The organism is Pseudoalteromonas sp. OF5H-5 (assembly GCF_021530695.1).
In the GTDB taxonomy this organism is placed as follows: domain Bacteria; phylum Pseudomonadota; class Gammaproteobacteria; order Enterobacterales; family Alteromonadaceae; genus Pseudoalteromonas.
This window is the reverse complement of the sequence record NZ_JAKGBF010000010.1, coordinates 1-213,454: the sequence shown is the minus strand read 5'-3', so window position 1 is coordinate 213,454 and position 213,454 is coordinate 1. Positions and strand designations below refer to the sequence as shown.

Here is a 213,454-nt window from a genome sequence, read left to right as displayed (position 1 = left end):
AGAGCAGCACCTTATTTAGGGTGACTCAAAGTGACTGTTTATCAATACATACAAATAGTAAATGAGAGATAAATAAAAGAAGCAACAAGGCTGTTAAAACAACCTTGTTGGATGAGTATTACTTGACAGCAGCTGAGCGTCCATATATGTCAGCCATTATCTCTCAGCCATTACCATTTCACCTACTCATTTGTTATTTCACTATCCAAGGCATTATGACATGGTCATAACCAATGCTTAAAGACACGTAGACTAATAGCGCAGCCATTACTAAGTTAAAAGCTTTAAAATACTTGGGATCGGAGATCTGTTTACCCATCATTGAACCCACTATCGAATAGCTAGTGGGGGCTCCGAATGCAAGTACAGCAAGGAGCATTGACCATATGACAACGGCAATGCCGGTAATGCCAACGCTTGGAAACTGAATGGTAGAAACCGGCAACGTTGCGATTAGCGCTTTGGGGTTGAGTAGTTGCATGAAAAGTCCGTCTCGAAAGCTCAACGATTTGGCCGCACTTCGCTTATCACAGAGCTCAACGTTAGCATGTGCCACTTTCCAAGCAATATATAGAATATAAAGGCACCCAGCCAAGCTGATAAAAGGCAGTAGCTGTGGATTAATAAACTTGAGCCCGACAATCCCTAAGATAACGAACAAGATGAACATTGCCATTCCAACACCGGCGAAAAAACCGAGATGAACACGCGTCTGTTTGTTTAGACCACTATGTAGACCAAGCAAGTTGATAGGCCCAGGGGTATACATTACCCCGATAGCATAGGCGAAAATTTCTGACATGATTTACTACTCCGATATAAGCAGTCGACGAGCTAAGCTAACGGCCCAACTGCAACTGAAATTGTTTTGGTGTCATGCCAAATACGCGTTTAAAGTTACGATTTAAGTGACTGGCATCAGCAAAGCCGGACTCTACCGCTGCGGTGGTGGCGCTACGGCCTACAAGTAGCTGTTTGCGAGCATAGTTGATACGACAATTCAAAACATACTGGTGTGGAGTTATGCAAAAGTGTTCTCGAAAAGCTCGAATAAAGTGATATTTAGACATATTGGCGACATCAGCGATGTCATCAACCGAAATATCGTTGGCAAGATTAGCCAATATATAGTCTTTAGCTCTTAGTACTAAAATTTCAGCCCTTGTTTTACCAAGTGGTAACTCTAAACAGCCATGCAAACGAACCAATGATTGAGCCAACTGAAACAAGGCGGCTTCGTGCTCAATTTTGGAGTAGGATCGTCCCAAAAGTTGCTGAGATATGGTAAGAACTTGATAGCGCAACAGTGGGTCATTGAACAAGGTGTCGTTAAGTCTTAGTACTGTTTCTTGTTTATAACCAAGAGAGCGAAACAGTGGTTGCAATTCTCTTGGGTGCACATAAAGCATCACATATTCTAAGCTGTGTTCTCCCCCAGAATGACCGTCATGGATATCTTCGGGATTGAAAAGCATTACGCAGCCAGGCTGACTTTTATAAAAAGCACTGCGACAGAAAAAGTCTTGTCTGCCTTTTAGAGTGAGCCCGATCGAGTACTCTTCATGAGCATGTTTGGTGTAGGTGAAATCACTCATGGTTGCGCTCAGCATGGACACATCATCCTGCTGAGCACTATGGGTATATATAAAGTGATTATTTTTACTCACACTCCCTCCTTCTGTTTGAGCACTTTTGCAAAACTACCAAGTCAATATATTCAAGCTATCAATAAAAAACTTGAACGAAATTGCTGATGTATCCACTACAGAGTTTGCTTAATACTCTTCACAAGGAAACTTAGTTAACCCAGGCTTTGGTCATTAAACCTATCAAATAAATCACAATCGATGCAAAGCCAAAGAACAGAGGTGATTCAACTGCTTACCCATTACGGGAAAATATTTGATACCATAGCTGCCAACGAAGGTTAGCATGTCGTTAACCGAATATATATTGAAGGTCGGAAATTTGCCCCTAATGAAACATTTTAAAATATTTGCCGTAATAATCGCAGTGCTTATTTTCAGTGGCTGCGCCGCCCACATTCAAGAGACAAGTAAAACAGCGAATAGAGCTGTAGTGAACACGCCACAAAGTGTATTTTTGGATATTACTCCATCGCACTCAGTTTCTAAAAGTAAGTCACTTTCTAACAGCATTAATGAGCTAAAAGCGCTAATAGCCAAAGACTTTAATGGCAGTATTGTTGAGTCTGGAAGTGCAGCTCAAGCACCTTTATCAGTCGAGATCACCATCGAGCACTTTCGTTATGTGTCTGGATTTGGCCGCTTTATGGTAGGTGTAATGGCGGGTGATGCCGAGCTGAAGCTCAATGTAAAGCTAATAAACACTGACACTAACGAGGTGGTTGGTGAGTCGATACTAGATACTCGATCTGAGTTTATCGAAGGCATTTTTGGTGCAACTACTTCTAGGCAGCTTGAAGCAGTATCTAAGAAAGTGGTGAGTATGATTGGCACGGTGGAGCGCGAAGGTAAAACTGATAATACCGCTAACTCTTAGTCGATATTGAAGTTCCAAATACTCAAAGAAACCTAGTTTTTGACGATGGGGCTCCTGTATACCTTTTTGAGCCCCACTGATGCGCATTACAAACAAAGGGACGTGAAGCTAATATGAAAACGAAGTTTGTTGATATTACACTTGTTCTAAAAGCCTTGGTGTTAACTGTCGCGATCGGCATATTTTTTAACGCGAAAGCGTGGGGTGATAACAGCCCACAGCTGTTGCGTGATAGCGCAGTTAGCGATGTACAAGCGCCCTTGGAAAACCCAGATTTAAAAAGACTACGGACTTATGTTGATGACTGGGTCAAAAAGGCAAGGGTGCAATATAATCTGCCAGGAGTTGCGGTTACTGTCGTCAAAGATGGTGAAATTGTATTACTCAAAGGCTATGGATTTGCTGATGTATACAGCCAAGCTATGGTTAAACCGAGTAAAACACTATTTCGCATCGGTTCTATCACCAAAACTATGACTGCACTTGCAGTGATGCAGCTGGTGGAGCAGGGTAAGTTATCTATAGATACTGATATAAATGAATATCTGAGCGAATTTAAAATACCTGACACCTTTGAAGCGCCTATTACAATACATGCCCTGTTAAGTCATCGGGCGGGTTTTGAAGAAGCGGATGCCGGTAGCTTGTTCGTTGAAAATGCCTCAGAAATGCTCAGTACAGAGCGATATCTCGCAACACATATGCCCAAGAGAATTTGGCCACCAGGTGTTAATGTATCCTATTCTAACTATGGTTTTGCTTTGCTTGGTTATCTCGTCGAGTTGCAGTCGGGTATGGATTTAGCGACTTATATGGAGCAACATATTTTTTCTGTACTGGGTATGCAAAACACGACATTACGAGAGCCAGTAAAAACCAGTGCAGCCTTAACTGCGATGAAACCTGATCTACAACAACAGCTTGCAACGGGGTATTTTAGGGATAGACAAGGCAATAATATCGCTAAACCTTTTGAATTTATTGGGCATGTAGGTGGTGCAGGGGCCATTTCTGCAACTGCACATGACATGGCGCTTTATATGTCAGCTCTGATGGATGACAACAACCTGTTCGTGCAGCCAACCACCCAAAAAACAATGATACATCGACTATACGACGATAGACCGCTGGCGACAGGGGTTGCTCATGGCATGTTTAATGGCAAGCTTAAGGGTTATGAGCAGCGTCATCACTCTGGTGCCACACATACGTTTGCCGCCAACATGATGATCTTTCCTGAAGTTAAATTAGGTGTTTTTGTTTCAACTAACGTTATGGGAAGCGGGGCACACTTTGTTGAGGCTTTACCGACTGCGATATTTAATAAATTTTATCGAAACAAGCCGATAAATCTTGTAAAGCCGTCGCAGCTCAGCACATCTTCCCAAGCAAACATCTACACGCAGGTTTTAAAACAGCAAGTTAGCCAAGCAAACCTTGAAGATTATACGGGAACATTTCTGAGTACTCGTCGTTCGTATACTCAACTGGAAAAACTGGCCGCATTAGATGCGGCGGCTGAGATAGCCATTGATGACCAAAATAGGTTAGTTATGATGGTTGCAGGGAATAAAATAAAACTGGAGCACCTTGAAGCGGACGTCTTTCAAGCCGGAGCTCGAGACGCGCCTATTTTTTACTTTTATCGCGATGGGACAGGGACGGTAAATCGTTTTTCGGCGAGTATGTGGTCTGGCGATTATGAACGATTAAGCTTTTTACAAAGCCCACTTTTCTTCAATTTGGCGTTGGCGATATCTTCGTTGTTATCGCTATCCACTTTGCTGTTCAGTTTTGTTCGAGCTCGTAAAAGCAAAAGGCTTGGCGTAGTTGAAAAGCTGGCATTTTTTAGTTCAAGTATGATACTTGCAGCAGTGCTGGGCTTTGTTTTAATGAATGCCGATATTGTGTTCGATGAATATCAATTTCACGTAAGCTTTCCCACCATAGAGGTAAAGCTGCTACTGTCTTTGGTGATAGCAATCGTTCTCACGACCTTTTTGAAAGTGCTAAGTCTTCCAATCATGTTGCGCATGAGTGATTTGCATTGGTTTTATAAAATACACTATGTGATTTTTACACTGAGTTGCTTGAGTTTTATTTATGCATTTTGGATTTGGAATGCAGTTGGATTTAACTATTTTGGCTAGATTTATAACGTTATCAGTTAGTCGAAATTACGGTTCCGTTCTGGCTAATCTTAAAAACATTGAGTTAGCTTTTTAAGCTAAACTTCAGATTAAAAATGAGTCGATTTATGAAAAAAGCCGCTTTACGCGGCTTTTTTCCTTACTTCTTGTACTTTTCAAACCAAGCGAGCGAGTGCTCGATTTTGCTGATCATCCGAGAAGGACGGCCTGCAATTCCATGTGGCGCACCTGGAATTTTGACCAGTACAGAATCAATTTTACGCAGCTTAAGTGCTTGGTAGAACTGTTCGGTTTCGGCCATTGGCGTGCGCAAGTCTTCTTCACCCGTCATTAGCATGGTTGGGGTGGTTACGTTGCCAACGAGCGAAAGCGGTGAGCGTTGCCAATAGTGTTCCATATGCTCCCATGGCATACCTGGGAATTGCGTTGGAATTTGACCAAGGCCACTGTCAGCGGTAAGTACTTTACTCAGCCAGTTGATCACAGGCTTTACGACAACAGCAGCGTTGAAACGGTTAGTTAAGCCAATTGCGTAGGCTGTTGCGATACCACCTGCAGAACCGCCAGCAATAAACAGATTATCTTTGTCGATAAAGCCTTTCTCAAGCATAGCGTCTACCCCTGAGTTATGATCGGCAAAGTCTTCTTTCGAGCTGTATTTGTACTTGAGCAACATCGCAAAGCGTTCGCCGTAAGAGCTGCTGCCTCTGTGATTGTCGTAAAATACCACATAACCTTCAGCGGCATAACGCTGTAATTCTGCTGAGAAATGGGGGCCGTAGGCTAAGTGTGGACCACCGTGAATTTCTAGTAGTAATGGATATTTTTTGTTTGGGTCAAAATTTGGTGGCGTAATATACCAGCCCTGAATTTTCTCCCCGTCGAACGACGAGCTATACGTGATCTCATGCACTTTACCAAGGGTTTTATGTGCAAGTAGGTCTTCGTTAAGGCGGGTTAATTGCGCTACTTTGCCTTTTCTTGTCGTGATTGCGATGTCAGCAGGGCGCTCACTCGAACCCTGAGTAAAGGCAATTTCTCCATCAAAGTTAGCACTAAATTCACCGCTTAGATAAGGGCGACCAAGGGTTGTGCCTGAGAGCGTATCTGTGATGTCGGTAATTTTGCCTTTTGTGGTGATGCTCGCGAGCTTTCGCTTGCCGTGGTCATCGTACGTCATCGCCAGTCTATCACTGCTAATCCAAGTTGGGTTTTGGATTGAGCGGTCGAAGTCTTTGGCAATCATGTGGGAGGTTTTGTCCTGCCAATCCATGATATTCAGCTTGCTATTACGGTAAGGGTTTAGCGCATTCGATGCACTAAGATAAGCCAGCTGTTTACCATTTTCGGAAAAACTAGGTGCGTACTCACGACCAGGGGCCGACGTAAGCTGGGTGATATTACGGTTAAAATCAACTTCGAATAAGTCGCCTTCTAGGCGCTTGTATTCCCAGTCTGCAATACGGTTTGCTGAAAATACAATGGCCTTAGCATCTGCTCGCCACGCGAGTTTCCCACTATGGTGATAATTACCAGAGGTTAATTGGCGTGGCGTGCCGCCTTCACTCGGTAACACGAAGATCTGGCGATAGCCCGGTTTGATAAGGCCTCGGCCATCTGCTTGGTAGTAGGCTTTGTCGATAACAATGGCAGAGTCGGACCACTTCGCGCCTTTTGGTTTTTCTGGCATCTTGGCAATGACTGCTGGCTTTTCAGCAACCTTTTGGCTAAAAGCCAGCCATTTGCCATCTGGTGACCAAGTTAAGCCACTGATCCCAGATTGCAACTGTGTAAGTAGTGCCGTACGGTTTTGAGCAAGATAATGCACATGAATTTGTGTGCTGCCAGATACATTGCTCACAAAGGCGATTTTGCTACCATCCGGCGACCAGCGAGGTTGACTGTAATTGTTTTCATCAGAGAAGAGTGGTGATTGTGCGCCTGATTTCGTATCGACCAGCCACAGGTTTTGTCGCTTAGCATCTTTCATCACGTCATTTTTGTTACGCACATAGACAACTTGAGTACCATCTGGGGATATTTGTGGGTCGTTTGCATATTCCAGTTCAAAAATGTCTTTAGCCTGTAATCCCACCTCAGTTTGTGCTAGTGCTGGCAATGCAGCGCAAGCCAGTAAAGTGCAAATAAGCGTCCGTTTCAATTCAAAAGGCATATCGCCACCTTCAATATAATTTTTATGTGGGCTTCATAGTTATTCAGGTGTAATTCAATGTCACCTAATACGCGATAGAATGAAATAAAAACTCGGTGTATCAAATGAAGGGGAGTGTAAGAAGGTTGTTTACGAGAGACAAAGAATAGTTCTGCTGGATACAATGCGTACCTGTGAATTATCCGTCGTTCATTAACTTGATTTTGGTATGATCTACGTGGCGCTCTGGTCATGACGCAACAATAACGTAAAACTGTCATATGAGTGACGTACCTAACATAAGGATTTTTCACGATAATATCCAAACCTCAGGTTAAATAGTGTCAATAACCGTATTAAGTATGCATTTGCGCTATTCAGGCTCTACTCGTATGCAGTTTCTACCTGCTTTTTTCGCTTGGTATAGGGCTGAGTCAACTCGCTTTAGCATCTCAGATAGGTCTTGACCATCTTGTAAACTGCCTACGCCAAAACTGGCTGTGATCTTGTGTGGGCAGGATAATTGAATGGCTTCAATCGCTTTACGGATCCGCTCTGCTACTTTCTGTGCATCGTTGAGATAGGTGTTGGGGCACAAGATAAGAAACTCTTCACCTCCCCAACGAGATGCGATGTCCGTTGACCTTAGACTATTTTGAATTTCCTGCGACACGAGCACCAACACTTCATCGCCGATATGGTGGCCAAACCTATCGTTCACTTGCTTAAACAGATCTAAGTCTAGAATAATCGTGCTGAGGGGGAGCCCGTTAGTTAAACACTCGGTCGTTTCCTTGTGTAGTGCCTGATTCATTTTCCGACGATTGTATAAATTGGTTAGTTCATCCTTATTCGATAGCACTTCCAATTGCGCGGCCTTGACTTTATCTTGTGTGACATCCAGCATCAGGCCAATTGAATTAAGTGGTTGGCCAATGCCGTTTAGTAGCGTTTCACAGTGGTGTCTTACATAAAGTGTGGAGCCGTCAGCTCTAGTTACAACATGCTCAAATGTGGTGCTTCCACCGTGAACAAAAACATTGTGAAGTTGTTGTTTTATTGCAAGCTCGGCACTTGGATCTAGTGCATTGATAAAATCGTCCCACTGTGTAACGGATCCGCCATCAATACCGAGCATTGCAGCAAGTTTATCGCTCATTTTAACGCTGTAGGTTAGGTGGTTAAGCCGCCACGTACCGACATTAGCAAGCTTTTGAATATCCAGCAGAGCTTTTCTGTCGTATTCGTTCTCACGTAACCTTTGTTGCAGCTTGTGGTTTTCTATTTCTAACGCCAGAACTTCATCTTCAAGTTTAGTAATTAGATCTGCGTCATCCGATTTAGATGGAAATACTTCGCTCATACATAGTCCATTGGCTAATTCAATTTTTCTACGAACGTGTATTGAGTGCTTCTTCGGCCATTTGTGTGCCGACTAGTCGCGATTTTATTTTTTCATATACGATTTCTCTGGTTGTTGAACTATCATCAGCGAATGGCGAAAAACCGCAATCATCACAAGTGCCTAGCTGTGGAATAGGAATAAATTCACTCGCCAGTAACACGAGATCTCGTACGGATCCGGGGCTCTCAATTTCGCGACTATTCGGGTTAATCACGCCAATAAATACACGTTGGAAGGGCTTGAGGATGCTGCCTATCAGCTTCAGGGTTTTCTTGGGGTTCTCTTCACCTCTAAGTGCAACGTAGAAGCTTCCTGCATTAATGTCGAAAAGCGTAGGCAGCAGGTATTTATAGTCAATGTCGGCGCTATGAGTTGCATCAATATCAGCACCCGGACATGTATGAATACCAATTCGTTGCCTTTCGCTATCACTAAATTGGGCGAGACATTTATTGATTAGCTCAACAAAGGACTTGAGGGTCTGACCTGACGGGTCTAGTTTTAAAGACAGCCTAGCTTCCGTAAAGTCAATTTGTACTTTGTGTGCACCCAGTGCTAAGCAGCGTTTTACTTCGCCAACATGCTCAGTTATCAAATCACTGATAAAACTTTCGTGATCGTAATTTTCAATTCCGTGAGAAGGATAAACTAAGCTCAACATTGAAGGAGAAATAACGGCTTGTTTGACGGGCACAGTTGCATGTTTGAGTGCGAAAGCGAGAAACTCATCCGCCGTATGTTGATAGCGAAATGGCGGTACTTTAAGGTGTGGCGCAAAGACCCGAGAGTGACCATCGTTAAAATCAACGAGCAAGCCCTGATCTGAGTAGCAAGGTGAATCGTGTAAGCAATAGTGAGCAAAACCATCAAACTTTCTTTGCTCGCCATCACTGACGATCTGACAACCAATCGCTTCGAGCTCTTTTATCACTTGTTGTGTTTCACGCTCTGCAATTTCGTTTAAAACTGCGTAACTTATCTTTCCTTGCTTATAGTCCCTGTAAGCGCTTATTAAACAGGGGTTTCGAGGAATTGATCCGATTTGTTCGCTGGGGATCTGGAACCGCGCCATCGTAGTCTACCTTCTCGAGTTGCTTATTCTAAGTAAAACGATAAAAAGCCATAAATAATCAAATAAATGTGCGCTTATAGCAACCCAGTTACTTTGTCTGTTTTACAAACGCACAAGCGCCAATGTGAGTATAGGATCAAATAGATATAATCGCCTTGATTACATGGGATTTTACCTGATGAGATAATCTTTGGTGGGTGCTTTTGAGTGAGACAAGGAGGTGATTTGAGGCTAACTTTAAAAATAATGAGTTAGCTTCTCTTTTATCTAAACTTCAGATTGAAAACAAACTGACTTATGAGAAGGCCATTTTATCCGTACTTTTCAAGTCAAAAAAGCGTGTTAGGTGAAGGGGGAAATAGCGGATTTATTAAGTGTTTGAAAGCAAATGAAAATTGATAATATTTTTAGTTGATGTTCGTAAGCAATGAGAGTATTTCTTGCCCTTTAGAGTTTCAAATGCTCTTTCTGGGTTTATATAGCACCTTTACTTCCCAGCCGTTAATTAACGGTAAGCTACTTAAGATTATCGTATTATCTCCTGAGCTTGGTCGGGTAAGAAGCCACTTACTTCCATTACGTCATTGCCCAAAAACGGACGTCTTTTTTGTTTTGTTTCAATTGCTTTAATGATTTGCCAATCTTTTGAGAGCTCCATGTATATTTCTTTTCCTTCCGTTTTAATAACAAGCTCATAATAGAGTTGAGTGGGTGCAGATTTCCCGCCATCTTCCAAAAATAAGATTAGTCTGGCTTTGGTTCTGGCTCTTTTCTCTTGTGATTCAAAACTGATTGACCTTAAAATTAAATCACTACCATAGGCTAAATAAGTTGGTTTTAAGGTGAAGCTCTCAGAATTCATTTCATTATTTATTGTTATGTGAAGTATTTCATTGCCCGTGTAGGGGATTGACCGGCTTGTATCTCCGATAGCGTATTTAGCACCATCCTCGTATTCAGCATCTATTCTTTTGTCTAGTTCTGCGTTCTGGATTATGGCATGTAATGTGCCTTTTTGTACGTCATCCAGACTAAACGCTTCTAGAGTTGTAGTTTGAACATACAAATTTCTTTCGGTATCTAGATCCCGCGCTTTACTCTGGGCGTTATGTACACAGAGTAAAAGTAATAGGAGGGCAGTAGTTTTCATACAAATGATATCCTTATTGCGTCATTAGCTTGTAGATACTAACACCTGTTTAGCAAGTATAAACCTTATTTCTTGGTTGCATTAGGCTTGATGGTTTAACTTATAAATTAGAGAATAAATTATATGGATGCTCCAATGATAACAAGAGCGAGTAGAAGTTACCTGGTGAGTTTAAGTAATAAACCGTCGTACTGAACACTGATTAAGGTTGTAAAGCCGCACCACCTATCACTCCTTGAAGGCGGCACATAATTTAGGTTTTATTTAGCAGCTAAAACTATTGTTAATTCAGTATTTATCAAGCTGATTTTTTGGCTAATAGCTCTTGGCGCACAAGTTCAGCCCCTGCGCTCAATGCAGCTAGCTTACCTCTTGCCACTTCACGAGAAAGTGGTGCCATACCGCAGTTAGTGCATGGGTAGAGTTTGTCGGCGTCAACAAACTCAAGCGCTTTGCGTAGTGTGTTGGCAACTTCTTCTGGCGTTTCGATGGTGTTGGTTGCAACATCAATCGCACCAACCATCACTTTTTTACCACGGATCAACGCTAACAAGTCGATTGGCACGTGAGAGTTATGGCACTCTAAAGAGATGATATCGATATTGGATTTTTGTAGCTTAGGAAATGCCTCTTCATATTGACGCCATTCTGATCCTAAGGTCTTTTTCCAATCGGTGTTAGCTTTAATGCCGTAACCGTAACAGATATGCACTGCGGTTTCGCATTTGAGTCCTTCAATAGCACGTTCAAGCGCCGCAATGCCCCAGTCGTTGACCTCATCAAAAAAGACATTAAACGCCGGTTCGTCGAATTGAATGATATCGACTCCAGCGGCTTCCAGCTCTTTGGCTTCTTGGTTAAGGATCTTCGCAAATTCCCACGCTAGCTTTTCACGGCTTTTGTAGTGGTCGTCATACAGCGTATCTATCATCGTCATAGGACCTGGCAATGCCCATTTGATAGGTTTGTCTGTTTGGCTGCGTAAAAATTTGGCATCTTCAACAAAAACTGGCTTTTGGCGAGATACTGGGCCAACTACGGTCGGGACACTGGCATCATAGCGGTCGCGAATTTTTACGGTTTGACGCTTCTCAAAGTCCACACCGCTTAGGTGTTCAATAAAAGTGGTTACAAAGTGTTGACGGGTTTGTTCGCCGTCACTCACGATATCAATCCCTGCAAGTTGTTGCTCTTGCAAAGCAATACGTAGCGCATCGTTTTTGCCATCAATAAGCTCGTCGCCCTCTAGTTTCCAAGGTGACCACAGGGTTTCTGGCTGAGCAAGCCAAGCGGGCTTAGGTAGACTGCCAGCAGTAGACGTTGGTAATAGTGTTTTCATAATAAATGCTGTTCCATATTCCCGTTGATTATAAAGCGTAATTTGCAGACCACTGTTCAAGCACGGTTTGGTAAGGCTTGATAAAATGCTCTTCGGCAAATCGACCTTGTGCAATCGCCAACTGGCTGCGCTCTTCGCGGTCATAAACAATCTGCGTTAATGAGTGATCTAGGTTTTTCAAGTTTGGCTGATAGCACTTGCCTGCAACCGCATTGGCGTTGTAAATCTCAGGGCGGTAGATCTTTTGGAATGTTTCCATGGTGCTGATGGTGCTGATCAACTCCAGATTGGTGTAGTCATTCAGTAAGTCACCAAAGAAGTAAAAAGCCAAAGGTGCAACGCTATTTGGTGGCATAAAGTAGCGCACCTGTAAGCCCATCTTTTTAAAATATTGCTCAGTTAATGATGACTCATTTGGCTGATATTCAAAGCCAAGCACCGGGTGCTGATTTTCAGTGCGGTGATAGGTTTTGTTATCCGATACACTTAGGCAAATCACCGGTGGCTTACTAAAGTGACTCTTGTAAGCTTCTGAATCGACAAAGTATTTAAATAGCTTACCGTGTAAGTCGCCAAAGTTAGCTGGGATGCTGAATTTAGGTTGATCTTTATTATGATCAAGCAATAGCACGCTAAAGTCGTAGTCACGTACGTAAGATGAGAAATTGTTACCAACAATTCCCTCAATACGTTCATTGGTTTTGTGGTCAACAATATTGGTTTTTAACACTTCAATTGACGGGAAAGTTTGCCCACTGCCTGCAATATCCATATCAACCGAGACTATCTCAAGCTCAACAGAATAACGGTCGCCTTTTGGGTTATCCCAGCTAGCCAATGCGTTAAAGCGATTATCAATCATCTTTAGGGCATTGCGTAAGTTTTGTTGGCGGCTTTCGCCTCTTGCTAAGTTAGCAAAGTTGGTGGTGATCCGCGTGCTGTTTGACGGATGGTAATTCTCGTCAAGACGAATGCTCTTAATAGTGAAAGTAAACTCGTTATTCATGTTCTTCAGGTATCCAATTCTAATGCTAACGCGCTCGGTAATTACGTTTCACTGCGATAAACAGATATCCACGGGGACGCAGTGAGAGTGCCGAACATTAAGTGATGTAAGATTTATACGTGGATCACAAGATGAAGAAAAACGGTTTTATTTCACATAAAACATGAGTCTGATTCATGAGTTACAAAAATAGATGCCGCTTATTGAGTCGCATATGCAGAAAATATGAGCAATTGTAGAATGAAACTCTTTGGAAATCCAAAAGTCTAGACTGCTAAATGTCTAAGTTGCATTTGTTTCAAGTAAAACGTGAGGAATATTCAAGGCTTATCTAAGTCAAAAGCACCAATGGCAAAGCGTTATGTTGTTATACTCGCCAGCGCTTAGGTGGCACAAAGGCTAAAAGCAACGCCCATATTGCTCACTTAGGCGATTGCGCCTCAATTAAAAGAAGAGATAAGTGGAATGAGTGAGTTGATATTGTTGTTTGTGTATTGTGCACTACTCGGTAGTGTTGTTGGCTTTTTAGCCGGGTTGTTAGGTATTGGCGGTGGGCTGGTTATTGTTCCGGTGCTGAGCAGTATTTTATTGTACTTTAACGTGTTACCGCCGGAGCAAGTGGTGATAGCCGCTGTAGCGACATCGCTGGCATCCATTTTATTTACTTCTACCTCATCGGCAATCGCGCATCATAAAAATGGCAATGTACCGTGGGATTTAGCGCCGTGGATAATGACGGGCGTTGCACTAGGCGCGCTTATCAGTGGTTTTTTGGCAGCGCTATTACCCGAAAACGCGGTGCGCATTGTATTTGCAGTAAGTGTGGTATTGATAGCAATAAAAATGTTTTATAGCAGTAAAAATGAGAGCTCAACCCAAAGGCAGCTGCCAAATAAAGGCATACTTACGGTATTAACGACGATCACCGGTGGTTTATCTGCCATGATAGGCATTGGCGGTGGGGCGCTTTTGGTACCGCTGTTGACGTTTTTCTCTGTTGATATGAAAAAGGCCATAGGATGCGCTTCTGCATGTGGCATTGTTATCGCGCTCTTTGGTTCCGTTGGCTACATTAGCTCGGGCAGTGCGCACTTTGCACTTTCGGATGGTTTCGCCGGATTTGTTTATTTGCCAGCCCTGTTAGGAATTGTGTGCACGTCTTGGTTTACCGCTCCAATGGGGGCTAAAGCCACGCATCACTTGCCAGTTGCCACGATTAAAAAGGTATTTGCTGTGCTACTGTTAGTGATGGCTGTGAATATGGCGGTAAATTAAGTGCTTTTGAGCCAAAACGAGCTATGGCGTGTTTGGCTCAAAAATCTGCTAATCTTACTTTTTGAACGGATCTTCGGTTGGTTCAAAATGCTTGTTTAACTTGCCATTTCTGGTGCTATTGATGTATTCCCCAGATAGATCTTCGCTTATCAGTGTGAAGGCACTGACTGACGATTCAAAGTTAAAGTTTGCCAATTCCACCCAAGCAACATGAGGCGTGCGAGCATTGCAAAAGTAATAGGTTTGGCTCCTATGTGCTGCAACGGTTGTCCACAAGGTATTAGATATATTTGGGCTGGCACTGCTTGTAAAATTATAGCCAAGGGGTACTGATGCACTTGCAGCAACCGAGCGAGCCTGTGCAAGGGCATCATGCTCATCGCTTGGTAAATCTAAGTGATTAAGATAAAACGCAGCGCGTTCGAATCTATCGGTTGAGTATGGACCGCCAGGGATCGTATGGCTCGGCTGACTGTTTTTATCACTCCATTGCCACAGCCAATAATCATTAATCCTTAGCTGATCTTCATAACTTGGTTCATTGGTAACAACGCGATAGTCAGCGCTGTGATGGATCTTAAAAACCCCATTCTCAACTTCGATAATGGCTGAATCGCCACTGATATCCGACACTATCAAATGCAATGCTGCGGTTTTACCTTCGCTGTTAGGTACTTCTGCACCAACGATCTGAATTTCTTGTTTGCTGAATACGTCAACGACTTCCTTGACGAGTACAAATTTGTCTAATACATACTGCAACCATCTCAGTACGCTCAGCTGCTTTTTACTTTTGCATGCTGATTTACCGTACGTCGCGCCTGAGTCGTACAATACATTTGCGACAAGCCCCATAGAGTTCATGCCATCGGAGGCTGCCCAGCCGCTGCAATCATCTCCTACCATAGCGACCACACTACTATAGGAAGATGTCCACGTAAGTGGGTTGCGAGTTTTCTCGCTTGCTATTGCCTCTAGCTCAGAAACTGGCTCAAGCCCCGATTTTTTTAGTCCTTTTTCAAGTACAAACAAGCTGGTAGGTAATATAAACATCCAGTCCATATTTCTGGCAGTAGCCAAATATGCTCTATTCCAGTTATTAAAAGCTCTAGTACACATAACAACCTCACAAGAAAATTAAATATCCTTTTGATGAGTGGTTTCTCATCAATCTACTGATTCATACTAGGCTTTGAAAAAGGCTAAATACATTACAGAAAGTTACAGTGCATTACAGGAGTGGTAAGTCAGTAACTATTAGCGTGAAAAACTAATGATTCGACAAGTATTCGTCTCGGGTTCCCTAAAACAAAAGTGGTGTGAGGTTAGTAGAATGAGTATATTTGCAAGAATTGGGTTAATTGCTATCAGGTATGACGTTTAGAGGAAATGGGATGATAAGAGAGATAACTCGGGAAGATTTTGAGTCGTTTTGGCCAACGTTTTCAGAAGTGATCCAAGCGCAAGAAACGTATGCATTTGACTCAAATATGAGTATAGATCAGGCATTTTTACTTTGGTGTGAAACGCCGCTCAAAGCTTTTGCATATGTTGAAAATGGGCAAGTACTTGGCAGCTATTATTTGCGACAAAATGCGATGGGTCCGAGTAGCCACATATGTAACTGTGGTTACATGGTGTCGAGTTTGGCTCGTGGTAAGGGAATTGCACGGCTGATGTGTGAACATTCCCAGCAACAAGCATTAGCGCTGGGATTCGAAGCCATGCAATTTAATAGTGTGGTATCGACCAATGAACTGGCGATTAAACTATGGCAAAAGCTTGGTTTTACCATTGTGGGCACCATTCCAAAGGCATATAAACACGGGAAATTGGGTTTGGTAGATAGCTATGTTATGTATAAATGGTTGGCTGATTAGAGTGGATAGGCGCTAAACTAACGTGGCGAATGTTATTTTGCGCAGTCGATCAGTATTTGTTTACTGCGCATAGTCTTAAGTAAAAAGCTGATAAGCCGCTTGACGTTGGGTATGGATTTTTTTGTTGGATGGGTCAGGATCCATAAATCTGCATAGTGCTCACTCGCTGGTGCAAATTCAATTAAATTAGGAAAATGCCTTGCAATATAGTGCGCCCCTCTGATCATACCAAGGCCTTTGGATGCAGCCTGATGACGCAGCACCAAATCTTCAATTGATAGAGAAACTGGGGCGGTTGGATAGGGTGTATCAAGTAGCCAAGTCGGTCTTTCTGTTACGCTGGCGGTTATCCAAGAAACGCTTTCACTCGTGCGGTTATCGAGATAGTCTTTATGCATGAAGTAACCAAGTGAAATCGGAAATAGCCGGTGACCAACTAAGTGCTCATCCGGAACGTGAGAAGCTCGGATCACGACATCGGCTTCTGATTTCTCTAGATCGGAAAGTGCATAGGTAGTATTAATCGACAGCGTGAGGTAAGGATTGTTTTGCTGAAATTCATGTAATTCGTCTAACAAGACAAACTGCAAAATCGCTGGGGGGATAGATAAGTTTATTTGTTGCTTTAACTGCTTAACCGAAGTGTTAATTTGGCTTAAATGAGGGGCAAGGCTGGCTTCCATGTTTTCAGCGGCACTGAGCAGCTGCAGTCCCAATTCAGAAAACGAGACTTTGCCTTGCGAAAGCATGCATATATCAAGACTAAAGCGTTGATTTAAGGCATGTAGTCTACGAGATACCGTCGTGTGGTTTACGCCTAGAACTTTGGCCGCACCTCTGAGTGTATTAGCACGTTTTAATGCAAGCAGTAATTGAAAGTCGTCCCAGTTTTCCATGCCTACAACACCAAAGTTTAGATGCAATTAAAGTAAAGTGTTTTTCGCATCATGTACAGCGAACGCAGATATTTTCCATTCACCATCAACTAAATAGACGTAATAGCTTGCGCCTACTTTATTAAAAAGTGCGCCTGATTGGGTGTATCGCTCAGCGATGTTGCTCACTAACGCAATATTTTTATCAAGAAAATGAATACTGACCTTGCTCCACTTTACGTGACTGACACCTTGTTCTTTCAGGCGTGTTAAGAATACTTGCACCTGTTTATTCATTTGCGTTTGTGTGATCACGCTCGGCTTCGAACTTGATGACATTAACATAAGCCTATCTGTGTACAGTTGAGGACTGGTTGGTAAATCACCAGTTTGCAGATAATGGTTGTATTTACTCATGTAGCTGTCGAACAGCTTATTGATTTTAGTTGTGTCCGTCTCTGCCAATAACTGGCTACTAAAAGTAAATAGAATAAACAGGATAGCGGCTTTCATAAGATATTGCTCCAAGTCAGTTTTTTATGAGTCTAGCAGGCAAAAGCTGGTTTTATGTGGATTATTATGTGCTTGCTATGTTGCGCTTACGCACCGTCTGGAAGGCTTGTAAAGTGTATTTTGCGGTGTTCCGGAAGTGCTACAAGTCTTATAAGAATGTCCCACTTTCGATACACCATCAACGTAATGGTTGAAGGAATTTATATTTAACCTATTGTTTTTTATAGCTATATATTTTGGCGTGTAAGTTGATTGACTCAACATGTATAAAAACAACAAGGATTAATTATGAAAAAGTTTGTCTTGTCTGCCATTACTTCAACCGTATTAATGTTGAATAGTATGAATGTGCAAAGCTTTGAAGATGACCGAGTACAATTGTTAGAAGCTTACTTTACACACTGCGAACAAATAAAGTTATGCAATGGCAGTGTCTTAGTTGCAGAAAATGACGCCATACTTTTCCAAAGAACGATGGGAGAGGTTAGTCACGCTAGTGAAGAGCTGCTAGGGACTCAACATCAGTTTGATATTGGTTCTATTTCAAAGCAGTTTACCGCTATCGCGATCATGATGCTTAAAGAGCAAGGCAAACTGAAATTTGAAGATCCCGTTTATTTATATATTCCTAACTTTCCATATAAAGATATTAAAATCAATCAGCTATTAAACCACACTTCTGGTGTGCCAGATATGATGCCTTATATCTCGGACTTGTATCGTCAAGGAAAAGTGGACTCCAGCCTTGATCAAAGTTTTTTATTGAGTGTGCTGCTGAGTGAGCAACCTGCATTAATGTTTAAACCGGGTGAGCAATTTAAATACAGTAATACTGGTTATGTTGTACTTGCAAAGGTCATTGAGTCAGTATCTAGATTGCCGTATAGCCAGTTTCTTCAACAGCAAGTATTTTCACCCCTTGGTATGCATTATACAGTTAGTCGAACCAAGTTGACGGAAAAGAAAATAACAACTCGTGCATATGGGTTTCGTCGTCACTTAAATGATAAGAAGCGCGCCTTTGATCAAATTCCTTTCTTTGATGTTGAGGGGATGGGCGGGATCTATTCAACGACTCAGGACTTGTATAAGTGGCACTTAGCGTTAAGCAATAATAAACTTATTTCGAAGGAAACTTGGCTGCAAGCGCTGCAGCCGACCACAACATTAGACAACAACACCAAACAGTACGGTTATGGATTCATGTTAAAGGCTGATGCCTATGATCATCCCAAGTTTGGCCACAGTGGCCACTGGCGAGGTTTTAAGTCGATTTACAGCCATCAATTGGATGATAATAGAACGATTATTCTATTAACAAATAATGGTCAAGATGACGTTGTCGATGAGAATGAAAAAGCGGTAGAAGCCATTTTAGCGATGAAACCATATCCTCAAGTAAAACAACCTATTTCAGCAGTTCTTTATAAGATGTTTACCCAAGAGGAACCTGCTGAGGCGAGAAGTCAATATAATCGCCTCAAGGCCGATAGGTATAACGATTATGATTTTTCAGAAGCGCAGTTGAATGACTTGGGATATGCGCTTTTGGGAGAAGAGAAAAATGCCGCTGCTATTGCTGCATTTGAGCTAAACGTTGAAGCATTCCCTAGTTCAGCCAATGGGTTAGATAGTCTCGCAGAGGCACTGATTGCCGATAATCAACTAAAACGTGCAAAGGCGATTTTAAAACAGGCAATTGTACTTGACCCTAACCTCGAATCTGCAAAGAAGCAACTAGCGAGTTTAGAAACACCTGTAAGTACGAAAAATTCGCTGTAGTAACAGTTGTCTTGGCCAAATCGCAGCTGCTGGGTGAGCTATCATGCTAGCAGCTAAGCGCGTCATTTTTATAGTTTAGTGAGCTTCAAACTGAACGTGAACTCAGTCTGACTAGAGGTTAGTTGCCAATTAGCTATGGCTTTGATGAATATACTCAGCCTATGCTTTTAAGCCACGGAATAACATCCATTAGTGATGCTCGCGTATATTGGCAGCGCGGCCAATTAGATACTTGGCAAAAGCTACAAGCGGATGGTGTTTTGAAGATGCGAGCCAGCTTGGGCTTATGGGCTTATCCGGAAGCAAGTGATGAAAGCCAAATTAGAGCGCTTAAATCGTTTCATAATACGACGCCAAATAGCTTATTAGAAGTCGACCAAATAAAGTTTTACATGGATGGTATTTTGGTGAATACCACTGCGGCAATGAAAGAGCCTTATAAAGTAGATTGGCTTAAGCTCGATGGTAACCGTGGAGTGAATTATTTTACCCAAGCTCGATTAGAGAAATATATAAAAGTATTGGAGCCTAGTGGCTTTGACTTTAACATTCATGCAGTTGGCGACAGAGGAATACATGAAGCGTTAAATGCTATTGAAGCAGCCTCTAAAGGAGCTGCTCGGCATCGCATTACACATGTAGAAGTTGTTGATCCTGAAGATTACAAGAGGTTTTCTGCGCTGAGTGGATAGCTGATGCACAAGTCGCAGGAGAATTTACTCAACCGCATCATTGGCAAGAAATGCAACCACTGTTAGGTCGCGAGCGGGCAGATCATTTGGTTCCAATTAAAAGCCTAAGTGAAAATGGTGCGATGCTCACGCTGAGCAGCGATTGGAATGTGAGTACGCTTAATCCTTTTATCAGTATCGCGAATGCAATTACTCGACAGCCTGAAGCAACTCATTAGAACAAGCAATCGCAGCCTACACAATAAATGCTGCGTACGCGATGCGACAAGAAGACATTGTGGAAGCCTCGAGGTTGGAAAGCTTGCTGACTTTATTGTGTTAGACCAAAACCTATTCAATATATCATTCGACGAATAAAAGAGACCAAAGTTACGCAAACGTGGATCCATGGAAATCAGGCCTTTTAACGTGGGGCTAATGGCTTGACTGTTCATAACCAGTCGAGAATCAGCAACAATGTAGTGCGGGATTTCGGATTGAAATAGAAGTAGCAACCCTTACTCTATGGTCTAACTCAAACCGTTAAGGATTGTTATGACTTCACTTGCTAACATGCCATTTTCTTTGCTCGAATTAAGCCCGATGAAAGAGCAAGATACCGTTTCACAAACCCTCGCTAACAGCGTGGCTTATGCGCAAAAAGCGGATGAACTTGGCTTTAAACGCTTTTGGATGGCTGAGCATCATAATATGCGTGGCATCGTCTGCGCAGCAACCTCCGTATTGATAGGGCATATTGCCGGACACACTCACAATATTCGGGTAGGGGCGGGTGGCGTGATGTTGCCAAACCATCCACCGTTAGTCGTCGCTGAGCAGTTTGGCACCTTAGAAAGCCTCTATCCAGGCCGTATTGATTTGGGATTAGGGCGCGCGCCTGGCAGCGATCCTATTACCAGCCGAGCACTACGTCGCGATGACAGACGTGCGGAGCAATTTGACGATGAAGTTGCTGAATTACAAGCCTTGCTCGGTCCTTATGACGGTAGATCCTCGGTGCGTGCCATTCCGGGCGAAAACACCAAGGTACCAATCTGGTTGCTTGGTTCGAGTCTTTATAGTGCCCAGCTCGCCGCAAAGCGAGGTTTACCTTATGCATTTGCGGGTCACTTTGCGCCACGATTCGTGCATGATGCTATCGCGCTTTATCGCCGCGATTTCCAACCATCAAAGGTGTTAGATAAACCTTATGTAATGCTTGGCTTACCGGTAGTTGCAGCCGATACCGACGAGCAAGCGCAGTATTTAGCTACTACGTCAAAGCAACGTATCCTAGCGTTGATGCGAGGTCAGGCGTTATGGTTGAAACCCCCCGTTGATTCGATGGAGGGTCTATGGAATGCCCAAGAGCAAATGCAAGTTGAAAGCTTTTTAGGCCTATCTGTGGTTGGAAGCCCCGCGACTGTCCACCATAAACTCAGCATGATTAAACGTGAGTTAGCGGTCGATGAGTTTATTTTTACCAACGATTTATACGAGCTAAGTGATAGAAAACATGCGCTTGAAATCTTGGCGAGCTTAACGTAAAAGTCTGAGTGCGAAGGCAGTACTTAAGAGAAGGTTTGCGGTACACTGCGAGTTAAAAATTTACAAGGAACGAAAGTTGAAAACGATTTGGTTGTGTATCCTTTCTCTACTTATTCTGCCTTTTATGTCGGGGCGAAAGAAATAGCGCTGACCTTTGATGACGCCCCATTACCGGGGAGTAAGTTGATGTCAGGTACGGAAAAAACGACGCTCCGTCATGAAAGTGAAAATGAAAATACTAAGGTACTAGAAGCTAAACTTGCTGAGCTCGGGGTGTTTAAATCACCCTGAATAATAAGTTCAGCGAGTCAATATTTGCAGTAACAACTAGGGCCTGTTGATCTTTGCTGTTTGATTTTTGTTCTTCTGAGTGTGTTTTGGTCGCGACGCTCGACTTGCCGCCTAGTAATCTAGGCAAAAGTTGAGCAACAATGAACAAAGCGCACTCAGGTGAACCCAAAGGGCAGCGCTTGATTAGCATTTCTACTGTGTTATCGCCTGACTCACATAGAATAACTATGCTACGCAGGCTCTGCCTTGTACAAATACCAATCAAACTGCTGCAAAAACAAACTTGAAAGGTAAACAGGCCCTAAGGAAAAATAATGGATCAAGTCGTACGCGTCGGGGTTGGCGTGGTAATAATGCACGATAATAAAATTTTGCTTGGTGAGCGCATCGGCGCTCATGGCGCACATACTTGGGCAACCCCTGGTGGCCATTTAGAGTATGGAGAGGACATTGAGGCATGCGCGATAAGAGAGGTGCATGAAGAAACGGGGCTAGATGTTGTAAACGTTGAAAAGCTTGGTTTTACTAATGATTATTTTGCCAATGAGCAGAAACATTATGTCACTCTGTTTGTCATGGCAAGGTGCGATACTCATGATGCAGAAGTTAAAGAGCCAAATAAATGCAAACAATGGCAGTGGTTTTCGCTTGATGAATTGCCGCAGCCCCTATTTTTGCCTTTGGTGAACTTTTTAGAAGAAAATAACACACTTTATCAAGGCTAAAATAGCAATTGGGGCACAGCATGGAAGAAATAGTCGTTAGATATATTCACTTTCTCGGTATTTTATTTTTGGCATCGACGCTCGCGATTGAAAACGTGTTACTCTCTAAATCAATGAGTAGTCAGAGCATTAAGCGGTTAGCGGTAGTTGATGGCTTGTATGGTGTTAGTGCGCTGGTAACCCTTGGCGCAGGATTAACGCTATGGTTTGCAGTTGGCAAGCCCAGTGAGTTCTACACTAAAAATCCGATTTTCCATGCCAAAGTCGGACTATTTTTGTTAATCGCTTTGCTGTCTATCATTCCGACTGTGTTTTTATTGAAGCACCGTAATACAACAAAAGATAATTTATTTGTGCCCCAGCGTATTATCGTCATTAAAAGGCTAGAAATGCTGTTACTTTTAGTTTTACCGCTACTTGCTGCACTTATGGCAAGAGGCTATGGGTTGCCCTCATCATGAAACAAAATATTGTAAATATTGCGCTCGTCGTCAAAGACTACGATGAAGCCATCGACTTCTACGTCAATAAACTAGGTTTTGAATTAATAGAAGACACCGATCAACCCGAGCAAGATAAACGCTGGGTGGTGGTAGCACCGCCTAATTCACATGGTACGGCGTTACTACTTGCCAGAGCTTCTACGCCAGAGCAGCAGGAGTTTATTGGTGATCAAGCTGGTGGGCGGGTATTTTTATTTTTAAATACCGATGATTTCTGGCGTGATTATGAGCGCATGACATCTATTGGCATTCGGTTTATTCGCGAGCCGCAAGAGCAAGATTATGGCACGGTTGCTGTATTTGAAGATCTCTATGGCAACCGCTGGGACTTATTGCAGTTAAATCCTGATCATCCTATGGCAAAGAGATGATCTCAAAGTTACCAAAATGGGTTGAGATCGGCGCTTTTATATTGGCGCTCGTCGCAGGATTTGTGAATGCAATCGGCCTACTTAGCTTTGAGCACCAATCCGTTTCTCATTTATCCGGCACTGCGACTATGCTCGGAACTAGTTTTTTAGGTGGCAGCCTTAAAGAAACCCTGCACTTATTTGGAGTGTTACTCGCGTTCTTGCTTGGCTCTGCACTTGCAGGGTTTTTGCTGCATGGCACCACGTTAAGGCTTGGCAAACATTACGATACCGCGTTGGTGCTCGAAGCCATGTTGCTTACCGTGTCTCTCGTCTTACTGATGCAAGGCTCATTTTATGGTCATTTTTTTGCCTCCGCGGCTTGTGGACTACAAAACGCATTAGCCACCACGTACAGTGGAGCTGTGGTGAGGACAACCCATGTAACAGGAATATTCACTGACTTAGGGCTGATGATTGGGGCATTGTTTAGAGGCGAGCCTTTGGATATCAGAAAAACAAAACTGTTTGTGTTGATCATTTCAGGGTTTGTGGCAGGTGGCGTGTTGGGCGCTTGGCTTTATAACAAGTTTCACTTTCAGGCGCTGTGGTTACCTATAACCATCTGTTTGCTAATTGCTGGTGTTTACCGCTTTGCGCTTAGGGATAAGGGGTAGCACACCGCTGTGTTGACGTATCTTGGTTTGGATTATTGACTACTTAATCGACATCGTATACATTGGCGCGCGATTTTAATTTGGATCTTTCCACGATGTTTTACATCCTATTTAAGAATTTTGTTAGAAGGCTTTGCTCCGCGCATTAACACGATGAAGTGTTGCTCGGAGCTTACTTTCTAAATCTTCATCAGAGACATTGGCGACTACCTGAATAAAGGTGGGCAGCGGCAGTGTATCTGATGATTGGAAAGACGAAGCCGGCGATGATACTTCATCGCCGGCTTTTTTGTGCCCGAAATTCAGTGGCACACGTTTTCGAAATTTTTTGAAACGGGAGGTCGGTATTACAGCCGATCTCCCGTTTTTTTATGGATGTAATTTAATGAATTTGCTTTTAAATGACCTGATGACGTCAGGTATAGACTCATACAAACACAAGCTTAATGTTGGCTTTATTTCTTTTGCTTTGCTGAACACCTGCAAGGTAAACGTTTGCTGCGCAAAAAAGGGGTAATGAGATGTTATTGACTTTATTACTCGCCTTTATTGCGTTTTTAGTTGGGGCCGATGAGCTGATGCTTGGGCCTATTCTTGAACCTATTGGACTCGAATTAGGTGTAAAGCCTGAGCGAGTAACACTGTTTATTACCACTTACAGCGTTGCCCTAGCGATTGTGGCTCCGCTATTTGGGGCGCTCTCGGATAAAGCAGGGCACCGCGCTATCATCTTACCTGCAATCGTGGTTTTTGGTGGTGCCTCCATCGCGACAGGGCTTGTCACTTCATTTGAGTGGGGCTTAGTTGCTCGTGTGATCACGGGGATTGCCAGTGCTGGCATGCTCCCGATTGCGTTTGCCATCGCGGCAAGCTCTGGTGGAGATGCGCTCAAACGGATCGGTTGGGTGCAAGCAGGCTTAACTCTTGGCATGATCTCAAGTCCTGCGTTTGGCGCGTTTTTAACGCATTTAATGTCGTGGCGAGCGGCTTTTGTTGCACTCGGGATCGCCACTTGGGTTGTGGCGTTATTACTTACTGTAAACCGCCGTGCGATCCCAAGTGACAAAGCTGGAGAAGGCACCAAGATATCAGTCAAGCTATGGCAAATACCTGGTGTTGTTGGCGCGTTACTTACCATGTGTATTGGTTTAGGTGGTGGTATTGGTTTGTTCAATTTGGTTGGGCAGCATTTACGAGATACACAAGCACTGTCAGTGTGGTTTATTGGTGTACTGTATGCCTTATTAGGCTTAGTGAGTGTTGCTGGAAACCTGATGATGCCAAAACTCGCAACCCACTTTGAAAGTGGGCGGCAGGTCATGCGTGCGTCATTGGTCGTTTGCCTCATTGCCAGTAGCGGTCTTTATTGGTATCAAGGTATCTCTCTCATACCGTTATACTTTTTGATGACACTTTGGGCATTGGCTGGCGGCATTGGTTCACCGGCATTACAGGCATATATTTCAGAACTTTCGCCTGCACATCGTGGTGTACTTATCTCACTGGCCATGAGCATGATGCACATTGGTGTGGCGATTTGGTCTGCCGTCGCAGGTTTTGCTTACAGCCTTGGTGCGGCTGCAATGGCGCTGCTTGCTATTATTTTGTTTAGTCTTGCCATTTTGTGTTTACGCCCCGTAAAAGGCGCATCAATTTAGGAGGTAACTAGTACCAATTAGCCTTAATACTTGCTCAATTTTAAGGATCAAATCTGACGCTAACGGCGTTAAAAATTTCTCATTTAGAACAACTGAATAGCAAAATTTTCGCCCTGCCTACATGGATGTAGGTGCCTTGGCGGTAGCGGTGTTATCGACAAGATTCTCTCGCCTCAAAATTGGAAGCTGAATTAAGCGAGTTGGTATGCCAGCCTGCATATTCAATTGAACACGAGTGCTTTTGATTGAGTAGAAATGTTTTAATCTGTGTGGACTTTCATTAGACGAAATAAATTGCTAGTATCATTTTTGATATTAATTCTCATTTTCATTTGCTTTGGGTTTCATGGTATTTGCAAAGTTGGTACATGGTTTGATCGGATGATGTTGCGTCTATATATGTGAGCACTGTAAATCAACAACTTGTTTTCTTTCTTTGCCAAATGGGTGGTTAAGCTAGGTTCCTTGTGGAGGAAATATGGAACAACTTATTCAAGATTATAAAATGCTACTAATCGGAGAGCCTAACATTAGGCCCATTGTTGCGGCTATGCAGCTAGGTGTGAGTGAAGCTGAGTTGCTAAACGCACAGCTGGATGAGCCTGTTACGTCTCGAGTTACCAGATTAGATGAGCATAAAATCGCGGATTTATTAAAAGGATTTAAAAAGCTTGGAAAAGTGATGGCTTTGACTAGAAATGGCTCTGTGGTGAGCGAGATAACTGGTTTGTATGAAAAGCTCTATGTTACAGGGCACAGTAACAAACTTAGTGCCGTGGCCATCAATCCAGGAGGGATTGATCTGCGGCTTTTCTTGCACAAATGGAAAAGTGTATTTCTTGTTGAAACGGATAAGCATACTAGTTTTCAATTTTTCGATGAAAATGGTCGCGCTGTACATAAGGTATATATGACTGCAGACGCCGACTTTAACGAGTTTGTGAACCTTAAAGCACGCTACCAGCTAACACATAGTCACAAGTTGGATGTAACGCCTTTTGAAGTCCTAGATACTAATATTAGGGACTTGAGTACTGCGCAACTAGATGATTTTAGGTCGCAGTGGGGCGAGTTAAATGATGTCCATCATTTTCCAAAGCTTTTAGAGACATACAACCTTGAACGCTTGCAGGCCCTTGAAATCGTTGGCTCACCATGGAGCTTTGAGCTACAAAGCTTTGACCTTGCAGATATATTTCAGCAAGCAAACATGTTTAAGCAAGAGATTATGGTATTCGTTGGCAATCCAGGTGCGGTACAGATCTTCTCTGGAAAGGTTGAAAACCTCAAACAAGTTGGCCCTTGGTTTAACGTATTAGATCCTGAGTTTAGCCTGCATATAAAAGCAGACGACCTAACCCGCGCGTTCGTGGTCAGAAAACCCACGGATAACGGCAATACTGTGGTTACCTCTATTGAGTTTTTTGATGCCAATCGCGAGACTGTATTAACGCTGTTTGGTCGCCGAATTGAAGGCAAAAAACAAACCGATGAGTGGCAGGCGCTATGTGAGCGATTGATCCATAAAGGACGGGTTGCGGCGTAATACTTGAGCTATAGAAAAGCTATCCTCTACAATCAGCTAAATTGAAAAGGGCTCTATAAAAGAGCCCTTTGGTTTTCTAGTGCCAAATAGGCGTGACTTCTGAGACCAAAATTATTCGTTTAGAGACGGTATTTTGCTGCACATTCTCCATTCTTGTCGCCATTGCACTATGGCAAAGTGGGCGGGAAGTACCACGTTGACACTCGTCCATAATCACGCCTGACCCCACTGGTAATTCAGCAAAGAGCCGAAGATCTTGGGTACTGACATTATCTATAGGGGTGTTTACCGCGACACCGTCAGCTATCACAAACTCCCCGCCTGATACATTCTCTCTGGCCAGCGTAAGGATTGAGGTAATCGTTTGATGACTTAACCCGTCGAAATGAAGCGTATTTGGGGTTACTAAGCAATCCGCATGAGGTGTCGGATAATAGCCAATAAACTGATGCTCAACATGGTACGACGGTGCTGGAATTGAATGTTGGATCAAAAATTCAGTCAGCGCTGCTATTACTGGGTGGTTGCAAATCAATGTACCGTCAGTGCAATGTGTTATTGCTTTGAACCATCTTTGTTTACCCCCTGCGTCCGGGTTTAGTTGTTGAGACAAGCCGTAAACATAGTATTGGCCTCCTTGTCTATTTTCGGGGCTGATAAGGTGAGTGTTAGCGTCCTTGACGGTATAGCGCACGATACCTCTTGCATTTTGGCCGGATGGAATATAGGTGTCTAAGCCTAATTCAGGTTCTACCTGCTTCAGTAACGACTCAATATCTTGTCGTGAACCAACGTTTAAATTTGGCAAAGAATATTGGCAGAAACCATTTCTTAACAATGTAGTTTTAGTCATCTTTGATTCTCCTATCTGTCTTTGTTGATTTGTTTTCTTAAAAATTTCAATAAGCTTTTTCATATTCACCCCATCTGATGTGTTTTGGTATTTATAGGTTTTCATTTAACTGTGTGATTGTGAAGGAAAAATAAGGAATAAAAACGGAATGGGAACGGAAATTTATAGTGGTTTTATAAGTGAGTTATTTATTACGTTGCTAAGCTTTGATGTCTAGATAGGAGCAGTGAGCTTTGTGAACAGCCTTCAGTAAATTGCAAATTATAGAAGGTTGCCAATTCAAACCCGCATTGCATCCAGGAATGATATTTCTGCAATTTTGTGCCAAGCGATAGGGGTGGTTATTTCTACCTTGACAGACTTGTCCGGCAATGAATTTGCGTCTGGTTTCGCTGACAAAGTCCGATTGATAAATGTGCAGAACAGTTAGTTAGCTAGTATCGGTATGATTTTAAATAATTTTATTTCAGTGCCAAGTAATGGTCGTTGATATTCACAATGATGCAAGTTACCGAATGGTAGTTACCTTCATAATTTATATTTAAGTAACAAAGTGAAAATAGATTTGAAAATTGTGTTCTAATTGTATAGAAATGTAATCTAAATGTGGTTTTTAGATCTGTAAGTGAGATTTTTGATATGCCTAAGGGTAAGGAGCGCGAAATGGAACAAGTTTATAACTTTGCGGATGAGGTGCAATTAGAGTCCTTAAGGCAGCTGATTGTTGAGAAGATTAATCAAAACGGACTGTCCGAGCAGCAAGTTACAGACAGTGCTTACATGAGTGATAGAAGTCTTCGCAATTATAAGACGGAAGGCTACTTAGCCAGTTTAGCGCCACTCTCGTCATCGACGGTAAGTAAGCTAAAGAATCTATTGACTGCGCTTAATATTGAGCCTGAAGAAGCGCTGGAATACCACCAAAAGCGAATAGAAAATCAACAAAACAACCACCACTCAGACCCTACAAATCAAAATGGCCAGCAAAACAATACTCAGTTTCAAGGGTGCACCTTTAACGGCGGGGCGAATGGCCCAAATGTTATCACTGGTAATAGGGATATTACGCTTAATTTTGGTGCTAAAGATTAAAGGTAATCTTAAATTCTGATAAGGGGTGGCTTAACCCTGAAAATGTAAGCTAGTTAAGAAGCTTGTATCTCTATAACGAAGTGCTCGTTTTTAGAAGCTATTAAGGTTTAATTACTTCTTTTTTATATTTAAAAGTGATTTTATATGAGTGCGGATCCAAAGGAAGCGGAAGCTGGTTCAAGCATTGGCATCGAAACCAATGCATATGAGAATGATGTTCCTCAGCAACTGAGCCAGTTTGATAGTAGTACGTTTGAAGAGGCCGTGATCCAAGGGAACAGAGATGTTCAGGTCAATAACTATTTTTCAAACGCTGATAAGAAACCACTGAAGTATGAAGCACTTCAGTTAAGAACGTTTCCAAAAATTGCGAGTAATGAGGTCATTTTAGATGACATCAAGTTAGCCGAACTTAACAACTTCCTCGTTTGTCACAACTGGCTGATTATTGGAAAAAATAACGAGAATGCCTTTTATCTCTCAGAGGCTATCGCTGCTGCTTTACAGCACACCGACATATCATCTTACTACATACGTCACAATTCATGTCGAATGACTGAGTATTTAGAAGCAAGATTTCCTTACGTAGAAAGTCAACACGCTTATGTTATTAGGCAACCAATAGAAGACCTAGAAAGTTTCGAGCGCTTTATCGAAACCCGTGAAAATCTAAATGCACTGACGTCTAAACTAAAAGCACGTAAGGCAACGCTGCTTATGGTATTGGATAGTAAAGGCGATAGTGACTGTCCTAGAAGGATCCAGGAATACCTGCGTTTCAACTCTGTAAGTTCTATGCTTGGTTATTGGCAGCCTGCAGTTCACTTTACACATGACCCATTACCTGTGGCAGCACTAGATAACGACGACTGGTTGGACTGTTTAGTTATTACACTAACTTGTTGGTTTAACAATATGCCACTGGTGTTGTTTCAAAATGCAATTGCTAAGGCATTTGACCATAAATTAAAACAAGCTAAAGAAATAGGAGAAGGAGTCGAAGCGTTAACTCATGCTTATGCTGGTTGGCAGCAAGATCCTGATGCGTTTTTAAAATTAGCTGGGCTTGAGCTCACATCACCGTCGGGCTTAGGTATTTGTTGTATCAGGTTAAGTTCGATTAAGCAGGCAAGCGTATATCGAGAAAAGTTGCTTACAAACAATCCATTCCAACTAGCTGTACTCTCGCCAATTATTGAGGAAGTCATTTTTGATCAGGATATAACAAATGAACTCATTGACATAGATGCACTTTTTTCAGACCTCGCCTACTTCTACTTAAAGCTTTCTGAAGTCGGGGTAATTACTATTAACAGTGACTACCTATTAAAATTATTTGAACGTTATCGTCAGTGTCCAAATTCAAAAATAATTCATTTTATCTCATTTGTTAGGGCGCTCTCTTATCAAGATAGATTCAAAATAGCCATCGATGAATTTATTTATCAACTACTAGGGCAAGTGGAAAAGAAAGAGAAAGATTTAATATCTATTTCAGACTTAGAAATTCATATTGACAACTGGGTGCCAGTATTTAAATCAACCTATGAAAATAAGCTTAAAGAGATGGTGTGTGATTTCAAAAATCACCTCTATTTTTTGTTTAATACTCTAGCCTATTCAATTGAATTTGAAAGTGAGTCTGAAGTTTTGTCATTAGAGTATATATTTTCTAAAAGCTATGAGCTTGGGTTGGATAAGAGTAAGAAATGTCCTAGCTTTGCGCTGCTTCGCTACTATTTTTCAGGGTATTTATATAGCGACTCCTTTCACTTATTAAAAATACTTAAAAGTATACCTTCCGATAGTGAGAAGTGTATTTTAACTTTAATGATTGTGAGACTTTTTGTTTTTAGTCTTATGCATCGTGTGTTAGAGGGAAATAACCAAGTTGATGATAAGGCTACCTCCTACTTGATTACGTTAATGTTTGAAGAGGGGGCGGAAGAGTTAATTTACCAATTGCTCGCGATGCCAAGTTTGAGCGAAAGTCTAAAGAAGAGAAACATCACAGCATTTTTAACCACATCAATTTATATAAAGCAAACGCTGCTCCAAGCGCAATATATCACCGATGAAAGCGAATATGAGCATTACGACATGATGCTTACGGAGTTAAATGAAAAATTCAAACGATTGAATCAATTGTTTGCCATTGCTTGCACCAGAAAACAGTACGAGCAAATTAAAGCAGATTTAAGAATTCAGCGAGATAAGGCGGTAGAGCAGTACAGAAATTGTAGATCAGATAAAGAGTTGAGGATGCTACTAAAGCTAAAAAAAGGCGTGTTAAGCGAAGCTATTAAACAATTTAAAAAACCTAGAAGAGAATCCTACCATGCATGAAAGCATCTCTAATTTGAGCAACTTAATCAGAAAAGTCGATACTAACTTTCACAATCCGAGAGTTCATGGAGAAGGATTTGTTGTCACTTGGAATAAGAAAACCAACCAAATCGTAACCAAGCAAGGTTTGCTATCTGATTTATTTAATAAGAAACATTATGAATATTTCTTTGTTAAATCTCAGACAAAACCAATCGTCATTAGCAAAATTCCATTTGAATGGCATGAAGGTGCAAGTGAGATTGCACTAGAGTTTTACGCTACCTTTCAGCTTAAAATTACAGATCAAACTGAAGCACATAAGTTAGTCGAAATCTTGAGTATGTCAGGCACGCCGGAAAAAGGATTATTTAATTTAATAGATAAGCACCTGCATCACTGCATGTCGAAAATGTATAAGAAATGCTTGGACTCACAAAATAGCAACTTATTGGATGAGTTTTATCAGCAAGAGCTACAGCGTGGAGAAAGCAGTGAATTAAACACTTCGGTGTGCGAGCAAATGCAGCAAGAATTAAAAGGAATGGATTTTAATATTGGCTTTACGTTGCGTAATGCACCAGAGCGATATGCCGAATTTAAATATAGTACCAAGATAAAAGAAACGGGCTTAGAAGTAACGTCCGAATGTCAAATGACATTGAATAACTATCAAGCCTATCGCAAGTCTGAAATTAGCGATATCGAGGGGGTGGTAGCACACATGAAGGCGGGTATTGAGAGAGCAATCCGTCAGCATATTTTGGGCAAATCTGAAATGGATCTGCTGAGCAACTTCAAAACGGCAACGAGTCAAGACGTCTCTATCTCCGATCAGGTTAAAAATAGTGTTAAGCAACAAGCTACTGCGATTGGTTATGAACTTAATTCATTTCATACATTACCAAACATTGCTCCGCTGAGGTTATTAAATGGGTTGATGCTCACGTTTGATAAAGAAGATGGCGCATTTAAAACGGGGATGTTTGGTAGCCGTGTACGGTTAAATATTCGCATGGAAGTTAAGGCGAAAGAAGGAGAGTTTGAGAAATACCGTCACTTATTTGCAAGTAGTGAAAACGACAATCAGATTGATTTGTTAGCAATAACGCAAGCGCAAATTCTCGACAGAATAAAAGTACTAGTACACGACATTTGCAAAGAAGTGATGTTGAATGACAAGTTTAATCATTACAAAGCATTAAGTCAGTTTGAAGAATTAATCCGGCCTCAACTTGAAGATGAAATTGGCAAACGATTAAGTGAACAACATGGCTTGGTGGTAAGTATTAAGTCACTTATGGCAGTTGAATCTGAAGATGCCATGAGGCTTGAAGAGCTAAGAGGTAAAAAAATACCAATCCAATTTAAGCATTTTTTTGGTGGACAAGACGGGATTGGTGCCGAGTATTCATTCAGTGGTGCATTTGAAGTGCTCGGTCTAGTCGTCAGTGACGCCGGTGGTGAACATAGTTGGGAAACGTTTGAAAAATGGGATTTTGGTTACCGAATTGATTCTCCTGAGCGTCATACCAACACCGCCCTTAAAGGGAATGACGATAGAGTCTGTAAAAAATTGGCGATTGAGAATGAACTAGAAGATATAAAACAGGAAGTTATTAGGCTTTTCAAGGCATCAACATTACTTATCCCTTCCATTACGCTTTGGGTGAATAAACGCGAGTATAACGCAAAGTTACAAGATGAATTGCTCAGTGAGGTATCGGCTCTGTTGAGGCGCAGCCGAGGAATGGATCTACTGATTGAAAGACTAGAAATTAAAGACGAAAGCCTGATCCAAGCGCAGCTTGATAGTCGAGATCGTAAGCTCAAATCAATTGCCGATGTCGATAGTATGCGTTTAGAGCAGCGTTTAGTTGATTTAAAACAAAGCAAAGACGAAAAGCAAAAGCTTGCGGACGAAGTTACAGAAAGAAGATTGAGTTTCCTGCGCGACAGCGATGATTTTGAGGACTTACTAGACGAAAAAGAGCGTATCGAAAATGATTACCGTCATTTAAATACTAAAGAGTCGACCATAGAAGAGCTACTGCCAGCCCCTAACAGCCATGCCTCGAGCGATATCGAAGAATTAGCTGATGTACTTACTAAATCCAATAACCAGTGGGAAACGAACGATGAAAAGTAGAAAAAACCTTGTTGCTGCTTCAATCATGACAGCTTTGCTATCCGGGTGTGCAATGACTGACGACACTCAAACTCGAGCTGAGGGAGCATCGACAGGTGCACTCATTGGTGGTGCGCTTGGTTTGGTGTTAGGTGACAATAAGCAAGCCGCTATGATTGGTGCATTGATTGGTGCTGTTGCCGGTGATCTTTATGCCAAGAGTGTGGTTAAGAAGAAGCAGGATTACGCTAATACTGAGTTATATATGCAAGATGTGATTAAAGGGGCACAAGAGAAACTTATCGCAGCAAAAAATGAAAGAGAAAAAATTCATTTGGAAATAGAAGGTTATACCGCGCAGTTAGAAAGCATTGAGGCAGAGTCTCAAAAACGCAGTGCTGAGTATAGTAGCTTAGAAACGCAAAAAGATAGTCTGTCTAAAGCGGTTTCCAAGTCAGCTAAGTTAGTCGAGATATTGACTGAAGAAATTCAGTACCAAAAGGACGTGCTGGCACAAGAAAGAGAAACCGTTTCTGTGCAATTAGCCTCACATAGTGAAACGGTTATTCAACAACTTCTTGCTGAAAAGAACGAGCTAGAAGTCATGCAAGCCCAGCTAGCTTCATTAGATAGACGGAAATTATATTAATGCTGAAGCGGGTTATATATTGCTTGTTTTTGTCTTTGCTAGCAGGTTGTAAGACGACAGGTGATCCGACAACTGGTGGGTTGTATGGATGGAGCGAAGAAAAAGCAAAGCAACGACAGGCACAGCTAAACCGAAGAGTAGTGGATATCGAAGCTCAAATGAATGCGATTGAGGAAGAAAATCAAGAGCTTGAAAGTGACAAGGTACAACTAACACAGTTGATAGTAATACAAAGTGAGAAGTTAAACGCTTTAATTGCAAGCCATGATGCGTTGCTGGATAAGATAGAAACATACAAAGGTCTTGAACATATTAATCAGACAAAAATTAGCCAGCTGAAAACACGTTACCCATGGCTCGGCCTGAGTCGAGAGGAGGTATTGAGACAATTTCAGGAAGCGGCAAGCGAATCACGACAACAGCAAATGCTAAACCAGCTAGAGAGTGAGCTTGAATCACTAGCACAAGAAATAGATATGATACTTTGAGTAATGTAGATGTCGATTAAACCAATAAAAGCACAATATTATTGCAACAATATAGAACACTGCAGCAATGCTCGGGCGCATAAGTTATTTACTAAATCATATGCCAACAAGTGTAGTGTTTGTGCTCAGCCATTACTGTTTGCGCGTTGGCATTTTTCGTTTGTCACTTCCTTTAGTTGGGTACTTTGTTTATCAACATTGGCAGCGCTATCTTATCCATATTTTTTTCCTAAAGAATATGAAAATATTACTTTTTCTGGTGTGAAGACTGAAGTTCAAGAGTCTAATGCCGTTGTGGAAGTTACTATTCATCGAACAACAGGCATTGATTTAGTACAACAGATAGAGTTGATAACAGAAGATGGTACTGCAAAAGCAGCTGAGGACTATCGAGCCCTTGATATTGCTTTACAGTTCCAGCCTGGTGAAGTGCAAAAATCAATAAATATTCCCATTATTCCTGACTCCGATGTCTATGAAAACAATGAAATGTTTTACATTAAGCTGAAAAATGTGAAAGGGCAGCCATCACATATCGTGATGATTGTCGAAGCTGGAGTAAACAAAGACTTAGTGGAAAAAAGCAGCCTTTTGGTAAGTAACCTTTCAGCTCTTGCAGCGGACCTTTCGAATGATTTGAAACAGCTTGAGATCCTTGGTAACTATCTGTCAACCAAAGAAAATCCAAAGGCGAACTTGGTCAAGAATTACCGTAATACTCAAGATAATATTCAAAGAGCGAGAGAAAAATACATCGTTCTTTTTAATGACGCTTTAGATTTGGACCCTAATGTTTTGAGAAATGCATTGGATTCCCACCTTGAAGCGCTGAAAAAACAACAGTTTCATACTCAATATGAAGCAACAACTGTGATGAAAGCTCAGTTACTTGACTACTTGAGTTCCAGAGTTTCTAACTCGCCTAAGTGGCTCGAGGAGTTAGGTGAGGTAGTAAAGCTTGAAGTGAAAGCAAATAACAATGGTAGTGTTATCTAATCTGAGTTGCTTATTTATTGGGCTAACTTTCAACTAAGCCAATGGGCAGTGCACTCAGCGCTGCTGCATACTCCCCATCAACAGAAGTGAAAATCGAGAGAACTTTTGTTCATTATTCGATGAGTTAGCAATAGCTCATTGAAGCACCCTCAAATACTGCGAGCCTTTGGTTTACGGTGTTTAAGTTCAACCATTACATCGAACTACAATATTTACCTGTAAAACTTTCAAACAAAACGATTGCTGACTAAAGAGCTGGCAGAGGGTTGTCTGTAGCTGACGTTTGTAAAAATACAGAGCTAATTTGAGATCCTTTTATATCAAGTGCTACAAGTAGCACCTTGCTTTACGTCCAATCTATTTCCTATTTCTTTCCTAATCCATTAACTAATTGATATTAAATAGCTTATTGGTTTGTGAATTTTCCAAATATCGGCCTCTGGCATCTGCCATTATCGCCTTAACCTTATGTCTATCGGGCAAACAAGCAAACGCCTGATGTAAGGTGAACTCTGGCTGCAGACAGATTTTACCTCTCCTTTAAAAACAGAATGAGAGGAATTTACTATGTCTTTTAAAATAGAAGCATGTAATTTAAATAATATTGATGTCGCAGTTAAAACGTTGAAAGAAAACTATGTGGAAAACTTTCCAGCTATCAGAGTTACTAAAGATAAAATCTTAGGTAAAGGTATTTCTCTATACCTACTTAGTGATATAAGCCAAGTTCCACACAATCCAATAGCGACTTTTGGACTGAGCAGTGCGTATGAAGATGAAGATGTTTGGAAAGAAGTAAGGGCATCATTAAGCGATGACTTTGACCCTAAAAAGGATGCAGTTGTCGGCCAGCTTAGTATATCGAGTAAAGATGTCGCAATTACCAGAGTCGTTTATGGCCTGTTATTAGATAAAGCACAACAGATGGGTTATGAGCGGTTGTTTTTTATCCTGAGAGGAAATGTTGATTTTTATAAAAAGTTATTTAACGCTATACTGATTAAAAGTGATTGCAACTATGATATTGGGGTTGATAGAAAAATATCTGCTCTAGTTGTTGAAACGAAAGAGATAAAGCAAAGGGGCCTTCGCTTCCTAAATCGAAACTTATCATCTTGCTTTAATAAGAGTGATAGTCTAATTAAAAGGGAAATTATGAATAAATCTCATTGGGATGAATATAGTAGTGCATTTGACTCTATTATTACTCCACCACAGGTTGAACTTTATAATACAATTGCTCCGCTGTTGTCAGGAGTTGTACTGGATGCTGGATGTGGAAATGGAAACTTAGCCGCTTTTGTTAATGGTGAGGTTTCTACTTATCACGGCGTCGATACATCTCTTGATATGGTGCAAAAAGCCAACGCCAATCTGCAGAGACTTAAAGAACCACAGCGATTTCAAGCATTTCATGTTCAACTCGAAGAATTTGTAAATACACATCAATACGACGTGATTACATTAATAAACAGTGTTTATGCGATGGATAATCCTTCTTTAGTTTTTAAACACTGCTATAACTTACTTGCTCCGGGTGGCCTGTTAATTATCGCAAACCCCAATGAAAACATGACAAAATCTCACATGGAAATGATGATTGAGCTGTATGAATCGCAATTTAGTGGCAATCCTGCTGTTGCAGACTTTAAGAGATTGAATTTACAATTTGTCACACAATACCAACATTCGTTTTATACTTTAGATAAAATTGAAGGTTGGCTAGAACAAGCTGGACTGTCTGTAACAAACCGAGACTGCACTCACTTTCATGGTGCAATGAATTTAATCGTAGCTAAAAAGTAGGAAAATAAAAATGCGCTATCAAGATCTAGTCGATTTGTTGAATGCTTCGAATCAAGCAGAATACACTGCAAGTTTTTATCGTGCCATATCACATATCGGATTTGATAGCGCAATTTATGGTTTTTTGCCAAGCCATGAATTTGTTAAACACTTGAACCAAATGCCTATCATACTAGCCACCGAAAACGCCCCTCTCGATTATTTAAAGTACTATCAGGAAAATGAAATTTTTAAGCCTGAGAAGGATATCTTCGTGGCTCAAATACTGTCAGGGCATCGAAAGCCAATCAATTGGTGGCGGGACTTACAGAGTTTTAACCCCACTGAGTTACAAGTTGCTACCTTAGCCCATGCAAAAAACGAATTTGGTCTCAATAACGGTTTTGTCGTCCCGCTCATGTGCGACCACAGAGGCTACGCTTGTGTTACTTTGTATAGCAATTTAAGTGATAAAGACTTTAATCATCTGGTACAGGAAAATGAAGAACAAATCGGGTTATTTTGCTCGGCGTTGAACAGCAAAATCTTCTCAGATCCAAACTTAGTTGCCGAGTTATACGACAATTATATAAAAATGAGCGATACAGAGCGTCAAGTGATGCGATACTTGGTTTCGGGGAAACCGATGAAGCAAATTGAAGATCATATTGGAATAACCTATCGCTACGCTGCAAAAGTAATTGATAAATTTAGAAAAAAGCACGGAAATGTGCCAAAAGACAAATTGCTCTATTCGTTAGGGCACTACTTTAGTTGATTTAACGCTAGTATTTCATATCTGATTTATCGTACTAACGGACGAGTTTGTCTTTAATGTGGCAGGTTACTCTGAGCGAGGAGTGGATATTAATGCTAACTTATTTTTGGACAAAAACGTGTTTAGGAGTTGGATGATTACTATTACTTTGACTAATGGCTTTGCATAATAATTTTTTGCGACGGAACAAATTATTGCAACGGCTTGTTGCAAAATTAGGTCGGTAGACTGTTAGACGAATCACCTCTGTCCTCCCCAATTTACACCAATAGAGCTTTTGGAAGAAGCTAAAGCTGGCTCTATTAATTATAAACTTATATTTTCAATAAAATAGCATTTCTATGTTACGATGTGCTTGTCAGTTAGGGACAATTACTAGGTTAGCGTGGAAGGTAATAAATGCTCAGTATCGATGAAGCAGAAACAAAGTTTAAAACAATCTATTCTGAAGTTATCAATAATCTTGGCTCTATCGCTAGCGAGGAAGACTCAAAAATTCAAATATTAAATAGAATTTTTACAGAGTGCTTAGGCTGGGGGTTTAGTGATATCAAAGCTGAGACTAAACATGAAAATGGGTTCTCCGACTACATCTTTCGTGCAAGTGATACCCCTCAGTTTGTTGTTGAAGCGAAGAGAGTAGGAAGGCTAGATGTAGAAGTTGCTAAAAGAGATGCCATAAAGTACCTCAAACTTAGCGGATCCGCCCTCAAAAAATGTAATGATGGGATTGATCAAGCATTTAGTTATGCTTCTCCGAATGGCCTACCTCTTGCCATTCTAACTGATGGTTTAATATGGGTTGTTTTTAAAACACATATTCCTGGAGAGAATTATAAGAATAAACAAGGTATTGTTTTCCCGTCGCTTGAAGCAATAAAAAATGATTTCAGCTCATTTTTTGAATTATTATCAAAATCTAATGTCGAGAATAGGGTATTTAACTCAATATTTGATGATGTTCATCATAACAGGATATTGATAAGCCATAACCTAAAAGCTCCTATAGATGATACAGAAATAAAACTAACAAAAAGGTCAGATATTGCTTATGATCTAGAAAAGGTTTTCGCGAATTTCTTTGAGAGATTATCAGGAGATGATGACGATGACATGATGGTAGAATGTTTTGTGGAGTCTCATGAAAGCCGTATCGCTGATTACTCTCTAGAAAAAATAACTACCAGTGTATTAGGAAACCTCTCTCGTGAAAAAAACAATGTGGATGGAGAACTGTCTAGAATAATATCCAATACCATTGAATCAGAAAATATAGGTGAGTCAGAACAATCTATTTTCATTGTTGGGCCTACAGGTTCTGGTAAAACGGCATTTTTAGAGCGGTTTTTTAGTAAAACTCTTTCGAAAACGATTAGAGATAAGTGTATTGTTCTAAATGTTAACTGCTTAGATGCATCAGGTGATGAGCAGACAATCGTAAATTGGATGATAGAAAGACTGATTGCTCAATTAGAATCTCAATTATATGCTGATGGAATACCAACTTGGGATGACTTACGAGGCTTATATCATGGTCAATATCTCAGGAGAGTTAGAGGAGTAGACAAAGAACTGTATGAAACAGATAAGTCAGCATTTAAAATTAAGTTTGGTGATTTTTTAGAGAATGAAGTAGAAAAAGACAGGGAAGGTTATTTAAATAGAATTTTAAAAGATGTCTTGAACAATAGACATATGCTGCCAATTATCGTCATAGATAATACAGATGAATTTTCTTTAGAATTTAAAACTAGAATATTCCAATTATCTAATTCGATAAAGAGAGAAATTAACCACTGTATGTTATTTTTCCCTGTTACGGATAAATCAGCCTGGATTTTTTCTAAAACTGATATATTTAGCATTCATCAATCTCGGTCTTTTTTCCTTCCAACTCCGTCGCCAAAAGAAGTTTTTAGAAAGAGAATCAACTATATAAATGGAAAGCTGTCTTCACCATCTTCAGAGGACGACAAGAAGCTCTACTTTTCTAAAAAAGGTATTGGTATATCGATTACAGATATTAATAGCTTTGCGAAAGTAATTGAAGATGTATTTGTCAATCATGATTATACATCTAAAACACTGGGTGAACTTACCAACTTTAATATACGAAGAACTCTCTTGCTATCTCAGAGGGTTATTACCTCCCCGATCATAAGGATCGAAGATTTAATAAAATCTTATATTTCTGGAAATATGGTTACCACCAATTTCACTAAGTTTATAGAAGCATTGATTTTGGGGGATTACACCGTATATAAGCAAGGTGATGCTCCTGAAATATGTCCTATATTCTGTGTTTCTGGTGGTTATATTCAATCGCCATTATTGAAATTAAGAGTTCTATCATTGCTAAAAGCTACACAGCAAGGGAATAGATCTATTGAAGACAAGCACTTAACAGTTCCTTCAATAATCAGCTATTTCGATACCATGGGTGTTCATGAAGCAACTATAGAGCATACGTTAATAGAGCTTTTCGAATTGGGTTTAATTGAGCCATATGATTTATCGATGAGTAGCTTGTCTAATAATCAAAGATTTACAATATCTTATAAAGGTAGTTCCCATCTGCAATTAGCATCTAGAAACAGTGTATATTTCTACCAGATGGCGCTAACAACACCGATCGATTGCTCTGATACTTCTGAAAAAATCAGGTCTACTTATAAGGCCAATATTAGGTTTATTGAAAAAGTAAATAGAATCAAAAATATATTTTCAGACTACTTAATAAAAGAGGATGTAAAATATATATCTGAACCTAATCATTCAGAAAAGTATGAGCATCAAGTGTTGATGATAAAAAATATAGCTGGTTTTGGCAGTCGAAAAGCTCCTGAAGATGAATTGGTATCGACTTTCGGTGATTACTATAAAAAAGGGACTATTTTACGAGGCGTAGATGCAGTAGTTGACGCATTTGATGTAAATGACAAGAGTGGTTTTGCGAATGTGGAAAGTTATGAGGAAAGCGTCTATTTTAATCTAATGCAGTTAAGAAGCTTAGGTGTTGAATTTGTACATGATGGTGATATTTTAAGATGTGACATTGCCAGAGGAGATAATGGAATATATATAGAGAGAGTTCATTATGTTCTTGATAACAAAGAAGATATAATTGTAGACGATTGCATTATAACCAAAGTGTTTTCTCATAGAGGGTATGGGTTTTGTAAGTTTGGTTCTTCTGAGCAGGACGCTTTCTTTCACAAAACAATATTTGATAAAACAACAAGGAAAATACTGTCTGAGGGATTTAAATTTAAAGCAGAAATTATACCTGGGCAGAAAGGAGACTATCAGGTAAGAATGGTGATACCTGATGCAGGTGCTAACTGAAAACATAATTAACAGCTTAGATAAGTAGCTAAAATTAAGGACCTTTTAGTTTGTATTTGCGTTACTTTTCCTGAACTATAGTACCTGAGCTAGACTGTTTTCTCTCGCTCACTTTTGTCCAAATACGAGTTAGGCGAACGTCCGCTATCGTAATTAGATTTAAGATATTAAGTTGCTGTTGAACCGCCGAGTTTGACACACATACAACAGCCAAGTTTAATTTAGCCCTGTTATTCTGGTTTATTAACGTCTGGTGGTTTAGCTGTGGTCTCTAATTAAGTCAACTATGGCTAGGTTTTATGCCCACTCATCAAATTGTACATGAGTGGGCCTGCTTTATTTTTAGTTTGTTGAGCGATCACTTACGATAGGTGATGGCGGGTTTTTGGGCTTATTACTCTGGTGTAGCATAAAGTAATATTGTTGGCGTTCATTGGATTGATTATTGATATCAATACGTGCAACTCCTGCTATTACGTCTAAACCATCGGCACTCTTCACCAAGGGGTAGTCGTTTGGACCGAGAGAGAGTAGGGATACTCTGTTGAATACCAAAGTCTCTACATTCTGAACTGTTTGATGTTGGTTATCTTCACCGACATCAAAATAATGGTTGCCGCCGTATACATCTTTTCCAATGTTACGCATAAATGCCCCCATACTGATAAGGAAGTTGTTTTCAACTTCAATGCCTTTTAGCCCATAGAACAGCTCATGCTCACCGACAAATACAATTCTTCCCCCCTGTGCAGCAAATTGTTTTAAGCGACTGACTTCATCCGGAGAATATGAGTTAAGTGGAGTCCAGAGTACGATAAGTTTTATTTGTGGGTCATCAAGATCCCAATCTTCTAGAGACTGATATGTAATAACTTCAAAGCCTAAATCTTCCCAAGTACTGTACAGGTAATTAATAGATTGGCATGACCAACTGCAGCGAGAATCATGAGATCGATCTAGGACTATTTTAGAACCTTGGGCACGAAGGCTGTTTCCTGAAAAACTGGCTAGGTTTTTCGCAAATTGCGTGTTATCAGCTTTGTAAATCCGCTCATCATCTAGAATATTGACATCATTGAATACGATTAAATCTCCACCAGCTGCAGGTGCGACGTTACTGTCAAACGTAAAACCAATAATTGAATTTGCTCGGCTCCCCTGACTATCTGTCGCATAGAGTATAATGTTGTTTTCACCTTGAACAAAAGACTCCGCTGGTTGAGTGAGTGCGAAACTGCCACTATTAAGCGCAAAGCTAATGTCTCTTTTAGCCTCTCCATTTATAGAAATAAATAATTTGGCGATACTTGATTGAACTGTTTCAATCTTGCCTTCTATTAAGATGTTACTACTCAAAATTGCGCCAGGTGTTGGAGACAATATTGTGATTTGTGGTGGAACTTTTAATGTTAACTCAGATGTTGGCTCCGAAATTGCGCGATAAGCGCTTAAATCGCTTTCGTTTCCTGTTAAAGCAACATCTATGATACATGCTTCAAGCCTGCTTTTTATGCTTACATACTTTTGGCACAATTCTTTAACCCGTTGATATTCCGCACTACCAATTTGTGCCTCTAACCTCGCTTGAGTTAACAATGTTCGTGGAAAGTTAAGGTCAACGAAGCTTTCAGGGGTCTCATCATTGAAGTAGTCGAACAAAGAGGATTCGGATGTTACACGCCAACTATTGCCGTAAATATCATAAAGTTGATTGAAGTTACCTTTGTCTTCAATTTGATTGCCGTTAGCATCCGTTAAGTCATTGTCGACGTTGCCATCAAAGTATCCTAGTAACCCATTAACGCTGCCTGCACGAGAGTTTGGTAAAAGCACTTCTGTCTCGACAAACTCACCCCGCCGATACACTTTTAGTAATGAGGTGTCTGGCCAAGTTATTTCGTAATGACGATTATTTTGTTTAAAGATACTTGCTTGATTAGAAAGCTCACTAGCACCGTTATTCAATGTTTGTAATTGACCATCAATAAGCACGGCAAGGCCTTCATCATTGGGGTAAAAGGTGACTCTTGTTCCTGCGACATTTGCGGCGACAGCGGCATTGAAAGACACGTGTTGATTGCCAGGGACTGCGACATAACGGCCCTGAATCTCAAAAGTGTCGATATTGGACTTGGCTAAGATATACTCACCAACGCCATTAAATCCATAGTTTAAGCCGTCAAACGTACGTAAGTTTGGGTCTCCTGTGACACGAGCCTGCTTGCGCGGGTTGCCTAGGTTGTCGTCAATTGGGTTGCTACCATCTACGGGCTCACCACTGAGCAGAATTAATTGAACTGGTTGGTTGGTGTCCTCGGTAACAGTGATTGTAATGCGCTCTGGTTGAAAACCCGATTTAGAAGCGATCACATGATAATCACCAACTGCGAGTGGTGGAGAACTAAAGGCGCCACTGGTATCGGATGATAATTGTTGAGAAAGGCCAGTGCTTACGCTTGTTAGTGACACATCAGCGTCTGATATGGGGCTACCGTCAACGTCGGAGATAGCACCTGTAAGCGTATTGAATTGAGTCTCAAATGGGCATACTTCAGAGCCCCAAATTGGTTGCTCCAAATCATAAAGAGGAATCTTTTTCTTCTTAGCTTTACTTGTCAGCCCAAGAATATCGCCTACAAAGCCGTAATCTAGGTTGGCATTAACTCCTAATCCTACTGAGAGTTCAAGTTTACAATTTGGCTCATGATCTGCGCTTTTGTAGTTTGCTTTAGCAGCATATTTTGCATATGGGCCCATTGCTAACCCTGCTCCAGGGCCATCTAACTCTATCTTATTCCCAAATGGTAATGGTACAGACAACTCGTAAGCAGAAAGCATAAACTGTAGCTCTGCTTTTACTTTTGCTGATGTTTCACCTGATAGTTCGTATTCAGGTCCAATTTGAGATATGACAGGCACAAAGCTGTGAACTGGGCTCAGTTTTTCGTTTTGATATTTGAATCCGGTTCTATAGTTTCCTGATGCACTAATACCCATCTTTAAATTTGCTTTACCAGCAACAATAACATTAGCGCCAAGTTGTGGGTGTAATTTGACGTTTAAAAATAAAGGAATAGGCCCCACGAATAGCTTAACATTTTTGTTAATAATGGGATTGAATACCTTGCTTTTGTTCAGGCCTCCTTTGTAACTGTAGTTCGCTTTTAGATAAGTATTAGTGAGGTAATCTGCTTGAGCAATTGTAGAAAAGTGAGTTACCTCACCACGAATAATTGAAAACTCTATTCCTATCTGGGCGCTTGAGTTCATCTTTAGTTCTACAACAGACGTGACTTCAGGGCTTAGTTTTTGTTGCAGTGTTCTTGAGAACGTTAAGATAGGAACATCTACACTCGACTGTACCGTATTATTAGCAGTTGAAATCGACTGATTAAGTGTCGCTGCTTGGTTCGTAATAACAAGGTCTAGTTTAACGTCTGCATCTGGAAAAGCGTTGTGTAATGGTGCTTGCGAGGTAGTTAAAATATTACCATTAATATCAAGAACCTCACGCATAAACCCGGTGTCGCCATCAGTGGTGACACCGACTATAATATCACCGACTTGTATGTCGCTTAACGCACCTGCGGTGAGTGTGAGCCTACCCATCTCTGGGGTAATTTCTACTCCCGATTGGCCATCAACGATAAAGGTTGTGTAACCGTCAACGGCTCTTGTTGCCGGTTTCAATTCGCTGCTCGGGTCTAATGTAGCGATGACTTCAGCATTTTCAAGCGGTTGCTCATCATGGTCACCTGTGTAGTCAACAAAATCTATTGCTTCAGCAACTTCTACATTGGCGCTTGCAGAGATAGAGTAGCCTGATTTATCTGAGACTGTGACCGTAAACTCAAGGTTATCTCCAGTGTAGTCTTCAGGGATTTTTAGTGAAGCAAAATCAGGTTTATCGTTATCAATGTTAAGCTCTATATCTGTTGATTCTTCCCATACAATGCTGTCAATTTCAACGGCACTCGATATATCTGCTTTTAATTGTGCCCACGACCCTTTCGCGATGCTCTGAGGTACTTGCAATTGAATCGTTATGTTGTTCAGGTTGTTTACGGTAACAACTACCTGATCAGTAGCACTTCCTCCTTCATCATCAATAACTGTTAATTCGAAGCTTAACTCCTCGTTTTCTGTGACATCTGGAGCCACAAATGAGGAAATTGCGTTGCTTTGGTCCGATAGCAAAACTGGGGGGCCTGAAAGTTGCTGCCACTGGTAGCTTTTAATCACCCCATCGTTATCTGTGCCACTACCGTGTAATGTGACGGTTGCCTTTTCATCGACCGTTTGATTTTCTCCTGCTTGAGCAATCGGTAGGCTGTTCGTTGGTTTATTTATATCGTTATCTGAGTCCCCACCACATGCGACTAAAACGCCTGTTAACAACGTAATTAGGGTTGTGCGTAGAGGAATGTATTTATGCAGATCCATAACCATCCTTATGTATTTGAGCGAGAGCAAGTTGCTTTGAAAAAATAAGAATGCGTGAAAAAAACAGCATGAGACAGGGTCGAAATTTCCACCTTGTTCAGTATCGGTTCATTGAATAAATTAACTAGGTGTTAATAAAATCAAAAGGGTTATGGACATGGAACACGGCACTATATCACAACAATCTACAGGAAAATCTATATCAGGCGTTTGGAATTTGCCTTTACTGCTTTGTTTGCTCTTTCTGTTAGTGCAGCTGGCTGGGTGTAATGCGATGCACACTGCGGTGAAAAAGCGAGATTTAAGAGTTGAAACTAAAATGAGCGACTCTATATTTCTAGATCCAGTCAGTCAGGACAAGCGCACAGTGTTTTTGCAACTCAGAAACACATCGGATAAGCAGGATTTAGTCATCGCTAACGAGATACAAACTGCATTATTGTCAAAAGGCTACAAGGTTGTTAATGACCCAGATGCAGCGCACTTTTGGATCCAAGCGAATATTCTCAAAGCTGGCAGAACAACCGCTGATGAAAATCGAGGAATTTTAGCCCAAGGCTATGGTGGGGCTGTAGCGGGTGCTATTGTTGGTGTTCAGTTTGGTAGTGGTCGAGGACAAGCTGCTGCAGGCTTGCTTGGCGCAGCTGCGGGCTTTGTTGCTGATGCAATGGTGGAAGACGTTTATTTTAATATTGTTACTGACTTACAGGTTTCTGAGCGCGCGAAATCGGGTGTCGAAGTACAAGAAGGTAATAGAGCTAAACTAAAGCAAGGTAACTCAGGCTATAAATCGGTGACTTCAAACGAGGTGACCGACCGTAAAAAGTATCAAACACGGATCGTTTCTACAGCGAATAAAGTAAATCTAGAATTTGTTGAGGCTCGACCTAAGCTAGTTCAAGGTTTAGTAAATTCTATTTCGGGTCTGTTGTAGCAAGGTGTGCGGTAATAATGGAAATATAGTATTAGCATGGATGTGAGGCGCCAATACTATATTTCCAGCTATTTTTAACTGTTATCGGTCGCTTTTTACAAATACTGCAACCAAGGTGATGGATCAGCGTGTTTTTAGTGGCTAATTCATTTTGTAGGCCAATACAATACCCCAATCAAAGTGGTCAACGCTTAAATATTCCCCATGATTTGTGCCTAATAATAATTTGGCTAGTGTGTAACGTAAAAGTAGCGCGTACAAATGCAGAAAACAAAGGTGTGCTGGGAACCGAGCCTATTCTCTTGGTGCACGGGTTACGTTTTTGCGTAGCCTTTCTAGCATAGCTAAGCTTAAATTCATTGCAGCGAATGTGATGAGAATAAAGTGAAGTGATGGTGGGCACTTCGTCACATTAAATACCGACCTTGCTTTCGGTATCACTGAGCTAAAGTGTCACCATGCCACCGTTTTACCGTAAATATTCCCGCCTTGTAACAGCACAAACAGCATGAGGAAAATACTACCAAGTGTCAGTGCCGCGCGCTCAAGCAAGTGAGAGCTTTCGACCAAATACACAAAAAAAGCGTCAATTGACAATTTATTAAATAACAACAATACGCGGCGGTATGTTATATTGTATCAAAATTTAAATTCCAGAAAATAGAGATACCAGTGAACAAAAAATTACTACTCTCCCTCATTTTGGTGGCTAATGGCACCACTGCGCAAGAATCAGCTTCAAATCGTAGCCCAAACGGGGAGATAGAGCATATAGAGATTAAACAGTTTCGGCAGCCCTATCGTGGTAATGTACCTTTAGTTCAAACGCCTCAAGCAGTCGATACCATTAGCTCAGAACTGCTTGAAAGCGAAAGTATTACTCGCTTTATGGAAGCGTTAGAACTCACACCGAGTGTTGTTAGGCAAAATAACTCTGGAGGCATGTTTGATAGCTTTGCTATCCGTGGTTTCTCGGGTGATGAAAATAATCCATCAGGTTATCTTGTCAATGGTTTTAATTCTCGAGGCTACAACGGCAATAGAAGTACAGCCAATATCGAAAGCATTGAAGTCATGAAAGGTCCAGGCTCTGCGTTATATGGGCAAGGGGAGCCCGGTGGCACTATCAATATCATTACCAAAAAGCCTCAGTTCGAAGAGCAAGGTTATATTCAAGCAACGTTTGGTAATTACAGTAAAAAACAGTTTGAATTTGATTACACAAACTCAGCTACCAAAGAAACTGCTTATCGACTAAATGGCGCATATGAAGATTCAGACACACATAGGAACCATGTTTCAATCAATAGCTTGCACTTATCGCCGTCGGTACTGTGGAATATTTCTGATGACACGAGTCTGAGCTATGAAATGGAAGTACTCAATCAGAAAAAGCCGTTGGATAGAGGTGTGTATATTCTAAATAATAACTTTGATGACGTTAACACGGACGCTTTTTATGGTGATATTCGTGATGGTGCGCACCAAGTTGAAGCCTTAGGTCATCAGTTAGTGTTAAATCATAAGGTAAGCGATGATTGGCACATACTCACCGGGTTTGCTTATCGAGATTCTTCATTTGAAGGTGTATCTTCAGATACCGAATTATCAGATGGTCGACAGCTGATATACACAGACGCGAGCCTACTTTCTCGTCAAAGACGTGCTCGAGACTACCAGGCTTTGGATGTTTCTGCGCGTATTGAACTCAGTGGTGAAATTGAATTAGGTAGTGTAAAGCACAACATTCTAGTGGGTGTTGATCACTATAATTTTGACATTGATACTGATTATAAAGTATGGCGTACGGCATGGGGGTCGGGCGATACCACCTATAGCATTAACCCAAATAACCCAGACTACACGCAAACACAACCAGAACCTGTATTAAAAACGTTGACCGAAGAAAACCAAAAAGGTCTTGGTATTTATGCTCAAAACTTGATCGAACTGACCGAAAAATCGAAAGTATTAGTGGGTGTCCGTGTTGATAAATTTGAGCAAGACATTCTTAACCTTCGTAGTGATGAAGCGCAAAGCCAAGAGCAAACCGAGTTTACACCACGCTTGGGTTTTATTTATAACGCGAATGACAAAGTTAATCTGTACACAAGTTACGCAGAAGGGTTTAGGCCAAATCCAGGTTTAGATTCTAATCGTAATGCGTTTGAACCAGAGGAAACTAAATCATTTGAGATTGGCGCTAAATGGCAAGGTGTTGCGGATCGTTTCTCGGGTAGCATTGCACTTTTTGATGCGCAAAAAACCAATATGCTTACCGCTGAACCTGACACGGGCTTATCGGCAACCTTGGGCGAAGTAGAAAGCCAAGGTATTGAATTTCAATTAACGACTGAGTTAACCGACGATACTGTGCTTGCGCTTGCTTATGCTTATACCGACGCAAAAACCGCAAATGATGTGATTAATGCAGACTGGGGCGTGCCTATTCCCAAAGGCTCACGTTTGATTAATGTTGCAGACCATATTGGTCATGTTTCACTGAAGCATTACACCACACTTTTAGGAAAAGAATCCTATCTTGGGGCAACCGTGAATTATGTGGGTGATCGTCTGGGCGAAACAACAGACGCAAACTTCATTTTGCCATCCTATACGCTAGTTAATTTATCGGCATCGGTTGAATTAAATGACAAGGTAAGTGTGAAACTGGACATCAACAACCTGTTTGATAAGACCTATTTTGAAAACTCCTATCACAAACTATGGACCATGCCGGGATCACCTACAACATACAGCGCAAGTGTGAAGTATCAGTTTTGATCCCTAATACGAGCGTAAAGTCTTAGCATATTTTAAGTCTTCTGCTTGTCGAGAGAGTAACAGTCTGAGTCATTTTACTTGGACTGTTTTTTCGTTTTTAACACGAGAAAGAGTGTAATGAATAATCTTCAAAACAGTAAAACACGGTTGTCTTCTATCGATATACTGCGTGGCATCGTGATGTTATTTATGTTGGTTGACCATGTGAGAGAGCGGTTTTTCTTGCATGTACCAGTTCTTGATCCAATGGACATTCATACCACGAGTCCAGATCTGTATTTTACCCGTTTAAGTGCCCATTTTTGTGCGCCTATTTTTGTCTTTTTGACAGGTTTATCGGCTTGGTTGTATGAAAACCCCGCAAACGGTGCGAAGCGGTCGGCCCAGTCATTTCTTTTAAAGCGTGGCCTATTTTTAATTTTACTTGAAATGACACTGGTTAATTTTTCTTGGTTTGGCGCGTATCAAACACTGTACTTGCAAGTTATTTGGGCAATTGGCGTCAGTATGGTGGTATTGGCACTGATGGTCGCTTTACCCCGCAGGGTGATTTCAATATTGGGTGTAAGTATTGTTGCTGGTCATAATTTATTGTCGCCCATCGAGTTTGCACCGAACGAAATAGGTTATACCGTTTGGACTATTCTGCATGACCGAGGTTATTTAGTAACAGATGCTGTTGTTAACGTAAAAGCGTCTTATCCGGTTTTACCTTGGATTGGCGTTATCTTGTGCGGCTATGCGGTAGGGCCTTTATTTTCAGGCTCAGTGTCATCGCAAGCACGTAAAACCATTTTATTGCAAAGCGGAGCTGCGCTATTAGTCGGGTTACTGGTTTTAAGAGGGTTAAATCTATATGGAGAAACACTTGATTGGTCTCAACAGGCAACAACACTTCTTACCACGATGGACTTTTTTAACTTTACTAAATATCCGCCGTCTCTCGATTTTATTTTACTTACCTTGGGAGTTGGTGCATTCGTATTAGCGTTTTTAGAGACTAATGCGCTCAGAGTATTAGAGCCGGTTCGAGTATTAGGGTCAGCGCCGATGTTTTTCTACATTACGCACCTATACGCGCTACTTGTTCTTAGTATATTGGCACAATGGCTATTTGGTGCGAATCAGCACTATGGTAGCAGTCAAACTGCATATTTTGGCTTTTATCATGTTTGGCAGATATGGCTATTCGCAATGTTTTTAAGCGTGCTTTTATACCCATTATGTAAATGGTTTGCAGGTTATAAACGAAAAACATCAGCGAGATGGGTAAAGTATTTTTAAATGTTGTTTAAGTTGTTGTTCTTAAAATGAAATTTCTTTAATTGGAGCTGGTGAGCGAATGGCAGACACCCACCATAATACAGATGCGAGTTGTGGTTGGTGTCTGTATTAGCTTGTAAGCTCCTACTGGGTTGAAGCAAAGTTACTGATGTTAGGAGCCGTGTTTTGTATTGATGTCTGTGCTTGTGTCTTATGAACTTAGATACTATATAGAATTGGTTGAACTAACAGGTCAATATATTCGAGCCGATAAATGTGGTTATATCAACGAAGCTCAGCCCATACTCACTCTGTTAAATATAGAGCCAGAAAACTGAGCACCCAATTTTCTCGGGTATTTCACGGTACTGTTGGCCGAGAGCGAACAATAGCCGCTTACTGTGAAACACTACAAAAACGACGACGCATAAACCTAACAAACTTCGAGCGCTTGTTGGCTTAGCAAAACTCACATGCTCAACTCTAGAATTTCTTACTTTTGTATTTGCAGGGCATTATCGTGTGCGATAACACAGTTTTAGTGTAGGGATACGCTTAAGCGCAAAAAATTAGCCTATTTATGAATGTTTTTGTTCTCATTGATTCAAGTGTTTTGATACTTATCAAGCTTCAATCTAAATTTTTCAGAATTGATGTGAATAGTGATGGGTATCAGTGTTAGTTTGTGCTGGTCTGGACCGAACAACCCCGCATCATTACCGGCGCAGATATCCTCGGCCGGCTGTTAAAAGGCACCGGGGAAGTGGCGGCGCAAGCTCAGTCCGAGTGTGGTTTACATAAATTCTCCAGCTATGCGGCAGCACTTGCATCAGATTGTAAACAAAACCAAGTGGTGATAACTTAACTTTAACAACGCTTATTTTTGGCGATTCAGCTCTATTAAGAGGCGTATTTGGAAGGATAAACCGCTCACAACACTATGTTTAAGAGGGACTATGAAACTGATAATTAATGCCATCGATGACACCACCCTCAGCCTGTTGGTCGACGATGTGTTAGACCCACTAACCCGACACCTCACACTGCGCCCGGAAGACAGCACTTTGCTTAACACTCTTTGCGACAGTTATCAACGCGCAGCACACAGCCTCGACAGCATGTCGCTGCTACGCAGTATTGGTAATCAGTTGTTTGAACTGTTAAATCAGCATCCGGACGTTATTCAGAAATGGCTACACAGTGCCGGAGGACGCCAGTTAGAGATACAAACAACCGCCGCTGCTGGCTCACTCCAGCCCTTATTGCTTAACCTGCCCTGGGAAGTGTTGGTGTATGAAGATCAGTTTCTGGCTGCCGACACCACCTTATACGAAGTGCTGCGCCGGGTTGGTCAGCCTACACAAACAGCGCCCACAGCCCGGTATAAAGATCTGACACTGGCCTTTATGGCGGCTGACCCGGACTTTGCCAGCGAGTTGCACTACGAAGCCGAGGAGCGGGCTATCCTGCTGGCCACACGCAAAGCGAAGAACCTTAACCTGTGGGTAGAAGAGAGCGGCAACCTGGACAGCCTGACTCAGCGCATTGCCGAGGCCGGGCACTGTGACATGATCCACCTCTCCTGCCATGGCGGTTTTGATGACACCCGGAAACAGTTTGCCTTACAGCTTGAGGACGACCATTACGGCGCGTGTCATACCACGGCCAGCGATTTTCAGGGTCTGAGCGCACACATACAGGGGGTGTTTTTATCGGCCTGTCAGAGTGCAAAGAGCTCCGATACCGCCAGCTTTGCACTGGCACTGGTTAAGATGGGGATTGCTAACGTCGTTGGCTGGGATGGTTCGGTCCGGGACGATGATGCTACGGCTTTTTCGGCGCACCTGTATCAGGCGTTACTACAACAACTCAGCCTGCCGCAGGCCTGTGCTATTGCACGTCATAAGCTATTACTTGAACACTTGCAGGGCAATGACTCACCCCACTGGCACCTGGGCCGGGTATATCTGAGTGGCAACGGTGGCTGGCCGCTCATCGACGGCACACAAGCAGCCAGTCCAAAGCGCCGGGGCAAACACTGCTACGACGTGCTGGATCGCAAAAAGCACCTGGTACCGGTTGCCAGTAAAGAAACCTTTGTTGGCCGGCGCGTACAAACCAAACAAGCACTGAATGCTCTGGCAGATACCCACAAGGCTGGCGTTCTGCTCACCGGTATTGGCGGCACCGGCAAGTCGAGCCTGGCGGCCCGGATAGTGCATCGTATGGAGCCGCAATACAAGGCGGTTATTATTTATCAGGACTACAGCGAAGTGGCCATACTCAGTGAGCTGAAACAATTTGTCACCGGGCCTGAGCGGCACACCGCGTTTCAACGCTATCTGAATGACATCAAGCAGAACCCAGGCTTTTTCACTGATAACCTGGTCGAAATCCTGGAACAACACCTGGCAGAGCAGCCCGTGATTGTGGTCGTTGATGACCTGGAGCAGCACGTACTGGAACCTTTATCCAGCGACACCGGCGCTCAAAAACCCAACGTAAAGCCACGTTATCTGAACGTGCTGCGCGGTGTGGTCAACGCCTTTGCCCAGGCCGACACCCACTCGCACTTACTGATGACATCACGCTATGCCTTCTCACTGGCCGATGAGTACGGCGGTGATTTGAGCGACCTGCTGCACCAAATAGACGTGCCCGACATGAACGCACTTGAACAGGAGAAGCACTGGCTGGCCCTGCTGCAAATTGGCGTGTCGCAGGGCGAGCGAGACAAAGCACGCGACTATCAACTGTTAGCGCGTATCTGGCAAATCTGTCAGGGCAATCCGGGCCTGCAGGATTTGCTCTATCAGCCTCTGTTAAAAGGCGAATATGCCATACTGGAACAAGCCATTGCCCGGTTGGCAAATTACCATGCAGCCATGCCCTGCGCAGACTTTAACGACGACGTTGACAAATACTTACAGCGCATCGCCCTCACTGCCTATTTTGATGCCCTCACCGACACAGAGCAAGCCGGGCTCAACGTACTCAGCCTGTTCGACTTCCCGGTACCGGAACATATGTTTATTCAGGCAGGTCCGCTGCTGGGCATAGATGCCCCGGAGCGGGTATTACAAAAGCTAAGCAATCTGGGGCTGCTGGTGCACTGGCAAGGCGAAGGACTGGATCAGCATATCAGCTGCTACGGCCTGGCACGTAAAATCCTGCCGCCGCTGTCACAACAAGACAAAAACCATATTGCCCAAATATGTGCAAACCAGCTTTGGCATACCTGGTTTAGCGACTTTTTACACCAGTATAAGGTTCCCCCACAAGACAGCTTACATGCCAGCATTTACTATATACTCATTCATCACTTTCCCTCGAGATATCAAGGTGAGATGCCCTTGCAGTCGGCGCTGGCTCAGTCGCGTATTGCCCACTTGCAGCGCCTGTGTCTGAAAAACTGTCTGGCAGACTGGGGCAGTTTGGACTTTAGTGCGGGCGAGTTGCTGGACCTGTTGGAGTTATCGATGAGCCTGAACACATTTGAAAAATTACGTGTCGCCGCCCATGCTATTTTCAACTTGAGCATTACACAACTAAAAGACCTCAACCACGTATTTGTAGAGGAGCGTGATCAATTCAAAGAGCTGGCCAAAGAGTTTCCTCAAGACATAATACACCTTCTTTTGACCCAATTTGGCACCCGAACCGAGCTACTTAAAACCGGGTACGAAACATATTTTGGCAGCTTGAGCGATGACTTTAAAAAAGTGTTCGATACACTGAATATAAACAATGAAGAGGAACGCTACATTGCCCAGCTCAGGCTTGCCAAAACCCCCGCCGAGCAAGCTGAGACGTGTAGTAAATATGCCCTCTTCCTTGCTGACCAAAAACAGGATTATGAACAGGCCGAGACCTTCTATCAACGTACCATTAAGACCGACCCTGAGAATGCCGGCCACTTAGGTAACTACGCTAACTTCCTTGCCTACCAAAAGCAAGATTATGAACAGGCCGAGACATTCTATCGACGTGCCATTAAGGCCGACCCTAAGCATGCCAACCACTTAGGTAACTATGCTTACTTCCTTGCAAACCAAAAACAGGATTATGAACAGGCCGAGACATTCTATCAGCGTGCCATTGAGGCCGACCCAAAGCACGTCAACCACTTAGGTAACTATGCAATCTTCCTTGCTGACCAAAAACAGGATTATGAACAGGCCGAGACATTCTATCAACGCGCCATTGAGGCCGACCCAGAGCATGCCAACAATCTAGGTAACTATGCCGTCTTCCTTACAGACCAAAAACAGGATTATGAACAGGCCGAGACATTCTATCAGCGTGCTATTGAGGCCTACCCAAAGCACGCCGACAATCTAGGCAGCTATGCTCGCTTCCTTGCAAGCCGAAAACAGGATTATGAACAGGCCGAGATCTTCTATCGACGTGCCATTGAGGCCGACCCAGAGCACGTCAACCACTTAGGTAACTATGCAATCTTCCTAGCTAACCAAAAACAGGATTATGAACAGGCAGAGACATTCTATCGACGTGCCATTGAGGCCGACCCAAAGCACGCCAACAATCTAGGCAACTATGCTCGCTTCCTTGCAAGCCGAAAACAGGATTATAAACAGGCCGAGACATTCTATCAACGCGCCATCAAGGCCGGCCCTGAGCATGCCGGCCACTTAGGTAACTATGCCCTCTTCCTTGCTTACCAAAAACAGGATTATGAACAGGCCGAGACATTCTATCAGCGTGCCATTAAGGCCGACCCTAAGCATGCCAACCACTTAGGTAACTATGCTTACTTCCTTGCTAACTACAAACAGGATTATGAACAGGCCGAGACATTCTATCGACGTGCCATTGAGGCCGACCCAAAGCACGTCAACCACTTAGGTAACTATGCAATCTTCCTTGCTGACCAAAAACAGGATTATGAACAGGCCGAGACATTCTATCAACGCGCCATTGAGGCCGACCCTGAGCATGCCAGCAACCTAGGTAACTATGCCGTCTTCCTTACAGACCAAAAACAGGATTGTGAACAGGCCGAGACATTCTATCAGCGTGCCATCAAGGCCGACCCAAAGCATGCTAACTGCCTGAGTAACTATGCCAATTTGCTGCAACATATCAGACAAGACTACCAACAGGCGGAAGAATTCCATCTGCGCGCCCTTGAGCTTGAACCAACGGACGCTAACTTTTTGAGCAACTACGCGCAACTGCTATTTATTACTCAGGGGGCTGAGTGCGCTTTGCCTTACCTTGAACAGGCAGAAAGCCAGCCTGATTTGTCTTTGCCGTTGCAATTAGAAATGGCATTCTATCGTTATGCCCATTGCCCACCCTACGAATTGGCACCGCTTAAGCGGTTATTGCTGTCGACGGTGCGCGTACCCGGCTGGTGGCTGTTGCCTAATGTCGAGCGCGCGCAAGCTGATGGACACCCCCATAGCGATTTACTGCATCAGCTTGCTTTAGTTGCAATGGATACACAAACAATAGACATCCTTGATTCATACCCAACATGGAAAGAAACACAATGACAGAGACACTTGCAATTCAGATCCCTCAGGATCAACCAGAACTGGAGGCCGCTATCCTCACTTTTTTACAAGAGGAATACCAACAAAACGCTCAGTTTCAGGACACCCAACACAACCCCGCACAGCATAAAGATGCTGGACTGATGGAGCTGCTATGGCAGGTGGTGCAGATCGTTGCCGTGGTAGAAGGAGGACTACAATTTGCTGAACGGGCCAAACGGTTAGAGCGGGTGAAACAACTGCAGGCCGTGATCCAGCGCGTGGGCAAACCTGTCTATTTAAAGGTCAAAGATCAGACCATTGACTTGTATCATAAGTCAGCCGACCAGATTATGAACCTGCTGGCTGGCGATAAAGACAAATAACCATGTAGGTCAGCGGCGCATCATTTGCTGCGCCGCACTTCAGTGTAAGATATTCGCAGTATTAGCGAACACTACGACGCCTGATTGGGGATAATCTTGATCTCCACGCGGCGGTTTTGTGCTTTGCCCTGCTCGGTGTTGTTGCTGGCCACAGGTTGAGATTCACCCATCCCCTGCGCGTGTATACGTGCCGGGTTTATCTGGTAGGACAGCAAAGACTGCTTCACGCTATTTGCCCGTTGCTCTGAAAGGGTTTGGTTGAACCCGGCTGAACCGGCCGAGTCGGTGTGGCCAGTGATGGTCAGAAAGGTTTTGTCGTACTTTTGCATCACACGGGCAATCCCCTGTAATGTATTGTTAAAACCCGGGCTGATGGCCGACTGGCCGGTGGCAAAGGTGATATTGGCAGGCAGCACAAGGCGCATCTGATCGCCCTCACGCACCACTTCTACGCCGGTACCTGCAAGCTCTTCGTTAAAAGCCGCTTCCTGTTGATCCATGTAATTGCCAATGGCTGCACCGGCAATGGCACCTACCGCCGCGCCTTTGTCTGTATCTTTGCAATTGTTAGAGTCGCAAAAGAGCATACAGGAAATTGCTATCGAGTTGGGGTACGCTTCTGACTCTGCGTTTGTGCAAGCGTTTAAGAAATTATTCAATCAAACACCGAGAAAATACCGAATTGCCAACTTACAGCACAACGTAAATTTATTTTGAGCAACTTCTGCTGCTTTTAGGTTACCTGTACTAGAGACGAAAGTATCTTATCGCGAATGCTTTTAAGTTCTTCTCGCTTTATGTAGTCTAGGTGGAATTTGATTATTGGAGGCATTTCGCGATGTTGCGAATTCTTTTATGTGCTAGCTTAGGATTAGCACCAAGTTTTGGGTTAGTTGCCAAAGAGGTAATGACCCCAGACAAGCTTTGGCAAGTAAAGCGCGTAAGTGCGCTTGGGTTATCTAAAGACAAAACCCATGTGATTTATCGAGTTACAACGCCTAGTGTTGAAAACAATGACTTTGATAGCAAAGTTTATCAAGTGCCGTTAAAGGGTGGGCTGTCCCAGCTTTTAAGCGCATATCAAGGGATATTGTCAGACGACAACATTTCGCCAGATGGCAGCAAAAAACTATTTCATGACACCGTCAATGTTGAAGCTGTGTTGGCGACGGATAGACATAAAGCACTTACGCAAGCAGATGCTTATGTGTTTGATGATTTAAATTACCGCCATTGGGATACCTGGAAAGACGGCAGTGTTAAACACGTGTTCTATCAGGACCTGACTACTGAAGAAAAAGTCGACATCATGAAAGGGATGCCTTTTGATAGTCCGACGTCACCATTTGGTGGTTCAAGCGATTATGTTTGGGGCCCTAAAGGTGAAAATATCTACTACGTCAGTAAAAAGCTGACTGGCGCAGAATATGCGAGCAGCACCAACACAGATATTTATCGTTATAACTTGGCCAGTAAGAAAACCACCAATCTAACCGAGCAAAACTTGGGTTATGATAAAAGCCCAGAGTTCTCATCCACAGGGCAGCTGGCTTTCTTACGTATGGATGAAGCGGGTAACGAGGCGGATAAAAATGACATTATCGTTAAGTTGGGTGACAGAGAAGTCAACTTAACTGCGCACTGGGACGGCACGGTAAGCAGTTTTGAGTGGAGTCACGATGGTAAGCATATTTATTTTATTGCACCAATTGACGGGACAATCCAGCTATTTCAAGTAGCGGTGAGCAGCAAAACCAAAGCCAATCCAAAAATTCAGCAGCTAACTAAGGGCATGTTTGATGTAAATAGCATTGTCGCTGCCCTAGACGATCAGTTAGTTGTTACTCGCAATAGCATGAATCAAGCAAAAGAGATCTTCCGCTTTGATCTGAATAGTAAAAAGCTTGTTGCGCTGACAAATGTGAATGAGGCGTTTTATGCTGATTTGGATTTACCGAACGTTGAAAAGCGAATGGTGAAGACAAAAGACGGCGAAGACATGCTAACGTGGGTTATCTACCCACCTAATTTTGATAAGCGTAAGCAATATCCAACGCTGTTATACCTTCAAGGTGGTCCACAGTCGCCGTTATCACAGTTTTATTCCTTCCGCTGGAACTTCCAAGTGATGGCATCACAAGGCTACATTGTGGTTGCGCCAAACCGTCGTGGTATGCCTGGACACGGTGTGAAATGGAACAAAGATATCAGCCAAGATTGGGGTGGTAAGGTAATGCAAGATTACCTTGACGCTATCGACGATGTTGCGAAAGAGTCATACGTTGACAACAAACGTATCGCGGCAGTTGGCGCAAGCTTTGGTGGTTATTCTGCGTTTTACTTAGCTGGCAATCATGATGGTCGTTTCAAAACCTTTATCGCGCACTGTGGCATTTTTGATTTGCGCAGTATGTACGGCACAACCGAAGAAATGTTCTTCGTGAACAACGAATTGGGTGGCGCGTACTGGGAGCAAAACAATGCAGCAATCAGCAAGGCATACAATCAGTTTAACCCAATCAGCTATGTGGATAAGTGGGATGCGCCGATGTTCGTGATCCATGGTGGTAAAGACTACCGTGTACCGCTGAGCCAAGGAATGCAAGCCTTTCAAGCTGCTAAACTACGTGGCTTGAAAAGCCGTTTTCTTTATTTCCCTGAAGAAAACCACTGGGTACTGACACCGCAAAACGGAATAGTCTGGCAGCGTGAATTCTTCAAGTGGTTAGAAGAAACTTTATAATTGATGTCACTACTAGTTAAGAAAATGCCAGATCGCACAGTGTGTAGTCTGGCATTTTTGTTTTGCAGTTTAACCTTGGTGCTGTGCTAGTATTGGTGTGCCCAAAAATTGAATTAGTCAACGGAAAATAGAAGGAAAAGTTAAATGATTAAAAGGATAATAAGTGGTTTTTGGTTACTTATGTTGGCTGTGAATACACAGGCAGCTGAAGAAGCGTTAACGATTGATAGTGTAGTGCCTAACAATATGGAACTGGCTTTTCCGAATGATGCCAATATTTACCCAGATATCAGTGACTTCAAGGCACTTAACGCGGTACTGATGAGTAACGAAAACGGTGAGCGCTGGGCAATGATCACGATTAAAAATCAATCGAGCGGGCGTCGGACATTAACACAAAAACACCTGCTGGCACTAACAGCAAACGGGCAAAGGATCGCGCCGATGAAGCTTTCTGAAAGCTTTGATGGCGGAGAAACGCTTTCACTCACACTGGCTTTCGGTGAGAACAAGTTTCCGTTGCTTAACGTGTATACGCGAAATTAATAAGCCTTAGTAGCATCACTTTTTACAACCATAGTCACTGTGCTAAACGTTGCGACTTAGGTAACCATGTTTGTTAGCACCTGATATTTAGCCTCTGACAAACTCCGATAGATCCACATCAGCAATTCATCAATTAAAAATAAGCAATGTATCAAGTTTTAAAAGTTTTTATTTCATAAGCTTACCCAAAAATGGAGAAAAGCATGAAAATACTTTTAAAAAGTTTGATGTGGTTAAATTGCGCGTTGTTTGCGTTAGTTACTCACGCTCAGATAGCCTCAAAATTACAGCATATCACTGTGAGTTCAAAGTTAGTGGGAGGGCCTGTTGATGTACAAATATATTTGCCTTTTGATTTTGATGTTAACCGAAAAGAGCCATACTCAACGCTTTATACAACTGCGGGAGAGAGCCGTTTTGATGTACTGAAAGCTGAAGTGGACTGGCTGAGTCACACTAGTTTTTCACCTATCCCGCAACTTGTGATCGTGCGAGTGCCCAAATTGAGTTTTGCTGGGGCTGACAAGTTATCTGACCAAGCGTATTTTGCCTTGCTAGCTCGCGTGTTAGCAAGTGAAGTTGAACCAACACTAATACGGCAATTTAATCTTTCGCCGTTTAAAGTCATTGAAGGGTACTCAAGCAGGGCGGCGATTGCCTTGAACTTATTAGGAGAAATGCCCGGGTATTTCCAAGGTGCAATATTGTCTGCGCCAATTTGGAGTCACCTCCCCAAGCTACTAAAAGAGGATATTAGTGACAGCATCACCAAGGGCAAGCTCACCAATAACCTATATATCAGCCTTGGCAGCTTTGACGAAAATAGGCCGTTTTTTGCTGCGCTCGCCGTTTCAAAACGACACCAACATTTGATGTTGGAAGACTTAAGTCAATATCATTATCATGTAGGCGCACAGCTAGCGCTAAGACATGGATTACAACATATTCTTGGCGCAATAAAGCTTCAAGATTATGCTCAATTTGAAAAATTAGGTCTAAAGGGGTTGCGAGAATATCACCAAAAACTAGAACAGCACTATGGGTACTCGATTGATATTAAGGCCAATCAGCTTGCTCTAGGGCAATATTTATTTGCGCAAGGCAATACAATACTTGGAAAAAACGTGCTTGATGAACTACTTGCGACTATGCCTAACTCTGTAATTTACAATTTACGTTATGGACAGACTCTTTTGAATGCGGGCGATACAACACAAGCAACACTTCAGCTAAAGCGTGCCTTGCTGCTAGCAACAGAGCAAAAAAATGAAGAAGCCAAGCAGTATATTGAACAAGTATTGTCTCGGCTTTAGCGTTATTAAGAGTAATATAAAGGTGGCGCACATGTGTGAGCCACCTTTATATTAGCGGTTTTCTGGTTCTGTTATTTTTACTTTAACTTGGTTTGCGCTAAGTGTTTTTGGTGAGTCAGCTAAAACCTTAAAAGGATGTAGTTGAACATCTGTGATCAAGCGAGTCTGCTCGTCGGATTTGCCCAATGTATCCAAAACTTGCGTGTTGATGTTATAGCGCCAGATAGTCGCCTGTTTGTCGGGAATAATCAGCTCATTCCCACGTAGGTAAAAACGCCAATGCAATGTGATTTTGTTTGTTATTGGCTGTGGTTTGAGCGAATTGTTGACGAGTACTTTTAAGTTTGGCTCATCTGGTGTGGCTATATAGACAGTACCGTTTTGCTGTATTTGTGCCCAGTGAACCTGCCCCTGATAAAGTGGCTGTTTATGGTTGGTTACAGGGTCGAAAAGTACTAGCTGTTCATCGCCAAGATCATTGATGAGAAGGTAGTTACTTCCTTTTATTTCAATTGATTGCATTATAATTTGCTTTTCAAATAAAGCAGGAAAAACTTCAACGCCAGTGACTAAATTGATTTTCAGTAAACTTTGTTTTGATGCTGCCCACAATTGTTTACCATCGGCTGTCCAAACAAAAGACGAAATATGTTTGTTATGGGTGAGCGGGATCTCTTGCTGTTCTTGCTTTAACCAAACTTCATTGGTGCCTGTACGATTAGAGAGAAATGCAATGGCATTTCCACTTGGTTGGAATTGCCCTGATAGCTCGTCGTAGTGGCTGATTGTAAGTCGGCTTGTAGAGAGGTTGTCTTGAATATTAATCTGCTTTTGTTCTCGAACTAGTGTCGCTAAATAGCTATTACCTTTAATGTATTCAGTGATGTAAAACGATTCTGAGCCGATTGCCGGAATGGCTTGTACAAGCTTGAGGTTTTGAAAAATATAGAGCGCAGATGCGGTTGAAAGTATGTGTGTTGTATCTGGCCCTTCTACTAACATCAACGAACGGTCTAATTCTACATCAGACAATTTTTCTTGTTGAAGAAGAAAAAGCTCGTTTTCTTTGCTAATCATATAACTAGAGAGATAAGCCTCTTCTTCTGGATCTTGGGTGAGTAAAGTAAGTTGATCCTCATTAAATGAGGACGCTAAAATTGTTGCTGCTATAGGTAAAGAAGTAAATGTGACTGAGTCTGAGTGCGGAGTAAAAAGGGCATACTCGTTATTGGCGATAAGTAACACTTGATGACCAACCCAGTAGGCTTGCCGCACTTCGTTATTTAAGCAAGGAGAGATCACTTTTCTGGCAGCAAATCTTGGTAACACGACGATAGCTTGATGACACTTAGCTTGTGATTTTGTTTTGCGTGTTTCAATGAGTACTGCTTTTTTACCCTCTTTGTTAAGCTGAGGTTTGCCAACAAAATCCAATGCACGGGTAACTAACTTAGTTGTTTGGAAATCCAAATCCTTTACTTTTAGTTCCGCTGCTTGCGGTGTTCTGGCCACATATAATAACCTTCTACCTGAGGTGAGTGTCGCAGTGCTCTCCAACTCCAATCCGTAACTTACAGGTGTAACCTCTGAAAGTTGGAAATTAGCTTTTGGCATAGTTGAATAGCTAAACAATATACCGAAGAGGATGATGAAACCTGCGAAATAGAGAGCACAGGTTCTCAGCTTTTGGCTTAAATTAGTATGCTGCTCCCCAACCTGTAAACGATAGCCCTTTTTATGAAAAGTCTGGATAATACGTTTATCACTATCTCCAAGTAGTTTTCTAAGCTGAGCGATGCATCGTTGAAGGGCATTTGGGGCGACGACGGTATTTTGCCATACAGAATTAAGTAGGTGCTCTTGCGTAACAAGCGTGCCACGATGTTGATACAGTATTTCAAGTACTGCCAGCACCTTAGCCTCTAATTTGATTGTCTCATCAAGGTAGGTAAGTTCACCCGTGGCTAAGTCTAGCTTACGGTTATTGATTGTTATCATTATTATTTGGGAGCAGCAGTCGATACAGCTAGTCTATCTTGTATTGGATATAAAAATAACCCATCAAGGTTTATTTCACTTTATTAACTGAGCCATTATTTAGAAAATTGGATCACTGGGGCACTGGTTCATTTTGTAACGTAAACAGCCCCATATTACTAGCGCTTGGCAGCCAAACTGCTAACTGCGATTGCAGCGCTTGTTGATCCAAGTTTAGGTGGTTAGCGCTGTAGGTTACCGCTTCTTGATAGCGTAGCGGTTTGTCTCTCAGATGTAGTAATAAGTCTGCTTGCCAGTCATTCAATACACTCATTTTGATGCGATATTGTTGGCGCGATATTGCAATATACGTTTGCTCAGGCGTTGGCAAGGTGTACGGCTTTGCTTGCTCAAGCTGGGTTATAAGCGGCAGCAAAGGGTAATCGGTTTGAATAAGCTGTACTGATTCTGGCACCGACATGACAAAATTTTCTGCGATACCGCAAAGGAGCTCAATCTCGTTTATTACTGCAGTTGATTGCTCGGTTTCCGGTCCTGGTTTTAACAGTGCAAGCGCTTTGGCTCTTTCAAACTTAGCCAGCTCTGAAGGCAAGCTAAACATAGCTTGCTGGTGGGCATTAAAATCACCGGTGGGTTTAGTGTGTGCTAAAAAATCAGCGAAGCGCGAGCCTAGTTGATGTAGTGTCCAAGACTTAGAGGGTAAGGTGACGATAAAGGCTTTGGCGAAGGTGTCGAATACTTCGTCGCCCATAAACTGGCGAAGTAGTGCAAACTCTCCCCGAAGACATTCGACTAAACGCATCACATAGCCTGCAGCATAGATGTCTACTCTTCTCATGGCTCCCAGTGTTTTACTACTTTTTACACAGTCATGCAGCGTTAAACCATGCGGATTTGCAGCGGTATTGAGTTTTTGTGGTAGGTCGCCTCGCACCATTAAAACGGTGCTAAGCCACTGCTGAGTTTGCGTTAAGTCTGGCGTTTTCATTATGTTAATTCTGCTCGCTCTTTGACGATTGGAGTTGACAGCGCGTTGGTGTTAGTAATTGTATCTTGTTTTGGAATATGCCCTGCCAGTACCAGTTTTGCTTTGCTTAACTCATCAACGAGTTCAGGAAAGCTGGGGATATTGGCATCCCATTCAAGTAAGGTCGACACGCCACCCGTTAACTGCTGCGCCAGTTGATAAAGCTGCCAAACCTTGGCGGGCACTGGTTGGTCATGAGTGTCTATCAAACAATCACCGCAGTCGCTAGGACCGGCTAGATGGATTTGAACGATGTGCTCATGGGGGAGTTGACGAATAAACGCTTCAGCGTCAAAACCATGGTTAAAGCTACTAACAAAGACGTTGTTTACATCCAATAGCATGCCGCAGCCTGTTGCGGTGACTAACTCACTAAAGAACTCGCTTTCAGTGAGGGTTGAATGTTGAAATTCAAGGTATGTTGATGGGTTCTCAAGCACCAAAGGTCGCTCTAAAAAATCCTGTACTTGATCAACACGGTTGATAACGTGTTGTAGGCTTTCGTCAGTTAACGGCATAGGTAGGAGGTCGTGACTATTCAAACCAGCAACGCCTGTCCAACACAAATGATCAGAAATAAGCTGTGGCTGAACAAACTCGCTTAGCGCTTTGAGTTTGCCTAAGTATTCAAAGTTAAGAGGGTCGCTGCTACCAATATTCATTGACACACCATGCATCACTAGCGGGTATTGTTCCTTTAACTGAGCGAGCACATGCCGACCATAGCCGTGATTATCTATATAGTTTTCACTGATGATTTCAAACCAGTCAACATCAAGCGATGCTCCGCGTTCCAATTGAGACATGATAAAGGGATAGTGCTGGCTTCTCAGGCCAACACCAAACCCTAAGTCGGTTAGTTTTTCGATAGCGGACGCAGCAAGCTGCTGCGTCCGAATTGGATTTGTCATGCTATCTTTCCTATCAAGTTGATGGAGGAAGTGCTAGACGAATATCTGAAGGTTTTGGCTTCTCTTTAGGTTCGCCATCTTCGTTCAATAAACCATTGGCATTGCAGTATGCTTGCCAAGCAATATCGTATACGGCATCCCCTTGTTTATAAGGCATAAGCACATGATCTGCAGATTGATCTGTTGGGGCTTGTTGGCCTTTCGGATAAGTGTAATCAATAGCAGAGAAGGTGTTATCTTTTAAGTTAAACTTAAATAGTTGCATATCGTATTCTTGGTCTTCACCAGAAAGTTCAGGGAAGAGTTGAGAGGCTGAGATAGGCACTGCACACCCACCCAAGTTATTACACTTATTATCTGCAGGTGCACTTTTTGGCCCTGTTGATACGCTACCACCACAGCTACCGCCGGGCGTTGTGCTATGAACAAAGCCGCAACCACCTTGTGCTTTACAATCATTACTGCCTTTACAACTGTGATATACCTCAGGAGGTGGTAAGTCATTCGAACCTATGTTGGTATAGCTCATTCCTTGGCAGGCATGATAAAGGGTGTTCGGATTTTGTGGGGCGATACCCGTTACTAAATCCGGCGCAATTCCCGTAGTTGCCCAGCAAATCGAGATCCTATCGCCAGAGCCACCCATCGCAGGGCCCGGAAATTCACTGGTCTTACCAGACCAATAACGATCAAGTGCAGTAGTTAGACCTTTAATTGTGCCTACCGCAGATTGACTGAATAATTGATGCGTATTGCCAATATTTGACGAGAGTTTAAGGTTGTTAAGCGCTTTTACTACACTGCTGACGCAAGGTAGATTTGGGTTTTGCTTAGCTGCTTCATCATCGCCGTTGGGGTCCAATAACGCCTCATTCCAGCTATTACCCTCAGCAAACCAAGTTGACCAAGTCATGTAACGTTCGTCTGGTTGACTTGAAGACTTCTCAAAGTCGACAATGAGCCTCATGGTATCGGTAAATATTTGAAAGTGATCTTTGTATTTATTAGTGATCCGGGCACACGCCGAACCGGAAATTGGACCCTCACCGCAGCTTGCGGGATAATCCGCCTTCAATGCTTCTGCACTAGGTTGAAACTTCTCTTCTACGGTGCTGAGGTGGGGATCATCCGCTTCATCCGCTTTCGCTGCTAGGAGGTTTTGTGCCCATTTCTCATCAGCCCAGCGTTTACAAATCATTTCTGCCACACCATCACCTTCACCTTGATCAGTAATGGCATTTACATTATTCATTAACGCTTCTTTTAAAACAGTATGATCTTCTTTTACGTTGAGAGAGCCCTTAATACCTGGGAATTGTGGCTGATAATCTTTATTACCAGGGCGCTCATTAAAATAGTCGCGCTGAATGGTTGCATAGTCGAGCAAGCTTGTGCCATCGTCATACTGGATCTGGATATAATCCCAATAGCTGAGGTACATGTGTCCAATCGAGCCAAACAGCGGCAGGTTTTTCTCAGTGTAATCTGGTTTCCACCAGTCATAAGGTGCCTGCTCAAAATATTTTGGCCGTTTTGTGTCTTTGTTTGGTTCTAAATATTGCTCTTGGATAATTTTCTTTGCGTTTTCTTCCGTTTCTTCAATCAACATAAAGAGTAGTGTCTGCTCTTTGTTGAGTTCAGTGGCATTAACGCGTAGATCTTGTAACGTTTTACCTGGGAAAATTTGTTTGAAGTAAGCTTGAATCTCAGGGCTCAGTTGCGACAAGTCTTTGGTACAGTCAGCAAAGTCCAAAATATGTGGAATACCACTTTGGTTGTTGTAGCATTTCCAACCATAGTTTTCATCAATCAATGCCGGACTTGTAAAGCTTGGTGTGAGTCCCAACTTACTTGCCATATTGGAAGCAAGCTGTAAATGGAGCATTTCTTCAATGAAAACACTATATACGCCATTAAAAACTTGCTGATTGATAGTTAATCTAAACTTATCCGACAAATCGCTGGGTTTACTATCACTAACTAACGTATTTATATCGAATAACGGCGCGAGATCAACGTCATATTGGCTACGGCGCTCTTCCGGGATATATCCAGCTGTTGGACCAAGTCCTGGCCAATAACGTCCTGGATAAAGGTTTGATGAATCAGCGATCGCATGGGTGCCTTGAATGGAATAAAGGCCTGTCATGTATAAAGGGATAGTGAATAATTCTACATTTATTGCGGCTTGTGCTATTGCCCTAAGGCAAGATAAATCAGCGTTTTTGTATTTACTTGCGCGTGCTTTTATTTGCTTCTTTTGTGTACTGCTGAGGATGATGTTGGTGTTGAGCTCTTTGTTTATTTCTAAAGGCTGACTCTCTTTATTCTGCACATTCATAGCTTGCTCCTTAATGACGGTGGACTTGCTGCATTTTTCGCCTAATAGCCTGTAGTATTGGATATATATGTCGAACTATTGCAATTCAGTTAATAAAGTTAAGTGATTGGTTCAGGTGAAAACACCACTCTCTTTAGAAAGTAGCTGTAAAAGTAAAAAAAGGCGATTACACAAGATTACGGGGTGGGGATTATATGTTGTGTCTAAACGTAGATCGTTATTAGAAGTGAGTAATCAATAATTACTCACTGAATTTAGCTAGCAAGTCTTACCGTTCGCAATAGTAACCAGGATCCGGTACTGGGAATTCAGGCAAACGTTCACAACCTTCAAACTGTACCTGTGGCGATTCGAAAAGAGGTGCGCTTCGATACTTACCTTTGACTGAAAAGCTACTCGGTGCCGTAATTATCCGAGGTTTTGGATCAAAGTTTATGTCGAAACCATCCGCCACCGCTTCATAGGTCATAGCCCAGTTTGAAAATAATTGAGGGCTATTCAACCTATACATCGAGTCAGCTTTATATACATCAAACCATTTACGAGCCAAAATACTTTGACCTGACTTCAAAATGATAAGAATACGGTTATCTTTAATATCATTTATATTATATAAATTATTTATTTCAAACTCTAACTTGGATGCATCCATATTTGAAAGGTTAATTCGGCCATATTGATCGAAAATTTCTGGTGCAAAAGTTTGAATAATTGAGTTGGATGAAGAGGAACCACCAATAATAACTTGACATTGAATAGACACTCTGCCTTGAGCGTGCTCTGCATTCGCTGTCATTTTACATCCGGTTAGTGCAACTAATAAATTTGCAGCGATAATTGAGTTTCTAAATTTACAATTCATAAAATATCCTTTTTAATATGAAATTAGTACTGCAAGGAGGAGATTAGTTAATGTGTACAAAAAGATCAATTTTAATTGTTGTTTTATTTTTTATTATTAGTTCTGGTTGCACTTCAATAGGTCGAAGTGTTATGAGTAAATCATTGAAATATGAGTTAAAACTAGTTATCGACACAGAGTTGATAAATGTCAAAAAAATTGAAAGGAAATTAAAAAAAGGTGAGTACACGTTGACTTATGACTTTTATCCAAGTGATATTTCAATCAAGGATGACATTGATATGAATGTTGAAATTAATGGTATCAGTGCCGGTTACAAAATAGTGAGAGAAGAGCAGGCTCGGGCTCTCGATTTGAGCGGGCAGCTAACTCTCTTGATCCCCGGTTTTGCCGTGGATAAATCACTACTGACTTCCTACGCGATTTGGTTTTCCTCATTGGGATCAGATGTCATTGTAATGGACTTGAAAAGCGTTGATGAAACTACATTTTCGTTTGGTAGTAAATTGGTCGACTATTATCCTGAATTATCGTCTAATTATAAGTCAGTCAATGTTGTCGGATTTTCTATGGGCTTTCTACCGGCATTGCATATAGCTCAAAAGTATAACCCTAGTAATTTGATTGGTGTGGCACCATTTTTAATTAGGGAAGACTTAAATGTTGCTGCCTCAAAAACGGTTTCATATATTGAGTACTTGCCGCAAGGATTAATCGATAAGGTGTTAGATTCATATTTAATTGAAAATGATTTGCAAAAGTACTTCTCAGATGGACTTGAAGTTGTTAATTATTATGAAAATCTATTAGTAATTAATTCAGGTAAAGATGATGTACTTCCTGAGTCAAGCAAGTTGGTATTAAAAAATCACTGTGCACAACAGTTTTTTATACCTAATTATCAGCATCATTTACTTGCATCAACGCCGACAAATGAAACAACAAAGCTACTCGTACAATTTTTGGGAGATCTATCGCGTAGAGATAGGAATAAAGATTGTTCGAAAATATAAAAGGCTGATTGCTCAGCCTTTTATATTTTTATAGTAATTAAAACTTAGACGGCGCAGGAGGCACTATCAGTGTTTTCTTCGGGCTATCTTTTAACTCTTTCAACAGCTCCTTCACTGCACGCTCGACAGAAGGGTCTTTACCGGCATGAACAAGCTCTGGTCTATCGATCACTTCGATATCAGGGCTGACGCCCTCATTTTCGATGATCCAGTTGCCTTCATTATCTAGAATTCGGAAGGTTGCAGCGATAACCTGACCTCCGTCAACAAGACTTGGATTACCCGAGATACCGATAAGGCCACCCCAAGTGCGAGTACCAATTAGTTTGCCAAGACCTGCCTGACGGAAGTAATAAGGTAGAGCATCACCACCTGAACTTGAATAGCCGTTGATAAGCATGGCTTTTGGACCATCGTGGGCAAATTGTGGAGTTTTTGTTGGCTCAACACCACGGCGTTTCCAATAGTTAAGTGGCTTACGAGCAAGCCAAGTGATCATGTGCTCAGGGATAAAGCCGCCGCCGTTATAACGGTCGTCGATGATCAGCGCATCTTTGCTCGTTTGTGGCATAAAGTTCTTAAATAATGAACGGTTACCATCATAATGAGTATTTGGTAGGTGAACGTAGCCAATCTTACCGTTTGATAATTTATCCACGTAGTCAGCACGTGATTGAACCCATGCCATGTAACGCAAGCCTTGTTCGCTGGCAACAGGTTTTACCGTGGTTTTCCAGCTATCATCAGCGCTTGGTGATTTACTCAATACCAACTCAACTTGCTCGCCTTGGGTGTTTTCAAGTAGTTCGTAAAAGTTAACCACGTCTTTTACCGAGCGACCATTGACTGAGATGATGTAATCACCCTCATCGGCATTCACGCCGGTTTCATTGAGTGGTGAACGGTAGTCTTCATGCCAGTTCTCACCTTTGTAGATACGCTCAATTTTAACATAGCCAGACTGATGAGCACTTATTTCTGCGCCAAGTAAACCATGCTTTTTGCGCTCGGCTGTTGGGGCATCACCAGATTGTACGTAGATGTGACCTGCGTTGATTTCACCCGCAATTTCACTAAGTACATAGTCTAAGTCGCTACGGTGTGCGACAGCGCTGGCAAGTGGTTGATACTTCTCCAAGATAGCATCCCAATCTTGACCATGGTGATGTTCGTCGTAGAACCAGTCGCGTAATGTGCGCCAGCCTTCTACATACATTTGTTGCCACTCAACTTGCGGGTCTATTTTCAGTGTCATCTTAGATAAATCAAGCTGACTGGCTTTTAAATCTTGCTTTGGCTTTGGTGCAATTACACTGAAGTTGTTACCAGCGCGAGCGATCAGGTGCTTACCACCAGCGGCAACTTTATAGCTGCTTACGCCTTCGGCGACGGTTTCTAGTTTGCTATCTGGTTCTGTGCCGAGGAGCTTTAACGCACCGCCTGTTAAAGTCAGTACGCCTCCTTCAACACCTGTAAGCGAACCGTAATTACCTGCTGGGGCTGAGAGTGATACAACCCGTGACATAAAGCCGTTGGCCTCAATGCGATTTGCTTGTTTGTCGCTGTCCTTTTTCGTTTCATCGTCTGATTGAATGCTTAACTCATCACTTTCAAAGGCATTAAGCGGCTTGATCTGACTATTCACCGCAACGCTATAAATGCGCGTGGCATTATTAAACATATAATCAAATTCATAGCTGCTAAAGGTGAGGTTATAGTCGCGCTCAGAAGTGAAATAAATGTAGTTACCGTCAGGAGAGAAAGTGGGGTTACGCTCACTGGTCATGTTGTCAGTCAGTCGAGTGACCTTTTTATCCTCAGTGTTATAGTGCCAAAGCGAGGCGTAGCGGTTTTCATTGTTTTTAACAAAAACAATATCTTCACTGTTTGGCGACCAAGTATATTCAGTTAGACCATCTTCGTCGTATTTGGCGGTGTCAATTTTATGCATATCGCCAGATTTCGCATCAACCCACCATAGCGTGTGGTTTTTATCTGCGAAGAGTAGTTTGCTGTTATCAGCGGACCAAATTGGTGTAAAGCGCCAGATGGTACCATTGTCAGTTAACTGGATGGTTTTGTTGTTATTTGCTCTATCTTTGAGATAGATCTCATATTCACCTGTTTTATCGCTCATGTAGGCAATATAACGGCCATTCGGTGACCAGCTTGCTTCAATTTCACGACCTTCTGGTGTGTAAGAGAGGTTACGAGTTGGACCCTGTTTTACTGGGACTGAGAATAACTCACCACGGGCAGTAAACAATGCACGCTTACCATCGTGTGATATATCCATAGAATCAATAAAGTCGCTAACGTTTTTACTATATGGCATGGCATATTGACGCACACCTGCTACATCGATTTTTAGCTTTTTAGTTGTTTTTGTCGCTTCGTCAAAGCGATATAAGTAACCGCCATTTTCGTAGACAATGGCATCTGGCCCGGCTGAAGGCCACAGCACGTCAAAGTCTTTGTGGTCAGTCATTTTAACCGGTGACTTGCCATCGCGATATTTATAAAGGTTGAGCGTGTAGTCGCGATCAGACACAAAGTAAATACTGTCATTCACCCAAGTTGGTTGCTGATCTGTGGCTTTGTCAGTGGTGAGTTGTTTAGACGTATTGTTTTCAAGGTCGTAAATCCATACATCCTGAGCTCGACCACCACGAGAGCGCTTCCAAGTTCTAAACTCTCTGTCGATTGGTGTGTAAACATACTTATTACCATCAGGGGAGAGCATACCACCACCCGTTTCTGGAATGGCCATCGGCTGCTCAAGTCCACCTTCTACTGGTACCATATACGGGCGACCCATACGTTTGCCCCATGGTGTGCGATTTGCTCTAAAAACGATATGTTTACCATCGGGTGTCCAGTCCATCACGCGATAGTCGAACCCACCGCGAGGAGGCATTTGACCAACATCGTTGTAGTAAGTGAGTTGCTTTAATCCTGAACCATCAGCATTGATCACATAGATTTGGCGGCTGCCATTATACTCGGCGGCAAAAGCGATTTTGCTGCCATCTGGAGAGAACTTAGGGAAGGTCTCAAAACCAATATGGTCTGTTAGACGCTGACTTTTACCTGTGTTGGTATCTGCAATATATATGTCGCCAGCATATACAAAAGTGACTTTATCTTTGTGGATATCTGGAAAGCGGAGTAGGCGAGTATCTTCGGTCTGATACGCCGAAACAAAAGGCGCGGCTGCCGCAGCAATGGCGAGCACGAGTGTTTTTATCTTCATCATAATATAGGCATTTCCGTTATTATTTTGATACATAATAACGATTGATAAGTGAAATGCACCCAATTTAGATGAGTAGCTTGTTTCAAAATGTGAAAAAACACCCCACCGCGGAGTGTGGTCGCGATGAGATGTTGAGTAGTTGGGGGAGGTACAGATGTACCTCAATCATGTGTTGATTTAGAACTGAGCAACAAAAGTTAGGTTGCTTGTTTCACCGCCGTCAGTGTCAACTACACTACCTTTAAGGTAGTAAGTGTCGTTGAAGAAGTATTTAGCTTCTACTGCTAAGTCTGAATCATATGAACCTAGGCCAAGCGCAAAGTTGCGAGTGAAGTAGTAGTTTGCAAGCACGTTTGTTACGTTGTCGTCAAAACCATCAGTATCAATACGGTTGTGCTCTAAGTCGATTGTGAAGTAGCTGTCACCACCAACGTGCATGAAGTAACGTGCACTTAGGTTTAGGTAATCAAATTCGTCTTCAGTTTCAACTGTGAAACCGATGTAATCTGTAGAATTTAGTTCGTGGTTGTACTCAGCTTTGAACCAAGTGGTATCACCGTTTTCAAACTCTTCTTGGCGAATGCTTAGCTTTAGGTTGTCGTTGTAAAGGTAACCAAAACCGAAAGAGTAATGGTCGTCAGCTTCGCCAAGATCTGCGATGCCAGCAGTTACAAACCATTCTTTAGTGATAAAGCCTTCACCACCAACAGAGAAAGCATTTGAATAATCATCGTTAAAGTAACTTACGCCTACATTGCTGTCCGTATCAAGGTAGCCAAAGTCATCCCATACGCCTACTGATTCTTGAGGTGCGAAGAAATAGCGAGAAGAAAGCATCAGTGCGCTGTTGTCAGAGCCATCATAATCTGTATAACTAGCGGTGTTGAACCACTCTTTTTGTACGTTACCAGTGTTAGCCTGAGCTGCTGCTGAAACAAGTAGTGAAACAGCTGCGATAGATAGTAGTTTTTTCATAGTCATCCCTTTAATTTCCATATATTGAGCTACATCGACTCAACGGCGCGCATGGTGGCGCGCATGGTAGTATTAGAAATCTGAACGGAAGCTGACAATAATGAAAAAAGTTTGGATATTGGCAAAAAAGCTGAGACTTAATTATGCTTTTTGTTTATAAGATAAACATAAAGGAAGTGAAAATGAAAAATTCATTTCACGGTATATCAATAGGCACTGAGCGCTTTGGAGATGATATTTATCTCACACTTAAGCCTACAGGTAAACTCACTCATGAAGATTATGTTGTTATTACACCAATAATCGAGAGTGCACTGAAAGCAGTAACAACGCCTAAAATCTATGCATTTCTTGATGCGACTGATTTTGAAGGCTGGGAGCCAAGAGCCATGTGGGATGACTTCCGACTCGTCTTTGAGCATAGCACTGAATTTGCTAAAGTAGCAATATATGGCGGCAAAAACTGGCATCGACTTGCTGCAACAATAGGTAACTGGTTTGTTACTGGTAAAGTGAAGTATTTTGATGATAAAGGGGATGCATTGAATTGGCTTAATGAACGAGATTGATTAAAGTTGAATTAAATTCATGATTTATGCGTTGTGACTCGAGAAGCTTGTCACATCTGCAAAAAGTGGATTATTCAACCTATCATCAGTATAGTGAATTAACACCATTGGCTTTTGTCATAACGGCTTAGGAGCTTCGACTGTGAAAAAAATACTGATCACTGGTGCAAACCGCGGTATTGGACTTGCGTTAACTAAAACCTATCTGCAGGCTGGCTGGCACGTATTAGCAACTTGTCGAGACCCGCTTACTGCTTCAGAACTTAACTCTCTCGCGCCAACTTTTCCTGAGCTCCAAGTGTTTGCCTTAGATGTGACCAATTACGACCAGATGGAAGAATTAAGCGAGAAACTGGCGCCTGTAGCTATAGATATCGTTATCAACAACGCGGGTATATATGGGCCGAAAGACTATGCGTTTGGTGAAACCGATATAGAAGCGTGGCAAGAAGTTATGGAGGTTAATGTCTTTTCCACCATGCGACTTGCTGAACTATTTTACACCCATCTTTGCAACGGTAATGAAAAGATTTTTGCGGCCATTTCCTCTAAGGTCGGCAGTCACACCATGAATACCAAAGGTGGCGGCTATATCTATCGCAGTTCGAAGGCTGCGCTAAACTCAGTGGTAAAAAGCTTGTCTAATGATTTACTGAGTGAGGGGATCCGCACGGTTGCTATTCACCCTGGCTGGGTCCAAACGGAAATGGGTGGCCCTAACGCGTTAATTACTCCAGATGAGTCTGCAAATGGGATCTACTCCGTGTTATCACATTTTGTGGATGCACAAAGCGGTGGCTTTTACGACTATAGCGGTGACGCTATTCCTTGGTAATAAACTGACAACTAATCTGTGCTTACACGAGAAATAAAAAATTTTGGTTACTTAATGAGGAAGGTACGTTGCGTAGCGTCCACATAGTAGTAAAGGAATGTGCATACAGTGGTAGAAGTTCAAAGTTTAGTCTTCACGCGTCGTGATGGTGAAGTGAATCGAGCTGTATTAGATAAGCTTAGTCTCAGTATTGCTGCTAAAGAACAGGTCGCTATTGTTGGTGATAGCGGGTCGGGTAAAACGACACTTATCCATCTGATTGGTGGTTTGTTAAAGCCCGATAGCGGCAGTATTATTATTGATGGCCGGGATATTACTCAGTTTAATGATATTGAACAGGCGCTCTACCGTCGCAAGTTAGGGATGATATTTCAACACTATCAATTGCTTGCACCTTTATCCGTCTACGACAATATTGTTTTTCAAGCACAGCTCAATCAATTGAACCCAAAGCAAAGCGATGTTGATGCGCTGGCAGAGCGTTTGGGGATTTTACATAAATTAACGGCCTTGCCTCAGCAATTGTCAGGTGGTGAGCAGCAGCGAGTTGGTATCGCACGTGCCATGATCAACAAGCCTAAGTTATTGCTGGCCGATGAGCCGACGGGCAACTTAGATGCTGCGAAAAGCGAAGAAGTGGTATTACTTCTGCGTGAGCTGTGTGAAGAGCAAGGCGTTAACTTGCTTATGGTTACACACAGCCAACACCTTGCTGACAGCCTAGATAGAAAAATCACCATTCAAAATAACCGTGCTTATGGCTAAAACGATGGAACGGCTGAGCGCGTTATCAGAAATTAGGCTGGTACTCACGGTGTTTATGCAGTTCTATAAAAGGCATCTTTGGTTGTTTTTGTTATTCGTTTTTGGCTTATCTTTGGGTAGTGCTTTACTTGGCTCAATTCAAGGACTAAATCAAGAAGCAACGGATCGTTACCAGCAAACCAGCGCACTTATAAATAATCCAATTAGTCACTTTGTTCGGCCAAGCGTAGGCCGCGAGATGTTGACTGGAGATGTATGGACGGCGCTGCGAAACGCAGGAGTCGTATCCGCTGAGCCAGTTTTGGAAGGTGTGCTGGTCGTGCCCAGTGAGAACAGGCTTCGCATTAAAGGGGTTAATACTTTGAAATGGCTTTCTCTACCTAAAGTGCAATCACAGGGAGATAAGTCAGGCAATCAAACTGCACCATTACAATTCGGATTTAATACAATTTACGTATCTGAGGAGATGGCCCAACATTTGTCGCTCAGAAGGCATGAAGTGCTCAAGCTTCTTGATACGGATGTGCATTTCGCTGTTTTATCGGAACTTACTGGCGATGTTGCAATAGCCGATATTGCATTAGTTGACCATTTACTGAATTCAGCAGGTCGAATTAGTTATATAGAGATCTCAAATGCAGTATTGGATGAGGCAAAAGTTAGGCAGATTTTAGGTGATAAAGCACAGCTGCAAAGTGCACAAGCGCAGTCTTTCGACTCGTTGTCGAAGGCGTTTTTCTTCAACCTGCAAGCGCTTGCATTCCTAGGCTACGTGGTTGGCGCTTTTTTAAGTTTTAACGCTATAAAGCTTTGTCTGCACGCAAGAAAAAAACTACATCAGCAACTCACACTACTTGGATGTATTCAAGCAAATGTAGTCGCAGCGGTAGTCATTGAGGTGCTCGTCTTAAGCTTGATTGCTGCATTGGTGGGCGCAGGTGTGGCTTTCCTAGGGGCGAACTTATTGGTGAGCGAGATCTCTATGGCGTTAGAGAGCTTATTTGCATTAGATAGGCGTTTACCGGTTAATTTCAGTTGGTTAGTCGTGCTGCAAGCATTTGTGTTAAACCTTTTGGTACTTGCAAGTGTGGCATATTGTCAAGTAAAGCCTCTTACTTTTTATAAATCTTGGCAGAGTAAAATAGTGAGTGGAAGTCTATTGGTTACGGCCGCTGGGTATTTTTATCTTGGTAGCGAAGCGCCAATTCATGCGCTTGGGTTGTGCGTTTGCTTACTGTTGCTCTTTTTTATGATAACACCAGTGGCACTGTGGGCTGCGTTTAAAGGTATTCCAACTCAGCATCCATTAGTCAAATGGATGAAAGCAGACAGTGTCGAGCAGATCAGAGTACTTGCAATCAGTGTTTATGCCGTGTTGCTTGCGGTTGGCACTTCCGTAGGGTTGCAAATTATGGTGAGTAGTTTTAGCTCAGCTTTGCAGATCCATTTAGATGGTCGCCTTAGCGCAGATCTATATGTGCGGCCTAGTGAAGTTACCGATGTGCAATATCAATGGCTCTTAAGCCAAAAGGATATTGAAAAGGCCGGTGTATTTTGGCGTGCAGAGATAAGTTATGGCCTGGGCTCACATCAACAAGGCACTCAATCAGCGAGTTTGATTAGCTTTGGTCGCTCTGGCGAACATCACTACAATCTTACGCTGCTTGCGGGAGCTGTACCTAATAACGAAGTGCTTTACTATGATGCGAATAAAAATGTGAGTGGGTGCCTTGCCAACGAGCCAAGCAAATTATTGTATGGCGTAAAGTTGGGTCAGCGTATTCGTTTGCAACAAGGCAAAAAGCATATTAACTGTGAGATAACGGGTTTTTATTACGATTATGGCGAACAGCGCGCGGTGTTCGTCGCTGTTAGTGACGCAATTGAAAACGCCGGGCTTAACTATGAAGCATATGGTTTTTCAATTGTTCTAAAGCCAGATATTGATACCGCTTTATTTAAGCAAAAGGTCATGCAGCAATTCCATTTAAACGACTCACAAGTGGTTCAAAATCAGCGCTTTAAACAATATGCTACGCGTTTGTTTGAACATACGTTTTACGCAACGCACGCGTTAAATTTAATGATAGTTGCTATCGCGCTATTTGGGTTGTGGGTATCATTACTGACTCTCGGCGCTAAGCAAATTCAACCTTTGGCCATCTTAAAAACATTAGGCGTTACCACTTGGCAAGCATTTGCTATTAAATTAGGGCAGAGCGCTGTTATTCTGCTTGTGAGTTTAGTGTTGGCGACGATACTCGGGGGAATGCTCGGGTGGATATTACTTAAATTTGTGATGCCAATTGGCTTCGGTTGGACGATCCCTTTTCTATTACCTTATCTTGAGATCGCGGTCTTTATCACCCTCATTTTTAGTTTAGCTTTGCTGGTTAGTGTACTACCTCTACTCAAACTGAGTCGTCACGATACTGCGGATCTGTTGTATGAAGACTAATTATCTTATCGTTTTATTACTGTTAATGGTGGGAGTCGGCTGCACTCCGGAGCTGTCAGAAGCACCTGCTTCAAAACGTGATTTTTTCAATCTTCAGTTGGGCGATCCGGTCTCTCCCGTATATCAGTTAAGTTTTCCGCGTGATCACGGTAGCCATCCTGATCAAGGCATTGAATGGTGGTATGTTACTGCAAACTTAAAAAGTGATTCAGGGCAAGAATTTGGTGTTCAATGGACGTTATTTAGAACCTCAGTTGTCAGCGTTCAATATGTCAGTCCATGGTGGGATGGTGAGTTATACTTTGCGCATTTTGCAATTCAAGACAATACCAGGCACCAAGCTTTTGAACGTTATGGCAGAAAAGGACAAGTAAAAATTCAAGCTGATCCATTTATCACGCAATTAGATAATTGGTATTTGCGCAGCGCGACGGAAACATTTTTTCCGTTAACGCTTCATGCTGAGGAAGAAAAAAACCGTGTTAATTTAACACTGAGAAAAAGCCCGATAGTGCTTCATGGGAACAATGGCTACAGTGAAAAAACGTCCGACGGCCACGCTTCCATGTACTACAGCTATCCTTTTTTAAGCGTCTCGGGTGAGCTTACTTTTCAAGGTGACACACATCAAGTCAGCGGTGACGCGTGGCTCGATAGGGAATGGTCTTCCTCGTTTATGAGTAAGGCACAAAGCGGCTGGGATTGGTTTAGTATTCGCGGTCAAGACAGATCGAACGGCGCACTAATGGTATTTTGCATTCGTGATAGCCAACAAGTCTACAGAGATTGCCGAGGCACTGAAATTACAGCTGAGGGTAGCACGACAGAAATAGCGCATAAGGATATTCAATTAAGTGTTTTGGAGCAGGTTTCGTTAGATGGAGTAAGCTATCCATTTAAATGGCAACTACGGCTAAAGCACAGTCCTGTTATTCTGATCGAAAGTATCAATCGTGATGCGAGAAACCAGCTGACTATCCCGTATTGGGAAGGAAGAGTAAAAGTGTCCGGTGGCTATATAGGTGAAGGGTACGCTGAGCTAGTCGGATACGAATAGCCCGTATTGGCTATACCGATTAACTTGTACCTATATTATCTTTAAATTTCCTAGTGAGATAGTATTAGCCCACAATAAACATGAATTTATCCTGAAATCTTGTTTTAACAGCGATTTTTTCTGTCAAACTCAGTCCTAGAAAGCTAGACTCTAGGAATATCTTACTATCCGTGTTGCTATGTTAAATACGTTTTTTGTAACCGATCCCGTACCAGAGTTGCTACTCAACGGAACTTATGATGCTACGCTTGTAGCGTTATCTGTGCTTGTGGCTGTTATCGCCTCATTTTTTACGCTTATCCAGATTGACTTTGCTGAGCAAAATCAAAATAGTCGTATAAATCGGCTTGCAAAATTTGGCGGTGCTGTAGCCATGTCTGGTGGTATTTGGAGTATGCACTTCATTGGCATGTTAGCGTTCTCACTTTGTGTTGAAGTGGATTACGATCCTTGGCTTACTGCGGCGTCCATCTTCCCCGCTTTCTTAGGTTGTTGGGTTTCGTTTGATTTGATAACTCGACCAAATGTCACACTTGCAGTAAAGGGGCTCGCCGCGGTCATTTTGGGGGCGGGCATTGGCACCATGCACTATAGCGGTATGGAAGCCATGCAGCTTGGCCCTATGCTGGGTTACGACCCCGCACTTTTTGGTTTATCAATTGTCGTCGCTGTGTCACTTGCCTTCATCGCAATTCAAGCAAGAAGTAAACTGCGTGATTATGTCAGTGATAACAATATCAGTGTTGTAAGATGGCTAGGCGCTTTGGCACTTGGGGCATCGGTGTCAGGAATGCATTACACGGGCATGCAGGCGGCAAAATTTGTATCTGACTCACCAATTATCAGCCAAGAAATGCAAGAGCAGCATACTCAATCGCTTGCATTGTTTATTGCTGCTGTCAGTATGATCATTAGCGCTTTATCTGCGCTTATTCATACCGCGAGCAAGTACCGCTCAGTGGCTGCAGACAAAGCCGCTAATGAATCTAGGCTTGCGGCTATCCTAGAAACAGCCGTTGATGGGATCATCACTATCAATGGTGATGGTATCATTAAAAGCTGTAACCCGTTAGTTGAACGAATTTTAGGATGGTCTGAGCGAGAAACGCTTGGTCGCAATGTTGCTGTGTTTTTACCTAAAGAAGCGCAAACGAAAGTATCATTCGACAGCACTTACCTTGAACAATTTAAGGGGGTTGGCCGTGAAATCAAGGCGCTACACAAGCACGGGCATCTGGTACCTATTCGGCTGGGAATAGGAGAGGTTGAGTTAAAAGACCAAAGCGCGTTTTATGTGGGTTTTATCACTGACTTAACAGCGCAAAAGCAAATGGAAGAAGCACTGATTGAGCAGGAAGCGCGTCATCGGACGCTGCTAAATAACATGCCTGGCGTGGCATTTCGTTGCCGGATTGATAGCAAATGGACGATATCGTTCGTAAGTCCCATTGTCGAGCAGCTTACAGGCTACCGAGCAGAAGAATTTATTTCTGGGCAAGTTCATTTTGCCAGCTTGATTATTGAAGATGACAAAAGCTTAACGCACGATGTGGTTGAACAAGCACTGCAATGCGGCAAAGCGAGTTACTCGCAGGAATATCGAATATTACACAAATCAGGCCATACCAAGTGGGTGCTGGATAAAGGTTCATTTGAATACGATCAAGCGGGTAAAGTTGAGGGCATTGCGGGCGTATTACTTGATATTAGCGAGCGCAAGAACATGGAAGACGAACTACGTGGCGCAAAAAGCATTGCTGAAAGCGCAGCAGCGTCCAAGCAAGCGTTTTTAGCGAACATGAGTCATGAAATTCGCACACCGATGAATGCCATTTTAGGATTTAGTGAAGTACTGAGAGAGTCTGAGCTGAAACCTGATCAAAGTAAGCATGTAAATACGATACTTACGAGTGCAAAGGCACTACTGCACTTGCTTAACGATATTTTAGACTCCGCTAAGCTGGACCAAGGCAAGCTCGACCTGATTGAGAATGATTTCTGTATTTCTGAGCTACTCGACAACGTGGTATCGACGTTTTGGTATCAAGCAAAGAAAAAGGGCTTAAAACTAGAGCTCACGATGAGTCACAGTTTGCATCAAACTTATCATGGTGCTTCCGACCGCTTACGGCAGGTATTGGTAAATTTATTGGGTAATGCCATTAAATTTACTGCACAGGGCCGTGTAGAGCTTAGCGTTGAGTCCTCTCATGACAATTATGTACTTTTTAAAATTGCGGACACAGGTATAGGGATTGCCAACGATAGACTAGATTCAATTTTCAATCCCTTTGAACAGGCCGATGAGAGCATGAGTCGCCGCTTTGGTGGTACAGGCCTTGGAACGACCATTAGTCGCCAGCTAGTCGAGTTAATGGGTGGAAAAATATGGGCTCACAGTGAGCTTGGAAAAGGGTCTACTTTCTACTTTACTGTGCCTCTTAAGAAAATCGCGGCATTCACAATAGTGCAAGATGTTCATGTCGAACTTCCCCCACTAAATATCTTGGTTGCCGATGATATTCAACAAAATACCGAATTGTTGAGCTTATTACTTGAAAAGCAAGGTCATAGTATAGAGGTCGCAGGAGATGGGCTTGAGGCCATCGAAAAAGCAAAAGCGCAACAATACGATCTTATTCTAATGGATATTCATATGCCGGGTTGTGATGGACTTGAGGCGACGCGCACTATCAAAGCATATGAACGAGAAAATAGGCAACAAGAGACACCGGTAATCGCCCTCACCGCGAGTGTGTTAGGCGAGGATAGAGCGGCTGCAAAAGCTGCAGGGATGGCTGCATTTGCCTCAAAACCAGTGGTGATAGAAGATTTAACTCGCACTATTGCTGAAACGCTCAATATCAATATTGCTCATACGGCGATTGGAGTAAGGCAAACCAGCAACAAGCAGCTTATAAATAGAGCTAGAGCGATAAATTTGTGGGGCAGTGAAGCTCGATTTTTAAAAGAATTGGCGCGTTTTTGGGATGGTAAAAGAGAAGAAGTGGTAGCGCTTTTTGCCCACGAAGGTCAGTTTACGAATGATGTACTACAGAATATTCACACCATCAAAGGCGTTGCTGGAAACTTGGCGTTGGAGACACTTTTTGCTCTGCTTGAGCAAATAGAGGGTAAGAAGGAAATTGACGAGCGCTTGAGAGCTAAAATGGCGCTCATTATTGAAAAACTAGACGACGTGGTTGGACTGAGTGATGAAGAAGTTGTAACCAACGCGTTGAGTGAGGGCGACGTTTTTTTGTTTAAGCAAAACTTGCCACAAGTAAAAGAGATGATAGATGAGGCGCAAGTCGAGGATGATGTGCTTGACGCATTGTTAGAGAGTGCGCCCCTTATGTACCGAAGCCAGGTAGAGGCGTTGAAACATGCATTGGATGATTTTGAATTTGAACGTGCGGAGGAAATTCTCGCACAATTAATGAGTACTGATGTGTAATGATAAATGACCACAAGCCTCTGATCCTAGCCGTTGACGATGAAGCAACGAATCTCCAAATTTTAAAGCAAACGCTGGGTAATCAGTATCGTATGAAGTTTGCAAAGTCTGGAAAATTGGCGCTGGAGCTAGTAGATAAGGAACTACCTAACTTAATTTTACTCGATGTTATGATGCCTGAAATGACAGGTTTTGAAGTCTGCTCCAAATTAAAAGAAGACCCTACCACAGCGAGGATCCCGGTGATTTTTGTGACTGCCTTGAGTGAAGAGTTTGACGAAGCTCGAGGCTTTGAGTTAGGTGGTGTTGATTACATCACAAAGCCTATCAGCCCTGCGATAACTAGAGCGCGAGTGAAGACGCACTTGTCTTTAGTCAGTGCTACTGAGCTTAAAAGTGCATACGTTGAACTGATGCAGCGGCTCGGTCAGGCGGCGGAATACAAAGACAATGAAACAGGCCAGCATATTGCGAGAATGAGCCGCTACTGCTTTGTGCTTGCTAAAGCTTGCGGTTTACCGGAAGCGTATGCAGAAGATTTGATGCTCGCCGCCCCGATGCACGATATTGGCAAGGTCGGTATTGCCGACAGCATTTTGCTGAAACCTGGACGTTTAGATGCCGAAGAATATGAGGTGATGAAACAACATGCTGAGCTGGGTGCAAACATACTTGCGGACTCTGATTCAAAACTCGTCAAGCTTGCATATTTAATGGCGATGGAGCACCACGAGAAATTTGATGGAAGCGGTTATCCAAAAGGATTAAAAGGGGAAGAAATCTCACTTGAAGGACGGATCTGTGCGCTTGCGGACGTGTTTGATGCGCTTACTTCAAAGCGCCCATATAAAGAGGCTTGGCCTATCGAAAAGGCATTGGCCTTCATTCATTCTGAAAGTGGTAAGCACTTTGACCCAAAATTAGTTGAATTGCTCGATGAAAACCTACCAGAAATCCTAAAGATTAAAGCGCTGTATGACTAATCCCCTGTGCGTGGTAGACATTATTCTCAATTTCCCATTGATGAAATTGAAAACGGTGTTTACCAATCAGCGCCAGTCCCAGTTTTTCGTAAAATCGATTTGATTCGTTCTCGACCCAAGTATAGAGCCAGTACCGCTCGCCAAGTTTGTCTACCATATGAGAAAGTAACCGCCGACCTATCCCACATCCTTGAAACCGGCCTAGCACATAGAGTCTCTCGACTTCAAAGCCAAGATCTTGCTGGTGGTATCTCGAGTGACGGTTAGCTTGAATATAACCTTGTATCGCACCTTGATGCGTTGCGATGTAAATGCTGATCTCTTCTTGCTGTAGCAAAGATATAAAGTAGGTTTCTGTAAAGGTAGAAAGCGCATATTCTGCGTATTCTTGTCGGAGTCCTTGGACTGCATAGGTATCGAGCCAAACCTGAATCGATAGCGCGGCAAGCTTTAATGCATCAGAGGGTACAGCTGGGCGAATTGTGGCGTTGGGCATTACGTTACCTTATCCATTATTTGCGCATATTGGTAATACGCTAGTTGGCCCACTCTTCTTAATTGTGGCATTGGAAATTTAGGCAGCGGCTTTATATAGATGGGTAAATCAGGCACTTTATGACCCATTAATTTTTCAGCAAGACGAATGCTTGCCTGAGCACTAAATGCCACACCTGAGCCACAATATCCGAGCACATATCCAGTGTTATTTTCACTGTAGATATGGGGTAGATCATCAAGTGCGGCGGCAATATAGCCACTCCAGAAGTAATGAACTTTAGCATTGAGGTTAGGAAAGCAATCGTTAAGCGCTGAACGCAAGTTGTGTTGGTATTTAGCGTTATCCTGATCGTGGCCAAACACCGCACCTCGTCCACCAAATAAAATGCGATTGTCGGGAAGGCGACGATAGTAGTATTTAAGCCGTCTGGTATCCATGACGACTTGCTCTGTCATTAAGCCATTGACAGCAAGTTGCTCATCGCTGAGTGGTTCAGTCACGATAATACTACTTAAAATAGGCAGGTAACGTCCTTGAGTTAATGGCGAAAAATGTCGTTGAGCGTAGGCGTTTGCTGCGATCACGACTTTGTTCGCCGAGACTCTGTGGCCATTCACTTCTAGCTGGTGGTTGCCATTTTGGTTCTGGTAATGAGTGACCAAACTATTTTCATAAAGTTGCACACCAGCTTGCTGTGCTAAAGCCTTGTAACCTAGTAACAGCTTCAAAGGGTGAACACCAAACGCGTTGTCAAATCGCAATGCGCCAAACCCTTGCTGGTTGTGCATATAGGTTTCGGTCAGTTGTTGCTGAGACAGTAACTGATGGCTCTTGCTACCCATGGTTGCAGTGAGAAATTCGGACTGCGCTTTTAGTAGCGAAAATGCTTGCTGATTGTGTGCAACTTTCAAATAGCCAGATGCTTGCACGTTGCAATCAATGTGATTGGCGTCGATATGTTCACGGACCAAAGCAACGGCGTTGTTGTACTCTTGATATATGGCTTTACTGACATCCAGACCATACTTTTTGGCCAGTTGCGCATAACCAAGCCGTCCCGTACTTGGTAGCACAAATCCCGCATTTCTCGCGCTCGCGCCAAAGCCAACTTGATTGGCTTCAAATAGGGCAACGCTTTGGTGATGAGTGGTTGCCAAATGGTAGGCGGTAAGTAAGCCCGTAAAACCACCACCGATCACAGCGATATCTACTTGTAATGATTTATCTAGCGAAGGGGTGGGGGTACCTATAGGGCAGGTTGCAGCCCAGTAGCTATTGGCAAAAGCTTGGCCTTGGCAATGTGGCTGAGTGAGTGGATCAAACCCTGACATCTTAAAACTCCAATACCATTTCTGCTGCTTGGCAATGGCATTCAGTACCACAAATAGTACAGACATAGCCGTGATAGATACAGTCGTCTAACCACTTATCATCATGGACTTTTATCAATTTGCCACCGGCCTTAGTGAAGTATTTAACGGCACCGTTACCTGGGCTTTGTTTCCAAAGATGTGCAACGCCAGCTCTCGCGCCTTGTTGTGTTAATGCTGTTATTGCGTGTTTTAGTAATTGGGGTCCAATACCTTGGCCCTGTGCGTTCGGTGATACCGCGATACATTTAAAATATGCCATATCATTTTGATCAACAGGCCACAAAGACGGTGAACTCCACCTATCTATAGGCCATTGTCCGGCGCTATATGATGTTCTAAAACCGAGTAATTCGCCTTCATCGTTTAGGGCAACAAAGGAAGCATTAATACCGTTTTTACAGCCTTTTTGGTGCATTTGTTCAATGCTTGCGTCATCAAGATAATTGTCACCATGAACGAGATTACCAAGTGCGATAACACGCTCGAAATGTTCTGGTTGTAAAGGAATAATTTTCATAGGCTGCTCTATTGTTGTTATTTACTGTGAGGCGTTTTGACTAGCATACCACGTTAGATCATGTACAAAAAACGCGAAGATTTAGCAATTTTCACTGGCGCTTTTAGAAGCGTGGCAAGAATAAAAAGTGAACAAAATTTGACAGCGATGTCATTTTGTTAATAATTGTTGAATTGATGAGTCTCATTATTAACAACAACATGTAAAGGAAAAGTATGAATACTCTAAAACTAGCGACTGCAGTTTCGCTTGCCATAACTGCAAGTCAAGTAATGGCCATGAGTCCGCAGCCCGATCCACAAAACCCCAATGGTTATATTGTTTCTCGAATAGAATTGAAGAATGCCGAGAGCGCGAAAACCAACAACCCTATGTATGCTATTTGGTCTAAAGCACTGGAAACAAGAGATAATGCTGCTGTAGAGGCAATTTCGCCGGGCCTTGCCAGTAACCCTGATAATGTAAAAAGAGCTGAACGGGTATTTGGTCAAACCCAGTGGCAATTTCTTACGCAAATGGCGGCACCTGAATACACCTACACTCGCTTTTTACGTGCCATTGGTAAATTTCCCGCATTTTGCGGCGACTATACTGATGGCCGAGACGCCGATGCAATTTGTAAACGCTCTATTGTGACTGCTTTTGCGCATTTTGCCCAAGAAACAGGGGGGCATATTGCCAAAGACAACATTTCTGATAACCCTCTCGGGTTAGAAGAATGGCAACAAGCTTTGGTGCATGTGCGTGAAATGGGTTGGTCAGAAGGACAAGTTGGTTATACCACAGGGTGTGGACAAAATGACTGGCAAAATCGCCGCTGGCCATGTGGGGCGGGACAAGGATATTTTGGCCGAGGCGCTAAGCAGCTTTCATATCACTTCAACTACGGCGCGTTCAGTGAAGTCATGTTTAACGGTGATGCAACGGTGTTATTAAACAATCCGGGCTTAGTGGCTGACTCTTGGCTAAATTTAGCGTCTGCAATTTGGTTTTTCTTAACGCCGCAAGCGCCAAAACCTGCAATGTTACACGTTATTGATAGAACTTGGACGCCATCATTGCGTGAAAGTGAGGCGGGGATTGGTTATGGCTTTGGTACCACGATTAATATTATCAATGGTGGTATTGAATGCGGCGCGCAAAATAAAGACAAGGGTCAGCCCGTTAACCGTATTCGTTATTGGGAAGGACTCTCGCATTATTACAACATCACCATTGAAGCCGATGAAGAAAATACCTGTTGGCAGCAAACACCATACGGAAGCTTAAATCTTGACGGCGCAACTGATGTCCTCTACACCAACTGGGAAGGTGATTGGGCTTATTATGCAGATCGCCCCGGAGGATATTCATTTGAGTGTAAACTCGTGGGGTATCAAACGGCTTATTCAGCGCTTGTGCCAGGAGACTACGAGAAATGCGTGACAAACTTTTATCAATCACACGCAAGCTGGCCTGAAGTACGAGTTGTCGATGATTTACCAACCAATCCTACCGAACCGCCTGTTGACGGTGTACCCGCTTGGGATGCCGACAAGGTTTACTTAAAAGGTGATAGAGCGAGCTACAATGGTGTGATCTACGAAGCCAAGTGGTGGACTAAAGGCAATATACCTGCTGCCGATGGCTCTGGCCCTTGGTTGGCTGTTAACTAGATAGTGTTGGCGGGTTTCCCGCCTCTATTCTTAATAGATTTATTTTTTTCTAAAACTCACCTTGTATTACTTTTAGTTCTATTGATTTTTTCAAAATACCCCACCTTACTACAATTGTAATCTTATTTTATTGTTATTTATTTAAGGTTTTTAAATGCTTGTTTATCATTTTTGTGATGGTTTTTGGTTTATTTTTATTTTTCCAATATTTAAAAAAGCTGCTTGTTGTGTTTTTTGTTTTATTTTGCTTTTCGATGATTTTGAGTAAGGTTTTTTAAATTGCTGAAAGTATTGCTAATTTTGGTTTTTTGTTTCGTCTTTTTGAATTGTTCATCTGATGTTTGTTTTTTTGTTTTTTTGTTTTTTATGTGTAACTTTGTTGTCGCTAAAATGTGTTTGTATGTATATCTGTAGTTTAAGTTGTAGTTTGCATTACTTTTTTAGTCGGTATAAATTGGAATTTACTTTGATTTTTAAAATAAAAAGGAAAAATCATGAAAAAAAGGAAAATAACTCCCTTGTTATTGAGCCTTATGCTTGGGTCTACAGTTCAAGCAGCTGAGTTTTACAGTAACTCGTCGGGATCACAGGCGATTAAAGACAGCTATATTATTGTGTACAACACACCGGCTGCTCTAATTAATGCGGATATCACCACCAAAGCGGCATTTACGGAATCGTTAACGACGAAGTTAAGCGCTGAGTTTGGCTTAGATGTTGAGTATCAATATGATAACTTAGGCGGTGTTGCTGTTAAAGCAAGCTCCGAGCAGTTATTGAAGCTACTCTCTCATCCAGACATTAAGTTCGTTGAGCAAAATGCGACTTTTACCATTGATCCACAGTTCTCTGATTTCCACGCGTTACAAAATAACCCTACTTGGGGCTTGGACCGCATCGATCAAAGAGATCGTCCATTAGACAAGAAATATGTAGGTGCGAACAACGGTCAGGGTGTCACTGCTTACATAATTGATACTGGGGTGTTAAACAGCCATAATGATTTTGGTGGCCGTGCTAGAAATGGGTATGATTTCGTTGATAACGACGCTGTTTCTCAGGATTGTAATGGTCACGGTACACACGTTGCAGGTACGATCGGTGGTTCGCAATATGGGGTTGCCAAAGCAGCAGATTTAGTTGGTGTGCGAGTTCTTAACTGTAGTGGTTCGGGATCGTATGCTGGCGTAATCGCAGGGATCGACTGGGTAGCAGGTAATGCTTCTGGACCATCTGTTGCAAATATGAGTTTGGGAGGCGGCAAATCTCAAGCTGTTAATAACGCAGTAGCAAATGCGGTGAATCGTGGCATTACTTTTGTAGTGGCTGCGGGCAATGACCGTGGTGATGCTTGTTCTAAATCACCAGCAAGCGAGCCTTCTGCAATCACTGTTGCCTCTTCAGATATCAATGACGCAAGATCTGGTTTTTCTAACTACGGGAAGTGTGTCGACGTATTCGCACCAGGATCTTCAATCACGTCTGCATGGATTGGTTCTAATAGTGCAACGAAAACGATTAGCGGTACATCAATGGCATCGCCTCACGTTGCGGGTGTAGCTGCGCTACATTTGTCTAAATCACCAAACCTAAATCCAGCTCAGGTGACTGCGGCAATTAGTAACAACGCCTCTCAAAACAAAATTTCGGATGTGGTTGGTTCGCCAAACAAATTGGTCTATGCAAAATTTGAAGACCAACCTGGAGATGGCTTAGTTGAAATAGTCAGTGGTAACAAAGGCCAGTCTAAAGTATTCCCTTTCAATGTTGCTTCAGGCACGACCAAATTGGTAGTTAGTTTATCCGGTGGAACAGGTGACGCTGATCTTTATATCAAGCATGGTCAAGAACCTTATCCTATCGATAACGACTGCGCTTCAGAAAATCCGGATACTTCAAACGAATCATGTGTCATCACTAACCCTGCGAGTGGCACTTGGTACTTATCAGCCTATGGGTATAGTGCTTTTAATAATGTCACCCTTAAAGCTGAAGCTGTGAAATAAACTTCAATTTACATTAATTACAAGGAAATTTTTCTATGAGATCTTTGATGATTTTATTCACTACGTTGTTTGCACTTATTGCATTCAAATCAGAAGCGGCAATGGATATTGCTGCTTATCAAAGTCAAGCGACTACCGATAATGCCGCTCATGGACGCTGTGCGAAAAAGGCTATTTCAGCGACAGAGTGTGTTAAACGTATAGATTGGGCTGTTCGTGAAGGCTATATCACTGCTAGAGCTGGTGAGTGGGGTAAAGCAAATGGTTTCTATCCTGTTGTCGACTTTTACGACAGAACGGTTGGTGCAGTATGTAAGTGTGGTTGTTTTGAAGCGAATACATTAATCCGTGTTACCAAAGGTGGTGATATTGTCGATGTAGCAGCAAAACATATAGATGATAGCTATGGTTTGGTTGGCCTAGCAAAGGATGCTTCTTTGAGCTTGCTATCGACAAACACGTTTGAAATGAGAGCACGTACTAAAGGTGCAGAAGAATCAGATCTTTACGTGTTTATTTTAGAAGATGGCTCTGAACTTAAAGTGACTCAGCACCACGGTATGCTTTTAGGCAATGGCGCGATGGTTGCGGCTAAAGATGTTGAGTTAGGCCAAACGATGTTGCGTGCAGATGGCGTTGAGCTTTCAGTTGCTTCAATTACTCGTGAGCCTACCAAGCAGGATGTATACAACTTTGAAACCAATGGTGCAGAAGTAGTAAATCACATCATTATTGCAAACGACATTTTAGTTGGTGATTTGACTTGGCAAAATCAGCTACAAGCTGAATTAGGCCAAGTTGTAGTACGCCAGTAAATAATTCTTCAATCGGGAAGGTTATTCCTTCCCTTTTTCTATCTGTTTGATTTGAAGTTGGGTTGTCATTTGAGACAGCAGCCTTTACTCGTGATTGCATTTAAATCAGTTTAGTTGCTCCGTCGCAAACGCTGTACATACCGCTAAAAATAGCCGTGGTGTTTATAAGACGCGGATAGCAATGAGTAAAGTTGCCATTATGAGTAGCACAGCCCTGATACTGCACAGGATTTTGAAAAGCTATTATGGCTATTTTTTGTAATGAAGTTGGCACTACTTTCCAGTTCGAACACTAGCAGGTTTTTATCTTTCAAATTATGTCTCGGTTTAATTTTTAGGTTTTATTCTTATGAAAAAAAGTATTTTGATTACAAGTTTGGTCGCTGTGATAGCTCTGGCAGCTTTTAAGTTTAACTTGTTTTCTGTTGCAGAAGTTGGAGCGGGAAATGAGGTAAGAAATAATCCAACAACAGCACTCGCTAAAAATGAGGAAATGGAAATAAGTAAACTCGATGAGTTGGACAAAAAGCTTATCAATGAAATCAATACTAAGTTACCTAAAGCCGATCCTAAACTTGCCACCCCTGAGGTTCGATTATTAACGGCTTTTGAGAGAATGCAATTGTCAGTGGGTAAGTTTAATTCTGCCTCTTTTATTAGCGAAGAGATGCAAGACTTATTACATGACGCCAAGATGATTGAAATTGCAAAGCAAAGCCTTGTGGATTATGAGCACGCTGAAAAAACATTTGGTGAGCAACAAGCGCTGGTTAGAGTGTTTTCAATTCGTTTGTTAGACGAACTTGCCAAAGCGGGAGAGCCGGGGCCTTTGTATGAGGCTACTGGGCAAGTTGCACACGCATTAAATGCGAAATTGGTAAACGGTGAGACGATTGAAAAGCGCAGAGACCTAGATCTTGAAGATTTGGTTTATGCTTCCATTGCTACCTATGGAGATACACAAGTGATTGATTCTCCAGAGACTGTAATGATGGAGCTCGGATATTATGACGACTTTCATACAGACATCAGGAAAATTTACGCCAATCAATTTGGTGCAATTATCAATCGTAAGAAAAGCGTAGATGAAACAATATTAATAGTACAGAAGTTATTTAAAAAGCAGTCGTAAAAATAGTGCTTTAACTTACATTATCAAAAATCAAGAGATTTAAAAGAAGGACTTTGTAATGGGTAACTCCGCAAAAGCTGTTTTTTTATTGAGTGCTTTATATGTAGCATCAAGTCATGCCAGTATGCACCCTGTTAAACCATTTGCTCAGCAATATATTTCAGATTCAATTAACTGGATGACAGAGCAAAATATTGCCTGTGATTTGGCCGAACAATCACACCCGATGTGTGATTCTGTCACTGTTCATTTTAATGACGGTAATTATGATCCACAAAGGACTAAATCGCAGCAGACTGTATTAGTATTAGATTACGGTATGGATTTGCAAACGGTATTGCGTTACCGAAGCCGAGTCATCGCGACGTATAAATATGATCATCAGAGCCAGTCTTTTGTAGCTGATAATCCATCGGTGACTATCTCAAAATTAGGGAAAAAGTTGCTAACTGAGCTTGACGGATTTACCTATCTCAATGGCGAGACAGGGTATACCGAAAGTGGCTTTTTGCCTGCGGCTTGGCTTGGGGAGTTAGCGGCTAAATATGTTTCGATAGCGAAACACGATAAATACGATCATATAACTGGAAAGCCGCACTTTAGTCATGGAACTAAGGTTTTTGGTTACTTAGCACAACACAATCCCGATGCCGAGTTTGTCATTGTTGATACTGAGAGCTTTTCTCCATTTATCAATCATAAAGATGTACTTTGCAGCCGTGATATCGAAGCGTTACATAGCAACATGCAAAGGGCTGCAAACTCCTTACGAGCCGATGTTATTGAGCAGCATGGTGTTGAGTATATAAACTATTCCGGCGGCTTTGAAAGAACCGATGTTCGTAATGCGTGGTCTGCTAGCTCATGTAATGGCCAATTGAGCAATAGTACCGCTACCGAATTTGTAAAGAGTATCAAGCCTATTTATGATGTACTGTTTAATACCCACGGAGTACTAGGCCTTCATGCCGGAGCGATTGGCGCTAGTAGCGGTGAGAATCCCTTAGATGTAACCGAGTACCCTAATCGGGTACGTGTGATGTCCTATACCACCGGTCCGGTGGACACCAATATAACGGCTACAGGCGATTTAAATTGGCAACAGGTTTTTGTAGATCATACTTCTGAGTTTAATGGAGATAAGTATATCGATCTATATGTAAACTTTGGCTATGGCAGAAGCGACTTCTGGGAACAAAATAGCACGCCGAAAATGGCCTCAGATGTTTATGGAATGCGCTACGGTGCCGATTGGGAGTTCCCATCATCCTCTTGGGCTACGCCGATCGTCACTTCTTATGCGATTGCGACACAAACTCAACTTGAGCTTGATAGGCAAATAACTTGGTTTGACCCTGCGCTGTTAAAACAGACTTTGTTACCAAGTCAGTGTTTTGACAATGGTGGCTACTTCATCAACTTTAGGCTATCTCAATTCATTCGTGATGGTGAAGGAGTATGTAGAATTCAAGATCCATTGAAGCATCGTATTGATGAACTGAATCGTCAACAGTATCTAAACTAGTAGCTAATTAGGACTTTGTACTAATTTGTTACTTTATGGTGCCTGTTTGACAATCCATGATATAGTTTCTAAGAAAATTTTTTGTTAATTTGTTGTGTTTGAATATTTTGCTTGGTAGGCAAAATATAATGTATCGAGCACCATTCTAAGGATAGGGTTTATGGTTAAAATAACAGGTACTTTATTTGCCGTTTCGTCTTTGTTATTTGTTTTTGGTTGCGGTGGAGGGAGTGATTCAAATGATCCTATACCGGATCCAATTAAACCGCCACCAGATCCAGTTATAGTTGAGCCCGATCCCAGTGTGTTTATGGACGCAATTGAACAGCAGGGCAAACAGTACGTCGCAGATGCAATCGAAGTAATGACCTCGCAAGGCATAAACTGTACAGATACGACAGCGACCCATGAAATGTGCGATATCGTTAATGTAAAGTTTAATGATGGTGTGTTTGACCAATCTCGGACAAAATCATCGCAAACATTGCTAGTTTTAGATTATGGAATGGACTTTCATACGGCGCTTAGATACCGCTCTCGAGTCAAGGCTGCGTTTAAATATGACCCTCAATCCAAAACTTTTATCGCGGATAATCCAGAGGTAAACCTTTCAAAGCTGGGAGTTAAACTATTAACAGAGGTCAATCAGTTTACCTTTACGAATGAAAAATTTGACTCTCCGCAGCCTGCATTTCTACCCGCCGCGTGGTTATCTGATCTCGCTATTAAATATAGGGCAGTAGTGCCTGCAGATAAAGCAGATAGAGTCACGAAGCGTAATTTTAATAGTCATGGCACTAAGGTATTTGGTTATCTTGCTCAGCATAACCCTGAGGCAGAGTTTGTTGCTATTGATACTGAGTCTTTCTCACCTTTTATTCAGCATAAAAACGCGCTCTGTGCGCAAGATGTCAGTGAATTTTCTCGTTTCATGACCAGTGCAGCAAGCTCGTTAACTGCTGATATTATTGAAGCGAACGAAGTTGAATTTATTAACTATTCGGGCGGCTTTACGCTACAAGATGTGTATATCGCATGGGAGCAGAATGCGTGTTCGGGAGAGCTGAATAACGCAAAAGCTACAGAGTTTTTATATGCTTTGAAGCCTGTTTATGAGGCGATATTTAGCTCACCCAGCGCGCTTGCATTTCATGCTGGTAACATTGATGCTGTGACAAGCAATGATGATTTGGATCTCATGCAATTTAGCAATCGAATTCGGGTTTATCAGTATTCAACTTCAGCAAAAAACACGACAATTCAGCCATTTGGAAAATCTGAGTGGCAACAGGTTTATATAGAGCAGCCAGACAGTTTTGTGGGCAATGAAAGCATCGATTTGTATATTAATGTCGGCTATGACCCATACGACAGCACGGCAAAAAATAGTACGCCTAAAATGGAACCTGATGTACTTGGTATGCGCTATGGTGTAGAGCAAGCCTTGTATGGCTCCTCTTGGACAACACCAGTTGCAACATCATACGCGATAAATGAGCAGGTAAAGCTTGCTACTGAAACGGGTGTGAGCACCTTTGACCCTCAGGAGCTAAAAACAAGACTACTACCAGACTCTTGTAATGATTCTGGTGGCTATCAAGGAAACGAGACGCTCGCTAAGTTTATTGAACAAGGGCAGGGGATCTGCCGTATTCAGGACCCATTGCGTCACCGAGCTGATGAGCTCAACCGTATTGGATATTTAAGCCGATAATCGACTCGCTGTAATAATGTAAAAATGAATCGAAGTCGCATATTGTTGTGTGCTTCGATTCATTACCTTAATTTCAGCTAATATCATAAACTCCAATTGAAGCCCCTTGGTATGCGCGCTAAAATAGTGTTTTAGCAATAATCGAGACCATATCGTGTCTGTAACTCGCTCGTTAGTCCAAACTCTGTCTGAGTGCATTGAACATGTGCTAGATACTTCTCTTCATGCCGATAAAGCATTAACTCAATTACTACAGAACAACCCTCAGTGGAACCTTGATGAAAGGCAGTATGTGGTGAGCAATTATTACCATATCTTCCGCTTTAAACGGTTACTGGCTTACCTACTTGAGCATGAAGAAATGCCGCTAGATGGCTTTGGCTACTGGTTAACTTGCCAAGTTGTTACAGCGCAGCCGCTTCCAGAGTGGGTGGATACCGAGCGTTATAATCTGGAAAAGCTGCAAAGCTTAATTGAGCAGGCGCCTCAAGCTGTTCGCTTATCTTTACCAGATTGGTTAAACGAGGTTGCGAATGAGCAACTGGGTGAGCAGTGGCCTGCGGTTGCATCCGCGTTAAATCAAAGTGCTCAACAATATTTGCGAGTAAATAGCCTAAAAAGCGATATTGCGACAGTAACAGAGTCTCTGGCAAAAGAAGGGATCAAGGTTGCACAGGTTGCGCTTGACTCTCACGTCGCGCTAAAAGTTGAGTCCAATAGCCATCTGTTTCGCTCTCAAGCGTTTCAGGCGGGTTGGTTTGAAATGCAAGATGCTGGTTCTCAGCAAATCGTGCCTTTTTTAGAAATACAGCCCGGTCATAAAGTGGTTGATGCCTGTGCAGGCGCTGGTGGCAAGAGCTTACATATAGCGGCGCTAATGGAGAATAAAGGTCGCTTGTTGTCTATGGACATCCATGAACATAAGCTTGAAACGCTGAAACAACGAGCGAAACGTGCTGGTGTGCATGTTGCTGAAACGCGCGTTATTCAAAACAATAAAACCATTAAGCGCCAAAAAGAGAAGTTTGATCGCGTGCTATTGGATGTGCCGTGCTCTGGTCTTGGTGTATTAAAGCGGAATCCAGATGCAAAGTGGCACTTGAATTCGCAAAATTTAGACACACTTATTGCTTTGCAAACCGATATTCTAGCGCGTTACAGTCAAATGTGTAAGGTGGGCGGCAAACTGGTGTATGCAACTTGTTCAATTCTTCCTTCTGAAAATGAGCAGCAGGTTGAACGCTTTTTGGCAAATAACCCCAATTGGCAGTTAGAAGACTCACTACGTTTACTTCCAGGAGTAAATTCAGAATTTGACGGTTTTTACGCCGCACGATTAGTAAAAAATAGTTAGGAAACAAGATGAACCCAATCATTGCATTACTTAAAGAGCACAATATTTCGGATGAACAGATCCAAGCGGTATTTACCCAGCTGACTGAAAATCCAATGATGGCGATGGCGACTATTCAGCAACTAGGAATTCCACCCGAAAAGCTTCAACAGTTGATGGGCTTGGTAATGCAAAATCCTGCATTGATCAAAGAAGCAGTTAACGAATTAGGTCTTGATTTTGAAAAGGTTGAGGCTGCAAAAGCACAGCTAAAACAGTAGTATTAATGGCTATGCCCTAGACAAGCTCAGACTTGTCTAGGGCATAGCTAAATAATTCACATGCAGATCAAATCTTGTGAGTAAAACCACTGTATACCCCAAATAAAAATGTAAGAATTGCAGAAAATAGTGTCGAGCCTATCGCATAGGCTAGGACTGCCTTACCCCAATTTCTCCACTTTACCAACTCATGTTCCGCCATTTTATAGTTAAGTATTATGCTGTACAAACCAGAAAATAAGAGCGAAAAAATTGCGTAAAGCTGCTCGCCGAAGATACCAAGCAGTAGTGGAATTGAGAATAGCAGGACGCTTAAGGTTAGAATGAGTAGGTGTCCTATAGCGTACTCCAGCATTGTGTAGGGCACAGAGCGATACACTAGCTTAGAGGCTAATCCGAGTAAAAATGCCAGGATAAAGACGCGATAAACATGAGTTGCCTCATAAAGTACGATTTCAGATTGCCATTTGAGCTGATCTTTCGATTCCAAAAGTTGACTGCTGGATATGAAACTGATTTCAAGTAGATGCGAGGCAAGCACGATCACGGTGAGTAGAATAAAACTAAACTTGAAGGGATTACCAAAGCGGCTTCTCTGCCCATTCAAATATCCAAGAATAGTCTTGAAAGGTCTAAGTAATAATCCAAAAAGCAACTTAAAAAAAGGGGATTCGAGTTCAAGCAGTGCGCTTTGAAGCAAAATGCGTAAGTGTTTAAAGGTCAGTCTTGAGGCTTTTTTCTGTCCACAACCTGAGCAGTACTCGCCAACAAGTTGAGTGTGACAATTTAAACAGTGCGATTGATTGTCAAAATTTGCGTGATCCATAGATGTATTTATTATATTTTTAATATCGATGAATGCTACCTTTTTTTGTCTCTAATAATCAAACAAAATAGGTGTTAAGGCCCACTTTTCCAGTACCCCATCTGAACTTATCGTCGTAAGTACATTACTATCGGAGATGTGTACATCATAAACGGTGCTGCCCAAATTCAGTTGTGCAATTGGCCAACTGACAATTTCTTTTCCCGACGTTAATTCCCATAGCGAAATATATTCCTTGGAAGAGGTGGTTAGCAGAAATTTGTCGTCAGCGACGAATTGCGCACTTCGAAAAAACTTGAAGCGCTGAGGATAGGATAGAGATAACACTGCTTGACCTGTGCGCGTATCAATGAATTTTTGGTCTTGCAGGGCATCTGATACGAACAGCCAGTTTTCATTTTGCGATAATGCCAAACTGGTAATACGATGAGGCAGCTCATAATCTACAGTGACTTCTTTACTAGTTAACTCAAACCTTTTAGCGTGACCGTCTAAAGAGGCCGAGTAGAGCGAGGTTAAACTCCGGTTAAAAATCAAATGTGTAATGCTACTTTCATGAAGGTTTATTCTGGTGATGCTCTGCTTATCTAAACTTAAAAGTAGTATGCTGCCGTCATTGTAGCCAAGGGCGATAAACTGCTCGTCACTGGACCACAGAGCCTTGGTAACGCGATTGAATGAGTCAAGTTCAGGTAATGGATAACTGACAACTTCGTTTGAGTGTAATTGCCAGATGTTAAGTTGGGTGTCTGAAATACTGATAATACTGCGCTTGCTCGGCGCTATTAAAGCATCGCGAAAAGTAAGTTGGTATTTACTTCCTTCAATTTGTTTAATCAACTGTTGGCTTTGGTTATCCCATACTTGTAGCAAATGATCGTCAATGAGTAATAAGGTTAGCGCCGCGTCATTTGAAAGTTGGGCGAGGCTGACTGGCAACTGAGTCAATTGTATTTGCTCTGTTGGCTCTAGAGTTTGCCTTTTGCTACATCCGGTGAGGATAAGCAAAGCGACTATCATTGCGTAAAAAGCGAGTCTCATTCTATACCTTAAGTTTTAGCCTTTCCCTCTTTCTCAAAGAAAGTTAAACACATCCTAATGACAGTACCAAAAATGGCTTGTGCTGTATTTATATATCGGCGTAAGGTAAAGCTCCATTAATATTAACCTTGGAGTATGGAGTGAAAGGGTTTCTTGGTTTAGTGTTACTTGCTGCAATTTGGGGTGGCTCATTTTTATTTATGAAGGTGGCTGCCGGTGTCCTTGGTCCTGCTGTACTCATTGAATTTCGAGTCTTATTTGGTGCGTTAACGCTCGCCGCGGTTGCTTTAGTATTAAAGCGTAATTTACATTTTTGGCAGTACAAAAAGCACTTTTTAATCCTCGGACTGTTTAACTCAGCGTTACCCTTTATGTTATTCGCTTATGCCGTGCAAACGCTTGATGCTTCCATGCTCTCAATTTTAAATTCAACCGCACCATTTTGGGGGGTGTTAATCAGTGTGTTTTGGTTAAAAGTGCCGACTCAAAAGTCGGTGTGGCTAGGATGTGGATTTGGGATTGCAGGTGTTATCACACTAGTCGGGTTGGATAGCACTGTATTGGACGAGGGTGCATGGTTACCTATTATTGCAACCCTGTGTGCGACTCTGAGCTATGCGGTGGCCTCTCATTACACCAAAACGGCACCAAAAATGAGCGCATTCAATCATGCCCATGGGAACTTATGGGGCTCTGCGCTATTGGTATTGCCTTTTATTTGGTTTATGCCAATGAGAGAAACGCCTGACTCTACGGTGATAAGTGCGGTGGTTGGGCTTGGCATATTATGTACAGGCGTTGCCTATATTCTCTATTTTAAGTTAGTCGAAGATCTCGGCGCGGCGTCTGCTTTATCTGTTACCTTTTTAATTCCTGTGTTTGGGATTTTATGGGGGCATCTCTTTTTACAAGAGCAAATCGGTGCTAACACAATCCTTGGTAGTATTTTAGTTTTGCTTGGAGTCAGTTTAGTAACTGGGTTACAAGAAAAGATATTCCCACCAAAAGCGATGAAGGAGCTGTAGGTGAGAAGTGACAGCCCCTCAACATGGTGCTGTAAAAGCGTTTCTCAGAAACGATAAAAGGGCCTAAAAGGCCCTTTGGTGAAGTATCGTTCAAGTTAGTGTGGTCACTTTAACCCCTTAAAGCAACCAACCAATTGTTTTGCAACTGCGGCTTATCTCAATAAGTTTCTAAGCTAGCGAGAGGAAGAAACCTGCAATTGCTGCACTCATGAGGTTAGCCATAGACCCTGCTAACACTGCTCTGAGCCCTAGGCGAGCGATATCCTTTCTACGACTTGGGGCCATACCACCAAGTCCGCCTAGTAAGATGGCAATCGACGATAAGTTAGCAAATCCACACAAAGCAAATGTGACAATCGCTTGAGTGTGCGTGCTCAACGTATCGCGATAATTCATATAATCTAGGTAGGCAACAAACTCGTTAACTACCAATTTTTGGCCGATAAAACTACCTGCCGTCACGGCTTCCGACCAAGGTACCCCAAGTAGCCAAGCAACAGGGGCAAAGACGTAGCCTAAAATTTCTTGTAGCGTCAGTGTTGGGTAATCAAAAATTCCACCAATACTGCCTAATAAACCGTTTAGTAGTGCAATTAGTGCCACAAACGCAAGTAGCATTGCACCTACGTTCAGTGCTAAGTGCATACCGCTTGATGCACCTGATGCTGCTGCATCAATTACGTTTACTGGTTTATCATCACCACTATCTACATCAGATAGGTTTTCGTGTGGCTTCTCGGTTTCTGGCACAATCATTTTTGCCATTAAGAAACCACCAGGAGCTGCCATAAAACTCGCGGCAATGAGGTATTTAAGTTCAACACCAATCGCCACATAGCCCGCCATAACAGAGCCTGCTACCGTCGCCAAACCGCCCACCATAACTGCAAACAACTCTGATTGCGTCATTTTTGGAATAAACGGTTTTACGATCAAAGGGGCTTCCGTTTGGCCGACAAAAATATTTGCCGTAGCTGAAAGCGACTCTGGTCGTGACGTTTGCAGCAGCTTTTGCAAGCCACCACCTAAAATTTTAATGATCCAGTTCATAATACCAAGGTGATACAACACAGCAACGAGCGCTGAGAAGAACACGATCACTGGTAATACCTGAATCGCAAAGATAAACCCTAGCGAGTCTTGTTTGGCTAATGGCCCGAACAAGAAACCGATACCGTCATTAGCATAGCTAATCACTTTGGCAACCGCGCTAGACATTGAAGCTAATACATTTTTACCCGCTTCAATAAAGAGTACAAAGCCACCAATAAGGACTTGCAGTAAAAATGCAACGCCTACGGTACGCTTATTAATAGCACTGCGATTTGTCGAACACGCAAATGCTACGCCTAGGAGCATCATCATGCCCACTAAGCTCATAATTGTTGTCATGCCAATTTCCCGTTATTCTTGTAGCAAATATTTTATTTTACTTTTAATAATATCAATCGCAACGCGATTCATACCGCCACGGGTCACAACCAAGTCGGCATTATGCTTGGATGGCTCGATAAACTGATAAAACATCGGTCTTACCGTCGCCTGATATTGTTCTACCACAGATGACAGACTTCTTCCTCTGTGCTCTATATCTCTTTGCATGCGACGCAGCAAACAGATATCCAAAGGTGTATCAATGAACACCTTGATATCAAACTCTTCACTTAATGCAGGATCGCTCAGTAGTAATATACCCTCGACGATTAGTATCTTAGCAGGGTTTACTATTCGGGTTTTATCACTACGTGTATGCTGTCCGTAATCGTAGGTAGGAACCTCTACGGATTCACCTAGGCGAAGCTTAGTTAAATGCTCGCGTAACAACTCGTGTTCAAACGCATCAGGATGATCATAATTCGTTTGAGTACGATGCTCTATAGGTAAATGCGATTGATCTTTATAATAGGCGTCCTCTTCGATTACCGCGATAGTGCCTGAGGCAAGCTCATTCACTAGTTCGTTGTAGATCGTTTGACTAAAAAGAGACTTACCAGACGCAGATGCGCCAGCTATGGCTATAATAGTTCGTGTCACTAAAGTTCACACCCAGCAGTTGTTTATGTTGGAAGATCACAATAGCAAAAAAGACACGATTAATCTCTTTTGCCTCGCTTAATGAGCAAATTTAACGGGTTTAGCGGACTCAAAACAGGACTTATGTCCGCTTAAGGGCGACAGAGCCAAATTAGCAAGATCGCAGCTTTTCGTGAATTTTGTGACTATTTTATGACAGCGGACTTATGTCCTGTACGATTTTTTTAACCAAACATAAAGTAACCAACGCTTAAGGTAACCATGTATTTAAGAATAAATAACAGCCTGAGCAGTATAGAGAGGTATCTATGGCAAGAGCAATCATTTTAATGGCGGATAGCCTAGGCATTGGCGCAGCACCGGACGCAGAAAAGTTTGGTGACGTAGGCGCGAATACTCTCGCTCATTTATTACAGGCGTATAAAGAAGAAAAAGGACAAGCGTTAGACTTACCTAATCTTTCTAAACTAGGCCTTATTGCAGCATGTGAAGCTGCAGGTAAAGAAACCTGCGCCGTGGCGCAAACCATAGAGCCAAGTGCTGCTTGGGGATATGCAAAAGAATTATCGAGTGGTAAAGACACGCCGTCTGGCCACTGGGAAATGGCTGGGGTGCCAGTATTGTTTGAGTGGGGTTACTTCCCAAATACTAACCCATGCTTCCCACAAGAATTTATAGATGAGTTGTGCAAACGTGCAGACATCCCTGGTATTTTGGGTAACTGTTACGCGTCGGGCACAACGATTTTAGAACAGCTGGGTGAAGAACACGTACAAAGCGGTAAGCCGATTTGCTACACCTCAGTTGATAGCGTCTTTCAAATAGCCGCTCATGAACAATCGTTCGGACTTGACAAGCTTTATCAAGTATGTGAAATCGCACGGGCACTGCTTGATGAAATGAATATAGGACGAGTGATTGCGCGGCCATTTATAGGCACTTCAAGTGCCGACTTTATTCGTACAGGTAACCGCCGAGACTATTCGGTATTACCGCCTTCGCCGACTGTGCTAGATAAGCTAGCCAATGACGGTGGCGAAGTAATTAGTATTGGTAAAATTGCAGATATTTATGCGCATCAAGGGATCACGCAAAAGCACAAAGCGCCTGGTCTTTTGAATCTGCTAGCAAAGACAAGCGAAGTGATGGACACAGCACCAGACCATAGTCTTATCTTCACCAACTTAGTCGACTTCGATGAAAAGTTTGGTCACCGCAGAAATGCAGTGGGATATGCAGAAGCACTTGCTGAGTTTGACGCATTTTTACCGGAAATTATTGCCAAACTAAAAGCTGATGACTTGCTTTTAGTGACTGCCGACCATGGTTGTGACCCAACCGCAGAAGGCACAGATCATACGCGAGAGTACGTGCCTGTATTGGCGTATACACTGGGTATGAACAATACTCCGTTAGGAGAAAGACAAAGTTTTGCTGACATAGGTCAAACGCTTGCCCAGTGGTTTGATTTAGATGCAACGCAGTACGGTGAAGGCTTTAAGGCCGAGATAAAAGCCTAACTAAAGGAAACAATATGAGCACTCCACACATTAGCGCAAAGCCAGGTGATTTTGCAGAAACGGTATTAATGCCGGGCGATCCACTAAGAGCAAAATACATTGCAGAAAACTTTTTGGAAGATGCTCGTCAGGTAACTGACGTTCGCAACATGTTTGGTTTTACTGGTACTTACAATGGTAAACCAGTTAGCATCATGGGTTCAGGCATGGGTATTCCATCTATGTCAATCTACGCTCGTGAGCTTATTGTGAGCTTTGGTGTTAAGAACCTGATCCGCATCGGTACATGTGGTGGTATTAGTCAAGACATCAAGATCCGCGATGTGATCTTTGCACAAGGCGCAAGCACAGACTCAAATGTGAATCGTGCTCGTGTACGTGGCTATGACTTCGCTGCAATTGCTGATTTTGGTTTATTAGAAAATGGTGTAAACGCTGCTCGCCGTTTAGGTATTGAAGCAAAAGTTGGTAATGTTTTCACTACAGATACTTTCTATCAAGCCGATGGCGAATTTTATAGAGAATTAGACAAGCTAGGCGTAATGGCTGTTGATATGGAAACAGCTGGTTTATACGGTGTAGCGGCTGAATATGGTGCAAAAGCGATGGCACTATTCACAGTAAGTGATCATGTTATTACTGGTGAGGCAACGCCACCAGAAGAACGTCAAAGCACGTTCAATGAAATGGTTAAAATTGCGCTAGAGTCAATTTAATACGATTTGAAAAGTTCCTTGGTAACGTAATCGCAGAGTTTTGGAGACACGCCTAAAACAACGCGAATCACACCCAAAAAAGCCGCTTGAAGCGGCTTTTTTTTTGATCTTGGTCCATCCAAAATTCCCTCGACTAGTTTAAACTACACAAAGGTGGTAGAGTTTTCTAATGATAAGGTATTGGTGTTAGGTGATGACGATTCTTGCTCTGGGCTTTTTTGCGTTGATGGCGAATGCCGAAGTTGACTTAGATGCATTTGAATCTCTGGTTAAGAACGCGCCAGATGAAGCGCTTAAGGTATACCAAAACGCGATTGCTCGGGAGGATCTTCCAGTTCAAGATTTATATCAACTTCATTATCTTGCGATTAGAGCGAGTGCCAGTACATTTAATAATGCCATTTTTATTAAAGCGCTAGATACGCTTAAAGCACCACCCTTTAAGACTTTGGCGGACGAAGACAGGGCGAAGATTCTGACTAATATTGGTGTTGGCTATCGTCGCCGTAACCAGAATGAACAAGCTATTTGGCATTATCGATGTGCAATGAACGCTCCAGCCAGCTTCCAGCATAAGTCTGCACTTAAAGTGAACATCGCGATTGCGTACACGCGCCTTGAACAACCTGCGATTGGCTACAATCTCTTAAAAAGCGTGGATAGAGAAATGTTACCAAGCTTTATGCAAGCAGGGCTGTTAACTGCGCTTGGCAATGCAACATTTGCAATGGGCGAAACCGATGAGGCGCTGAGCTACTTTGTTGATGCGGCGATCCATTACGCAGAAGATGAAAACTATAGAGCTGTGAAGCAGGTATCAATCAATAGTCTTGGGATATACGTACTTAACTCAGACTTCTCCAGCTATCGCAAAGCGCTTGCTAATATTGCAGCAGAACCTGCCCTAATAGAAGATAATCAGCTTTACCTTGGTTGGTTGCGGGAGCTGGTACAACAGCTAGAGCAAAACAAACAAGCCTTAACCGTGTCGACAACAATGAAAGCCTATTCGCTAGGCGCTGCGAATGCAGGATATGCGTCCATGGTGAATGCGCATATTGACAAGTTTAATCTGTCGCTGCCGAAAGTCACTTCACAGGTCATCGTCAGAGATCCGCTTCCTGTTGAATTGGGAAAACACTGGTGCCCGAAACTTTGACAAAGCCAATTTTTTTGCCATGGTTATGTTATCGTTAAATAAATACGGCTTGTGAGTTTTGGAGAAATAATGTCGCAATGGGTAAAAGGAGAAATCGTCGAAATCACACATTGGACGCCCACATTATTTAGTATCAAATTTGAAGCGGATATCGCACCGTTTAAGGCTGGTCAATATACTAAATTGAGTTTGCAACAAGGGGAAAAGCGCATCGCGCGAGCATATTCTTTTGTAAACCCGCCGTCAGAACCAATTCATGAAGTGTTGTTAGTCGAAGTACCCGACGGTAACCTCTCTGTGCCTTTACATCAGCTACAAGTCGGTGATGAGCTCGATGTAACTTACCAAGCAAACGGTTTTTTTACACTAGATGAGCTACCATCTTGCGATACGCTTTGGATGATAAGCACAGGTACAGCGGTTGGCCCATTTTTGTCTATGCTCAGAGAAGGTGATGTGTGGCAGAAGGTTAAGCGGGTGATCCTTATTCATGGTGTACGCCTAAATGCAGATTTGTGTTACCGTGAAGAGCTTGAGCAGTTGCAACAACAAAGAGACGGCTTTACTTATGTGCCGCTCGTCACACGGCAAAAACCAGAGCTCGGTTGTCAGGGCCGTGTCACCGAACTGATAGAAAATAAGCAATTATTAACTCACCTAGGCTATAAGCAGTTTCCTGATAGTAGCCATTTTATGCTCTGTGGTAACCCCGAAATGGTGAAAGAGCTAAGTGCTCAGTTGCAGAGTATGGGATATGAACGCCACAGGCGAGCCAAACCTGGACAGATCACCGTTGAGCAATATTGGTGAACCTATGCAAGTTCGTGTTATTTATCTCTTGTGCTTGTTGCTGCTGGTAACCGCGAACACTGTGTCTGCAGAGCCTAAGGTCATTAGGGTCGTGGACGCAGCAGAAGAAAATGGCACGCCGCAGAACCAATATTTTTTGTCAGTCTTGCGGTTAGCATTGGATAAGTCACGCGAACGTTATGGCGAGTATTGGATAGAGCCGATTGATTTACCAATTAATCAATCACGACAATTTAAGGAATTGCTAAAGCACAATGTCGATGTGTTTTGGACGGTTTCAACAGCCGCTAGAGACACTCAGGCAAAGCCTGTGGCCATTCCCATAGCGTTTGGCAGCTTTGGTATAAGAGTACTGGCTATGAATGTGGCTGACAGCGGCAAGCTTAATGTGCATTTATCGTTATCAGAGCTACAAAAGTTCAACGTTGTTTTAGGGCAGGATTGGCCTGATGTTCATATTTTTGAAAAGGCAGGCTTTACGGTAGAAAAATATGTTGATGGTTTGGCAAGTTATCGAGTGCTTGCAAATAGTGCCGGTAAGATCTTTCCACGAGGTGTCATTGAAGTAGTACCTGAGCTCAAGGCGTTCGATAACAAGCAAGTGACTTATGGCGAAAAGAACCTGTTGCTCTATCCTTCAATGGTGTATTTCTACGTCCGCAAAGAAGATATTAAACTTTATAAACGCCTAGAGTATGGTTTAACACAGGTGCTTGAAGATGGCTCTTTGGCTGCCCTTTTTTACGACAGTACGATGATGACTGAGCTGAAAAAGCACTTTAATTTACAAGGTGCCGCCATCCATCAAATTGAAAATCCGTTGATTATCTCTAAAAAGCAGCTCGACGCGATTTCTCAATTACAAGTCGAGCTGCTAAAACAACTTAACTATTCACCAGCTCGTTAAAGCTTTGGTTGTCTGCAAGACTCGCAAACGCTGGCTCGTGTTGCAGCTCGTTCTTTAAGTTAGGCGCATATTCCAAAGCCATACGGATGTCGGCCATCGCATCTGCGTGCTTGTAAAGCATCGAGTAAGCACATGCTCGTTGCCAATAGGCATAACCATAGTCACTGTCTATTTCTAGCGCTTGATTACACAAAGCAATTGCCGTGTTGGTTTGACCAAGCTCTAATAAAGCATCGGCTTTGTAGGCAATCGCCTCGACATCTTCAGGTTTGCGATTTAGGATCTCATCGTAAATTTCAATTTTAGAATTCATGTCACTCTCAAGATTTGCCCGCATCCACAGAGAGTGTACTTCATTCGTTATGGATATTTTCTTCTGGTTATTGAGGATTTCTTCAGAGCGTTCGCGTAATTTTTCTTCAATAACCTGAAGGCGCTTTTCATATTCATCGGTGATCGTGCCAACGCGCAGGCTAACGATATCTTCTACTTTACTCTTAATATCTCTAAAAGAAGTCCAACCAACAACCACTAAGATGGACGCGGCCGCTGTAATCAAAAAGAGCACATTGTTGATGGTATCTGTGGTGTAGGTAATCGCGCGATCTGCAGTATCTAGCTGAGAGTGACTGATTTTCTTTTCAATATCAGCTCTTAAGCGCATTTGATCTTCTCTAACAGCTCTTAATTCATCAAGAATATAACGCTCAATTAAGGGCCTATACATGGGCTCTTGTAATTGCGACAAAGCCTGTTGTTGTTGGTTTTCTGTCGGCTTTTTTGACGTTGTTTGTTCATTCGCCATGCTAGTAAAACTACAAGCGACGAGTAGGATAAATAGTACTATGCTTTTCATACTGATGTTCTAGAAACTTTATATTTTTAATATGGTGCATGAGTTAAGGTAGAATTGCAAAAAGCGGAGAAGAAATATTGGCTTATGTAATGAAATTAGCGATTTATAGCCTGATTATACTCTCTTTAACGAGTTTGAGTGCCTCTGCAAAAGAGCTACTGGTGGTGACCGAAGAGTGGAAGCCGTACAACTTCACCAATGACAAAGGTGAGGTTGTTGGGAGAGCAACAAAAAAGGTAAGGGAAGTGCTTGCTGCTGCTGAAGTTGACTACGAGATAAAAGTTTACCCTTGGGTACGGGCAATGAAAATTGCCAAAGAGCGCCCAAACACAATGATTTACTCTATTTATCGTACCGCTGAGCGTGAAACTGACTATGAATGGGCATGCCCTTTGATCCGCCCTGTAGGCGTGTATTTCTTCAAGCTTAATACGCGCAAAGATATTCAAGTGGCTTTATTGGAAGATGCTAAGCAATACACTTCTGCAGTAGTAAAAGGCAATATCTATTATGATTTTTTGATTCAACACGGATTTACTCAAGGAGATCATTTGATGGTCGCCGCCGACTCCAAAAGCTTTTACAAACTCTTTTTCAAAGGGCGGATAGATCTTGTAATGTCAACGGAATATATCATGAGTGAAGAACTTAAGGCGGCCGGGCTCAATTATGATGAGGTTGTACCTCTGATAGAAGTAACCAAAGCTACTCAACAGCGTGGCTGTATGGCATTTAGCAAGGATACAGAACCTATGTTAATAGAGAGAATTAGGCGTGCTCTGGCAAAGCACAATCAAGAGTTTGTTGGACCATAATGGGCAATCCTCAGGGAAAGATTGCCCAGAGTGTTAGGGTACTAATCAATGTTAGTAGCTAAGCTCAATTTGACCAACTGCCACGCTGCCTTTATCCCACGTTGTTCTGCACTTGAAATCCAAAACAGCGCTACTTTCGTAGTTATTGTCTAACATTGTGGTGTAGCTAACAAATTGCTCTTCTGCTACGTTTGGATCAGATATATCTGTCCAATAAAAAGCTTTACCAGTTTCAAACTTGAACCATTTATCGATACCGCCATCACTTACTTTACGTATTCTCGAAATCGAACAGAAGGCATTAGTACCAGTTAATCCTTTAGTTGTTCCATGAACGGTTAGCGTAAATTGGCCAATATTGGCATTTAGCGGCACGCTACAGTTGAAGTAACGATCAGTTCTTAAGTAGGCTGGATTGAAAATAAAGTAGCCATTTCCCGTGGCACCCGCTTGTTCGCTGTGTTTTTGTGTTAACGCCTCTAAGTTACCAACCGCATTTGCATGTTTAGTGAAAGCAGCAGCCTCTAGTTTAGTGTCTAAAGCACAGTTATTTGCACCTGAGTACAATTCCACAGTAGCGTATGCTGAGTTCGCAGCGAATAATGAAACGATAATCGCAAGTTTGGTTTTCATACTAATTCCTTGTTTTAGTTAGCGAAGTGGGTACATTAACAGGGAGAGCTGTTCGTGTAAATTAAATGTTTTTTAAATATTAATGAATGTGTTTTTTAGGAGAGTAAGAAGAAAAGCGCACCACATGGTGCGCCTAATCAGTGCCATGGTGAAGGGGAAATTAACTAAAGGTGTTACACCAATCAAACCCTTCATAATGATAAACGAATGAGCAAAATAAAAAGATCATCATTTTTTAAAGTTTTGCAGCTTGTTGCACTACAATCGCGTGGCGCTTTGCTAATCTTTGGTGATCTTTATCGTATCCGCCACCAATCACGGTTGCGACAGGGACACCATGCTTTTGACATAACGTCAGCACCAGTGCATCTCGTTTCGCAATGCCAAGCCATGAGATATCTAATTTACCTAAGTTATCACCTTGCCAAACATCGACACCAGCGTCGTACAGCACGATATCTGGATTTAGGTCAATCAATAATGACTCAAGCGTATGTGCAACAATTTCGAGGTAGTGTGTGTCACTGATCCCTATTTCTAAGCCAATATCTAAATCGCTAGCATGTTTACGGAATGGGAAGTTTTTCTCACAGTGGATTGAGCAGGTATAAACATACGGGTTGTGCTTCAACATGGCAGCGGTGCCGTCACCTTGATGAACATCCAAGTCAAAGATTAAGGCATTGGTGATCTGATTATTGTCGAGCAGATGTGTGGCCGTAAAGGCGAGATCGTTTACCATGCAAAAACCAGAGCCAAAATCATAATGTGCGTGGTGCGTGCCACCGGCTAAATGGCATGCAATACCATGTTTAAGCGCCAGTTCTGCAGTTTTTAGCGTTCCAAGAGGCGCAGTAAAAGTACGTGCCATAAGCTGCTCTGACCAAGGTAGACCTATACGGCGCATCATTTTAGCGTCGAGTTGATTACGCCATAAGTCCCAAATATATTGCTCGCAGTGCACGCTTTCAAGTGGCGATGGGTCGCCGGGTTCAGGGCTATAAACATTGTTGTGAATGAGCCCTAATGCGTCTACTTCTTGGTATAGACGCGCAAATTTACTCATCACGAAGCGGTGCTTTGGGTCAAAATTGAATGAGTAATTAGCGTGATAAACTAGTGGTAAATTTGGGTTGTTCAAAAACGGCTCCAAAAATGGCGATATGGCAGTGTAGCAATATCAATCCCCGAAGCCGAGCGCTTTAGCTTTCAGTGTTGCTTGTGTTCTGTCTCGTACTTGTAGTTTTGCTAGCAAGCAAGAAACCGAGTTACGGATGGTACCTTCCGCTTTATATAATGTGTTGGCGATTTCCTTATTGGAATATCCTTTCGCGATTAGTTTTAAAATATCCTTTTCTCGTGTGGTGAGCTTATCTAAAGTGGGGTCAGGTTTTAGTAGGGTCTCAGCAAGCTCGTCTTGGATGATGAGTTCACCTTGATGGACTTGTCGAACGGCATCAATTAACTCTTCTAAGTCCACGTCTTTAAGAAGGCAGCCTTTAGCACCAAGTTCTAGGGCTAATTTTAGCTTTGCAGTATCGTTGAAGGTAGTGAGGATAATGACTTTAAAGTTTATAGCCAAAGGCAAGAGCTCGGTGAGCACATCGACACCATCTAGCTCAGGCATCCGCATATCTAAAAGTACAATGTCAGCTGTAATTTGGTTTAATTGAACCTGTTGAATGAACTCACTGCCGCTGCCACAACTTCCAGAACAAATAATGTCACCACTCAGCGAAAGCAGTGCTTGCATACCTTGGCGCACAAGCGCCTGATCATCGACTAGGTAAACTGATATTTTAGCCATTTGTCGTCCCAAAATGGATAGTTAATGTTACGCCTTGATGAGTTGACACATCAAGACTGCCGCCGAGTTCTTGGATCCGCTCCTGCATACCAGCCAGACCATTTCCAAATCGAATACTATTTAAGGTAATGCCGTTATCGCTTATTTGTACTTTTAATCCTTGTTGACAATACACTCGTACTTGCATTTTATCCGCCTTGGCGTGCTTCAAGGTATTGGTGATGGCCTCTTGGCAGCATTTTAGAATGCAATTGGCATAACTTAGTTTCTCGAGTAATGGGTGATGTTCATAGTCGAGTTCAATGTTAAGACGAGGGATAGATTCAGTAAGCCTCAGCAAAGCATCATGGAGATCGATATGCTCGTTGCTACGCTTGTCGCTGACTAAATCGCGAATACATTTTAGGGTGTCTTTAGCTTGCAAATAGCAGCTATCTAATAGCTCGGTCAATGGTGCCGCTGCAGTTCGTCTTGCGACATCTAAATTTACAATCAGACTGGTTATTTGATGTCCAACGTCGTCATGTAACTCTCGTGCTAATTGAAGCCGCTCTTGTTTAGCAATACTTTGGCTTAGCAGAGACTGCGTTGCAGATAGCTGACTGTGGGCGAGTTGTAGCGCTTCTTTGGCTTCTTGTTCCTTTTGCATTCTTTTACACACCACGTACGCAAATAACTGAAAACAGGCAAATAACACTGCGTTGAGATATTCAAAGCCATGTCCCCAAAAAAAGTATTGCGACGCAACATACAAGCAAGAGGTAACTAGGATATATCCAAGCGCAAAGCTCAAAGGAACATAAAAAGCAAGGATCCCAACGAGTTTTACATTGTAAATGAGATGAATTGCGGCGGGGGAGGTAAGATTAATTGACTGGATCAAAAGCGCCAATACAAACAGCATCGAATATCTAACCTTGTAGCCATAGTATTTTTCGGATTCATTGATACATAAAAGCACGAGGATCAAAACACCGATATGCTGTACCCAAGGCAGCCATTGTGCTTTTTGCTGAGCATAAACCAAACTTGGTATTGCAACGGCTAACCAAGTGAAAATGGTTGTTACTAACCAAGCCGTCGGATAGCGAAAAAACGCCGACATCTACTTACTCCGCTAAAAACCTGCTCTGCAGGTATTATTCCTTTATTCTCTTGCGAACCTATCCTAGCAGATATTTGTGACTCTGTGATGATGACGAATGTCATAAGTTTTACATTGTAAATCAAAGTGCAATAACGGTTTTTCATCCTTAATAGTGCATTGATTTGTGGCACCACTATTCCTGTTCTATCTTTATGTAACAATCTTTTCATAATTAGGGATACTCAGAATGAAAAGTGTAAAGGCAAAACTTATTTCTGCGGTAACAGCGGGTTTAGTGGTAATGCTCATCGGGGCGATGGTTACTGTTTTGGTGATGAAACGCGTAGCGGAACAGTATGACAACATGATAGACAATGAATTGGCTGCTCGCGAGCAAATAAACATAGTGCTCGATGATTTCAAAACCCAAGTACAAGAGTGGAAAAATGTACTCATTAGAGGAAGAGATCCTGCCCAGCTAAATAAATATTGGTCAAGATTTGAAACCAAAGAAGCTGAGGTACAAAAACAACTCAGTTCAATTGTTTCAGCCTATACATTACCACCTACCCTAGAAAATAAGTTGCGTGAATATCAAAAAGAGCACCTCACCTTAGGACAAAAATATCGTGAAGCGGTGGATCTATTCAAAAGTTCAGGCTTTGATATTAACCTTGCTGATGCTTCTGTGAGTGGAATAGACCGCCAAGCAAGTGTGTACCTACTTGAAATTAATGAGCAAATTAACGCGTTAGTAGACACGAGAACGAGCGAAATTGTCGCAACAAAAAACCAACTTATCTTTTTTAGTACCCTAGGACTCATCGTTGTTGCGCTTGTGACTTTAGGATTACTGACTTGGTATATGCAGCATTTAATCACTCGTCCAATCCGTCGTGCATCTGATGTGGCAAAGGCAATTGCGAGTGGTCGATTAGACAACAAAGTCGTTGTACACAGTGACGATGAAATAGGTAACTTACTGACAAATCTACGGCAAATGCAAACTAGCTTACTTGATGCGACCCAAAAGCTAGAGCTACAAGCAAAAGAAAACTTACGGATCCGTTATGCGCTAAATAACGTGGCCGCGCCCGTGCTTTTATGTGATGACAGTAATCAAGTGATCTACGTAAACGCACAATGTGAGTCTCTATTTGATCGTTACCGCACTGCGCTAAGCGTGCCTACTGAAATTGTTAATCATCCAATTCCCGAAGCTTTACTTCACAGCTCTAAAGCACTACACCAAGCCTCGGGTCAATTAGTACGCCAGTTAGAGTGGGAGTGGTGCGTAGGTGACATAATCATTGCGGCAACCGCCAATCCGGTTTCCGATCAAAATGGTAGGGTGTTAGGTACGGTATTTGAATTTAAGGATTTAAGTCAGACAAGACGTGCGGAGCAACAGGTTGAACAGCTCATTAAATCAGCTTCCGATGGCAAACTAAGTGAACGTCTAAACCTTGAGGGATACGTTGGCTCCATGAAATTAATAGCCAGCGGACTTAACAAACTACTTGATGCTGTTGAGCAACCCATTAGTCAAACAAAACAATATCTTACTTCGCTTTCAAAAGGAGAAATTCCTGAGCAGATTAACGGTGAGTTTAAGGGCGAATTTGCGCAAATACATATGGCCTTACAACGTGCCACGTCTTCGCTTTCGTTACTTATTGAAGATACTTACAGTTTAGTTGCCGCTGCAGGAGAGGGGAGGCTTTCTACTCGGGCGGATGAGGCTAAACACCAAGGTGAATTTCGAAAAATCATTCGTGGTGTTAATGAAACACTTGACGCGGTCTCTAAACCCGTTGCACTTACAAGCGGATATCTAGAAAGTATCGCAAAAGGAGAGTTACCCGCCTTCACGAATGATGGTTATAAAGGAGAATTTGATAGCATCTATCAAAGCCTCTTCGCTTGTGTTGGTGCGATAAAATTGATGCTAATCGATGCCGAAAAGCTTGCTGAAGCGGCCAGTGAGGGAGACTTACAACATAGAGCTGATGCCAGTAAACACCACGGCGCATACGCCAGTATAATCACAGCCATGAATGAAACGCTGGACTCGATAGAAGCGCCGCTTAAGGAGTGCATGAATGTGATGGATGGGCTATCTCAAGGCAATTTAACTCGCCAAGTTGAAAAAAGCTATGCAGGTGATTTTGCGCTGTTGAAACAATCTGTGAATACCAGCGTTGGCAACTTAGCCAATATGATGCAAAAGCTGCTGGCCATGGCGGAATCCATCACTGTCTCGGTACAGCAGATCACCACAGGTATTGAAGAGTTAAGTGAACGGTCCTCTTCTCAAGCCGCATCTATTGAAGAAACACGAGTATCAGTCGGTGAAATCACCGAAACCGTGCACTCAAACGCCAATAATGCGCAATCTGCTAATCAGTTGGCTATAGAAGTTAACCAGCAAGCACAGCAAGGTGGAAAGGTTGTTGAGTCAACGATTGAGGCAATGACCGAGATTAGTAAGAGTGCCAAAGAAATACTCACAGTCATTGAGGTTATTGATTCCATTGCATTTCAAACTAACTTATTAGCACTGAACGCCTCTGTTGAAGCTGCACGAGCGGGAGAAAAAGGAAAAGGTTTTGCGGTCGTAGCCTCAGAAGTAAGAAATTTAGCGCTGCGTAGTGCAAGTGCCTCAAAGGATATCTCTGAGCTGTTGGGAAGCAGTAACATCAAAGTGAAGCAAGGGTCTAAGCTGGCTTCAGAATCCGGTGAGACGCTAAAAACCATTGTGGAAAGTGTATATGGGCTTGCATCGCAAGTGCAAACTATTGCTGAGGCTTGCAATACGCAATCGAGTGGTATTGAGCAAATTAATCTAGCGATTAAACAAATTGATGGTATTACGCAGCAAAACAATACTTTGGTAGAGATGACGAATGCATCGGGGCTGTCGTTGTTGAGTAAAGCCAATGAATTGCGAGAGATGGTTGAGCGGTTTGATATCGGCAAGACTAAAGCGGAGTTGATGAAAGTGGTGAGCTAAAGATCAGCAAAATCTAGCATGTACGGTTGCTGACCTTTATTGTTTTTAGGAACATCACGTGACATGATTGGCGTAATTAGATGGCTTTTTAGCCGCTAACAATGTTAAGGGATAAGGCATAAACCATGGTTACACCAATCATCATTATACTGTTACTTTGCGGCCCGTTATTGTTCGGTGTTATCTATTCAAAGATAAGAGACGTACAGGTAGAGGCAGCAACGCTTGCCTGTTGGGGTCTCGGTATCGCATTTATGTTCTTTTTTATTGGCCATATCGTAAAAGCACAAGGGATGGTAGAAATGTTACCTAGTTGGGTGCCGTATAGGCTTCCTTTGGTGTACTTCACTGGTGTCATCGAACTCGTAGTAGCGATTCTGTTATTTATACCAAAATACCAATTACCTGCAGCAAAAGCGGCAATTGCCATTTTTATGCTGTTTTTTCCCGCAAATGTGTATGCCGCGCTCAACAGCGTTGGCCTAGGAGGACATCAGTGGGGACCAGTTTATTTGCTAATTAGAGCACCACTGCAAATCATATTGATTGCTTGGGCATATTTTATGTGTGTAAAACCGCTATCAATGCCTGTGGCTGAAATTAAATAAAGCTCAGCTCAAGCAGAACACATAAACAGAAAGGGGTGTGAGATTTACCCGCTTCCCTTTCTGCATTTCGCGACTAGACTATTGGTCGTTTGCTTTTTCATTCTCTAAGCAAGGTATACCAGCCAAATGATCAGCCAAAATTTGTGCTATTTTGTCGGTTAGCCAGCTCGGACCTTCGTCAGTCATGTCATTGTGTTTTGCGGTCGCTATCGTGACAACACAATCCTGATATTTGTGCTTTTCAGTACGACTTGGCAACACCCCTTTGTCCGCTGGAAAGTCACTTGCACGTATCGACAATACCTTTACATCAAGGCTTCTCGGTAATGGCACTCTGCGATGATCTAGCGTAATGATTTGGTTTACAAATTTAGCCCCGTGATTGATTAACCATGCTGAAATGTCGCCGCCATTAGAATGGCCAATTAAGAGGATATGCTCAAAATCAAAGGTGGTGAATTTTGGCTTAAAGTAATCGTGAATAAACACCAGCGTATCAGCGCCCCGTTGCCAGTTTTCTGCGCGTGTTTCGTATAAGTTCCCCTCGACGGAAAGAGGAGGATCAGTTGCAAGCTCATGGCCTACAGTAATAACCAAATATCCAGCTCGGTTTAGCGTCTTGACCAAAAATTGATAGTCAGTATGTGAGACACCATAGCCGGCGCTTAGCAGTGCAACAGGACAAGGTGCCGCTTTTGAACAGTGATTGATGTCGGTTGGCAAATGAGTTTCTACTGGAATTGCTCTATCACGAGCTGGATCAATTACAGTTTCAGCGGCCAAAACGAATGGCAGACATAATAATAATAAAAGTGGGCGTAACATATTTATCCTAAAAAATAGTGGCGCTCGGCAAAAGCCAAAAGCGCCACAACTGGTTGGAGTCTTTTACAGATTATTCAAAAATTGATTGACTGAAGCTAGCTCTCTTTGCTTTTGCATGATGCAGGTATTTGTTGCCAGTTCCAGCTGCTTAAGTGATTTACTTAAACCTTCTACTTCTTTTTGCATCGGTTCAAAAAACTGCTGAGCTTGTTTTAATGCATCCGCGTCACAATACGTAAATAGGTAAAAAGGTAGCTGTGGCTTTGCAAAAGGAGGGAAGCGCTCCTTTAAGCGCTCAAAGTGCTGATAAAACCACTTTTGATAAAGCGCTTTTCGCTCATCGCCTTTACCATTCCCGCTTAATATGTAATTAAAGTCGGAGGCCGTTACATGCTCGCTTAGCGCATAATCTAGTACTTGTTGTTGCAATTCTTGTGGACCAAAATAACCCATTGCAAGCAATAGATTAGTACGTTGAGTTGGGTTATTGGTGGTTTCAAAGACTTTTTTGTATGACTTCAACAGCTCAGCATCACCGTAGTAAGCGGCAATTTGCAGGAAGCTTCTAGCCAAGTAGGGGTCGACTTTATCAGGTGACGTTAAATATAAACTCGCTTGCTTTTTTGCATGCTTAATAATGGTTTGATGCTTTGTCTCGAAAGCCAGTGCTCTAACCAATGCTGCACGTATTTCCGATGTGGCAGCTGGTTCATTTGCATTTGCCTCAAGTCCATATCGAGAAAACGCAGGCTCAACATAAGTGGTATAAAGTTTCTCCCAAAGTAACTTATTTGAATCGTCTTCATACTGTTTATGTTGTGATAGTAATTGAGTAAGAGCGGCCTTTGCTACTTTGGGATGAGTGTCGTTAATAAACTCACTGAGCGTTAACATCAACGCATTGGCGTTTATTTTTCCAGACTCCATTAGCGCGTCAACATTGCTTAGTAAGTCTAATCTCTCCCGCTCGTTTAGCTTGTTTGGGGCATGTGATATTAGGCTTGCGAGTTGAGACTCAGAAAGATCCCAGCGATAATAACCTGTCGCGTTGTCGTTTGGTAAGATCCACTCAGGCTCAAAGTCTAATTTAATCTGTTGCGCCTTGGAGTCTAGAAGTATTGTCTTAGTGGCTGTTTTGTCACCTCTACCATAGCGCAGTGTGATGGGGATATGCCAAGTTTGTGCTGCTGCTTCTTGTCCTTTTATTACAAAACGTTGTTGCGACACGGTGGCATTCTGGCCATCTAACTTAATCGTCAAAAGTGGAAATGAAGCTTGTGATACAAATGAGTCTAGCACTGTCGCTACATCTTTATTAGATACTTTACCCAGCTCATTCCATAGATCTTTGGCTTCTGCATTCTTATAAGCAAATTTACGGATATAATTGCGCATGCCTTGCTTAAATACCTCTTCCCCAAGCCACTGCTCAACCATGTAAAGTACCGCGCTACCTTTGCTGTACGCAAGACCCAAGCCGTCTGTTACATCAGACTCTGTAATAACCGGTTTACGGATCGGTGAGGTAGTTGCTTGAGCATCATAGGGCATTGCATTGTGTTGAGATAGGGATAAATTTGTTTCTAGTTCAGGAAATAGCTGCTGGGTGATCTTTGCAGCCATCCAAGTGGCAAACGCCTCGTTTAACCACAGGTCATTCCACCATTTCATCGTAACTAGGTTGCCATACCATTGGTGTGCAAGTTCGTGAGCGATAACATTCACATGTGAGGTTTGAGCTTGTTGTGTTGACGTTGCAGGGTCAATAAGTAGTATATCCTCACGATAAGTCACCAGGCCTGCATTCTCCATTGCGCCGAACGGAAATTCAGGGACTGCAACTTGGTCTAGTTTTTTATAGACATAGGGTAAGTCAAAATAGTCTTCAAGTGCTTTGAGTATCTTTGGCGTGTTTTCGATGGAATAAGCGGCAAGATTTGATTTCTTTTGTGGGGTAATAATGTTACCTGGAACCGACATCCCCTTAACATCAAGTACTTCGAATGGACCAACGGATAAGGCGACTAAGTAAGAAGGAAGAGGCGGCGTCTTGTCGAAGTAATGGGTGGTCATACCATTCGACTTTTTGGTCTCTAAAACAGGCGTGTTGGCGAATACTTTTTGATCGTCAGGGGCTGTAATAGTGAGCTGAAATGGGATTTTATACTCAGGCTCATCAAATGTAGGCATTGCTCTTCTTGCATCACTCATCTGAAACTGTGTAAATAAGTAAGGCACGCCGTTATCTATGGTTTTGTAGAGACCGACGCTATTACGGTTGAAGGGGGCGGTATAGTCGATAGTAAGCGTGTAGCGACCGGGTTGCAGTGTTTTTTCGCAACTCAATCTCACTTTACCGGTTTCGAGCATTTTATCTCTGAGCTCACACGACGTTTTTCCGACTAGTTCAGCGGTATCTATCGCATAGTCTAATCCGTTGAGCTCAATAAATTGGGTGGCTTTGAGCACCTCAAGTTTTATAGTCGTGTGTCCTGAAAAACGCTCTTTAGAAGGGTCTAAGTTAAATGTGACCGCTTGCTCTATAGGTTTAGCCACGGTGGCTAGACGATGAAGTTCAGCATTTGATTGGGCCTGAGCTGAAGCGCTGATAGACAGCAAAATAGCACTGCATATTAAAGACCTAGATAGCATAAAAATCCTTTATTCATTTTGTTATTGTTGATTTATCTTGCGAATCAATGCTCTGTATGTTGTCACTTGGTGTGATAAAAGCATAGATAGTTAGCGCAATGTTCCTTTTACTTTAACAAAACTTGTTGCAAAAAGAGTGGGGGTAAAGGTTTACTATCGGGCTAATATTTTAAATATTAAGTAATATCAATAAATTGAAGAGGTGGATTAGCCGACTTTTTGTGTAACAAAAATTGTAACAGACTCCACCGTACTTAATTAACCTGAGGTTTGGATAAGGAATGTTCCCACATATTGAAACTACTTATGTTTCACTATGTGTTCTAACTTCAGATAGGCCCCGATTATAGTTAACCAGTGTAATAACTGTGACTTTGGCTTTGGTTTACAATAATTCATTGTTGCTCCTGTCGTAGTAGTGAATAAACTGCGTTTAGGTTAAGTAATTTATGACTGTATCTTGGGTCAAAATATGGCAGGATACCAACGATAGTTAATTACAATTAATATAAGTTGAGCTTATGGATAAGAGGTTAAGGCACTTAAGTGCACTACGCTGTTTTGAGAGTGCAGCTCGGCTCCAAAGTTACACTCAAGCTGCATTCGAATTGAACATTACGCAAGCGGCAGTAAGCCAACAAATGCGGCAATTAGAAAATGCACTTGCAGTTAAGCTTTTTGTAAGAAAAGGCCGCAATATGCACTTAACTGAAGCCGGCGAAGTGTTGTTAATGTCTACTCAAAGTGCGTTTAAGCGCATTATTGGGGGATTGAACCAAATTCAAACACAAGAATTGGCTGGTAGCTTGACTATCACGTCAACCCAGTCTTTTTGCTCTTTATGGTTAATGCCTAACCTGTGCTCGTTTTACGAGTCTCATGACGACATCCAAATTCGCGTGCTTGGCTCTAATCGCTTTGAAGATATTCGTTTAAATCATATTGATATCGCGATCCGGTTTTCTACCAAGCGAGAGTTAGCCTGCCCCGCCGGACTTGAGCAGTTATATCTTGGGGAAGATAGTAACTACCCTGTTTGTTCACCAAGCTACAAAGAATCGCTGCAAATTAAGTCTCCGAATGATTTAGCAAGGTGCAATCTTATTCACCACGACGATGATAAAGTAAGCTGGGAGCAATGGTTTGAGTCTCAGGGGATATGCGGTTCAAGTATTTGTGCCAAAGGCCCACACACTCGAGTCTCTTCTAATGACATGGCATTGAGTGCAGCGCTTAAAGGCCAAGGTGTTGCAATCGTCTCCAAAGAGCTATTTTTAGACTTTCAACAAGCTGGCCTTATTGTGCAGCTTTTTGATACCCCTCACCCTGTGGTATGGCAACGCTATGTGTTATTTGATCCCTATTCACCAAAAAGAGCTCGGCTCCAAGTATTTATTGATTGGCTTATCAATCACTTGCCATAAGGCCTCGTTATGGCTCATTTATTGAGCCACTTTCGTATTATTTCATGAATGCGGAAGTAAATGTGAACTTGAAATAAATATTAAACTAAAATTTAACATTGCCGGATTAGACTCCGTTCCCGCAAGGAAAACTAGCAAGGATGCCAACATTCAAATACCGAGGAAACGATGAAAACTTATACTCTCACGCCAGCCGTGTTGATGCTCATGAGCAGCGTCGCCAGTGCAGAACCTGAAGTTCACTACGAGTCTTGTAAATCCACCTTTAACTATCTAGCCGCACAGTATCAAGGGACAACGGATAAAAATAATTCAGGTTCGCAGTGGTGCTATTTAAAACAAAACATCGAAGGCGCAACATGGGGTCATGTCAGAACAGAAACCATCCCAGAATTCAAAACGGTAACCGGAAAAGCATGTAAAACGCCATCTGAGTATCAAGGTGAAAAGTTTTATGGCTGTACAACCCGAAATCACACCGCACCTTGGTGTTATGTCGAAGAGGGCGGTTGGGAAGAATGTCAACCAGAAGCGCCGCCAACGCTTTTAGCTCACACTCAACCCCTACAAAGTAAACGATTAGATAGAGTTGCGTTAGGTTCATGTTTCAAAACCAAAGGAGATATGCCAGAAGCGCTCGCTAAGTTAATTGGCCAACAACCGGATCTGTTTCTTTGGTTAGGGGACAATATCTACGCAGATACCACTGATATGGCGGTGATGCGCCAGAAGTATGATGATAAAAAGAATAATAGTGAATATCGCAAGTTTTTAGAGGCTAAGATCCCTGTGATGGCGACTTGGGATGACCATGATTTTGGTTGGAACAATGAAGGCAAACATTATCCAGAGAGAGTAAACGCACAAAAAGAATATTTGCGTCACTTTGATGTCGATAAAACAGATCCAAGACTAAATGGTCAAGCTGGTATTTATGAAGCAAAAATGTTGGGGAGCTCGGGCGAAACCACGCATGTGATCACATTAGATGCCCGTTACTTCCGCTCTCCAACCTTCTCAAGTTACGGAACGTGTGAGCGGGAAAGTAGCACTATATTGGGAGAGGCGCAGTGGCAATGGCTTGAGCAAGAGTTACAAAAGCCATCAGAAATCAAGCTCATTGCAAGCGGCATTCAAGTACTGCCTCCGCTGCATCAAGGCAGAAGTAAAACTAACTACTGTGCTTATGGAGACGGCAAAACATTTAATGCTGCCATCGCGTCATTAGAAGAAACAAATATGTCTGGTACTAGTTATGAGTCTTGGGCTGAAATGCCAGCGCAAAGGGAACGTTTGCTTAGGTTAGTACAGAAATCAGTGAACGAAGGTAAGACTAAAGCCGTTGTGTTTTTGTCTGGCGATCAACATTGGGGAGAGCTTTTACAAAAGACTATTCCCGCAAGCAGCACATATGGTCAAGCAGTTAACGTCTACGAAGTGACGGCATCGGGTTTTGGTCAAAACTGGCCTTATCATATTGAAAATCCATTAAGATTACCTATTTACGCAGACGACAAAGGGGATGGCAATTTTGCCAAAGCATGTCAGCTACCGTTCAAATATGCAGGCATTACCTATCAAGGTTGTATCACGCGAGACAATGATAAGCCTTGGTGTTATACCCAAGTGGATGATAACCAAAAAGGCATTGAAGGCGAATGGGGCAACTGTGCGCCAGCTGGTGCTAATATCCCAACTGGACGAGTTGGCGTAGTTAGCAAAGATATCGCAAAGTTGACAACATCTAACCGCCATTTGATTAATAAATCGGGAAGTAACTACGGCTTGATAGACATTGATTGGCAAAATCGTGAGCTGAAAATGTCTATTGAAACGGCAAACGAGGAAGCGGTTTCCACTATCATTAAATTTTGATATGTTCATATTAGCTGGGCGCTCGCTCAGCTAATATGGGGCTTACATAGTAACTCTTTGTAAATTATCGAAATAAATTGTATACTGCGTGCAATCTCTGAATAAATCAGTTAGACTTCATTATGGATTGTAGGTCACGCAAATTAAAAGGACATTAATTTGAAATTTATCATTTCTCTTTTACCCGCACTTTTTTTAACTAAATTAGTCTTTTACATCACTGATTTTGAATATTTACTTTTTGAAGAGCCTTTCGATTTTGGCAAATTGCTAATTGATATCAGTGTGTTCGGATTCTTCTATTTTACTTCAGTTATCGTTTACGAATACTTTTTTGGTGAAAAGCTAGAGCTCAAACGTCAAGTGACGAGCAAGCGGACTAAAGGTTCAATGTAAACTTATTGGGAACTGGATGGCTTTTTATAAGGCTCAAGTAAGCGAAATACCATAAAGCCCACCGCGCTTAATACAATTGCGATTTCATATCGCTGATATGCACTAGAGATCCCTATTGCCCCGGTTAACCAGATACCTGCAGCGGTTGCTGTGCCATGTGTGGAATTATCGTTTTTCACAATTGAACCGCCACCAATAAAACCAATTCCAGTAATGACACCGTACATGACTCTCGCTTGTGCTTCATGTGACTCAAATACATCCATACTTGTTAAAATAAAAGCACAACAGGAAATAGCGACTAATGGGAATGTTCTAAGCCCCGCGCTATCAGAGCGACTCTCTCTATTAATAGCTAAAGGTAATGTAAGTAAAAACGCAAAAACAATTTGGTAAAAGTGATACCAAATGAGTGCTAAATCAAGATTAATCCAATCTGGCATTTTTTATCTCCTATACTGTTATTGGGTTAATGCAAAAGGCATTCCTTTGAGTTGGCATAACCCATGCAGGATGAAAGCGTCTATAACTTTTAGGAGAGAACAATGGATTTATTGAGGATCATCATTGCAATTCTGCTTCCACCACTTGGTGTATTTTTACAAGTCGGTCTTGGCGGGGCTTTTTGGTTAAATATTTTGCTGACATTGTTGGGTTATATACCAGGAATTGTGCATGCAGTGTGGGTGATCGCCCGTCGGTAAAAAGCGGACAACAAGTAACAATAACACGGTAATCTTTGCAGGGTATTATCCTGCAAAGATCTCCAGCACAATTGGCATTACTGAAAGCACAAGTAATGCAGCCATCACAAAATTAAACCATCTACGACTTTGCTCATTTTTTAATACATGTTTCAGCGACGAACCAAACACTAACCAGATCCCAACACAAGGAAATGACACCAACAGAAAGACAATGGTGATCATCAAGTTTTGACTCATAAAATCTGCGTCAGCGGAGGTATAAGTTGAAATAGCACCTATTGCCACAATCCATGCTTTTGCGTTTACCCACTGAAATAGCGCGCCTTTTAAAAACGAAAAAGGTTGAGGGGTTGAGTCTGCATCAGTCGTGGGTGAAGACATCGCGACAAGGTAGGCAAGATATAAAAGGTAAATGACGCCAATGCACTTTAAAATAAAGTGCAAACTAGGAAATAGCTCAAAAAGCTGCGCAAAACCCAAGCCGACCAGCAACAGCATGATCGAAAAGCCCACACAAATACCGCTTAACAGGGGGATGCTTCTCTGTAAGCCAAAATTAACGCCAGACGTCATTACCATAATATTGTTTGGCCCGGGCGTTACGGAAGACGCAATAGCAAATAAAGTGATAGCAACCAAATAGTCCATTAAGTAGTCCTTTTTATATAGCCGGAGTGTTACATCAAGGCATTTGTTATTTAACCTGAGGTTTGGATAAGGAATGTTCCAACTCATTGTTGCTAAAGCACAACTTAGTTTTTTCCTTGTCTAGCCAGCAAGTTTTAGGGAAAACAAGGCGAATTTACGCACCAATAGCTGGCTATTGGAAGTGAATTCAACGCAGTTAGCGCTAAAACTGGCTGCTAGAAAGGCATTAATTATCCGCAGCTCAGGTTATTTAGAGAGTGTCTTTTGTCTGGTAATGCCAAGTGGATTTCATACTTCACTATTGGGTTTGCGCGCAAAATAGTCAATAGGTGATTAGTCGAGGTGTTGTTTTTAGTTTTGTTATAAGATAACATATTTAAAGTTATGGTATAACATAAATAAAAATAGGATCTCTCTCATGGTATTAAAAGGTAAACTTTTGGCAGTTGCCATTTCCGCAATTCTTCTTTCTGCATGTGGTGGTACTGAGCACACAATTGTAAAAGTAGACCCGCCAGCACAAGATAATGGCAATGATGACGATGATCATGATCATGATCATGGAGATGCGATCACAGACGCAAATGGTCGCCTGTTAGTCACTAGCGCAGAAAGTAACGTTGTGAATGTGTACTCAACGGCGGATAAATCACTTATCGACTCGATTGGCGTTACACACTATCCAAAATATGTATATAGCTCTGAAAATCACCGCTTTGCTGTCTTGGTACAACGTGACCAAGGTTTAGTGGAGTTTATTGACGGTGGTTTATATGAAGAGGAGCATGGCGACCATCACCATACTCACGAAGAGTCGCCTGCACTTGCTTCGTTCCATTTAGAATCAGTGAAGCCAACACACGTGACTGTCGGTGAGTCTGGTATTGCTGTGTTCTCAGATGGCGACAAAGACAGCCAACAAAATGCCAGTGCCGCGATGTTTAGTGAAGCGCATATTAGCGGCGAGCAAAGCGAAGTCGCTGCATTACATTACGACACTTACATGCACGGTGCGGCGCAAGCTCGAGGCGAATTTCTAATTAGCACGATCAGAGACCCTCAAACCGAAACTTCTCTACCCTCGCAAATTGGTTTGTATCATGCGCATGGTGACCATTTTCATCAAGAGCAGGTATTTAACGTAAGCTGTCCAGCACTTCACGGCAGCGCACAAAATGAAGAAGCTGTGGCATTTGGTTGTGGTGATGGTGTTGCGGTTATCACTCAGCAAGGCGAAAGCTTTAGTGCAGTAAAACTAGCTAATCCAGATTACTTTGCTGACGGGCAGCGAATTGGCACCCTCAAAGGCCACCATGATGCAGAGCAATTTATCGCATCAGCAGGTAATGATGTGCTGATGGTTGACCCAGAGCACGGCCATATCGAGAAGCTTGAATGGCAAGTAAGTGATAACTATCGCATTGCGAGTTTTGGATTTAGCTTTGCGGGTGAGCATGTTGTGGTGATGGATACCGCAGGTAAACTCAGCATTTTTGCCGGTCATGAGCATGATGGTGAACACCATTTTGAAGCTGCAGGTGAAGTACAAGTAAGTGATGCTGATTTAACTACGATGCCAGAAGGTCACGGCTTCCAAATTACATTTTCTCATTCAGAGCAAGCAGTATATGTGAGCGACCCAATCGCAAAACAAATTAAAAAGTTTGATTTAGAAGAAGCCAAACTGGTAGACACACTTGAGCTAGATTACGTACCAGAAAAACTAGTATGGCTTGGTATTACTGCAGAGGAATCTCACGACCATTAGGCCTTAACCTCATGTAGTCCCTGACAATTTTTAACACTGTAGATAGTGGCTTTGCCACCTTAGTTAAGCTAAGGTGGCTTTTTTTAAGGAAAAAATATGATAATTAGACCAGCCACCATCAACGACTTAACTAACCTGAGGTTTGGATAAGGAATGTTCCAACTCATTGTTGCTAAAGCACAACTTAGTTTTTTCCTTGTCTAGCCAGAGAGTTTTAGGGAAAACAAGGCGAATTTACGCACCAATAGCTGGCTATTGGAAGTGAATTCAACGCAGTTAGCGCTAAAACTGGCTGCTAGAAAGGCATTAATTATCCGCAGCTCAGGTTAACTACACTTCTAGGTTTAGAACAGCAAGTGATCGAAGCTGAGCGTCCGTATAACCCAACAATCAAATCACAAGACGCCAAATACTACGATTTTGAAAAATTACTCACTTGTTCGAATACGTTAGTGGTTGTTGGTGAAGTATCAGAGCAAATAGTGGCAACAGGGTATGTGCAGATAAGAGCATCTAAACAGCAGTTACAGCACACGCAGCATGGTTATCTTGGGTTTATGTATATAGCACCTGAGCATCGTGGTAAAGGTTTGAATCAAGCGATCATGGAGCACTTAATCGCTTGGTGTAAAACCCAAAACGTCAACGACTTCTACCTTGATGTATACAGTAGTAATGCCGCAGCAATTCGCGCTTATGAAAAAGCGGGATTTACACCTTGCCTGCTTGAAATGAAGCTACACCTCTAGATTAACCAAAGTTTACAGCCAACCTTTGTGTTTAAAGAATAAATAAGGAGCAAAACCAGAGAGCAGCATAATAGCAATGGCAAAAGGATAGCCCCATGCCCAGTTTAGCTCTGGCATATTATTAAAATTCATTCCATACACACTGGCAACCACAGTGGGTGGCAAAAATACGACAGAGGCAATGGAAAAGGTTTTAATAATTTGGTTCTGTTCGATATTGATAAAACCCTGCGTAGAGTCCATCAAAAAATTCACTTTATCGAAGAGAAAGGCGCAGTGCGACATTAGCGTTTCGATATCTCGTGTGACTTCCCGTAGCGTTTCTCGCTCCTCAGATTGCACCCCCACATGACGCATTAAAAACGAGATATTGCGCTGCGTATCCATCAAACATAAGCGCACTTTACCGTTGGCATCTTCTAGCCTTGAAATACGACTAACAGCTTCTTCTAGATCTGAGTCTTCTTCCTCAAGCACATAGGCACTGAGCTTTTCAAGCTGGTGGTGCATATCCTCAAGCATGTCCGCATGGTTTTCGACTTTTTGGTCGAACAAAGTCACTAACAGCTGTTTTGGGTTATCGCACGCCACTTGCCCTTTACGCGCACGCAGTCGCAGCAACCTAAAATCTGCAAGCTCGTCATCACGAATGGTTAATAAGCAGTTTTTTTGTAATAAGCAGGCCACGGTCACCGTATTAAAACGCCCGTCATTGGGAGACATAAATAAAGCGTGTACATGCAGACCTTCGCTGTCGATAAAACAGCGCGAAGAGGCCTCAATTTCCTCTACATCATCCGCACCAGGAAGGGTAATATTTAGCGTGTTTGCCAGAGCAACTCGCTCCTCCTCAGTGGGATTAATAGTATCTATCCAATGGGCGTTTTTGATTGCTATTTCAATCGGGGTGCCGGCGCTTGGTTCCATTTCGGAAATTACACCGTGTTCAATCGAAAAAAACCTCAGCATCTCATTACTCTACACGACGACTCTTTGGCAAAGTATAAGAGTGAATGTATTAATCAACAATGACAATCCAGGGATTATCCGCAGATTATTCAGCTTGATAGGTGTAGATATTACGCGCCGCAACCGAGTTATTCATAATTGTTGTGTAATTAGCAACCAATTTAAAGCCATGGCGCTGAAATAAATGATTCACTGCTAAGGCATCTACTCGACAACGAGTGTGGATAGGTTGGCGAGTAGCGGCTAAGGTGTCTTGTAGTAATTGCTTGCCAATTCCTTTGCCGCGAATATTCGCATCAACCATAAAGTTCGAAATGTATAGGCCTGACGTAAGATCAAAGCGCGCTTTATCTTTAAAATGCGCGATTGGCACTAGCGACAAACTGCCTATAAGTTGCTTTGTTGAGTCATCAAAAATAACACGTACTTCGCCTTCTTCGATTTCCTTTTCCATAAGCAAGCGAATGGCTGCTTGGTCTATTTCTTCATTACGTGGCGGCGCTGAAAAGGTCGCGATGTATAGCTCAGTAAGCTGCTCAACAATATCGCGGGTTGGGGTAGAGATTATTTCAATCATGTAGATACGCTCCGTGTTTTTGGATCAGCTTGATAACTTTCAAGTAAGTGCTCAATATTACGTTTAAACAACTCGCTGGCATGTTCTGTTAGTACCGTATTTTTCGCTATCGCATGGCCTAGATACAAGTTGTATAGCTCGTACGCCGCGCACTGCGCATCAAGCTCAGGATGAAAAATACCGCTTTCTATCCCTTGCACAATTTTATGCTTAATATAGCTAAATAATCGGTTATGTTGCTCGGTAACTTTGGTATGAATCGGGCTGTCTGTATGGCAATTAAATTCAACCAACGCTTTGATAAATGGGCAAGTTGAATGTGGCTCATTAAATAGTTCACGAGTCCAGTCTGCCCAAATAGAAAAGAGCATTTTGAGTTGCACTAGGGGATCTTGGTGCCGTGCCGGTGCGACGACATGCAGCATAAATTGATCTTCACAGTAATCGAGGATCGCCAACTGCATATCTTCTTTACTGTCAAAATGCGAGATAAGCCCGCTGCGAGACAAGCCACAAAGCTTTGCCATAGAACCAATAGTGACTTCTATTAAGCCATATTGGCTACTAAAGCGCATACCTTGCTCTAAAATGGTTTGTCTCGTTCTCTCGCCTTTATTCATCACTTATGCAGTTATTTTTTGAGTAATACGTTGAATAACGCCAGTATCGCCTAAAATGCGGCGATGTCCAAGGCCTGAGGTTTGGATTAAACGCTCAGGAGTGGCAGCGATAAGCGACTCTACGTGTTCAAATGGCGCAAATCGGTCCTCGGTATCGTGAATAAATGTCGGCTTAAACTTAAGTACACCGTCGTGGAATTTATCTCGGATCAAATGCCAATGCGTGCCATATCTTGTGGTGATAGCGCCTAACACTTGGTGCAGCATTTTTTCAGAAATACCCGCTCGCGCAACGCGCTCAAACATCAGCTCAAAAAACTGCACGGGAGTTGCAACATTTATAACCACACGATTTTCTAGGCGATAATCCGGTAAGTTCATCAGCGCCACAGCGCCCATAGAATGCCCCACCAAAGCCACGATATCATGGCGATCGGCTTCTAGCTTCTCAATCAGGGTATCCAGTGCTTCAACAAAAGCCAGCAAATGGGCTTGCTTACCATGAGATTGTCCATGACCAACATGATCAATCGCCACAACGCAAAATCCCGCTGCTACGAGTTCAGGGATCAAAGTATCAAAGCAACTGCTGTTATCGGCCCAACCATGACTTAACACAACGGTCTTCGGACCAAGGCCAAACACGTTTACATGAACGCGACCTAGCGAGGTAAGAATATTGAACTCACCATTGGGTTTTTTATTTTTAAACTGATACTGACGCTTACCATGCGGACTCATCAGTAGTACCTGACCTAACCTCGAAGTAATAGGTGGCGCAAGCGTGCACATAAGCCCTGTGACACCCCGACTTATCTTGGTAATAAGTGAGCCGTCTTTGTCGTTAAAGTAGCTGAATTTCATCCTGACCTCTAAAAAAGAACACTTGTACTTTTATTAAAATAGAACAACTGTACTTTTTTGTAAAGCATAACAATCACCTTTTAATATTGCAGCTGGTTTACTCTGCGATACACCTCCATGTAGGAGCTGGTTCACCCAGCGACACACCCCGCGTAGGAGCTGGTTTACCCAGCGATACACCTCCGCGTAGGAGCAAGTTTACCCAACGATACACCTCCGCGTAGGAGCTGGTTCACCCAGCGATACACCCCGCGTAGGAGCTGTTTTACCCAGCGATACACCTCCGCGTAGGAGCTGGTTTACCCAGCGATACACCCCGCGTAGGAGCTGGTTTACCCAGCGATCTTTACCAAGCACCAACCGCTGCACAAAGCACCTTATACGGACTCCACACCACCGCGTAGGAGCTGGTTTACCCAGCGATCTTTGAGGCACCAACCGCTACACAAAGCACCTTATACTGACTCCACACCACCTCGTAGGAGCTGGTTTACCCAGCGATCTTTATTACCCACAGAATTTACTTGTAACGACATAATTAAGTAGATATGTTCAAAACATAATAACAATTGATGGTTAAATGTAACTAAGGAAGGGTTGTGGATAGTTCAGACCAATCAAAATGGAACAAATATATCGCTCACCCAGATACTCAACTCGGTAATCATCAAAGCGTTTTGGAGCATTTACTTGGGGTAAGTGCACTAACAGCCAAATTGGCCACAAAGATTGGCTTTGCTGAACAAGGCCGGTTAATTGGTTTGCTGCATGATTTTGGTAAATACAGCACTGAGTTTCAAGAGTACATGCGACTGATTATTAAAGAAAACTCCCCAGATTATAATCCTGACAATGACGAAGGTAGCAGTAAAAGCTTAAAAGGCAAAATTGACCATTCAAGTGCTGGTGCACAGTGGGTATTTAATATGCTTTGTCCTTCCTTAGGGAAATTACAGCAACAAAACCCGAATTTAGTGCAATACGGGTTTGCAGTTGTCCAAGCTCTATGCATGTGTATCGCGTCGCATCATAGTGGGCTCATTGATAGTTTGTCAGAATCTGAGAATGTTTTTGCAAACAGAATAAAAAAGTCAGATGAACTTACCCATCAAAATGAATGTATTAAAAATGCTGATCCAGAGTTGCTCTTGCAAGCGCAATCTCTCGCGAGCTTTGAGTTTATTTTAGAAAGCAGCCAACATCTCAAAGGCATGTTCGATAAGTTCGCGCTATCAGCAATTGAGCATGATTATTACCTTGGTATGTTTACCAAAATGTTGTTTAGTTGCCTCATTGATGCAGATCGAATTGACAGTGCAGACTTTGAACAACCTAGCAACAAAATAGAGCGTTTTAATCAACCAGATTGGGCGTTTGCTTGCGATAAAATCGAAACATATATCGCTGAACTTAAGCGAGAGAATCCAATCGATCATATTCGTGCAGAAATATCAGATAATTGTTCTCAGCGTGCGCAAGACGAAGCAGGTATATACAGCTTAACCGTACCCACAGGGGGCGGTAAAACCTATGCAAGTCTGCGCTTTGCTTTGCATCATGCCAAAAAGCACAATCTAGGTAGGATCATTTACATAATCCCGTTTACCTCGATCATTGAACAAAATGCCAACGCTATTCGCGAAGTGTTAGGTGTAACCAATACTGATGAGTGGGTGTTAGAGCATCATTCAAGCTTAGAGCCAGAGCAACAAACGTGGCGCTCAAAACTCGCCTGTGAAAATTGGGATAAACCCATAGTGCTTACAACCATGGTGCAGTTTCTTGAAAGCATGTTTGCAAGCGGTACACGTGGTTCAAGGCGTATGCATCAACTTAGCAATGCGGTACTCGTGTTTGATGAAATTCAAACACTCCCTATCCGTTGCGTGCATTTATTCAATAACACCATTAACTATTTAACGCGTTTTTGTAACACCACCGCGTTGATGTGCACAGCCACTCAGCCGTTACTTAATCAGTTACCTGAACAGGTAAAGCCGTTTGGTGAACTGCAATTACCGCTCGAAAATGAACTTACTCCAAATATCGACAAGCTCTATCAACAGCTAGAACGAGTGAGCTTAAAAAACATGACAAAAAAAGACGGGTGGAATGAAACCGAAATCACTGAACTAGTGCAACAACAATTATCAGCAGTGCGAAGCTGTTTAGTGATTGTAAATACCAAAGCGTGGGCAAAAATTTTATTTCAAACTTTGCAAAACCAAATTGCTGATGAAACGAAAATCTTTCATTTAAGTACCGGCATGTGTTCGGCTCATCGTAAACAAATTTTAGATGAAGTCAGAGTGCGCCTGGAAAGCGAGCAGGCCACTTTGTGTATTAGTACTCAGCTTATTGAGGCTGGGGTGGATGTTGATTTTGGCTGCGTTGTTCGATTTGTTGCAGGTCTTGACTCAATTGCCCAAGCGGCAGGGCGTTGTAATCGCAATGGCAAGCAGAAAAAAGGCCATGTGTATGTGCTTAATCCTTCCCAAGAAAATGTCGGCATGCTGGAGGACATTAAAACCGGCATAGCAGCAACCAAGCGCATATTTACCGAGTTTGCAGATGAAGACTTGCTTAAACCAGAGACGATGAACCGGTATTTTAAATACTACTTTTATGAGCGTCATAAAGAGATGGTGTATCCAGCCAAGCAGGGCCAAAACATACTTAGTCTACTAAGCAATAATGAATATATTGGCCCGTTGCGAAAGAATAATCCATTTGTTTTAAATCAGTCTTTTATGACCGCTGCCAAACAGTTTAAAGCCATTGATGCGCCAGTGCATTCCGTGATAGTGCCATTCAATGAAGAAGCAAAAAGCATAATCACGCAGTTATGCGCGCTCGATAAACGCTTTGATGCTGCAAATTATCGTAGTCTGTTAAAAGTCGCACAAAAGTACAGTGTGAATATCTTTCCCAATGTGTGGCAAAAACTCATTGATCAGCAGGCTGTGTACCCAATAGCGCAAGATGAAGCTGTATTTTATTTGAGCGAAGAATTTTACAGCCAAGATTTTGGCTTGAGTTTAGAAGTGACGAACACTCAGCAAGATTTAATTTTTTAAAAGCAACCATGTTTTTAACAAGGAGAGCCATGTGAAAAACAGTATTAGTTTTAGATTATGGGGCCGGTATGCATTATTTACCGACCCTATAACGAAAGTAGGGGGTGAAAAGTGTACCTATCATATTCCCACCTACGAGGCGATTAAAGGAGTTTTAAAATCAATATACTGGAAGCCAACACTCGTTTGGCACGTTGATAAAGTCAGAGTGATAAAACCACTTCGCACCCAAACTAAAGGTACAAAACCCCTGAACTGGGGCGGTGGTAACACACTCGCATACTATACCTTTTTACACGATGTCGAATACCAAATTGAAGCCCATTTTGAATGGAATGAACATCGACCAGAATTGGCGAAAGACCGCATAGGCGGTAAGCATTTCGCTATTGCGAAACGCATGCTTGAAAAAGGCGGGCGACAAGATATCTTTCTAGGCACGCGCGATTGCCAAGGATATGTTGAACCTTGTGTATTTGGTGAAGGCGAAGGCGCTTACGACGACCTTGACCAGTTGGATTTTGGCTTAATGTTTCACAGTTTTGGCTACCCAGATGAAACTGGCAACAACGAACTAATTAGTCGGTTTTGGCATGGTGTAATGAAATACGGGGTAATTGAATATCCTCATGTCACAGCGTGCCCAGTAACACGTCATGTAAGAAAAATGAGCGCAAAAAGTTTTGAGCTTGAACAAAATGTGCAAAGTGTTGAGCAAACGGAGAGTTGCCTATGACATGGTTAACAACGCTCTACAAAAGCTACGATGAGCTTGAAAAACTCAATGACACCTTGGCATTTGAACAACAAGTAATGCCAATTTGTCATACCCTGCAAAATGCGCATATTCATATTGTAATTAACAATCAAGGAGAATTTATTCGCGCTGAAGTGCTTGAAAAAGCACAAGTAGTTTTGCCTGCCACTGAACAATCAGCGGGGCGTAGTAGTGGTTTATGTGCTCATGCATTGGCCGACAAAGTTCAATATATTGCGAAAGACTATGCTGATTTTGGTGGCATTAAAAAGTCTGGTTTTGAGCTTTATAAAACGCAATTAAAAGCGTGGTGTGACTCGGAGCATAGCCATCCCGCTGTAATTGCTGTGTATCAATATATCGCCAAAGGCTCTGTGGTTGCAGATTTAATCGCCGAAAAAGTGCTGCATGCACAAGATGGGCAATTGCTTACAAAGTGGCATGATGAGGGTGAAACCCCAGCGTTACTAAAAATTCTACCAAAAGAAAAAGGCTTATTTGATCAAGGCTCTGCGCTTGTATGTTGGAGCGTTGAAATACCCGGCGATCCACAATCGAAAACTTGGCTTGACCCAAGTATTCAACAAAGTTGGATTGCATTTGATAGCCAAAATGGCGATAGCACTGCTTTGTGTTATGCCACAGGCGAAGACAAGCTTGTTGCTAGCAATCACCCCGCAAAAATTCGCCACAGCGGTGATAAAGCGAAACTAATTTCAGCGAACGATAAGAGCGGTTATACCTTCCGAGGTCGCTTTTTATCCAATGAAGAAGCGTGCAATATTAGCTTTGAGGTGACACAAAAAGCGCACAATGCTCTGCGCTGCTTGCTCACAAAACAGAGTGTGTTTAGAAATGGCGACCAAGTTTATTTAGCATGGGCGGTATCAGGTAAAGAGGTGCCCAATGTTACTGAGCCCGACTTTACTAATTTGGCCAGTTTATTAGAAAAAGCCAATAGTATTGATCACACTCAAGATCTAGGTCGCGCATACGCTAATCAGCTAAAACTTTACTTTAACGGTATAAAAACTAAAAACCAGCTGGACGACAACGAACAAATTGCACTGTTAGGACTAGATTCAGCCACACCCGGGCGGATGGGCATTTTGTATTACCGCGAAACCATCGCCAAAGAGTTTTTGGCGCGATTAGAGCAATGGCATCTCGATCTTGGCTGGCAACAAAGAGTCAAAATCAATGAGCAGTGGCAATGGGTTAACAGTGCGCCGAGTTTATACCGAGTGCTTGATGGCGTATACGGCGATGTACTTAAATCAGCCGATACCTTGAAGAAAAACCTCATTACCCGTTTGTACCCTTGTATCGTTGAGGGTAGACCTATACCGAAAGACATTATGCAAAGCGCGTTTCACCGTGCAGTTAATCGAGTCGCCTATAAATCAGATCAAACTTGGCTGTGGTTACAAAATTTAGGCATTGCCTGCTCACTGATCAAAGGGTTTTATACCCGCACAACCAATTCAACTATTCAAAAGGAATACCCAATGGCATTACAAGAAGACAATGCCAGTCGCGACTATTTGTTTGGTCGTTTACTGGCGGTAGCAAATAAGGTTGAAAAAATAGCGCTCTCAAGTAGCGAAGCAAACCGTTTAACAACGGCTGAGCGATTTATGACGCAATTTGTTAATAGGCCATCATCAACTTGGCTAAATATCAGTAATGCCCTAGTGCCTTACCAGCAAAGGTTATTCAACAACTATCAAGGGTATGACAAAGCAACAAAAGCTTTAATTAGCCAAATAACCGACATGTTTGAGCCCGCAGATTTTACCTCAAACCAAAAGCTAAGCCCTGAGTTTTTGTTAGGCTTTCACAATCAAATGATGTGGCTAGAAACCCATAAAGTCGAAAAAGGCCAATGGGTTAAAAAAGTTACTGCTGAGCAAACCACAGAATCACTAGAAGAAACAGTTTAAGAAAAGGAACATCACTATGTCATTACAAAATAAAATCGACTTTGCATTAATTTTTAACGTATTAAACGCCAACCCAAATGGTGATCCACTTAATGGCAACCGCCCACGTACAGACTATGACGGCTTTGGTGAAATTACTGATGTGTGTTTAAAGCGCAAAATTCGCGACCGTTTGCAAGAAGCGGGTGAGAGTATTTTTGTTCAATCGGATGAAAAGAAAACAGATGGTATGACAAGCCTACGCAATCGTGCTGAATCAGACGAATTTGGCCTTGGAAAAGACGCATTCAACAGTAAAAAAACAGCGCCAATTGAAGCAGCTAAATTATGCTGTGAAAAATGGTTTGATGTACGTGCATTTGGTCAAGTGTTTGCGTTTAAAGGCACAGGCTCTGATGGGGTTTCAATTCCAATCCGTGGTCCGGTAACTATTCAAAGCGCTTTTAGCATCGAGCCAGTAAGCATTACCAGCACACAAATTACCAAGAGTGTTAGTGGCGAAGGGGATGGTACTAAAAAGTCTTCAGATACTATGGGTATGAAACACCGAGTAGATAAAGCAATCTATGTTGCCTTCGGAGCCATGACCCCACAACTGGCTGATAAAACAGGATTCAGTAATGAAGATGCCGACAAAATTAAAAATGTATTAGTAAAACTTTTTGAAGGTGACGCGTCATCGGCACGCCCAGAAGGCTCTATGGGGATCTCACACCTTGTCTGGTGGCAACACAATTCTAAGTCTGGTCAATATTCTTCAGCAAAAGTACACCAAACCCTTCGCGAGCATATTGACCAGGGTTTACCGCTTGAAACCTCGGCACTTAATGATTCACTGATATCTTCGCTAGATGGATTGAAGCCGGAAGTAGTAGAAGGCTTCTAATGCTAGAAGCTCGCTTAGTCAACATCTCTGCTTTACAGCACTTTGCTTTTTGTCAGCGCCAGTGTGCACTGATCCACCTCGAGCAAGTATGGCAAGAAAATTACCTTACCGCACATGGTCGGCAGTTGCACGAGCGGGTAGACAATGGCGAGCCAGAAACGCGCAAAGGTGTGCGTTTTGAACGTGGCGTAGTAGTTTCTGCGCCACAACTAGGCTTAACAGGCAAACTCGATTTGCTAGAACACCATAAAGCTAGTAATCAATTTATACCCGTTGAATACAAACGTGGTAAGCCAAAAACTAATGATATAGACCAAGTGCAACTCTGTGCGCAAGCACTGTGCATTGAAGAGATGCTTAACGTTGAAGTGAAACAGGGCGCGCTGTGGTATTGGCAAACACGAAAACGTATTGAGATTGAATTTGATCAATCATTACGCGCTCAAACCCATGCACTTATTACGCAAGTGCAGAAACTATTCAAGCTTGGCAAAACTCCATCACCGACAACAGGCAAACACTGTAAAGCTTGCTCACTTATTGATATTTGCCAACCAAATTTAACAGAACATGATGGTTCTAATCGTTACATAGCAGAATTATTCAACATGGAGGCTGAATGAAAAAACTGCAAAATTCACTTTATATCACCAAAGATGGTGTGTATTTGCATAAACAACGCGAAACCTTGTTGATTGAGCAAAAAGTAGCTGGCGAAAAGCAAAAGTTGATGCAGCTCCCAATCCATTCCATTGGCAGTATATTTTGCTTTGGTAATATCATGGTTTCGCCGCAGCTGCTCGGTTTTTGTGGTGAGAACGGCACACACTTGGCTTTTTTCGATATGCATGGTCGATTTTTAGCAAATGTAGTAGGTAAACAAACTGGTAATGTATTGCTGCGTAGGCAGCAGTTTAATGTCGACGAGTTAACCGCAAACGAACTAGCAAAACATATTGTGGCCGCAAAAATTCGTTCATCACGTATGTTGCTATTGCGTTTTAGACGCAATCACACAGCGACACCACAAATCGAAAAGGCCATAGAGCGCTTAAAACAAATTATTGAGCAACTTAAAGGCGTGACTGCTTACGACACAATTTTAGGGCTAGAAGGTGAAGCCGCATCACATTATTTCGCCGCGTTTGCTGATATGTTTAAAGGTAATGGTAATAAACAGCTATTTGATAAGCGCACGCGCAGGCCACCTAAAGATCCAGTCAATGCCGTGATTTCCTTACTCTATTCAGTGCTTGGGCAAGAAGTTAGTGGCGCATTGCAAGGCGTAGGGCTTGATCCACAAGTAGGTTTTTTACATAAAGAAAGACCCGGCAGAAACAGTTTAGCACTTGACCTCTTAGAAGAATTTAGAGCCTATATAGTCGATAGTATCGTACTAAAACTCTTTAATAACCAAACCCTAACGATTAAAGACTTTGAAACGGACTGTGTAGGTGGAGTCACAATAAAGGATGATGCGCGTAAGCAAGTGTTTCAAGCATATCAGGCTAAAAAACAAGAAGAGTTAATGCATCCATTTTTAAAAGAGAAAGTGCAAATTGGTTTACTTCCTCATATACAAGCTATGCTATTGGCGCGACACCTGCGAGGAGATCTTGATTATTACCCTCCTTTTGTCATTAAAAAATAAGGAGTTTTATCAATGATGGTATTAGTAACATACGATGTATCATTTACTAGTGAAGATGGACAAAAGCGACTTCGACAATTGGCTAAAGTATGTCTAGATTATGGTATGCGTGTGCAGTATTCAGTATTTGAATGTGAGATAGACTCAACGCAATGGCTGATTTTTAAAGACAAACTTTTGTCTATTTATGATCCTAAAGTAGACAGTCTACGCTTCTATAAGCTTGGCAGAAACTGGCAAAACAAAGTTGAGCACCATGGTGCTAAAGTTGCCCTCGATATATTCAGAGATACCTTAATTTTATAATCGCTAGGGTGTAGTTCTCATGAAAACCCCAGTGATCTAGCGATTTTATAAGTTCTTTAAAAATATAGATAAATTTACTTTTTGACTAAGTATTGCAAGCGAACGGCTTTTGTTTGCACAAAGTTAGCGGGAAATAATGCATTATGTTAGTGTAAGCGTGCCTTTGAAATAAGGCAGTCGCGCCTCCCGCAGGCGCGTGGATTGAAACTGATTTTATTATCGAGTAACTTTTATTTACTGGGTCGCGCCTCCCGCAGGCGCGTGGATTGAAACATGGAGAATAGAATCTGTTACTTGGTTTTTCATTGGTCGCGCCTCCCGCAGGCGCGTGGATTGAAACTGATATGTCAGTCCACCGTCTGAGCTTTGATAAAGTCGCGCCTCCCGCAGGCGCGTGGATTGAAACATCAAAATGATGGAGGCGCTGTCTCAGGTTAACTCGTCGCGCCTCCCGCAGGCGCGTGGATTGAAACAGAAAACAAGGTGGCCTTGGCTTTTGATAAGCACGTCGCGCCTCCCGCAGGCGCGTGGATTGAAACTTCATAATGAACAATAATCTTATCGTCTTTGAAGTCGCGCCTCCCGCAGGCGCGTGGATTGAAACTGCATATTGCCTAAGCAACATGCCCACTTGGGCAGTCGCGCCTCCCGCAGGCGCGTGGATTGAAACTTTCAATTTGAGTTTTGGGTAAACCGACTAAACCGTCGCGCCTCCCGCAGGCGCGTGGATTGAAACCTTCTATACGTTCTCAGGCCGATACCGAGCTTTAGTCGCGCCTCCCGCAGGCGCGTGGATTGAAACTTGTGCAGCCATCATTGCATCTTCAACTGATATGTCGCGCCTCCCGCAGGCGCGTGGATTGAAACCTTAATATGGAGATGGAGCGTGTAGGTATTTTTGTCGCGCCTCCCGCAGGCGCGTGGATTGAAACACTAAAAGCGAACACGCCCGCACTTGGGGTAAGGTCGCGCCTCCCGCAGGCGCGTGGATTGAAACAAAGTAACTGGCTATGTAACCGTAAACGCGAGGCGTCGCGCCTCCTGCAGGCGCGTGGATTGAAACTGAGGAAAGAGAAATGAGCGCAACTGATACTGCCGTCGCGCCTCCCGCGGGCGCGTGGATTGAAGCTGAGAATGACGTGATACCAATCCCAGCAATAACGTCGAACCTCCGCGTAGGAGCTGGTTTACCCAGCGATCTTTTTAAAACGCCGGCTGCGGATTACTCAGGGCTATGAGGGGCATACCCTCAATAAGGTTTGTCTTTAAAGAGCGGTTAAACGTGAAAAACGATGAAAATGTTTTAAATTACGTAAAGTTGGTGAAGTATTGAGTGCTTTATTGTTTTTTCATTGCAATTTATCGAGAGAAGCTTGTCTTTATATTTAACTAAATGTAATGTTTGGGTTAATTTCAAGGGAGCTAACGTAAAACAATGGTGGACAGATGCAAACGCCAGAGGAATATGAGGTAAGCCAGCGGATAGGTAGGTTAATACTTGGGTTAAAGCGTACCAGAGGTATGACCCGAGAAGATGTCTGTAAACGTTTAGGTATAGGCTCGCGCACGTTAGACAATTACTTAAACGGAGTGAGCTCATTTAAACTTGGGACATTGTTAAAGTTTGCGGATCTTTGCAAGGTAAAGCTGGCTGATATTTTGGATGATACCGAGGCGCTGAAGCGCTTGTATCCTGAGAATATTAAAGACAAAGGCAATATCTTTTTGCTATTTACAGGCTATTTTGTCGGCGTTATGGTGCTTGAATTTACCTTATTTGCTTTTCTTATTTTGTTATCGTTTTATGCGCGTAATGACAAGAATAGTCAGAGCATTGTTGCAATTTTTATATTTGCTTTTTCGTTAGAAATCGTTGTTGCATACTGGTTGAATTATGTCGTCTTCCCAGCTATTGAAAGCTATTACATTGAAAATATCTATGCTTTTGCAACTCAACTTTTACTGAGTTTACTGCTGGCGCTAATGATCAAATACAGAATGTTTTTAGGTGCGTGGTTTACCAAAGGGAATTCAGCCAGCATTTTTGAGAAGAACCAAGTAGATGCGCCGCTTTATGCACTCGCATGTACGTTAGCTTTGATTGATTTTGCGGCATTGATGGAAAACTTTATCCGTAACTTAGAGCGTTTAGGAATAAGTGAAGAAGTTGCCAAACCATTTTGGGAGCTAGCCTTTATTTATAATTACTTTGCTTATATCAAGGCCGTGCCTTATCTGCTCTGCATGTTTGTTTTATACGCAGGAATAACAGCGCGTCGTAAGCAGGTTTTAAATAAAGCAAATGCTGCGCCTACACAATAATGTGAAGATTTTCCCATAAAAATAGAAAAGTTTGTGTGTTTTTAATTATTGATTTTAATGGTCTGCAAAATAACAAATAAGCAGGTGTAGTAAGGGTTGCTTAAATCGATTGATACCAAAAATTCAAATATAATGATAAGTTTGTTTCTGTTTTGGGTTGTTTTGCGAGTGTGCACCTAAAAATAGTACTGTCATCTACTTGTCTTTATATTTAACTGGATGTAAACTTTTGGTTAATTTGGTTGGGGTGATTGAGAGATATGGTGGGGCGATGCAGACGCCAGAAGAATACGAGGTAAGCCAACGTATCGGCCGATTGATACGAGGGCTAAAGCGCAAAAAAGGGATGACCCGAGAAGAGGTTAGCCGGCGTTTAGGTGTGGGTGACAGGACCCTTGATAACTATTTAAATGGCTCTAGCTCCTTTAAGCTTGGGACATTGCTTCGGTTTGCTGAAATCTGTAAAGTAAAGTTATCAGATATTTTAGAAGATACAGATAAGCTCTCTGGCCTGTATGGAGAAAAAAGTGAGGAAAAGAACAATGAAGGCTGCACAGAAAAAGCCAATAAAAATAGCCCTTAGTCGTTCATTGTGCAATCAAGTTTATGGCGGGGTTGGTACCGGAACTGGTGGAGGACCTCGACTTGAAAAGGCTGATGCGGAAGAAGCGTCTGCAAAACAATCTGGTAAATAAGGTGCAGTATGAAGAGTTTATTTAATTTGGCTGTATTGACGAGTATATTGGCCGCTGTTTTCGTCATGATTATGAGCGCACCTTTAATTGAGATTGTAATGTCTGCAATGCTTGTCATTCTGGTGTTTTTAGCTAGATCTGATACCAATAGTCAATTGTTAACATTATGCTTTGCTATAGTATTTGTTTTATCATCAATTGCTATGTTTGTGCTTCAAACGGTCATTTTCCCAGCAGTCGAAAGCTACTTTATTGAAAATATCTATGCATTCTCAATTCAGTTATCACTCAGTTTACTTTTATTGTTTTTATTAAAGCACCGTATGACTATTGCGGTTATTCTAACCAGAGGCCGGTCTCCTACTGTTTTTGAGAAAAATCATGCAGAAGGGCCGTTATATTTGTTAGTTATTTTATTAGCGCTTGTGGATTTTTTTGCATTAATGGAGAACTTTCTCCGGAATTTAGATCGAATGGGTGTGAATGAGGAAAGCGCAAAGGTGTTCTGGGAAGTGACATTCTTTTACGATTATTTTGCATATTTGAAAGCTGTCCCAATGTTATTGTGCGTACTTCTTTTATATGTAGGCCTGGTCGTTAGGACAAAGAGGCAACCAATCCAAAATTAGCTAAATCTTATGTAAACGCAGTAGCTTTCGAATACTGCGTTTCAATTTTATATTGCAAACACCTGCCACAGTTAGAAAGCATGAGCATTTTATTCTCCTAGTTATGTTTCAACCTCAATACCTATGCTGCTCTCATCTATTTAGAACATGTACTTGTCTTTATATTAAACAAAATGTAATGTTTGGGTTAATTTGGTGTTTTGATTAAAGGGAAAAACGGGGCGATGCAAACGCCAGAAGAGTACGAAGTAAGCCAGCGCATAGGGTTGCTAATAAAAGGTCTAAAGCATAAACGCGGGATGTCTCGAGAAGACATATGTCGCCACCTCGGGATTGGCATGCGAACGCTAGACAACTATCTTAATGGCGTTAGTTCCTTCAAGCTTGGCACGTTAATGAAGTTTGCCGATCTCTGCAGAGTTAAACTCGCCGATATTTTAGACGATACCGAAGCGCTCTCACGACTATATCCAGACAATATGAAGGACAAAGGCAGTATTCTTACATTGCTTTTCGGCTTAGGTACAACCGCTATGCTGTTCGAGTCGGTTTTCTTGCTTTTATTAATTGGACTGCTTTGCTATTCATATAAGGACAAAAACAGTCAATGCATGGTCGCAATTTTTGTCACTGTTTATATATTAACGAATGTAGCTAACTACTGGCTGCATTTTGTTCTTTTTCCCGTGGTTACTAATGTCTTCTATCAAAATATTTATGCTTTCTCAATTAATTTGTCTTTAAGCTTACTTTTATTCATTTTACTTAAATATAGAATGAAATTTGCTGTATTTATCACGCGAGGCAAGTCTGAAGATGTCTTCGAGAAAAACCCTATCGAGGCACCTCTGTGCTTCCTAGCAATGATGATAGCGCTCATTGATTTTTGCGCATTGATGGAAAATTTTATTCGCAACTTAGAGCATATCGGTATGGATGAAGATTTCGCTAAAACATTCTGGGAATTAACTTTCTTTTATGATTATTACGAATACATTAAAGCCCCGCCGATCTTACTCAGTTTAGTACTCCTCTATGCAGGAATACTCGCACGGAAAAGAAATACGCAGCAGCCCCAAAGCGCGTAGTAATAAGTCGATAAGTAAATCATGGAAATAGAAGGATAGTGAGGCGATGCAAACGCCAGAAGAGTACGAAGTAAGCCAGCGCATAGGACTGCTAATAAAAGGTCTAAAGCATAAACGCGGGATGTCGCGAGAAGACATATGCCGCCACCTCGGGATTGGCATGCGAACGCTAGACAACTATCTTAATGGCGTTAGTTCTTTTAAGCTTGGTACGTTAATGAAGTTTGCCGATCTCTGCAGAGTTAAACTCGCCGATATTTTAGATGATACCGAAGCGCTCTCGCGACTATATCCAGACAATATGAAGGACAAGGGCAGTATTCTAGCCTTGCTAATGACTACGGTAGTAAGTGCTACAGTTTTTGAGCCGATCACCTGTATTTTACTTTTTGTCTTAGTTTATTTATGTAAAGAAGATCAAAATAGCTTATCGCTAACTTTGATTTTTGCAGTTGTGCTTTCACTAGATGCAGTAATGGTATTTTACTTAAAAAATATTGTTTTCCCTGTGGTTGAAAGCTATTACATCGAGAATATTTATGCTTACGGTGGACAGTTAATCTCAAGCCTACTGCTGTTATTTCTGCTCAAGTACCGAATGGCACTTTCAGTTTTTTTCACACGTGGTAAATCAGCCTCGGTATTCGAGAAAAATTACGTGGAAGGACCATTGTATTTCTTGGCTTTAACGTTAGTGCTTATAGACTTCTTTGCATTGATGGAAAACTTTCTTCGTAATTTAGATCGCCTAGGTATGGATGAGGAAGCGTCTAAAATATTCTGGGAAGTTACGTTCTTTTTTGACCACTTTGCGTATCTAAAAGCTTTTCCGACACTATTGTGCATTACTCTGTTATATATTGGATTGCTTGCACGTAAGAAGAGCCGCCAGCAGCTATCACACTTTTAATAACAATAGATTAATTATTAGATTCAGGAAACGGTAGGTCGATGCAAACGCCAGAAGAGTATGAAGTAAGCCAGCGCATAGGACTGCTAATAAAAGGTCTAAAGCATAAACGCGGGATGTCTCGAGAAGATATATGTCGCCACCTCGGGATTGGCATGCGAACGCTAGACAACTATCTCAATGGTGTTAGCTCTTTTAAGCTTGGTACGTTAATGAAGTTTGCTGACTTATGTAGAGTTAAACTCGCTGATATTTTGGATGATACCGAAGCGCTCTCACGACTGTATCCAGACAATATGAAGGACAAGGGCAGTATTCTTACGCTTATCTTGGGATCGGCTTTTGGCGTCGTTATTTTTGAGTCCACTTTATTTATCTTATTGTTAGTCTTGTTCTTTTACTCTTACAAAGACAAAAATAGTCAGCTGTTGACGCTTTGCTTTGTAGTAGTATTTTTGTGTTCAACGGTAGCTGTTTATGCGCTGGTAAATGTTATTTTCCCAATTCTTGATAGTGGATATCATAAGAATATCTGTGCGTTCACCATTCAATTTTCGCTCAGCCTTTTATTACTCTTTTTACTAAAACATCGGATGGCTTTTGCGGTGTTGCTTACCCGAGGAAAAAGTGCCTCAGTGTTTGAAAAAAACTATGCGGAGGGGCCATTACATTTCTTAGTTTTGACCTTAGCGTTAATAGATTTTTTTGCCTTGATGGAGAACTTCCTGCGCAATCTGGAGCATTTAGGTATAAACGAAGAAACCGCAAAGGTGTTCTGGGAAGTAACCTTTTTTTATGACTATTTTGCTTACTTAAAATCAGTGCCTATGTTGCTGTGTGTCGCGGTACTTTATATCGGTTATATCGCACGTAATCAAGTATCAAGATCGGCTGAACATGTTGAGTAACAATGGTAGTATCTGATGTCGATTATACTGATTTTTCGTTTATGAGTTGCTGCTATAGTTTGGTCTCCTCAACCCTTTGATGCAAATTAGTGGTGGGTGTCAGCGATTTGATTCTGTATAAGCCCGCGAGGGGGGGCTTTCAATTCACAGATCCAAGAATGCCTAGCTTCTTAAAGATGGCTTTGAATGCTGATGATGACGTAATGTAACAAGCCATCACACTCGGAAATTTCACTTACTCCGCTCCCAAAATTCCGGTGAGCGGAGTGTTGGTTACCTTATCAATATTACATGCTCAACTTACTGTACAAGTAGAATGGTGAAGACTATACTTGTTCCATTAAATGTACATGTAGAGGTTCTTATGAGAATTGTATCTTTTACTGAAGCTAGAAATGGTCTTAAAGCTGTTCTAGACGGTGTAGTTAATGACGCAGATACAACAGTCATTACACGTCGTGACTCTGAGGATGCTGTGGTTATGTCTTTAGATTACTACAATAGCCTTATGGAGACTGTCCACTTACTACGCTCTCCTCAAAACGCTGAACACTTAAATCGTTCGATTGCACAGTACCGTGCTGGTAAAACAACAGCACGAGAGTTAATTGATGAGTAGTAGTCAACGTTTACTGTTGTGGACTGATGACGCTTGGGATGACTATCTGTATTGGCAAACTCAAGACAAGAAAACACTCAAGCGCATCAACAAACTCATCAATGATGTTAAGTGCTCCCCATTTGAGGGCATCGGTAAACCAGAGCCGTTGAAAGAGAGTTTATCTGGTTTTTGGTCTCGTCGTATTGATGACACTAACAGGCTTGTTTATGCAGTTGATGATCAAGCGATAACGATAATTTCGTGTCGTTACCACTACTAAATTAGAGGCGGCGATAATACAGCAAGCGACTTAGGTGTATCGAACCTGTGTTCGGCAACATCATAGTGAATAAAGGAATGAATAAACTCACATTACGAGGGTAAGGGAAAGTGAATGCGCAATGGAAATTGTATTGCTTGGTGCATAATCTAGAAAAGTTGCAAAAAATAATACACTAAGAAGTGTAGCTCATTTTAAACCTCAAAAAGCCACAGAGACCAGCCTTATAGCCTCATAAAACACAGTAAAAAAATGACAGTGACGTTTAGAGTAAACGATTGAATCAAATAAAGAACTCGGCTAAGGTTGATACCACTATGCAAAATGTATTAAAAACGAGCAATTCTACAGGCTCGTTAGGCATTCCTAAAGTATGAAGATAAATTTAAGTGATAGCCATAAATTAGAAATCGTTGTATTGAGCCGAGGAGCGGATGAGTACGACTATGATTACAATCTTCGGCTAACTTTGAGCTCTAGCGGGTTCACTTTTACAAAGGACGTATGGGCTGATGGAAGTGAAGTACAGGAATTCATAAAAAATATTGAATCATTAAAAAGTACATTAAAGGGCGAAGCTAAACTAATTTCTGAAAGCCCTGATGAATTGGAGTTGCTAATAAAACCAGTTGATGCCCTTGGCCATTTTGTTCTAAAAATCGAACTTGGAAACCAGTTTATGATAGGGAAAGAGTGGTTTTGGTCGAAGTACATCGATGCATTTTCTCTAGAGGCTGCAGCATTAGAATTGGTTTGTGATGAGCTCTTAGAAAATTTGGTATAAGAATGCCTAAGGATGGATTGGTGATACCCATCACTAATTGCATTGACGTTAGGAAAATGAAGGCTTGAAATTTGTGGTGGGTGTCATTGATTTTTGCTTCTTGATTTTTGAGCTTGGGATATATGAAGCGTCATTCGACTTTGATTGTTTGATATGATATTAGCAATCTAATGATGACTCAGGCTCCTTGCAATGCTAGCTTCGTGTGTGGGTCATTTTGCTATGTGCCTGAAAAACTCAGAGGACAACATGTCTAATAAAAGTCTTCGTGCTCGAATTCCAGCCTATAAAATGGCATTTGCAAGTGGCGAACTGCAGAGAACCTATAAGGATCTCGTCTCTATTGTTCAAAGTCTCAGAGCTGAATTCAGTAAGCAGTATAAAGGCCAGTTTACAGTCGCAAACGTGTTACACGGATATATTGACTTTACATACTTTTATCTGCAAAACGATTACCTTAAAAAACACAAGCTCAAATTGGCAGTTGTGTTGAACCATCAAGAAGTGCAATTCGAACTTTGGCTCCTTGGGCAAACAAAGGATGTTCAGATTGATTATTGGGCAAAGTTACAGGGGGTTAGGTGGGTGGATCAAGATGTTATGCCTGAGTGGTCAATCTTTGAAATTTTAATGCTTGCTGACCCTGATTTCGATAATGTAAAAGCGCTATCTGAGCGGATCCACGGTGTGTTTGCAGAACTGTCCGAGGAAATCTTTACTACATTGAAGGTGTACCAATAGTACACCTAACACACATAAATTTTCGCAGGTTATCCGCGTCGTAAAGTATGTGCAGCTAATTTCTTTTCAAACTTTAAATCTGTTTAACTCTATTTCTAGCGAAAAAAAGAGTGCTAGTAGTAGCACTCTTGTCAATGCAAAACTCAACAGCAATAACCCGTAGTTGCTAGTCCATGCTTGGGGCGCTGGAATATACCAACTCAATTAGGTTATTCATCGTTCTTGATTTTTGCATATAAGCCTTTTCCATATGGGCAAGCTCTTGTAATTCAAATAAGGTCGTTTCTACGAGTGCCAGCCATTTTTCTGTGGTGTCTGGTACCGCTTCACTTTGCTTTGTTGCTTTTTTTAGTGCGTCGTAATAAATAGTTAAGTCACGATATTGGCTTTGATAGTCCATTGATGCTCCAACCCGTCTCTTTTAATTTACAGCAAGGTAACAGGAATTCTCAGCAGAAATCTGCGGAAAATAATTTTTTTACAACTTTTTAATTCGAAAGATAATTAATATTAGCAAAGGCGGAGATCACATCTTTTGCGAAAGCAATGCGTGGGTGTTTTAACGCGCCCTTTTTCCATACTAGATAGATATTGTTTTCAGGGCCTACAGGGCCAAGTTGGATCAGTTCACCTGCTTTTATGAGATCTCGGCAGAGATAATCGGGGAGGACGGAGTAACCTATTCCAGAGCGAATGATGTTAGCAATTGCTCTAATGTCTGGGCAAATAGCGATGACATTAGAGTTGCAGCCCGCATTAAATACACGATCAAAGTATTGTCTAACCAAAGGCAAGTCTTGATCGTACGTGACGACGTTATAACTAGAGAGTAAGTCGGCGGTAATATCGCTGTCTTGAATTTCTCTGCCCTCTAAACGGTTCATCACTAGCCACAATTGCTCTTTGTCTAGAACTAAATAGTCAAAGCTTGTGGGATCTGGCGCAGAGGCGGCAATGGCGATGTCGGCGGTGTCGTTTATTAGTGCGTCGAAAATGTTAATTTTATTGCCAATATGAAGTACCACGTTAATGTTGCCCGCTTGCAATAAGTTGGCGATTTGTGGACCGGAGACAAAGCTTAAATACTCCGCGGGGCCAGCAATATTTAGTGTGCCAAACACCGCGTTGGAGCGCGCTCGAATTGAGGTGATCTTCTGCTCTAAAATATCGATATGACCAGACACCTGCAGCGCTAAGTCATGTGCTGTTGGCGTTGGCTTTACCCCTCTTGCTTGGCGTTCAAACAGGGCTTTTCCTACGACCGCTTCCATGGTTTGAATATGTGCCGTGACAGCTGGCTGCGACATCCCCAAGTTGGCCGCTGCTTTGGTGATATTTTTGCAGCGGTATACTTCCACAAAGGTTTTTAGTTGGGTGAGATGAGACATAAATTACTTGAGCCATAAATATTCTGATTGCTCCTACCAATTTATCCGAATTCTCCTGTGTCCGCAAATCGCCTAAACTCGTCGATATTGAACTGGTATGAGGAGCCGGGATGAAAAAGAGTATACTGAATACGATGGTGTGGGTGTCATCGTTATTGGGTGCAACACATGTGCTTAGCGCTCATGCAAGTGAAGGTGAAGTATTAGTGTTACTTTCGAGCGAAACCTCTATGGAACTTGCCAGTGGTGAGACAATAGAAACAGGTTATTACCTCAATGAGTTTGGGATACCTGCAAAGGCTTTAGTGGATGCTGGATATAAACTGATATTAGCAACACCAAAAGGCAATGCCCCTGCTGTTGATCAAAAATCAGTGTCGGTTAATTACTTCGGCGGTGATGAGACTAAATTACAAAGCATCAAAAAATTTATTGCTAACCTGCCAGATATTAATGATACCGCAAGTTTTAGCGAGATCCTTGCTGCGGGGCTAGACGAATTTGATGCGGTATTTATTCCAGGCGGACACGCACCGTTAATTGATTTGGCGAATAATCCGCAGGTGGGTGAAATTTTGCGCCATTTTAACCGCGAGAATAAACCAACAGCCGCGATTTGCCACGGCCCAATTACGTTGCTGTCGGCACAAAGTGAACCAAAAGCGTATTATAAGAGTTTAACAACACAATCACCTGTTCAAGCGAAAAACTGGATTTATGACGGATATCAAATGACGATATTTTCGAACCCAGAAGAACAGGTATTTGAAAGCACGTTAAATGGCGAAAAGCTCAACTTTTACCCAGCAGCAGCTATGTCTCAGGCTGGAGGAAAAATGCAGTTTGCAAATGCATGGCAGCCAAAAGTGGTTGTTGATAGAGAGCTAATTACAGGGCAAAACCCGTTTTCAGACACATTACTAGCAGAAAAGCTGCTAGAAATGTTAGCGGAAGAACCGAATATTAAACAGTAAGGAATTGAGCATGCTTAATTTTGTATTTAAAAATCAAACCGAAATTCTTTTTGGTAAAGGCCAAATGAGTGAAATCACCTCACGATTACCAGAGGCTGCAAAGGTGTTGCTACTGTACGGCGGCGGCTCGATTAAAAATAATGGTGTATACGACCAAGCAATGAATGCATTGACAGATGTTGAGGTTGTGGAATTTGGTGGTGTGGAGCCAAACCCAACATATGAAACGCTAATGCAAGCGGTCGCGACGGCAAAGCAAAATAATGTGAATTTTATTCTTGCGGTTGGCGGCGGCAGCGTTATCGACGGCGCAAAGTTTGTGGCGGCAGCCGTGAATTTTGACGGTGAGCCTTGGGACATTTTGGTAAAGGGCGCAAGCTTTAGCAATCCATTACCGATTGGTGCTGTGCTCACTTTACCTGCTACAGGCTCTGAGAGTAACGGCAACTCAGTGGTTACAAAAAAGGCAACTTCGCAAAAGCGTGCGTTTTCGTCACCAACTGTGAAGCCGCAGTTTGCGGTACTTGACCCAGAATACACCTATTCACTGCCGCCTCGCCAAGTGAGTAATGGGGTAGTGGATGCGTTTGTTCACGTGATTGAGCAGTATTTAACTTATTCAGTAAATGCGCCACTGCAAGACAGATTTGCAGAAGGTATTTTACAAACGCTTATCAGCGAAGGGCCAAAGGCGTTAAGCGAGCCTAACAATTATGATGTAAGAGCAAACGTTATGTGGTCTGCAACTATGGCGCTAAATGGCCTTATTGGTCAAGGCGTGCCACAGGATTGGTCAACCCATATGATTGGTCACGAGCTAACGGCATTGTATAACCTTGACCACGCGCAAACGCTTGCGATTGTATTACCTGCGGTGATGTATGTGCAACGAGACAAAAAAGCCGAGAAAATCAAGCAACTTGGTGAGCGTGTATTTGGTATTACAGCCGCAGACGAAGCGCAGCAAATTGACCAAACAATAAAAGCAGTTCAAGACTTTTTTGAGTCGATGGCGGTGCAAACCCGTTTAACTGATTATCAATTAGACGAAAAAGCAGTACAAGAAGTTATCGCTAATCTAGAAAAGAACGGCATGACGGCACTAGGTGAGCACGGCGATATTGATTTAGCGAAGGCGAAAGAGATTTTAATGCTGGCGTTGTAAAGCAAGTAATCAGTGGCAATGTGTTACCCTTTGATAACAAAAGTAAGATGGTTTAGAGGTAACTAAACCATCTTACTCCATTGGCTTTCTATAGGCTTCTTAGTTGATCAATAACAGCCTGAATTTTGTTAAATTTGGTTTGCCTGTATTCTGTTTCAGCTTGGGATTTTTTGCGATTCCAGTATTCAACATCATCTGGATATTGTGGCTCTACCACGTACGATGCTAAATAGTTACCATACGGGTCTTTAAGCCAGCATTTATATTCAACGATTTGAGAATAAGGGTCAGGTGCTTCACAGCCGCTTCTAAGTGGCAAGTCCGCCTGCTTTTTCTGTGCCAGCATTATGCTTAACTGATCCGCTAGATTTTTAGCTGCGGTAACGACGGTTGTTTTTGGCACCATGCCAGCCAAATAACGCTCAGTATACACTGCCACTACAACCGATGCTGCTAAGGCATAGGTGTCTGCAAGGTAGAAAAAGTCATCATTGTAGCTACTATTTAAAGCTCGGTGATTTATCAGATCGTTAGCTTTTAGTAATAATCCACCAAGTAATACAGGGTCTTCTCCATTGTATTTTACGGTATCGCCATAGTGTTTTAAGCTTGCTTCAACGCTTCTAAACTCAGAAAGAAAGTCGAACTCCGCATCACGTACAATTTCTTCTCTAACGCGCTCTTGTATTGCCTGCAGGCTCTCTTCGCTCAGCATAACGTATTGTGGCCCACCAGAACCAAATACAGCATCAGCTAAAAGTGAACCAAACCCCGATAGTAATTTACTTTTTACTTTATCTAAAATCTGCTCACCGATTGTCGCGGTTTTTTCTTCTTGTTCAGTAGCACCAACAGTAAATGTTGCACTACATAACGCTAAGCTTACTACTGCGGCGATTGAATGAAATTTCATAGAAATAATCCTTTTATATTAGAAAGTATGTTTTTATAGACCTTAGCACCCACAACCCACATCAAATACAGGCTTTTTACCCTAGCTTTAGAATTGTTATGCTTACTGCTTTTGGATTGGTTTGATTTATAAACTTAGTTCCAAAGGCTGGGTCTTACCTATGTTAGGTGAGTTGTGTTAAAAAAAGATTAAATAAACGATGTTTTCTTTTACGATGTGGCTAAATTGGAAGGTGTTATTAGTTTGAAAACATTTTTCATACTGCAAATGGCTTAGTCCGGATATCGCAAAATACGTAGTTTACCTAGCTTATCTTCAGTGCTACTCTACGGTGGTATTCAAAAAAAGTTTAAGGAGAATTTGATGATTGTTTTATTGAGCCACCCGGTAAAAGTTGTAGCTAGGTGTGATTAGTAGACTTTAACTTTCGTCTTTTCTAAATTTTTTACTCCTTTTACCCGGTGTGATGCCTAATGGGCTTATCCGGGGTCAATGATATTCATTAACCCTGCTTGATTTTTGCAGTCTTTCTGCATTTTTGAGATTTTATAATGAATACATCTTATTCGCCAACACAGCTTGGTTGGCAAGCATTTTTTCAACAGCAACTGACACTAACAGAACTAGAATCATCAAATCTTGGCCGCGTGATAGCGCACCACAGAAGTAATTATTTAATCCAGTTGCAATCACGACAAATTTCTTTAGCTACTCATGTTTCACTGCCTAGTATGACGGTTGGTGATTGGGTTTTGTTGGATGAAAATTATCAATTTATTAGGCTATTATCCCGCAAATCGGTTATTTCAAGGAAAGCTGCGGGCAGTAAAGTCGCGGAGCAATTGATAGCTGCAAATATCGATAGCCTGTTTATTGTTTGCTCGCTAAATCAGGATTTTAATCTAAACCGGATCGAACGTTACTTAGCACTGGCTAACGAAGCTCAAGTGGAGCCAATTGTTGTTTTGACCAAGAAGGATTTGGTCGATTGTTGGCAACAGCAAGTACAACTCGTTCAGGAGTTGGATCCATTTTTGACAGTCGAAGTGATAAATGCGTTGGAGCCGAGCTCCGTTGAGTGCCTAAAAGCTTGGTGTAGCGAGGGCAAAACGTTGTCATTTGTAGGCTCATCAGGTGTGGGTAAGTCCAGCTTGGTGAACACGCTGTTAGAGTGTAAAGAGCAGCTCACCGGTTCAATCCGTGAAGATGATGCAAAAGGGCGGCACACGACAACCTCTCGCTCGTTACATTTTATGGACAATGGCTCAGTGTTGCTCGATACACCAGGAATGAGGGAGATCCAACTAGCCGATTGCCAACAAGGGATCAGTAAAACATTTGCAGAAATTGAAGTGTTAGAAAGCGCTTGCCGCTTCAGTGATTGCTCACATCAAAATGAGCCCGGATGTGCTGTTCAGCAAGCGATAGAGAGTGGCGAACTTGAAGTTAGGCGCTTCAACAACTTCATAAAACTAAGAAGTGAACATCAAAGAAACAACGCCAGCCTAAAAGATAAGAGAGACAAGGAAAGAGCACTTGCAAAGAAATATCGTTTTGTACAAAGCGATACTAGAAGACTAAAAAAGGGCTACTGAGCAGTAATTGCTAGTTCTGTTTATCTTAAACCAAAGTGGACTCGCTCCACTTTGGTTTTTGCTTTTCTACGCTAAAGTACGGCTAAAGCGAAAGCGGCTAAAAAGACACCCATTTAAATTTAGAAGAAACAGGGTGAGGCATTTAACGCTGTGACTACTCAAAAGCTATGTAAACTAAAAAGTAAACTCTAGACCTTTAATAACCCTTGATTGGATACCCCTAATTAAACTATTGTCTTTAAGTGCACCAGAAAAGCTGCCTGTTCTAACCCTCTGAACTTCCATGTCAAATTCACATGGTTTTGAAGTTGCAATCTGCTCTAGATCTATGAGGCTAGCGCTTTTTGCATTGAATGTATTGCTTGTCGAGTTTCCAAACTGTGTTGAGAAAGAGCCTGTCACTAACCCGCCCGTATTATTCGGGCATGCATAGTTAACGATAAGAGATGTCTCACTCGCTAAGTCTATTCCATCAATATGAATTTCAATATCTTCATCATATCGAAAAGTTTTCTCTGCTTCGGGGGTAAGTATCAGGAAGCCTAAGGGAAGCTCAACTGACGCTGAAGCATTTTCTTCCTTCTTCCGATTTAACTGGATAGTATATAGGCTGTTACCAGTTACAACAGAGGATCTGCCCTCGTAATCAATATCTAGAATGTCAGTATCTTTAATCAATTGGATCGTCTGACCATTTACGATCGCTCTTAGTGTATCGCCTTCGCTTAAATTTACATTAGAGCCGAACGAGTCCCCAACATTTAACTCGGCCACAATTCGGGCTCTTTCTCCATTTGAATTTATTGATATATCCGCACTAATTGCGTTTGTTTTCAACAGATCAGATTCTGTTTCAGATGTGCAGGCCGTGAGAAATGTGCTGATACTGGCTACTGTTATAGGTAGTAGATAAAGTTTGGATGGTTTCATTTTTTACCCGTGATTCATTTAAAAACAGATTCTCCAATTTAGAAACATAGATTGCAAGTTAAAAAATGTAATGGGATTGTACGGTATAAGGAAACAGTCAGTGTTAATAGCTGGAGTTATTTAACATCTTTTCAGTGCATTAATGCTATTCCTGTTTATGATTCACGGCTTTTGCCGTAGCTGTTCAATGCGCTGCTCAAAACTTGGGTATGTGTTTATCCAACTACGTTGCTCGTCGCTTTCCTCGGAGAGAGAACGTTAAAAAGACACCCATTTTTAAACTGTGACGATAAAGTGGGTGTCTGCATATGCCAACATGCATATGCCAACAATACGGGCGCTACAGTTAGTTTGATGTTTGAAACTTAATTGTCGTCAAAGCAAACTTTTTACGGCCTCAATACGACAATAATATTTTAGTGTTTGAATAGGCCGATATATGAGAGTCATGAAAATCACACTGCTGGCAGCTCTGGTTACTGTGGCGAGCTGTGCAGAACAAAAGTTGAAAGCAGTAGCACCAGATTATGTAAATAAACAACGAGTATTCGAGCAGAGTATTCGCGAAATTAATGATAACGGAGTGAGTAGTGAAACAGCGAGTACACTTCAATCCAGAATGAGCACATACCGCGTCCCTGCTGTTAGCATTACTGTTTTTGATAATAATCATATTCTTTGGTCGAAAGGTTACGGCGTTACAGATGAGTACTCAAAAGTAAATGTAACGCCGGATACGCTGTTTCAGGCTGCTTCCATTTCTAAAGCTGTAACGAGCTTTGGTGCTTTTAAGATGATAGAGCTAGGTCGTTTTGGACTACATGAAGATGTAAACAGTAAGCTTACACGCTGGCAGGTCCCCAATAATAAATTTACTAAAGAAAATAAAGTGACACCCAGTCGAATTATGAGTCACACCTCAGGGCTCAATGTACAAGGGTTCGCTGGTTATGGCAGAAACCAAAAAACTCCTTCGCTCGTACAGGTTTTACAAGGGAGTGAGTTGAGTAATTCCCCATCAGTTAGAGTGTTTCAAACACCTGGGAAGTCTGAATTTTATTCAGGTGGTGGCATGACAGTTTTGCAACTGTTGATGGAAGATAGTAGTGGGCTGTCATTCTCTGAGTTAATGGAAAAGCAGGTATTAAAGCCCCTAAACATGAATAACAGCTCTTTTAAGTTAGCGTCGCTGAATCTGCCTCAATATAGAGTTGCTAAAGGTCATGATTTACAAGCAAATATGATCGCTGGAGGTTATCGTCTATATCCTGAAAAGGCAGCTGCGGGGTTATGGAGTACTCCTTCTGATTTAGCATTATTTATGATTGCTCTAGGTAAGTCCTATCGTGGTGATGAAGAAAGCTTATTATCTCCACATCTTGCGAAAGTCATGCTTACTAGAGTTCCCGGTGCTGGTGGTACAGGAATAGGACTCGATGGAGAAGGTAACGCTTATAGATTTAGACATAGTGGTGGGAATGCCGGGTATACTTGCTATGCTGTGTCTTTTGCTAGTGTTGGCCGAGGTTTTGTCGTTATGACAAACTCAGACAATGGCTTTCAATTAATCCATGAAATCTCTAGAGCCATTTCTGAAGTTTATGATTGGCCTGCATTATGGATGCATGAATAAGCAAGCTATATTGCTTCTCGCTAAGGTGCAATTGGTCTAGGCTCTCAATTATTAATTAATTTGATGATTAACCAAAAAGTGCTAAACAATTGGAGATATTCGAACGCCGTTGAATTGAGAGTGAATCACAATATTTTTGCTTTGCTGCTGAGCTACCTGCAGCTCCATGGATCACAGTACTAAATTGTGTTGTCAGGGTTATCCAGTTCTTAGAGGTTAGATTTAACCTGTCTAAAATCGGTTGTTTGTTTATAATGCAACCTATTTTGTCACTTCTTATGCAACGCCCTGTGAGTTCGACCAGTTCGAGATATGATGACAGCTCAAGCGGTATACCTTTAGGCATATGCTTTCTCGGATTGCCAGCAAATCGGAATAGTGAGCGAGGTTGCTTACCTTGTTTGGCTAATTCAATACGCTTTTTTACACTCGTGTATTTAGATTCTTCAGGTAGCTTAGCTAGGTTAGCGCGAATGGGATTTAGATCAACATAGGCCATGCACGCAGCAAGTGCAGCTTCATCAAGTAGTGCTTGTGATTTGAAGCGCCCTTCCCAAAACCGACCTGTACATTGGTTCTCTCGATTTGCTCGTCGTGCAATATACTCATTAAGAGTTCTCATAAACCAGCTTATACAGGTTATGCGTGATCGATATATATTGATAGTGTTATCAAGTATTGATCTTTCCGCATCTGATAATGGCTCATTACGAATAAACTTATGTGTGAGCCAATTGCCTTTAAACTGCTTGTGCCAGCGAATGATAATAGCTTTGTCAGTTAGACGTTTGGCTTTTTGAATATCAACGTGCAGAACTATATGAGTGTGGTTATTCATAACCGCATATGCACAGACATCAATGCAAAACGTTTTTTTAAGGGCGAGTAGCTTTTCTTCGACCCAATCTCTGCGATGCTCGTAAGAACGCCCAGTGGCTATGTCTTTACCGCAAAGGTAGGCTTGCCTAACACAGCGAGAAATACAGTGATAATATTTGGTTTCTGATAGACAAATTTGTCGGCAGCGTGCAGTGGCCATATTAGATACCTTCAATCCTTTGAATGTATCTTAAGAGTAGATTGCCTTAGCCAATTTAACAAATGAAATACTAAATAACCTGAGCTGTGGATAATTAATGCCTTTCTAGCAGCCAGTTTTAGTGCTAACTGCGTTGAATTCACTTCCAATAGCCAGCTATTGGCGCGTAAATTCGCCTTGCCTACAGGATGTAGGTACCTTAGCGAGAGCAGGACGCGGAAGCGGTGTTTTCCCTAAAACTCTCTGGCTAGACAAGGAAAAAACTAAGTTGTGCTTTAGCAACAATGAGTTGGAACATTCCTTATCCAAACCTCAGGTTAAATAGGTGGGTGTCTTTTTAAAAGCTGTTTTTAAAGTTTCTACTGAGCAGAATTTAATAAGACACCCATTTTAACCTTTAAGGATCACGGGTTTTGTTTGAGCTGCTCGATGCGTTGTTCAAAACTTGGGTGTGTGCTTAACCAACTATGCTGTTCATCGCTTTCCTTGGCGAGTTTTTCGAATATAGAGATCATTGCGTCACTATTACCATACAGCGCCATTAGCTTGTTATGCGCGTACAAATCAGCCTCGAGTTCAGCTTGCTGAGAGTAATTTTGGTTGATACCTAACATTGCGCCCTGCATCATAAGATCTGAGAGCGCAGAGATGTCACCCAATACGACACTCAAACTGACAAATACGATGGACGAGCTCACAAGAGATTCCATGACGTGATTATGCTCGACATGACCAATCTCGTGGAGTAATACTGCGCTAAGCTCTTGCTGAGTAGATGCCAGTTCGACCATGTTATCGGTGATCACAATGCTACCATCGGCCAATGCCATGGCGTTGGCTTTATCTTTCCACTGCCTAAATTCAAGTTTAAATTCACGTTCACTCGATGCATTGGTGCCAAGCAGTGAGACAAATAAAGCGCGAGTCTCTTGCTGTTTGATTTCACTTAGCTTTGACTCCGAGAATTCCGAGTTATCTAGCTCGTTTAGGCTTCCTTCGTCGATGATTTGGTAGATTTGTTTGGGCAATGAGGCCGAGATCTCTTCAGCGAAGTACGGCACGCCTTTGGTATAAAACTGATAACCACTAAATAAAACGACCACTACTGTGGCCGCTATAATCCAAAGCCACTGCGTTTCTTTAGATTGTTTGACTCTGTTGTGTATCTTTGAGCTCATCTAGTACTTCTCGCATTACATCGATGTTGTATTTTCTCACTATTTTTTGGCTGTTAAATAACTGAGGTAGCTCAATTAAACACACTAAAATTAGCAGAACCCAGCCATAAAAGAGAATAAATACAAGCCCCAATAGCATTAAGGTGAGGTTAATTACACCTCGTGCTGTTTTACCCAGATAAAAGTGATGTAAACCTGCGGCAAAAAAGTAATTGAGTACGGCGTAAGTATCAGGATCTTTTACTAGCTGTTCTTCAAGTTGGTAGTACTGCTTGCGCGCTTCAGGACTTAGCTGAGCAACTTGGTTTCTTAACGATTCTTCTTGTTCTCTTAATGCTATTTCGTCCATGCAAACTCCTAGGATTGGTCACGGTAGGGGGTCTGACTTTACTTCAATACAATCTGGGTCATTACAGCGCTTGATACGACAAAAGCCGATACGCACGCCTTTAAAGAAGCCGTATTTTTCGATTGCTTGATAGGTATATTCAGAGCATGACGGCGTAAAGTTACAACTTATATTGAAGTGGGCTTTTGCTCCACCATTCGCTTGATAGCGGCGAATGGCAGACTGAGCAAAGCGTTTAAGCACGTTTACGACCAAGTGTTAAGATCACGGCTTCACGGCTCCAAAATAGCAGAAAACGTTTGTTTTCGATAACTTGGAAAACAAGCTGCCAGCCATCTTGCGCTTCCATGTTTAAAGTTGCTTCAAGTTTTTTTAACGGTAATCCACTTGAGCCGAGTAACAGTGTGCCGCAGCCACCTTCAACTACATGGATAACTTTATATTCGTCGTATTGGGTCATAATACATCCCTGATTTAATTAGAATAAGTGAGATTTAATTCTATAGTAGCCAAGTAATCGCGACAATAGCGATTTCGTTGTTATTTTTTTAATTACAACAAAATTTGATATTACTCATGAATAAAGCAAGATGTTGCTCCAAGTGACCACTCTACAACGGCTTCAGCATGAAGTTTGGTCGTGTCATAAAGAGGAACTTGAGTATGCGCTTGCTGAACGAGCAAACCGATTTCTGTGCAACCTAAAATAACCCCTTCAGCCCCTTGTTGATAGAGTGCATCGATGATGTCTAGATAAGTTTGCCTTGAGCTTGCGTTGACTTTACCACGACATAATTCGTCATAAATTATGTTGTGAACTAAAGCTTGTTGGTCCCCATCAGGTGTTATGACCTCAATGCTGTGAAGATCTTGTAATCGTGCTTTATAAAAGTCTTGCTGCATCGTAAATCTCGTACCTAACAGCGCGATGCGTTTTATGCCGTCATTTTTAAGTCGCTTCGCGGTTGCGTCGGCAATATGCAGTACAGGCAATCCTGACGCTGCGCTAATTTCATCTGAAATTTTATGCATGGTGTTGGTACAGATCACAATGGCATCTGAGCCGGCAAGCTTCAACGACGTAGCAGCGCCTGCCAAAATGGTGGTCATTTTCTGCCAATCACCAGCTGCTTGAAGCTCTGCAATTTCGGCAAAGTCGACGCTATACAAGCAAAGCTTGGCACTGTGTAGTCCGCCAAGCTTCGCTTTAACGGTTTGATTGATAAGCTGGTAGTAGCTTTGTGTTGACTCCCAACTCATACCGCCAATTAGCCCAAGTTGTTTCATAGTGATTGCTCGTTATTTGCTGATAATAACGACAATAACGGATCTGGATTGAAACTTGAACCGTCAGCCTAAGGCGAGTTGACGGTTTTTCTTACTATTTTGTTTTTTACGCTTTCTTTGCCACCATAAATATAACCCAGTAAAACCAAGCAATACGGGGGCGAGTCCCATAATGCACCAAATTATTTTACTGGTAAGCCCTGCAAAGTGGCCAAAGTGAAGTTTTCTAAAACTGTCGATTACCCTGTCTAAAGTAGACGCCGTTCGAATATCGTAGGCAAAGGTTTGTTTACCAGATTGCGCGTCAAAGCTAACCGTTGCTGCATAGTTACTAATGAACGGGTTGGCATCGGCGACGCTGCCAAAAATGGTAATGTTGGTTTGCTCTGGCTCAAATGGAAATAGCCAGTAGGTTGGTTTAAGTCCGTTAACCGCACGATGGCTTTGGGTCATCATGGCATCAAAATCTAATGAGTGATTGAACATTGCGTGGCTGACAATATGGTGCTCATCTTCTTGGTGTTCAAAAGCCTCGTGATAATACTCCACTGCATTAAAGTAAACGCCAGTAATACCTAGCGCGAGCAATACTGGCGAACTCCAAATGCCAATTACCTTATGCAGGTCGCTCATCATGATGAGCCGAGGAGCTTGTCGCCTAAAGCTAAAGAATCGCCGCCAAAAGCGCCGATATATCACTAAACCGGAAACACCGAGCAAGGTAAAAATTATAGCCACAGCTAAACCGATAACGACACCCATGTGTGGAAAGGTTTTACTCACATCATCGAGTAGTAAGGTGTAATGTAGGTGAAGAATAAAATCAGTAAAGTCGCTGTGAATACCCACAGGCTCGCTTAGCATTTTGCCTGCGTACGGATCTAGATACGTTTTAAACCACGTGTCTGTGCCATGCTTTAATAAATAGACTCTATCAGCTTCGTAGCCATCATCAAATATTTCCCAGCTACCAATTTCATAATTTGGATGGGTGTCTGCGACATAATTAACGAGCACCTTCATGGGCTGACGTTGGACGCCTTGGTCCTGATAAGTCAATGTTGCTTGCTTTGGAAGTAATAGGCTGTCTATCTCGAATTTAAACACCAACATGCTACCCGTGATTGACATAACGGCGAGCGGCAGTATCGCGATTAATGCCATTGCACTGTGCCATTTAAATAGTGTTTTACGCATTGTTTTCCTTTGAGTTAAAGCTAAATGAGAATGAATAAAGGGATGAATAAACAGGCTGAATTAACAAGGACACCCACCTTAATGCTTGCAGGCGCGTTAAGGTGGGTGTCCGTTTAAATCTTTCAGTCTATGTCCTTCCGTAAATTCTCCTAGATGAGTGACTAAAAGCGGTAGTGAAGACCAACATCGGCTTTGCGCTCTGCCCCCATCCAGCAGTTACTTTCGTCATAGCATGCGCCAACGTATCGCTTGTCACTGAGGTTACTAATGCTAAAGGTGATCCTGGCTTGCTCGCTGAGTTCATAATCAAAGGCGATGTCGAATAAGGTATAGGATGGCACGGTATCTGAGTTGTATTTGCCAACATAACTCTCGCCAACATACCGAGCACCAACACTGACTTTAAGTGCACTCAACAGGCTTGGGTAATAGTTTAACCAAAGCGATGCGGTGTTATCTGCAACCCACACTAAGCGTTTCCCCACCAAATCTTGATCTAATTCATTTTTAGTGACTTTCTGGTCTAGATGCGTGGCATTGAACTGCACATCAACTTGTTCGTTAAAGGTGTGAGAAGCCTCAAGCTCAATACCTTTGGACTGGATTTCACCGGCTTGAGTTTTCGTGACAAAGTCTTTGCTGTTAATGATTTCGTTCTGCTTGGTGAGATCGAATAGTGCAAATGTTAGCTGTGTATCGCGAGATTGATATTTAACGCCAAGTTCCCATTGTTCTGCTTCAGTTGGTTTGAAGGCTTGTTGAGTTACGCTATCTTCTCCTGCAACGGGTTCAAATGACTGACTATAGCTTACGTAAGGTCGCCAACCAGAGTCCAGCTGATAAAGTGCGGCAATCCTCCCGGTGAGTTGGGTGTCATCAATATTTGATTCCGTTTGCCACTCGGTGCCAGCGTAGTTTTTATCAGCAGTAACATCACTGGTGAAACTGTCGTATCTAAGACCTGCCAAGAGGGTTAGCGCTGATATTGTCACTTCGTCTTGGACGTAAAACGCACGGTTACTCTGTTCAATATCGTGCGCTTCGGTATAGAAGTTAAGTGGCAAAGCGCCTACATCAAAGGCTGCATAATTGGGCGCTGCTAGATTAATGTTTGGTGTGCCTGTCCCGAGTGTATCCCAATACCCTACGGTTGAGCTTAAGGTTTTGTATTCAAAACCCAAGAGTAAGTGATGTGATGAGTTGCCAACCGTAAAGTGAGTAGACAATTGGTTGTCTAAAACATAGCCATGTTGCGTTTCATCGGTTTTATATGCTGCACGGGCAAGTATGGTATCGCTATCTGCAATTAAGTTTTGGTTGTAGGTATTTTGCTGTAGGCCTTCTGCATCGGTGTAACGCCAGTTGGCAAATAAAGCCCAATTGTCGGACAAATTGTGTTCCAACTTTAGCCCTGCCATTAGCGTTGTTCTATCAAAATTAGACCAATTGATATCGCCTGCAAATGCATCGGCATCTAGATAACCGTAACTTGCACGCGTGAGCGTACCAACGCTATGTAAGGGAGTGGACGGTATAGCTTTGGGATCGTCTTGGTAATAAAGCTGTGCAGTTAAAGCCGTATCATGGCTCGGTTGCCAGCGCAGTGATGGTGCAAATACAGTGCGTTCTTCTTCAGTTGTTTTTTGCTGGCCATCACTTGTTCTTGATAGCGCAATGGCACGATAGCTCAGTTCATTGGTGATCACACCGCCATGATCAACGCCGATTTCTTTGAGCGCTCTGCTACCGACTCTCAGGCGAACCTGTGTTTGCTCAGTGCCATTGGCAAGCTTTGCGATTTGGTTCACCATACCACCTGGCGGTGCAGAGCCGTAAAGTACAGACGCAGGTCCTTTTAGCACCTCAATGGTGTCGGTGGCAAAGGCATCAACTTGAGGATATAAATTCCAAAGGTTATTGGATTGCAGTTCTAGGCCATCGTAATAGTTTCGATAAGATTCAAAACCGCGAATAGTGTATTGGTCAAAAATGGTGACCGTGCTGCGGCTTTCTGGTGTGATACCAGAAACATAGCGTAACGCAGCATTGACCGAGTCAGCTTGGCGTAGCTGCAGGGTATCTTGATCTATATGAGAAATAGAAAAGGGCGCGTTGATTGGTGCTAAAGACGACTTTGTTCCGGTACTTTTATATTGGCTGCCCTGAACTTCTATTCTTTCTAACTCATCTTTTTGGTTTTCATTGGCACTTGTGGTTTGAGAAAGCAGTGAGAGGCACACTGCAGCATAGAGCGTGTTAATTTTCATTGTTCTACTACTATGGATAATGAGAGTGATTCTTATTATATATATTTTGCACGGTTCAGTTTTGTCTAAGAGTGCACTCGTTGTGAAATTTGTTTGGGAGAAAGAGAAAATAAATGTTTAAAACGACGGCTGAAGTGCGCCTGATTTTTAAATCCGCTATCAATAGCAATTTGATTTAAGGATGCAGAGCTATTAAGTAACTCAAAATAAGCATGAGTGAGCCTAGTGCGGATAAGATATTCACTGGCACTCAGATCAGATGCGGCAAAGAGTTTGTGAATATAACGTTTTGACCAGCCTGAATGGTCACATAGCATGTCGATACAAAATGCTTCATCATTTGCATGTGTAGAGATGAGCTGTTTTAACTCCGCTAGCGGCGACGTTGGTAATTGGGTCGGCTGGCAAGCACTTAGGTGCAGTACAATTTCATCTTCAAGCCATTTTGCCGCTGTTAAATTTAACGTTGTGGCGGTTAAGGCGCTTTTGAATAATGTTGCTAGGCCAAAGGGAATGGTCAGCGCTTGACCATGCTGAAGTCGTTTGCCGGTTCGAGAGGCTAGCCAATTGATTGGAAAGTTGAAGCTAACAGCGAGGTATTGTGTCGGAAGGTGAAACACATGTTTTTGATTTGCTTCAAGATAGATTAGCTGCGTTAGATCAGCACGCTGTAAAGACTGTTCAGTCAACCACCAACCACTTCCTTCAGTGATAAGGATTAAACTACCATAGTTTTCAGGCATCATCGCCGCAGTTTGCGCAGTGCGATGGTAAATTATGCCATCGAGCTTTACTTGCGAGATGCTACTGGAGATGAGTGGTACTTCGTTGTGTAATTCACCGTCAGATACATGGTCATAAAATCCTTGATGTAATAATTGGCTGTAGAGGTCTAGTACAATACTCATTAAAAACAAAAGTGGCGGCTCAAACGAACCACCACTGTACTTGTTTTTTCAATAAACCCCAAACGAAATGAGATTTATTTGTAATAAAGCCAATTAGTAGCTTGCAACAAGCGTTACGCCAGAGAAGCTAGAGTAGCCACGCAATTTGATGTAATAGGTTGCACCTTGACCTGAACTTAAACTACAAGACTCGTTATTACCATTTAAGAACGGACGACAGTCATAGGTTGATGTCGTAGGTGCTGCACCTTTACGAACATACAAGTCTGCATCGCCAGAGCCGCCAGAGCTCGCAACTGTCAAGGTTACATTTGCTGGAACATCAATGGTGTATAGTAACTCTTGGCCAGATGAACCGGCAAGACCACTTACTGGAATGCCATTTTCTAAGCAGTTGCTACCACAGCCACCAGGATCTGATGAGTAAGTGCCAGTGAGCGTTGCATTTGCATACGCAGAGTACCCATTTAGCATCACATACCAATCACCAGCAGTCGGATTAGTGAAATCGCATGATTCATTGTTACCGTTTTTGTAAGGGCGACAAGCGTAACTATTCAGCGTTGGCTGTGTGCCTTGCTGTACATACAGGTCGGCATCACCAGTGCCACCAGCAAGTGAGAAGTTCAGCGCGCTAGCGCCTGCTGGAACAACCAACTTATAGAAAGTTTGCTGACCAGATGCACCAGATGCACTGACGCCTTGGCCGTTAACTAGCTCTGTGATTGGATCTGGGTCCGGATCCGGATCAGTGCCATCAGCTAGCGTATAAAGTAGCTCGTTAGGTGAACCGCTTTGTGGGTTAGAGACTTTACCTTTTGATGAGCGTTGGCTCAGCAAGCTATCAATTTGTGATGGGCTTAGACTTGGGTTTTCATCCAAATATAGCGCAACAGCACCCGCAACGTGTGGCGCGGCCATCGAAGTACCACTGATGGTGTTGGTTGATGTATCTGAGTTATACCAAGCTGAGGTGATGCTTGACCCCGGTGCATAAATATCTAGACAGCTCCCATAGTTTGAGAAGCTAGAGCGGGCATCGCTGCTTGTGGTTGAACCCACAGTGATTGCATCGGCTGCACGTGCAGGTGAGTAATTACAAGCATTGCTATTGTCATTACCCGCCGCAACAACAAAGCTAACGCCTGAGGCAACTGCGTTATTTACTGCGTCATCAACCGCTTGAGAAACGCCACCACCCAAACTCATGTTAGCAACGGATGGGCCTGATGCATTGTTTTTAACCCAATCGATACCAGAGATAACGCCTGAATATGAACCCGAGCCGTTACAACCCAATACTCTTACCCCAACAATGTTGACGTTTTTTGCTACCCCATATTCACCGCCACCAATTGTGCCCGCAACATGGGTACCATGGCCATTACAGTCTGTTGCATCATTGTCATTATCAACAAAGTCATAACCATGTGATGCACGGTTACCAAATTCATTGTGACTAATGCGAACACCGGTATCGATAACATAGGCCGTTACGCCAGTACCATCAAAATCATAATGGTAGTTTGAGTTTAGCGGTAGATTACGTTGATCGACACGATCTAGACCCCAAGTAGGGTTAGCTTGGTCGCCGCTTGCTGTGATAGCGGGGGTCACTGTAACCATTTGGTCTTGTTCGATATAGTCAATATTAGGGTTATTAAGAAGCCCTTTTAGTTGTTTTGCAGATGCATTAATGACCACACCATTTAGTACACCACCAAATTCTTTTGTAATGCTTACGTTATGTTTGTTTTCTAACGCTTTTGCCTGCTTATTAGCGAAGGCCGCAATTGCTTTGCTGTTTTGAACGTTAAGGACTGAAGGGGTGCTAAATACAACGATGTATTGATCTTTAATTGCTTTGTTTGATTCTACGCTAAGTATTTTAGCGGCTTGTGCGTTGACTGAAGTCAAACCCGCTAATACTGCAAAACTAATAGCACTTAATTTACGCATTTTGTTGTTCCTTGCATGTTGTTTTGTTTAATTGTGTTTACCAATCTCAAGGTTATGAACTTATCTAGCTGCTGTAGACGCGTTATTCACTAAATTTCAACGCTTGGTTGCGTTTGTTTTGTGATAGTGAACAACGCCAACTAAATTAAAATTGCACATAATTTCGACTGGTTACACTAGGATAGAAGTAAAGCTTAAAAAATAAACAAAAAATACAAAAAAAATTTACAATGCGTATTTTAATGCATAGATTAGCTGACCAGATAAGCGAGAGGTTTTCTCCTGCTTTTTATATTTTACCAATAAATACATGTGGTTAATTTTTATTTTAGGGAGAGGTAACACTACAAGGAAAGGGGAATAAATAGGCTGTAAAAATTCCAAATGAGTATAGGGTATGTGATTTTTGTTAATTTATCTTTACATTTAGGTTCGGTTTTTGACTTTTGAATTGTTAACAAGGACAAAACCAACCAAGGTGAAAACCATGCTTATTATTAAACCTGGTTGATACAGCTTTAGCTTCTCTTTGATCCTCATTTTCTATGCCGATTTGTTGAATATCGCAACTTTAAAGCCACTAAACCATCCCAAGTTAAGCCCTTTTTGCAGTAACTGCATCACCATTGCTGTGCCTTGTGCTAAATCATCACTTTGCTCGGCCGCGTATTCACAAACAAAACTAAACGGCAGTGCATTCTTCATGCTTTGTAGACAAGCAAATTCTGCTTCCGTTAACGAGTGATACCCAGTGCGCATATCGCGCTCTCTGGCGAGTATCCAGTAGTTTGGTTTTGTGGATACTTCAGGGACAGGTGTACTGTTCTTTAACGCTTGCCAGCTGTCGACCGCATTATGTGTAAATCCCAATAAGTGAACGCTGGGGTGAAAAGTAAACTGCAAGTTTGGAAATTGTGCTGCTGCAATTTTTTGTAGGTGCACAAGTCCCAATTGAGGCGCATCTTCTGCGTCAAATGCACTGAGTAATGTACGTTCAAATTGTGCGATTTCAGTGAGAATAGGGTAGAGCTTAAATGGCTCAAATTGACTTAAATATTCAGGAAGCGCGTCGCCAAACTGGCGCAATGAGGTCGAACGTGAAGGAAAGTGCTGTAGATAGCCCGAGAACATCTCATCAAACAGGGCATCACCCAAATAAAAGCCAAGCATTTCGTGATCTTGTTCTAACACTTTTTTTAATCTGATGTGGTAAGCGTTAGTGTATATTTGCGCACGTTGCGCGACATTCAGGCCACTTTGATATTCAATTTCAGCCATTAATTGGCTGTCATCGCCTTTTAGCATTGCAATAAAGGCGTGTTGCAGCGCGGCGAGATCAGCCATATGTTCTCCAACTGCTAGGGGCTATTCCTTTGGCCAAGTTCAGCTCTTGTAACAATCCCGCGAGCTCAGGAAAGTTATCATCACGCTCAATCATGGTGTTAATGGGAGATCTGTTCTGAGTATATTGTCGATATAAACTCCATACCTCTTCGCAAATTGGTTGGTCGTGCGTATCAACAATATGGGTCCCAAAATCGCTATGGCCGGCCAAGTGGATTTGCGCGATTGCTTGTGTTGGTATGGCGTTTAGGTAAGTCATTGGGTCGAATTGATGATTGCGCGAGCTTACATATACATTATTGATGTCGAGTAATAACTGGCATCCGGTACGCTGGTGTAATTCGCTCAAAAACGCCCACTCTGTCAGCTCAGATTGTTTGTAGTTTAAATAACTTGAGACATTTTCAAAAATCATTGGACGCTCAAGGTAATCTTGTACTTGATTGATTCTTGCGGTGAGATGTATCAGCGCTTCTTCAGTGTAGGGAAGTGGCAATAAATCATGGCTATTAAATTCGCCTAAGCTGCTAAAGCAGAGGTGATCTGACACCCATTCGGGTTCAACCCGTGCGATGGTGCGTTTAAGTTGCGCAAGGTAATTCATATCTAGGGGCGAAGTACTGCCTATCGACATCGATACTCCGTGCATCACAATGGGGTAGTGCTCTTTAATCTGCGAGAGGTAATACCAAGGCTTGCCGCCGTCGACAAAGTAATTCTCAGAGATAATCTCAAACCAATCTACTTGTGGCTGAGTGTCGATAATAGCGTCAAAATAACACGTGCGTAGGCCAAGACCAAAGCCCAGAAAGGGTACTGACATAATTGCGCTCTTTTAATGCATTGTGCGTGTTTATCTATTGCAATAATAAGCTTGATAGATAAACACGCGCCGAGGTTAAAGCTTATTAGCTTTCTGCTTTGCCACCAATGTCAGCACAGGCCTTTGCTGGCATGCTGACAAATCCAGTCCCTTTGCAAGAAGCGTGTCCCGCACAAGCATTACTTGCGGTTTTACAATCGTTATGGCCTCCGCAAACGTTGACATCGTGGCAGTGCACAAGGTCGGCCTTTGCGACACTGCCAACCCAAGTGTCTTTTTGATTGCCACCGACATCACTACACGCTTTGCTCGGCATGGCAACAAAGCCAGTGCCTTTGCAAGAAGCTTGTCCTGAGCAGGCATTACTCGCTGTTTTACAATCGTTATGTCCACCACAAACATTGACATCATAACAATGCACTAAATCTGTTTCAGCTGTCGCAGCTTGTGCGCTTGTAGAATTGTTCTCTGTGCTATTACAACCGACCAAACCCGCTACCATCATCGCCATTGCAGCGCCCGTTAATGCTTTCATGTTTTTAATCCTCTTTGTTATCTATTAACGTGCTTAGCTTCGGCCAAGGATCGAAACGCAGTCACGTTATAAAAGACCTAGTAACCGCAAGATCCATTTCAGTGTAGAAGAAAAAATGGGGGATAAAGTTAAATCTTACGAAAATAGGAAGGCGTTAATCCCGTCCATCGCTTAAATGCACGGCGAAAATTAGTGATGTCGCTAAACTGTAAAGCGGTTGCAATTTGTTCATTGGAATAGCCTTGCTCAGTCACATAAAACATGGCTTGTTGACGATGCAGTCTGTCTTTTTCGTTAATAAAAGTAGTCTGATGCAGCTTGAGTTTGCGTTTAAAAGTTGCAGCGCTCATGCCCATCATTTCGGCGATTTGCTCACTATGATATTTAGGATATTTTAACTGTAAGCGGTGCAGCTGGGCGAGAAATCCACGCTGTGGTGAGGGCAAGGCTTTTAACTGCCGAGCCACTAAATAAGGAAAAGTGCCAATTTGTTGCTGAGCTAAAGCTTGGTTACTCATTACAACGGCAAAATCACTGTGATCAAAGCTGTAAGCTAGGTGTATATGGCTCAGGTATTGCGCGACTTGTTTTGGCTTTGTATACGGAAACTGCAATGTTAATGTGGTTTCTGGGCTGCGCCACTTAAGGTAGCCACAACAAAGGCTTGCCATTGTTTCACATAAAAATCGCGTGACCGCAGGCTTACCTTCTGCAATGGCGGGTGAAAACAGTAAATGGCAGCTTGTTTCTGTCTGGAGTTTTCTAATGTGGTAAAAAGGCAGTATATCCAAACCTTTAAGCAGTAGAACTTTGAGCAATTGTTGTATGTTGTGGCAATTAAATAACAGCTCGGCATGGTGACTGATTAGCGTATTAAGTAGGTATTGGCCGTAAATAAAACTGACTTCCTGACAGCTCACCTGACTGACAAGGTTGCTTACTATTGTTTCAAACTGCTCATAACTAATGAAGGTTGGGTTAGCGTGCAGATCGGTATAAAACAACTTACTGCCTTTCAAAATGACGTCTGCATGTACACCGCGCTGGGAAGCCAACTCCACTAAAGGGAGTGCAAAATAGCGACTCGCAAGTTGTTTTGTTTGGCACTCAAAGTAGGACATTAAGCCGCAGCTACCTTGGCCTGATTCAGCTCGTTCACAAGCGCTGCTATCAGAGATTCAAATTCACAGTGTTTGTCATTAACTTCGATACAGCTCCATCTCACTGCACTATATTGCGGCTGGTTTTCACCATCATCATAGTTGGCATGGCGAGCGATAAATTCGGCCGCACGATTGGCAAAAGCTTGGGCCTGGACATGGTTGCTGTGTGGGTGAACGACCACAAATTTATCCGCTGCAAAGCGACATAGCAGATCACTCTCTCGCATGCTTAAAGAGAGCATATTGGCAATATCGCGTAGTAACTGATTACTTTTTTGCATACCATGCTGGCGAGCGTAAGCGGCAAAATCACATATATCGAATAGTGTTAAGCAAAATGGGCTATTGCCATTGGCAAGGCGAGATTGTTCGTGGCGAACTTGATTTTGCATATACTCTACGCTGTAGAGGCCGGTGACAAAGTCGGTCATGCTGTGGTCACGATAAAAACGCTCTTTTTTCATCAAGGTTTGATTGAATATGCTTTGTTCTTTATACCAGTAATAGGCTGAAATACTCATCAGCACCATGCCAAAGCAAGCAGGGATCGCTTCAAAACTGGTTAAATAATGGGGCGTGAACACCACCATCTCATCTAAAAAATCCCACAGCATAGAAACATACATGGCACTCAACCCTGCAAACAGTAGGTTAGTGACGAGTCCTTTTGGTCGAGTGAGCAAGGTCACCGCTATCCAAATCAGTGTCATCAGCGTGAGGCCACCTTCACCAACGCTATCGAGCCAATTGACGTCCGACAGTGGTCGCAATACAGAGGTATAGGCTGTGATGGTAATGGCAACCAGTGTAAGTACCACCAGTAGCAACCACCGCGATTGATGCAGTAAAAAAGGCTGAAGTTTCATGTTTGTCGTCTAGTCAAAATTTAAAGCGATATAGTAAAAACTTGCGCTTGGTGCTGATAGGGTCAATTTAGCTCAGTAAAGGCGATGTTTTTATGACAAAAACCGCAACATTTTTGCATAACAGCAGCTAGCAAACCGATTGTTATTCAGAGTTCAGGTTAAATATCGTTGCCAAAATTCTAAGGGCTGGGGGGTCATATCGGCTCAAATTTACGCGTTCGGCTGGCATAAACGCCCTGTTATAGGCTGCAGCGCACTCAAGTGAAATAAAAGCGTCACGTTTTCGCACTAGGGTAGCCGCGACGTTTTAGCGGGGCGCTAAAATTCTACTCAACCTGTGCGAGCAAATAATGAAAAAAAATCTACCGACTAGCTTTACACTTTCTGCCGTTGCGATGATCTGCGTTGGACTGACGTTAAGCTCAGCTGCAAATGCTAACACCCTAACAGGGCAAGTCAGTTCCGTATCGAAAAAGAGCCACTTTCAAGGGGCTAAAGTGGTGATCAAAGAATTAGACAGAACCCTTATCTCTGAGCGAGATGGTCGCTTTACCGCAACGAATGTCCCAGCGGGTAATTATACGCTTGAGATAAGTTATCTTGGCGCTGAAACCGTGACTAAAAGCATCACAATTACTGATAACCAAGTCACCGATGTTCAAGTACAGCTTGGTTCTCAAACGGGCCAAATGGACGATATTATTGTTGTAGGGCAAAGAGCTGGACAAGCAGGTGCATTAAACCGACAAAAAAATGCTCTGTCACTTAAGTCGATCGTCAGCGCGGATTCCATCGGTCAGTTGCCGGATCAAAACGCAGCAGAAGCACTGCAACGTCTGCCTGGACTTTCTATTCAACGAGATCAAGGTGAAGGCCGTTTTGTGGCAATTCGTGGGATCGACCCAAATCTCAACAACGTCACCATCAATGGTGCAAATGTACCTTCTCCTGAAGCCGGCGTGCGCTCGGTGGCGATGGATGTCATCCCAAGTGAGTTAGTGCAAAGCCTAGAGGTGAGCAAAACGGTCACACCGGATATGGACGCATCAGCGGTGGGTGGTAGCATCGAAGTAAAAAGCCTCAGTGCTTTTGACCGAGAAGGGCAGAGCTACAGCGTGACGTTACAAGCGTCACACAATGAACAGGTGAGCGAGACCAGTCCAAAAGCGTCGTTTAGCTTCACCGATATTTATGCCGCAGGCAAAGAGTTGGAAGTTGGGGTTGCAACGGCGGTATCTTGGTTTGAGCGTGAGTTTGGTTCTCATAATATGGAAACCGATGGCGGCTGGATGGAACTAGAAATGGACGATGTGAACTCAGAAGAAGAAGTGAGCTTTTTTGGTGCGGAGGAAATGGAGCAGCGCCACTATCGTATTACGCGAGAGCGTTTAGGGGCGGCACTGAATCTTGATGTGCATCACAAAGGGTTTAACAAATACTACTTACGCACGCTCTACAGCAAGTTTTCTGACGATGAATTTCGTCAACGCAATGAGTACAAGTTTGACAAAGGCGATGTATTTGCCGATGAGCTAAGCCAAAATGCGGCCTATTTCTCAGGTGCAGAAATGGATAGAGATACCAAAGACAGATATGAAGAGCAAAGCATTTTATCTGTAGTTTTGGGCGGCGAAAACTTAGTGCAGGATTGGTTTATTGAATACAGCATTGGCTACTCGAAATCAGATGAAAGCGAGCCAAATCGCTTGGATACCTCATTTGCTGGAGAAGACTTTGCGCTAGGGTATGTACTGGATGGTAAGACACCCACGCTTGCAGCGGATGAAGCTTCTCAGCAACTTAGCAATTTTGAAATCGATGAAATTGTCTGGGAGAACAACCTAAGTGAAGATGAAAATACTAGCTTTAGACTGGATTTAACTAAAGACTTCACTTTACTTGGTCACAATGCGCAAATTAAATTTGGTGGTAAATATGCCGACCGTGAAAAGTTTAACCGCGTTGACGCCAAGCTATATGACGGCGGCTTTGATGATCTAACGGCGAAAGACTTTGCCGCCAATGAGCCTGAGTATGAGCTTGGGGCCTTTGGTCCGGGTTTAAGTCGCGGCCAGATCCGCGACTACTTCTACAGTAATCGCAGTGCCCTTGAGCTAAACCAGCTTGAAACTGACATTGAAACACAAGGTCGCTCATACACCAGTGAAGAAACCGTCACCGCGCTCTACGCCATGCTGACGGTCGACATTGATAAACTCAATGTTATTGCAGGCTTTAGATACGAAGACACAGATTATGCAACGAGTGGTAATCGTGTTGAACTCATTAATGATGAAGTGAATGACGTTGAGCGCGTCGAGATCAACCAATGGCAAGTTGAAGATAGCTACGACCATTTATTACCAAATTTAACATTACGCTATGAAATCAGCGATAAGCTGATCACCCGTTTTGCCTATACACAAACTCTTGCGCGTCCAAGCTTTGAAGATGCAGCAGCATTTCAAATCATAGAAACAGAGACCACAGAAGATGATGGCGAAATTGAAATTGAGCGTAAAGCCGAAGTCGGAAACCCAGACTTAGACCCATACAAGTCAACAAACTATGACTTCTCGGTAGAATATTACCCCGGTGCGATTGGCGTGTTATCTGCGGGCGTTTTTCACAAAAACATCGATAATTTTATTGCCAAAGCCGAGGTGCAAGATAACGGTCAGTGGCGAGGCTATAAAGAAGTTATTCAAAGTGTTAATGGCGGCGCCGCTGAACTAACAGGGGTAGAACTTGCGTACACGAAGAACTTTAAAAATGGTTTGATGCTCTCAGCTAATGGTACATTTATTGATGCTGATGACAATCTACCAAACCAATCCGACACCGTGGGCAACCTAATGTTTGGTTATGAAAATAGCCAAATAAGCGCAAGGTTGAGTGCGTCGTACAAGAGCAAAAGCTTTTTGTTTGAAGAGAACAAGCAGCGCGTTTTCCAAGACGACCATCTGCAACTCGATTTAAGCATGAAGTACTTTTATACCGAGCAAACTCAGCTGTATTTCAACGCGATCAATTTAACCGACGAGCCGATGAGTATTTATCAAGGCGACACTCGTTACAACTACCAATACGAAACCTATGGGCGTTCATTTGAGCTTGGAGTAACGGTAACGTCTTTCTAAGAGAGAAGTAGAGGTGGGTGTCCTTGTAAAAGCAAAAGGATTATTAAAAGGACAGCCACCGTATCGATCTAGGGTCTTAGGTATAGGATGTATTAAAAGGATATTAAAAGATATTAAAAGATATTAAAAGGACACCCACCTTATTTCCACCTTATTTATATGCAGGAGGATGCAGTGGTAACACTGTGTTGGTAACAATGAAAATAACATCAATAGCATTACTATTCGCGCTTAGTAGCACAGCGCAAGCCGCAGAAAATATTAACTTTCTGGCCTTTGGAGATGGTGGCTATCACCCAGATTATCCAAAAACAAAGCACATTAAATCGCCTAAAAATAAGGCCGAGTTTATTGCTGCTGAAAAGGCGGATTGGTTAGAAGAGCATCGCCCGCTCGAAGAGTTTAATCATGCGCCTATCTATGTTTATCCGGGAACCGAAACCGCAACGGAGGAAACCGGTGCGTTGGTGGTTGGGCAGGCAATGGCCTCTTTGTGTGAGAAAAAGCCATGCGACTTTGCTATTCAGCTTGGTGATAATATCTATCCTGATGGAGCGGCGGCTAACGATGGCAAGGACGACCAAAAGCGTATGGATGACTTGATTTTAGGGCCGCTAAAGCCGCTCCTTATTCAAAACCCAGAGTTGGTCGTGTACTCAGCATTAGGCAACCACGATTGGAAGACGTCTCGTCGCGGCGTGAAATTACAGACCGAGTGGATGGCTAAGCAAGCTAATTTTCACATGGATGGCAAAGGTTATTACAGCTACACCTTTGGTGAGACAGGCAACAATGTCGAGTTTTTTGTACTTGATACCAATATGTTGCTCTCTGGCCAGCATTATTACGAAATTCCACTAAAACCGGACGGTAGTGAACAGGGACTGGCGAGTGCACTGGCAAGCGGACAAGCTGAAGTAGAAGACATTGAGAAGCACGAGCAACCTGTAAATGGGGAAGATCACAGGCAATTGGCTTGGCTTGCAAATGGGCTTAAAAACTCAACCGCAAAATGGAAAATTGTATATGGACACCATGTACTTTGGTCTATTGGTGGCACCAAATATGACGAAGCTCATGTATTACGCCGCTTAATCTTACCCGAACTATGTGAGTATGCAGATGCATATATCGCAGGCCATGAGCATGATTTGGAACTGTTAACGGACGACTGCTCACGTGTACTCCCTGGAAACACAAAGCCTAATTTACCACTTATTATCAGCGGCGCCGCATCAAAAATGCGCGGCACGCATACACCGCTTGCTAACTATCAAGAAAAGCGTTACCCAGAGTACGAGCTAGTCTGGAATAAAGCTTTTACTTGGGGCTTTGCGCATATCGAATTAGACAACCAAAAAGACATGTTAAATGTGTCGTTTTACTCAACGCCAAACGATTTAAGCGGTCAGCTGGTGCCAGAGCAAAGCTTTAGCTTCGCTCACCGCAGTAAGTAACGGATCAGCAGGCGATAAACATGCGGTTTTAAGCATTTAAAAAGGGTGAAATACAGATTAAATGTAATGCTGTGTAATTGATAACTTCCGTTTTGATGAACTAGATTTAACAGGAGTTTTACATCTTAAGGAAAGCATCATGCTACCGTCATCAATTACACGCACTAAACTTCAACTACTTGGAATATCATTATTGCTTGCTACAAGTACATTGGCTGCGCCAAGTGCGCTTGCTTACTCGAATGATACTTCTTGTAAACCGAATAACGATTGGTTTGGCAGCCCTGTGCCAAATCCTCCTGAAGGTGCAAATAGTCCGTTTGCATTTAAAGATGGTAAAGATCTTTCGACAAACTGCGATTTTCATCAGTGGTCGTGGAATAAGTTTCTCTATTTAACGCAGCCTGACAAGCGTGCTCCTGGTGGCTTGTTGATGTTTGGTTCTGGGTTTTGGCAGGTTGATAATGCGCTAAAACCTTATTTTGCCCCTTGGAATGATTTATTAAATCCAACCGGACTTCGCCCCGCAAATGTGTTGATCCTTGAAGATATAAATCAAGCTGGATCAGATGGCGTTATTTACAGCAAGTTTGGTGGGACGCCCGTACATTATTCGATCCACGTTAACGATACTTATATGAAGTCAGCAACCTCCCACCCTAAAGCAGATAGCAAAGCTGAATTTGCTGTGGGGTCGGTTGAGTTAAAGGTTGCTTGGATGGATGTCAAAGCGCTGCAGCAAGTCTATCCAAAGCTTGATTTAGCTGAGCATTTTTATATTCGTAAAGCGGTTTACCAAAAAGACAATAAATATAGCGGTACGGGAGAAGTGGCGCTCGTTGGCATGCATGTTGTCGGTGTGGTTGAAAATCACCCAGAGTTTATTTGGGCGACGTTCGAGCATAAATTGAGTGCACCAGATTACTACAGCTCTGAGGGAAAGTTTAAGAAAAGCACGGCTTACTTACAGCAAGATAAAGTAGTGAGTAATAGTCACGATCTGCTATTTTATCGGGGCGGCACAGAAGTGCAAAATGCACATTTAACGTATCCAGCTTCTGAAACTACGACCAACACGTTTCGGTTATATCAATACGGCGTGCCAAACGGCAATCCATATATAGCGGGTAATAACCCTGAGCTGGTGGGGAGTCAGACACAACAAGCTCAAGATGAAACTAACTTCAATAATATTACTGAACTAAATAGCTTAGTGAATGTAAAACTGGAACAAAAGAATCCCGTTTGGAGTAACTACTTTTACTCCGGATCAATCTGGCTGAGCACGCAAGATTACGATTTTGCAAATGGCATTAGTGGCGATATTGTGGGTAAGGGAGCCAACGAGGCGTTACGCGGCTCATTGGCGGTTGCCAATATCACGATGGAAACTTATACCCAAACTTTCAGCGATGTCACTGGCACCGAGCCACAAATTAAACCAGCTAACTGCTTTAGCTGCCATGGTATTAGTGCAGGTAAATCAACGATGCAAGTAAGCCATATTTACAACAACTATTTAAAGTTAATGCAAAAGAGTCAGTAAATCAGGGTTCCTGAATGCGCACAGGCTCAAAATAATAAGCCACCGATTTTAGCGGTGGCTTACTACTTCAAGGAGTTTAATCAATTTGCTTTGTGGGTTGTTTTATCTTTTGCATTAGAAAGAACAAAAGTCCTATAAAAACGATATTGATGAAAGCCATGATAAGGGCTACTTGATCCTCTGAGTGCCCGCGAAAGTCAGACAGCAAATCAGCAAAGATAAATAGGCTATAAAACGTACCTGCTACATTTAAGCCCCATCCTACAAAACGGGATGTCTTTACAAGCTGAGTGTAATCGCTAAGCTTTGCCATAATAAAGTGATACCCATACATCACACCAACGGCTGCCATCATTAAGCCGACTGCTGCATTGTCGCCTCGTTTATTTAAATAATATGCATCGAAACATAAAGCACCAACTGCAAAGATGCCTATCAAAATAACAATGGCTTTAATCAAAAATTCAGCGACTGGGTTGGGCTCTCGCTTTGTTGAAACTTGAGATCTTGTCATCGTAACTTGCTGACCATTCCGTATTACTTGTTGCGGCTGTTGTTGATAAGCTTGACCATATTTGGGTTGTTGATTTTGCACACTCACATCACTGATTGCACGAGTGGGCGTTCCTTCATCTAGAATATGCTCAACGCATTTCTTAATTAACTTATTTATTGTCACAAAAACTCCTTGTCATAGAGATTAATTCGAGTATTACCAAAACTCTTTATCTAGTGGGCGGTTATTTTTTAGGTCATAAAAGGGGGCTTGTTTTACTAAATCTTCGCCTAATATTTGAATATGGTCTTGGTGGTCAAGATAGGGGCTTTCTATCGTTTCTTGCCAACCTTTATAAAACGAACTTGGTATGGGCTGAGTGGTATCCATAAAACGGTGGATTTCACTCCACAACTGCACGCTGCTGTCCATATCCTTTGGCTCCCAATCGGTTGAATAAAGTGTCTGGCGCTTAAGTGTTTTTGGGTATCGCTGTGGAGCCAAAAACGCGAGATTATGCCTCACACCTTTACCCGAGGAGACCTTTACAATATACAGTTCAACTTCATCAAGTGTTAACGAGAAGCTCCCTTCGTTATTGCCAATGGGAAAAGTGACAAGGCCAGTATTTCGAAAGAAGTCTACCCGTAGTATCTCAGATGTATGGTGTTTAATTCTGTGAACTCGATAAAAAACGAAGCTTGCAAACGCCACTAACCCAATCATAAGGTAAAGGATATGAGGCTCAGACTCTTTCAGATATACGGGGAGACAAACAAGCGCAAATATTGAGGCCATATAAGCAAAAACGATATTCGCAAGTTTCCCTGCTCGCGCAAAGTCAGCTCCGCCTAATGCGATACGTAGGTTCGATGAGAGCACGTTATTATCTTGCAAGACAAAGTCTGCTTTACTATTTACAGCCACTTTTTGCATGCCTTTACTAATGTTAAAGTCTCGTGGTATCGAGTCCTCTATTTTTAGTAGCGGTGTTTCTTCTATTGGCCGATCATGCACTACCTTATTTACAGGCACCGAAGGAGTTAACGTTTGCGTCTCCTTTTTACCCTCAGTTTCCATCACCTTTTCAACAATTGTTTTTACCAAAATAGCTATAAAAGCGAGAATTGATTGATTGGATTTTAACTTGTCTCTCATGGGTAGCCTTTAGTTAATTTAGGAGTCGCTGCAACACACCAGCAGGGCTCATGCCATAATCTTCGATTTCGACGTTAATGACTTGCTCAGCCCAAAGATCTGGCTTATCTATCTTTCCTTCTTCGTCTCTTTCTGACGCAGGTAACTTTAACTCTTGAGATGAACCTGAGTATATTGTTGCTCCTTTACCTCTAGGATATTTTCGACACCGCATTCTAATTTGAATTTTAGAATGATTGAATTTATCAAAATAGGGATAAAGAGCACTTTCTTCAAATTCAATAATTAAACCCGTTAAACTAGAATTAACAAAGATATTGGTATTTTGCCAAAAGTAATCCAACGCCGTTTGAGCTTGTCCTGTGGGTGCGACAGCAATTAATGAGCTCCAAGGTTTTCCAGCTAATAGTGGGCGAATGTCCAGCTGAATGTCTAAGTAACCAAGCTCTGATTCTGGAATATGACCTGGTATTTGCACATTAAACTTTGCAACTTGGAACTTGCCTTTGGAGGTTACCTTGTCATATATCCGAGAAGGTGTGTGTAATTGTACAACAGATACGTCGCTAACTATTTTTGGAGAGAATAACTGATCATAGAGGCTATGAAGTGCATATTCAGGGTTTGTCTTCCAGCAGTAATAGGGGTTATCACCAAACCAATCACGCTCGCCACCCCCATATGCGTCACTGCCCCACGGGCAAGCTTTAATCCAGGCTTCCAGCGGTTCATCGCGTAATAGATAATAAATACCATATCCAAGTAATACCAGAATGAGTCCTACATAGCCCAGTTTACTCATGGGGTTTAAAATAACGCCTCTGGTGATCGTGGCAAGTATGGTTGGCGCGGTTTCAACTGCTAGCGCGACAAAGCCTGCTGTTGCAATACTGAGGCCTGCAGCGCCACCAGAGTCACCGCGTTTAAACGCGTAATAGGCATCAAAGCCTGACAATCCGGCACTATATGCAGATGCTAAGAGGTTTAATCTAGCTGTCCATGTAATGATGTTTGCTTTTTTTGCAAACTCAGGACCAAACTTACGAACGGCGCTGAGATTTCCTTTCGCCATTTTGTACTGTTGAAATTTTTGATATTGGCGCAGGCTAGGTAACCCAACTTTCATCTCTGTGACCATTGAGAGAGTAGAGAAATGAATCGCTGCTAGATCAGCAATACTACCCATGAAGTCAACGAGTTTTCTATCTCCGCTCATATCCCAATTCAAAAAGGCTTGTCGAAAGTTAGCGACTTCAAAGATATATACAATACCGAGTATACCCGCCATTCCTCCCTTTAATGACTGCCCAGATACAGACTCGGTCACAGCCGCATTTTGCCATTTTTGTAAGTTTGCGAGCCTATCAGATAACTTTTTAAGTGTTGCATGTTGATTATCTAACTCTGTTGCATATTGTTTTGCCTCTTCTACAGCCGTATCATATATTGCTTGGGCTGTTGATTCTGCTGACTTGGCAGAGACATCAGCACCAGTAATTTTTATCAAATATGCAATGGATTTGTTTTTGCTTTCAATCGTTGTGATGGTTTCCGCTTGATTGAGAGACTGGGTTAGAAACTCAAGTCGTTTGTTTAAATTTAGTACGTCTTCTAACGATAGTTTGAGCTTAGAGCCTCTATATCCAACGTCTATTTTGCGTTTATTACTGCCGCGAATAATTTGGTTGAGTTCTTTAATTTGCTTTTCTGCAGCCAATTTTCGAGACTGAGGATCAAGTGGCATATACCCTTCAGGAAAGTTTCCGTTGAGGTAATCTTGCACTCTCATTTCCACTTCAACTAAATACCCAGGTGCTGAGATATCGACCAAGCGCATCAAAGGTTGCAGCACATCTGCTTTTGCATCAATGAGTTTTGCAAACGGATATTTCTTCCAAGCATTGTTTACCTTCACAAAAGAGTTGACCTGTTTTCTAGAACGACTGACGGCAACTTTTGCTTTAGCAAATTTAGCCTCTAACTCTCGTAGACGCGCACGTTCCAGTTCTAATTGTTGATCAAGCTGCGCTCTGCTCATTCCATGTTCTTGCTCTGTTAAGTTTTCAAGCACACTCTTCTTATACTCATATTCAGCACGCTTTTCTTGTAACTCTTTAAATGCTTTTGCTTTTTCTCTTTCAGCGTTGATAAGGGCTTGTTCTGACTGCGCTATCTCATGTTGTGTTGCATCCATTGCCTCTCGAGTTTGGGCCTTTTGTTCCCCAAGCGTACCCGGATGTGTAGAGAGGTTATAAGCGGCCTCTGGAATTTCGAATAAACTGCCTGCTAAACCCATAATCACTTGGGAGAGGCGGCGCCCCATTTGCTCACTCTCTTCTTGTGGCAAAACGGCTTCTTGATCATGGATCTTTTGTATTTTGGCGCTAGTTAAAGGCAATGCAAAGCGATCATATTCCGCCTTTTCGTAGTCGTGTAGTTTGTCGCCTGTGGGCTTTGGAAACAAAAATTGAGTGATTTGCTTAGCTGGTTTTGTCGGGTGTTGACCCAGACATTGCAGGATAAAATCTTGCCCCTGATAGCCTGAACTTAACTCATGCCAAAACTCTTTGTCTGTATTAAGGTGTGCAAGCGGTGCGGCTGGGTGAGGCTTTAACGCGAGAAATACATCGGTGACTAAGTCGTATGCTTCAAAGAACCTCAGATCTGATTGGTAGGCATAGTCTTTAAAGCACTCAGTAAAACCTGCACTAAGAGATTCTTGATTTAAGAACTCGACTAGCTCGTCAGAGATTTCTGCAATGCGACGAGCAAGTTTTTGGAAGGCCTTTTCTTCCAAAAACTTAAAGAACTTATCTTCCTCTAAATGAGAAGTGCGCCAGTCCTTTAATTTATTGGCAAAGTCGACCGCATCTTCATCAGATTCTACAAGAGTCTCTCCACTGCCTTGAATTTCAATGTCTTTATCTAAAATCGAATCGGCTTGATGGTAAAAAACCTGCACCATAAAGCTGGCGAGTTCATACTTAGCTTGTTGTTGCAGATCAATTTCACCGGTTGCACTATCTAACCCTGATAATTTGTTGAGTAAATGCTGAATATCCGTGGTGAGATCTTGAATTTGTGAGATGAAATATCGAGCCACATGGATCCCGTCAAAAATCGGCACTTGGGCGATTTTATCGCGCTCTGGAAGGTGCAGCTTTTGATGAAGTGTCGGGGTGTTAACTACTTTGCCTTGGTCGTTATAGCCTGTGGCAAATTGCCCTAAGTTATCCAGCTTCGTCATGCGCTGTGCTCTGAGCGCTGTTGCATCTCCTGGGGCGGGGCAATGTCTTTCTTCGTCAGCGAGTGGTGTGCCGGTATTTAAGCGTGGATCCTGCTCATTAAAACCGCCAAACAACAAGATTTGTTCCCACGACCACTGCACTTCGGACCACGCGATTTCTACGCTTACTTCGTTACCATTTAGTTTATGCGGAACGAGAATACTGCTGGTTGGCTTACAGGTTGCTGCACGCGTGCCTTGCGGTCGAGTGTTTGGCTTATTGGCCGACTTTTTCCAACTTAAAAAGCCTTTTTGCCAATACAAATTTACATCTGAGAATAGCGCCGGAGCGTCAAAGTCTTCAGGTTCGATAACTTGTAGTTCACGCCATAAATAGCCATCGACATAAATATAGATAAATCCGCTGGTTACCGGAGAGGCCGATTGTAGTTGTTGTTCTGGCGTGTCGTATAAAAATGGATAAATGTGAACCAGCTCAATGTCGGCATCGCTGCTTTGTTGATCTACCGTGTTTGAAGTGTAAAGGGGGACCTTATAATAGCCTTCTTTTGTGCCATCAACCGAGGTGTCTTTGAGCATCAAAGAGACCACTTCTTTGTCGCTTGCATAACCCTCAAAAACAAGTTCTCTAAAATTACCGTTAGCATTGGTTTTGGTTGGTAAAGTGTGGCTCATCCTATCTTCACCTCTTCATCGCTTGGTTTACTACTGCCCGACACTTTTATATTGATCTTATTCGTACCGTCTTGGCTTAGTGGTTCTGCGCCAATTACTACATCAAGGCCTGCAGGAGTGGCACCACCGGGTTGGTTTAATGGTGCGGGGGGCGTATTTTTATTATTAGATACCATTAAATCTCCCTGTCTAACCGCCGGTTTTCCCTCGATGTAAACATCAAAGCTGCCTTGCAGAAACTCTGCTTTTTTACCCAATGTTCGACTAGCGATACCTTTTTTATTACCGGGCTGGTCTCCCGTACTTTTTGAAAAGTTAGACTTGATATTGGCTGCACCGTTACCTTGAATTTTTACTGAGCTGGCAACGCTTGCGGCGTCTGATGAGCGGGCGATGTTGCTATAAGGAATAGGCACAACCACTTTGCCTATCTTAGTCAAACATACGTCTACTGTGCTTAACACACCGCCGCTGCCACTATGCACAGCGGTTCTACCGTTAATGAGAACATTGGTATTTGAAACGATAGCTGCTTGTCTGGCTTCGGCTTCAAAATCTCTGGCAACATCACTCTCAGTTCCTACTTGCCAACCCAGTTTAAGGGTTACCAAGTCTAAGAATGCTTGTGGATCGCTAATAGGCAGATTGACATCCATTCCCGTTATTGGCTCAATATGGGGTAGAACAGCCGTTTGGTTTTGTTCATCCCATTGTGGTGGGTCGATGATGTAGTCAGGAATAAACGCATTGACCATTTGGCCTAAGGTAAAATCGCCGTATTTGGCTCTTTCGATTTCTTCTAAAAAGGCTTGCTCTCCCGCAGCACGGTCGGGAAATATCGCAATACGGTAGGCTTGTCCCAGCGCTTGATTTCGCTTTGCACTAATATTCAATGGCAGTAAGGCTGGATTGTTGTGTCGCCAAGAAGCTGAACCTGAGGTTCGTAATTTGGCAGTTTGCGCGTCGACATTGTATTGCACGCTCTGGGCTTCGCTGCCTGCACCGGCGCCGATAAAGCTCATTGTGTTGTCCTTAAATTATTCCTTTAGTCGCAGTTGTATTGATTTCACCTAATACAAATGGCGTAATTTTTCCGCATTGTCTGCGCTTTGTCAAAGTGTGAATTATTGTGAGCGTTTATTAACGTGAGCTGTATAAAACAGGTGCGAGTGGCAATGAAGGTGGAAGTGAGTGGATAAACCACCTTACTAATGCAAAGTGGTTTGGGTCGACTTGGATTGATAAGTTCTGGGAGTTAGGCAAAGCTTTCGTTGATGAGTTCTGCGTTATAGCCTGCATTACGAATAATAGCGATAACCTCGTCTTCTCCTTTAGTGCTTGAAATTTCAACGATTTTATCGTCTAGGCGGACATTCATTTGCGCTTGGCTATCAGCCGCTTGCATTGCTTCTGTGATTGCTTTTACACAGTGACCACAGACCATTTTTTCTACTCTTAGTCTTAACATCATTATTTCCTTTGTGGATTAAAGTGCTTGCACTGTGAAGCTTCCCTTGATGGTAAGGTCAACTACTATTTAACAATAAGCTTCTGTTAGATGAATGAACAATTTTATTTGACCTTACCATGAGGGTAAGGGTTAGTGTCCAACAATGAGAATTAACGCGTTTGCGGAGATAGAAATGGACAAGGTAATAAAATTTAATGTATCGGGCATGACATGCGCCTCGTGCGTTGGCCGAGTTGAGAAAGCCTTAGAGAAAGTGTCTGGCGTTGTCAGCGCCAGTGTTAACTTAGCCTTGGAAGCGGTGTCTGTTGAAGGCAGTGCGGAAGTATCGGCGTTGGTGAGTGCGGTTAAAGATGCTGGCTACAAGGTCAATACCAGTGAAGTGCAATATCAAGTTAAAGGCATGACTTGCGCGTCTTGTGTGAGCCGAGTGGAAAAGGCAGCGCAAGCATTACCGCAGGTAATTAAAGCCGAGGTCAATTTAGCGACTGAAAAGCTAACCTTAACTTTAGTGGCAGAATTACCGTTCGCTGAAATAGAAGCCAAGCTTAACGACGCCGGTTACACTGTGGTACAGCCACAAGCTGACTCGGATGAGTTAAGCGAACAAGTGGCCGCAACTCCCTTTTATCGCGCTGATTGGTTCCCAGCAGTGGCGTCACTGACGCTCACCTTACCTATGGTGCTACCCATGTTTGCCATGTTGTTTAACCAAAACTGGATGCTCCCGGCGTGGATGCAATGGGCACTGGCAACACCTGTTCAGTTTTATTTTGGTGCGCGTTTTTATCGTGCCGGGTGGGGAGCAATAAAAGCGGGGACGGGGAATATGGATTTGCTGGTGGCCATCGGTACCAGTGCAGCGTATGGCCTATCGCTGTATTTGTGGTGGACATTCAGCGGTGAGCATGGCGCTCCACATTTATACTTCGAAAGCAGCAGTGCCGTGTTGAGTTTGGTGCTGTTAGGTAAGTATCTTGAACACCGAGCCAAGCGGCGTACAACCAGCGCCCTTAAAGCGCTTGAAAGCTTAAGGCCAACATCGGCTATGGTCTGGCGTGATAACAGTTGGCAAGAAGTCCCAGCTGCGGCAGTAAAAAGCGGCGAACGACTACTGATCAAACCTGGTGAGCGTATACCGGTTGACGGCGTTGTAGTTGAAGGTCACTCACAGGTAGATGAAGCGCTTATCAGCGGTGAAAGCGTACCTGTTTATAAAGCACAAACAGATAAAGTTACTGGTGGTTCGGTGAATCTTGATGGCGTGCTTGAAGTGGATGCAACCAGTGTTGGCGCGGAATCGACACTAGCCAAAATTATTCGTTTGGTAGAGCAAGCACAAGGCGCGAAAGCACCAGTGCAAGCGTTGGTGGATAAAGTGAGTGCGGTATTTGTACCAGCGGTATTGGTGATTGCGCTCATTACATTTTTTGCATGGGGGCTCAGCACAGGAGATTGGCCAACGGGTATTCTGAATGCGGTGGCTGTTCTTGTTATTGCTTGCCCGTGTGCGCTTGGTTTAGCAACACCTGCCGCGATTATGGCAGGTACTGGCACTGCCGCGCGTTATGGGATCTTAGTAAAGGATGCAGGTGCATTGGAGCAAGCAACTGCCATCGATATGGTAATTTTTGATAAAACGGGCACGCTTACGGTGGGCAAACCAGAGCTTAGCAATATGCACACTTTTACGTATCATCAAGACGATGTGTTACAGCTGGCGGCATCGTTACAGCAATACAGCGAACACCCGCTTGCCAAGGCGGTGGTAAACAAAGCACAAGAAAAGCAATTGTCATTACTCCCTGTAAGCGACTTTAAAGTGGTAGCGGGTAGAGGCGTTAAAGCACAATACCAAGATAAAACAGTCTATTTGGGGAGCGGTTTTTGGATGCAAGAGTTAGGCTTAACTTTGCCTGCGCTACCAGAAGAAATACCCGGTGCTTCCTTATCTTGGTTAGTAAGCCAAAATAGTGAACTGAGCTGCGAGTTTTTGGCGCTATTTTACTTTACTGACGAGCTTAAAGCTCATGCCTTTACAGCGGTCAAACAGCTTAAGCAGCAAGGGATCAAAGTTGCAATGTTGACCGGAGACAGCCAAAGTAGTGCACAGTACAATGCTAAATTGCTAGAACTGGACGATTATAAAGCGCAAGTACTGCCAGAGCACAAAGCTGAGTATATTGCTAATGCCCAACAGCAAGGTTACTGTGTGGCAATGGTCGGCGATGGGATCAATGACGCCCCAGCGCTGGCACAGGCTGATCTTGGTATCGCAATGGCTACCGGTACGGAAGTGGCGGTAAGCGCGTCGGCAATGACGCTGATGCGTGGCGAGCCAAGCTTAGTGGCATCTGCTTTAGCGATGGCAAAATTAACCTATCGCAAAATCAAGCAAAATCTATTTTGGGCATTTATCTTTAATGTCATTGGCATTCCATTGGCAGCACTGGGTTACCTTAACCCTATTTTTGCAGGTGCGGCGATGGCGGCCAGTAGTTTACTAGTCATTAGCAATGCGTTGTTATTGCAACGTTGGCAACCAAAGGAGTAAACGTCATGGAAAAACTGATCACAATCGGCGAAGCCGCGCAGCGTACTGGGCTCTCGGCAAAGATGATCCGCCATTATGAAGCAAGCGGGTTACTAAAGTGCAGCAAACGAAGTGAAGCGGGTTACCGGCTGTACGACTCGCAACAATTACAATTGCTAGGTGTGATAAAGCAAGCACGAAAATTGGGGTTTCCTATTGCGCAGATCCAATCTTTACTCGATTTATTACAAAACCCAGACCGTACTAGCCGTGAAGTCAAATCGATAGCGCAGCATCATTTGAATGAGATTGAGCATAAAATCAATGAACTTCAGCAAATGCGCGAGACCTTGAAACAGCTGTCGGACAACTGTAGTGGTGACGAAAATGCAAACTGTCCAATTTTAGATGGGCTTTGCCAAAATAGCCTAAAGTAGCCGAAGGTTAGAATAGCCAAACGTTAAAAAGCCAGTCTTTAATGATGAAGACTGGCTTTTTTGTTGTGTAGAATAGCGCTAAGCTTCGAGTAATAGTTTTGACTCGGTTAGTGCGAGCAGTGCAGTTTGTAACCTTGGCAGCGCCGCTTCAATTTCACTCGGTGAAATCGTACAAACGGCAGCGCGATACCAAAGCTGTGACGCTTTAGAACGACAGCCGAAACTGGCAAATGGCACCAGTGCTAATCCTGCGCTATCAATTAAATACCGACTGACTTGATCTGCATTTTCGAGTACGTTTCCATCGGGGGTTTCCATATTGATGGCGTCGATCTTCAAGGTCATATAAATGCCGGCATTTGGTATAAATGAATCGATTGCTATGCCTGCGCCTTTCATATCCTGAACACCCTGATGCAGTACCGCCATTGAGGTTAGTATTTTTTCTTTAAAGCCGGCTAAATAGCTTTGTAGATAGGCTTCATTTTGAAATAACACCGCGGTGGCAAGTTGCTCTGCCGTTGGAGCCATTGCACCTATATGTTCTTGGATCACCTGCATTTTTGCTATCACTTCGTGTGGGCCTGTCGCCCACCCAACTCGAATGCCTGTTGCGGCAAAAGCTTTGGTGCCAGCATCAACCACAATTAAGTAAGGCTTGATATCTGGGCAAAGCGACGCCGGATGATAATGCTCAACCTCTTGCATTGTCAGCATCCAGTACACTTGGTCGTAGATAACGTAGAGTGGTTTGGCGTTTATCGCTCTGCGGCGCGCGTTTTCTGCCACAACCATGTCGCAGATTTCACTGAGCTGTTGCTTTGAAAACATGGAGCCATTAGGGTTTTGTGGTGAGCATAAGGTGATAAGGCGCGCATCAGATATATGCGCTTGAAGCTGTTCCGCTGTAGGTAAAAACTGATTTGCTTCGCTGGTTTCAATTGGCACGTGCTTGCCACCACACATGGTGGTGTAAAACATGTTATTCCAAGAAGGCACAGGGTAGATCACCTTGTCTTCTGCGCTCACTGTGGCGAGCATCGCAGAATACAGCAAAGGTCTTGCACCGCCAGAGATCAGCATCTCCGTATCTGGGTTGTAGCTGACGTTAAAGCGCTTTTTAGTTTGTTTTGCTACCTCATCGCGAAGTGATAACACCCCCTCAAGCGGGGGATAATCGTTATGCTTGTTCTCGTAGGCTTGCTGGATCTGTGCGGTAAGGTAGTCGGGCATCGGAAATTGTTGCGTGTCAAAATCTCCAATGATCAAATCACAAATTTCTTTCCCCTTTGCAAGCTGCTCCTGCACGTAAAACTCAAGGTGAATAATGTCCGAGTAATCAAGTGCATTGGCTAAATTTGATAGGTTTTCCATTGTTATATTTTTCTCCTTAAGTATTTGTTCTGGAATAATTTAGTACTATTTAAACGAGTAAAGTTAGCGCTGCGACTTCTCTAACTTTGTTGAGTGCGAAGTCAATTTCGGCTTCTGTAGTATGCCTGCCTAGGCTAAAGCGGATGGTTGCCTGTGCCAGTTCATCCGATAGCCCAAGAGCGGTTAATACGTGGCTTGGCGATAGGTTGCTTGACGAACAAGCTGAGCCGGTACTGACTGAAATGCTTTTCTTTAATAGGCTCAGCATTTTTTTACCGTCGGTGTCATGGAAAGAGACGTTACAAACATGGGGGAGTCTTTCTTCGCTCATGCCATTGACTTGCACCTGTTGTAGCTCCAATAAACCATCTTCTAGCTTGTCTCTTAGCTGCTCAACTTTGTCAATTGCGCCATTGCTCAGTTCTCGCTGGGCAAGTTCTACAGCCTTGGCAAAACCAACAATGCCAGGCACATTTAACGTGCCACCGCGTAGTCCTTGCTCGCTTCCACCACCGGTGATCTGCGGTCTAATATCAACCACTCTATTGCCATGCTGATGTCTTAAATACAGGCCGCCAACCCCTTTAGGGCCATAAATTTTGTGTGCCGAGCAAGTTAAAATATCAATAGGGCAAGTGGTCAGATTAATATCGACCTTGCCTAGCGCTTGTGTGGCGTCAGACATAAATAGAATGCCATGTTGCTTTGCAATAAAGGCAATGTCGTCGATTGGATTAATGGTGCCGATTTCGTTATTTGCGTACATCACGGTGATTAAAATCGTTTCAGGCGTGATTGCGGCCTTCATTGCGTCAATATCAAAGCTGCCATCTGGTAGCGGCTCAAGATAAGAAACGCGAGCGCCTTCCTGTTCTAGATCTCTATGTGTTGCAAGCGTTGCTGGGTGCTCAATCGACGAAGTAATAATGTGCTTGCCTTTGTGATTACAAGCACGAAACACGCCGCGGATCCCTAAGTTGTTGCTTTCAGTCGCGCCAGAAGTAAAGATAAAATTTTCAGGTTGTGCACCAAGGGCATCTGCAATTTTTTCACGCGCTTGTTCGACCGCTTTATGGGCGTTCCAGCCATGTAAACCATACATGCTCGCAGCATTACCAAAGTCGTTACAAAAGTAAGGTAGCATGGCTTGTAACACAGCTTCGTCGCACGGTGTTGTGGCGTTATGGTCTAAATAGATAGGAAAGCGTAGCGACGCTTCCGTGGTGGACTTACTCTCTAGTGCTGTAATGAGTGACATAAAAAATCTCCGTATAAAATTGGGGCAACAGTCAAATTGAAGCGGATAAATGCGTGCGTTACGCTTCGCAAGCTTCGGCTAGGGTGCTGGTTTGGGTGTTAATGGAATAATCTTCCATATCAAAGTCAGACAAGAAGATATTGGAGATCTTAACGATATTGTCGCCAAGGCTTTCGTCTTGTAGGAAAAGTCCTAATGCTACTTCAGTACCGTTCACGACTTTGTGAAAGTCATCCATTTCAGAGAAGTCCATAATGTGGAATACCCCTGCTTGAGGGTTCATTTTCAGCGCTTTTTGGTATGTGTCTTTATAGTGCTGCGCCATGATAAGCGGGCATTTTGCAGTCCATATATCCTTATCTTTTGATTCAGCTAAAACGATGTCTACTCCCTTACTGTTTTCGAATAGAATTTTAGTTACACCGTTGCTCGTTGCGAGTGACAATTGTGGGAAACTTGCTAAATCTTGCGAGATGATTTTACGTAAAGATTGGATCCCACGGTTTTTACAATTGCGCTCACCCTGAAGTACTAAGCGGTCGCGTTTTACAATGCTGTAATCACTTAATACGGCTTCTAGCTCGTCAGGTAATGGCGCAAGCCCTTGGCTGTCGGTGGTCATTGCTGGGGATGCAGAAATATCACAAGACTCACTACCGCACTGTAAGCCCAGATCGTCTATCAACACGCCAAGCACCACTTTAAGTTTTTTCTTGTGCTCTAGAATCGCGTTGTTAGCAACATTTAACACCTTTACCATTGAATCTATTGAGAATTCGGTAGCGGAATAACGCGGATCAAAATGCCCACCTTCTAGATAAAAGGCGGAGACAGTCGGGTAGTGTTCAGCGACATCCATACGGATCATCTCTAGGAGTTTTTGCTCTACTTTTCCAACCATTTTTTCTTTTAATTTCATTTCGTTAGTCTCTATCTGTAGTTGTGTTAAAGGTGTTTAATACCTTTGAGTAACGGCCTAATTAGTTTGTTTACCGACAAGCATGTGCCAAAGCGGTAACGCACGAAGTAATTAATTTCCATGCCCTACTAACAAAGTGAGGTTAATAAAAAGTCAACTTCACCTTAAGGATGAATCTGCTAAGTTAAATAACTGTAAAGATTGCCACGGTGGTAAGGTCAATGTTTGTTTGCGTAAAAATTGAGTTTTTTAGAAGTTTTTTTGTGAAACTTTCATTTCAATTGTTTTAATCGAGTCAGCGCTAATTGGTGAAAAAGAAAACCAAAATCATGCTAAGTGACTTGTTTAATTAATAAACATCTTTTAGGCGGAATAAGAAGTAAGTAGGACTATGCGGATTTCTTCACCGAGTTGAGTCATTGCCGTTTGCACGGCATTTGCGTTAATCAAAATAAATGCGATTAGCTAAGCTAAAACATTGGGTTACATATCTATATTGATTTAGTGAAAAGTGGTTTTTGTAGTTGCTGTAATGTCTCTGTAATCTGTTGTAACTCGGTGTAATAGATAAAATCACTACCCTTAAATATGCTTTTAAAGTAATAGCTTAAAGGAGCATATTAAAATGAATAAAGAACTAGATATTGCCATTGTGGGCGGCGGTGTATCAGGTGTCTATAGTGCATGGCGTCTGCAACAAGAGCTTGGTGATACACATCGCATAGGCTTATTTGAATATAGCGATCGTATCGGTGGTCGTTTGTACAGTCGCACGCTTCCGGGGTTACCCAACGTTGTGGCTGAGCTTGGTGGAATGCGCTTTATTCCTGAGGATCATGTGATGGTGAGTACGCTGGTGGATGAGCTAAAACTCCAAACCAAAGACTTCCCAATGGGCTCAAAGCTGCCGTTATACCCTTCAAATGCAGAAAGCTCCCCTGAAGCAGGTAGTGAAAACAACCTCTTTTACCTGCGAGGGCAATATTTTAGATATCGTGATTTCGCCGAGTGTCCAGATAAAATCCCATACCAGCTTGAAGAAACAGAGCGAGGCTATGGACCGGAAGATCTTCAAGTTAAAGTCATGAACCTCATCTGCCCGGGATTTGCCGACATGTCTCTTGCAGAGCAGATGAAAGTCAAAGTGTTTGGCAAGGAAATTTGGCGCTTTGGCTTTTGGAACTTGCTTGAGCATGTGTTGAGTAACGAAGCATACCTTTTTATGAAAGAAGCGGGGGGCTACGATGCTAATGTGGCGAATGCCAGTGCGGTTACTCAGTTGCCTGCCACTGAATATAGCGATGATACGGTATTTAAGACCCTAAAAGATGGTTTTCAGGCGTTACCGCTGAAGTTATGTGAAGAGTTTGCAGCGGCACCGGGCTGCCTTGACCGCTGTAAGCGCGTTAATATGTTGCATCGACTTGCAAAAATTGAGCTGCATGATTGTGGCGAGTATCGTTATGAACTCACTTTTCAACCTACACAATTGAATAGCAGTGGGAAAGTGGTTGATAAAGATGCTCCAGCGTACAGCGTTAAAGTGAAGCGGCTTATTTTGGCTATGCCAAGGCGCTCGCTTGAGCTGATTGAATCGCCGTTCTTTGATGACCCTTGGTTGAAAGAAAACATTCCGTCTGTACTTATCCAAAAAGCGATTAAGATGTTTATGGCATACGAGCAACCTTGGTGGCGCAGTTTAGGCCTTGTTGCTGGTCGCTCTGTCACTGACTTACCAATCCGTCAAACTTATTACATGGGCACGGAATGCGATCAAAAAGAATGCCTTGAATACGAGACCAATGAAAAAGGCGAACAGGTATGTAAAGTAGAGCACTCCTATGGTGAGCCCAATACCAACTCGCTGCTAATGGCTTCTTACAATGATATTGGCACTATTCCTTACTGGAAAGGTTTAGAAAAGGGTGAGCATTACCAAGGCTATATGCCAGCCTATGGTGCACAAGGTTATACCGAAAATGAGATAGTACCTAAAAACCAGTATCAAATTACCACCGGGATGGTTGAAGCGGCACATCGCCAAATTCAAGCGTTACATAATCAAAAAGCGCTCCCAATGCCATATTCTGCAATCTACCAAGAGTGGGGGGATGACCCCTATGGCGGTGGCTGGCATGAGTGGAAAGCCAATTATCGTCTCGATGAGATCATGTGCAGAATGCGGCACCCGGTTGCGAGTGAAGAAATCTATATTGTTGGCGAAGCATACTCCTATGAACAAGGCTGGGTAGAAGGAGCATTAAATACGGCTGAATCAACATTGGCTGAGTTCTTTGCTTTACCAACACCGAAGTGGTTATCCAAAGACAAAGCCCAGTATGAACAGTGGCTTGAGTCACACCACAATTACTTACCAGTAGATTGCCGTAAAGGTGGCTGCTCGTGTCAGCATTCAGCGCAACAGCCAAATGCCAGTTCGGACACGCTGGACGAAGTCACTGAATTCGCTTATCGAGGTATTAATCATGAGTACCGCTAATTTTACGGTTGCCGACCATTTACTGTGGCGGTTAAAGCAGTTGGGCCTAGATAAGGTATTTCAAGTGCCTGGTGACTATGTGCAAGAGTTTATGACCGCACTGGACAACTTTCCAGGTATTGACGCTGTAGGCGATGTAACCGAACTAGGGGCAGGCTACGCGGCGGATGGATATGCAAGATACCGAGGTATTGGCGCGGTGTCTGTGCAATACGGCGTTGGCACGTTCAGCGTATTAAACGCCGTCGCCGGCGCTTATGTCGAGCGTAATCCTGTTGTCGTTATATCGGCAAGCCCATCGGCTGAAAACCGTGTAGATATTGAAGAAACAGGCGTGTTATTTCATCACTCTACCGGTGACTATAGCGCTGATAAAAAGGTGTTTGAAAGCGTCACAGTCGCCAGTGAAATTCTTTCGGATCCTGCTTCTGCTCCTGAGATTATTGATAATGCGTTACGCCTTGCCATGAGTGAAAAGCGGCCTATTTATCTAGAAGCATGGCAAAACGTGTGGGGTGCAGCTTGTGATAAACCAGATGGCCATTTAGTGATCCCAAAACCTGCATCTAATCCTGCGATGATGGCAAGTTTACTCGATAAAGTAATCAACCGGCTCAAAGAGGCTGAGAAGCCATTGGTATTATTAGGCATTGAGATCACGCGGCTTGGCATACAAAGGGAAGTCGAGAGCTTGCTCTGTACTCTCAATATTCCGTATACCACGACCACGCTAGCCAAATCAGTATTAAGTGAGGCGCAAGGGCTTGGGAAGGAGTTGTTTGTTGGCACCTACGCGGGTGAAGCATCATGGCCTGAAACGTTTGACTTTGTTAGCAAACGAGATTGCATTTTAGCGTTGGGAGCGATATTCACCGATGACTACCTGACCATGTTAAAAACGCAAGGTAACGAATTGATCCGCGTGAATATGGGCGAAGCAAGAATTGGTAACTGCGAGCGTTTTAGTGGTATCGATTTAGCACAGTTTATTGATGATTTAACGGTGTATGTTGAGCATTACCCGATGCAGCATCGTGCGCTTTGCTCGTTGCCGGAAAATCCCTATTTGAAAAGTCCCGTACAAGATTGCGATACCATCAGCTACGAAAAATTCTTTTGCACATACCAAAAGCAGTTAGCCCAATGCCAAAAGGTGCGTGACTTCAACCTTATTTTAGGTGAAAGCTCTTCGCTTTATATGGCGGCTCGTTTAACTGGTATTGAAGAAAGTCGCTTTATTAGTGACGCGGCTTGGGGGTCGTTAGGTCATGAAACCGGTTGTTCACTCGGCACAGCCTTGGCTGACAATCGACGTAGTGTTGTGGTTGCCGGCGACGGTGGGTTTATGATGATGTGCCAAACACTGTCTACCATTAGCCATAACAAACTCAATACTGCAGTGTTTGTTATGAGTAACCAAGTGTATGCAATTGAGCAGTCGTTCGTTGATATCTGTGCGTTTACTCCTGCGGGCGCATTTGCACCATTTGATGATCTGCATCGTTGGGACTATAAATCATTAGCGAATGCGTATTCTGTTGAATATTTGCATGTAGAGACCGTCGCAGATCTAAATGGGGTTTTTGCTGCGCTTCATGAAAACTCATGTAAGCCGTACCTCATTAAAGTCAATATTGATAAAAAAGATCTCGCACCGGCGATACAAGATCTCGCCGAAGCCATTACGGGTAACAAAGTGGACGACTGTCCATGTGGAAATAGCACAGCGCAAGGAAACAACAATGCCTAAACAATCCAATAAACCAATCCCTGAATATCAGTTAGAAGAAGCACAAAAGCGTATCGACCGCTATTGGCGCGCGACACAAGGATTTATACTCGCGTTAGAAAGCAAGCATGGCTTTTCTGCAAAGCAGTTGCTTACTTTATTGCCAACGGGGGATACTTCGATGGAGCGCTTTAGAGAATATCAAGCTAAAGCGCTTATCTTTAACACACGATTTCAGTTTTCGCCCTCGGTAATTGTGATGTGTAATAACACTGATGATGTAATGCGCGCCTATCAAGAGGCGATAGCGTTTAACTTACCCATTCGGGTGCGCTCTGGCGGCCATGATCACGAAGGGGAGTGTAGTGGCACAGATGTGGTGCTACTGGATTTAAGCGGTTTAAAAGACTTCTCCATTGAGAAAGAAGGCGATGATTATATTGCCCATATTGGTTCGGGCTATCGCTTTTATCAATTAGTCCCAAAGCTTGCGGAATCTGGTTACAAGGATATTCCACCGTTAACCATTCCACATGGCACTTGCGCCACGGTTGGGTTAGCTGGGTATATTCAAGGCGGTGGTTGGGGCCCGTGGACGCGAGCAAAAGGGATGTGCTGTGAGTCACTCGTTGGTGCGACTGTTATTTTGCAAGATGGTTCGAGAGTTGAGGTATCTGAAACTGAAAATGAAGATCTCTTATGGGCACTACGCGGAGGCGGGGCGTTAAGTTATGGAATAGTGACAGAGTTTAGAGTCAAAGCTTTTGAGCTACCTGACGAAATCCACCGCTTTGAAATTAACTGGAATAATGAGGCGGTTGGCTCTACAGACTTAGCAACTTGGCAGCTGCTCAGCCAGTGGGAAGATGCGATTAACGATACGGGAAAGGATACCGAGAACTTAGTTGGTACTAACCTAAAAATCAACGCGATCCCAGATGTTAGCGAGTGTGAAAAGTCATCTGGCTACGAAAAAACGTTAAAGCACCCAAGCACCATGTATGGTTATTGGCAAGGCTCCGAAAAGGCGCTACTTCAGTTTGCTAAGCAGTATTTTCCCACAGCTAAAGTGCAGGTGACGGGCACGGACACCAAGCAGAATTATAGCGAAGCATTGATGTCTGACTGGTCGCGAAACTCTTTGGCTAATCTCAAAAAACTGGGGTTAAAAGGGACGCTTGCCGCAAGCCTTGATGGCGAACCATTTACACCAGACTTCGACGCCCCAGCGCCACACAAGATCACCTCGAAGCTAGTGCGTGAGTCTGGTCTTACCGAACAAGGCAAGTTGGCGCTATTGCGTTCACTCACATCGCCTTTACTGTTTGCACAAAATGCCCCACTTGGACTATTTAGTTATGTCACTCTAGGTGCCATTGCAGGTAAGTTTTATGCTAATGATACTTGTGATGATGCTAAGGAACGTGTTGCCTTTCCTTATACTACTGCGCAGTATACCATTCAATACCAAACTTGGTGGAATACCGAGTTAAAATACGACGGCAGTTACGACAGCAAACGCCTTGGTCAAGCAAATCCAGTATACCGTTATGTAAACCGTGCACTTGATTGGATTGAAGTTAGCCGCGACACCACCATAGAAGGGGCATACGGCGCGTTTATCAGCTTTAAAGACGCATCCATCCCGACGCAAACCTACTTCCAAGAGAATTATGAAAAACTCATTGAAATCAAAGAGGAGTATTCGGGTTTCACAGTTAAATTAGACTGTGGTAAAGAGGTTTACGTCAACTTTAATCGCCTAAGAACCCGTAAGACAATTATTTAACAGTGTTAAATGTGAAGAGCAAAAAGCCAGTATCGGCTTTTTGCTTGGTTTCACCTTGAGGTAGGAGCTGTTTTACACAGCGACTTTGTTGTTTTTATATTGAATTTTTGGGTGGTGAGATGAGGGGGATTTTTCATCAAAAATTCGTTAGAAAACATAAACTGCTCGGCGAGTGAATCGCCTCCTACAAGCATGACTTCACTACAGGGTAGGAGCTGTTTTACACAGCGATTTTGTCGCTTTTATCATGTGCTTTACGCTGCGGCCTTGAAAGCATTTTAAATATCTAACACCACCACTTCCATTTGGTCTTGCGTATCATAAGGCTGGATCTGCATTTTTATTTGGCTCTCAGAAAGCAACTCCAGCTGACCTTCTGCGGCTTTGTATTTGCTGTGAACGACCTTTACTGCATGAATACCAAATCCGATTTCTCGCTCTAAGCGTAAAACTAAACCATATGAGGTGGTGGCTCCGCGGTCGGTTCGGTAAAGCACATAGTTATCGTCATTGACATTCAGTCGATTAAGTTCGGCAAAGGAGTTGTCAACGCCGCTTTGTTTGATCTCGGAATAATCACCAGCGGCAAAGATGAATACGATGAAACTCGGCACTGCTGCTGCCAAAGCGACTAAGAAGCCAGACACTTTGAGTAACTTGGTGCGTCGACATAACGACCACAGCAACACTGAAGCGGGCAAGATGATGGCCAGTATCATAACGAAAAGGTAATTATGCTGAGGCGCTGCAAATCTTAACTCCCAAGGCAAATTACTCATATTAAGGATGACCAGTAATACAACAATGACCAACGCAATACTTGAAAATCGTTTCATAAATTAAACCTAAACTACAACCAAAGTAAGTGATACCAAAAATAAACCTCAGGTTATTTAAACAAGCTGAATTTCCCTGTAAATTCTTTAAGCTCCGCGCTATCGCCAAACATGCAAATGCCAAAGTACTCTAAGTCTTGCTCTGGTGTTTCAGCGGTGGCGCTTACTTGCTGTTCGGATGTGCCAACAATCATGGTATTTGTAAAGTCGGTAAAGGGGATGTTACGAGCCACAAGCTCTGCTCGCACTTTTCTGATTTTATTACTGTTATCTGCTTTAAGCACAATAAAAGGGTAGTGCGAAATCGAAGGGTGAATGCCGCCATCTTTGTCTTGATACGGTAAAAAGCAGAGCTCATCAGTATTACCAATTTGGTCAATGAGCCCAGCGGTCATATGGCCAAGCGCATTAAAAAGTCGACCAAGTTCAACTTTTTTATTGAGCACAGCAACAAATCGCTTCGAGTTTTCGTCCGGTAAAACGGAAAAATCAGTCATAGACTTCCTTGAATAAGAAAAGGGACGCTTAACCATATCATAATAACACTATCACCGCGCCTAGATTTCGATAATTGATTGTAATTCCTTAAAAATTTCCTAAGGAGATACAGTAAATTTTGTTAGGCCAATCAGTTGTCCTGAACTGGTGACAACGTGCACCTCCCACTTACCTGTTGAGTCGGCGGGAAAGTTGCTCTTATGGCTCCAAGCTCGATAGCCTTCCTCGCGTCCACCGCTAATATTTAAGGGGATTCGGTCAACCACTTGCTTGTTGTGTACCCACACGTGAAAGATCTTTTCGTTTAGTCCCCGTGGTGCTTTTACCGCGCTCCAACTATACAAGCCTTGTTCGTGAAGCGAATGGGTATCGAGGTGTTGGATACTGTTCATTGGCTTTCGTTGCTGCCTATCAACTTCATAAGCCAGCGTAATGTCGGTGAGTCGTAAGGCCGCCGGGGGAACCCAGCTACGTAACTGCCACAAACCAGCGCTAAGTGCACTTAGCAGCAGAGCCAATAAGGGAAAACGCCACCATCTTGCATGTGGCATGACATTACCAAGACTCGGTAGGGTAAGAATAATGGCGGTGACTAGCGCTATTTGTATACTTTGGTCGGTTGTCAGGTGAAGCAAAATAGGTAGCGTAACTGAAATCACAACAAACAAAGCAAAATTGTGGAATACCATAAACAGCACATTGTGCCGGGCTAGCTTTTTGTAATATATCGGGTCCACAACGGAGATAAACGCGCAGAGTGCAATTAAGCAGGTAAACGCGGCCTGTGGATGATTCCATGTTGTGGCAGCCAAGAAAAAAGGCAGTGCGAAGAATAGACTTTCCTGTTGCACCATTTGTAGGGCAAAGCGCATAAAGTTGGGTGACAACACAATACCAAAACGTTGCTCCACTTGGTCGCGAAGCCAGTTATCAATAATAAGCCACAGCCAACTGGTGAGTAAAAGCAGAGCGATGATCTGTGAAAACGACTCTTTACGTTCAACTAAAATAAAGCTCGCTATACCACTGCAAAAAGCCAACAGCGCCATTAGGCCGGGCCACTTCTGCATCATCAAAATAAATTTTGTTATTAGGTTTTTGAAATAACGCATTGAAATAGAAATTGCTTGCTGGTCTGTAAGATTCAAGCACTTCAACCATGAATGTAGTATGAGTTTAGTAATTAACACACATAACTTGCTAACATTGTTTTGGATGACGTTAAATGTGTTCTGATTTTTTCGCGAATGTCACTCGACTGGTTTTGGCTTAACTTAAAAGCGCCATGCATCGTATTGATTTTAATCTTGAAAAAGTTAATGGCGTTAAACAGCGATTGGCGTTGATTAGCAGGCACGCTATCAAGCTGCCAATCACTATTTGAAAACTGCTCAAAATGCGTTATTTGCGCTTGCATTGACGCGTATTTTTCATCGTCAGTAGCAATAAGTGCGAGCTCACCTTCAACGATCACATTTGCGTACAACCACGTGGGGAGCTTAATGGCAGGGATAACCGTGGGTGAGAGGTAATGATCTTCACAGTGGAAAACTGCTTGAATAACACCACCTGTGTGAAAAATCGGGTTGTCTTTTGTAGCGTGTCCGAGCAAATAAGCATGGTCATCACTTAATGTTAGCGGTACAAAAACCGTCTTTATCTTGCCTTCCTGGATCACCGTCAGCGTGGCCAGCGGGTGTTTTGTGATCACAGAGCTGAGTATGTTTGGGTTGCTTTCAATGTAGTAGTTTCTTGGGTAGCTCATAACTTTTCCTCCAACCTCGCTTTCACTTCAGGCCACATCTCGTCAGTGATGGCAAATCGTGCTGTATTACGGTAACTTCCGTCGGGCAGGCGTCTATCTTTTAACGACAAGCCTTCAAAATGGGCACCGAGTCGAGCGATGGCATTACGAGACTTATGATTACATTCATGCGTTTGAAATTGCACACGCACCAGTCCAATCGCTTCAAAGGCATATTTGAGCAACAGGTATTTGGCGTGGGTATTAACATGCGTGCGTTGAAATTCAGTACCAATAAAAGTATGGCCGATTTCGGCACTTAGGTTGAGTTTATCAAGTCTAAACAAGCGGCTATTACCAGCCAGTTTACCTGAGTCTTTATCTATGATTGCAACAACAAGTTGTTCGCTTTCGTCAAACTGCGCAGAGCCGTAAAACCATTGCTCTATGGTTTTTTGATCGCGACAATAATTATTAAATACCCATTTCCAGATCTCAGTTTTTTTGCCTCGAGCCAATAACTCAGGTAAATGCGCGGCTTCAAGCGGAGTGAGCTTAACGCGATTGGATTCTAGCGTTTGTTTTGAAAGCATCAATTTTCCATTCATTCTGTGTTTTTAATGCTTGCATATTGCGCTGATTTTGGTTGATATAAAACAACCAGATTTAATAATTTAATTAGACCAGACTTGATTTCTATTAGCCCAAAAACACAGTCTCAAGATGCTAAACATAAACGCTTAGCAGATGTTTTACGCAGTGCCATTACTGAAGGTAAGCTCACACCTGGTGACAAACTTCCTTCTGCCCGAAAGCTGGCTGAGTTACATGGTATGAATCGGCACACGGTGATGAATGCGCTACAAAACTTGGTAGCTGAAGGCTGGCTGGTGGTTAAAGAGCGCAGCGGCTATCGAGTCAATACTGAACTACCTATTTTCAGTAGCCAACAGATAGACACAAAAGTGCCTGCTACACCACAAATCGTACCGCAATTTGCTAAAATACTGACCCCAGTAAGCAGCACTAAGCGTACGGCCTACCGCTATAGTTTTGCAGGGGGCTTACCGGATCTTCATGCTTTTCCCTATGATGAGTTTAAGCGGTTTTTGGTAAAGGCGTGCCGCAAAACCAATGTCAGTCATTTTCACTATTCAGACATTGCGGGGTGCGAGTTACTGAAATCCCAAATTCAGGCGTATTTGCGGAGAGCGAGGGGACTGGTATGTGATGATTTACTGATTTGTAATGGCTCCCAAGAAGCGCTCTCATTGGTGGCAAATGCATTTATTAATCCAGGTGATGGTGTTGCCATCGAAATGCTTGGTTATCCGCCTGCGCGACATGCCTTTACCAATGCAGGCGCTGAAGTTTTTGCATTAGCACAAGATGCAGAAGGCATTAAAGTGGAGGCTTTGGCGCGCTGCCTTGAACAAAACAAGGTGAAGCTGTTGTATTTAACTCCTCTACATCAATACCCCACGACAGTGACTTTATCTGTACCGAGGCGCATGGCGATTTATCAGCTGTGCCAGCAGTATGGCGTGTTTATTATTGAAGACGATTACGACCATGAGTTTCATTATCTCTGCCCGCCGTTACAGCCAATGGCGGCAAGTGACCCAAGTGGTATTGTGATTTATATTTCTACCTTCTCAAAAATCATGTTTGCCGGTGCTCGTGTGGGTTATATGAGTGCGCGGGCCGATGTGCTCGCGCAATTGGTGGCACGTAAGCAGCTACTTAATCACAAAAATGATGCCCTTACCCAGTTGGCTGTGGCTTACTGGATGGAAGAGGGCGGGTTTGAGCGCCATTTACGCCGCATGACCAAAGCCTATCAAGTACGCCATCACGTGATGGGGCAGCACCTAAGCGAGCTTAAAGCCAAGTTAGATATTGACTTTGAAGTGCCACAAGGCGGAATGGCGTATTGGGTAAACAGCAAACGCGACGTCTCGAGATTATCTGAAAAAGCACTTGAAAAAGGGATTTACGTACAATGTGAGCCTGAATTTACTCTCGATAAGGCTAGTAGTTTAAGTCATATTCGCTTAGGCTTTGCGGCGCAAGAAATCGAGCAACAGCAAGCTGGGCTGAGTGAGTTATTTGCTTTGATCGCAGAGCTGGAGAAAAATCATGAATAAGCAACAAGCACTGGCCGAATTTGTTACATTCGGTCCACACAAAGCGCAGGCGTTAAATATATTATTGAGCGATAACAGTGCAGTATCGCTCGCTATCAGCAAGGCGATGTTAAGCGTGGTATTAGCAAAATATCTCAGCGGTGAAATTGACGAAGATGACCTCGAAAATTGGGCTGGGTTTGTTGAACTGCGTGACGAGATTGATTGCACCTTGATAGAAGATTACCTCTATGCGTTGAATAATCCAGAGCTGATGGGTGGAATTAACCTCGATTCCATCGGTAATATGTTGAAATTCATTAAAACACAAAAGGAAATATCATGAGACTAATAGCGGCTGCATTGTTTTTATTACATTGCCAAATCGCGTTGGCGGGAGGAGATGTGTGTGAAAATCCTATCTCAACGTTAGACATCAACGAGTGTGCAATGAGCGAGCTTAACGCGAGAACTGAAATACTTGAACGTTACTACCAAAAAAGCCTTGAGCATAATGCCTTTGATGAGCAACTGGTAGAAGCGATTAAAGCCTCGCAGTTGGCGTGGCAAAGCTATCTCGATGCCCACTGCGGCGCGGTATATACCCAATGGCGAGAAGGCACTATTCGTGGCGTGATGGCACTCGAGTGTCGTAAGGAATTAGTAAAAACCAGAACTCATACACTTTGGGCTAACTTTTTAACTTATATGGATAGCACTCCACCAGTATTACCAGAACCAGAGTAAACGCGTGGTTCTGGCAATAATTTTGCAATTGCCCCTTGGAGATATTATCCAGCTGTGGTTATGCGCCTATGCTGGTGTTTCATCTCTCAATAACATCACACCTAATACGATAAACCATAGGATTTGCCCCAACCCGAAGATAGCAGTGGTCACGTCAAAAAAAGGGTTTGCTGAGAAAGAAGAAAGGCCAGAAAACAATGTAAGGATTCCTGCAATACTGACCAACAACCCCCAATAATGCAACAGTGGACTAAAAACGTTATGTTTAATGCCAACATAGCTAACCGCTAGTACCCATATTGCACCGACCAACTCGATACCACCGCCAAGCGCATCTACCACTATCGAGATGGTGCGATTAACCGTTAGTGCAAGCGCTGGATCGATCTCATAAAATTTTGCAATTGCTGCAATGCTGGTTAAAAAAACCATGGTACTTGCAAGTACAATTGCGGCCCATATATAACCCACTATGCTAGCAAATTTCATCAGCTCAGGAGAGGCTTTACTCAAGCGCTGCTGCATGGCTTGTACCAACACGATAAGCGTGAAGCTGAAAATAATCCCAATGACAATATAGCCGAGGAAAAAGGTGTCGCGATTTTGGATGAAAAAATCTAGGTAAAGCGCTGGGGTATTATGTCCACTGGAGTCCAATACTCCAAAAAATAATACAAAGCCAAACAAATAAGTTGCCGCTTCTGTGAGTGCAGCGACTCCTCCCCATTTTTGTAATGACATGACTACTCCAAAAACTTGATTATTATTGTTGTGCTCAGTTTAGCAACATATGGAGAGTCAGCGCCAAAACAGGGGGGATTATTTGTAACAATAGTTTATCGATGTGGGTGTTTTAGGAATAATATTGAATATGAACAATGCTATCCGCATTACCATTTCGCATCATAATCACAGTACAGGCTGCAGGTGGAGCCATTGAGATGCCAGACATGGGTTCTCATGCAATCTGGTGAAGGTAAACAGCATAGCGAAGCGTCGCTATGCTGTTGAAATGAGGTTTGCAGGTTATGCAGGTGTTCTGCGTCTAACAAAAGCCAACAGCGTGCTTAGCATCGCTAGTAAAAAGCCGAACGCACCACCGGAACTACCTTTATCTTCCTTATCGGTAGTCGTTGGATTAGAACTCGCTTTATACTGCGCTTTAACAACTAGTTCACTGGTGACGTTGTCAAAAGTCGTATCCCACCCAGTAAATGCGTAGCCATTTCGTTTTGGCTCTAGAGGCGGTGTTGCTGCTTGCCCATGAGAGATTTCCACGGCCTTGATGACTGTACCATTCCAATCTACGAACTTAACTTGATACATATTAATTTCAAATTGTGCAGTAATGATAAGGTCTTGCTCCACTTTGCTAAAATCTCCATTCCATCCAGAGAATGTGAAACCTTCTCTGGGCGGAACTTGAGGAGCATTCGCGGAAGTACTTTCTTCAATAGTTTGAGTAGCAAGCACGCCACCGTCCCAATTCTTAAACACGACATTAAACAGTTTTGGTTCGTAGCTTGTTACTTGAAACGCGGTTTTGTTGTCTGTGTAGTCTAATTCAGGGAATTCTGACGAGAAGCGGACGGTTGGCGTAAATACGCCTACTTCGCTGGGCGTTACATTAAACGAGACTTGAACTGATTTAATGTCAGCGCCATTGCTAAAACTACATATGTGACGGTTACTTAACGCTTCACAGCTAGTAGTATATTCGTTATCTACTGACTCGAAATCAAGCTTTAATGCGGCTTCAGAATCTAGGTAAAGATGAAATTGACTAGGTAAACTGGGTAGTGTGTTTTCAGTTATTTCTAACGTAACTGGGATGCTAGACCCCATTTTTACCTGCTTGGCTCCCGTTATATCCCGAACAGAAATTTTATTGATCTGTTCTTCATCAACAAAGATATAAGGCGTAGCGCCTAACGTTGTTAACTCTCGCGCTTTAGCACCTTGGCTATATATTCCCGCAGAGTCTATTTGAGTACTAGCGTCTAATTGCCAAACACCTTGACCTTGTTGCAAGTCATCGTTGCTGAAACTCAAACCTTTAGTACCAACAAACTCATTTTGACTATTGCCTTGTTGCCATTGCTCTATAGTGAAAAGCTTATCTTCCGCGTCAGAACCTTCTGGTGCTCTGAGAGCATAATAACCTTTGGCCATCCCCGATAGATCTGACGCTGTGACTGTTAGCGTTATGTTTTGCTCACCATTCGCTGATGCCAGTTGATTAGATGAAAAAGCGATATGGTTGATTCTGGGTGGTACTAGATCTAGTTCCGTTTCATTTTTTACAGTGATGACAGAAGGTAAGCCTAGTGTATTAAAGTGTCCTCGGTTGTAAACTCCCATATTTCCGTTGCTGTCAGTGAGCATAGCTGTGGCAACAAACCACTCACCAGGTAGGTCTTTATCAGTAAAGGTGAAAGAATAATTCGAACGATAAATTCCTTCGACATCTGTTTCTTGCCAATCAGATGACTCAGCCTGTTTTATAGCAAGTGATTTATACTGGCTAGGTGGTGAAACCCTAATTACGCCTTTAGACATAGTCGACTGGTCGTAAGCTTCTACGGTTACGTTAACCGTCTTATCGCCTGTATTTACATCAACTTCAGTGCCTGAAATCACAATAGATTTGATCTCAGGATTAACTCCTTCAGAGACCTTATCATTTGAGACGACGATGTATGGGTTAAAGCCGGCGGCTTCAATTTCACTCTCGCGAAGCCAAAAACGAACCGCGTTATTTACGTCAGTTACGTGGCCTAAGGTTAAAAACCATTTACCATTGATGTCGGCATCAGTGAAAGTAAAACTGACTTTACTTTCATACACACCAGTCTCATCGGTTTTCTGCCAATTAGAAGCTACTGCTGATTTGTTGCCACCCCAACTAAAGCCTGTTGGTGGTGATAAATAAACACGTGCGGATTTTACACCGCTTTCATCGTAAAATCTCAAGGTAATATCTACGGTTTTGTCACCGTCGTTGACATTAACTGAGTTTGAGGTCAAGTGGATTGCTCTTAGCTCAGGTGGGGTTCGTTCAGTTTCATTTGTAGTTTGTTGGTGTTGCTGGCAATGGGTATTGAGCACTTCTAACATAGTCTCAGCGGGCAATAAATTGTCACTTACGCCACTGGCAGCATTTGCCATCAGTAATTCAATTTTTGTATCACAACCTATTTGTGGATCGGTGATGGTATCTAAACTGAGCGGTTGGCTTGCTTGTGCATTCATTGCAGCTAGCCCAGAGACTAGTGTTGCCAGTGTGGTTTTCGTGAAGAGATTAAAACTCATTGTTAGTCCTTTAAAGTTATAGTATGTGGCTCTATTTTTAGCGAAATACTCTGTTAGCACGGTTTAGTACTACAAAGTTGAGTAAATATCCTAAATTAGCATGTGGCTCTAAATCTTTAGAGAATTTTTTGTACTTAAATTGTGAACAAATGTGAAAGCCATTCTTCTCTACTCTGTTGCTTTAAGGTGCTTTTTAAGGTGATCAATAAAAAGTTGAGTTTTATAGGGGGTGTAGTTTGCCTTCGGATAATACGCCCACAATTGTTTTGTTTCTGATTTCACTTCAGGTAAAACAGGTGTGAGCAAACCTTGGTCAAGCTCTCTTTTCACATAGCTAGGAGAAATAAACACCAGCCCCAAACCTTGCACGGCCGCAGTCAGCATTGCGTCTAACTGATCAGAGACGAAGTTGTAATTGTCAAATTGGAAGGTGTCTCCATTTTCAAGAATAATCCCACCTAGCTTATGGTAGTAACTGCTTAACAACATTTTATGTTGGCGGAGATCATCCAGAGATTCGATAGGGTTATGCTGTTTGAGATAGTGAGGAGCACCAAAGATTTGCATTTGGTAGTCAATGAGCCGGCTGCCTTTGTGAGAGGCTGAGTCAAACGCTTCATAGTAGCGTGTGATCACTAAATCGTGATTAAGATCTGGGTGTGCGCCAGGGGCGATGACATTAAGATGAATTTTTAGCTTGGGATATTTAGCTAAAAATGAGGCGATATTTGGCATCAAGATGGTGCTGCCTACCGCGAGAGTTGATGCGATTTTCAAGCTACCTGATGGCGCTTGATTCAGCGTTTGTCCGTGATCAGTTAAACATTCAAACTGCGCAAGCCATATTGAAGCTTTCGGCAAAAAGTGCTCCCCAGCCTCAGTGAGATTGACTTGGCGAGTAGTGCGAATAAATAGCGTTAAGCCTAGTTGTTGTTCTAGCCAGTCAATTCGTTTGCTCACTGCAGACGCTGAAACACCTTCTTCATCGGCGGCCCGGGTAAAACTGCCAAACTCTACAACCTTGCTAAAGCTCCGTACTCCGGTTAACCAATCCATTAATTGTTTCCTGATGGGAATAAGTGTTTTTATTATTACCTTGTTTTTTGGATATTAAAAGCTCGGTAAAATTACCCTCTATTAAGTTAAGAGGAGCTGACGTGTTTCAAGTGGTGTTTTTAGCTGTTTTGCTGATGTCTTGCTCTCAGATCGCAAGCCAAATCTACATCCCTGTTTTACCTAATATTACGGATTCCTTACAGCTTACGCCTAGTCAAGGACAAGCAGCAGTAATTAGCTATTTCACTACACTAGGAGCTGCGCAACTGCTGGTTGGGCCGCTACGAGATAAGTTTGGCGATAGGCCTTTATTTTTTAGTGGGCTGGGTATTTTACTGTTAGGTACGGTTTTTTGCTCAATAGCATCTAGCGCCGAGGTATTTTTTATCGGTCGAGTGTTGCAAGGCATTGGTGCTGCATCGCCGGTGTTAATTGGCAGAACGCTTCTTGCTGCAAGATTATCAGGTGCAGAACTTAAAAGCGCGATGGCGACACTGGCAATGTCGGTGAGTGTGACTGCTATTTGTAGTCCATTCTTGGCTGGGGTGTTATCTGGCTGGGTAGGGTGGCAGGGGATGTCATGGTTTGCATTCGCATACTATGTTTTGATTTTGGTGTATGGCTATAGAATTATGCAGCAGAGCAGTAAAACTACTTTGTCGTTACGGCCAAACGCGCTCTTTTATGAATATCAAAGTCTATTGCTAAACCGATCATTTATTTCCCTCGCGTCGCTCAAATGGTTACCTACTTTTTTGTATCTTACCATTCAGTTGTATCTGCCGTTTTTACTGGCAAGGCAGTTTGGCTTGGAATCCAAAGCAATAGGTCAGGCGATGATGATCCCCATGTTTGGCTTACTCATAGGATCAATATTAACTAAGGTATTGCAACGTAAGCGCTCCTATTTAGATATTGTAATTTGGACTTGGCCTGCATTAGTTGTCAGCGTGTTATTGCTGCTATTTGCAAGTGGTAGTGCGCTTGCTGTTCTGCTCGCTTATGCTGCGATTATGTTTGTATTTGGCGCGTATTTTCCAAGTTACATGCATCTCATTGGGGTTTTACATCCAGAAAAGGCAGGAACAGCGAATGCGCTGGTAGGGGCGGTTGAGCTGCTATTTTTTTCTTGCGTGGCATGGGTAGTCAATAAGTGGTTACTGAGTGGTGTAGAGTCTCTTGCGGTACTCGTTTTTGGCTGTGCACTGTTACTGTTTTTAACTTGGCGGCATTTATGCACTGTTTTTATGCCGGTTTGTAAAGAGTAATAAAATGCAGGGCTGCTTGCTACTACGGGGCGTTTATTTATGAGACTGGTGATTATGTGTGGTCTGCGAGTGAGGAAAAATACCAATGCAGTTTGAAACCGAACGTTTGTCCATGAGACGTATGACAATGGACGACCTTGATGCAGTTTATAGCCATCGGAAAAATCCAAATACGTCAAAATATATTGGTGCGCCTGCCACGTTCGAGTCGGCAAAAGAGCGGCTAGTTCAAGCATGCCAGCCTTGGAAGGGAGAACAAGACGAGCGCTTGATCTTGGCTATAGTGAGCAAACAAAAAGGAAAACTGATTGGCGAGCTAGTTTTTAAATATGTCGACGAAGAGAAAAAGGTTGGTGAAATTGGATTTCGATTAGCGGAGGATGAAATTGGTTGTGGCTACGGCTATGAGGCTGCTGCGGCGCTGATAAAGGCGGCTTTTCAACAGTGTTCTGTCGATACCATTCAGGCAATGTGCGCTGTTGGCAATCAACAGTCGCAGCGGTTGATGCTGAAGTTAGGGATGAAACGCAAATGTCGTTTAAAAGCCTTTTTGGATATAGGCGATGAAAAGCACGATATCTATATCTATCAATTAACGAGACCCCGCTATTTGACCTTGTAATAGGAACGAATTACGGTTAATTTAAGCGCTACGAGTAGACCTGCGTAGGTACTGTTTTTATTTGAGGGATTAAAATGGAATTTAAACTTTTAGCGCATCACAAAGCATTCATCCCAATCATTGCCAAGTGGTATTTTGATGAGTGGGGAAGTATTGTTGAGGAAGCCTCTGTAGAGCGTTTTGAGCAAAAGCTTTTAGACTACCTTAGCGACTCTAGTATTCCTTGTGTAATCGTCGCGCTGGATGGCGACACAATCGCAGGAGTCGTGCAGCTTAAATTTCATGAAATGAGTATCTACACAGATAAAGAGCACTGGATTGGTGGCGTTTATGTGGATAAGCCCTATCGTGGAAATAAACTAGCGTCACGCTTAGTCAAAGAAGCAGAGCGATTAGCCTCAATATTTGGTGTTACCACGTTATATTTACAAACAGAGCATCCAGAAGGTGGACTCTATCGAAAACTCGGCTGGCAATCGCTCGAAAACGTCAATTACCGAGGCGTTGATGTCGTGGTGATGAGCAAAGCTTTGCTTTAGCTTTATACTGTAGCAGAGATGCAAATTATGGTGGGTGTCGGTGTTAGCCGTACAGATTTCTATGATAATTTAAGAGAGTCAGATAAAGTAGCCTGACTTAAACAAACTAGTCTCCGATGAACTCGGGGCGATTCAATTTAGTAGTGATTCGCATACGTAGCATTTTTACTAAACGTTGGTTTTAGTGATAAAGATGGTGTGCAGATAGCAGACACCCACCATAACATAGATGCAAATTTATGGTGGGTGTCTGTGTTAGCCAGTTCTTTTTGCGACATAACAGAAATAAAATAAGGAATTATTATGAAAAAACACCTGCTACTTCTTTCCTTGATCAGCTCATACAGCTACGCCACACCTCAATATATCGACCTAAAGGAAGATACATTTCTCGATGGACAGCTTGACGCCGGATATACAATGTCTAGCTCTGAACTACTGAGAGTACAAGATGACTTTGTGCTCAAATCTGATAACAGTGTGACAAAGGGTCATTATCTTCACAATGACAATATGATCGAGTTCACCACAACAGACGGTAATATCAAGAAGCACTATCTTGGCAGGTTCATGTCTAATGGGTTATATCAGGGGACCTGGTATAACAATAACCTTGAATCTGGCGACTTCCAGCTAATGTTGCAATCGACAACTGGCGTTGCTGATCAGTCTTGTGACGAAGTAAAAATAAAAGATCCAGCGGCGCAATCAGGGATTTACACTGTTGAGCTTACTCAAAATGGTATCCCAACTTCTGTAGCCGTTTATTGCAATATGGAAGTTGCTCAAGGTGGATGGACTCTGGTTAACACCCGTGAGAAGAATGGTGGAGCATCACACACTCGCACCCAGGAACTGACAGATCCGATAACTCAAAAAAACCACTATATTGATGTGGCTGTGTGGCAAGCACTAAAATCGAATGCCACGCAGATCATGATTACGGATGGAAACAACGACAATTATGTAATGTTTGATTTTGCCCAGTTGGATACTGCAAATTGCCAGGTGCTGGTAGACGATCTGGCAAACACGCCTGTTTTTCACTCGGAACCAGGTTGCACTTATACAGGTTCTGACTATACCTACCTAAGCAATCCAAATAACGGAACTTATTTCACAACCGTTACTATTTACAATCTCGATTTTAAACCTACAGAACGCAGTGGTAAATATGGTACGGCAACGAGCGGTAACATGTTCTATTCACCGGAAAATATTCAAATTTACGTAAGATAAGCTATTCCCAGTTTTAAGTGTGGGCAGTGAAGATTGCCCGCACTTTCACCTTCAGATATTAGCATATGTTTAAGCCGTTCCCAAAAAATAAGTGACATGTATGGACGCTCTGTGTAGTGGTCAACTAGTTCCGGACAGTGAATTAAGTTTTTCTTCTGCTACTGCTGGAGCTTGCATATCGTTATGACTATGAGGCCTTCTCCAGTTGTAATAGTTCATCAAGTAAAAGCTAACGTCTTGTTCAGCTTCTTTAAATGAACTGTAGCCTGTACTTGGAAGCCATTCCGTTTTGAGACTTCTAAATAAACGCTCCATCGGGGCATTGTCCCAACAATTTCCTCTGCGGCTCATACTTTGTGTTATTTGATATCGCCATAGTCTTTGCCTAAATTTGATTGAGCTGTACTGACTGCCTTGGTCTGAATGGAACATAACTCCCCTAGGCTTGCCTCTTTGTTCATATGCTCTATCTAATGCTTTGATAGTTAATGCAGTATTTGGCTTTTCTGACATCGCCCAACCGACTAAAATAAAAAATAAGTGACATCCATCACTATTAACGTCAAAGCTGAGGAATAGGCAAATTAGTGGTGGGTGTCAGCGATTTGCAATAGCTTAAATTTCATGAAATGAGTATCTACACAGATAAAGAGCACTGGATTGGTGGCGTTTATGTGGATAAGCCCTATCGTGGAAATAAACTAGCGTCACGCTTAGTCAAAGAAGCAGAGCGATTAGCCTCAATATTTGGTGTTACCACGTTATATTTACAAACAGAGCATCCAGAAGGTGGACTCTATCGAAAACTCGGCTGGCAACCGCTCGAAAACGTCAATTACCGAGGCGTTGATGTCGTGGTGATGAGTAAAACATTAGTTTAGTTAAACAAGCTAGATTATAAGCTCAGGTATAAGGCTTTGAGGCATTAACGCAAGCACCAAGGCGATAGTTTCTTATAAAATAATGAAGCGATTAGCTTAAAGTGAATAATATTAACCAGAACTGTTAGATTTGAAAGCTGGGGCTTAATCAAACCTGATCGGTTCCAGTGTGAAAGTGTCATTCAGACAGAGTGACTCAAGCATTCTGAGCAAATTAGCACCATTTTAAACAGCCGATATTCGGTGGTGCCCGAGCAAACCTGCAACTGAATTTTCCCATTTTTTAACAGTTTTTTATGTATACAAGTGCCTTACTTGACCAAATAAAGTTAATAAAGTAATTACTACAAACAACAGTTGGTGGGCTAAATAAAAGCGCTTTATGGCATTTAAATCAACACTTGAAAAATACGCCTATTTATAAATTGCCCCGTAAATAAGCACCACTGCAAGCATAGCTAAAACAAGAACCAAAGCCACTAATTTTGTAACAAATGGATTTAGTAATTTAAAAAACTAGAGCCAGCTAACGCAATAAACATAGTGAGAATCGTAGTCTCAAAAAGGGCTTCAAATTTTACTTTTGACTTTTCCATTGGCACTAATTCTCAACGTATAACTGACACCTTGCGAAGGAAGGTATGAGCAGCGCAATACTGAAGCCGTCACATACCACTTTTAAATACCAATCACAACGCATAGTAAAAATGCCACACGTTGCGAATCACTCTTAAATAGTTTGTAGGTTTTAGCCGAAATGTTCCTCTCGATGACAATTTGGACACAGGGCCAGAACATTTTCGATTGTGTCGTCTCCACCTTGTGCTAGGGGTAGAACATGGTGAACCTCTAAATAAGGCGTGTTATCTGATTTTCTGATGAATGGTGCAGGCTTGTTGCAGTTTTCGCAGATTCCGTCAGCACGAATCAATGCTTCTGCGACAACATCTGGATTGCGAATATAGACAGTTGTTTTAACCTGAATTGCTTTTGGTGTAGCTTCCGCTTTTGATAAACGCTCAACTCTCTGAGCTCGAGTTAATGCTCTAGACCACGTTACTTGTTGTTCAAATTCTAACTGCTCGCTTACCTCGCTAAGGTATATTGCCCTACTAAGTTGATACTTTCGCCCTGCTTGCTTTCGGATCTTTTCTAGAGTTGATCCGTCTACAATCGTCGATTCTACTGAGAAAAGTCCTTGGTATACCCATTCATTTGCCTTTCTCTTTACGAATATCGGCACTGGCTCATCCTGTTGAGACAGCCAAAGCCCATGTTTAGCGATATCTATTCCAGTGCCACATAAAATTTCTCTTGGTGCATTTGGGTTCGAATTCAACTCAAGGTAAACACCAATAACTTTTTTGTTCCGAGTTCCCATGTAGCCTTGTATTTGGCCACCGATTAAAGAACTAATTTCTTTACGGCTATATTCTTGACCTTGTTTGAACATGCTTAGTCCTATTCGCAATGGATATTTACAAAGAAACATAACGCAGCATTAAGTGGTTAACCGCGCATGCCGCCGAGCCTAAGCCATTGTGCCGTAAATACTTCAGCTGAATCAATCCAAAAATGCGGAGCATTGGGAGCCAATCTTAAACGCCTTATTAGTTTTCCTTTCGTGCAAATTGCACAAAAGGAAAATAAAAAAATAAGTGACGCCCATCACTATTAACGTCTAAGCTGAGGAATGCGAAAATAAGTGACATCCATCACTATTAGCATCAAAGCCGAGGAAGTGAAGTAAAAAAGTATGGAAACACGTCCATCACTTTGGTCAAAAACGTTCATTCGATTTGCAGTTCTAATAAATATTGGTAATACCATTAACAGTTTTGCTAGTGATATTGCCAGTTTTGTCATACCCAAACTTGCGTGAGCCCCCCAAGCTGAGGAATAGGCAAATTAGTGGTGGGTGATGAGATGGACGCTCCCAAATCGGCGTCAATGCGCCAAACTGATAGTTGCAAACACAGTTATTAGGAGAGTCCATCATGAATAACGTTAGCACGCTTTCAATTGATCTAGCAAAAAATGT

The 213,454-nt window shown here is 42.6% G+C and carries 178 protein-coding genes, 5 pseudogenes and 1 CRISPR repeat array; of the genes and pseudogenes, 103 read left to right on the top strand and 80 right to left on the bottom strand.

The genetic code is table 11. The features are described from left to right. Positions 1–193: 193 nt before the first annotated feature. A complete protein-coding gene (locus L1271_RS15880) occupies positions 194–802 on the bottom strand; it encodes a LysE family translocator (RefSeq protein WP_235368271.1) in 609 nt (202 codons plus the stop codon). Between the two features lie 37 nt (positions 803–839). After that, positions 840–1,667 carry an AraC family transcriptional regulator gene (locus L1271_RS15875; RefSeq protein ID WP_235368270.1) on the bottom strand — a complete coding sequence of 276 codons (828 nt, stop codon included), beginning with the start codon at positions 1,665–1,667 and terminating at the stop codon, positions 840–842. Between the two features lie 310 nt (positions 1,668–1,977). On the opposite strand from L1271_RS15875, the gene L1271_RS15870 reads away from it, so the two are divergent. Both L1271_RS15870 and L1271_RS15865 read left to right on the top strand, forming a co-directional pair. After that, positions 1,978–2,523 carry a DUF4410 domain-containing protein gene (locus tag L1271_RS15870; protein ID WP_045990352.1) on the top strand — a complete coding sequence of 182 codons (546 nt, stop codon included), beginning with the start codon at positions 1,978–1,980 and terminating at the stop codon, positions 2,521–2,523. Positions 2,524–2,636: 113 nt separating this feature from the next. Continuing rightward, on the top strand, positions 2,637–4,673 hold the full coding sequence (locus L1271_RS15865) for a serine hydrolase domain-containing protein (protein ID WP_235368269.1): 2,037 nt from the start codon (positions 2,637–2,639) through the stop codon (positions 4,671–4,673). 139 nt (positions 4,674–4,812) lie between these two features. Here the strand turns inward: L1271_RS15865 and L1271_RS15860 are convergent, their stop codons facing one another. From L1271_RS15860 to L1271_RS15835, 6 genes are all read right to left on the bottom strand, one after another. Further along, positions 4,813–6,846, bottom strand: a complete 2,034-nt coding sequence (locus tag L1271_RS15860) for a S9 family peptidase (protein WP_235368268.1) — start codon at positions 6,844–6,846, stop codon at positions 4,813–4,815. Positions 6,847–7,198: 352 nt separating this feature from the next. Continuing rightward, the gene (locus L1271_RS15855; protein WP_235368267.1) at positions 7,199–8,188 is read right to left on the bottom strand and encodes a sensor domain-containing diguanylate cyclase; all 990 of its coding nucleotides are present in this window, start codon (positions 8,186–8,188) and stop codon (positions 7,199–7,201) included. Between the two features lie 28 nt (positions 8,189–8,216). Further along, positions 8,217–9,302: a 5-methyltetrahydropteroyltriglutamate--homocysteine methyltransferase gene (locus L1271_RS15850; protein WP_235368266.1), complete on the bottom strand. Its 1,086-nt coding sequence runs from the start codon at positions 9,300–9,302 to the stop codon at positions 8,217–8,219. 526 nt (positions 9,303–9,828) lie between these two features. Further along, complete coding sequence (locus L1271_RS15845) at positions 9,829–10,452, bottom strand: hypothetical protein (RefSeq protein ID WP_235368265.1); 624 nt, start codon at positions 10,450–10,452, stop codon at positions 9,829–9,831. A gap of 298 nt (positions 10,453–10,750) precedes the next feature. Continuing rightward, the gene (locus L1271_RS15840; protein ID WP_010370114.1) at positions 10,751–11,791 is read right to left on the bottom strand and encodes a methionine synthase; all 1,041 of its coding nucleotides are present in this window, start codon (positions 11,789–11,791) and stop codon (positions 10,751–10,753) included. A 28-nt stretch (positions 11,792–11,819) separates the two neighbouring features. Beyond that, entirely contained in the window at positions 11,820–12,797 is a 978-nt protein-coding gene (locus L1271_RS15835) for a DUF1852 domain-containing protein (RefSeq protein WP_010603789.1), read from the bottom strand. Between the two features lie 465 nt (positions 12,798–13,262). Here L1271_RS15835 and L1271_RS15830 point away from each other — a divergent pair, with 465 nt between their 5' ends. Continuing rightward, positions 13,263–14,072, top strand: coding sequence for a sulfite exporter TauE/SafE family protein (locus tag L1271_RS15830; protein ID WP_010603788.1), 810 nt, complete (start codon positions 13,263–13,265; stop codon positions 14,070–14,072). Between the two features lie 54 nt (positions 14,073–14,126). Here L1271_RS15830 and L1271_RS15825 read toward each other — a convergent pair whose 3' ends face one another. Continuing rightward, the gene (locus L1271_RS15825) at positions 14,127–15,191 is read right to left on the bottom strand and encodes a linear amide C-N hydrolase (RefSeq protein WP_268831198.1); all 1,065 of its coding nucleotides are present in this window, start codon (positions 15,189–15,191) and stop codon (positions 14,127–14,129) included. A 275-nt stretch (positions 15,192–15,466) separates the two neighbouring features. On the opposite strand from L1271_RS15825, the gene L1271_RS15820 reads away from it, so the two are divergent. Continuing rightward, the gene (locus L1271_RS15820) at positions 15,467–15,952 is read left to right on the top strand and encodes a GNAT family N-acetyltransferase (protein ID WP_010603786.1); all 486 of its coding nucleotides are present in this window, start codon (positions 15,467–15,469) and stop codon (positions 15,950–15,952) included. Positions 15,953–15,984: 32 nt separating this feature from the next. Here L1271_RS15820 and L1271_RS15815 read toward each other — a convergent pair whose 3' ends face one another. Both L1271_RS15815 and L1271_RS15810 read right to left on the bottom strand, forming a co-directional pair. Further along, a complete protein-coding gene (locus tag L1271_RS15815) occupies positions 15,985–16,848 on the bottom strand; it encodes a LysR family transcriptional regulator (RefSeq protein ID WP_235368263.1) in 864 nt (287 codons plus the stop codon). Between the two features lie 27 nt (positions 16,849–16,875). Continuing rightward, positions 16,876–17,340 carry a hypothetical protein gene (locus L1271_RS15810; protein ID WP_235368262.1) on the bottom strand — a complete coding sequence of 155 codons (465 nt, stop codon included), beginning with the start codon at positions 17,338–17,340 and terminating at the stop codon, positions 16,876–16,878. A 288-nt stretch (positions 17,341–17,628) separates the two neighbouring features. On the opposite strand from L1271_RS15810, the gene L1271_RS15805 reads away from it, so the two are divergent. The 8 genes and pseudogenes from L1271_RS15805 to L1271_RS15765 all read left to right on the top strand — a co-directional run bounded on the left by L1271_RS15805 (position 17,629) and on the right by L1271_RS15765 (position 23,887). After that, entirely contained in the window at positions 17,629–19,122 is a 1,494-nt protein-coding gene (locus tag L1271_RS15805; RefSeq protein ID WP_235368261.1) for a serine hydrolase domain-containing protein, read from the top strand. Between the two features lie 161 nt (positions 19,123–19,283). Then, a pseudogene (locus tag L1271_RS15800) lies at positions 19,284–20,032 on the top strand (amidohydrolase family protein). A 316-nt stretch (positions 20,033–20,348) separates the two neighbouring features. Further along, positions 20,349–21,341 (top strand): LLM class flavin-dependent oxidoreductase, encoded by a 993-nt coding sequence (locus L1271_RS15790; protein ID WP_235368259.1) that lies wholly within the window; start codon positions 20,349–20,351, stop codon positions 21,339–21,341. A gap of 93 nt (positions 21,342–21,434) precedes the next feature. Beyond that, positions 21,435–21,632 (top strand): hypothetical protein, encoded by a 198-nt coding sequence (locus L1271_RS15785; RefSeq protein WP_235368258.1) that lies wholly within the window; start codon positions 21,435–21,437, stop codon positions 21,630–21,632. A gap of 314 nt (positions 21,633–21,946) precedes the next feature. Continuing rightward, a complete protein-coding gene (locus tag L1271_RS15780; RefSeq protein WP_102058367.1) occupies positions 21,947–22,357 on the top strand; it encodes a nucleotide triphosphate diphosphatase NUDT15 in 411 nt (136 codons plus the stop codon). A 20-nt stretch (positions 22,358–22,377) separates the two neighbouring features. Continuing rightward, positions 22,378–22,818: a DUF2214 family protein gene (locus L1271_RS15775; RefSeq protein ID WP_235368257.1), complete on the top strand. Its 441-nt coding sequence runs from the start codon at positions 22,378–22,380 to the stop codon at positions 22,816–22,818. Next, positions 22,815–23,231 carry a VOC family protein gene (locus tag L1271_RS15770; protein ID WP_227388104.1) on the top strand — a complete coding sequence of 139 codons (417 nt, stop codon included), beginning with the start codon at positions 22,815–22,817 and terminating at the stop codon, positions 23,229–23,231. Before L1271_RS15775 ends, L1271_RS15770 begins: the two co-directional genes overlap by 4 nt. Beyond that, entirely contained in the window at positions 23,228–23,887 is a 660-nt protein-coding gene (locus L1271_RS15765) for a YoaK family protein (RefSeq protein WP_235368256.1), read from the top strand. The genes L1271_RS15770 and L1271_RS15765 overlap by 4 nt, the downstream gene beginning before the upstream one ends. A 123-nt stretch (positions 23,888–24,010) precedes the next feature. On the opposite strand, the gene L1271_RS15760 is transcribed toward L1271_RS15765, so the two are convergent. Further along, positions 24,011–24,199: a hypothetical protein gene (locus L1271_RS15760; protein ID WP_141240143.1), complete on the bottom strand. Its 189-nt coding sequence runs from the start codon at positions 24,197–24,199 to the stop codon at positions 24,011–24,013. A gap of 209 nt (positions 24,200–24,408) precedes the next feature. Here L1271_RS15760 and L1271_RS15755 point away from each other — a divergent pair, with 209 nt between their 5' ends. Both L1271_RS15755 and L1271_RS15750 read left to right on the top strand, forming a co-directional pair. After that, the gene (locus L1271_RS15755) at positions 24,409–25,545 is read left to right on the top strand and encodes an MFS transporter (RefSeq protein ID WP_174169547.1); all 1,137 of its coding nucleotides are present in this window, start codon (positions 24,409–24,411) and stop codon (positions 25,543–25,545) included. 478 nt (positions 25,546–26,023) lie between these two features. Further along, entirely contained in the window at positions 26,024–27,091 is a 1,068-nt protein-coding gene (locus tag L1271_RS15750) for a ChuX/HutX family heme-like substrate-binding protein (RefSeq protein ID WP_102058371.1), read from the top strand. Positions 27,092–27,167: 76 nt separating this feature from the next. Here the strand turns inward: L1271_RS15750 and L1271_RS15745 are convergent, their stop codons facing one another. After that, on the bottom strand, positions 27,168–27,944 hold the full coding sequence (locus L1271_RS15745; protein ID WP_010603771.1) for a 2OG-Fe dioxygenase family protein: 777 nt from the start codon (positions 27,942–27,944) through the stop codon (positions 27,168–27,170). 663 nt (positions 27,945–28,607) lie between these two features. Between L1271_RS15745 and L1271_RS15740 the strand changes: the two genes are divergently transcribed. The 9 genes from L1271_RS15740 to L1271_RS15700 all read left to right on the top strand — a co-directional run bounded on the left by L1271_RS15740 (position 28,608) and on the right by L1271_RS15700 (position 41,530). Continuing rightward, positions 28,608–29,036 carry a hypothetical protein gene (locus L1271_RS15740; RefSeq protein WP_235368255.1) on the top strand — a complete coding sequence of 143 codons (429 nt, stop codon included), beginning with the start codon at positions 28,608–28,610 and terminating at the stop codon, positions 29,034–29,036. 144 nt (positions 29,037–29,180) lie between these two features. Continuing rightward, complete coding sequence (locus L1271_RS15735; RefSeq protein WP_235368254.1) at positions 29,181–31,382, top strand: hypothetical protein; 2,202 nt, start codon at positions 29,181–29,183, stop codon at positions 31,380–31,382. Continuing rightward, the gene (locus L1271_RS15730) at positions 31,375–33,510 is read left to right on the top strand and encodes a hypothetical protein (RefSeq protein ID WP_235368253.1); all 2,136 of its coding nucleotides are present in this window, start codon (positions 31,375–31,377) and stop codon (positions 33,508–33,510) included. Before L1271_RS15735 ends, L1271_RS15730 begins: the two co-directional genes overlap by 8 nt. Beyond that, entirely contained in the window at positions 33,500–34,138 is a 639-nt protein-coding gene (locus L1271_RS15725; protein ID WP_010603767.1) for a YMGG-like glycine zipper-containing protein, read from the top strand. The genes L1271_RS15730 and L1271_RS15725 overlap by 11 nt, the downstream gene beginning before the upstream one ends. Next, the gene (locus L1271_RS15720; RefSeq protein WP_010603766.1) at positions 34,138–34,626 is read left to right on the top strand and encodes a hypothetical protein; all 489 of its coding nucleotides are present in this window, start codon (positions 34,138–34,140) and stop codon (positions 34,624–34,626) included. The genes L1271_RS15725 and L1271_RS15720 overlap by 1 nt, the downstream gene beginning before the upstream one ends. Positions 34,627–34,635: 9 nt before the next feature. After that, positions 34,636–35,622: a Calx-beta domain-containing protein gene (locus L1271_RS15715; protein ID WP_235368252.1), complete on the top strand. Its 987-nt coding sequence runs from the start codon at positions 34,636–34,638 to the stop codon at positions 35,620–35,622. Positions 35,623–36,189: 567 nt separating this feature from the next. Next, positions 36,190–37,428 (top strand): class I SAM-dependent methyltransferase, encoded by a 1,239-nt coding sequence (locus L1271_RS15710; RefSeq protein WP_235368251.1) that lies wholly within the window; start codon positions 36,190–36,192, stop codon positions 37,426–37,428. 10 nt (positions 37,429–37,438) lie between these two features. Further along, entirely contained in the window at positions 37,439–38,185 is a 747-nt protein-coding gene (locus tag L1271_RS15705) for an autoinducer binding domain-containing protein (protein ID WP_010603763.1), read from the top strand. A gap of 399 nt (positions 38,186–38,584) precedes the next feature. After that, the gene (locus L1271_RS15700; protein WP_102058377.1) at positions 38,585–41,530 is read left to right on the top strand and encodes an AAA family ATPase; all 2,946 of its coding nucleotides are present in this window, start codon (positions 38,585–38,587) and stop codon (positions 41,528–41,530) included. A 342-nt stretch (positions 41,531–41,872) separates the two neighbouring features. On the opposite strand, the gene L1271_RS15695 is transcribed toward L1271_RS15700, so the two are convergent. Then, a complete protein-coding gene (locus L1271_RS15695) occupies positions 41,873–45,973 on the bottom strand; it encodes a PKD domain-containing protein (protein WP_235368250.1) in 4,101 nt (1,366 codons plus the stop codon). A 157-nt stretch (positions 45,974–46,130) separates the two neighbouring features. Here L1271_RS15695 and L1271_RS15690 point away from each other — a divergent pair, with 157 nt between their 5' ends. The 6 genes and pseudogenes from L1271_RS15690 (at position 46,131) to L1271_RS15665 (ending at position 56,838) form a co-directional block, all read left to right on the top strand. After that, on the top strand, positions 46,131–46,907 hold the full coding sequence (locus L1271_RS15690) for a complement resistance protein TraT (protein WP_099031941.1): 777 nt from the start codon (positions 46,131–46,133) through the stop codon (positions 46,905–46,907). Between the two features lie 672 nt (positions 46,908–47,579). After that, complete coding sequence (locus L1271_RS15685; protein ID WP_174169538.1) at positions 47,580–49,691, top strand: TonB-dependent siderophore receptor; 2,112 nt, start codon at positions 47,580–47,582, stop codon at positions 49,689–49,691. Between the two features lie 117 nt (positions 49,692–49,808). After that, entirely contained in the window at positions 49,809–50,975 is a 1,167-nt protein-coding gene (locus L1271_RS15680; protein ID WP_235368249.1) for a DUF1624 domain-containing protein, read from the top strand. A gap of 191 nt (positions 50,976–51,166) precedes the next feature. Next, a pseudogene (locus tag L1271_RS15675) lies at positions 51,167–51,417 on the top strand (transposase); the annotation flags it as partial. Between the two features lie 493 nt (positions 51,418–51,910). Further along, entirely contained in the window at positions 51,911–56,473 is a 4,563-nt protein-coding gene (locus tag L1271_RS15670) for a tetratricopeptide repeat protein (RefSeq protein WP_235368248.1), read from the top strand. Continuing rightward, positions 56,470–56,838: a hypothetical protein gene (locus L1271_RS15665; protein ID WP_235368247.1), complete on the top strand. Its 369-nt coding sequence runs from the start codon at positions 56,470–56,472 to the stop codon at positions 56,836–56,838. The genes L1271_RS15670 and L1271_RS15665 overlap by 4 nt, the downstream gene beginning before the upstream one ends. A 71-nt stretch (positions 56,839–56,909) precedes the next feature. On the opposite strand, the gene L1271_RS15660 is transcribed toward L1271_RS15665, so the two are convergent. Next, entirely contained in the window at positions 56,910–57,497 is a 588-nt protein-coding gene (locus tag L1271_RS15660) for an OmpA family protein (protein WP_442960396.1), read from the bottom strand. On the opposite strand from L1271_RS15660, the gene L1271_RS24945 reads away from it, so the two are divergent. The 4 genes from L1271_RS24945 (at position 57,445) to L1271_RS15640 (ending at position 61,440) form a co-directional block, all read left to right on the top strand. Further along, positions 57,445–57,555 (top strand): hypothetical protein, encoded by a 111-nt coding sequence (locus L1271_RS24945; RefSeq protein WP_442960395.1) that lies wholly within the window; start codon positions 57,445–57,447, stop codon positions 57,553–57,555. The genes L1271_RS15660 and L1271_RS24945 overlap by 53 nt on opposite strands. A gap of 121 nt (positions 57,556–57,676) precedes the next feature. Further along, complete coding sequence (locus L1271_RS15650; protein WP_235368245.1) at positions 57,677–59,581, top strand: S9 family peptidase; 1,905 nt, start codon at positions 57,677–57,679, stop codon at positions 59,579–59,581. A 144-nt stretch (positions 59,582–59,725) separates the two neighbouring features. Further along, positions 59,726–60,127: a hypothetical protein gene (locus L1271_RS15645; RefSeq protein ID WP_235368244.1), complete on the top strand. Its 402-nt coding sequence runs from the start codon at positions 59,726–59,728 to the stop codon at positions 60,125–60,127. A 203-nt stretch (positions 60,128–60,330) separates the two neighbouring features. Beyond that, positions 60,331–61,440, top strand: a complete 1,110-nt coding sequence (locus L1271_RS15640) for an alpha/beta hydrolase-fold protein (RefSeq protein ID WP_235368243.1) — start codon at positions 60,331–60,333, stop codon at positions 61,438–61,440. A gap of 51 nt (positions 61,441–61,491) precedes the next feature. Here the strand turns inward: L1271_RS15640 and L1271_RS15635 are convergent, their stop codons facing one another. The 5 genes from L1271_RS15635 to L1271_RS15615 all read right to left on the bottom strand — a co-directional run bounded on the left by L1271_RS15635 (position 61,492) and on the right by L1271_RS15615 (position 68,579). Continuing rightward, complete coding sequence (locus tag L1271_RS15635; RefSeq protein WP_235368242.1) at positions 61,492–63,438, bottom strand: winged helix-turn-helix domain-containing protein; 1,947 nt, start codon at positions 63,436–63,438, stop codon at positions 61,492–61,494. Positions 63,439–63,550: 112 nt separating this feature from the next. Next, positions 63,551–64,426: an HvfC/BufC N-terminal domain-containing protein gene (locus L1271_RS15630; RefSeq protein WP_235368241.1), complete on the bottom strand. Its 876-nt coding sequence runs from the start codon at positions 64,424–64,426 to the stop codon at positions 63,551–63,553. Then, positions 64,426–65,376: an MNIO family bufferin maturase gene (gene bufB / locus L1271_RS15625; RefSeq protein ID WP_010603745.1), complete on the bottom strand. Its 951-nt coding sequence runs from the start codon at positions 65,374–65,376 to the stop codon at positions 64,426–64,428. Before bufB (L1271_RS15625) ends, L1271_RS15630 begins: the two co-directional genes overlap by 1 nt. Positions 65,377–65,389: 13 nt before the next feature. Beyond that, a complete protein-coding gene (locus L1271_RS15620; protein ID WP_235368240.1) occupies positions 65,390–67,717 on the bottom strand; it encodes a ferritin-like protein in 2,328 nt (775 codons plus the stop codon). A 268-nt stretch (positions 67,718–67,985) separates the two neighbouring features. Continuing rightward, positions 67,986–68,579 carry a hypothetical protein gene (locus L1271_RS15615; RefSeq protein ID WP_235368239.1) on the bottom strand — a complete coding sequence of 198 codons (594 nt, stop codon included), beginning with the start codon at positions 68,577–68,579 and terminating at the stop codon, positions 67,986–67,988. Between the two features lie 131 nt (positions 68,580–68,710). On the opposite strand from L1271_RS15615, the gene L1271_RS15610 reads away from it, so the two are divergent. Then, positions 68,711–69,592 (top strand): alpha/beta hydrolase, encoded by an 882-nt coding sequence (locus L1271_RS15610; protein WP_235368238.1) that lies wholly within the window; start codon positions 68,711–68,713, stop codon positions 69,590–69,592. A gap of 37 nt (positions 69,593–69,629) precedes the next feature. On the opposite strand, the gene L1271_RS15605 is transcribed toward L1271_RS15610, so the two are convergent. Together L1271_RS15605 and L1271_RS15600 are read right to left on the bottom strand one after the other, a co-directional pair. Beyond that, complete coding sequence (locus L1271_RS15605) at positions 69,630–72,881, bottom strand: S41 family peptidase (protein WP_235368237.1); 3,252 nt, start codon at positions 72,879–72,881, stop codon at positions 69,630–69,632. 144 nt (positions 72,882–73,025) lie between these two features. Then, positions 73,026–73,823 (bottom strand): putative porin, encoded by a 798-nt coding sequence (locus L1271_RS15600; RefSeq protein WP_102058392.1) that lies wholly within the window; start codon positions 73,821–73,823, stop codon positions 73,026–73,028. A gap of 182 nt (positions 73,824–74,005) precedes the next feature. Between L1271_RS15600 and L1271_RS15595 the strand changes: the two genes are divergently transcribed. The 7 genes from L1271_RS15595 to L1271_RS15565 all read left to right on the top strand — a co-directional run bounded on the left by L1271_RS15595 (position 74,006) and on the right by L1271_RS15565 (position 83,947). Beyond that, positions 74,006–74,392 (top strand): STAS/SEC14 domain-containing protein, encoded by a 387-nt coding sequence (locus L1271_RS15595; RefSeq protein ID WP_102058393.1) that lies wholly within the window; start codon positions 74,006–74,008, stop codon positions 74,390–74,392. Between the two features lie 142 nt (positions 74,393–74,534). Continuing rightward, positions 74,535–75,227 (top strand): SDR family oxidoreductase, encoded by a 693-nt coding sequence (locus L1271_RS15590; RefSeq protein ID WP_235368236.1) that lies wholly within the window; start codon positions 74,535–74,537, stop codon positions 75,225–75,227. A 108-nt stretch (positions 75,228–75,335) separates the two neighbouring features. Further along, positions 75,336–75,992, top strand: coding sequence for an ABC transporter ATP-binding protein (locus tag L1271_RS15585; RefSeq protein ID WP_010603737.1), 657 nt, complete (start codon positions 75,336–75,338; stop codon positions 75,990–75,992). Between the two features lie 4 nt (positions 75,993–75,996). Beyond that, entirely contained in the window at positions 75,997–78,450 is a 2,454-nt protein-coding gene (locus L1271_RS15580; RefSeq protein WP_235368235.1) for an ABC transporter permease, read from the top strand. Beyond that, a complete protein-coding gene (locus L1271_RS15575) occupies positions 78,440–79,507 on the top strand; it encodes a lipocalin-like domain-containing protein (RefSeq protein WP_102058397.1) in 1,068 nt (355 codons plus the stop codon). Before L1271_RS15580 ends, L1271_RS15575 begins: the two co-directional genes overlap by 11 nt. Before the next feature lie 178 nt (positions 79,508–79,685). Next, positions 79,686–82,964 carry an MHYT domain-containing protein gene (locus tag L1271_RS15570; protein WP_235368234.1) on the top strand — a complete coding sequence of 1,093 codons (3,279 nt, stop codon included), beginning with the start codon at positions 79,686–79,688 and terminating at the stop codon, positions 82,962–82,964. Continuing rightward, on the top strand, positions 82,964–83,947 hold the full coding sequence (locus L1271_RS15565) for an HD domain-containing phosphohydrolase (protein ID WP_235368233.1): 984 nt from the start codon (positions 82,964–82,966) through the stop codon (positions 83,945–83,947). Before L1271_RS15570 ends, L1271_RS15565 begins: the two co-directional genes overlap by 1 nt. Here L1271_RS15565 and L1271_RS15560 read toward each other — a convergent pair. The 3 genes from L1271_RS15560 to L1271_RS15550 are packed head-to-tail and all read right to left on the bottom strand — an operon-like array spanning position 83,928 to position 86,336. Further along, positions 83,928–84,443, bottom strand: a complete 516-nt coding sequence (locus L1271_RS15560; RefSeq protein ID WP_010603732.1) for a GNAT family N-acetyltransferase — start codon at positions 84,441–84,443, stop codon at positions 83,928–83,930. The genes L1271_RS15565 and L1271_RS15560 overlap by 20 nt on opposite strands. Then, on the bottom strand, positions 84,443–85,777 hold the full coding sequence (locus L1271_RS15555; protein WP_235368232.1) for an NAD(P)/FAD-dependent oxidoreductase: 1,335 nt from the start codon (positions 85,775–85,777) through the stop codon (positions 84,443–84,445). Before L1271_RS15555 ends, L1271_RS15560 begins: the two co-directional genes overlap by 1 nt. 1 nt (position 85,778) lies before the next feature. Continuing rightward, the gene (locus L1271_RS15550) at positions 85,779–86,336 is read right to left on the bottom strand and encodes a GNAT family N-acetyltransferase (protein WP_102058401.1); all 558 of its coding nucleotides are present in this window, start codon (positions 86,334–86,336) and stop codon (positions 85,779–85,781) included. 215 nt (positions 86,337–86,551) lie between these two features. Here L1271_RS15550 and L1271_RS15545 point away from each other — a divergent pair, with 215 nt between their 5' ends. From L1271_RS15545 to L1271_RS15510, 8 genes are all read left to right on the top strand, one after another. Beyond that, positions 86,552–87,991 (top strand): chitinase, encoded by a 1,440-nt coding sequence (locus tag L1271_RS15545; RefSeq protein ID WP_235368231.1) that lies wholly within the window; start codon positions 86,552–86,554, stop codon positions 87,989–87,991. A 494-nt stretch (positions 87,992–88,485) separates the two neighbouring features. Further along, complete coding sequence (locus L1271_RS15540) at positions 88,486–89,997, top strand: S8 family serine peptidase (protein WP_235368230.1); 1,512 nt, start codon at positions 88,486–88,488, stop codon at positions 89,995–89,997. A 35-nt stretch (positions 89,998–90,032) separates the two neighbouring features. After that, positions 90,033–90,812 carry a Hint domain-containing protein gene (locus tag L1271_RS15535; protein ID WP_235368229.1) on the top strand — a complete coding sequence of 260 codons (780 nt, stop codon included), beginning with the start codon at positions 90,033–90,035 and terminating at the stop codon, positions 90,810–90,812. A gap of 349 nt (positions 90,813–91,161) precedes the next feature. Further along, positions 91,162–91,944, top strand: coding sequence for a hypothetical protein (locus L1271_RS15530; RefSeq protein WP_235368228.1), 783 nt, complete (start codon positions 91,162–91,164; stop codon positions 91,942–91,944). A gap of 58 nt (positions 91,945–92,002) precedes the next feature. Further along, positions 92,003–93,469: a hypothetical protein gene (locus L1271_RS15525; RefSeq protein WP_235368227.1), complete on the top strand. Its 1,467-nt coding sequence runs from the start codon at positions 92,003–92,005 to the stop codon at positions 93,467–93,469. Positions 93,470–93,629: 160 nt separating this feature from the next. Continuing rightward, positions 93,630–95,183, top strand: a complete 1,554-nt coding sequence (locus tag L1271_RS15520) for a hypothetical protein (RefSeq protein WP_235368226.1) — start codon at positions 93,630–93,632, stop codon at positions 95,181–95,183. 154 nt (positions 95,184–95,337) lie between these two features. Then, positions 95,338–96,537, top strand: a complete 1,200-nt coding sequence (locus tag L1271_RS15515; RefSeq protein WP_029215710.1) for an RsmB/NOP family class I SAM-dependent RNA methyltransferase — start codon at positions 95,338–95,340, stop codon at positions 96,535–96,537. Between the two features lie 8 nt (positions 96,538–96,545). Next, a complete protein-coding gene (locus L1271_RS15510) occupies positions 96,546–96,797 on the top strand; it encodes a DUF2999 family protein (RefSeq protein ID WP_010369956.1) in 252 nt (83 codons plus the stop codon). A gap of 67 nt (positions 96,798–96,864) precedes the next feature. Here the strand turns inward: L1271_RS15510 and L1271_RS15505 are convergent, their stop codons facing one another. Next, positions 96,865–97,287 (bottom strand): hypothetical protein, encoded by a 423-nt coding sequence (locus L1271_RS15505; protein ID WP_235368272.1) that lies wholly within the window; start codon positions 97,285–97,287, stop codon positions 96,865–96,867. Between the two features lie 387 nt (positions 97,288–97,674). Continuing rightward, positions 97,675–98,664, bottom strand: a complete 990-nt coding sequence (locus L1271_RS15495) for a WD40 repeat domain-containing protein (protein ID WP_211865117.1) — start codon at positions 98,662–98,664, stop codon at positions 97,675–97,677. A 140-nt stretch (positions 98,665–98,804) separates the two neighbouring features. On the opposite strand from L1271_RS15495, the gene L1271_RS15490 reads away from it, so the two are divergent. Beyond that, positions 98,805–99,689 (top strand): DMT family transporter, encoded by an 885-nt coding sequence (locus tag L1271_RS15490; RefSeq protein ID WP_010603724.1) that lies wholly within the window; start codon positions 98,805–98,807, stop codon positions 99,687–99,689. A gap of 168 nt (positions 99,690–99,857) precedes the next feature. Here the strand turns inward: L1271_RS15490 and L1271_RS15485 are convergent, their stop codons facing one another. Together L1271_RS15485 and udk are read right to left on the bottom strand one after the other, a co-directional pair. After that, positions 99,858–101,081: a NupC/NupG family nucleoside CNT transporter gene (locus tag L1271_RS15485; RefSeq protein WP_010369948.1), complete on the bottom strand. Its 1,224-nt coding sequence runs from the start codon at positions 101,079–101,081 to the stop codon at positions 99,858–99,860. 12 nt (positions 101,082–101,093) lie between these two features. Continuing rightward, entirely contained in the window at positions 101,094–101,723 is a 630-nt protein-coding gene (udk, locus tag L1271_RS15480) for a uridine kinase (RefSeq protein WP_010603723.1), read from the bottom strand. A 308-nt stretch (positions 101,724–102,031) separates the two neighbouring features. Here udk and L1271_RS15475 point away from each other — a divergent pair, with 308 nt between their 5' ends. The 5 genes from L1271_RS15475 to L1271_RS15455 all read left to right on the top strand — a co-directional run bounded on the left by L1271_RS15475 (position 102,032) and on the right by L1271_RS15455 (position 106,835). Further along, a complete protein-coding gene (locus L1271_RS15475) occupies positions 102,032–103,243 on the top strand; it encodes a phosphopentomutase (protein WP_235368225.1) in 1,212 nt (403 codons plus the stop codon). Between the two features lie 14 nt (positions 103,244–103,257). After that, the gene (gene deoD / locus L1271_RS15470) at positions 103,258–103,959 is read left to right on the top strand and encodes a purine-nucleoside phosphorylase (RefSeq protein ID WP_102058407.1); all 702 of its coding nucleotides are present in this window, start codon (positions 103,258–103,260) and stop codon (positions 103,957–103,959) included. 193 nt (positions 103,960–104,152) lie between these two features. Further along, complete coding sequence (locus L1271_RS15465; protein ID WP_010603720.1) at positions 104,153–105,118, top strand: hypothetical protein; 966 nt, start codon at positions 104,153–104,155, stop codon at positions 105,116–105,118. A gap of 69 nt (positions 105,119–105,187) precedes the next feature. After that, positions 105,188–105,928 (top strand): ferredoxin--NADP reductase, encoded by a 741-nt coding sequence (locus L1271_RS15460; protein WP_235368224.1) that lies wholly within the window; start codon positions 105,188–105,190, stop codon positions 105,926–105,928. A 4-nt stretch (positions 105,929–105,932) separates the two neighbouring features. Then, positions 105,933–106,835: a hypothetical protein gene (locus L1271_RS15455; protein ID WP_199539711.1), complete on the top strand. Its 903-nt coding sequence runs from the start codon at positions 105,933–105,935 to the stop codon at positions 106,833–106,835. Here L1271_RS15455 and L1271_RS15450 read toward each other — a convergent pair. Next, a complete protein-coding gene (locus L1271_RS15450) occupies positions 106,813–107,691 on the bottom strand; it encodes a TPR end-of-group domain-containing protein (protein ID WP_102058410.1) in 879 nt (292 codons plus the stop codon). The genes L1271_RS15455 and L1271_RS15450 overlap by 23 nt on opposite strands. Before the next feature lie 89 nt (positions 107,692–107,780). Between L1271_RS15450 and L1271_RS15445 the strand changes: the two genes are divergently transcribed. After that, positions 107,781–108,506, top strand: a complete 726-nt coding sequence (locus L1271_RS15445) for a substrate-binding periplasmic protein (RefSeq protein ID WP_235368223.1) — start codon at positions 107,781–107,783, stop codon at positions 108,504–108,506. A gap of 51 nt (positions 108,507–108,557) precedes the next feature. Here L1271_RS15445 and L1271_RS15440 read toward each other — a convergent pair whose 3' ends face one another. The 4 genes from L1271_RS15440 to L1271_RS15425 form a co-directional block, all read right to left on the bottom strand. After that, on the bottom strand, positions 108,558–109,139 hold the full coding sequence (locus L1271_RS15440; protein ID WP_010603715.1) for a hypothetical protein: 582 nt from the start codon (positions 109,137–109,139) through the stop codon (positions 108,558–108,560). 235 nt (positions 109,140–109,374) lie between these two features. Continuing rightward, positions 109,375–110,280, bottom strand: a complete 906-nt coding sequence (locus tag L1271_RS15435; protein ID WP_102058413.1) for a histone deacetylase family protein — start codon at positions 110,278–110,280, stop codon at positions 109,375–109,377. Positions 110,281–110,319: 39 nt separating this feature from the next. Then, the gene (locus L1271_RS15430; RefSeq protein WP_102058414.1) at positions 110,320–110,946 is read right to left on the bottom strand and encodes a response regulator; all 627 of its coding nucleotides are present in this window, start codon (positions 110,944–110,946) and stop codon (positions 110,320–110,322) included. Further along, on the bottom strand, positions 110,939–112,051 hold the full coding sequence (locus tag L1271_RS15425; RefSeq protein ID WP_039496529.1) for a sensor histidine kinase: 1,113 nt from the start codon (positions 112,049–112,051) through the stop codon (positions 110,939–110,941). Before L1271_RS15425 ends, L1271_RS15430 begins: the two co-directional genes overlap by 8 nt. Positions 112,052–112,280: 229 nt before the next feature. On the opposite strand from L1271_RS15425, the gene L1271_RS15420 reads away from it, so the two are divergent. Together L1271_RS15420 and L1271_RS15415 are read left to right on the top strand one after the other, a co-directional pair. Beyond that, on the top strand, positions 112,281–115,046 hold the full coding sequence (locus L1271_RS15420; RefSeq protein ID WP_235368222.1) for a methyl-accepting chemotaxis protein: 2,766 nt from the start codon (positions 112,281–112,283) through the stop codon (positions 115,044–115,046). A gap of 125 nt (positions 115,047–115,171) precedes the next feature. Beyond that, positions 115,172–115,654, top strand: coding sequence for a DoxX family protein (locus tag L1271_RS15415; protein ID WP_010603710.1), 483 nt, complete (start codon positions 115,172–115,174; stop codon positions 115,652–115,654). A 78-nt stretch (positions 115,655–115,732) separates the two neighbouring features. Here L1271_RS15415 and L1271_RS15410 read toward each other — a convergent pair whose 3' ends face one another. Together L1271_RS15410 and L1271_RS15405 are read right to left on the bottom strand one after the other, a co-directional pair. Next, positions 115,733–116,479, bottom strand: a complete 747-nt coding sequence (locus L1271_RS15410) for an alpha/beta hydrolase (protein WP_235368221.1) — start codon at positions 116,477–116,479, stop codon at positions 115,733–115,735. Between the two features lie 63 nt (positions 116,480–116,542). Then, positions 116,543–119,131: a M1 family metallopeptidase gene (locus L1271_RS15405; RefSeq protein WP_235368220.1), complete on the bottom strand. Its 2,589-nt coding sequence runs from the start codon at positions 119,129–119,131 to the stop codon at positions 116,543–116,545. Between the two features lie 521 nt (positions 119,132–119,652). Between L1271_RS15405 and L1271_RS15400 the strand changes: the two genes are divergently transcribed. The 3 genes from L1271_RS15400 to L1271_RS15390 all read left to right on the top strand — a co-directional run bounded on the left by L1271_RS15400 (position 119,653) and on the right by L1271_RS15390 (position 122,826). After that, complete coding sequence (locus L1271_RS15400) at positions 119,653–120,555, top strand: LysR substrate-binding domain-containing protein (protein ID WP_235368219.1); 903 nt, start codon at positions 119,653–119,655, stop codon at positions 120,553–120,555. A gap of 168 nt (positions 120,556–120,723) precedes the next feature. Continuing rightward, on the top strand, positions 120,724–122,430 hold the full coding sequence (locus L1271_RS15395) for an alkaline phosphatase D family protein (RefSeq protein WP_235368218.1): 1,707 nt from the start codon (positions 120,724–120,726) through the stop codon (positions 122,428–122,430). 159 nt (positions 122,431–122,589) lie between these two features. Continuing rightward, positions 122,590–122,826, top strand: coding sequence for a hypothetical protein (locus L1271_RS15390; RefSeq protein WP_010603705.1), 237 nt, complete (start codon positions 122,590–122,592; stop codon positions 122,824–122,826). Positions 122,827–122,828: 2 nt separating this feature from the next. On the opposite strand, the gene L1271_RS15385 is transcribed toward L1271_RS15390, so the two are convergent. Next, positions 122,829–123,269, bottom strand: a complete 441-nt coding sequence (locus L1271_RS15385; RefSeq protein ID WP_010603704.1) for an MgtC/SapB family protein — start codon at positions 123,267–123,269, stop codon at positions 122,829–122,831. Between the two features lie 102 nt (positions 123,270–123,371). Between L1271_RS15385 and L1271_RS15380 the strand changes: the two genes are divergently transcribed. Beyond that, positions 123,372–123,530, top strand: a complete 159-nt coding sequence (locus L1271_RS15380) for a YqaE/Pmp3 family membrane protein (protein ID WP_010369885.1) — start codon at positions 123,372–123,374, stop codon at positions 123,528–123,530. Between the two features lie 45 nt (positions 123,531–123,575). On the opposite strand, the gene L1271_RS15375 is transcribed toward L1271_RS15380, so the two are convergent. After that, entirely contained in the window at positions 123,576–124,181 is a 606-nt protein-coding gene (locus L1271_RS15375) for a LysE family translocator (RefSeq protein WP_010603703.1), read from the bottom strand. A gap of 418 nt (positions 124,182–124,599) precedes the next feature. On the opposite strand from L1271_RS15375, the gene L1271_RS15370 reads away from it, so the two are divergent. Both L1271_RS15370 and L1271_RS15365 read left to right on the top strand, forming a co-directional pair. Continuing rightward, positions 124,600–125,949, top strand: a complete 1,350-nt coding sequence (locus tag L1271_RS15370) for a YncE family protein (RefSeq protein WP_235368217.1) — start codon at positions 124,600–124,602, stop codon at positions 125,947–125,949. A 356-nt stretch (positions 125,950–126,305) separates the two neighbouring features. Continuing rightward, positions 126,306–126,698: a GNAT family N-acetyltransferase gene (locus L1271_RS15365; RefSeq protein WP_235368216.1), complete on the top strand. Its 393-nt coding sequence runs from the start codon at positions 126,306–126,308 to the stop codon at positions 126,696–126,698. 12 nt (positions 126,699–126,710) lie between these two features. Here L1271_RS15365 and corA read toward each other — a convergent pair whose 3' ends face one another. The 4 genes from corA to L1271_RS15345 all read right to left on the bottom strand — a co-directional run bounded on the left by corA (position 126,711) and on the right by L1271_RS15345 (position 129,728). Next, positions 126,711–127,667 carry a magnesium/cobalt transporter CorA gene (gene corA, locus L1271_RS15360; protein WP_235368215.1) on the bottom strand — a complete coding sequence of 319 codons (957 nt, stop codon included), beginning with the start codon at positions 127,665–127,667 and terminating at the stop codon, positions 126,711–126,713. Between the two features lie 85 nt (positions 127,668–127,752). Further along, complete coding sequence (locus L1271_RS15355; RefSeq protein WP_102058424.1) at positions 127,753–128,244, bottom strand: GNAT family N-acetyltransferase; 492 nt, start codon at positions 128,242–128,244, stop codon at positions 127,753–127,755. Next, the gene (locus tag L1271_RS15350; protein WP_102058425.1) at positions 128,241–128,864 is read right to left on the bottom strand and encodes a TetR/AcrR family transcriptional regulator; all 624 of its coding nucleotides are present in this window, start codon (positions 128,862–128,864) and stop codon (positions 128,241–128,243) included. The genes L1271_RS15355 and L1271_RS15350 overlap by 4 nt, the downstream gene beginning before the upstream one ends. 3 nt (positions 128,865–128,867) lie before the next feature. Next, entirely contained in the window at positions 128,868–129,728 is an 861-nt protein-coding gene (locus L1271_RS15345; RefSeq protein ID WP_102058426.1) for an alpha/beta fold hydrolase, read from the bottom strand. A 599-nt stretch (positions 129,729–130,327) separates the two neighbouring features. Here L1271_RS15345 and cas3 point away from each other — a divergent pair. From cas3 to L1271_RS15255, 19 genes and pseudogenes are all read left to right on the top strand, one after another. After that, entirely contained in the window at positions 130,328–132,805 is a 2,478-nt protein-coding gene (gene cas3 / locus L1271_RS15340; protein WP_235368214.1) for a CRISPR-associated helicase Cas3', read from the top strand. Between the two features lie 31 nt (positions 132,806–132,836). After that, complete coding sequence (cas5c, locus tag L1271_RS15335) at positions 132,837–133,541, top strand: type I-C CRISPR-associated protein Cas5c (protein WP_235368213.1); 705 nt, start codon at positions 132,837–132,839, stop codon at positions 133,539–133,541. Next, complete coding sequence (gene cas8c / locus L1271_RS15330) at positions 133,538–135,505, top strand: type I-C CRISPR-associated protein Cas8c/Csd1 (RefSeq protein ID WP_235368212.1); 1,968 nt, start codon at positions 133,538–133,540, stop codon at positions 135,503–135,505. The genes cas5c and cas8c overlap by 4 nt, the downstream gene beginning before the upstream one ends. Before the next feature lie 16 nt (positions 135,506–135,521). Further along, entirely contained in the window at positions 135,522–136,391 is an 870-nt protein-coding gene (cas7c, locus tag L1271_RS15325) for a type I-C CRISPR-associated protein Cas7/Csd2 (RefSeq protein WP_235368211.1), read from the top strand. Beyond that, entirely contained in the window at positions 136,391–137,014 is a 624-nt protein-coding gene (cas4, locus tag L1271_RS15320) for a CRISPR-associated protein Cas4 (protein ID WP_193521657.1), read from the top strand. Before cas7c ends, cas4 begins: the two co-directional genes overlap by 1 nt. Next, positions 137,011–138,042 carry a type I-C CRISPR-associated endonuclease Cas1c gene (cas1c, locus tag L1271_RS15315; protein WP_010603690.1) on the top strand — a complete coding sequence of 344 codons (1,032 nt, stop codon included), beginning with the start codon at positions 137,011–137,013 and terminating at the stop codon, positions 138,040–138,042. The genes cas4 and cas1c overlap by 4 nt, the downstream gene beginning before the upstream one ends. A gap of 12 nt (positions 138,043–138,054) precedes the next feature. Then, a complete protein-coding gene (gene cas2 / locus L1271_RS15310; RefSeq protein WP_010603689.1) occupies positions 138,055–138,348 on the top strand; it encodes a CRISPR-associated endonuclease Cas2 in 294 nt (97 codons plus the stop codon). A 176-nt stretch (positions 138,349–138,524) separates the two neighbouring features. Further along, a CRISPR array of direct repeats spans positions 138,525–139,477; the repeat unit is 32 nt; unit sequence GTCGCGCCTCCCGCAGGCGCGTGGATTGAAAC. A gap of 317 nt (positions 139,478–139,794) precedes the next feature. Then, a complete protein-coding gene (locus tag L1271_RS15305; RefSeq protein ID WP_235368210.1) occupies positions 139,795–140,670 on the top strand; it encodes a helix-turn-helix domain-containing protein in 876 nt (291 codons plus the stop codon). A gap of 271 nt (positions 140,671–140,941) precedes the next feature. Further along, positions 140,942–141,214, top strand: a pseudogene (locus tag L1271_RS15300) (helix-turn-helix domain-containing protein); the annotation flags it as partial. Next, positions 141,213–141,365 (top strand): hypothetical protein, encoded by a 153-nt coding sequence (locus tag L1271_RS15295; protein ID WP_235368209.1) that lies wholly within the window; start codon positions 141,213–141,215, stop codon positions 141,363–141,365. The pseudogene L1271_RS15300 and the gene L1271_RS15295, both read left to right, overlap by 2 nt. 8 nt (positions 141,366–141,373) lie before the next feature. Continuing rightward, positions 141,374–141,994 (top strand): hypothetical protein, encoded by a 621-nt coding sequence (locus L1271_RS15290; RefSeq protein WP_235368208.1) that lies wholly within the window; start codon positions 141,374–141,376, stop codon positions 141,992–141,994. A gap of 224 nt (positions 141,995–142,218) precedes the next feature. Beyond that, positions 142,219–143,082, top strand: coding sequence for a helix-turn-helix domain-containing protein (locus L1271_RS15285; RefSeq protein WP_235368207.1), 864 nt, complete (start codon positions 142,219–142,221; stop codon positions 143,080–143,082). Between the two features lie 46 nt (positions 143,083–143,128). After that, entirely contained in the window at positions 143,129–143,992 is an 864-nt protein-coding gene (locus L1271_RS15280; protein ID WP_045988337.1) for a helix-turn-helix domain-containing protein, read from the top strand. 41 nt (positions 143,993–144,033) lie between these two features. Next, positions 144,034–144,900, top strand: coding sequence for a helix-turn-helix domain-containing protein (locus L1271_RS15275; RefSeq protein WP_010603681.1), 867 nt, complete (start codon positions 144,034–144,036; stop codon positions 144,898–144,900). 364 nt (positions 144,901–145,264) lie between these two features. Next, positions 145,265–145,519, top strand: coding sequence for a type II toxin-antitoxin system Phd/YefM family antitoxin (locus L1271_RS15270; protein WP_005526636.1), 255 nt, complete (start codon positions 145,265–145,267; stop codon positions 145,517–145,519). After that, positions 145,512–145,781 carry a Txe/YoeB family addiction module toxin gene (locus L1271_RS15265; protein WP_235368206.1) on the top strand — a complete coding sequence of 90 codons (270 nt, stop codon included), beginning with the start codon at positions 145,512–145,514 and terminating at the stop codon, positions 145,779–145,781. The genes L1271_RS15270 and L1271_RS15265 overlap by 8 nt, the downstream gene beginning before the upstream one ends. Before the next feature lie 17 nt (positions 145,782–145,798). Beyond that, positions 145,799–145,960, top strand: a pseudogene (locus L1271_RS24940) (transposase); the annotation flags it as partial. A gap of 194 nt (positions 145,961–146,154) precedes the next feature. After that, on the top strand, positions 146,155–146,565 hold the full coding sequence (locus L1271_RS15260; RefSeq protein ID WP_235368205.1) for a WapI family immunity protein: 411 nt from the start codon (positions 146,155–146,157) through the stop codon (positions 146,563–146,565). A 249-nt stretch (positions 146,566–146,814) separates the two neighbouring features. After that, entirely contained in the window at positions 146,815–147,306 is a 492-nt protein-coding gene (locus L1271_RS15255; protein ID WP_010603675.1) for a DUF7000 family protein, read from the top strand. A gap of 166 nt (positions 147,307–147,472) precedes the next feature. Here L1271_RS15255 and L1271_RS15250 read toward each other — a convergent pair whose 3' ends face one another. Together L1271_RS15250 and L1271_RS15245 are read right to left on the bottom strand one after the other, a co-directional pair. Then, positions 147,473–147,706 carry a hypothetical protein gene (locus L1271_RS15250; RefSeq protein ID WP_010369844.1) on the bottom strand — a complete coding sequence of 78 codons (234 nt, stop codon included), beginning with the start codon at positions 147,704–147,706 and terminating at the stop codon, positions 147,473–147,475. Between the two features lie 88 nt (positions 147,707–147,794). After that, on the bottom strand, positions 147,795–148,694 hold the full coding sequence (locus L1271_RS15245) for a LysR family transcriptional regulator (protein WP_010603674.1): 900 nt from the start codon (positions 148,692–148,694) through the stop codon (positions 147,795–147,797). A 110-nt stretch (positions 148,695–148,804) separates the two neighbouring features. Between L1271_RS15245 and L1271_RS15240 the strand changes: the two genes are divergently transcribed. Continuing rightward, the gene (locus L1271_RS15240; RefSeq protein WP_235368204.1) at positions 148,805–149,668 is read left to right on the top strand and encodes a type 1 glutamine amidotransferase domain-containing protein; all 864 of its coding nucleotides are present in this window, start codon (positions 148,805–148,807) and stop codon (positions 149,666–149,668) included. A 10-nt stretch (positions 149,669–149,678) separates the two neighbouring features. Continuing rightward, positions 149,679–150,833: an iron-containing alcohol dehydrogenase gene (locus L1271_RS15235; protein WP_235368203.1), complete on the top strand. Its 1,155-nt coding sequence runs from the start codon at positions 149,679–149,681 to the stop codon at positions 150,831–150,833. Between the two features lie 88 nt (positions 150,834–150,921). On the opposite strand, the gene L1271_RS15230 is transcribed toward L1271_RS15235, so the two are convergent. After that, positions 150,922–151,746 carry a hypothetical protein gene (locus L1271_RS15230; protein WP_010603671.1) on the bottom strand — a complete coding sequence of 275 codons (825 nt, stop codon included), beginning with the start codon at positions 151,744–151,746 and terminating at the stop codon, positions 150,922–150,924. A 551-nt stretch (positions 151,747–152,297) separates the two neighbouring features. On the opposite strand from L1271_RS15230, the gene rsgA reads away from it, so the two are divergent. Further along, on the top strand, positions 152,298–153,341 hold the full coding sequence (rsgA, locus tag L1271_RS15225; protein WP_235368202.1) for a ribosome small subunit-dependent GTPase A: 1,044 nt from the start codon (positions 152,298–152,300) through the stop codon (positions 153,339–153,341). A gap of 174 nt (positions 153,342–153,515) precedes the next feature. On the opposite strand, the gene L1271_RS15220 is transcribed toward rsgA, so the two are convergent. Next, positions 153,516–154,271: a hypothetical protein gene (locus L1271_RS15220; RefSeq protein ID WP_235368201.1), complete on the bottom strand. Its 756-nt coding sequence runs from the start codon at positions 154,269–154,271 to the stop codon at positions 153,516–153,518. Between the two features lie 448 nt (positions 154,272–154,719). Between L1271_RS15220 and L1271_RS15215 the strand changes: the two genes are divergently transcribed. Next, a complete protein-coding gene (locus L1271_RS15215; protein ID WP_233525270.1) occupies positions 154,720–155,904 on the top strand; it encodes a serine hydrolase domain-containing protein in 1,185 nt (394 codons plus the stop codon). A gap of 67 nt (positions 155,905–155,971) precedes the next feature. Here L1271_RS15215 and L1271_RS15210 read toward each other — a convergent pair whose 3' ends face one another. The 15 genes from L1271_RS15210 to L1271_RS15140 all read right to left on the bottom strand — a co-directional run bounded on the left by L1271_RS15210 (position 155,972) and on the right by L1271_RS15140 (position 170,819). Then, a complete protein-coding gene (locus L1271_RS15210; RefSeq protein WP_235368200.1) occupies positions 155,972–156,943 on the bottom strand; it encodes a transposase in 972 nt (323 codons plus the stop codon). A 404-nt stretch (positions 156,944–157,347) separates the two neighbouring features. Next, positions 157,348–158,121: a M48 family metallopeptidase gene (locus L1271_RS15205; protein ID WP_010603667.1), complete on the bottom strand. Its 774-nt coding sequence runs from the start codon at positions 158,119–158,121 to the stop codon at positions 157,348–157,350. Beyond that, positions 158,084–158,470, bottom strand: coding sequence for a TM2 domain-containing protein (locus L1271_RS15200; protein WP_174169484.1), 387 nt, complete (start codon positions 158,468–158,470; stop codon positions 158,084–158,086). The genes L1271_RS15205 and L1271_RS15200 overlap by 38 nt, the downstream gene beginning before the upstream one ends. 18 nt (positions 158,471–158,488) lie before the next feature. Then, on the bottom strand, positions 158,489–158,713 hold the full coding sequence (gene yidD / locus L1271_RS15195) for a membrane protein insertion efficiency factor YidD (protein ID WP_235368199.1): 225 nt from the start codon (positions 158,711–158,713) through the stop codon (positions 158,489–158,491). Beyond that, positions 158,706–158,930, bottom strand: coding sequence for a DUF4177 domain-containing protein (locus L1271_RS15190; RefSeq protein ID WP_010603664.1), 225 nt, complete (start codon positions 158,928–158,930; stop codon positions 158,706–158,708). Before L1271_RS15190 ends, yidD begins: the two co-directional genes overlap by 8 nt. Positions 158,931–159,040: 110 nt before the next feature. Next, entirely contained in the window at positions 159,041–159,757 is a 717-nt protein-coding gene (locus L1271_RS15185) for an aspartate/glutamate racemase family protein (RefSeq protein WP_235368198.1), read from the bottom strand. A 63-nt stretch (positions 159,758–159,820) separates the two neighbouring features. Then, entirely contained in the window at positions 159,821–160,954 is a 1,134-nt protein-coding gene (locus tag L1271_RS15180; RefSeq protein ID WP_235368197.1) for a PepSY-associated TM helix domain-containing protein, read from the bottom strand. A gap of 161 nt (positions 160,955–161,115) precedes the next feature. Beyond that, positions 161,116–163,221, bottom strand: coding sequence for a TonB-dependent siderophore receptor (locus L1271_RS15175; protein ID WP_235368196.1), 2,106 nt, complete (start codon positions 163,219–163,221; stop codon positions 161,116–161,118). A 65-nt stretch (positions 163,222–163,286) separates the two neighbouring features. Beyond that, positions 163,287–164,129 carry a helix-turn-helix transcriptional regulator gene (locus L1271_RS15170; protein ID WP_235368195.1) on the bottom strand — a complete coding sequence of 281 codons (843 nt, stop codon included), beginning with the start codon at positions 164,127–164,129 and terminating at the stop codon, positions 163,287–163,289. A gap of 93 nt (positions 164,130–164,222) precedes the next feature. After that, the gene (locus tag L1271_RS15165; RefSeq protein WP_235368194.1) at positions 164,223–166,088 is read right to left on the bottom strand and encodes a S8 family serine peptidase; all 1,866 of its coding nucleotides are present in this window, start codon (positions 166,086–166,088) and stop codon (positions 164,223–164,225) included. Positions 166,089–166,631: 543 nt separating this feature from the next. Beyond that, positions 166,632–167,432, bottom strand: coding sequence for an HvfC/BufC N-terminal domain-containing protein (locus L1271_RS15160; protein WP_102058448.1), 801 nt, complete (start codon positions 167,430–167,432; stop codon positions 166,632–166,634). Beyond that, positions 167,425–168,255, bottom strand: a complete 831-nt coding sequence (gene bufB, locus L1271_RS15155) for an MNIO family bufferin maturase (RefSeq protein ID WP_102058449.1) — start codon at positions 168,253–168,255, stop codon at positions 167,425–167,427. The genes L1271_RS15160 and bufB (L1271_RS15155) overlap by 8 nt, the downstream gene beginning before the upstream one ends. Before the next feature lie 85 nt (positions 168,256–168,340). Further along, complete coding sequence (bufA2, locus tag L1271_RS15150) at positions 168,341–168,790, bottom strand: BufA2 family periplasmic bufferin-type metallophore (protein ID WP_010603656.1); 450 nt, start codon at positions 168,788–168,790, stop codon at positions 168,341–168,343. 128 nt (positions 168,791–168,918) lie between these two features. Then, positions 168,919–169,911, bottom strand: coding sequence for a helix-turn-helix domain-containing protein (locus L1271_RS15145; RefSeq protein ID WP_235368193.1), 993 nt, complete (start codon positions 169,909–169,911; stop codon positions 168,919–168,921). Beyond that, positions 169,911–170,819, bottom strand: a complete 909-nt coding sequence (locus tag L1271_RS15140; RefSeq protein WP_235368192.1) for a GGDEF domain-containing protein — start codon at positions 170,817–170,819, stop codon at positions 169,911–169,913. Before L1271_RS15140 ends, L1271_RS15145 begins: the two co-directional genes overlap by 1 nt. Positions 170,820–171,169: 350 nt before the next feature. On the opposite strand from L1271_RS15140, the gene L1271_RS15135 reads away from it, so the two are divergent. The 3 genes from L1271_RS15135 (at position 171,170) to L1271_RS15125 (ending at position 176,962) form a co-directional block, all read left to right on the top strand. After that, entirely contained in the window at positions 171,170–173,959 is a 2,790-nt protein-coding gene (locus L1271_RS15135; protein WP_235368191.1) for a TonB-dependent receptor, read from the top strand. A gap of 197 nt (positions 173,960–174,156) precedes the next feature. Then, a complete protein-coding gene (locus L1271_RS15130) occupies positions 174,157–175,416 on the top strand; it encodes a metallophosphoesterase (protein WP_102058452.1) in 1,260 nt (419 codons plus the stop codon). Between the two features lie 139 nt (positions 175,417–175,555). After that, a complete protein-coding gene (locus L1271_RS15125) occupies positions 175,556–176,962 on the top strand; it encodes a hypothetical protein (protein WP_235368190.1) in 1,407 nt (468 codons plus the stop codon). Between the two features lie 76 nt (positions 176,963–177,038). Here L1271_RS15125 and L1271_RS15120 read toward each other — a convergent pair whose 3' ends face one another. The 5 genes from L1271_RS15120 to L1271_RS15100 form a co-directional block, all read right to left on the bottom strand. After that, entirely contained in the window at positions 177,039–177,641 is a 603-nt protein-coding gene (locus L1271_RS15120; RefSeq protein ID WP_130165878.1) for a hypothetical protein, read from the bottom strand. 33 nt (positions 177,642–177,674) lie between these two features. Beyond that, positions 177,675–178,616, bottom strand: a complete 942-nt coding sequence (locus tag L1271_RS15115) for a hypothetical protein (RefSeq protein WP_235368189.1) — start codon at positions 178,614–178,616, stop codon at positions 177,675–177,677. 13 nt (positions 178,617–178,629) lie between these two features. After that, positions 178,630–182,538, bottom strand: coding sequence for a hypothetical protein (locus L1271_RS15110; RefSeq protein WP_235368188.1), 3,909 nt, complete (start codon positions 182,536–182,538; stop codon positions 178,630–178,632). After that, entirely contained in the window at positions 182,535–183,560 is a 1,026-nt protein-coding gene (locus L1271_RS15105) for a DUF4150 domain-containing protein (RefSeq protein WP_102058456.1), read from the bottom strand. The genes L1271_RS15110 and L1271_RS15105 overlap by 4 nt, the downstream gene beginning before the upstream one ends. Positions 183,561–183,793: 233 nt before the next feature. Then, complete coding sequence (locus L1271_RS15100; RefSeq protein WP_235368187.1) at positions 183,794–184,009, bottom strand: heavy-metal-associated domain-containing protein; 216 nt, start codon at positions 184,007–184,009, stop codon at positions 183,794–183,796. Positions 184,010–184,181: 172 nt separating this feature from the next. On the opposite strand from L1271_RS15100, the gene L1271_RS15095 reads away from it, so the two are divergent. Next, positions 184,182–186,560, top strand: a complete 2,379-nt coding sequence (locus L1271_RS15095) for a heavy metal translocating P-type ATPase (protein ID WP_235368186.1) — start codon at positions 184,182–184,184, stop codon at positions 186,558–186,560. Positions 186,561–186,565: 5 nt separating this feature from the next. Further along, a complete protein-coding gene (gene cueR, locus L1271_RS15090) occupies positions 186,566–186,976 on the top strand; it encodes a Cu(I)-responsive transcriptional regulator (protein WP_010369762.1) in 411 nt (136 codons plus the stop codon). Positions 186,977–187,054: 78 nt separating this feature from the next. On the opposite strand, the gene L1271_RS15085 is transcribed toward cueR, so the two are convergent. From L1271_RS15085 to L1271_RS15075, 3 genes are read right to left on the bottom strand one after another with little or no spacing between them, the layout of a single operon-like run. Continuing rightward, on the bottom strand, positions 187,055–188,350 hold the full coding sequence (locus tag L1271_RS15085) for a pyridoxal phosphate-dependent aminotransferase (protein ID WP_102058459.1): 1,296 nt from the start codon (positions 188,348–188,350) through the stop codon (positions 187,055–187,057). Positions 188,351–188,399: 49 nt separating this feature from the next. Beyond that, positions 188,400–189,608, bottom strand: coding sequence for a cysteine desulfurase family protein (locus L1271_RS15080; protein WP_235368185.1), 1,209 nt, complete (start codon positions 189,606–189,608; stop codon positions 188,400–188,402). 58 nt (positions 189,609–189,666) lie between these two features. Next, positions 189,667–190,527 (bottom strand): hypothetical protein, encoded by an 861-nt coding sequence (locus tag L1271_RS15075; RefSeq protein ID WP_010369754.1) that lies wholly within the window; start codon positions 190,525–190,527, stop codon positions 189,667–189,669. Positions 190,528–191,152: 625 nt separating this feature from the next. On the opposite strand from L1271_RS15075, the gene L1271_RS15070 reads away from it, so the two are divergent. From L1271_RS15070 to L1271_RS15060, 3 genes are read left to right on the top strand one after another with little or no spacing between them, the layout of a single operon-like run. Then, the gene (locus L1271_RS15070) at positions 191,153–193,027 is read left to right on the top strand and encodes a flavin monoamine oxidase family protein (RefSeq protein WP_102058461.1); all 1,875 of its coding nucleotides are present in this window, start codon (positions 191,153–191,155) and stop codon (positions 193,025–193,027) included. Beyond that, entirely contained in the window at positions 193,014–194,777 is a 1,764-nt protein-coding gene (locus tag L1271_RS15065; protein WP_235368184.1) for an alpha-keto acid decarboxylase family protein, read from the top strand. Before L1271_RS15070 ends, L1271_RS15065 begins: the two co-directional genes overlap by 14 nt. Next, a complete protein-coding gene (locus tag L1271_RS15060; protein WP_235368183.1) occupies positions 194,770–196,545 on the top strand; it encodes an FAD-dependent oxidoreductase in 1,776 nt (591 codons plus the stop codon). The genes L1271_RS15065 and L1271_RS15060 overlap by 8 nt, the downstream gene beginning before the upstream one ends. A 278-nt stretch (positions 196,546–196,823) precedes the next feature. Here L1271_RS15060 and L1271_RS15055 read toward each other — a convergent pair whose 3' ends face one another. The 5 genes from L1271_RS15055 to L1271_RS15035 form a co-directional block, all read right to left on the bottom strand. After that, positions 196,824–197,381 (bottom strand): hypothetical protein, encoded by a 558-nt coding sequence (locus L1271_RS15055; RefSeq protein ID WP_010603642.1) that lies wholly within the window; start codon positions 197,379–197,381, stop codon positions 196,824–196,826. A 53-nt stretch (positions 197,382–197,434) separates the two neighbouring features. After that, positions 197,435–197,878 carry a DUF2000 domain-containing protein gene (locus L1271_RS15050; RefSeq protein ID WP_102058465.1) on the bottom strand — a complete coding sequence of 148 codons (444 nt, stop codon included), beginning with the start codon at positions 197,876–197,878 and terminating at the stop codon, positions 197,435–197,437. A 99-nt stretch (positions 197,879–197,977) separates the two neighbouring features. Then, complete coding sequence (locus tag L1271_RS15045) at positions 197,978–198,991, bottom strand: DUF5924 family protein (protein WP_010603640.1); 1,014 nt, start codon at positions 198,989–198,991, stop codon at positions 197,978–197,980. Positions 198,992–199,062: 71 nt separating this feature from the next. After that, positions 199,063–199,644: an FMN-binding negative transcriptional regulator gene (locus tag L1271_RS15040; protein WP_235368182.1), complete on the bottom strand. Its 582-nt coding sequence runs from the start codon at positions 199,642–199,644 to the stop codon at positions 199,063–199,065. Beyond that, positions 199,641–200,216 (bottom strand): GNAT family N-acetyltransferase, encoded by a 576-nt coding sequence (locus L1271_RS15035; protein WP_010603638.1) that lies wholly within the window; start codon positions 200,214–200,216, stop codon positions 199,641–199,643. The genes L1271_RS15040 and L1271_RS15035 overlap by 4 nt, the downstream gene beginning before the upstream one ends. Before the next feature lie 96 nt (positions 200,217–200,312). Between L1271_RS15035 and pdxR the strand changes: the two genes are divergently transcribed. From pdxR to L1271_RS15020, 3 genes are read left to right on the top strand one after another with little or no spacing between them, the layout of a single operon-like run. Next, a complete protein-coding gene (gene pdxR, locus L1271_RS15030) occupies positions 200,313–201,770 on the top strand; it encodes a MocR-like pyridoxine biosynthesis transcription factor PdxR (RefSeq protein ID WP_102058467.1) in 1,458 nt (485 codons plus the stop codon). Then, positions 201,763–202,095 carry a hypothetical protein gene (locus L1271_RS15025; RefSeq protein WP_235368181.1) on the top strand — a complete coding sequence of 111 codons (333 nt, stop codon included), beginning with the start codon at positions 201,763–201,765 and terminating at the stop codon, positions 202,093–202,095. Before pdxR ends, L1271_RS15025 begins: the two co-directional genes overlap by 8 nt. After that, positions 202,092–202,496, top strand: a complete 405-nt coding sequence (locus L1271_RS15020; protein WP_235368180.1) for a lysozyme inhibitor LprI family protein — start codon at positions 202,092–202,094, stop codon at positions 202,494–202,496. Before L1271_RS15025 ends, L1271_RS15020 begins: the two co-directional genes overlap by 4 nt. A gap of 66 nt (positions 202,497–202,562) precedes the next feature. On the opposite strand, the gene L1271_RS15015 is transcribed toward L1271_RS15020, so the two are convergent. The 3 genes from L1271_RS15015 to L1271_RS15005 all read right to left on the bottom strand — a co-directional run bounded on the left by L1271_RS15015 (position 202,563) and on the right by L1271_RS15005 (position 206,864). Beyond that, the gene (locus L1271_RS15015) at positions 202,563–203,237 is read right to left on the bottom strand and encodes a DUF4386 family protein (RefSeq protein ID WP_174169457.1); all 675 of its coding nucleotides are present in this window, start codon (positions 203,235–203,237) and stop codon (positions 202,563–202,565) included. A 285-nt stretch (positions 203,238–203,522) separates the two neighbouring features. After that, positions 203,523–205,808 carry an InlB B-repeat-containing protein gene (locus L1271_RS15010; protein WP_235368179.1) on the bottom strand — a complete coding sequence of 762 codons (2,286 nt, stop codon included), beginning with the start codon at positions 205,806–205,808 and terminating at the stop codon, positions 203,523–203,525. Positions 205,809–205,976: 168 nt separating this feature from the next. Beyond that, on the bottom strand, positions 205,977–206,864 hold the full coding sequence (locus L1271_RS15005; protein ID WP_174169455.1) for a LysR family transcriptional regulator: 888 nt from the start codon (positions 206,862–206,864) through the stop codon (positions 205,977–205,979). Positions 206,865–206,965: 101 nt separating this feature from the next. Here L1271_RS15005 and L1271_RS15000 point away from each other — a divergent pair, with 101 nt between their 5' ends. The 4 genes from L1271_RS15000 (at position 206,966) to L1271_RS14985 (ending at position 210,532) form a co-directional block, all read left to right on the top strand. Continuing rightward, positions 206,966–208,132: an MFS transporter gene (locus L1271_RS15000; protein WP_235368178.1), complete on the top strand. Its 1,167-nt coding sequence runs from the start codon at positions 206,966–206,968 to the stop codon at positions 208,130–208,132. 85 nt (positions 208,133–208,217) lie between these two features. Next, positions 208,218–208,754 carry a GNAT family N-acetyltransferase gene (locus L1271_RS14995; protein ID WP_235368177.1) on the top strand — a complete coding sequence of 179 codons (537 nt, stop codon included), beginning with the start codon at positions 208,218–208,220 and terminating at the stop codon, positions 208,752–208,754. A gap of 74 nt (positions 208,755–208,828) precedes the next feature. Continuing rightward, on the top strand, positions 208,829–209,293 hold the full coding sequence (locus tag L1271_RS14990; RefSeq protein ID WP_235368176.1) for a GNAT family N-acetyltransferase: 465 nt from the start codon (positions 208,829–208,831) through the stop codon (positions 209,291–209,293). A 303-nt stretch (positions 209,294–209,596) separates the two neighbouring features. Then, complete coding sequence (locus L1271_RS14985) at positions 209,597–210,532, top strand: fibrinogen-like YCDxxxxGGGW domain-containing protein (RefSeq protein WP_211865033.1); 936 nt, start codon at positions 209,597–209,599, stop codon at positions 210,530–210,532. A 120-nt stretch (positions 210,533–210,652) separates the two neighbouring features. Here the strand turns inward: L1271_RS14985 and L1271_RS14980 are convergent. Next, a pseudogene (locus L1271_RS14980) lies at positions 210,653–211,060 on the bottom strand (DDE-type integrase/transposase/recombinase); the annotation flags it as partial. Between the two features lie 101 nt (positions 211,061–211,161). On the opposite strand from L1271_RS14980, the gene L1271_RS14975 reads away from it, so the two are divergent. Next, on the top strand, positions 211,162–211,413 hold the full coding sequence (locus tag L1271_RS14975; protein ID WP_235368175.1) for a GNAT family N-acetyltransferase: 252 nt from the start codon (positions 211,162–211,164) through the stop codon (positions 211,411–211,413). A gap of 748 nt (positions 211,414–212,161) precedes the next feature. On the opposite strand, the gene L1271_RS14970 is transcribed toward L1271_RS14975, so the two are convergent. Then, on the bottom strand, positions 212,162–212,866 hold the full coding sequence (locus L1271_RS14970; RefSeq protein ID WP_174169451.1) for an HNH endonuclease signature motif containing protein: 705 nt from the start codon (positions 212,864–212,866) through the stop codon (positions 212,162–212,164). A gap of 354 nt (positions 212,867–213,220) precedes the next feature. After that, the coding region (locus L1271_RS14965; protein ID WP_235368174.1) for a hypothetical protein at positions 213,221–213,454 on the bottom strand (234 nt) is incomplete at its 5' end.

Excerpts from the sequence above, each read along its gene's own strand:
- L1271_RS15240 (WP_235368204.1), top strand. The coding sequence starts at position 148,805 with ATGAAAAAGAGTATACTGAATACGATGGTGTGGGTGTCATCGTTATTG.
- L1271_RS15185 (WP_235368198.1), bottom strand. The coding sequence starts at position 159,757 with ATGAAACAACTTGGGCTAATTGGCGGTATGAGTTGGGAGTCAACACAA.
- L1271_RS15570 (WP_235368234.1), top strand. The coding sequence starts at position 79,686 with ATGTTAAATACGTTTTTTGTAACCGATCCCGTACCAGAGTTGCTACTC.
- L1271_RS15630 (WP_235368241.1), bottom strand. The coding sequence starts at position 64,426 with ATGAAAACGCCAGACTTAACGCAAACTCAGCAGTGGCTTAGCACCGTT.
- corA (WP_235368215.1), bottom strand. The coding sequence starts at position 127,667 with ATGCTGAGGTTTTTTTCGATTGAACACGGTGTAATTTCCGAAATGGAA.
- L1271_RS15400 (WP_235368219.1), top strand. The coding sequence starts at position 119,653 with ATGGATAAGAGGTTAAGGCACTTAAGTGCACTACGCTGTTTTGAGAGT.
- L1271_RS15060 (WP_235368183.1), top strand. The coding sequence starts at position 194,770 with ATGCCTAAACAATCCAATAAACCAATCCCTGAATATCAGTTAGAAGAA.
- L1271_RS15465 (WP_010603720.1), top strand. The coding sequence starts at position 104,153 with ATGACGATTCTTGCTCTGGGCTTTTTTGCGTTGATGGCGAATGCCGAA.
- L1271_RS15575 (WP_102058397.1), top strand. The coding sequence starts at position 78,440 with ATGAAGACTAATTATCTTATCGTTTTATTACTGTTAATGGTGGGAGTC.
- L1271_RS15750 (WP_102058371.1), top strand. The coding sequence starts at position 26,024 with ATGGAACAACTTATTCAAGATTATAAAATGCTACTAATCGGAGAGCCT.
- cas8c (WP_235368212.1), top strand. The coding sequence starts at position 133,538 with ATGACATGGTTAACAACGCTCTACAAAAGCTACGATGAGCTTGAAAAA.
- L1271_RS15130 (WP_102058452.1), top strand. The coding sequence starts at position 174,157 with ATGAAAATAACATCAATAGCATTACTATTCGCGCTTAGTAGCACAGCG.
- L1271_RS15530 (WP_235368228.1), top strand. The coding sequence starts at position 91,162 with ATGAAAAAAAGTATTTTGATTACAAGTTTGGTCGCTGTGATAGCTCTG.
- L1271_RS15045 (WP_010603640.1), bottom strand. The coding sequence starts at position 198,991 with ATGCGTTATTTCAAAAACCTAATAACAAAATTTATTTTGATGATGCAG.
- L1271_RS15410 (WP_235368221.1), bottom strand. The coding sequence starts at position 116,479 with ATGTTACGCCCACTTTTATTATTATTATGTCTGCCATTCGTTTTGGCC.
- L1271_RS15100 (WP_235368187.1), bottom strand. The coding sequence starts at position 184,009 with ATGATGTTAAGACTAAGAGTAGAAAAAATGGTCTGTGGTCACTGTGTA.
- L1271_RS15140 (WP_235368192.1), bottom strand. The coding sequence starts at position 170,819 with ATGAAACTTCAGCCTTTTTTACTGCATCAATCGCGGTGGTTGCTACTG.
- L1271_RS15005 (WP_174169455.1), bottom strand. The coding sequence starts at position 206,864 with ATGGATTGGTTAACCGGAGTACGGAGCTTTAGCAAGGTTGTAGAGTTT.
- deoD (WP_102058407.1), top strand. The coding sequence starts at position 103,258 with ATGAGCACTCCACACATTAGCGCAAAGCCAGGTGATTTTGCAGAAACG.
- L1271_RS15050 (WP_102058465.1), bottom strand. The coding sequence starts at position 197,878 with ATGACTGATTTTTCCGTTTTACCGGACGAAAACTCGAAGCGATTTGTT.
- cas4 (WP_193521657.1), top strand. The coding sequence starts at position 136,391 with ATGCTAGAAGCTCGCTTAGTCAACATCTCTGCTTTACAGCACTTTGCT.
- L1271_RS14975 (WP_235368175.1), top strand. The coding sequence starts at position 211,162 with ATGAGTATCTACACAGATAAAGAGCACTGGATTGGTGGCGTTTATGTG.
- L1271_RS15165 (WP_235368194.1), bottom strand. The coding sequence starts at position 166,088 with ATGCGTAAATTAAGTGCTATTAGTTTTGCAGTATTAGCGGGTTTGACT.
- L1271_RS15370 (WP_235368217.1), top strand. The coding sequence starts at position 124,600 with ATGGTATTAAAAGGTAAACTTTTGGCAGTTGCCATTTCCGCAATTCTT.
- L1271_RS15830 (WP_010603788.1), top strand. The coding sequence starts at position 13,263 with ATGAGTGAGTTGATATTGTTGTTTGTGTATTGTGCACTACTCGGTAGT.
- L1271_RS15170 (WP_235368195.1), bottom strand. The coding sequence starts at position 164,129 with ATGAGTATTGTACTAGACCTCTACAGCCAATTATTACATCAAGGATTT.
- L1271_RS15840 (WP_010370114.1), bottom strand. The coding sequence starts at position 11,791 with ATGAAAACACTATTACCAACGTCTACTGCTGGCAGTCTACCTAAGCCC.
- L1271_RS15475 (WP_235368225.1), top strand. The coding sequence starts at position 102,032 with ATGGCAAGAGCAATCATTTTAATGGCGGATAGCCTAGGCATTGGCGCA.
- L1271_RS15610 (WP_235368238.1), top strand. The coding sequence starts at position 68,711 with ATGAGTAAATCATTGAAATATGAGTTAAAACTAGTTATCGACACAGAG.
- L1271_RS15705 (WP_010603763.1), top strand. The coding sequence starts at position 37,439 with ATGCGCTATCAAGATCTAGTCGATTTGTTGAATGCTTCGAATCAAGCA.
- L1271_RS15835 (WP_010603789.1), bottom strand. The coding sequence starts at position 12,797 with ATGAATAACGAGTTTACTTTCACTATTAAGAGCATTCGTCTTGACGAG.
- L1271_RS15680 (WP_235368249.1), top strand. The coding sequence starts at position 49,809 with ATGAATAATCTTCAAAACAGTAAAACACGGTTGTCTTCTATCGATATA.
- L1271_RS15285 (WP_235368207.1), top strand. The coding sequence starts at position 142,219 with ATGCAAACGCCAGAAGAGTACGAAGTAAGCCAGCGCATAGGGTTGCTA.
- cas7c (WP_235368211.1), top strand. The coding sequence starts at position 135,522 with ATGTCATTACAAAATAAAATCGACTTTGCATTAATTTTTAACGTATTA.
- L1271_RS15595 (WP_102058393.1), top strand. The coding sequence starts at position 74,006 with ATGAAAAATTCATTTCACGGTATATCAATAGGCACTGAGCGCTTTGGA.
- L1271_RS15580 (WP_235368235.1), top strand. The coding sequence starts at position 75,997 with ATGGAACGGCTGAGCGCGTTATCAGAAATTAGGCTGGTACTCACGGTG.
- L1271_RS15485 (WP_010369948.1), bottom strand. The coding sequence starts at position 101,081 with ATGACAACAATTATGAGCTTAGTGGGCATGATGATGCTCCTAGGCGTA.
- bufA2 (WP_010603656.1), bottom strand. The coding sequence starts at position 168,790 with ATGAAAGCATTAACGGGCGCTGCAATGGCGATGATGGTAGCGGGTTTG.
- L1271_RS15700 (WP_102058377.1), top strand. The coding sequence starts at position 38,585 with ATGCTCAGTATCGATGAAGCAGAAACAAAGTTTAAAACAATCTATTCT.
- L1271_RS15865 (WP_235368269.1), top strand. The coding sequence starts at position 2,637 with ATGAAAACGAAGTTTGTTGATATTACACTTGTTCTAAAAGCCTTGGTG.
- bufB (WP_102058449.1), bottom strand. The coding sequence starts at position 168,255 with ATGTCAGTACCCTTTCTGGGCTTTGGTCTTGGCCTACGCACGTGTTAT.
- L1271_RS15755 (WP_174169547.1), top strand. The coding sequence starts at position 24,409 with ATGTTATTGACTTTATTACTCGCCTTTATTGCGTTTTTAGTTGGGGCC.
- L1271_RS15440 (WP_010603715.1), bottom strand. The coding sequence starts at position 109,139 with ATGAAAACCAAACTTGCGATTATCGTTTCATTATTCGCTGCGAACTCA.
- L1271_RS15350 (WP_102058425.1), bottom strand. The coding sequence starts at position 128,864 with ATGAATAAAGGCGAGAGAACGAGACAAACCATTTTAGAGCAAGGTATG.
- L1271_RS15145 (WP_235368193.1), bottom strand. The coding sequence starts at position 169,911 with ATGTCCTACTTTGAGTGCCAAACAAAACAACTTGCGAGTCGCTATTTT.
- L1271_RS15290 (WP_235368208.1), top strand. The coding sequence starts at position 141,374 with ATGAAGAGTTTATTTAATTTGGCTGTATTGACGAGTATATTGGCCGCT.
- L1271_RS15280 (WP_045988337.1), top strand. The coding sequence starts at position 143,129 with ATGCAAACGCCAGAAGAGTACGAAGTAAGCCAGCGCATAGGACTGCTA.
- L1271_RS15780 (WP_102058367.1), top strand. The coding sequence starts at position 21,947 with ATGGATCAAGTCGTACGCGTCGGGGTTGGCGTGGTAATAATGCACGAT.
- rsgA (WP_235368202.1), top strand. The coding sequence starts at position 152,298 with ATGAATACATCTTATTCGCCAACACAGCTTGGTTGGCAAGCATTTTTT.
- L1271_RS15015 (WP_174169457.1), bottom strand. The coding sequence starts at position 203,237 with ATGTCATTACAAAAATGGGGAGGAGTCGCTGCACTCACAGAAGCGGCA.
- L1271_RS15880 (WP_235368271.1), bottom strand. The coding sequence starts at position 802 with ATGTCAGAAATTTTCGCCTATGCTATCGGGGTAATGTATACCCCTGGG.
- L1271_RS14985 (WP_211865033.1), top strand. The coding sequence starts at position 209,597 with ATGAAAAAACACCTGCTACTTCTTTCCTTGATCAGCTCATACAGCTAC.
- cas1c (WP_010603690.1), top strand. The coding sequence starts at position 137,011 with ATGAAAAAACTGCAAAATTCACTTTATATCACCAAAGATGGTGTGTAT.
- L1271_RS15600 (WP_102058392.1), bottom strand. The coding sequence starts at position 73,823 with ATGAAAAAACTACTATCTATCGCAGCTGTTTCACTACTTGTTTCAGCA.
- L1271_RS15745 (WP_010603771.1), bottom strand. The coding sequence starts at position 27,944 with ATGACTAAAACTACATTGTTAAGAAATGGTTTCTGCCAATATTCTTTG.
- L1271_RS15180 (WP_235368197.1), bottom strand. The coding sequence starts at position 160,954 with ATGCGTAAAACACTATTTAAATGGCACAGTGCAATGGCATTAATCGCG.
- L1271_RS15375 (WP_010603703.1), bottom strand. The coding sequence starts at position 124,181 with ATGGACTATTTGGTTGCTATCACTTTATTTGCTATTGCGTCTTCCGTA.
- L1271_RS15445 (WP_235368223.1), top strand. The coding sequence starts at position 107,781 with ATGAAATTAGCGATTTATAGCCTGATTATACTCTCTTTAACGAGTTTG.
- L1271_RS15740 (WP_235368255.1), top strand. The coding sequence starts at position 28,608 with ATGGAACAAGTTTATAACTTTGCGGATGAGGTGCAATTAGAGTCCTTA.
- L1271_RS15075 (WP_010369754.1), bottom strand. The coding sequence starts at position 190,527 with ATGAAATTAAAAGAAAAAATGGTTGGAAAAGTAGAGCAAAAACTCCTA.
- L1271_RS15695 (WP_235368250.1), bottom strand. The coding sequence starts at position 45,973 with ATGGATCTGCATAAATACATTCCTCTACGCACAACCCTAATTACGTTG.
- L1271_RS15295 (WP_235368209.1), top strand. The coding sequence starts at position 141,213 with ATGAAGGCTGCACAGAAAAAGCCAATAAAAATAGCCCTTAGTCGTTCA.
- L1271_RS15010 (WP_235368179.1), bottom strand. The coding sequence starts at position 205,808 with ATGAGTTTTAATCTCTTCACGAAAACCACACTGGCAACACTAGTCTCT.
- L1271_RS15650 (WP_235368245.1), top strand. The coding sequence starts at position 57,677 with ATGTTGCGAATTCTTTTATGTGCTAGCTTAGGATTAGCACCAAGTTTT.
- L1271_RS15645 (WP_235368244.1), top strand. The coding sequence starts at position 59,726 with ATGATTAAAAGGATAATAAGTGGTTTTTGGTTACTTATGTTGGCTGTG.
- L1271_RS15870 (WP_045990352.1), top strand. The coding sequence starts at position 1,978 with ATGAAACATTTTAAAATATTTGCCGTAATAATCGCAGTGCTTATTTTC.
- L1271_RS15710 (WP_235368251.1), top strand. The coding sequence starts at position 36,190 with ATGTCTTTTAAAATAGAAGCATGTAATTTAAATAATATTGATGTCGCA.
- L1271_RS15385 (WP_010603704.1), bottom strand. The coding sequence starts at position 123,269 with ATGCCAGATTGGATTAATCTTGATTTAGCACTCATTTGGTATCACTTT.
- L1271_RS15095 (WP_235368186.1), top strand. The coding sequence starts at position 184,182 with ATGGACAAGGTAATAAAATTTAATGTATCGGGCATGACATGCGCCTCG.
- cas2 (WP_010603689.1), top strand. The coding sequence starts at position 138,055 with ATGATGGTATTAGTAACATACGATGTATCATTTACTAGTGAAGATGGA.
- L1271_RS15770 (WP_227388104.1), top strand. The coding sequence starts at position 22,815 with ATGAAACAAAATATTGTAAATATTGCGCTCGTCGTCAAAGACTACGAT.
- L1271_RS15270 (WP_005526636.1), top strand. The coding sequence starts at position 145,265 with ATGAGAATTGTATCTTTTACTGAAGCTAGAAATGGTCTTAAAGCTGTT.
- L1271_RS15525 (WP_235368227.1), top strand. The coding sequence starts at position 92,003 with ATGGGTAACTCCGCAAAAGCTGTTTTTTTATTGAGTGCTTTATATGTA.
- L1271_RS15345 (WP_102058426.1), bottom strand. The coding sequence starts at position 129,728 with ATGAAATTCAGCTACTTTAACGACAAAGACGGCTCACTTATTACCAAG.
- L1271_RS15510 (WP_010369956.1), top strand. The coding sequence starts at position 96,546 with ATGAACCCAATCATTGCATTACTTAAAGAGCACAATATTTCGGATGAA.
- L1271_RS15245 (WP_010603674.1), bottom strand. The coding sequence starts at position 148,694 with ATGTCTCATCTCACCCAACTAAAAACCTTTGTGGAAGTATACCGCTGC.
- L1271_RS15605 (WP_235368237.1), bottom strand. The coding sequence starts at position 72,881 with ATGTATCAAAATAATAACGGAAATGCCTATATTATGATGAAGATAAAA.
- L1271_RS15085 (WP_102058459.1), bottom strand. The coding sequence starts at position 188,350 with ATGGAAAACCTATCAAATTTAGCCAATGCACTTGATTACTCGGACATT.
- L1271_RS15025 (WP_235368181.1), top strand. The coding sequence starts at position 201,763 with ATGAATAAGCAACAAGCACTGGCCGAATTTGTTACATTCGGTCCACAC.
- L1271_RS15565 (WP_235368233.1), top strand. The coding sequence starts at position 82,964 with ATGATAAATGACCACAAGCCTCTGATCCTAGCCGTTGACGATGAAGCA.
- L1271_RS15665 (WP_235368247.1), top strand. The coding sequence starts at position 56,470 with ATGACAGAGACACTTGCAATTCAGATCCCTCAGGATCAACCAGAACTG.
- L1271_RS15635 (WP_235368242.1), bottom strand. The coding sequence starts at position 63,438 with ATGATAACAATCAATAACCGTAAGCTAGACTTAGCCACGGGTGAACTT.
- L1271_RS15690 (WP_099031941.1), top strand. The coding sequence starts at position 46,131 with ATGGAACACGGCACTATATCACAACAATCTACAGGAAAATCTATATCA.
- L1271_RS15125 (WP_235368190.1), top strand. The coding sequence starts at position 175,556 with ATGCTACCGTCATCAATTACACGCACTAAACTTCAACTACTTGGAATA.
- L1271_RS15845 (WP_235368265.1), bottom strand. The coding sequence starts at position 10,452 with ATGAAAACTACTGCCCTCCTATTACTTTTACTCTGTGTACATAACGCC.
- L1271_RS15820 (WP_010603786.1), top strand. The coding sequence starts at position 15,467 with ATGATAAGAGAGATAACTCGGGAAGATTTTGAGTCGTTTTGGCCAACG.
- L1271_RS15775 (WP_235368257.1), top strand. The coding sequence starts at position 22,378 with ATGGAAGAAATAGTCGTTAGATATATTCACTTTCTCGGTATTTTATTT.
- L1271_RS15735 (WP_235368254.1), top strand. The coding sequence starts at position 29,181 with ATGAGTGCGGATCCAAAGGAAGCGGAAGCTGGTTCAAGCATTGGCATC.
- L1271_RS15450 (WP_102058410.1), bottom strand. The coding sequence starts at position 107,691 with ATGAAAAGCATAGTACTATTTATCCTACTCGTCGCTTGTAGTTTTACT.
- L1271_RS15160 (WP_102058448.1), bottom strand. The coding sequence starts at position 167,432 with ATGGCTGATCTCGCCGCGCTGCAACACGCCTTTATTGCAATGCTAAAA.
- cueR (WP_010369762.1), top strand. The coding sequence starts at position 186,566 with ATGGAAAAACTGATCACAATCGGCGAAGCCGCGCAGCGTACTGGGCTC.
- L1271_RS15305 (WP_235368210.1), top strand. The coding sequence starts at position 139,795 with ATGCAAACGCCAGAGGAATATGAGGTAAGCCAGCGGATAGGTAGGTTA.
- L1271_RS15425 (WP_039496529.1), bottom strand. The coding sequence starts at position 112,051 with ATGTCGGCGTTTTTTCGCTATCCGACGGCTTGGTTAGTAACAACCATT.
- L1271_RS15175 (WP_235368196.1), bottom strand. The coding sequence starts at position 163,221 with ATGAAAATTAACACGCTCTATGCTGCAGTGTGCCTCTCACTGCTTTCT.
- L1271_RS15555 (WP_235368232.1), bottom strand. The coding sequence starts at position 85,777 with ATGTCAGGGTTTGATCCACTCACTCAGCCACATTGCCAAGGCCAAGCT.
- L1271_RS15815 (WP_235368263.1), bottom strand. The coding sequence starts at position 16,848 with ATGGAAAACTGGGACGACTTTCAATTACTGCTTGCATTAAAACGTGCT.
- L1271_RS15790 (WP_235368259.1), top strand. The coding sequence starts at position 20,349 with ATGACTTCACTTGCTAACATGCCATTTTCTTTGCTCGAATTAAGCCCG.
- L1271_RS15730 (WP_235368253.1), top strand. The coding sequence starts at position 31,375 with ATGCATGAAAGCATCTCTAATTTGAGCAACTTAATCAGAAAAGTCGAT.
- L1271_RS15415 (WP_010603710.1), top strand. The coding sequence starts at position 115,172 with ATGGTTACACCAATCATCATTATACTGTTACTTTGCGGCCCGTTATTG.
- L1271_RS14990 (WP_235368176.1), top strand. The coding sequence starts at position 208,829 with ATGGAATTTAAACTTTTAGCGCATCACAAAGCATTCATCCCAATCATT.
- L1271_RS15620 (WP_235368240.1), bottom strand. The coding sequence starts at position 67,717 with ATGAATGTGCAGAATAAAGAGAGTCAGCCTTTAGAAATAAACAAAGAG.
- L1271_RS15035 (WP_010603638.1), bottom strand. The coding sequence starts at position 200,216 with ATGCTTTCAAAACAAACGCTAGAATCCAATCGCGTTAAGCTCACTCCG.
- L1271_RS15550 (WP_102058401.1), bottom strand. The coding sequence starts at position 86,336 with ATGAAAATTATTCCTTTACAACCAGAACATTTCGAGCGTGTTATCGCA.
- L1271_RS15110 (WP_235368188.1), bottom strand. The coding sequence starts at position 182,538 with ATGAGCCACACTTTACCAACCAAAACCAATGCTAACGGTAATTTTAGA.
- L1271_RS15670 (WP_235368248.1), top strand. The coding sequence starts at position 51,911 with ATGAAACTGATAATTAATGCCATCGATGACACCACCCTCAGCCTGTTG.
- L1271_RS15495 (WP_211865117.1), bottom strand. The coding sequence starts at position 98,664 with ATGAGACTCGCTTTTTACGCAATGATAGTCGCTTTGCTTATCCTCACC.
- L1271_RS15455 (WP_199539711.1), top strand. The coding sequence starts at position 105,933 with ATGCAAGTTCGTGTTATTTATCTCTTGTGCTTGTTGCTGCTGGTAACC.
- L1271_RS15540 (WP_235368230.1), top strand. The coding sequence starts at position 88,486 with ATGAAAAAAAGGAAAATAACTCCCTTGTTATTGAGCCTTATGCTTGGG.
- L1271_RS15560 (WP_010603732.1), bottom strand. The coding sequence starts at position 84,443 with ATGCCCAACGCCACAATTCGCCCAGCTGTACCCTCTGATGCATTAAAG.
- L1271_RS15190 (WP_010603664.1), bottom strand. The coding sequence starts at position 158,930 with ATGACCCAATACGACGAATATAAAGTTATCCATGTAGTTGAAGGTGGC.
- L1271_RS15430 (WP_102058414.1), bottom strand. The coding sequence starts at position 110,946 with ATGGCTAAAATATCAGTTTACCTAGTCGATGATCAGGCGCTTGTGCGC.
- L1271_RS15810 (WP_235368262.1), bottom strand. The coding sequence starts at position 17,340 with ATGAAAGCCGCTATCCTGTTTATTCTATTTACTTTTAGTAGCCAGTTA.
- L1271_RS15615 (WP_235368239.1), bottom strand. The coding sequence starts at position 68,579 with ATGAATTGTAAATTTAGAAACTCAATTATCGCTGCAAATTTATTAGTT.
- L1271_RS15405 (WP_235368220.1), bottom strand. The coding sequence starts at position 119,131 with ATGCTATCTAGGTCTTTAATATGCAGTGCTATTTTGCTGTCTATCAGC.
- L1271_RS15070 (WP_102058461.1), top strand. The coding sequence starts at position 191,153 with ATGAATAAAGAACTAGATATTGCCATTGTGGGCGGCGGTGTATCAGGT.
- L1271_RS15805 (WP_235368261.1), top strand. The coding sequence starts at position 17,629 with ATGAAAAAGTTTGTCTTGTCTGCCATTACTTCAACCGTATTAATGTTG.
- L1271_RS15250 (WP_010369844.1), bottom strand. The coding sequence starts at position 147,706 with ATGGACTATCAAAGCCAATATCGTGACTTAACTATTTATTACGACGCA.
- L1271_RS15200 (WP_174169484.1), bottom strand. The coding sequence starts at position 158,470 with ATGGACGAAATAGCATTAAGAGAACAAGAAGAATCGTTAAGAAACCAA.
- L1271_RS15080 (WP_235368185.1), bottom strand. The coding sequence starts at position 189,608 with ATGTCACTCATTACAGCACTAGAGAGTAAGTCCACCACGGAAGCGTCG.
- L1271_RS15065 (WP_235368184.1), top strand. The coding sequence starts at position 193,014 with ATGAGTACCGCTAATTTTACGGTTGCCGACCATTTACTGTGGCGGTTA.
- L1271_RS15715 (WP_235368252.1), top strand. The coding sequence starts at position 34,636 with ATGTCGATTAAACCAATAAAAGCACAATATTATTGCAACAATATAGAA.
- L1271_RS15115 (WP_235368189.1), bottom strand. The coding sequence starts at position 178,616 with ATGAGAGACAAGTTAAAATCCAATCAATCAATTCTCGCTTTTATAGCT.
- L1271_RS15215 (WP_233525270.1), top strand. The coding sequence starts at position 154,720 with ATGAAAATCACACTGCTGGCAGCTCTGGTTACTGTGGCGAGCTGTGCA.
- L1271_RS14970 (WP_174169451.1), bottom strand. The coding sequence starts at position 212,866 with ATGTTCAAACAAGGTCAAGAATATAGCCGTAAAGAAATTAGTTCTTTA.
- L1271_RS15860 (WP_235368268.1), bottom strand. The coding sequence starts at position 6,846 with ATGCCTTTTGAATTGAAACGGACGCTTATTTGCACTTTACTGGCTTGC.
- L1271_RS15535 (WP_235368229.1), top strand. The coding sequence starts at position 90,033 with ATGAGATCTTTGATGATTTTATTCACTACGTTGTTTGCACTTATTGCA.
- L1271_RS15355 (WP_102058424.1), bottom strand. The coding sequence starts at position 128,244 with ATGATTGAAATAATCTCTACCCCAACCCGCGATATTGTTGAGCAGCTT.
- L1271_RS14995 (WP_235368177.1), top strand. The coding sequence starts at position 208,218 with ATGCAGTTTGAAACCGAACGTTTGTCCATGAGACGTATGACAATGGAC.
- L1271_RS15825 (WP_268831198.1), bottom strand. The coding sequence starts at position 15,191 with ATGTGTACTAGAGCTTTTAATAACTGGAATAGAGCATATTTGGCTACT.
- L1271_RS15040 (WP_235368182.1), bottom strand. The coding sequence starts at position 199,644 with ATGAGCTACCCAAGAAACTACTACATTGAAAGCAACCCAAACATACTC.
- L1271_RS15230 (WP_010603671.1), bottom strand. The coding sequence starts at position 151,746 with ATGAAATTTCATTCAATCGCCGCAGTAGTAAGCTTAGCGTTATGTAGT.
- L1271_RS15725 (WP_010603767.1), top strand. The coding sequence starts at position 33,500 with ATGAAAAGTAGAAAAAACCTTGTTGCTGCTTCAATCATGACAGCTTTG.
- L1271_RS15720 (WP_010603766.1), top strand. The coding sequence starts at position 34,138 with ATGCTGAAGCGGGTTATATATTGCTTGTTTTTGTCTTTGCTAGCAGGT.
- bufB (WP_010603745.1), bottom strand. The coding sequence starts at position 65,376 with ATGACAAATCCAATTCGGACGCAGCAGCTTGCTGCGTCCGCTATCGAA.
- L1271_RS15640 (WP_235368243.1), top strand. The coding sequence starts at position 60,331 with ATGAAAATACTTTTAAAAAGTTTGATGTGGTTAAATTGCGCGTTGTTT.
- L1271_RS15255 (WP_010603675.1), top strand. The coding sequence starts at position 146,815 with ATGTCTAATAAAAGTCTTCGTGCTCGAATTCCAGCCTATAAAATGGCA.
- L1271_RS15055 (WP_010603642.1), bottom strand. The coding sequence starts at position 197,381 with ATGAAACGATTTTCAAGTATTGCGTTGGTCATTGTTGTATTACTGGTC.
- L1271_RS15205 (WP_010603667.1), bottom strand. The coding sequence starts at position 158,121 with ATGAGCTCAAAGATACACAACAGAGTCAAACAATCTAAAGAAACGCAG.
- L1271_RS15020 (WP_235368180.1), top strand. The coding sequence starts at position 202,092 with ATGAGACTAATAGCGGCTGCATTGTTTTTATTACATTGCCAAATCGCG.
- L1271_RS15520 (WP_235368226.1), top strand. The coding sequence starts at position 93,630 with ATGGTTAAAATAACAGGTACTTTATTTGCCGTTTCGTCTTTGTTATTT.
- L1271_RS15850 (WP_235368266.1), bottom strand. The coding sequence starts at position 9,302 with ATGGCGCGGTTCCAGATCCCCAGCGAACAAATCGGATCAATTCCTCGA.
- L1271_RS15260 (WP_235368205.1), top strand. The coding sequence starts at position 146,155 with ATGAAGATAAATTTAAGTGATAGCCATAAATTAGAAATCGTTGTATTG.
- L1271_RS15235 (WP_235368203.1), top strand. The coding sequence starts at position 149,679 with ATGCTTAATTTTGTATTTAAAAATCAAACCGAAATTCTTTTTGGTAAA.
- L1271_RS15265 (WP_235368206.1), top strand. The coding sequence starts at position 145,512 with ATGAGTAGTAGTCAACGTTTACTGTTGTGGACTGATGACGCTTGGGAT.
- L1271_RS15765 (WP_235368256.1), top strand. The coding sequence starts at position 23,228 with ATGATCTCAAAGTTACCAAAATGGGTTGAGATCGGCGCTTTTATATTG.
- L1271_RS15135 (WP_235368191.1), top strand. The coding sequence starts at position 171,170 with ATGAAAAAAAATCTACCGACTAGCTTTACACTTTCTGCCGTTGCGATG.
- L1271_RS15395 (WP_235368218.1), top strand. The coding sequence starts at position 120,724 with ATGAAAACTTATACTCTCACGCCAGCCGTGTTGATGCTCATGAGCAGC.
- L1271_RS15220 (WP_235368201.1), bottom strand. The coding sequence starts at position 154,271 with ATGAAACCATCCAAACTTTATCTACTACCTATAACAGTAGCCAGTATC.
- L1271_RS15460 (WP_235368224.1), top strand. The coding sequence starts at position 105,188 with ATGTCGCAATGGGTAAAAGGAGAAATCGTCGAAATCACACATTGGACG.
- L1271_RS15275 (WP_010603681.1), top strand. The coding sequence starts at position 144,034 with ATGCAAACGCCAGAAGAGTATGAAGTAAGCCAGCGCATAGGACTGCTA.
- L1271_RS15210 (WP_235368200.1), bottom strand. The coding sequence starts at position 156,943 with ATGGCCACTGCACGCTGCCGACAAATTTGTCTATCAGAAACCAAATAT.
- L1271_RS15420 (WP_235368222.1), top strand. The coding sequence starts at position 112,281 with ATGAAAAGTGTAAAGGCAAAACTTATTTCTGCGGTAACAGCGGGTTTA.
- L1271_RS15105 (WP_102058456.1), bottom strand. The coding sequence starts at position 183,560 with ATGAGCTTTATCGGCGCCGGTGCAGGCAGCGAAGCCCAGAGCGTGCAA.
- L1271_RS15380 (WP_010369885.1), top strand. The coding sequence starts at position 123,372 with ATGGATTTATTGAGGATCATCATTGCAATTCTGCTTCCACCACTTGGT.
- L1271_RS15545 (WP_235368231.1), top strand. The coding sequence starts at position 86,552 with ATGAATACTCTAAAACTAGCGACTGCAGTTTCGCTTGCCATAACTGCA.
- L1271_RS15855 (WP_235368267.1), bottom strand. The coding sequence starts at position 8,188 with ATGAGCGAAGTATTTCCATCTAAATCGGATGACGCAGATCTAATTACT.